Genomic DNA, 227,545 nt, shown 5'->3' with positions numbered 1-227,545 from the left:
CCGACAGCGCGCCGAAGCTCATGGCCGAGATGTTGAACACGCTCGCGCTGTAGGGCTGCGTGCAGGGATGGTGCGACGCCGCGCCCAATGGCGGCGGGCTGGCATCGGCGGTGTGCGGCGTGCCGCCGATCACGATGCGGAAATCGTGGTTGTCGAGCTTGGTGGGCTGCATCGAGTGGTTGATCCACTCGTAGCCCGCGATGGTCACGTCCAGCTGCGTGCCGAAGGGCCGGTTGTCGGGCTCGCCCTTGGCGCGCTGGTACACCAGCGAGCGCTGCGCGCGCGAGAACGGGGCGGCCTCGGAGTCGCTCTCGATGAAGTACTGCCGCATTTCCGGCCGGATGAATTCGAGCAGGAAGCGCAGGTGGCCGATGACGGGGTAGTTGCGCAGGATGGCGTGGCGGGCCTGCCGCAGGTCGTGCACGCCGGTGCCCGAAAGCACCGCGAAGACCGCCACGCCCACCCAGGCCAGCCACAGGTGGGGCGACACCAGCACCAGGGCGATGCAGGCCGCCAGCCCGACCACGCACAGGGCGAAGGCGCTGTAGCGCGTCGGAAACGGAATAATCGTGGACATAGAAATAGTGTCGACCGGAGCCTGCTGCATCATAGAGGGCTGCCCCGAACTTGCCATGACCAACAACCACGACACCCCCCAGGCCGAAGCGGCCGCTTCCGCCCCCCTCGGCCCCGACGATTTCGACGCCCTCGACCAGGCGCTGGACGCCATGCGCGAGCAGGACGAGGAAATTCCCCAGTGGGAGTTCTGCGAAGGCTTCATGGCCGCGCTGATCTGCACCCGCCGGCGCATCGAGCCGGCCGAATACTGGCCCGTGCTGCTGGGCGAGGGCTTCGTGCCGGCCCAGCACATGGAGTTCGTCTGGAACTGGAAGCGCCGCTGGCTCGAGATCGAAGAGGGCCTGGACGCCGACGTGCAGTCGCTCGACGACGAGCGCAGCTGGCAGCCCGAGGTGCTCGACACCCGCGGCGCCATCGCCTCGCTGCCCGAGGAAGAGCGCGCCGAGGTGGCGGGCGAGGAAATTCCCTCGTTCGCGCAGGTCTGGGCGCTGGGCTTCATGTACGCGGTCGAGAACTGGCCCGAGGACTGGGCCGCGCCGCGCGACAAGGAAGCCGCCCAGATGCTGGACGACGCGCTCGACAACATCGTGGCGCTGACCGAGGACGACAAGGCCAAGCCCACGCTCTCGATGTTCAGCGACGATGGCCCGCCGAGCGTGAGCCAGCAGCGGCTGGACGATTTCGGCGCCGCCATCTGGGCCGTGTACGACCTGCGCCAGCTCTGGAAGAGCCTGGGCCCGAAGGTCGAGACCATCCGCAAGGAAGCCACGCCCGGCCGCAACGACCCCTGCCCCTGCGGCAGTGGCAAGAAATACAAGAAGTGCCACGGTGCCTGACAGCGGCCCTGCCAGCGCACGGCTGACGCCACGCGCGGCGTGGGCCATGGTGCTGGCGCTGTGCGCCGGCGTGGCGCTGAGCCAGGCCTTCCGCACCGTGGGCGCCATCATGGCCAGCCCGCTGCAGGCCGACTTCAGGCTCTCGGCCCAGGCATTGGGCATTTTCTCGGGCGCCTTTCATTTCGCCTTTGGCGCGATGCAGCTCTTCATGGGCATCGGCATCGACCTGCATGGCGTGCGGCGCACGGTGCTGGTGGCTTTTCCGGTCGCCATCGCGGGTGCGCTGCTTTCGGCGCTCGCGCCGAGCTACGCGGTGCTGGTGGCGGGGCAGGCGCTGATCGGCATCGGCTGCGCGCCGGCCTTCCTGGTGTGCACCGTGTTCATCGCGCGGCACTTTCCGGCCGCGCGCTTTGCCACCGTCTCGGGCCTGGTGCTGGCGATCGGCGGCCTGGGCATGCTGGCCACCGGCACGCCGCTCGCGTGGCTGGTGCAGGCGTATTCTTGGCGCGCGGGCTTCCTGGTGCTGGCCGTGGCCTCGGCGCTGGCGTGGCTCGCGATCTGGCACTGGGTGCGCGAGCCCGCCGCGGCCGTGCCGCAGGTGAACGAGTCGATTCCCGAGGCCATCCGCCAGTTCGGCGCGCTGCTCGCAATGCCGCACACGCTCGGCATCGTCATGCTCGGGGCCGTGACCTATGCCGCCTTCATCTCGCTGCGCGGGCTCTGGCTCGGACCGCTCATGATGGAGCGCCACGGCTACTCGCTGGTGCAAAGCGGCAACGTCGCCATCGCGGTGTCGGTGATCTCGCTGTTCGGTGCGCCGCTGTTCGGCCGCTTCGACCGTGATGGCGCCGCGCGCCGCCGCCGGATCGTGGTGTGCGCGCTCGGCTATGCGGCGCTGTTCGCGCTCATCGCCTTCACGCATTCGGCCTGGCTGGACATCGGCGGCATGGTGCTGATCGGCGTGCTCTCGGGCTTCATCGTCTGGCAGTACGCCGACGTGCGCGTGGCCTACCCGGCGACGCTCACGGGCCGCGCGATGGCGGTCTTCACCATGGCGATGTTCCTCGGCGTCGCGCTCATGCAGTGGGCCACCGGCGTGGCGGCCTCGGCGGCCGCGGCGCATGGCGGCGATCCGCTCACGGCCGTGCTGGCCACCATTGCCGTGCTGCTGGTGCTGGGCATCGCGGCCTTCGCGTGGCTGCCCGCGCCGAAGGCCGACGCCCTCAGATCTTGAAGGCGCGCTGGATGTCGGGCCGCACCAGGTCGGCGTATTCGCGGTGCTTGCGGATGTAGCCCGCAATGAACTGGCACACCGGAATCACATGCAGCCCCTTGGCGCGCGCCTCGTCCAGCACATGCCGCGCAATGCCCGAGCCCACGCCCTTGCCCTCGTGCTCGGGCAGCACCTCGGTGTGGGTGAACATGATGGCGTCGGTCAGCAGGTTGTATTCGGCGTAGGCCGCGAGCTGGCCCTCGAGCGCGGCTTCGTAGCGGTGCTGGGCTTCGTTGTTGGTGATGGCGAGGTTGCTGTTGCTCATGGTTGGCGTGCGAGATAAGTGGCGAGATTGGCGGCCGCGGTGGCGCGTACCTTGTTGCGCAGCATCGGCGTCCAGCCGAGCAGCAGGCCCGGCGCGCCCAGCGCCTGGCGCGACCAGGTCCAGAAGGCAAAGCTGTCGCGATGCGTGGCAATCAGCCCCTCGGGCGTGAAGCCGAAGCGCGCATCGACGCTGTTGTCGACCAGCCGGCCGGTGGCGCTGAAGCGGTAGTGCGCGTCCCAGTGGGCCTGGCCGCTGGTGCCGTCGGCCTGCACGTCGCGCCAAGTCAGCCGCCAGACGTCGGCGCCCTTGGCCCGCGTGGCGTCGCAGAGCATGCGCCACATGCCGCCCACCTGTTGCCGGCCGCGCAGCGAGAAGGCCTCGTCGTCGAAGGCCGCGTCGCTGGCGTAGCAGGCAGCCATGGCGCGGGCATCGAGCCGGGAGAAGGCCTCGTAGAAGCGCTCGATGGTCTGGGCATTGGCGGTGGCAGTTGTCATGTCATGGGGCCTTCGTTGTTGTGCCGGGCTGCGGGCCGAGCAGGCCCACCAGTGTCTGCAGGGCGTAGTGCACCGTGGCGGCGCGCACCGCGGCGCGGTCGCCATCGAAGCGGCGGCGCTCGGTGCGCACCTGCCCGCCGGCCGACCAGCCGAACCACACGGTGCCGACCGGCTTGTCGGGGCTGCCGCCGGTAGGGCCGGCCACGCCGGTCACGGCCACCGCGGCACGCGCTGCCGAATGCGCGATGGCGCCTTCGGCCATGGCGCGCGCCACCGGCTCGCTGACCGCGCCGTGGGCTTCGATCAGCGCGGCGTCGACGCCCAGCAGTTCGGTCTTGGCCGCGTTCGAGTAGCTGACGAAGCCGCGCTCGAACCAGGCGCTGGAGCCCGCGAGCTCGGTGCATGCGCCGGCAATGAGCCCGCCGGTGCAGCTTTCGGCCGTGGCCAGCATCCAGCCCTTCTTCAGCAGCAGTTCGGCCAAGGCTGCGACGAGCGCGGGCGTGTCCTGGTCGGCAAGAAAATTCGCTGGGGTCGAGGCTTCCATCGTGTTCACCATGCGCGCCAGAGCGCGATGACCAAGAGCGTGCAGAACGCCGCCACCAGGTCGTCGAGGATGATGCCGAAGCCCGCGCGCCACCAGCGCACCTGGACGGCGTCGCGCTGCTTGAACAGCGCATCGGCCCAGGCCACCGGCCCCGGCTTGGCGGCATCGAAGAAGCGGAACAGGCCGAACGCGATGGCCTGCGCGAGGAGCCCGGCCGGCGTGACGAGCCACAGCACGATCCAGAACGCGATCACCTCGTCCCACACGATGCTGCCCGGGTCGGCCACGCCCATGTCGCGCGCGGTGATGCTGCAGGCCCACCAGCCGATCGGCAGCGAGGCCAGGATGATCCAGCCGATGGCCGCGGGCGTGAGCCACAGCTGCATCACGGCAAAGGCGGCCCAGGCCCAGAGCGTGCCGACGGTGCCGGGCGCCACGCGCGGCAGGCCGGAGCCGAAGCCCATGGCGATGAAATGCGCCGGGTGGGACAACAGGAAGGCGATCGAGGGGCGGCGGGGCGTGGCTGGCGGCATGGGGCCTGCGGAGGAAGAAGCGGCTTGCATCAGGCCAGAGTGTCGCGCATTCGGGGGCTGTCCAAGACCCTCTATTTATCAAAGCAATAACTTGTTTAATTCACAAGGCCGGCCTAGGATCCGGGCCTTGCCTTGCCACCCGTCGTCCGCCAAGGACCGCGCCATATGCCTGCTGCCTCATCCAACGCCCCTGCCTCGCTCCACCCCGCTTCGCCCGCTGCCGATTGGAGCGAACTGTTCAGCGGCCGCAACGGCTGGCGCGCGCTGGCGCTCACGGGCGGCGTTGCGCTGCATGCGGTCAACGTGCACATCGTGACGACCGTGCTGCCCTCGGTGGTGAACGAGATCGGCGGGCTCGACTGGTACGCCTGGAGCACCACGCTGTTCGTGGTGGGGTCGATCCTCGGCGCCACGCTGTCGGTGCGGCTGCTGGCGCGGCTGGGCCCGCGCGGCGCCTGCCTGGCGGCGCTCGTGGTGTTCGGCGCGGGTTCGATGGCCTGCGCGCTCGCTCCGGCCATGCCGTGGCTGCTCGCGGGCCGCGCGGTGCAGGGGCTGGGCGGCGGCCTGCTCGCGGCCCTGAGCTATGCGCTGATCCAGCGGGTGTTCGCGCCGCGGCTGTGGCCGCGCGCGGTGGCGCTGGTGTCGGGCATGTGGGGCGTGGCCACGCTCTGCGGGCCGGCGGTGGGCGGCCTGTTCGCGCAGGCGGGGCACTGGCGCTGGGCCTTCTGGTCGCTGCTGCCGCTGGCTGCCGTGCAGGCGCTGCTGGTCGCGGTGCAGTTGCGGCCCGCGGCCGGCGTGCGGCATGAACGGCCGCCGGCCATGCCGCGCATCCCGGCGCTGCAGATCGGCTTGCTGGCGACCTCGGTGCTGGTGATCGCGGCCAGCGAGTTCTTGTCGGCCATGGCCTGGCAGGCCGCCGGCGTGGCGCTGGGCCTGGCGCTCGGCGTGGCCGCCACGCGGATCGACCGGCATGCCGCGGTGCGGCTGCTGCCCGCTGGCGCCTACGCGCTGCGCACGCCGATGGGCGCCATCTATGCCTGCGTGGTGCTGCTCTTGATCGGCACCACCACCGAGATCTTCGTGCCGTACTTCCTGCAGCTGCTGCATGGCCATTCGCCGCTGTCGGCCGGCTACCTCACGGCCGCGATGGCCGGCGGCTGGAGCGCGGGCTCGCTGCTGTCGTCGGGGCGCAGCGGCGCGGGCGCCGACCGCATGCTGCGCGCCGGGCCCGTGGCCTGCACGCTGGGGCTTGCCGCGCTCGCGCTGCTGCTGCCGGCACCCGGGCGCTTTGCGCCGGGGCTCGAGATGCTGCTGGCCGCCATTGCGCTGGCGGCCGTGGGGCTGGGCGTGGGCATCGGATGGCCGCACCTGGTCACGCGCGTGATGTCGCTCGCGCCGGCCGGGCAGGAAGGCCTGGCCTCGGCCTCGATCACGACCGTGCAGCTCTACGGCATGGCCGTGGGCGCGGCGGTGGCGGGGCTGGTGGCCAACGCGGCCGGCCTCAGCGAGCCCGGCGGCGCGGCGGGCGCGCGCTCCGCCGCGGCCTGGCTGTTTGCGAGCTTCGCGTTCGCGCCCGCGCTGGCGGCGTGGCTGGTGGCGCGCTTCGTTGCCGCGCGCGGCCGATGAGGGCCATCGTATGCTCGGCGGTTCATCCAAGCGCGAAGGCATCTGCATCATGAAAAGAACCCGGGTCCGTTTCAACGCGTTGTGGCTGTGCCTGGCGTTCAGCTTCCTGCTCGCGGCTTGCGGCAGCAAGGAGGCCGAGCAGCGCACCGCCTTCATCGGCTTCCTGCAGGCCCGCGTGCTCGACAAGCCCGGCCTGCGCGTGCCCACGCCCACGGCCGACGAGAAGGCCTCCTTCGGCGACTATGCGCAGCACTACGCGGTGATCGCCGACTTCAACGAGGGCATGAACAAGTCGGTCAGCCAGCCGATGGGCCAGGTCATGGCCAAGGGCGCGCTGCGCTCGATTGCCGACCTGGCGTCGCGCCGCGACGACCTCAAGGCCGCCAAGGACGGCCTGGGCGGCCTGCGCACCGCGCTCGACCAGGAGCTGGCCAAGGCCGATGCCGCGCACGCGAAGCTCAAGCAGCCCGACGACCTGAAGCAGGTCTACGACAAGGCCTACGAGAAGACCGTCTCGGCGCCGGCCGCCACCTTCAAGGAGGTGTTCCCTGCCCTCGACAAGGTGTTCGACGGCGCGCTCGCGGTGGGCGACTACCTCGAGCAGAACAAGTCGAAGATCCAGGTCTCGGGCTCGTCGGTCAGCGTGAGCGATCCGGCCGTGCAGGCGCAGCTCAACAAGATGCTGCAGGAGCTCAATGGCCAGTCGAAGGACATCAACGCCGCCCAAGCCAAGATGCAGGCAATGGTTCGAGGGTCCTGATCAGACGAAGTGGTCGAAGGAGCCGAAGCGCTGCGCCACCGGCGCGCCGCCGGCGTCCACGATGCGCAGGCCGGCTTCGGCGTCGATGCGGCCGATGCGCGTCACGCGCGTGGTGCTTTCCCTGCCGGCCTGTTCGACCGCGGCGCGCGCGGCGGGCGGTGCGGTGAAGACCAGCTCGTAGTCGTCGCCACCTGAAAGCGCGCAGGTGCGCAGGATCTCGGTGCCGAGGCCGCAGGACGCGGCCGCGGCGATCACGCCGGTGGCCGCATCGGCATCGAGCGTGGCGCCCACCTTGCTCGACGCGAGGATGTGGCCCAGGTCGCCCACGAGGCCGTCGCTCACGTCCACCGCCGCAGAAGCCTTGCCCCGCAGCGCCTGCCCCAGCGCCACGCGCGGCGTGGGCTGCTCCATGCGCATGCGCGCCTGCGCGAACACGTCGGCGGGCAGTGAGAGCGTGCCGCGGAACGCCTCGAGCGCGAGCCGCGCATCGCCGAGCGTGCCGCTGACCCAGATGTCGTCGCCCGCGTGCGCGCCCGAGCGCAGCAGCGCCGCGCCGGCCGGCACTTCGCCGAACACGGTGATGCAGATGTTGAGCGGGCCGCGCGTGGTGTCGCCGCCCACGAGCTCGCAGCCGTGCTCGTCGGCCAGCGCGAACAGGCCGCGCGAAAAGGCTTCGAGCCAGGGCTCGTCGACACCGGGCAGCGCGAGCGCGAGCGTGAAGGCCAGCGGCTTTGCGCCGCAGGCCGCCAGGTCGCTGAGGTTCACCGCCAGCGCCTTGTGGCCGAGTCGCGCGGGATCGACGGTCGACAGAAAGTGCCGGCCCTCGACCAGCATGTCGCAGGACACGGCAAGCTGCATGCCGGGCGCGGGCGCGAGCAATGCGCAGTCGTCGCCCACGCCGAGCGGGGAGCGCTTGGCGGGGCGCTGGAAGTAGCGTGTGATCAGGTCGAATTCACCCATGGGGCGAGCATAAGCGCTGAACCGCTCAGGCCCGCGCGCGCCGGTTCGACATCACCACGTTGTCCTTCTCGATCGGCTGGCCGGCCTGCAGCGCGGCAATCCAGGCCTCGGTGCTTGCCACGGCCGCGAAGTTGCTGTGGAACACGACGCTGAAGACGCGGTGGATTTCCTCGGCGCTGACCTGTCCGGCCGCATTCGAGTACGGCAGCGCGCCGCTCGCGTCCGAAAGGAACTCCACGTTGAGGCCGCGGTGCATGGCCTCGAACACGGTGGAGGCATCGCAGTTCTGCGTCATGTAGCCCACCACGCTGAGCGTGTCGATCTGGTGGCGCGCAATCCAGTCGGCAAAGTCGGTGCCGGTGAACACGCTCGGCAAGGTCTTGGTGATGAGGTGGTCGTGCGGCCGCCTCGCAATTTCCGGATGCAGCTGGCCGTTGTGCGCGTCGGCCTGGAACACCGGCGCGCCCTTGGGTGCGTGGTGCTGCACCACGACCACCGGCGTGCCGGCCGCGCGCGCGGCGTCCATGGCCTGCGCGATCTTCGGCAGCGAGCTTTCGACCGGCGGGTATTCGATGGGCAGGCCGCCGCCTTCGAAGTATTCGTTCTGCACGTCGATCACGACGAGGGCGCGGCGCGGGGCGGGGTGGTTGCTCATGGTGGGGGGCTCCGTGTTGCAAGTGGTTGGGATGGCCCGATTGTTCGCGCTGGAGCCGTCGGCAGAAAGTGGCCCGAAAGCCATTCGTCGATAAAATCGGGCCATGGCTCGAAAAACCCTGGAAACCATCGCCGTCGTCGCCTTCGACGGCATCAGCCCCTTTCACCTGTCGGTGCCGTGCATGGTCTTCGGCGAAGACCGTACGGAAGCGGGCGACCCGCGTTTTCGCCTGCAGGTGTGCGGCACCGAGCCGGGCCCGCTGCAGACCAATGCGGGCTTCACGCTCGGGGTGCCGCACGGGCTCGAGGCGATCCGGCGTGCGCAGATCGTGATCGTGCCCTCATGGTGCGACGACGGCCGGCCCGCGCCGCCGGCGCTGATCCGCGCGCTGCAGGCGGCGCACCGGCGCGGCGCCATCGTGGTCGGGCTGTGCCTGGGCGCCTTCGTGCTGGCCGAGGCGGGCCTGCTCGATGGCCGCCTGGCCACCACGCACTGGAACCTGGCCGAAGCCTTTGCCAGGCAATATCCGAAGGTCAGGCTGCAGCCCGAGGTGCTGTACGTCGACGACGGCGACGTGCTCACCTCCGCCGGCACGGCCGCGGGCATCGACTGCTGCCTTCACCTGCTGCGCGTGCGCCATGGCGCCGAGGCGGCGAACCGCGCCGCGCGGCGCATGGTGGTGGCGCCGCACCGGCAGGGCGGACAGGCGCAGTACATCCGCCAGCCGATGCCCGCCGCGGCCGAGGGCGACCGCCTTGCGCCGCTGCTCGAATGGCTGGGCCGCCACCTCCAGAGCCCGCATGAACTCGACAGCCTCGCGCGGCGCGCACTGATGAGCCGGCGCACCTTCACGCGGCGCTTTCGCGAAGCCACGGGCACCACCGTCGGCCAATGGCTGCAGAACCAGCGGCTCGCGCTCGCGCAGCGGCTGCTGGAGACCACCGACCGGCCGGTGGAACGCGTGGCCACCGACGTGGGCTTCGGCTCGGCAGTGTCGCTGCGAAAGCACTTCGCGGCGGCGTTCAAGGTGTCGCCCACGGCCTACCGCAGGCAGTTCTCGCAGGAGGCGGTGGCGGCCTAGGCTCCGCCGCCGCGAAAGCGCAGCGCCGCCTGCCGCACCACCTCGGCCAGGAGGCGCTCCTTGCCCTGCTTCTCGCGCAGCCAGCGCGCGTCGTTGCGGTTGGCTTCCACGCTGGTGCGCAGCTCGCCGAGCGCCTGCGTGGCGTTGAGCGCCTCGCTGTGCCATTCGAGCTGCGTCATGGTCATGAGGATGTGGTCGCGCAGCGGCATGTGCTGGCCGCTGGCCGGGTCCACATACACCGCATCGAGCCCGAAGCGGCAGGCCTGGAAGCGGTTGTAGGTGTAGACGAGGTAGTCGTCCTCGGTCGGCTCGAAGGGCTGCTCCTGCAGGAACCATGCGGCCAGCGACTGCACGTAGCCCGCGAGCGCGGCCGCGCGCTCGACGGTGAGCGGCGTGTCGAACACGCGGATCTCGATGGTGCCGAACTCGGGCTTGGGCCGGATGTCCCAGTAGAAGTCTTTCATGCTGCGCACGACGCCGGTGCGGGTCATGCGCTCGAAGTACGCCTCGAACTCCTTCCAGCTCAGCGTGAAGGGCGCGCGGCCCGAGAGCGGGAATGCGAACACCGAGTTGAGCCGCGCCGAGTCGAACTGCGTGTCCTGCCCCTGCACGAACGGCGACGAGGCCGACAGCGCAATGAAGTGCGGGATGTAGCGCGACATGCGGTGCAGCATCAGGAGCGCCGAGTCGGCATCGGGGCAGCCGATGTGCACGTGCTGGCCGAAGATGGTGAACTGCTTGCTCAGGTAGCCGTACAGCTCGGACAGCTCGCGAAAGCGCGGCTTGTCGTAGATGCGCCGCTCGTGCCACTGCTGGAAGGCATGCGTGCCGCCGCCCACCACCGCGATGTTGAGCTTGTCGGCATTCTTGATGAGCGCCTCGCGGATCGGCGAGAGCTGCGTGATCACGTCCTGCGCCGAATGGCAGATGTCGGTCGAGATCTCGATCATGCTCGAGGTCATCTCGGGCACCACGCTGCCGGGCAGCGGGGTCTGCGACATCAGCCGCAGCATGTCCTCGGCATAGGGCGCCAGGTCGTAGTCGTGCGTGTTGACGAGCTGCAGCTCGAGCTCCACGCCGAGCGACAGCGCTTCGGAGCGGTTGAAGGGTTCGAGCTTGACCACGCGGCTCGCGGGGTCCGCGGGCAGGGCGGGCGAGCGGAAGTCGTCGCTGTCGGGCAAAGGCATGGCCGCGGTCATCGCTGCGTGTCCTCCGTGGTGCTGAAGGCCTGGGGCGTCCAGGGCACCGAGCTTTCGCCCACCGCGTGGATGGCCACGGTGGCGAGCACGGCGCCCATCACTTCCATCAGGAGAATCGAGGGCAGGGCCACCTGCGTGATCATGGTGCCGAGCAGCGGCGACGCGGTGGTGAAGTTGGAGGCGATGAGCAGCGCGATCGACGACAGCGGCGACATCGCGCAGCCGACCCAGAAGGCCTGGTTCCAGCTCGCGCCGCTGCCCGGGTTGGCAATGGCCACGCCGGCGATCTTGGCGAACAGGCGGATGCCGATCACCGCCAGCACCACGCTGGCCACGGGCAGCGTCCAGTCGGCCTGCGCCGCCACGATGGACACCAGCACGAACATCAGCATGGTGAGCAGCGACGAGGCCGTGCCGAGCTGCCGCTGCCAGGCCCAGGGCTTGGGGTTCAGCGTCTTGAGCAGCACCCCGCCGATCAGCGCGGCCAGCGGCGCGGAGCCGCCGACGTGGGCCGTGAGCGCGCTGGCGGCCGCAATGAGCGCGAGCAGCAGGATCGAGGTGTTCTCGCTCGTCGGGCTCATGAAGCGCAGGGCCGTGCGCAGCGCCAGCGCGAGGATGGCGCCGACCACGAACGACAGGCCCAGCACCACCGCCACCGGATAGAGCTTCTGCAGCAGCGTCTGCGGCGCCCGTTCGATCAGGCCGGCCTGCGCATAGCCGAGCGCCAGCGCATAGAAGGTGTTGAGCGTGGCCAGCGTCATGGCGCGCTCGGTCACCGGCCCCGAGGCGCGGGTGTCGATGATCACGCGGCTCAGCACCGCCGGCGAGGCGACGATGGCCATCAGCGCGATGGGGTTGGCCACCGGATCGGGCAGGCCCAGCAGCTGCAGCATCCAGAACACGCCGAAGTAGGTGAGCGTGGCCTCGAGCAGGCTCTGCACCAGCACCATCGGGTTGTGGCGGAACCAGCGCAGCGGTAGCCGGCCGCCGGCTTCGAACAGCACCACGGCCGCGCCGAGCTCCAGCAGGAACAGGCTGATGCCGCGCAGCGGCCAGATCGCGCCTTCGAAACCGGCCAGGCCGGCCACCGCGCCGACCATCGAATAGCCCACCACCTTGGGCAGGCCCAGGTAGCGCTGCACCAGGTGGCCGGAGGCCGCCGCCGCGGCCAGCAGCAGCGACCACAGCACCGTGGGCAGGCCCGCCGAAGGGCGCAGCCACTCGGACCAGAAGCCCAGCAGATCGTTGATGAGATTCGTCAGATTCATGCAGGTAGAAAAAAGCTGATGGGCCGGCTGCGCCAGCGCGCCCAGATGGCGCTGCGGATGCGTGCGCGGTCACCCAGGCTGACGCTGTGCGCGCGCAGCGCCAGCCGGAATGCGAAATAGAAACTCACGCTCACATTGAGCGCGCCGATCACGGGAATAGCCGCCACCGCCCACCACAGCGCGGGCTGCTGGAGCACCGCCATGCCCGTGGAGGCCGCGGCCGCCGCGATCTGCCCGGCCGACAGTGTCACGTGGCGCACGTCCAGCCCGAGCCCGAAGAAACCCGCGAATGCGGGCAGCAGTCCGAGCATGAGCCCGAGCGAGATGTTGGAGGCAAAGCCCGATATGTGCGTGCGCATGAAGGTGGCCCAGCGGCGGGCGCGGGCGGCACCCAGAAAAGCGCCGATGCGAGGGTTGTAACGCATGGCGGAGTCCAGGCGATGCAGGACAAAGGCGTTTTCTGTCCAGCCCGCGACGATGCTGGCCGCGAACAGCAGCACGCCGGTCAAGGCCGCGAAGACCGCGGTCGGGCCCGCCAGCGAGAGCGATTGCAGCGTGGCCGCGGCATGCGCGGCGTCCAGCAGCGGCCGGCCGAGCGCGAACTGCACCAGCAGGGCGAGCGCCAGCATCGCGGGCACCACCAAGCCCACGTTGCCGAGCACGGCCGCCACCTGCGAACGCACCAGGTTGGCCACTTCGTCGACGAAATCGGCCACCGCGGCATCGGTCTTGATGTCGCGCAGCCGCGCCGCCATGGCCGGCGCCGTCATCGCGGGCTGCTTGGTGGCCAGCGTCAGGTGCAGCAGCTGGATCGCGACAAAGCTCGCGGCATACATCAGGCCCGACCAGAGCCCGCTCCAGAAGGCCGACAGCGCGAGCGAATAGATGCCGAACTTGAGCAGCACCGTCAGCGCGGTGAGCGCGCCGCCGCCCGCGGCCTTGCGCACCATCTGCAGGTAGCTCGCGCGGTCGCGCGTGATGTAGTGCTCGCCGGTCTCGGCGCTGCGCTCGGTCACCTTGGCCGCCAGCATCGAGGAGTTCGACGCGATCAGCGCGCGGATGCTGTTGCGCTCGCCGCCGGCCAGCACCAGCCGGCCCACCAGCCGCGCCACGCTGGGGGCGGGTGCGGGCGAGATCAGGCAGTCGAGCAGCTCGCGGATGCGCAGCACCCGCTCGCGCAGCTGGCGCAGCCGGAACACCAGGCCGACCGAGATGCCGTTGTCCTCCAGGTGCGTGTAGACCGAGGAGGCGCTGGCGCGGCAGGCGTCGAGCCGGTCGCGGAAGGCCAGGAACGCGGCCTGCAGCGCGTCTTCGTCGCGGGGTGCCCGGAACATCTGCTCGCGCAGTGCGTCGAGGTCGGACATCAGTGCATGGAAGGCGCGGCTCTCGCTCGCGGCGCTCATGCGCAGCCGCAATTCGGGCGAGAAGCCGGCCGCCACCACCTGGCTGCTGCAGTAGGTGACGGCGTCCATCACGGTGTGGCGCCAGCGCGGGGCGCCATCGTCGTCGAGTGCGGCGTCGGCCAGCAGATTGCCGATGCGCGCGAGCTGTGCGTCGTCGAGCAATGCGATCCAGCCCGCGTCGAACGCGCCGGGCAGCACCATGCGGAACAGGTCCGAGGCGTCGGTGGTTTCGGGCGTGCCGGGCAGGATCTTGCGGCGCAGCCGTTCGGTGAGCTCGCTCACGAAGGCGGTGCGCGGCGCAAAGCCGTAGTCCGCGAGCAGCGTGGTCAGGTCGACCGCCTGCGTGAAGGCGCGCCACCATGCACGCAGCCGCCCGCGCAGCTCGGGCCGCGCCTCGACCGCGTCGAGCAGCAGCGACACCCGCCCCACCGCCGCCTGCGGCGACGCACGGTCGCCGCGCAGCCAGTCGAAGACGTCGATCAGCCAGATGTGGCGCTGCGCCACATCCGCCGTCGGATCGAGCCGGGCCAGCAGCCCCTGCAGGTCAAGCGATGCAGCAGCCATGAAAAAACTTAAAAAGGAGAACCAAATACCAGAAACACCGCGGAACCGGCTTTGCCGGGCCGCTGGTGTTGCCCCCGGTAGGGGGTTGGCGTAGCGACACGAAGTGCGCGAAGACTGGGGGCGAGCTAATGAAGTACCCGTGAGACGGGCGCCCCGCCGATGTCCGCCTCCAGCACGAACATCGGAATCGGCACGTCGAAGCGCTCGCCGTCTTCCGTCACCATGAAGTAGCTGCCGTGCATGGTGCCGCTGGGCGCCTGCAGGCGGCAGCCGCTGGTGTAGCGGAACGATTCGCCGGGCGCCAGGAGCGGCTGCTGGCCGATCACGCCCAGGCCCTTGACCTCCTGCGCATGGCCCGAGGCGTCGTTGATGAGCCAGTGGCGGGCGATGAGCTGGGCGCTGGTCTCGCCCTCGTTGGTCACGGTGACGGTGTAGGCAAAGGTGTAGATCTTGTCCTTGGGCGAGGACTGGTCTGCGAGATAGCGCGGTTCGACCTGGACGCGGATGGGGCTGTGCGGCATGCGCGCGATGGTAACTGGAGCCTTCTCTTGCACTGCTTTCCGGGTTTTCCGCCGGCTGCGACAATCGGGGGCATGAGCAGCACGCCGTTCCGCATCGCCCCCTCCATTCTCTCGGCCGATTTCGCCCACCTGGGCGACGAACTGGCCAAGGTCATCGCCGCCGGCGCCGACTGGATCCATTTCGACGTGATGGACAACCATTACGTGCCCAACCTGACCTTCGGCCCGATGATCTGCAAGGCCCTCAAGCCCTATGCCAAGACGGCCGACGGCGAGGCGGTGCCGATCGACGTGCACCTGATGATCCAGCCGGTCGACGCGCTGGCCGCCTCCTTCGCGGAAGCGGGCGCCGACTACATCAGCTTCCACCCCGACGCCTCGCCGCACGTGAACCGCAGCATCCAGGCCATCAAGGGCGCGGGCTGCAAGGCGGGGCTGGTGTTCAACCCGGGGCTGGGCCTGGAGGCGCTGGACTGGGCGATCGACGACATCGACCTGATCCTGATCATGTCGGTGAACCCCGGCTTCGGCGGGCAGAGCTTCATCGATTCGGCGCTGCGCAAGATCGAGCTCGCGCGCAAGCGCATCGAGCAGAGCGGGCGCGACATCCGGCTGGAGGTGGACGGCGGCATCAAGGTGGACAACATCGCGCGCGTGGCGTCCGCCGGCGCCGACACCTTCGTGGCCGGCAGCGCGATCTTCAATGCCAAGGACTACGCGGCGGTGATCTCGGCCATGCGCGACCAGCTGGCGGGCGTGGCCGGCAAATAAAACCCCGGCTCAGCGCTTGACCTTGTCGTTGTAGACGCGGTCCGTGACCGGCCCGCGGTCGGTGTCCACGCTGCCGCGTTCGATGTCCTCGTGGCCCTTGCGGCCGATCTCGGGCGGCGTTCCGTTCGGCGTTTGCTGGCTGTCGGAAGACTCGTCGCGCTCGTGCGGCAGGCGCGGCGCCGAATCGCCGCCCTGCCGGGTCTTGGTGTCGCCGCCGCCGGCGTCCCGCAGCGGGTCGCTCGGGTCGGCCGGATCCTTGGTACGGGGCTTGGTGCTGCTCATGGCGCTCGGTTCCTTTTCGCTGCGGTGTCTGTGTGCATCCACGATCGAGCCTGCATGGCGCGCCGGCCGCAGCCGGTAGGACAGCCCAGGCATGCCCTGTAGGCACGGCGCGCCGCGCTGCGCCGCTATGAAACGAGTAGCGTCTTTGCGCGCAGGGGAAGGCCTCCGCAATAATCGCCCGGATGTCCTCCGATCCTCTTGCCGCCGCTGCTGCCGCCACCGACAACCTGCGCATCCATACCTTCGCCGCGCTGGAGCCGGGCCCGCGGCTGCTCGTGCTGGGCGGCGTGCATGGCGACGAGACCTGCGGCACGGCGGGCATCGAGCGCGTGCTGGCCGAGCTCGACGGCGGCACCTTCCGGCTGCGGCGCGGGCAGCTCACGCTGGTGCCCGTTGCCAACCCGCTGGCGCGGCGGCGCCTGCAGCGCGAAGGCGAGCGCAACCTCAACCGCCTGTTCAAGCCGAGCGCTGCGCCCGCGGACTACGAAGACCGGGTCACCAACGTGCTGTGCCCCATCATCGAGCGGCACGACGTGCTGCTCGACCTGCATTCCTTCCAGAGCGAGGGCGAGGCCTTCGCGATGATCGGCCCGCGCGACAACGCCGGCACGCTCGAGCCCTTTGCACGCGCCAGCGAGGAAGGGCTGTTGGCGCTGCACCTGGGCACGCCCATCGTGGTGGAGGGTTGGCTCGACATCTATGCCGCGGGGCTCGCGCAGCGCTCCGCCGGCATCGCGGTGGGCGAGGACGCGATCGACTTCGGCCGCGGCACCAACGAGTACATCCGCAATTGCGGCGGCTACGGCGTCACGCTCGAATGCGGCCAGCACCGGGACCCGAAGGCGCCCGAGGTGGCCTGGCGCGCCATCCGCCGCGCGCTCGCGCTGCTCGGCATGGCGGCGCTGCCACAGGGCCTGGCGGGCACGCCGCCCGCGCCGCCCCGGCTGCTGCGCCTGGCGAGCGTGACCGACCGGCTGCACGAGGACGACAGCTTCGTGCGCGACTGGGCCACCTTCGATGCGGTGCAGCGCGGCGAACCCATCGGCATGCGCCACGACGGCACGCTGGTGAGCGCGCCGGACGACGGCTTCATCGTCTTTCCCAACGCGCTGGCGTTGCCCGGCGCCGAATGGTTCTACTTCGCGCGCCCGAGCGAGCGCGTGCTCGGGTCCGTGGCGCACGCGCCATCGGCCTGAAGCATTTGCTCCCTCCCCCGGAAGGGGAGGGAGAGAAAACGCCGGCCTGCGCCTTACGGCAGGCGCCGCCGCGCTCCTACATCGCCGAGCGGCCCGGGGCGCAGAGTCTCGAGGCTGAAGGAGTGTGTCCATGGCAGTCTCGAAAAAAGCCCCCGCGCCGCGCGTCCTGTGGAAGGGCGCGATCAGCTTCGGCCTCGTCCACATCCCGGTGGCGCTGTACTCGGCCACCACCGACCACGCCATCGACTTCGACTGGCTCGACAAGCGCACGATGGACCCGGTCGGCTACAAGCGCATCAACAAGAAGACCGGCAAGGAGATCGCGCGCGAGAACATCGTCAAGGGCATCGAGTACGAAGACGGCGAATACGTGGTGCTGAGCGACAAGGAGATTGCCGACGCCTATCCCAAGACCACGCAGACCATCGAGATCGAGAGCTTCGTGCCCGCCAACGGCATTCCCTTCGTCTACCTCGAGCGGCCCTACTACGTGGCGCCCATCAACCGCGGCACCAAGGTGTACGCGCTGCTGCGCGAGACGCTGCAGCGCACCCAGCGCATCGGCGTGGCGCGCGTGGTGATCCAGACCAAGCAGCACCTGGCCGCGCTCGTGCCGGTGGGCCCGGGGCTGGTGCTGAACCTGCTGCGCTGGGGCGCCGACATCCGGCCCTGGACCGAACTGCCGCTGCCGTCGGAAGACGCGAAGAAGGCGGGGCTGCGCGAGCACGAGATCAAGATGGCCGAGCAGCTGGTCGAGGACATGAGCGCCGAGTGGGACCCGGACGACTACAAGGACGAGTTCAAGGACGAGATCCTGCGCCTGGTCGACCGCAAGGTGGCCGCGGGCCAGACCGAGACCGTGACGCAGATCGAGCCCGAGGAAGGCCAGGCGCTGGAGAGCCGCGGCGCGAAGATCATCGACCTCACCGAGCTGCTGCAGCGCAGCCTGCGCAAGGGCGGTGGCGGCGGCAAGGCGGCCGCGGCCGGCGAAGACAGCGGCGATGAAGAAGAAGAGGCGCCCGCGGCAACCAAACCGAGGTCCAAGGCCAAGCCCCGGGCCCCAGGCAAGGCCGCCGCAAAAAGCAGCAGCAGCAGCAGCGCCGCGCGCAAGCGCAGCGCGGCCAAGAGCGCCACCGCCCGGCGCCGCGCGGCATGAGCGCGCGCATGGCCACGGCGCAGAAGGCGCCGCGCATCACCCACGCGGAGCGCCTGATCGACGCCGCCAGCGGCCTCACCAAGGGCGATCTCGCGGCCTACTACGCGCGCGTCGCGCCGCTGATGCTGCCGCACCTCGAAGGGCGGCCGGTGGCGCTGGTGCGCGCGCCCGACGGCGTGGGCGGCGAGCTGTTCTTCCAGAAGCATGCGCAGCACAGCGACATCGCGGGCATCAAGCTGCTCGATCCCGCGCTCGACCCGGGCCACGACCCGCTGCTGCAGATCGACACCGCAGAGGCGCTGGTCGGCGCGGCGCAGTTCAACACCGTCGAGCTGCACACCTGGAACGCCACCTCGCGCGCCCTCGGCAAGCCCGACCGCATGACCTTCGACCTCGATCCCGGCGAAGGCATCGACTGGCAGCAGATGCAGGAGGCGGCGCTGCTGGTGCGCGTGCTGCTCGACGAGCTCGGCCTGCCGTCGTTCCTCAAGACCAGCGGCGGCAAGGGGCTGCACGTGGTGGTGCCGCTGCGGCGCCAGTTCGGCTGGGACGAGGTGCGCGGCTTCTCGCGGGCCATCGTCGAGCACCTGGCGCGCACCGTGCCCGAGCGCTTCGTGGCCAAGAGCGGGCCGCGCAACCGCGTGGGCCGGATCTTCGCGGACTACCTTCGCAACGGCTTCGGCGCCACCACCGTGAGCGCATGGTCGGCGCGCGCGCGGCCGGGCATGGGCGTGTCGGTGCCGCTCGCCTGGGAAGAGCTGCCCGACCTGGACAGCGCCGCCCACTGGACGGTGGCGAACATCGGCCCGCGCCTGGCCACCGGCAACACGCCCTGGGACGCGATGGAGCGCAGCCGCACCGGCCTTCGCGCCGCGATGCAGATGCTCGGCTTCCTGCCCGCGTAGAGCCGCGAGCCTACTGCGGCACTTCCTCGGTCGTCACTTCGAAGCGCTTGAGCGAGTTGGCGCCGAACACCATGGTGATCGGCACGTCGGCCGCGTCGCGTCCGCGCGCAATCACGATGCGGCCGATGCGCGGCACGTTGTGGCGCGCATCGAAGGTGTACCAGCGCTCGCCCAGGTACACCTCGAACCAGGCGCTGAAGTCCATCGGGGAGGGCACGGGCGGAATGCCGATGTCGCCCAGGTAGCCGGTGGCATAGCGCGCGGGAATGTTCATGCAGCGGCACAGCGTGATCGCCAGGTGGGCGAAGTCGCGGCACACGCCCGTGCGCTCGCGGAACCCCTCGAGCGCCGTTCGCGTGGCGCGCGCGCTCTGGTAGTCGAAGCGCAGGTGCTCGTGCACGAAGTCGCAGATGGACTGCACGCGGTGCCAGCCCGGCGCCACGCTGGAAAAGTTGCTCCAGGCGAACGCGAGCAGTTCGCTGTCGACCTCGCAGTAGCGGCTCGGCAGCAGGAAGGGCAGGGTGGCGACCGGCAGGTCCGCCGCCGCGTGCTCGACGGCGCCGAAGTCCACCGGATCGGCCCAGCCCGGGTCGAACACCACCGCATGGTTGCGCAGCCGCACGCTCGCTACCCCCGCGGGAATGCGCACGCGCGCGCAATGGTTGTCGAAGCCGTCCATGTAGTAGTCGGTATGCAGCGGCGGCGTGAGGGTGACGTGCTCACCGTCCTGCAGGTCCGCCGCGCGCGAAGGGTGGACATGCAGCATGTAGACCAGTGCGGTGGGCGCCGTGACGGCGAGTTCGATGTCGAAACCGATCTTGATCTGCATGTTTCTTTCTTTCTTCCCTGTGTGAATGGCTTCGGTCCACGAATGCCCAAGCAGGCTTCGTGCCGACCGTGTTCGATGCTACGGCTGCGCACCGGGCGCGGATGCGGGCCGACACGCCAGCCCGCGTAGGCGGCAGCCAGCCGCTGTCGGTGCGCTCCTACCGCGTAGACGCCGCCTCTCCCACAAGCGCGGGCGAGGCGCCACTACGGGTAACAGTGTGAGAAAAACATAACCTTTGGATTCGCTCGCAACTGCCCCCGCGAACCCGCTTTCGTGGCTTCATGGAGGCCGCAGCGCAAGCATCGAGTTGTTCAATCTGATCTGCTGGAGCGAATCATGGATCTGTCGTCGCTGTTCGATTCACTCACCGGTGCTTGGGGGGATGAAATCCTGTTCTGGGTGGTGGCCGCCGTGGCGGGCTTCATCTGCCTGATTGCGCTGGTGAACGTGCTGGACCTCTTTCTCGACAACGAAGCCGACCCTCCCATGAAAGACCCTCGATGACGCCTCAGAACAAGGCCGCCGCCGGACGCCGCTCGAAGGCCACGGACGGCAGCAACGCCAAGCAGCAGCAGCTCGATGGATTCGCAACCGATCATGCGCCCAATCTGACGACCAACCAGGGTCTTCAGATCCCCGACAACCACAATTCGCTCAAGGCCGGGGTGCGCGGGCCCACGCTGCTCGAAGATTTCATCCTGCGCGAGAAGATCACGCACTTCGACCACGAGCGCATCCCGGAGCGCGCGGTGCATGCGCGCGGCTCGGCGGCGCATGGCTATTTCCAGGTCTACAAGTCGATGTCGCAGTTCACCTGCGCCGACTTCCTGCAGGACCCGGACGCAAAGACGCCCGTTTTCGTGCGCTTTTCCACCGTGGCCGGCTCGCGCGGCTCGGCCGACACGGTGCGCGACGTGCGCGGCTTTGCCGTCAAGTTCTACACCCGCGAGGGCAACTACGACCTCGTGGGCAACAACATCCCGGTGTTCTTCATCCAGGACGCGATGAAGTTTCCCGACCTGATCCACGCCGTCAAGCCCGAGCCGCACCACGAGATGCCGCAGGCCGCCAGCGCGCACGACACCTTCTGGGATTTCGTCTCGCTCATGCCCGAGAGCACCCACATGCTGATGTGGGCGATGAGCGACCGCGCCATTCCGCGCAGCCTGCGCATGATGGAAGGCTTCGGCGTCCACACCTTCCGCTTCGTCAACCTGCGCGGCGAGAGCCACTTCGTGAAGTTCCACTGGAAGCCCAAGCTCGGCATCCACGGCCTCGCATGGGACGAGGCGCAGAAGGTCGCGGGCAAGGACCCCGATTTCCACCGCCGCGACCTGTGGGAAGCGATCGAGCAGGGCGACTTTCCCGAGTGGGAGCTCGGCGTGCAGCTGGTGCCGCCCGACAAGGCCGATTCGCTCGGCTTCGACCTGCTCGATCCCACCAAGCTGATCCCCGAGGAGATGGTGCCGGTGCAGCGCATCGGCCGGCTGGTGCTCAACCGCAACCCCGAGAATTTCTTTGCCGAGACCGAGCAGGTGGCCTTCCATCCGGGGCACGTGGTGCCCGGCATCGACTTCAGCAACGACCCGCTGCTGCAGGGGCGCCTGTTCTCCTATACCGACACGCAGATCTCGCGCCTGGGCGGCGCCAACTTCCACGAGCTGCCCATCAACAAGAGCGTGTGCCCGTTCCACAACTTCCAGCGCGACGGCATGCACCGCCAGACCATCGCGCGCGGCCAGGTGGCCTACGAGCCCAACTCGCTGGGCGACGGCAAGGAGTTCAGGGTGGACGGCGGCAGCGTCGGCTTCCAGCCGCATCCCGACGAGCTCGAGTCGCCCAAGGTGCGCCGGCGCAGCCCGAGCTTCGACGACCACTTCACGCAGGCGCGGCTGTTCTTCAACAGCCAGAGCGCGGCCGAGAAGGAGCACATCGTTGCGGCCTTCCGCTTCGAGCTCTCCAAGGTCGACGTGCCGGCCATCCGCCAGCGCATGGTCGACAACCTGGCGCACGTCGACGAGAAGCTCGCGCGCCGCGTGGCCGAGCCGCTGGGCATCGGCGCGCCGGACGCCAAGGCGGCCGCGGGCCGCGCGGGCTACCGCGAGCACCGCATGACCCTGCCCATCGAGGAGTCGCCCGCGCTCAGCATGGCCGACAGCGGCGACGGCTCGATCCGCACGCGCAAGATCGCGATCCTCGCGGCCGACGGCATCGACTCCGCCTCGCTCAAGCCGATCCGCGATGCGCTCGAGCAGGCCGGCGGCAAGTGCAAGGTGGTGGGCGCCCGCCTGGGCACCATCGCCAGCGCATCGAAGCGGCAGATCGACGTCGACATGACCTTTGCCAACGGGCCGTCGGTCCTGTTCGATGCCGTGCTGATCCCCGGCGGCGCCCAGGGCGTGGCGGCGCTGGCGGGCATGGGCGATGCGGTGCACTTCGTGCTGGAGGCGTACAAGCACTGCAAGGCCATCTGCACCGTGGGCGACGGCGTGCAGCTGCTCTCCACGCTCGGCATCGGCGCCAACGCGCAGCAGGGCGATGCGCCCGCCGGCATCATCGTGGCGGCCACGCCGGTCACCAACCTCGGCGACACCAGCGAGGCGACGCAGATCGCGCAGGCCTTCATCGCCGCGATCGCCAGGCACCGCCACTGGGACCGTGCCAACATCGATGCGATTCCCGCCTGATGCAGGGCCTGCGGTCCTAGGGCCTGTTAACGCTACGGAAGGGGTCGCGAAGCTCGACACAGCCCGCCCATCAAGGCGCGTGACGCCGTGCGTGCATGCGCACGCACAAGGAGCGCAACGCGGAGGGGCGGGCTGTGGCGAGCTTCCCTTCGGGTTACTTCGCCAAGGGGCCGTCTGCGGCGTTGCCCGCGCTTGCAAGGCCAAAGCCTTGCTGCGCCCGGGCGCCTTGCATCCAGCCCCTTGGCGAAGCAACGCGATCCCCTTCCGTAGCGTTAACAGGCCCTAGTCCGTTCGCGCTAGGCCTTCTTGCGAATAGGCGCCGCAGGGGGCCGCTCCTAGACTTTCCCCACGAGGCCTGAACGGCGCGCACTTCCGCGGCGTCGACCCCCGCAACCGCGGGCACACGGGCCGCGCGCGGGGGTCCAATGACGTGGTTTTCGAGAAGAACGGAACGGGAGCGCTCGGCACGTCGTGCAGGGGCCGCGGGTGCGCTGGGGCTGGCAGCCATTCTTCTGCTGGGCCATGGGCCCCTGGCATCGGCGCAGCAACCACAGCAGGGGCCGAATGCCGAAGCCGCGGCCGGCCGGGCGGAGCAGGCCCGGCTCGCCGACACCGACACCTTGCTGGCGTTGACCAGCGAGGGCGCGGTGCTCTACGGGCAGGATGCAGTCAAGCTGTCCGGCTACCAGTACTGCAGCCAGGCGGTGGCGCTGGCCGAGGCCGGCGAATTCCGCCAGAGCGTGCGCGCCGCCAGCAAGGCGCTGCACCTGGCCAATGCCACGAGCGATCCCAACCTGCTGGCCATGGCCAACCGCGACCTGGCCATCGTCTACAGCTATTCGGGCCAGCTCGAGAAGGCCGAGGAATTCGCGCGCGAGGCGCTCAAGCATCCGGCGCGCGATCCCAAGCTGGTGGTCGGCCCGGTGCAGAAGGTGATCGGCGACGTGCGCACCCGCCGCGGCGACTACGCGGGCGCCGTCATCAGCTATGACGAGGCGCTGGCCAACAGCTCGTCGCGCTATGCGCCGCTGGTGCAGGCCTCGCTCGTCAATGCGCTGATCGAATCGGGCGACGCCGCCAGGGCGCGCGAAGTGCTCGGGGGCATGGCGCCGCCCCGGGACGCGCCGCTCACGGCGCAGCTCGACCGCACCCGCGCGCGGCTGCTGCTGGCCGAGAACAAGCCGGCCGAGGCGCGCGACCTCTACCGCGCGCTCACCGCGCGGCAGGTCGGCACCGACACCGAGTACTACCGCCTCTGGGCCTGGGACGGCGTGGCGCGCAGCGAACTTGCGCTCGGCCAGAAGCAGGCCGCGGCCGAGGCCGTGGCGCGCGCGCTGGGCGGCATCGACCAGGTGCGCGCCAGGTTCCGCAGCGAAGAATTCAAGATGGGCCTGTTCTCCGACCTGCAGTCGGTGTTCGAGCGCGGCGTCTCGATCTACAGCGACGCGGGCGATGCGCGCCAGGCCTTCGAGGTGAGCGAGCGCAGCCGCTCGCGCGCGCTGCTCGATGCGGTGCGCGGCCGCGCGAAGATCAACGAGCGCGCCGCGACCACCGTGGACCTGGCCGCGCTGCAGGGCATGCTCGCGCCCGACGAGCGCGTGGTGCAGTTCCATTCGCTGCCCGACCGGCTGCTGGTGTGGGTGGTCGGCCCGGCCGGCATCGAGGCCAGGACGGTGCCGGTGCGCCGCGACGAGCTCACCGAGCTGGTCGAGGTGTTCCGCAACTCCATCGTGCGCGGCCGCCGCGCGGCCATCACCAATGCCGACAAGCTCGGCGCCGCGCTGCTCGGCCCGCTGGGCCTGGCGCCGGGGCAGCGGCTGATCGTGGTGCCGCACGGGCCGCTGCACTACCTGCCGTTCCAGGCGCTGCGGCTCGACGGGCGCTACGTGATCGAGACGCATCCGGTGGCGGTGGCGCCATCGATCAGCATCGCGGTGCAGCTCGCGCAGCGCTCGCCGCGCGTGGGCGCGTCGCTCACGGCCTTCGGCAACCCGCGCATCGAGGACAAGTACGACCTGCCGGGCGCCGAGGTCGAGGTGAAGCAGCTCGCGCAGCTGTTCCCGCGCAACGCCGTGTACATGGGCGCCGCGGCCACCAAGACGCAGTTCCGCGACGTGGCCGCGCGCTCGCCGCTGATGCACGTGGCGGCGCATGCGGAGGCCGACGCGGTGGATCCGCTGTACTCGCGCATCCTGCTGGCCAACGAGGGCGGCAAGCAGAATTTCCTGGAGGCGCACGAGATCCTCGGCCTGCCGATGGACGGCACGGCGCTGGTGACGCTGTCGGCCTGCGAGTCGGGGCTCGGGCGCATCGCGCAGGGCGACGAGGTGCTGGGCTTCACGCGCTCCTTTCTCTCGGCCGGCAGCTCGAGCCTGATCGCATCGCTGTGGCCGGTGTCGGACGACGCAACCGCGGTGCTCATGGGCACGCTCTACGGCGAGCTGGCGAAGGGCCGCGACATCCAGAAGGCGATGCAGGCCGGGCAGCTGGCGGTGCTGAAGGATCCCAAGATGTCCCACCCCTTCTTCTGGGCGCCGTTCAACCTGATCGGCAACTGGCGTCTCACGGTGGGGAGCTGACATGAAAAGAAGAACTGCCATGTCTGTTTGTGGTGTTGTGTTTGAAGTTTGTTGTTCGGGCCGCGATCACGCCGACGGGGTACCTTGCTCCGCGAATGTCCCCCGGCCTTCGGCCTCCTCCTTGATTTCGCTGCGCAAGGCACCCCATCGACGTGATCGTCATGCGCAGCGGTCGTTGATCGGCCAGCACAACGACCGCGCTCATCGTGCGCAGGGCATCGGGTGCTCCCCTCAGCGAAATAAAGGAGGAGCCGAAGGCGGGGGACATTCGCGGAGGGGAGTACCCGGTGGCCTGTGCACGCGCCCTGAACAACAGCACCCTGAACAGCAGCGCCCCCAACAACAGCAACACGCGGTGGAGCACTGAGATGCAGATGCGCGCAATCCAACGCTCCACCCCGATCGCCCTCGCAGTCGCCGCACTGGTGAGCGCAACGCTTCTCGTTGCCGCCCAGCGCACCCACGCGGCAGAGGCCGATGCCAATGCGCTGCTGCCGACAAAGGATCCCTGCGGCAGCTGCGACCGCCCCCTCGCGCAGGCCACTGGCACCGTGGCGCCGCAGAGCCTGCCCGCGCCGCCGCAGCCACCTGCGGCCAGATTCAAGCTCAACGACCTGCGGCTCAACGGCGTCAAGGCCCTGAGCAACGAGGAACTGCAGGGCATCACCGCACCGTACATCGGGCGCGACGTCACGCTCGGCGATCTCGAAAGCCTGGCGCAGGCCATCACCGCGCGCTACAAGGAGCGCGGCTACTTCCTCGCGCAGGCCGTCGTGCCCGTGCAGACCGTGCGCGACGGCATCGTCGAGATCAGCGTCATCGAAGGCCGGCTCGGCAAGGTCGAAGTGATCGTTGCACCCGATGCGGCCATCAGCGAGGCGCGCGTGCGCGGCTTCCTTGCGCCATTGCAGCCCGGCGAGGCCGTCAACGCACCGGCCTACGAACGCTCGATGCTGCTGCTGTCGGACCAGCCCGGCATCAAGGTCTCGTCCGCGCTGCAGGAAGGCACGCAGCCGGGCACCACCGACCTGTCGGTGGAAGTGGCGCCGGCGCCGCGCTGGGCCTTCGCGGCCGAGGCCGACAACCACGGCACCAAGGAATCGGGCCGCTACCGCCTCGGCGGCACGATGCGCTGGGCGAGCCCGCTGGGCATCGGCGACAACCTGGACGTGCGCGCCATGGTCTCCAACGGCAATGCGCTGCAGTTCGGCCGCGTCGCCTACGAGGCGCCCATCGGCAGCAGCGGCCTGCGCGCGGGCCTCGGGCTGGCGCGCGTCAACTACGAGTTGGGCGGCGAGTTCTCGGAACTGGGCGCGCAGGGCAAGGCCGACGTGTTCGACGTCTCGCTGAGCTACCCGGTGATCCGCCAGCGCCAGCACAACCTGTTCCTGCGCCTGTCGGCCGACAGCAAGAAGCTCACCGACGAGTACACGGCGGTCGACTTCTCGGCGCGCAAGCGGGTGCGCGGCTTCGGCCTGGGCTGGACCTGGGAGCGCCGCGACGACTGGCTGGGCGGCGGCTATTGGGCGAGCACCGGCAATCTCTACCACGGCCGGCTCTCGATCCGCGACGCCGACAGCCTGCAGACCGACCAGGGCCTGGGCGGGCACCGCACCGAGGGCGGCTTCACCAAGGCCACCTTCCAGCTCTCGCGCCTGCAGGCGGTGCTGCCCCGGCATTCGCTGTACCTGGCGCTGGGCGGCCAGTGGGCCAGCAAGAACCTCGATGCCTCGGAAAAACTCTCGCTGGGCGGCGCGCGTGCCGGGCGCGCCTACCCTTCGGGCGAACTGCTGGTGGACCAGGGCGTGATCGGCACCGTGGAATGGCGCTGGTCGCTCGATGCCGAGTTCACGCCCTTCCTGTTCTACGACGCGGCGCACGGGCGCCAGACCAAGAACCCGACGATCTTCGACAGCGGCCCCCGTTCGCGCAGCCTGCGCGGCGCGGGCATCGGCCTGAGCTGGACGCGGCCCGGCAACTTCACCATCAATGCCACGCTGGCCTGGCGCGCCGGCACCGACCCCGCGCGCACCGACGGCGGCGGGCGCAACCCGCGGCTGTACGTGCAGGCGCAAAAGACCTTCTGAGGGCAGCATGAGAAACCATGATCTTTCCGCGAAAGCCCTGCCGCGGCACTGGCGCGTGCGGCCGCTGGTGCTGTCGCTGGCCTGCATGGGCATGGTGCCGGCCTGGGCGCAGCTCAACCTGCCGGCGGGCTTTCCGCAGAGCGGCAATGTGGTGTTCGGCAATGTGGGCATCGCTTCCGGCGGCTCGGCGACCAGGCAGGTGCTCAACCAGAGCACGATGAACGCCATCGTCAACTGGAACGCGTTTTCGCTGGACGGCGGCAAGACGCTCAACATCAACCAGCAGATGGGCGCCGCGAGCGTGATGCTCAACCGCGTGGTGGGCAGCGGCGGCGTGATCGAGCAGTCGGTCATCAACGGCACGCTGTCGGCCAACGGGCATGTGTTCGTGGTCAATCCCTCGGGCGTTCTCTTCGGCGGCAGCGCCCAGGTGAACGTCGGCGGGCTGGTGGCCTCCACGCTGGACATCAGCGACAGCCAGATCGCCAAGGAGGGCAGCGTGGTGGGCAAGGGCGGCCAGCTGCTGTTCGGCGGCGGCATCAACGATGCCAACAGCACCGCCCGCGTGACGGTCCAGCCCGGCGCGGTCATCAGCGTGGGCGAAGGCGGCACGCTCGGGCTGATCGGCGCGCTGGTGCGCAACGAGGGCAATATCAACGTGGCGCGCGGCTCGGCGGGCCTGGTGTCGGGCGCCCGGGTGACGCTGGACTTCGAAGGCGACGGGCTGACCAAGTTCACGGTGCCGCTCGAAGGCGGGCTCATGAACACCTCGGTGGCCGGCGTGCAGGCGACCGACCCCACCACCAAGGCGCTGGTGATGAACACCGGCACCATCACGGCCGATGGCGGGCGCGTGGTGCTGGTGGGCGCCTCCGGGCTGGTGCAGCAGGTGGTCAACCAGAGCGGCACGGTGCGCGCGCGTTCGCTGGTCGAGCGCGGCGGCGAGATCGTGCTGGAGGCCATCGGCGCCCAGGTCGACAGCGGCGCGGGCCTCGAGGTGAGCGGCACGCTGGATGCGAGCGGCAATGCGGCCGGCGCGGCCGGCGGCAGCATCCGCACCACGGCCGGCAACCTCAATGTGCTGGCGGGTACGCAGATCGATGCCGGCGGCAATGCAGGCGCCAACGGCAGCTGGACGGCCGAGGGGGGCCGCAATCTCTCGGTCGTGGCCGATGCCGATTCCGGCAACATCGCGGCCAGCGTGATCGGCAAGGCCCTGAGCCAGGGCACCGACGTGACGCTGACCACGCGCTCGTCCGGCAAGGTGGCGCAGATCAACGACGCCGTCGTGTTCCAGCCCGGCGCCCAGGTGATCAAGGACGGCGGCGGCACGGCCACGCTGCGCGTGAATTCGGTGGGCAACATCGACATGCGCTGGGCGGTGGAGGGCGGCGGCGCAACCATCGCTTCCACCAGCGGTGCGCTGAACGTCGATTTCAATGCCGACGCGCAGGGCCTGGCCGCCGCCGAGGCCGGCCAGGCCAACGGCATTGCGGCGGCCATCCGGCTGGACCGTGCGCGCATCGATGCCAACGGCGGGAACATCCGCTTCTTCGGGCAGGGCGACAGCGACAACGGGCGGGCGATCGGCGGACAGGTCAAGGGCCCGGGTGCCGACGGCGCCGGCGAAATCCGCAGCGGCGTCTGGCTGGGCGGCAGCGCCTTGAGCACGCTCGGCGCGGGCAGCATCTTGCTGCGCGGCGAAGGCGGCACCGGCGAGGTGGGCAGCGGCTTCCTGAGCGCCACCGACGGCGTGCGCATCGACGGCGACAGCACGCTCGGCACGCAGGCCGGCGGCATCACCTTGGCCGGCCGCGGCGCCGCGGGAGGCTCGGGCGTGCGGCTGAACGGCGACGACTATTCGGTCGCCCTGTCTTCCGCAAGCGGCAATATCGCCCTGACCGGCACGGTGCGCGACTGGGCCAGCGGCGGCCCGGTCGGCGAGCCGCCGGATGGCGCCGGCGTGCTGATCACCGGCTCCAAATTGACCACCGGCGGCGATGTGCGCATCACCGGCCAGGGCGGCGACCTGTCGGGCATGGCCGCCGGCCTGCGCACGCAAGCCGTCGAATTGAGCACCAGCTACACCGTGGGCGCCTCGAATGGCGTGGCGATCGACGGCACGCGCATCGAGGCCGGCGCAGGCCGCAGCATCGCGATCACCGGCACGGCCGGCAGCGCAGGCTTCGGCTACGACGGCACGGGCGCGGCGCTGGGCTTCGCGCCGCTGGACGCGACGGTCACTCCGTTTGGCGTGCGGCTTTCGTCCTCCCAGCAGGCCGACGGGCTGCATGCCGCGGGCGGCAGCATCCGGATCGCGGCCGGCACGGGCGATGTGAGCCTGGTGGCCGGCGCCTTCGAGGGCACGCTGCTCGATGCCGCCAGCGCCACCGGCATGGGCGGCAGCATCGGCGTGACGGGGCGCAACATCCTCGCGCAATCGACGGCGGACAGCAGCGGCCTGGCGGACGCCAGCGGCGCGGGCGGCGGCGGCAGCATCGATATCCGCGGCAGCACCGCGGCCGGCGCCGGCAACGAGAACACGGGCGTGGTCTCGGTCGGCCCGAACCTCACGCTGCTGGCCAACGCCCTGGGCAGCGGCAACGGCGGCAGCATCACCCTCGTGGGCGAGCGTTCGGTGCGCGCCTTCGGCGACCTGCAGGCCCGGGGCGGCAGCGCCGGCGGCAATGGCGGCACGATCGAGACCTCGGGCGGCTCGTTCGACGTGAGCGGCATCCGCATCGACGCCTCGGCGCCGGCCGGCCTGGCGGGGCGGTGGATCGTCGACCCGTATGACGTCACCATCGTCCACGGCGTGGCCGGCGGCGGCAGCCTGCCCACCAACCCCTTCGATCCGGTGGCCACCTCGACCATCCAGGACGGCGACATCAACGGCGCGCTGAACACCGGCACCAGCGTGAGCATCACCACCGGCAGCGGCGGCACCGATGCGGGCGACATCCGCTTTGGCAGCGGCATGGTGATCGAGCGCACGGTGGGCAGCGCGCCGCTGGTGTTCGAGCTGAACGCGGCGCACTCGATAGGCGACCGCGTGTTTTCCAGCTCGTACCTGGCGCCGATCATCCGTTCGACCACGGGGCCGATGGACGTGATCTTGAATGCCGGCTCGGCCGGGGCGCTCGACGGCTATGTCCATTACTTCGGCAACACGGGGGCCGACCAGGCCGTCATCTCCACCAACGGCGGCAGCGTGCTGGCGCACGCCACGGGCACGGGCTATGCCGAAGTGGTCTTCAACTCCGCCAGCATCGACACCGGCGGCGGCAACCTGAGCCTTGTGACGGACGGGCCGAGCAGCACCCAGTTCGTCGCGTTCAGCGGCGACGTGCACACGCGCGGCGGCAGCGTCACGCTGGACTCCGGCTTCGTCGGCGCCAGCCCCGCGTTCAGCGACATCAACATCGACGTGGACGGCACCATCGACACGGGCGGCGGCGCGGTGTCCATCCATGCGCATGGCGTGGGCGGCATCTACGATTCGGTGACCAGCCGCTTCAACAACCAGATCATCACCAACGGCGGGGCGGTGTCGATCCTGAACGGGCAGACCGGCGCGCCCTCGGGCTTCGTGCTGCTCCAGGGCACTCGGATCGACACGCGCGTCGGCCAGTCCGATGCGGGCGCCGGCGGCGACGTGAGCATCGCCGGCGGCGGCGTGAGCATCAACGGCGCGCGCATCGACAGCGCCACCGGCGACGTGGCGATCACCGGGACCGGCGGCACGGGCCAGAGCGGCAGCGCGGTGCAGCTGGATTCGCTGTTCCTGCGGGCCGTGGGCGTTCCGGTTCCCACCGCCATCTCGACCACCAGCGGCAACGTGCTGGTGCGGGGCGTGCAGGACTTCAACCGCGGCTCGAGCGCATTCAATGCGACGCACGGCGTGCTGGTCACCGGCGGCAGCAGCATCACGACCGGCAGCGGCAACATCGCGCTGCAGGGCCTGTTTGCCAGCGCGGTGGTCGACGGCACCGACAGCGGCGTGCGGCTGGAAAACGGCGCGCGCCTGGCCACCACCGGCGGCGGCAGCATCGAGCTGACCGGCAGCTCGCTGCAGGGCACGCCCGGCGTGTCGATCCAGACCGGCCTCTTGTCCACCGGCGCTCCCGGCGCGGCGCCGCAGGTGCAAAGCAGCGGCAACCTGGTGCTGCGTGCCAGCAACGACGGCAGCGCGCCGGCCCTGGCGATCGACGTGCCGGTGAGCGCCGCCGGCACCATCAACCTGCGGCCGGGCGGCATGGACGCGGCGCTCAATGCCTTCGACGCCACGGCCGCCGGCATCACCGTGGGCGGTGCGGCGGGGGGCGGGTTCACGCTGTCGGACGCGCTGATGTCGCGCCTGAATGCGCCCAGCGTGGTGGTGGGCAGCAACACGCACGCAGGCACCATCACCGTGGCCGGCGCGCTGACGAGCGCCGGCGCGCTCACGCTGCAGAACGAAGGCGTGGGCGCCGGCGCCGGCGGCATCGTGCTGAACGGCGCCGTCACGGCGGACCGCCTGGGCCTGCTCTCGGCCGGCGACATCACGCAGACGGTGAAAGCACCGATCACCGCCCAGCACCTGCTGGCGCGCTCCAGCCGCGGCAGCGTGCTGCTGGACCGGGCGGCCAACAACGTGAGCGAGAACACGCTGGGCGGCGGCGCCGCCGGCGCCTTCCGCTACCAGGACGTGGACGGCGTGCGCATCGGCGCGCTGTCGGTCACCGGCTTCGACGCCGGCAGCAACCAGCCGCAGCTGGTGTCGGCCACCTCGATGGCGGCCGACACGGTGTTCGTGCGCACGCTCTCGGGCGACCTCACGCTGGACGCCGCCGTCACCAGCAGCTCGGGCACCGACCTGGTGGCCGCGGCGCGCTTCCAGAATGCGGGCGGCGGCAGCATCGGCGGCGCGCCCTGGCGCATCTGGGCCGACACCTGGGTGGGCGAGTCGCGCGGAGGCCTCGCCGGCTCGGGCGCCACGCCCAACCTGTTCCACTGCGCCTACCTGGGGCTGTGCACCGTGAGCATCACGCCGGGCGACAACCACTTCATCTACGCCCAGCAGCCGCGGGCCACGGTGGTCATCGGCGACGCCAGCCGGCCCTTCGGCACGGCCAACCCGCCCTTCGGCTTCACCATCGGCGGGCTGATCCTGGGCGACGGCACGGCCGGCTTCCTGGGCACGCCCACGAGCGCGGCCGGCATCTTCAGCCCCGCGGGGCGCTATGGCATCAACGGCAGCTTCACCTCGGCGGCCGGCTATGCGGTGGACGTGGTGCCCGGCACGCTGACCGTGACGGCCAGCCTGCGCCGGCCCGACTTCCCGGGCTCGGACCTGGTGCGCGAGCTGCCCAACACCAACACCTACACCTTCGACCGCAACCTCGGCGCGCCGCCGATCTGCTTTGCCACCGGGCCGCTGGAGGGCGACCGTGCGCAGCAGGACGGCGACCTGCTGGCGCGCGAATGGTCGCGCGTGCGTTCGCGGCCCAACCTCACCAGCTGCGTGGCCACCGACCGCAAGAACGGCTGCGCCGATTTCTGAAAGCGACCCGGCCGTGGAACTGCCGCCGCCCCTGTTCCTGTTCATCCAGACGAACAAGCGCTGCAACCTGCGCTGCGAGCACTGCGACTTCTGGAAGCTCGACGACGCCGACCGTGCGCGCTACCTCGGCCCGGCGCGCCGGCACGAGGTGCTGGCGGAGTTCGCCGCGATGAATCCCCAGGGCAGCGTGGTGATCTGCGGCGGCGAGAGCATGCTCGACCTGGAGGACTACTTCCACATCTCGCGCACCTGCCGCGAACTGGGCCTCGCCTGCCTGTCGGTCATCAACGGCACTCGCGTGCGCGACGAGGCCACGGCCGAGCGCATGATCCGCGAGGGCCCGCACGGCATCTCGGTGTCGCTCAACAGCCATCGGCCGGCCCTGCACGACCGCACGCGCGGCGTGAAGGGCGCCTTCGGCAAGGCGGTCGCCGCGCTGCGCCTGCTGCTGGCGGCGCGCCCGCCGGGCGGCGACACCCGGATCAACGTGATGGGCCTCGTCTTCGACGAGAACTACCTCGAGCTGGAGGACTTCTACGCCTTCGTGCTGGACGAGCTGGGCGCCGACAAGCTGAAGCTGAACTTCCTGCAGCCCAGCTTCGGCCAGATGGGGCTGGTCGACCCCTTCTTCGCCGCCCACCGCAACGTGGACCCGGACCGGCTGGTCGAGGTGATCCGCCGCTGCGACCAGCGCTTCGGCCTGGGGCTGAACCCGCTCTGGCTGCACCAGGTGCACATGTACTTCTCCACGCTGCGCGCCTGCCCGGACGCGGCGCGCGGCTGGGGCTCGCACACGCGCACGACGGAACACATCTGCAACACCTACGAGCGCAACATCATGGTGGACCACTACGGCGTGGCGCGCCTGTGCTTCTCGGGCAGCTTTCCGGGCATGCAGCTGGACAAGCCCGGCGACTTGCGCCTGTTCTGGCGCGAGGCGGAGTTCGTCCGCACGGCGATGCGCGGGTGCAACCAGTTCTGCGGCATCAGCCACAGCGTGCGGCGGGAGACCAGCACCTGCGCCTCGCGCCGACCGGCCGCGCTCTTTCCCGCGGCGCGGCCCGCGGCCGGCGTGGCGCGCACCATTCCCCTGCACGTGGACCGCGGAGGCTGAGGTGAACGACACGGCGCTCAGGGTGGCCGTGGTCACCCCCTACCACCGCGAGCCGGCCGCCGTGCTGCGCCGCTGCATGCAGAGCGTGCGCGCGCAGGGCCATCCGCAGGTGGTGCACTACATGGTGGCGGACGGCCTCCCGCAGGCCGGGCTGCTGGCCGAATGGCCGCAGGTGCGGCACATCGTGCTGCCGCAGGTCAACGCCAACTTCGGCTGCACGCCGCGCGGCATCGGCGCGCTGTGCGCGCTGGCCGACGGCGCCGACGTGGTGTGCTTCCTGGACGCGGACAACCTGTTCCTGCCCGGCCACGTCGCCTCGGTGGTGCAGGCCTACGCCGAGGCCCGGGAGCGGGGCCGGCCGGTCGATGCGGTGTTCTCTTCGCGGTACATGTTCCTGCCCGGCCACGAGCACCTGCGCATCGTTCCGCCGGACGAGGCGCCGGGCTCGGATTTCGTGGACACCAACTGCATCAGCCTGGCCCGCTCGGCCGGGTTTCTCTGGGGCGCGTGGTCGCAGCTGCCGCGTTCGCTGACGCCCGTGTGCGACCGGGCGATGTGCTGGCTCATGCAGCACCACGGGCTGCGGGTGTGCTGGACCCGGCAGTGCACCGTGCTGTACGAATCGCGCTGGCGCGCCACCTATCTGCAGGCCGGCCTGCCGCCGCCCGGGGGGCTGCACGACGATCTGCTGCGTTCGGCCGGCGTCGGCCTCACGCCGGAAGAGCTCTGGGGCCTGCTGCGGGTGCAGTGGAGCTTCGATCCGCCGGCGCGGCGGGCGTGACGGACCCGGTGCGCCGGCTCACCGCGGGAGGCCGTGGCCGCCCGTTGCGTCCAGTGCGCCCAGCGCGCGCGGCAGGTCGCCGTGCCAGGTCTTCAGGCCCTGGTGCGACAGGCGCGACTGCAGGTCGACGAACACCTGGCCGCCCAGCTGCTGCCAGCGCCGGCAGAAGGCGAAGTCCTCGCTCAGGTAGCGGCCGGTGGCGGGCTCGAACTGGGTGTCGAAGAAGCGCCAGTGCGGCAAGTGCGCATTGGCGTGGTCGCCGGCCTCGGGCGTGTAGCGCAGCTCGGGCATGGCCGCGGCCATGCGTTCGAACACGCCGCGGGCGATCAGCATGAAGCCGGTCGGCGCGTCCAGCACCTCGACGAAGCCGTCGGCGTCGGCCTCGGTCGGCGTGTGGCGCAGGTTCAGCGGATAGCGCGCATGCAGCGCGTCGAAGTCGGCCTGCGTGGCGCCCGCGGGCAGCGGCCGGGCCAGGCCCTGGGCCGGCCAGCCGTCGTTCTTGTGCGGGTAGACGCCGGCCACCACCTCGCGGCCGGACAGCAGCAGGCGCAGCGCCGCATCGGGCGCGAAGCCGACGTCGGCGTCGATCCAGAACAGGTGCGTCCACTGCGCATCGGCCATGAACTCGGCCACCAGCCGGTTGCGCGCGCGCGTGAGCAGGCTGTCGCCGTCGAGGAAGCGCGTCTGCATGGCGAAGCCGTGCGTCCACGCCGCATTGACCAGGCCCAGCAGGCTGCGCACATAGAGGCTGGCCATGGCGCCGCTGTAGCTGGGCGTGGCGACGAAGGGGCGGATGCCCTTGAGGGCGGCGGTGTCGAGCATGGCGAGGTCGATGCGTGGTGAATGCCTGGTGAATGCCTGGTGAATGCTGGTGGAAGAAGGGCGTGCAGTTCAGGCCGCGTGCGCATGGCGCCGCGTGGTGAGCAGTGCGCGCAGCTTGGCCGGCGCGACCGGCTTGGTCAGCAGCATCACGCCGCCGTGGCGCAGCCGCTGCAGCACCTCGGGCCCGGTGGCGCCCGAGACCAGCACCGCGAGCGCATCGGGCTGCAGGCGCCTGGCGGCATCGATCACCTCCATGCCGTCGGCGTCGCCGGCCAATTGCAGGTCGCACAGCACCGCGTCGAAATGCACGTCGCCCGTGCCGAGCCGCGCGATGGCCTCGGCGCCGGTGGCCACGCATTCGACCTGGCAGCCCCACTGCTCCAGCAGCGCGCGGCTGCCGTCGAGGATGGCGGGGTCGTCGTCGACCACCATGCAGTGCAGCCCGGCCAGCGGCGTCAGCGCGAGCGGCGCGGGCTCGGGTGCGGTGGCGTCCGCCGCATGGGCCGCGGGCAGCGTGAGCGCAAAGGTGCTGCCCGCCTGCAGCGCCGAGCGCAGCGTGATGCGGGTGCCCAGCAGCGCCGCGATGCGCGCGCAGATCGCCAGGCCCAGCCCGAAGCCGCGGCGGCGGTCGCGCTCGGTGTTGGCCACCTGGTAGAACTCCTCGAAGATCCGGCCCTGGTGGATGGGCGCAATGCCGATGCCGTTGTCGCGCACCTCGATGCGCACGCTGTCGCCGTTCCTTCCGCGGGCGCGGCGCGCGGCCACCAGCACGGTGCCGCCGGCCGGCGCATGGCGCAGCGCGTTGGCCACCAGGTTGCCGACGATGCGCTGCAGCAGCGCCGCATCGCTGCGCACCGCCAGGCCGCGGTCGCTCCAGCGCAGGCGCACGTGGGTTTCCACCGCGGTGGCGGCATGCTGCGCATCGAGCTGGTCGAACAGCGCCGCGAGCGGCACCTTGGTGATCGCCGGCGTCAGCACCTGGGCATCGAGCCGCGAGATCTCCAGCAGGTCGTCCAGCAGCACGCCCATGAACTCGGTGCTCTCCTGCAGCCGCAGCATGGCGGGGCGCTGCGCGGCGCTGGCGCCCGGCAGCAGGCCGTCGATGAACAGGCCCATGGCATGCAGCGGCTGGCGCAGGTCGTGGCTGGCCGCGGCCAGGAAGCGGGCGCGCGAGAGTGCGGCCTGCTCGGCCTCGGCCATGCGCTGCAGCGCCACCGCGGTGGCCTCGCGCACGCGCTCCTCGCTGATCTGCCGGTTGCGCTGCAGGCGCTCGGCCAGGCGGTCGATGTCGTGCGCGAGCACCGTGAGCTCATGCGCGCGGCCCTTGCCGGCGCCGCCGGCGGCCGCGCGGCTGTCGCCCTCGGCCACGTCGCAGCGCGCCTCGAAGTGGCCGCCCTCGAGCGCGGCCACGGTGCGCGAGATGCGCCGCAGCGGCCGCGCCACCGTGCGCGCCATGTGGCGCACCGAGGCCCAGGCCGCCAGCAGCGCCACCAGCGCGATGCCGATGCTCGCGATCAGCGAGCGGCTGCGTTCGCGCGCATAGGCCGTGGTGTCGCGGAAGGTCTGCACCAGGCCGATGGGCGCGTCGCCAGCGGCGGTGGAGCCGGCCGGCGCGAAGGCGCTGGCGCGCGAGGCCTCGCGCAGCGTGACCGGCGAGGTGAACATGCGCAGCTGCGCAAGCGAAGAGGCCTTGGGGCCGGCCGTCACGTAGACGCCGGCGCTGTTGCTGATTTCCACGCGCATCACCTGGCCGCCGCGCAGCGCGGCATTGGCCACGTTCTGCAGCGCCGGCAGGTCGCCGGCATAAAGGCTCAGGTCGGACATGGCCGCCACCTGGCGCGCCACCGCCTGGCCCTCGGCGTCGAAGGCGGCCTCCAGCGTCTGCAGCCGGCTGTGGGTGAACCAGCCGGTGAGCGCGAGCGCCACCGCGGCGCACGGCACCACGCCAAGCCGGAACAGGTCGCGCTGCAGGTTGCCGCGCACCAGCAGCGTGGGCGTGGGCGCAGAGGGCGGCGGCGCTGCGTCGGCGCGCCCGCCCGCGGAGGGCAGCGTCTCGCTCATCGCACGACCGTGAGCCGCTCGGTCAGTTCCCGCTCCTCGGGCAGGCGCAGGCCGAGTCCGCGCGCCACCGTGGCATTGACCCGCACGGTCGCGGGCGCGGCCGATTCCACCAGCGGATTGCCGCTGCCGCCGGCGCCGCTCGCAAGCTTCTGCCCGAGCAGGCGCGCCTGCTGGGCCAGCTGCGCCGGTGTCGAGACGGCCGCGGCCAGGCCGCCCGAACGCACCAGTCCTTCGCTGGCGCCGAACACCGGCAGCCCCGCGCCGGCGCCGGCGCGCAGCACCGACAGCGTGGCGGCCTGGTTGTCGCCGATCAGGTCGGGCAGCACCAGCAGGGCATCGCTGCGCGGCACCACCGAGCGCAGCGCGCCGGCCAGCGACCTGTCGTCGGGCGCGTACTCCACCTGGATGTCCCAGGGCGGATTGCCGTTCTGCGCGGCGCGCTGCAGCTCGCGCACCAGCGGTTCGGATTCAGGTGTGGCAACCACGCCGATGCGGTGCTTCTGCGGCAGCACCGCGCCGATCAGCGCGAGCTGGTCCGCCATGGCCGGGTCGCGCAGCAGCACGCCCACGCGCCGGTCGCCGCGCTTGAGCGCCGCGCTGCTGGCGCGAAGGCTCTCGTAGTCGAGCCGGCTCAGCATCGCGAGCACCAGCGGCTGCTGGCCCGGGCGCTCCAGCGCGGCGCGTGCGGCGGGCGCGCCCACCGCGAGGGTGAGCGCGGCGTTCGCGGGTGCGGTGCGCAGGCTGCGCGTGCGCACGCCGGCATTGGCGCCGCGCTCGGAGTCGGATTCGGCGCGAGCCGTTTCCACCGGCTGCGCGGCTTCGGCGCCGCCCGGCGCGAGCCGCACCAGCTCGAAGCGGCTGCCGGGCTCCTGGCTCGCGCGCAGATGCTGCACGAACTCGGCATGCGCCGGGAGCTCGTCGCCCACCAGCACCGTGAGCTCGGCTGCCGAGGCGCTGGCAGCGGGCTGCGCCATGCACACGAGGGCCAGCACGGCGCAGGCGCCTTGGCGTCGCCGTTTCCGGAGGAGCGAGATGAGAGGGTTCACGGCGACAAACATGGGCTGCGGCTGCAGCAAGTGCAGCACCCAATGTACGGAAGCCGCCTGCTCCGCGCGATAAGGCAGAGGGCTTATGTCGGCGCCCGCAGCCCCGCGCGGCTGTGAGGAAGATCACAGCGCCGGCAGCCGCTTGGCCTATGTCCGACGCACTACCCTGGTCAGGCGTCGGCGTTGGACAGCGCCGCCGCGCGCTGCGCCTGGATCGCCTGGCGCAGCACGCGCGGCGACACCGGCTTGTAGAGCACCGCGATGCCGGCGCTCGCCACTTCGCGCAAGCGGTCGGGCTTGGTCTCGCCCGTGACCAGCAGCCGCGCCGTGCCCGGGCCGATGCCGCGTGGGTGGCGCTCCAGCGCGGCGATCACGTCCAGGCCGTTGTCGCCGCCCTGCAGCAGCAGGTCGCTCACCACCACGTCGGGCGGCTGCGCCCAGGTGTCGGCCAGCGCCAGCGCTTCGGCGCGCGTCTGCGCGGCCAGCACTTCGGCGCCCCAGTGGGTGAGCACCACCGTCAGGCCTTCGAGGATGGTGCGCTCGTCGTCGATCACCAGGATGCGCAGGTTTTCCAGGCTCGCTTCTTCTTCGGCGCCGCCGGCGGCGGGCGCGGCGGCCGGCGGCGGCAGCGCGGCCGGCGCCGAGCGCACCAGCACGCGCACGCAGGTGCCCTTGTGCGGCCTGGACGTGAGGTCGACGCGCGTGTTGAGCAGCTCCGCCAGGCGCTGCACCGTGGCCAGCCCGAGGCCCATGCCGCGCGCGCCGCGCGGTGCCTGGCGGCCCGTGGTCTCCACCTGGTAGAACTCCTCGAACACGCGCGCCTGGTGCTGCGGCGCGATGCCCACGCCGGTGTCGACCACGTCGATGCGAACCCCCTTGCCGCGCCGCCGTGCGCCGATCAGCACGCCGCCCTCGAGCGTGTGGCGCAGCGAGTTCGACACCAGGTTGTTGAGGATGCGCGAGAGCATCACGTAGTCGCAGCGCACCCAGAGCTCGGTCTTGCGCGCGACCAGCCGCAGGCCCTGCTGCTCGGCCACCGGCCGGAAGTTGCGGCTGATCTCGTCGAACAGCCGGTCCAGCGGAAAGTCGGCCCACTGCGGCTGCAGCACGCCGGCATCGAGCTGCGAGAGATTGAGCAGCTCGGAGAACAGCCGGTCGAGCGAGTCGACGCACTCGCGGATGTGGCCGATGCGCTGCAGACGCAGCGGGTCGGTTTCCCCGTTGGCCAGCCCGTCGGAAAAGAGCGTGAGCGCATGCAGCGGCTGGCGCAGGTCGTGGCTGGCCGCAGCCAGCAGGCGCGTCTTGGCCTGGCTTGCGACTTCGAGCTGCTGGTTCTTGCGCGCGAGTTCGGCGGTGGCCTCGCTGATGCGGCTTTGCAGCAGGCGGTGGCTTTCGGCCAGCGCGCGCGCCGCCTGGTTGAAGCCGTGCTGCAGGTGCCGGATCTCGGAGGTGCCTTCGATGGCCACGCTCGCGGCCTCGCCCGCGCCCAGCCGGTCCACGGCCCTGCCGAGCGCGCGGATCGGCTCGCTGATGCGCCGCGCCGCCCACCAGCCCGCCAGGCCCACGCCCACCAGGCTGATCGCCAGCACCAGCACCACGTTGAGCCACACCGAACGGCGCGCGTCCTGCACCGCGTCCAGGCTCATCTCCACCATCACCTTGCCGCTCTGGCGGCCCTCGTCGCTGACGATCGGCACCACCACCTGCAGGCCATCGCCGCGCGCGCGGTCGACGGTCTCGGAGTTGGCCACGATCTCGCCGTCCTCCGACCAGATCTGCACCTGCTGCACGTGCGGCTGGTAGGTGCCCGACTGGGCGGTGCGCTGCAGCATGCGGCGGTCCATGCGCAGCAGCGGCGTCTGCGCCGCGGTGGCCACCTGCATGGCCACCGTCTGCGCGTTGGCACGCATCAGCGCGGTCAGGTTGTCCAGGTGCTGGCGCGTCAGGACGGCAATGGCCGCCAGCGTGGCCGCGGTGGCCGGAACCAGCGCCAGCAGGATCAGCTGCTGCGCGAAGGTGAGGCGCGCAAGCCCCCGGAGGACGCGGAAGTTCCAGTTCATGGGGGGATTTGGCGCATGAAGGTCGAGCTTAGAGGGGCGGCCATGCGAGCGAAAGATGGGAAAAACATCACGAAATTAACTTGTATTTGGTATCTAATTGCGTCGCGTTGCCCATGTTAGACCCGCTGGTCCGCAGCGGCCCCATGTCTTCGTGTTCCAAAAATGCAGGCCTCCCCATGCCGCGCCCGGAAGGCTTCCGGCGCTTCCGACGCCCTTCGCGCCTCTCGCTGCCCGAGGTTCGGGCGCGCCGCCGCCATGATGGGCGTGGCGCGCCGCGGCGCAGCGGCCGCCATGCTCGCATTGCTTGCCGGCCTGCCACAAATGGCCCTTGCGCAGCCTGCGCCGCAGCCCGATGCACCGGTTCGCTTCGGCATCCTGCCGCTGGGCGGCGCCTTCGAGTCGCGCAGCGACTGGGACCCGCTGCTGGCCGAATTGAGCCGCGCCATCGCCAGGCCCGTGAGCGTGCTGTCGGTCAACTCGTACGAAGCGCTCGACCAGGCGATCCGGCGCGACGAGGTCGACATGGCCTTCCTGTCCGGCAAGATGGCGCTGGACGCCGTCACGCAACGGCGCATGAAGGTGGTGGCCCAGGTGGTGCGGCACGACGGGCTGCCCGGCTACCGGGCGCTGCTGCTGGCGCGCAAGGCGCCGCCGTTCAACAGCATGAAGAGCCTGCTCGCGGAGCCGGAGCGCTGGCGCCTTGCGCGCGGCGAGCGGCAGTCGGTGTCGGGCTTCATCGTGCCGCAGCTGCAGCTGTTCCTGCCCAACCACATCGCGATGGAGACGCGCTTCCTGAGCGAGATCGTCGGCACCCACCAGACCACCGCGCTGGCCGTGGCCAACAACGAAGCCGACGTGGCCACCAACAACACCGCCGACTTCGAGCGCTTCAGGCAGCGCTTTCCGGCCGAGGCCGAGCGGCTGCAGGTACTGTGGGAGTCGGAACTCATTCCGCATGCGCAGATCGTGGTGCGGCGCGAATATCCGCCCGAGCTGCGCAGCCGCGTGCAGGCCTTCCTGGTCGGCTACGGCCGCGCGAAGGGGCCCAAGGGCGATGCGGAGCGCGTGGTGCTCAAGTCGCTGCATGACCTGGCCGGCTTCGTGGCGGCGGACAACAGCTCGCTGCAGCCTGCCGCCAAGCTGGCCTACCAGCTGGCCAGGCAGAACGCCATGGGCGCGCAGTGGGTCAACGATGCGGCGCGGCAGGCGCGGCTCTCGCGCATCGAGAGCGGGTACGCGGAACAGACCGCCGTGCTGCGCGACCTGTCTCCCTGACGCGGTCCCTGCCCATGTCCATGTCCATGCTGCGTCTCCTGCGTTCGGTTGCCGCGGCGCTCGCGCTCTTGGCCGTTGCCGCGGCCTGCCTGGCGCAGGGCGGTGCCGCCACGGCGGACAAGGCGGCTGCTGCGCCGGTCAAGTCGATCCGCTTCGGCGTGCTGCCGCTGGGCGGCGCGGTCGAATCGCGCGCCCTGTGGACGCCGCTGCTGGCCGGCCTGAGCCAGGCCATGGGCGTGCCCGTGAGCGCCTACTCGGTGGCATCGTACGAGGAGCTCGACCGCGCCATCCAGCGCGACGAGATCGACATGGCCTTTCTCTCGGCCAAGATGGCGCTCGACGCCGTGATGCAGCGGCGCATGAAGGTGGTGGCGCAGATCGCGCGCCGGCCCGGCATGCCGACCCACCGCGCCGTGCTGCTGACGCGCAAGGCCGGCCTGCCCAGCACGCTGGAGGCCGTGCTCGCCGAGCCCGAGCGCTGGCGGCTCGCGCGCGGCGACAGCCGCTCCGTGACCGGCTTCCTCATTCCGCAGAGCCAGTTGTTCCTGCCGCGCGGGATCGCGATGGAAACGCGCTTTCGCGGCGAGATCGTCGGCACCCACCAGGCCACCGCGCTGGCCGTGGCCAACGGCGATGCCGACGTGGCCACCAACAACACCACCGACTTCGAGCGCTTCAGGGAACAGTTCCCGGTGGAGGCCGCGCGGCTGCACATCGTGTGGGAGTCCGAGCCGCCGCCCGGTGCGCAGATGGTGGTGCGGCGCAGCTATCCGCCCGAGTTCCAGGCCCGGCTGCAGGCCTTCCTGGTGGGCTACGGCCAGGGCAAGGGCCCCGGCGCCGATGCCGAGCGCGAGGTGCTGAAGACGCTGCGCGCGGCCTACGGCTATGCCCCCGCCGACGACAGCGCGCTGCTGGCCGAGGCCATGCTCGAATACCAGCTCGGCAAGCAAAGCGCCATGGCCGCCGCCTGGGTCAACGACGCCGCGCGCGAGAAGCGCCTGCAGCGCATCGAGAAGAACTACCGGGAACAGGTCGAGGCCCTGAGCGCGGCCCCGCGCTGAGCATCTGCAGCTGGCATCGCAAGGCCGAGCCCTGCGGGTGCGCTCCACAGCCCGGACCCTGACCCCAAGCGGGAACCCTGGCCAACCGGCGGCACCTGTCCGAGCCGATATCATGGTTCGGGCCTGCCAAGGCAACCGGTCAATCAAGGGAGAGAACAAATGCCGTCGAACATGAATTCGGCTGCGCGTGCGCAGCATTCGGAGCCCAACATCACTCTGTACGGGCGCATCGCTGCAGATCCTGTGGGCTATGTCACCTGGCCCACGCCCGATCTGCATTTTTCGATCGTCATCGACGACGCCTACAGCGGCATCACCGTGATCGATGGTCAGCCGACCTTCTTTGAAGCGGGTAGGCGAAATTTTGGCTTGATCCGATCGAACCGATACATGAACTCGCTTCCCGGCGAGGTGCGGACCCAGATTCCTCTGAATCCCCCGCAGGGCATGAGTCGACAGGAGTTCGCACGCCAGCTCGTCGTCAACTCTCAGAAGTTCGCGAGCTACGTTTCTCCGTACTCGGCGCCGAAGAACATCCTCGGCTCGCGCATGCGTCCCGGCGAGTACAACAGCAGCTCCTATGTTGCAGGCTTGCTCAAGAGCGTGACGGGCTACGTGCCCTTGGTGTCCGTACCTGGATATTTGACGCCAGGTTGGGAGAGCCCCATGCCGGCGCATTACTACAAGGGCGAGGCGATCCGATGAAAACGCGGTGGTGGTGGCTGCCGCTGAACATGCTGGCCTGGACCTTGGCGATGCCTTTGCTCAGCGTCGGCCTGCGCTTCCTGGAGCAGCATCGGATCCTGGCGATGTCGGGGAGCGCCGTGGCGGCCGGAGCGATTGCGCTTTTGCTTTGGGCCGCCTTGATCTACGCGAGATGCGTTCCGGCCGCGCCCGAACTCCCGCGCCGCATCGGGTACTTCGTGGCGTTCGTCGCCGCGATGCTTGCGCTGGGCGCAGGAGCCCTTTGGCTGACCTTCTGGGCCATCGTCGCGATCTACGGCCTGTAACGCCCGCCCGGAGCCGTCCGTTCCTTTTGCCGGTAGACAACCGGCGGGACATTTGCCGCACCGCCATCGAGGCATCTACTCCCTTCGCCGTAGCTCCAAAACCCCGCATCTAGGCCGTTAGGCGGATTTGCCCGCCGCGGCGCGCGCCGGAAACTTCGTGTTTCTTTCAGGCAGCCCTTGCCGTTGACGGAGTGCGGATGAGTTGGCGAACAAAAGTGGTCTGGAGCGAGGGGATGCTGCTGCAGCCCCAGCACCTGCAGCAAAGCGAGCGTCATGCCGACCATGCGAGGCATGTGCTGCTGCGTTCCACCACGCCTTATGCCTGGGGATTCGCGGAGATCGAGATCGACCAGGCCGCGCTCACGCTGGGCAAGCTCGCGCTGGTGCGGGCGGTGGGCCTGTTCGGCGACGGCACGGTGTTCGACATGCCGGCGGTCGATCCGCTGCCCGAGCCCATCGACATTCCGCCCGCCATGCGCGACGAGGCCGTGGTGCTGGCGCTGCCGCTGCGCCGCGCCGGTGCCCGCGAGGCCGATGCCGAAGACTATGAAGAGCTGGTGCGCCACCGCGTGCTCGAGTCCGAGGTGCCCGACTCCAACACCGCGGGCGAGCGCACCGCCGTGCTGCAGCTGGGCCAGCTCCACACGCGCCTGATGCGCGCCAGCGAAGCCACCGACGCCTGGACCACGCTGGGCGTGGCGCGCGTGCTGGAGCGCCGCGTCGACAACCAGGTGCAGCTCGACCGCGCGATGCTGCCGCCGCTCTTGGACGTGGCGGGCCATGCCGTGATCCGTTCCTGGCTCGACGAGCTGCTGGGCCTCTTGCGCCAGCGCGGCGAGGCGCTGGCCGGCCGCATGACGCAGGGCGGCACCGGCGGCGTGGCCGAGATCGCCGACTTCATGCTGCTGCAGGCCGTCAACCGCAACGAGGCGGTCTTCGCGCACCTGGCCCAAAGCGCCATGCTGCACCCGCAGCACTTCTTCGAGCACGCGCTCGGGCTGGCCGGCGACCTGGCGAGCTTTCGCGATTCGCGCCGCGTCACGCGCTTCGGCCCCTACGTCCACGACGACCTGGCGCTGAGCTTCCGCCCGCTGATGGACGACCTGCGGCGCAGCCTCTCGATGGTGCTGGAGCAGTCGGCCATCCGCATCGACCTGCACGACCGCAAGCACGGCGTGCGCGTGGCGGTGGTGACCGACGTGGAGCTGCAGCGCAAGGCGACCTTCGTGCTCGCGGTGAATGCCAGCATGCCGAGCGAGGCGCTGCGCGCGCGCTTTCCCACGCAGGTCAAGATCGGCCCGGTCGAGCGCATCCGCGACCTCGTCAACCTGGCGCTGCCGGGCGTCACGCTCACGCCGATGCCGGTGGCACCGCGGCAGATTCCCTTCCACACCGGCGCCAACTACTTCGAGCTCGAAACGCGCAACAGCGACCTGTGGCGCCAGCTGGAGCAATCGGGCGGCATCGCGATGCACATCGCGGGCGACTTCCCCGGCCTCGACCTCGCGTTCTGGGCCATTCGTTCCTAGCCGCATCGGGCTGACGGAAACGGAACACCATCATGACAACACCCGATCCCTTCGCCGCCTTCGAGTCGGAGCGCACGGTCATCAAGCCCAAGCCGCGCACGCCGGCCGGCACGCCGCCCGCGCCGGCTCCCGCACCGTTCTTCGGCGGCGCTGATCCGACGCCGGCCGTCGACGTCGGCGAGATCGGCCTGCTCAATCCGCTGGTCTCGGCCGCGGGCAAGCTGCTGGTGCTGATCGGAAAGCTGCGCAACCTGGTGCAGCCGCCCAACGTGCCGGCCCTGCGTGCCTCCACCGCCGACGCGGTGAACCAGTTCGACGCCGCCGCGCGCCGCGCCGGCGCCAGCAACGAATCGGTGCTGGCCGCGCGCTACGTGCTGTGCACCGCGCTGGATGAAGCCGTGGCCAACACGCCCTGGGGCGTGCAGGCCGGGTGGAACAAGCAGAGCCTGCTGGTGCAGTTCCACAACGAGACCTGGGGTGGTGAGAAGGTGTTCCAGCTGCTCGCCAAGCTCGCGCAGGACGTGCCCACCCATCGCCAGCTGCTGGAGCTGATCTACAGCGTGCTCGCGCTCGGCTTCGAAGGCCGCTACCGCGTGGTCGACAACGGCCGCGCGCAGCTCGATTCGGTGCGCCAGCGCCTGGCCGACCTGATCGCCAAGGACCGCCCGCCGCTCGAGGCCGAGCTTTCGCCGCACTGGCGCGGGCAGGGCGCGGGCACGGTGCGGCTGCGCGAATCGCTGCCGCTGTGGGTGTTCGCGGCCGGCTTCGCGCTGCTGCTCGCGCTGGCCTGGTTCGGCCTGCGGCTCACGCTCAACTACCGCTCCGACACCACCTATGCCGCGGTGTCGGGCCTGCGCGTGCCCAACATCCAGATCGCGCCGCCCGCCGCGCCGGCCAAGTCGCCGCGGCTCGCGCGCTTTCTGGAGCCCGAGATCAAGCAGGGCCTGGTCACCGTGACCGACGAGGCCGACCGCAGCGTGGTGCGGCTGCGCGGCGATTCCTTCTTCGGCTCCGGCAGCGCCGAGCCCATGGCGGCCTCGCTGCCGGTGCTGCGCCGCATCGGGCAGGCGCTGGCCGAGGTGAAGGGCGAGGTGCTGATCACCGGCCACTCCGACAACCAGCCGATCCGCTCGCTGCGCTATCCCTCCAACTGGCACCTGTCGGCCGCGCGCGCCGATGCGGTGAAGGGCGCGCTCACCACGCTGGTGGAGCCGGCGCGCATGCGTTCCGACGGCAAGGCCGACGCCGAGCCCGTGGCCGCCAACGACACACCGGCCAACCGCGCGCGCAACCGGCGCGTCGACATCGTGCTGTTGTCCGAGCCGGACCGCGTGGCTGCCGCGGCGGGAGTGACGAAATGATCAAGAAATTCTTCGGCTTCCTGTTCAGCCCGCTGCTGCTGACGCTGCTGGCGCTGGTCATCGTTGCGCTCTTGATCTGGTGGATCGGCCCGCTGGTGAAGATCGGCGCGTGGGTGCCGCTCGAAAGCGAGCTCGCACGCGCGCTGCTGATCGGGGCCATCGTGCTCGTCGTGGTGCTGCGCGCGATCTACCGCCGCTGGCGCGCGCGCCGTGCGAGCCAGCACCTGACCGACGGCCTCATGAAGGCGCCCGCCGCCAAGGCCGATGCGCCGGTCAACGGCGAACAGAAGATCCTCGACACGCGCTTCAGCGAAGCCGTGGCCACGCTCAAGCAGATGCGCCTGCATGCCGCGGGCAAGAAACCCGGCTGGCGCGACTGGCTCTCCATTTCCGGCGGCAGCTACCTGTACGACCTGCCGTGGTACGTGTTCATCGGCGCGCCGGGCGCGGGCAAGACCACGGCGCTGGTCAACTCGGGCCTCTCGTTCCCGCTGGCCGAGAAGTTCGGCCCCGGCGCGATCCGCGGCGTGGGCGGCACGCGCAACTGCGACTGGTGGTTCACCGACGAGGCCGTGCTCATCGACACCGCCGGCCGCTACACCACGCAGGACAGCCACCAGTCGGAAGACAAGAGCGCATGGGAGGGCTTCCTCGGCCTGCTCAAGAAGGCGCGCCCGCGCCGCCCGCTCAACGGCGTGTTCCTGACCGTGAGCGTGGCCGACCTGCTGAGCCAGGGCCCCGAGCAGCGCACGCAGCTGGCCGCCTCCATCCGCGCGCGGCTGCTCGAGCTCGACGCGAAGCTCACCACGCGGCTGCCGGTGTACGTGCTCGTCACCAAGAGCGATCTGCTCTACGGTTTTACCGACTACTTCGACGACCTCGGCAAGGAGCAGCGCGCGCAGGTCTTCGGCTTCACGCTGGCGGCCGACGAGAACGTGCAGGCCGGCGAGAAGGGGCTGTCCACCGCCTTCCACCGCGAGTTCGCGCTGCTGCACAACCGCGTCAACGATGGGCTCATCGCACGCATGCAGCGCGAGACCGACGGCACGCGGCGCGCGGCGATTTTCGGCTTTCCGGCGCAGTTCGGCTCCATCGGCTCGATGCTGTCGGACCTGCTCGACCAGGTTTTTACCGGCTCGCGCTTCGCGCAGCCGCCGTGGGTGCGCGGCGTGTACTTCACCAGCGGCACGCAGGAAGGCAGCCCGATCGACCGCGTGATGGGCAGCCTTTCGCGCAGCTTCGGCATCGAGCGCGCGATGCTCGCGCCGCAGAAGTCCAGCGGCCGCAGCTACTTTCTCACTGCGCTGCTGCGCGAGGTGGTGTTCCCCGAGCAGCGCCTGGCCGGCGCCAACGTGAAGCTGGAGCGCCGTCGCCATGCGCTGCGCGTGGCGGGCGTGGCGGCCATGACGCTGGTCACGCTCGCGCTGCTCGCGGGCTGGGGCTACAGCACGCTGCAGAACCTCAACTACCTGAAGTCGGTCGAGGCGCGCGTCGAGCCCGCGCGCCAGACCTTGGCGGCCCTGCCTTCGCGGGTGCAGAACCTGGTCGAGGTGGCGCCGGTGCTGCAGGGCCTGCGCAACATCTGGAAGACACCCGACAACCGCCAGGGCGACGAGCCGCTGTCGATGACGCTCGGCCTCTACCAGGGCGACAAGCTCGACGCCGCCGCCATGCTCACGCACCAGCGCGCGCTCAACGACGCCTTCCTGCCGCAGATCGCCAAGCGCATCGAGGACCAGCTGCGCACCGCGCAGAAGGACAACCTCGAATACACCTACGAGGCGCTCAAGAGCTATCTCATGCTCTACCAGCCCGAGCACTTCGATGCCGAGGCGCTCAAGGCCTGGATCACGCTCGACTGGGCGCGCAGCCTGGACCGCGGCATTCCGGAAGACCAGCGCCAGGCGCTCGAGGACCAGCTCGATGTGCTCATTGCCCAGGGCCCGCCGCGCTCGCCGCTCAAGATGGACGAGAACCTGGTGCGCAGCGTGCGCGCCGTGCTCGCAAGCTATCCGCTGGAGCAGCGCGTGTTCAGCCGCCTGAAGCGCCAGCGCGCCACCAAGGACATTCCGGCCTTCAGCATTGCCACGGCCGCGGGTCCTTCGGCGCCGCTGGTGTTCGAGCGCATCAGCGGCAAGCCGCTGACCGAAGGCGTGCCGGGCATGTTCACCTACGACGGCTACCACAAGCGCTTCCAGAATGAAGTGACGGTGCTCACCGGCCTGCTCGCGCAGGAAGACCCGTGGGTGCTCGGGCAGGACCGCAGCGCCACCGACCGCATGCGCGACGTGGCGGCGCTCGGCGCGCTGACCGACCGCGTGCGCCGCCTCTATCTTGCGGAGTACGTCAAGGTCTGGGAGGCGCTCCTGGCCGACGTGCGGCTGATCCGCGCCAGCGGGCTCGAAAAGAACATCGAGGCCGCGCGCATTCTCTCGGGCGTGGGCTCGCCGCTTGCGAACTTCCTGCGCGCGGTGGTGAAGGAGACCACGCTCATTCCGGCCGACCAGCCCAAGGACGTGGTGAGCAAGGCCACCGCCACCGTCGCCAGCACGCGCAAGGGCCTGGAAGACCTGTTCGGCGGCGACCCGAGCAAGCCCGTGGCCAGCGGCAAGCGCATCGAAAGCATCGTGGACGACCGCTTCGAGCCGCTGCGCCGCCTCGTCACCGCCGCCGGCCCGAACCAGCCCGCGCCCATCGACGATGCGCTCAAGCTCTTCAACGAGGTGTACGTGTACCTCAACGCCGTCGACACGGCCGTGAAGGGCCGCACCTCGCCGCCGCCCGGCGACGTGGCCGGCAAGCTCAAGTCCGACGCGGGCCGCCTGCCCGAGCCGGTGCGCACGATGGTCGAGAACCTGAGCCAGTCGGGCGCGGCGCAGGCCCAGGTGGCCGAGCGCGGCAACCTGAGCCAGGACCTGCGTCCCGTGACCGATTTCTGCAACCGCGCCATCGCCGGCCGCTACCCCTTCGTGGGCAGCAGCAAGCGCGACGTGCTGCCCGAGGACTTCGGCCAGATGTTCGGCGCCGGCGGCCTGATGGACGACTTCTTCCAGAAGCGGCTGGCCGCGCTGGTCGACACCAGCACCAAGCCCTGGCGCTACAAGCCCGTGGCCGAACGCGGCGCCGTCACCACGCAGGCGCTGGCGCAGTTCGAGCGGGCCGCGCGCATCAAGGACATTTTCTTCCGCGGCGGCGGGCGCGGGCCGTCGATGCGGCTCGACTTCAAGCCGGTGGAAATGGATGCGGGCATCACGCAGTTCATCCTCGACGTCGACGGCCAGCTCGTGAAGTACGCGCACGGCCCCGTGGTGCCCATGGCCGTGCAGTGGCCCGGCCCGAAGGGCAGCAACCAGGTGCGCATCCAGGTGAGCCCGCCTTCGACCATCGGCAGTTCGGGCGCGGCGGTCGACGGGCCATGGGCGCTGTTCCGCACGCTCGACGACGGCCAGCTCGAAGCCGGCGATGCGCCCGAGAAATTTTTCATCACCTTCCAGATCGGCGCGCGCAAGACGCGCTTCGAAGTGACGACGAACAGCGTGCAGCATCCGATCCGCTTGAAGGAGCTGCGCGAGTTCTCCTGTCCGGAGGGGCTGTGAGCGACGACGCGGCTGTTTTTTCTGCATTGCCCGGATGGTTTGGCAAGCTGCCGGGCATGGGCGACTTCGCGCACCGGCGCCTGCCGGAGTCGTTCCGCTCGGTGTGGGACCCGTGGCTGCAGCGCGGATTGGCACGGCTGCGCGACCGGCATGCGGACTGGACTTCGCACTACCTCGAAGCGCCGGTGTGGTGCTTTGCGCTCGGGCCGCAGGTGGTTGGCGAAGGTGCATGGATCGGCGTGCTGATGCCGTCGGTCGATGGGGTGGGGAGGTACTTTCCGTTCACGCTGGCGGTGGGGCTCGATGCTTCTGCGGGCGGGGCGCTGCAGGGCGATGCACTGCAGGATGCGCTGCGGTGGTGGGCGCGGGGGACGCGGGCTGCGCTCGAAGGGCTTGAAGGGGATCTGGATGCGCTGCGGTTTGATGCGGTGCTGGAGAGGGTGTTTGCTGCTGCCGGTGATCTCCAGGTGCGCGAGATGGCAGTGGAGTCGCTTGCCTTGCCGGGGGTGGGGGAGTCTTTGTGGCTTGGCGATCCGGGGGCTGGTGACGGGGCTCGGATGCTTGTTGCGGGGTTGCCTTTGGATGGTCGGTTTGAGGCTTTGTTTTTGGGGGGTGGGGAATGAAGTTCCTGCTTCCTTTTGTTGCCGGAGGCCGGGTCTCGCCCCGGCGGGCGAGCTACTTTCTTTTGCTTCGCCAAAAGAAAGTAGCCAAAGAAAAGGCGACCCCACTGTCTGCGACCCTTCGCTTCGCTACGGGCAACCTGCGGTGCTCGGGTTTCGCGGGGTCTCGCAGAACTCGCTTCGCTCAAACAGCTGCGAGCCCTGATCCGCGAAACCCTGCGCTCCTCGGCGCATACAGAGGGGCTTGGATACCGAACGGGCCTTTGCTTCGCTCGGCCACCAAGCCACCGCAGGCGCGCAGCGCCTGCGGTGGTTGGTATTGGCTGTTTGGATCGGACTCGGCCGAGCGAAGCGATGGCCTGTCTTCTCCCCACCCCTTCTGGCTGCGCCGAGGAGCGCAGATGGAGGCGGGATCAGGGCCGCAGCTGTTTGAGCGAAGCGAGTTCTGCGGACCCCCGCCGGAGTCGAGCACCGCAGGTTGCCCGCAGCGAAGCGGAGGGACGCAGACAGTAGGGTCGCCTTTCTTTTGCCTACGTTTCTTTGGCGAAGCAAAGAAAAGTAGGTCGCCCGCCGGGGCGAGACCCGGCCCCGGAACAAAAACAAGAACAACCAAAGGAGCCAGTCAATGACCGAAGCTCCAAACACCAGCATGCCCCCAGAAGACGACCGCACCCGCGTCATGTCGCGGCCTGCGCAGCAACTCGACGACACCTCGGCCACCGTCATCACATCCGGCTCCACAAGCCTCTCCAACGCGCCTGCAGCAGCCGGCGCCGCAGCAGAAACCAGCGAGGCCGGCCTCCTCCCCGTAGGCAGCCGCCTCGCAGAATTCGAGATCACGCGGGTCGTCGGCCAGGGCGGCTTCGGCGTGGTCTACGAAGCCTGGGACCACACGCTCGAACGCGTCGTCGCCATCAAGGAATACCTGCCCACATCGCTGTCCACAAGGCAGCACGACGGCACGGTGGTCCCGCTGTCCGAGCGCCACCGCGAAACCTTCGACCTCGGCATGCGCAGCTTCATCAACGAAGCCCGCCTGCTCGCGCAGTTCGACCATCCCTCGCTGCTGAAGGTCTACCGTTTCTGGCAGGAGCGCGGCACCACCTACATGGTGATGCCGTTCTACCGCGGCGACACGCTGCGCCAGGCGCTGGTCTCCATTCCCGCGGGCGTGGACGAGGCCTGGCTGATCCGCATCATGGACGGCGTGACGCAGGCGCTGGCGGTGATGCACGGCGCCAACTGCTACCACCGCGACATCGCGCCCGACAACATCATCCTGCTCGAAGGCTCCGGCCGGCCGGTGGTGCTCGACTTCGGCGCCGCGCGCCGCGTGATCACCGACAAGACGCAGGCGATCACCGTCATCCTCAAGCCTGGCTACGCGCCCATCGAGCAGTACGCCGAAATGCCCGACATGTCGCAGGGCGCGTGGACCGACGTCTATGCGCTCGCGGCGGTGATGCATGTGGCCGTGTGCGGGCGCGCGCCGCCGCCCTCGGTGGCGCGGCTCCTGTCCGACAGCTACGTGCCGCTCGCGGGCAACGACATCCTGCGCCAGCGCTACAGCCTGCGTTTGCTGCAGGCGATCGACGCGGGCCTGGGCGTGCGGCCCGAATCGCGGCCGCAGTCGATGGCCGAGTTCCGCGCCGCGCTCGACCTGGAGGTGGGCCACAGCATCGCGCCGCCGCCGCGCACCACGCCCGGCGGCCCGGGCGCGCGGAACAACACCGGCAACGCCGACCTGCCGACGACGATCGGCCGCGGCAAGGCATCACCCGCGCCGGCACCCGCTCCGGGCGTGGGCGAAAAGAACAGCGGCAAGACCGTGGCCGCGATCGCCTCGGTGGCCGTGCTGGCCGCCGTGGCCGGCGGCGGCTGGTGGTGGTACCAGGGCCGCACCACCGCGGGCGCGGAAGGGGACAACAACGGCGGCAAGCAGGTCGCCGTAGTCGCAGCACCACCACCGCCGCCCGAACCGCGCGTGGTCCAGGCACCGCCACCACCGCCGCCACCTCCGGCGCCACGCACGCCGCTCGAATCGCTGCAGTCGCTCGCGGCGGGCGCGGCGCCGGGCTTCGACGTGACGGCCGCGCCCAGGAAGGCCGAGGTGTCGATCGGCAAGGACAAGCTCGCCTTCGAGGTCCGCAGCAAGCGCGAGGGTTTCGTCTACGTGTTCCTGCTGTCCAGCGGCGGCGAGATGTTCCTGCTGTTCCCGAACCTGCTCGACAAGTACAACAAGATCACCGCCGGCAGCCCGCTCTCGCTGCCGCGCGCCTCCTGGCCGATGGATGCGGGCGGTCCGGCGGGCACCAACCAGTTCGCGGTGCTCGTGAGCGAGCACGAGCGCGACTTCGGCGGCTCGGGCGTGCAGAACGACGGCGTGTTTCCGCAATTTCCGCTGCCCGTGCTGGCGGCGCTCGAAGCCAGCCGCGGCACGGGTCCGTCGCCTTTGCTGGGCAAGCCGGTCTGCGCGCCCAACACCCCTTGCAACGACGTCTACGGCGTCGCGAATTTCAAAATCGTCGAGAAGTAATCGTCTGCAGAGCGTTGGCCCGTTGGGCCGTTCTTTCCGGACAAGGAGGCTTTCATGAACACGACACCGTCGCCGGTTCTTTTCATTTCCGCCCTGCGCTGGGCGGCCACCGCAGCAGCCATGCTTGCGGCGGGTTGCGCCAACCCGCCGCCGACGGCGAGCGCCGGCGCTTCGGACACGGCGGCCAGCGCGGCAGCCGCCGGCTCGACGACGACGACGCCCCCACCGCCGCGCCCCGCCGGCTCGAGCACGGCCGGCCAGGCGCGCACCTTCTCGACCCAGCTGGCCACCTACACCTCGGTCAGCTTCGATGCTGTGCCCGGATGGGCGCGCGACGACTTCTCCGAAAGCTGGCCCGCCTTCCTCGGCAGCTGCAAGGTGCTCACCGGCCGCGGCGCCGAGTGGAAGGACGTGTGCGCGCGCGCCCTCCGGGTCGACAGCAAGAACAACAGCGCGATCCGCGCCTTCTTCGAGCAGGAGTTCTCGGCCTACCAGATCCGCGACGACGACCGCAAGCCCGACGGCGTGGTCACCGGCTACTTCGAGCCCGAGATCCCGGGCAGCCGGCAGTACGCGGCGCCGTTCATCTACCCGGTCTATGGCCAGCCCGAGGACATGCTGTTTGCCGATGCGCGCAAGCTGCCGGCCGGCAACGGCACGGTGGCGGCAAAGGTCGAAGGCCGCAACGTGGTGGTGCAGACCGGCCTCAGCACGCGCGACATGGGCGCGCCGGGGCTCTATGCGCTCGACCTCTCGGCCATCACGCGCGACACGCTCGACCGCAAGGTGCGCCTGCGCATCGAGGGCAAGCAACTGCTGCCCTACTACACGCGCGAAGAGATCGAGACCAAGGGCGCGCCCAATGCGAAGGTGCTGGCCTTCGTGAGCAGCGCCACCGCGCTCTACGAAATGCAGATCCAGGGTTCGGGCCGCATCAAGCTGGCCAACGGCGACATCATCCGCGTGGCCTATGCCGAGCAGAACGGCCAGCCTTTCCGCCCCACGCTGGCGCAGGCGGCCAACGGCAAGCCGCGCAGCCCGGTCAAGGTGCGCGGCTCGTCCATCGAACTGCAGCTCGACGACGGCGACGAGGACGACGACGTCGGCGGCCCCGCGACCGGCACCATCCGCACGCGCGGCTTCACGCTTGCGCAGCCCACGGCCAGCGGCGCGGTGCTGGTGCCGGGGCGGCGCACGGCCGGGCCGGTGGTCGGCTCGGGCATCAAGGACCCGAGCTACGTGTTCTTCAAGGAATCGCCGTCGCCCTCGGGCGGGCCGGTGGGCGCCTTCGGCGTGCCGCTGTCGGCGGGCCGCTCGATCGCGGTGGACCCGCGCAGCACGCCGCTGGGCTACCCGGTGTTCGTGTCGACCCGCGCGCCCGGCACCGGCGCGCCGATGCAGCGGCTGACCATTGCGCAGGACACCGGCGGCGCGATCCGCGGCGCGGTGCGGGCCGACTATTTTTTCGGCAACGGCCAGCAGGCCGCGACCAACGCGCGCCGCATGAAGGAGCGCGGCCAGCTCTGGATCTTGCTGCCGCGCGGCCTGGCCGTGGCCACGGCGGCGGTGTCCTCGGCCATCCGCACGCGCGGCGGCCCGGCGGGCGCCGGCCTGCCGCAGTGCCTGGTGCCGACCGAAGGCGTGTGCGTGGACGACTGAGTCATGTCTGCCCCCCGGCTTTTCACTCGCTGCGCTCCTGTAACTCCACCCCCCGAGGGGGAGGCGCGGCCCGCCTTGGGGCGGCCCGGCGGCGGCCGCTGACCCATGCAAGAAACCCTTTCGTCCGCGGAAAGCACCGAGCTCGTCCGCCTCTGGCAGCGCCGGCAGACGCTGTCCCCGGGCGACATGGGCACCATGTACCGCATCGTGGGCGATGCGCTCGTGGCCTGCAATCCGCCCGAGCTGCAGGTGCTGGGCGAAGGCCGGCAGGAGCTGGTGGCGCAGTTCATCTACGTGAAGGTGCTGCGGCTCGATGCCGATCCCGACGAGGCCGACGAGCGCGCGGGACACAGCGCGCCCTCCACCGCCTTTGCCCTGTGCGCGTACTTCCGCCGCTACCTGATCGACTGCACGCGCGCGAGCGCATTCCGGCGCAAGCTCTCGATCGGCGAGCAGGTCAGCGAAGCGCAGCTCGAAGATGCGCTGGGTGCAGGTGAAGACCTCGAAGGCTGCCTCGCGGAGCACGGCCTGAGCGCCGGCGCGGTGCAGCTGGCCGCGCGCGCCTTCATCGCCGAACTGCCCGAGCCCGAGCGCATCCTGCTGTGCGAGGGCTTCGGCAAGGAGGCCGAGGGCGGCCTCTCGGGCATTGCCTCGCGCCATGCCATCGCCTCCTACCACTACCGCGCGGGCCGGCTGGGCCTGGTGCACAAGCGCGAGGGCCTCACCGCCGACTACGCCAAGACCCGGCTTGGGGGCTGGATCCAGCAGACCCTGGGCATCGCGATCGAGCCCGGCAACATGGCGGCGATCCTGCAGGTTTTCAAAATCCTCGGTGCTGAAGCGTCTTATGCCTGAAGACATAGCCATTCAGGAACAGACCGCCATGAACACCGACCTCTGGCCCCCGCTCAGCGTGATCCGAAGCGCATTCCAGGCCGCGGGCCCCGCGCCTGCGATGCCGGGCGCGCCAGGTGCATCCGGCCAGGAAGCCGCCGTGGCGGCCGTCGCGATGCCCGGTGCCGCACCCCATGACGCGCAGCAGGGCACCGCGGCCGCGCCGCCGCGTGCCGTGCTCGATCTCGTGCTTCCGCTCACCGAATTGGCCCGGCGCCGCGAGGCTGTCGCCCAGCGCGCCTTCAGTGCGCGCTGGGCGCCGGGCCGCCTCGTGAGCGTGGTGCACGAAGGGCGGCTGCTCGGCGTGCTGCTCGACCGCTGCATCCACGGCAACCTGTGGCAGGGCTGGATGGCCGCGGGCGAGGCCGACTGGGCCGGGCCGTTCGACGTGCTGCTCGAGCCCGACGACGAGCCCTTCGAGCCGGCCTTCGGCCTGGTGCAGGCCTGGAACATGCTCACGCTCGAACCGAGTCCGCAGCTGTGCGCGCGCGTGCTCGGCGAGGTCTCGGCCACCCGGCTCGCCGCGATCCGCGCGGTGCACGACGAATGGGCCGCGCAGGCGCCGCTGGCCATCGCGCCCGAGCCCGGGCGCATTGCGCTGCGCACCGTGGGCGGCGTGTTCTCGGTGCTGTCCGGTACGCCGCTCGCTGCGCAGGATCCGCGTGCCGACTACCAGGCGCTCTATCGCTCCGCCGCATCGCAGCTGGGCACGGCCCTTCAGCCGGCTTCGAGCCGCACATCGGCGCCACCGAGCGTGCCGCGCGCCCGGCCGCAGCCGCGGCCCGAAGGCGGCTGGTGGGGCAGCATCCGGCACTGGTTCGGTTCCGGCGGATGGCTGCGTCCCGCGTTCGCGGTGCTGGCGCTGTTCGCGGTGGTGCAGAACACCGGCCTGCTCGGCAGCCGGGATGCGGAGCAAGACGATGTGCGCTTTCGTGCGGTGCCCGCCGTGCCCGTTGCAACGCAAGCCAACCTGGTCGTGCGCTGGAAGGACGGCGTGCGCATCGACGAGGCCGGCCGCCTGCTGCGCTCGATGCCGGCCGAGGTGGTCGGCGGGCCGGATGCAAACGGCGTCTGGCGGCTGCGCGCCGCCGATCCGGTCGGCGGCCGCGCGGTGCTTGCGGCATCGCCGCTGGTCGAGTCGGCCGGGCCCGCTCCGGAGCGGCCATGACGTGCGCGGCGCGCCTGCCTTTCTCCCTCCCCCGCCGGGGGAGGGCAGGGGAGGGGGCGAGCGGCGTATCCATCGGGCGCCCTGCCTGCCACAGATCGCGTTGTTTGCAGTTGCTGTTGTCGCTGGCGCTGCTGGCCTTCGGCAACCCTGCCTCTGCAACCCAGCGTGCCCTGCTCGTCGGCGTCTCCGAGCTCGTCAACCAGCCGCAGGCCCTGTGGCTGCAGGCGCCGCGCAACGACGTGATGCTGATGCGCGATGCCTTGCTGAAGCAGGGCTTTGCCCCATCCGACATCACCGTGCTCGCCGATGGCGTGGGCGGCGCGGTGCTGCCCGAATCGCAGGCCATCCACGATGCGCTCGGCCGGCTGCTCGCGCAATCGAGAAGCGGCGACTTCGTGCTGCTCTACTTCTCGGGCCACGGCACCCGCCTGCGCGACAGCAGCAAGCTCTACCAGGAGCCCGACGGCCTTTCGGAAAACTTTCTCGCGCGCGATGTGCGCGGCACGCTCGGCATCGACAGCGCGCTCACGGGCGACCTGCGCGATGCCGATTTCGATGCCTGGATCCAGGCCCTCCTCGCGCGCAACGTGTTCGTCGCCTCCATCTTCGACACCTGCTCGGCAAACTCGATGACCCGCAGCGGCACTGCCGAGAGCCCGCTCATCGCCGATGGGCCGGCCGACGACGAGGTGCGCTGGCGCGGCCTGCGCATCGGACAGCTGCTCGGGGCGCCCGCTCCGGCGGCGCGCGCTCCCGTGGCGCGGCCCGTCGCAGCCGAGCCGGTGCCGCGCGCGCGCTATGTCGCGCTCTTCGCTTCCGAGAGCCACCAGATCACGCCCGAGCTGCGGCTGCCGCGCAAGAGCCGCAATGCGCGCCCGCAGGGCCTCCTGACCTGGGCCGTGGTGGAGGCGCTCTCGCGCAGGCCCGCCACCTGGCGCGAGCTGTTCGACGGCGTGCTCGCGGCCTATCCGCCGGTGATCGACGAACTCGCGCAGCGCTTTCCCACGCGCGAGCTGCCATCGCCGGTGGCCGAGGGCAACCTCGATGCGCCGATCTTCGCCAACCGCGCGCAGCCGGTTTCGACGCGGCCGGTGTGGCGCGCGCAGCGCTCCGGCGACGCGCTGGTCCTGCAGGCCGGCCAGCTCGACGGGCTGGTGGCGCAGCAGCCGCTGCGCGTGCTGGCCACGATGGAAGACGGCACGGTGCGCAGCGCCGAGGGCCTGCTGCTGCAGGCCTACACCGACAAGGCGCGCATGGCGGTGCCGCCCGCGCTGCGCGAGCTGTCCGGCGCCGCGCTCTGGAACATCACGCCGCTCGGTGAACCGGCGTCGGTCGCGCTGCGCGTGCGCGCGGAGCAGGGCCTGCCGCCCGGGCTGAGCCTCGACTACCCCGCCTCGGTCGTCGCCGTGGCCGCGGCGGACGGCGCCGACGTGCACTGGAGCGCCTCCCGGCTCGACGTGCTCTCGCCCGCGCTCGGCGCCGGCGCCAGGCCTGTGCCGGCCGATGCCGCAGCGGCCCGCCGGCATCTTGAAATGCTGGCCCGGCTCAAGTGGCTCAACCAGCTCTACAGCATTGCCAGGGATGCGCAGTTCGAGGGCTTCGACGCGGTGTTCGAAGTGTGGAACGGCGACCGCCTGGTGCGCAGCGGCCCGGCCCGCCAGGCCGGCGCCGGGCTGCTGCCGCTGCGCGCCGGCGAGCGCGCCGTGCTCAATGTGCGCAATGCCACCGGGCGCTCGGTGGACCTTGTCGTCGTCGGCATCGACCCGCAGGGCGGTGCACGCCAGGTCTACCCCGGGGACCCGGGCGAGACCAACCGCTTCAAGCGCGGCACGCGCGACGCGCCCGCCGTCAAGCGCTTCGAATTGCCCTGGTTCAACGCCGAAGGCGGCCGGCTGCTGGTGCTGGCCGCGCCGGCAACGCCCTACAGCGCGCCGCGCCTGTTCGGCGCCGGCACGGCCGACGGGGTGGCCCAGGTGCGGGTGCGCGGCGCCCTGCAGCAAGACAGCGAGCGGCAGAGCTTTGCCGCGATGGTGCATTGGGCGGGCGAAGCCTTGTCTGCCAGGTAACGACAGACCACCGGATTTTTTTCAGGAGATCGACATGAGCTGGACCTACGATGGAAAACTGGACCCCGACGAGGCCCTGCGCCTGCTCGACTACCTGTCGGGCGAATCGGGCAACGACTTCGCGATGATGATCGAGAGCAAGGGCTCGCCGATCGAAGGGGAGTCCAAGCGCACCTACGAAGACGGCAAGCAGCGCATGGACATCGGCGGCTACTCGTACAAGTCGGACGTCGTCGTTCCGCCCGGCTCCACCAAGGGCAAGCTGCGCAACCACGCCTTCATCGTGATCCGCGACTGCGATGCGGCCACGGCCTCCATCGCGAGCCTGCTCAAGAGCCAGGACAGCGACCTGAAGGTGACCATCTCGGTTTTCAAGGCCGGTGGCGACAGTTCCAAGGACCAGCAGTCGCACCTCGAATTCGTGCTCGAAGGCGCGCGCGTGAACTGCCACGCCATCGTCACCGGCGGCACGCCCAAGCGGCCCTGCGACCTGATCTTCTTCGACTACACGAAGCTGGAGATCCGTTCGGCGCCGCAGCAGCAGACGGGCGCGCGCGGTGCCGTCCGCACCTGCACCTTCGCGGGGAACTGACATGGCCAGCTCCGCCGAACTCCTCAAGTCCGCCGACCCCGTCGGCGCGCTCAAGGCCCTGAGCGACGAGGTCCGCGCCAAACCCGCCGACAGCAAGCACCGCGTCTTCATGGCGCAGCTGCTGTGCGTGCTGGGCCAGTGGGAACGCGCGCTCAACCAGCTCACCGTCGCGGCCGAGCTCGATGCGCTCGCCGTTCCCATGAAGCAGGTGTATGGCGACGCCGTGCGCTGCGAAGGCCTGCGCGCCGAGGTGTTTGCCGGCACGCGCACGCCGATGATCTTCGGCCAGCCCGACGAATGGCTGGCGCTGCTGATCGAATCGCTGCTGCGCCAGGGCCGCGGCGAGAGCGAGCTGGCCGAGGACCTTCGCCAGCGGGCCTTCGACGGCGCGCCCGCCATCGCCGGCACCATCGACGGCGTGCCCTTCGAATGGCTGGCCGATGCCGACATGCGCCTGGGCCCCGTGCTCGAAGCCTTCGTCAACGGCAAGTACTACTGGATTCCCTACGCCCGGCTCGCGCACATCAGGATCGAGCCGCCCGAGGACCTGCGCGACTGCGTCTGGATGCCCGCCCACCTGCAGTTCGAGAACGGCGGCGAAACGCTTGCGCTGATTCCCACCCGCTACGAAGGCACCGAGCAGAGCGAGGACGGCGAGCTGCGGCTCGCGCGCAAGACCGAGTGGCGCGAACTGCGCCCCGAGGTCTGGGCCGGCCGCGGCCAGCGCGTGCTCGGCAGCGACGCGGGCGAGTACGCGCTCATGGACGTGCGCGAGATCCTTTTCACGCCCACCGCCTCTGCCGCAGCGCAGGACGGCCCCGGCGACGCAGGCGGCTGATCGTGGCCGAGCTCACCGCCCAGGAGCGCCTGCAGCCGTCGCTGCTCGACCGCCTGGTCGACGACGCGCCCACCGAAAAGCGCGAGAGCGACGACAAGCGCACGCTCACCAAGCAGGCGCTGCGCTCGGCCGTGCTGCGTGACCTGAGCTGGCTCTTCAACGCCACCGGCTTCGGCCTTGCGATGGACGACAAGCAATACCCGAACGCCGCGCGCTCGGTCATCAACTACGGATTGCCTATGCTGTCTGGCCAGTTCACCTCGTCGGTGCAGCGTGTCAGCATGGAACAGGCTTTGAAGAACGCAATCCTGCAGTTCGAGCCGCGCATTTTGTCCCGCACTCTCGAAGTTGAACTCGTCATGGAAGGCTCGGCACTCGACTCGCACAACAGCATCGGCCTGCAGATCCGCGGCATGCTGTGGGCGCAGCCCGTGCCGCTCGAGTTCCTGATGCGAAGCCGTGTAGACCTGGAAGAAGGACGCATCGAGATCGTGGACATGGCGCAAAACCCAAGGTGAGTCCGACATGGACCCTCGGCTGCTGAACCTGTATGAACAGGAACTGCGCTACTTCCGCGAGAGCTCCTCGGAGTTTGCGCGCGCCTTTCCGAAGATCGCGCACCGCCTGGGCATCGAAGGCCAGGAGGTCGCCGATCCGTACGTCGAGCGGCTGATCGAGGCCACGGCCTTCCTGTCGGCGCGCGTCAACCTCAAGCTCGATGCCGAATACCCGCGCTTCACGGGCCACCTGCTCGACATCGTCTATCCGAATTTCCTCGCGCCCACGCCGGCCATGGCGGTCGTCTCGTTCTCGCCCGACCTGGACGACGCGAACCTTGCGACCGGCCCCAGGCTGCCGCGCGGCGCGGGCCTGCGCGCGCGGCAGGCCGTGGGGCAGAACACGCACTGCGAGTTCCGCACCTCGAGCGCGCTGCGCATCTGGCCGATCGAGATCCAGCGCGCCCAGTACTTCACTTATGCGCCCGACCTGCCGCTCGCCACGCACCCGCAGTCCCGCGCCATCCGCGGCGGCCTGCGCATCACGCTGCATGCGACGGCGGGGCTCAACTTCAGCCAGATTCAGCTCGACGACCTGGTGCTGCATCTGGGCGGCGCCGAAGACGTGGCGTGGCAGCTGCAGGAGTGCGCGCTGGGCCAGCCCATCGGCGTGATGGTGCGGCCGCTGTCGCCCACCGGCGCGCTGCAGGGCGCGGCGCAGAGCCTGCCGGCCACGGCGATCCAGCCGGTCGGCTTCGAGGACGATGAAGCGCTGCTGCCGGTCACGGCCACCGGCTTCTCGGGCTTTCGCCTGCTGCAGGAGTACTTCGCGTTTCCACAGCGCTTCCAGTTCCTGCGCATCGCGGGGCTGCAGTCGGTGCTTGCGGCCATGCCGATCGCCGAGGTCGAGCTCGTGCTGCTGTTCTCGCGCGGCGATGCGGCGCTCGAAAAGCTGGTGAGCGCCGACAACGTGCAGCTGCACTGCGTGCCGGTGATCAACCTGTTCAACAAGCGGCTCGACCGCGTGCCGCTGACCGAAGGCGTGAGCCAGTTCCACCTGGTGCCCGACCGCACGCGGCCACAGGATTTCGAGGTGCACACCGTCACCGAGGTCATCGGCCACGGCGCACCGGGCGCCGATGCAGCGGCGGCCGAACAGGTGTTCCGCCCTTTCTATTCGGCCTTTCACGGCACGCGGCACAGCCACCCGGCCTATTTCACGACCACGCGCGAGCCGCGGATGCTTTCGGTGCGCCAGCGCACCGAGGGCCATCGCAGCAGCCACATCGGCTCCGAGGTCTACATGCAGATCGTCGATCCGCAGCAGGCGCCGTACGCCGCCACGCTGCGGCAGCTTGCGGTGGCCGCGCTGTGCACCAACCGCGACCTGCCGCTCCTGATGCCGCTGGGACGCGACAACGACTTCGACTGCGTCGACTCCTTCCCCGTGCAGCGGGTACGCATGGTGCGCGGTCCTTCGCGGCCGGTGTCGCCGGTGGTGAGCCAGGGGCTGGGCTGGCGGGTGGTCGATCACCTGGCGCTCAACTACCTGTCGATCTCCGACAGCACGCCGGAGCAAGGCGCTGCCGCATTGCGCGAAACACTGATTCTCTATGCCACGCATGCCGACGAGATGCGCCAGGGCCAGGTGCGCGGGCTGCTCTCGGTCAGAGCCAAGCCTGTGGCGCGCCGCCTGCCGCTCAAGGGGCCGATCGCCTTCGGGCGCGGGCTCGAAGTGACGCTCGAGGTCGACAAGGACGCATTCCACGGCCACAGCGTGTTCCTGTTCGGCGCGGTGATGGCGCGCTTTCTGGCGCGCCATGTGGAGGTCAACCATTTCGTCGAGACCGTGCTGCGCGTGGCGGGCCGGGGCGAGACCATGCGATGGAGGCCGCTGTGCGGGACCCGGCAGATCCTGTGAGCGCCGCCCGGCCCCCCGAGGGCGCGAGCCTGGGGGGGACGGTCAACACGCGGGTCGACACCGCGCTGCGCGCATGGTCGGCCGAGCCGTGGTCCTTCGACTATTTTGCGGTGCTGCGCCGGCTGGAGTCGGTGGCCGCGACCACGCCGCGCTGGGGCCGTGCCCTGCTGCCGAGCGCGGAGCCGGTGCGCGTGGGACAGGAGCCGTCGCTGTCGTTCGCGCCGGCCAGCTTCAGCCGCTTCGAGCCGGCCAGCGCGTATTCGCCGCCGCGCCTGCGCCAGCACTTCTTCAGCTATGTCGGGCCCAACGGTCCGCTGCCGGTGCACCTGAGCGACTTCATCCGCGAGCGCAGCCTGAACCATGGCGACCCGACCTGGCTGGCCTTTCTCGACAGCTTTCTGCACCGCTTCTCGCTGCACTTCTACCGCGCCTGGGCGCAGGCGCGGCCCGCGGTGGCGCTCGACCGGCCGGGCGAGGACCGCTTCCGCCTGCAGGTTGGCGCGTTCGTGGGCATCGGCACGCCGGGGCGCATCGAGCGCGACGAGGTGCACGACGATGCGCGCCTGCATTTCTCGGGCTGGCTCGCGCGCCGCGTGCACAACGCCGAGAGCGTGGAAGCGGTGCTGTGCAGCTACTTCGGCGTGCCCGTGAAGCTGGAGCGCTGGGTCGGCCACTGGATGAGCCTGCCCGCGGGCGAGCTCACGCGGCTGGGGCAGGGCGAGAGTTCGCGTTCGATGGGCATGGGCGCGATGCTCGGCACGCGCGCGTGGGACCGGCAGCACCGCGTGCGCCTGCACATCGGCCCGCTCACGCTCGCGCAGTACCGCATGTTCCTGCCGACCGGCAACGCGCAGCCGGTGCTGCAGCGCTGGATGCAGCAGCTGCTCGGCGACGAACTCGAATGGGACGCCGAGCTGGTGCTCGAGACGACGCAGGTGCCCGCCACGCGCCTTGGCCAGGCCAAGGGCAACGCGCCGCGCCTGGGCTGGGTCTCGTGGCTCGGCCAGCGCACGCGTGCCAAGGATGCGGCGGACGTGCGCGTCGGCAACCGCCCGATGACCGCCCGCAGCGCCCAGGCCACCGTGGGAGCCGCCGCATGACGACGACGCCCGTGCACCCGGACACGACGGCGCACGCGGCCGCGCTGGCGCAAGCCGCGGCCCTGGTCAAGGCGCAGAAGCTGGACGCGGCGGACCGATTGCTGGACCGCCTCCTGGAGGCCGCGCCGGCCGACCCCGACGCCCTGCACTACCAGGGCCTGCTGCGCCATGCGCAAGGCCGCAGCAACGAGAGCATCGCGTTGATCGGAAGGTCGCTCACGCTGCAACCCGCGCAAAGCGGCGCCTGGAACAACCTGGGCAACCTGCTGGTCGAGACCGGCCGCATCGACGACGCGATGCTCGCCTACGGCAACAGCGTTTCCTTCGCCAAAGAAGGCGACGAAGGCGCCGATGCGCTGAGCAACATCGCATCGCTCGAACGCCGCAAGGGCCACTGGCAAGCCGCCGAGCGCGTGAGCCGCCAGGCGATCGAACTGCGGCCGGAATTCAGCGAGGCCTGGTACAACCTGTCGATCGCGCTGATGGAGCAGGGGCGCACCCATGAGAGCGTCATCGCCAACAGCCGTGCGGTGCTGCTGCAGCCGCGCAACCTGAGCGCCCGCTCGCAGGTGATTCGTGCGCTGGAACTGCTCGGCGAGCACGATCAGGCCCTTGGCATGTACCGGGAGTGGCTGGCCGAGGATCCAGGCAATCCCGTGGTCACGCATCTGCTGGCCGCCTGCGAGGGGCAGGCGCCCGCGCGCGCCAGCGACGGCTATGTGGAGACCGTGTTCGACAGCTACGCCGGAAGCTTCGACGCCAGCCTGGAGAAGCTGCACTACCGTGCGCCCGAGCTGGTGGCGCAGGCGGTGCAGCAAATGCATGGCGCGCCGGCCGCGAGCCTGGCCGTGGTCGATGCCGGCTGCGGCACCGGGCTCTGCGCCCCGCTGCTGCGGCCCTGGGCCGCGCACCTGGCCGGCTGCGACCTGTCGGTCGGCATGCTGCAGCGCGCGGAGCAGCGCGGCGGCTACGACGTGCTGCACAAGGCCGAGCTCACCCACTACCTGCACACGCAGCCCGGCCGCTTCGACCTGGTGATATCGGCTGACACGCTGTGCTACTTCGGCGACTTGCACGAGGTGCTGGCGGCGGCCGAGCGCGCGCTGCGTCCGGAGGGCGGGGTGGTGTTCACGGTCGAGGCCATGCCCGGGGGGCAGCACGACTTCAGGCTCGAAGGCAGCGGCCGCTACCGCCATGCGGCTGCGCATGTGGAGGCCTGTCTTGCGGCTGCCGGTTTTTGTGCCGTGCGCATCGAGCCGATCGTGCCGCGCCGCGAGGCGGGGCAGGACGTGCAGGGGTGGCTGGCCAGCGCAAGGCTTTCTGCGCATTGACGCCGGACACGGATCGACGACCTTCAAATTTTCCGGCATGAATCGTCTTCAACAGATACGGAGTCTTCCATGAGTGAAATCAGTCGCACCGCCCTTTTCGGCAAACTCAACTCGCTGGCCTACAAGGCCATCGAGGGCGCCACGGTGTTCTGCAAGATGCGGGGCAATCCGTATGTGGAACTGGAGCACTGGTTCGCACAGCTGCTGCAGGCGCAGGACTCCGACCTGCACCGCGTGATCCAGCACTACGGCCTCGACGTGTCGGTCGTCGCCAAGGACATGACGGCCGCGCTCGACCGCCTGCCGCGCGGCGCCACCGCCATCAGCGATTTTTCCCCGCACATCGAGAACGCCATCGAACGCGCCTGGACCTATGCCACGCTGCAGTTCGGCGAGGCGCAGGTGCGCACCGGCTACATCCTGGTGGGCATGCTGAAGACGCAGAGCCTGCGCAACCCGCTGTTCGGTTTGTCGAAGCAGTTCGAGAAGGTCAAGGTCGAGGACCTGGCCGACAACTTCGCGAAGATCTGCGACGCCTCGCCCGAATCGCAGATGCGCGCGCAGGACGGCACCGGCATGGGCAGCGGCGCCCCCGGCGAAGACTCGGGCGCGATGGCGCCCGCCGCCATGGGCAAGGGCGACGCGCTCAAGAAGTTCGCGGTCGACCTCACCGAGAAGGCCAAGAAGGGCGAGATGGACCCGATCACCGGACGCGACGAGGAGATCCGCCAGATCGTCGACATCCTGATGCGGCGCCGCCAGAACAATCCGCTGCTCACGGGCGAGGCGGGCGTCGGCAAGACGGCCGTGGTCGAAGGCTTCGCGCAGCGCCTCGCGCGCGGCGACGTGCCACCGCAGCTCAAGGACGTGAAGCTGCTCACGCTCGACATCGGCCTCTTGCAGGCCGGCGCGAGCATGAAGGGCGAGTTCGAGCAGCGGCTGCGCCAGGTGATCGACGAGGTGCAGGCATCGCCCACGCCCATCATTCTTTTCATCGACGAGATCCACACGCTGGTGGGCGCGGGCGGCGCGGCCGGCACCGGCGATGCGGCCAACCTGCTGAAGCCCGCATTGGCGCGCGGCAACCTGCGCACCATCGGCGCCACCACCTGGGCCGAGTACAAGAAGTACATCGAGAAAGACCCGGCGCTGACAAGGCGCTTCCAAGTGGTGCAGGTGCCCGAGCCCGACGAGGTGAAGGCCATCTTGATGCTGCGCGGCGTGGCCAGCGTGCTCGAGAAGCACCACCGCGTGCAGCTGCTCGACGAGGCCATCGAGGCGGCCGTGAAGCTGAGCCACCGCTACATTCCCGCGCGCCAATTGCCCGACAAGGCCGTGAGCCTGCTCGACACGGCATGCGCGCGCGTGGCTGTGAGTCAGCACGCGACGCCGCCTGAAGTTGAAGACTGCATGCGCCGCATCGAGGGGCTCACGGTCGAGCAGGAGATCATCGGCCGCGAGGAAGCCATCGGCATCGACGTGACCAAGCGCGCCGCGCAGGTCTCCGCGCTGCTGCTGGAATCGAACGGGCAGCTGGAAACGCTCAACGCCCGCTGGAAGGAAGAGAAGGGGCTGGTCGATCGGTTGCTGGAATTGCGCAGCAAATTGCGTGCGGGGAGCAAGCCGGTGGACACTGCTTCCGCCGAGGGCGATGCGAAAGCCGACGTGCCCCCACCCCAGCCCTCCCCCGGCGGGGGAGGGAGCGAAGACCGGGCCGCGCTGCTTGAAGAACTGCATGCGCTGCAGGCCAAGATCCATGCGGTGCAAGGCGAGTCGCCACTGATCCTGCCTTCGGTCGACGAGCAGGCCGTGGCCTCGGTGGTGGCCGACTGGACCGGCATTCCCGTCGGCCGCATGGTCAAGAACGAAGTGGAGGCGGTGCTCAAGCTCGCCGACACGCTCAACCAGCGCGTCATCGGCCAGAAGCACGGGCTGGATATGATCGCGCGGCGCATCCAGACGTCTCGCGCGCGGCTGGACAACCCGCAAAAGCCGATCGGCGTCTTCATGCTCTGCGGCACCTCGGGCGTGGGCAAGACCGAAACCGCGCTGGCACTGGCCGAGGCGCTGTACGGCGGCGAGCAGAACATCATCACCATCAACATGAGCGAGTTCCAGGAGGCGCACACGGTCTCCACGCTCAAGGGCGCGCCGCCCGGCTACGTGGGCTACGGCGAGGGCGGCATCCTGACCGAGGCGGTGCGCCGCCGGCCCTACAGCGTGGTGCTGCTCGACGAGGTCGAGAAGGCCCATCCCGACGTGCACGAGATCTTCTTCCAGGTGTTCGACAAGGGCTGGATGGAAGACGGCGAGGGCCGCATGATCGATTTCAAGAACACGATCATCCTGCTCACCACCAACGCCGGCAGCGAGCTGGTGATGAGCATGTGCCGCGACCCCGAGCTGCTGCCCGATTCCAACGCGCTGGCCGATGCGCTGAAGGCGCCGCTCATGAAGGTGTTCCCGCCCGCGCTCCTGGGCCGCATCGTCACCATTCCCTACTACCCGCTGTCGCCCGACATGATGAAGAAGATCGTGCGGCTGCAGCTGGGCCGCATCAAGAAGCGCGTGGAGACCAACCACGGCGTGCCCTTCGAGTACAGCGACGCGGTGGTCGACCAGGTGGTTGCGCGCTGCCAGGACCCGGAGTCGGGCGGGCGCGTGATCGACGCGATCCTGACCAACACGGTGCTGCCCACCATCTCGGTCGAGTACCTGCAGCGGCTGGCGTCGGGCGGCGAGATCCGCCGCGTCGCGCTCGATGTGAAGGACGCCGACTTCACCTACGCGTTCGACTGAGCAACTGCGCATCAAGAGTAAAAAATGGCCGATCACGAGTTCCGCATCGAGACAGATTCACCCGCCAAGGACGACCTGATGTTCTGGCGCATCGTGGGCCACGAGGCGCTGGCGCGCCCGTCGGCCTACGAACTCACGGTGCTGTCGAAGAACAAGGCGCTCGATGCCAAGGACATTCTCGGCCGCGCCTTCGACGTGGTCATCCAGTTCCAGGACAAGGACGGCGGCGTGCACGAGCGCCACTGCCAGGGCCATGCGGTGCGCTTCGTGCGGGCCGGGCATGTGGGCAGGCATTTCGAATACCGCATCACGCTGCGCTCGTGGTTCTGGCTGCTCACCAAGCGCACCAACTCGCGCATCCTGCAGGACAAGAAGGTGCTCGAGGTGCTCGACGCGGTCTTCGAAGACAGCCCGATCAAGCGCTTCAAGAAGACCAAGGCCGGCAACGTCATCGGCACCCACACGCCCCGGCGCTACTGCGTGCAGCACCAGGAGAACGACTACCAGTTCCTCTCGCGCCTGCTGGAGGACGAAGGCATCTACTACTGGTTCGACGCGCACGACGCGCCCGGCACCATGCACCTGTCGGACGCGAGTGACCTGGCGCACGAGAAGCTGCCGGTGGAAGGCACGCTGCGCTACATGTCCAGCGACGCGAGCGAGGCGCGCCACAACGAGATCTCGCGCTGGGTGAGCGCACGCCAGTTCGACACCGGCAAGCAGGCCTCGCGCGACAGCGACTTCAAGGCGATCAAGAAGAAGCTGGCTGCCACCATCGATGTGAAGGACGACCACGAACTCGCCGACTTCGAGGAGTTCGAATTCCCGGGCGGCTACTTCACGGGCGACGACGGCGAGAACCGCACCAAGCTGCGCGGCGACGAGCTCAACGCGCGCCGCGACCGCCACTGGGCGCTGACCACCTGGCCCGACGTGGCCGCGGGGCGCAGCTTCAAGTTCGAGGGCGACCCCGACGGCACACGCAACGGCGACTACGTGATCGCGGCCTGCACCTTCATGGCAAGCCACCCTGGCTATGAAAGCGTGGGCGCCGGCACGGCCGTTCCACAGGACCTGCGCACGGCGCTGGCCGGCGTGCTGCGCGACGATGCGGTGAACGCCGACACGCTGCAGGTGCTGGAAGACCTGATCGCCAGCACGCCGATGCTCAGCACCTCGCAGCCGGGCACCAGCGCATTCCTGATCACCGCGATACCGATGGAGCGGGCCTACCGGCCGCCGCGCCTCACGCCGCGCGTGACCATGCCCGGTCCGCAGACGGCCATCGTGGTCGGCCCCGCGGGCGACGAGCTGCACGTGGACGAGCACGGCCGCGTGAAGGTGCACTTCCACTGGGACCGCTACGACGAGAGCAACGAGAAGTCGACCTGCTGGGTGCGCGTGTCGCAGCCCTGGAGCGGCAAGGGCTGGGGCGGGTACTTCATTCCGCGCATCGGCCAGGAGGTGATCGTCGATTTCATCAACGGCGACCCCGACCGGCCGATCGTCGTGGGCCGCGTCTACAACGACGACCAGCCCATTCCCTACAAGTCGCCCACGCAGAGCGGCTTCAAGACCCGCTCCACGCCCGGCGGCGGTCCCGCGAACTACAACGAGATCATGTTCGAGGACAAGAAGGGCGAGGAGAACATCAACATCCATGCGGAGCGCAACATGAGCCGCAGCGTGGAGCGCGACGATTCCACCACCGTGGGCCGCGACCAGAGCCTGGTGGTCGAGCGCGACCAGAGCGGCATCGTCCAGCGTGACCAGAGCCTGGCCGTCACGCGCAACCGCAGCATCCACGTCAAGAACAACGAGTCGCACATCGTCGACGTCAACCAGAGCCTGAAGGTCATCGGCAACCAGGAAAACAAGATCGTCGGCAACCAGGTCACCACGGTGGACGGCGTGCACCAGGTCGAGGCCAAGGGCGACATCCGCACCAAGACCTCGGGCAACCGCATCGACCACACCACAGGCAATGAAACGCGCAAGGTAAGCGGCAACCAGACCTTCACCGTCTCCGGAAACATGGGCTTCAAGGCGGCCACCATCGTGATGGAAACGCCGCACTTCGAATGGAAGATCACCGGTGCCAATTCCGCGGTGATGGCGGTGCCCAGCGGCCCCTACTCGATCATGGCGAACAAGTTCAGCGTGCTGAGCAACACGGACGCCTCGATCCTGGCGGTCGGCAAGATCAACCAGACGTCGATCGAGAACAACGTCACGGTCATGGGGAACAACAACAGCGGCTACGTCGGCATGGCGAGCGAGACGAACATGGGGCTGGCCCGCAGCACCTTTCTCGGCGTGGCCATCGACACCTTCATGGGTGCGAGCATCAGCAACACGCTGGCGCTGCAGTTCGAGGCGGTGGCCGCCGCCAAGCTGAGCATCGCGGTGGGGCCGCACATCGAGATGAATTCGATGAAGATGTACGTGCCCGGTGGAGGGGCCGCCGGCGGCGGCGCCACGGTGCTGAGCGAGGGCGCGGAGTTCCTGGCGATCGTCGGCGTGCTGGAAGGGGTGAACGTGGGCTTCATGTCCTCCGTCATCGGGTTCGCCGAGCTGTCGGACCAGTACAGCGATGCCAAGGCGGAACTGGCGCAGGCGGCCCGGGATGCCGCCGCTGCCGGGCACCCGGGCCTGGCCGCGCGCCTGAACCGCCTGGCCACCGACGGCGCGGGCACCATGGACAAGGACGCGCCGACGAGCACCCAGAACACCCGGGGCGACGCCTTCTCATCGGACTACGACCCCTTTGCCGTGCCCGACGGCGGATCTTCCAGCGATCCATCCGCCGGCGGCGACGGGCCGACCTCGTCGGAGCCCAGCTCGTCCGAGCCCAGTTCATCCGGGCCCAGTTCGTCCGAGCCCAGTTCGTCCGAGCCCAGCTCGTCAGAGCCCAGTTCGTCCGAGCCCAGTTCGTCCGGGCCCAGCTCATCCGAGCCCAGCTCATCAGAGCCCAATTCGTCCGAACCCAATTCCTCCGGTTTCTGAAACAACCTTGCCCCCATGCAGATCATCAAGCCCCAGACACTCGGGCTCTCGTTCAGGCCCATGGCGTTCCGCAAGCGGTTCGGCCTGTCCGTGTCGGGCTACCTGCACGTCCCTTTCGCGCAGCCGGCGCAGGGCTGTCTCTGGGGCGAGCAGTCGATGTGGAATTTTCTCGGCGCCGAGATGGGGGTGCCCTTGATCGACGAGGGCATCGCCAAGCTGACGCCCGAGTTTCTCGTGCACGGCAAGGCCTTCGCGGCGCCCGAGCGCCCCGAGGCCGTCGCGGTGCGCGCCCGGCTTGGCGGCACCTCGAAGACCCTGCTGGCATTCGGGGAGCGCTACTGGGACGGTGACGCGCCGAGTGCGCCGGCGCCGATGCAGCCGCTGGCCCTGGACTGGCCCAACGCCTATGGCGGCGCGGACTTCGCCGAGAACCCGTCGGGGCGCGGCCGCCAGGCCACCGACCGCATTCGATGGCTGCCCGCCCTCGAATACCCGGGCGACCGGCTGCGCAGGCCGGACCAGGCGGTGGCGCCCGCGGCCTTCGCGCCGCTCGACGTGCTGCATCCGCAGCGGGCGGCGCTGCGCGGCACCTACGACGCCAACTGGCTGAAGGAGCATGCACCCGGCTACGCGCCCGACCTGAACTGGCAGCACTTCAACATGGCGCCGCGCGACCAGTGGATCGATGCGCCCTTGCGCGGCGACGAGACCTACGAGCTCGATCACATGCATCCCGAGCGCCCGCACATCGAAGGCCGGCTGCCAGGTCTTCGCGTGCGTGCGTTCGCGCACTACCGGATGGGCGAGGGGGACAGCGCGGTCTTCAAGCTGCGTGAAATTCCGATGCGGCTGACGACGGTGTGGTTCTTCCCGGCGGCGCAGCGGATGGTCCTGGTCTTCCACGGCCTGGCCGAAACCGCCGAGGACGACGCATCCGACATCCACGATCTGCTCGGTGCGGTCGAGCGCATCGATCCGGCCGAGGCGCGCACTGGCGCGCACTACCTGTCGGTGCTCGAGAAGCGCACGCGCGGCCGCGACGCGGCGCTCGAGGCCCTGAACGACGGCGATCTGCAGCCCGAGGGCCTGGACACCGCCGATCCCTCGCTGGAAGCCCTGCAAGCCGTCATGAAGTCGCAAGGCCTGCAGGAGGCGGCGCAGTACCGCCGCGCGCAAGTCGAGGTGCAGTTGGCGCGCGACTTCCTGCAGTCGAAGGGCAGGGACCCCGATGCGCTCGGCGTCCGGCTGGCGCCGCGAGAAAAGCCGCCGACCGCCGCCGAGATGCCGGCCTACCTGAAGAAGCTGCGCGAGCAGATGGACGCGCAGCGTTGGGCGGCGCTGGACGACGCGGCAACGCACGCCGAAACCGCGATCGCCTTTGTCAAAAAGCACAAACCCGCCGCTGAAAAGCTCCAGCACCGCGGTCCGCCGCTCTTCAGCGCGAAGCAGCAGCTCGCTGAACTGGAAAGCGCGCACCGTACTGCCGGCAAGCCCTTCGACCGTGCGCGCATCGGTACCGCGCTCTGGCGCATGCAGAACTCGCTGCACGTCGACTACCTGCAGACGGCGCACCTGCAGGCCGCCGCCGTTCCCCTTGCGGGCGAGGCCGCGGCGGCGAGCCGCCGCGAGGTGGCGTTCTTGCTGAGGAGCCATCTGAAGCGGTGGCCGGGCATCGACCTGACGGGCGCAGACCTGTCGAACCTCGATCTGCGCGGCGTCGATTTCACCGGCGCCTGGCTGGAGAGCGCGAACCTGCGCAACGCCAACCTGTCGGGCGCGAAGCTGCAGGCCACGGTGCTGGCCCACGCCGACCTGCGTGGGGCAATCGCCATCGGCACCGACTTCCGTGCGGCCAACCTCGGCGGCGCCGAATGCGCGCAGGCGGTGTTCGACAACGCGAACCTGCAGGGCGCCATCCTCGGTGGCACCCGGCTCGGCCTGGCCCAGCTGCGCGGCGCGCGGCTGGCGCAGGCTCAATGGCTCGACAGCGTCTGGGCCGGAGCCGACGTCTCGGCGATCGTCGCGCCGGGGATGCTGTTCTACAAGCTCGACATGAGCGGGGCGCGGTTCGTCGAAGCCGTCCTGGCCAACTGCAGCTTCATCGAATGCAACCTGCAGGGCGCAGACTTCAGCGGCGCGGATCTCGGCGCGGCCAGCCTGGTCGGCTGCAATGCCGCGAACGCCCGCTTCGTCGGCGCCCGGATGGCTGGCGCGGTGGTGGTCAAGACCACACGCCTGGCGGGGGCCGATTTCACCGGCGCCATGCTGGCCAATGCCAACCTGGGCGAATGCGACCTGAGCGGCGCGCGGCTGGCGCGGGCGAACCTCGCGGGGGCGAACTTCGGCATGGGCCTTCTTTCGGACAGCGACCTGCGCCTGGCGAACGCCAAAGGGGCGCTGTTTCGCAAGGCGGGGCTGCAGCGGGCCCGTCTCGCGGGCGCCAACTTCCACGATGCCATCCTGCAGTCCGCCGACCTGCGCGGCGCGGATCTGCGCGAGGCCAACCTCTTCGGCGCCGACCTGTCCCGCGTGCGGCTCGATGGCGACGCGAAGTTCGACGGGGCGTTGCTCGAACGTGCGCGCATCCACCCACGGCTGACGCCGGAACAGCATGCGGGAGGGCGTTGAGATGCCCAGCGCACTGCTGACCCCGAAACTGCTGGCACTCGCCGCGACGCTGGGCGAGCCGATGGAAGACAAGGACTTTGGCGCCGGCGCCTATGCGCGCGCGTACCTGGCCGGCGGCGTGTTCTCGCGCTGCCGCTTCGACGAGGCCGACCTGCGCGGCGCCGACCTGCGCGAGACGCTGTTCGACCAGTGCAGCTTCAAGGGCGCGCTGATGGACGGCGCCAGCCTGCGCCGCGCCGTGCTCAACCGGTGCACCCTCGACCATGCTGCGCTGCGCAGTGCCGACCTGCACGGCGCGGTGCTGACCGACTGCGCGCTGCCGCATGCGCAACTGACCCAGGCTGTGCTGTCGATGGCAACCGTCTCGAACTGCGACTTCGCCCATGCCGCGCTGATCGGAGCCGACCTGGAGTCTTCGACCTTCACGCGGTCGAACCTGGTGGACGTCAACGCGGACGACAGCCGCTGGGTCCACACCTCGATGCTCGCATGCGGCTTGGCGCAAATGACCTGGGCGCGCGCCCGGATGCAGCGGGTCGTGTTCCACGAGGTCGACCTGCAGGGGAAATCCTTCGCCGGCCTGTCCCTCGACGGTTGCCAGTTCGCGAACTGCAACCTCGGCGGCGCGAGCTTTCGCAACGCGCCGATGCGGCAATGCAATTTCCAGGGCGCGCGCCTCGATCGTGTCGACTTCTCCGGCGCGCAAGGGCCGATGGCCGTGTTCTGCGATGCCCGGGGGGAAGCCGTCAACTTCGCGGGTGCGGGGCTGCGGCAGGCGCTGTTCACGCGCAGCATGCTGCCCGGCGCGCGCTTCGATGGCGCCGACCTGCACCAGTGCCACTTTGCGGATGCGAAGCTGGCTGCCGCCTCGCTGCGCGACTGCGATCTGAGCTATGCCGATTTCAGCCGGGCCGACCTGCAAAAGGTCGACGGCCGCGGCGCCACCCTGTTGCGCACCGTGCTGCATCGCGCCGACACCGAGGACGCGCTGTGGACCGACCGCCCCCGGGCGCTGGAAACCGACGCGGCATTGGCGCGCGCGGAACTCTGGAGGGGGCCTGCGCCATGACGCGAAATCCGCCGGCCCGCCATGCCGCTTTCTTCCTGTTCTCCACACTTCCGAGGAGTGCCTTCCGATGACTCACGCTACCGCCGCCCCTCTCGACGCCAGCCGCCCGAAGGCGCAGCCGCGCACCCACAAGCAGGCGCCGCCGCGGCGGCCTTCGCCGATCGCCGCCGAATCCTGCGTGGGCGTGGTGGTGGCCGGTGCGGCCGATGAACTGCGCGTGGTCGCAGGCGACTTCGGCGCCCGCGCGCGCCTCGCTGCCAGCTGCCTGCTCGTGCCGCAGCCCGGCGACACGGTGGCGTGCTTCCGGGTGGCACCTGACGAGATCTGGATCCTTGCGGTGTTGGAGCGCGAAGCCGGCGCGCCGCGGGTGCTGCGCAGCCACGGCCCGACGCGGTTCGAGGTCACCGACGGCGCGCTCGAGCTGCATGCGCCGGCGATCGCGCTGAGTTCGCGGCGCTTCGCGCTGGACAGCGCGCGCACCGACATCGCCAGCGACGATCTCGAATTCGCCGGAGGCCAGGTCCGCATCGTGGCCGGGGCAATGCGGCTGATCGGATCGGCGCTTTCCACGGTGTTCGACCGGGTCACGCATTTCAGCAAGCACCATGCGCGCACCACCGAAGGCCTGGACCGCGTGCATGCGGCGCATCTGGAGATGGAAGCGCAGCAGCTCGTGCACATCAGCGCGGAGCACGCACTGGTGAACGGCAGCAAGCTGGTCAAGGCGCGCGGCGGGCAGATCCATTTCGGATAGAGGAGGCGCTTCATGTTCGCCAATTGCCAGATGATGGGCACCGACATGGGATTTCCCGATGTGTGCCTGACGCCCACGCCGGCTGGCCCGGTGCCCATTCCCTATCCCAATGTGGCCATGGGGCCGATGGCGGTGCCGAACTGCCCGAACATCCTCATCATGGGCATGCCGGTGCACAACCTGGCCACCACCATCCCGATGACCAACGGCGACAACGCGGGCGTCAACATGGGGGTGGCGTCGGGCACCGTGATGGGACCGAGCCGGCATTTGACGGGCGCCTTCACCGTGCTGTACCTCGGCATGCCCGCGACCCGGCTGACCAGCATGTCGCTGCAGAACAGCACCAACTGCCCGGGCGTGCGGATCGTGCCGAGCCAGACGATGGTGCTGTTGCTTGCGCCCTGAGGCGCCGCCAATCCGGCAGGCTGCAAGGCCTGCCGGGAAAGAGTCAAGGACCGGAAGAAATGGGAGAGGGGCCTCGAGCCGAAGCACATGGCCGATCACGAGTTCCGCATCGAAAGCGATTCGCCCGCCAACGGCGAACTGATGTTCTGGCGCATCGTGGGCCATGAGGCGCTCGCGCGCTCGTCGAGCTACGAGCTCACCGTGCTGTCCAAGAACCATGCGCTCGATGCCAAGGACATCCTCGGCCGCGCCTTCGACGTGGTCATCCAGTTCCAGGACAAGGACGGCGGCATGCACGAGCGCCATTGCCAGGGCCACGCCGTGCGCTTCGAGCGCACCGGCCACGTGGGACGGCACTTCGAATACCGCATCGGCCTGCGCTCGTGGTTCTGGCTTCTCACCAAGCGCATCAACTCGCGCATCCTGCAGGAAAAGAAGGTGCTCGAAGTGCTCGACGCGGTCCTTGAAGACAGCCCGATCAGGCGCTTCAAGAAGACCAGGACCAGCAACGTCATCGGCACCCACAACCCGCGCCGCTACTGCGTGCAGCACCAGGAAAGCGACTACCAGTTCCTGTCGCGGCTGCTGGAAGACGAAGGCATCTACTACTGGTTCGACGCGCACGATGCGCCCGGCACCATGCACCTGTCGGACGCCAGCGACATCGCGCACGACAAGCTGCCCGTGGAGGGCACGCTGCGCCACATGGCCACCGACACCACCGAGGCGCGCCACAACGAGATCTCGCGCTGGGTGAGCGCACGCCAGTTCGACACCGGCACCTACGCCTCGCGCGACAGCGACTTCAAGGCCATCAAGAAGAAGCTCGAGGCCGCGGGCGGCCAGCCCGACAAGCACGAGCTGGCCGAATTCGAGGCCTTCGAGTTTGCCGGCGGCTACTTCACGGGTGCGGATGCGGACGACAAGGGCAAGCTGCGCGGCGAGGAGATCGTCGCGCGCCGCCAGCGCCACTGGGCGCTCACCACCTGGCCCGACGTGGCGGCGGGGCGCAGCTTCACCTTCGAGGGCGACCCCGACGGCACGCGCGATGGCGACTACGTGATCGCCGCCTGCATCTTCGCGGCGAGCCACCCGGGCTACGAGAGCATTCCCCATGCCACGCCGAGGATGCCCATCGAGCAGGCGCTGCGCGAGGCGCTCGACGACGATGCCGTCAATGCCCAGGCGCGGCCCGCACTCGAGGCGCTGATCGCCGACGCGCCCGCGCTGCGCACCGACCTGCAGGGCACCAGTGCCTTCCTGATCACCGCGATTCCCGTCGACGTGCCGTTCCGCCCGCCACGCCTCACGCCGCGCGTCGTCATGCCCGGGCCGCAATCGGCCATCGTGGTGGGGCCGGCCGGCGAAGAGATCCACGCCGACGACTTCGGCCGCGTGAAAGTGCACTTCCACTGGGACCGCTACGACAAGAGCGACGAGAAGTCCACCTGCTGGGTGCGCGTGTCGCAGCCCTGGGCGGGCAAGGGCTGGGGCGGGTACTTCATTCCGCGCATCGGGCAGGAGGTGATCGTCGACTTCCTGAATGGCGATCCCGACCGGCCGATCATCGTGGGCCGCGTCTACAACGACGACCAGCCGATCCCCTTCGGCTCGCACACGCAGAGCGGCTTTCGCACGCGCTCAACGCCCAAGGGCAGCGCGTCCAACTGCAACGAGTTCCGCTTCGAGGACAAGAAGGGGTCGGAGCAGGTGTACCTGCACGCCGAAAAAAACCAGGACATCGAGGTCGAGAACGACGAGACCCATTGGGTGGGCCACGACCGCACCAAGACCATCGACCACGACGAGACCACGCACGTCAAGCACGATCGCACCGAGACGGTCGACAACAACGAGACCATCACCGTGCACGGCCAGCGCACCGAAACGGTGGACAAGAACGAGACCATCACGATCCACCAGAACCGCACGGAGACGGTGGACCTGAACGAGACCATCTCCATCGGCCAGAACCGCTCGATCACGGTGGGCGCGAGCGAGACGGCCACGGTGGCACTGCAGCGCACGCATTCGGTGGGGATCAACGAGACCATCACCGTGGGCGCGGCGCAGGAGATCACGGTGGGGGCGATGCAGGCGGTGACGGTGGGGGCGAGCCAGACGATCAATGTGGGCGCGAACCAGTCGAGCAGCATCGGGGCGAACCGGTCGGTGGATGTGGGGGCGGACCTTTCCACCACCGTGGGCAAGAACGAGTCGCGCAGCGTGGGCGAAGGGCGCACATCCAGCGTGGGCAAGGACGACGCGCTCACCGTTGGGAAGAACCTCGTGATCGATGCGGGCGACTCCATCTCCATCAAGACAGGCAGCGCCAGCATCACGATGAAGAAGGACGGGACCATTGTGATCAAGGGCAAGGACATCACGATCGAAGGCTCCGGAAAGATCAACGTCAAGGCCAGCAGCGACGTGGTGATCAAGGGCTCGAAGATCTTGCAGAACTGAATCCATCACATGACGGAGAACCGACCATGAGCGGCAGGGATCTGATCGAAGCGCAATTGCAGGTGGCCACGGCCACCATGACGTGGAATGCCGTGGCGACGGGCGAACTCGTCGCCATCACTGACGAGGGATGCACGCCCCTTGTCGTGTTCCCGGGCCAGCCCGGCACCGCGGCCGTGCGCGCGCGCAGCGTGGTCGATCTGCATGGCGTGCACATCGGCCGGCAGGTCGTGCTGATGTTCGAGGCGGCAGACCCGGCCCGGCCCGTCGTGATGGGCGTGCTGCGCAGCGGGGACGGATCGCCCTTGCCCGCGATGCCACCGCAGGTCGATGTGGAGGCTGACGGCAGCCGGATCGCCGTGAGTGCGAAGGAGCAGCTCGTGCTGCGGTGTGGCAAGGCCAGCATCACGCTCACCAAGGCCGGCAAGGTGCTGATCCAGGGCAGCTATGTGTCGAGCCGTTCGACGGGTGTCAATCGCATCAAGGGCGGTTCGGTGCAACTGAACTGATGCACCCGGAGAGAAGCTCGTGGAACTGATCAACGCCACTCGCATGGTCGCCAGCTACAACATGGGCCTGGAGCCCAGTGGGCGGGAATCGCTCGTGGTGGTCATCAAAGGTACCTTTCGCATGCCGCCGCCCGATGCGCCCGCCGGTCATTTCGCGTTGCACGAGGAACAGGTGCCGCTCGTGATGGCCGATACCTTTACCGGCGAGCCGGGACTCTCCGCGCCGGTCTATGAGGTCGACTTCGCGCCGCACAAGCAGCGCTGCGACATCCTGTTGCTGGGCAGCGCCTACGCACCGCAGGGGCGACCCGCCACGCGGATCGAGGCCGGTGTGCGCGCGGGCAATTGGAGCAAGAGCTTGGCGGTTGTCGGTCCGCGCCACTGGGAATGCGGGCCGCTGGGCGCTACGGCCTCGCCGCCCGGCGTGTTCGTGCAGCAGCCGCTGTCGTACGACGTTGCCTTTGGCGGCGCCGACCTCCGGCATGAAGATCTGTCGGAACATGCTGCTTTCATGCCCAACCCCGTGGGTCTTGGTTTCCATAAGCACATCCGCATGGACTGGGTCGACGGGACCCCATTGCCGCGCACGGAGGAAATCGGCCATGCGGTGCACGACCCGGGCGGCAATTACCGGCCAATGGCCTTCGGCCCCGTGGGGCGCGGCTGGTCCACTCGGTCGTGCTTCGCCGGTACCTACGATGACGAGTGGCTGGACAAGCACTTTCCGTTTCTGCCGCCGGATTTCGATCCGCAGTACTTCCAGGCAGCGCCGATGGACCAGCAGGTACCGCTGGAGCTGTTCCAGCAGGCACCGATCGATGTGGTGCTCGGCAATCTCACGCCAGAGGGCATCACGCGCTTCACCATTCCGCATCTGGTGGCGCCGGTGCATGTATTTCCCAGACACGGGGCGCGCGAGGACTACACAGCCACGCTCGACACGGTGGTGATCGAGCCCGATGCGCAGCGCTTCACGCTGTCGTGGCGAGTGACGAGGCCGCTCAAAAAGAGCCTGTTCGAGATCGCACAGGTGCTGGTTGGGAAGAAGGGACGGGAGTGGTGGCAGCAGCGCGAGCAGGTCCCTTTCCCGATTCCGGTTGTGATGATTCCGATGACCTCAGATGAGGTTGAAACCGAATGAATTCGCGTGCAATCGCCATTCTTCGCAGCGGCCTGGTGACGCCGGTGGGGCTGGACGCCGAATCGAGCTGCGCCGCGTTCCGGGCCAAGCTGGCGAACCCCGTCGAGACGCGCTTCATCGACGCGGGCGGAGAGTGGATCATGGCGCACGAGGTGCCGCTGGCGCCTTTGTGCCGCGGGCTCCCCAAGCTGACAAGGATGGCCGCCATGGCAATCGAGGAAGCGTTGGGAGAAGTGCCACGCAGCCAGTGGGGACAGTTGCCCTTGATCCTCTGCGTGGCGGAGCCGATGCGGCCCGGACGGACACCGGGGCTGGACGACGAGCTCTTCCTGCAGATACAGGAAGAGCTCGGCACTGCCTTTGCGCCCCAATCGCAGATCATCGCGCAGGGCCGTGTCGGGGTTGCCGTGGCGTTCGCGCAGGCGCGTGCGCTATTGATCGAGTCCGGCATGCCACAAGTGCTTGTTGCCGCTACGGACAGCCTGCTCTCATGGTCGACGCTGAGCCACTACGAGCAGAGTGATCGCCTGCTGACGGCCCGAAATTCCAATGGCTTCATGCCGGGCGAGGCGGCCGGCGCGATGTTGCTGGGTGAACCGGAGGGAAACGCGGGAGAACTGCTCTGCACCGGCGTCGGATTCGGTCTCGAAGAGGCTCATGTCGAAAGCGAGGTGCCGCTGCGCGCCGAGGGGCTCTCCCAGGCTGTCAAGGCTGCGCTGGCCGATGCGGGGTGCCAGATGCATCAGATGGACTTCCGCATCACCGATCTTTCGGGAGAACAGTACTACTTCAAGGAGGCTGCGCTGGCACTCTCGCGCACGTTGCATGTCCGAAAGAAGGAGTTTGACATCTGGCATCCCGCCGAATGCACTGGCGAGATCGGCGCCGCGGTAGGGCTCGCCATCGTTTCTGCGGCCCAGGCTGCCTGCGAGAAACAGTACGCCAAGGGGCCGAATATCCTCGCGCACTTGGCCAACGACGCGGGGCAGCGAGCGGCGCTCTGCCTGCAGTATCGGATGCCGGTATGAGCAACCAAGTCTATGCCAACAACATGGAGATATCGTGCAAGCAGGCGGCGGGCAAGTCGGTCTGCGCGTTCCCGGATGTGTGCTTCACGCCGCCGCAGACGCCGGCAACGCCGCCCGGCGTGCCGATCCCGTATCCGAACACCGGCATGGCCACCGACACGAGCGATGGTTCGACGACCGTGCAGATATCAGGCCAGGAGGTGATGCTCAAGAACAAGAGCTATTTCAAGAAAAGCACCGGAGACGAGGCGGGATGCGCGCCCAAGAAGGGGGTCGTGACCAGCAAGAACATGGGGAAGGTGTACTTCAACGCGTGGTCGATGGACGTCAAGGTGGAGGGCGAGAACGTTGTGCGCAATGTCGACCTCACCACGCACAACCATGCATCGTCGCCGGGGAATGCGCCGCCCTGGCCGTACATCGACGAAGCAGCGTTTGCAGGCACCGGTCCATGCAAGGACGTGGCAAAGGCACTGACGGATAAATGCGGGCCTCCGCCCAAGCCGCACCAACGCAAGGGCTGGGTCAAGAAAATGTGCGACAACCCGGACTCCTCGTGCCGAGACGCCATGAAGTGCGTCCTGTCGCCTTACGCCCCAAGCGCCAAGCACAGCGATGGAAAGAATTCGCAAGGCAATTGCTGCCCGGGAAAAACGCCGCATCACCTGATCGAGGTCCATTGCTTTACGCCGATCGGCGGCAGAGAAGGAGGACATGTCATGTCCGAATTCAAGAATGCAAGCGGGGAGGGGTACAACCAGGGAGCCGCTCCATGTATGTGCGTCGATGGTCCACGAGAGGCCAAGCAGCATGGTGAGTTTCATGCGGTGCAGCAGCAAATCGAAACGGCCTACAACAAGCGCCTTTTTGCGCCCAAGACAGTGATGAGCGACGGCAAAGGCATCTCGAACTGGACCTATGGCGAAGCCAGGGATGCGGGTGTCGCTGCCCAGACGATCGTCATGCCCGAATGCGACCCGGAATGCACCAAGGCGCAACTCGACGACTATCACAAGAAGCCTCCGCCGGATGGCCCCGGATGCGATGAGCACACGCCGGTGCGATCGGACATGGGGTCCGATGGCCGCTCGACGGGTACGTTGAATTCCGGCCAGGAGGCAAAACTTGGCCGGCGCTTGCTCACGGTGCTTGCCAAGGGCTTCTGATTTCAATCTTCAATCCGCATGCCATGGCCTCAGAATCCTTTTTTCTCCAATTCGGTCCTGGTCTCGTTGAAAACGATCACTCGGTGAGGGTGATCTGCGAGATCGAGGTCGATGACGGCAAGCAACCGGCGCTTGCCCGTTGGCATGGGCCTCAAGCGGGTTGGACTTTTTTCCCGATGCAGTGGATGCCGGTCCGGCTGGCGCAGCTCGAACTTCCGCAACCATGTGTCTTCGCACTCGGCGGCGACGGAACCGTCGGTCTCGGCTACGGAGGGTATTCGGAGGAGAGCATCAACACGACGGACACCGGGCCTCGGGGACGAGGCCCGCTTCGTGTTCTCCGCGCGATCGCCGGGCGTTTGTACGCGGCCGGCATGGGCAGACAGGTCTATCGAAGGGCGGATGCAGGTGTCTGGGAGGTGCTGGACCCGCCAAAGGTGCCAGTTCCGGGCGAGATCGACATATGTGGCTTCACGTCGATCGACGGCGTGGATGAAGACGAGATATGGGCTGTCGGATATCGCGGTGAGATCTGGCGTGCAAGCGGCTTGCAATGGTCGGAGATGGCGAGTCCCACCAACTTGACGCTCCATGTCGTCAGGACTTTCAAGAAGCACCTCGTATTCGCAGCTGGAAAGATGGGGCTCGTTCTCGGTTTTGTGGATGACGCGTGGCGCGTCCTTGCGCAGATACCAGGCGGTGAGGACATCTGGGATCTCGAATGGTTTGGCGGGCAATTGTTTGCCGCTACCTCGACGCGATTGTTCAAGCTCCTGCCCGACGCGACGTTCGAAGAGGTTGCCGTTCCCGGGCTGACTTCGTTTGGATACCTTCATGCCAACGATGGCGTTCTGTGGTCGTTCGGCACGCTGCAGCTCGCCTGGACGACCGATGCCATTGTGTGGACCGCGCAGACCCCGACCCTGTGAACACAGCCCACCCGATGTTTGCGGCTGCTCGCCCTTCCATCCCTTTCGTCGTGCAGCAGCACCTCGACAACGCCAGTGTGCTGCGCTCGACACGCGCGGTGCTGGTCCGCGCCCCGCATGTCCAGTTGCACCGGCTGAGCCGCCTGGACGAGCGCCTGGCGGCGAGCCTCGATGGACTGGCGATCGCCGGCGACTTCGCGCGCGGTCTCTGCATGGCGGCCCTCGAAACCCCGGGGCGGGGAGCGATGTTCGCGAACGCCATCGGTGCCATCGACACCCGCGACCCCGCGCTGCTCGAAAGACTGCTGTCGCTCGCAGAAGCCGTGCCCGAGGCGCGGGTCGGATTGGTCTCCGCCTTCGGCTGGGTGCCGGCCCCCGAGTTGCGCGGCATCACCCGCGCACTGCTGGATTCGCCGCATGCCTTTCGCCGGGACATCGGCCTGGCCGCATGCGCCATGCATCATGCCGACCCGCAAACTGTGCTCGAAACCGCCATGGCCGATGAAGAGCACTCCGCGCAGGCCATCGTTGTCGCCGGCAAGCTGGGCCGCATCGATCTGCTGCCCGGCTGCCTGGGCGGGCTGATGCACGAGGACGCCCAGCACCGCTTCGAATCGGCCCGCGCAGCGCTGCTGCTCGGCGACCGGCAGGCCGCGCTCCGAACGCTCGTTGTGCTCGCGGGGGAGGGCGGTCCTTGCCAGCCGGCAGCTGCGATGCTGGCGCTCAAGGTCCTCCCTGCCGAACAGGCCCATGCGCTGCTTCAGTCGATTGCCCGGAAGGAGGACTCGGTCCGCATCCTGATCCGCGGCATCGGTGCCGCCGGTGACCCGCACTACGTGCCCTGGCTCATCGCGCAGATGGGCGACCTGAAGCTCGCGAGGCTGGCCGGCGAATCCTTCAGCACGATCACCGGGCTGGACCTCGCCGCCGAAGATCTCGAGCTGAAGCCTCCGGAGAACCCGGTGGCCGGCCCCAATGACAACCCGGACGACGAAGACGTTGCCATGGACGAGGACGAAGGCCTTCCCTGGCCCGATGCCGAAAAGATCGATGCATGGTGGCAAGCCGACGGACACCGCTTTCCGCACGGCATCCGATGCTTCGTGGGCGAACCAGTCACGCAGGGGCACTGCCTCGCCGTGCTCAAGACGGGGTTCCAGCGCCAGCGTATCGCCGCCGCCGAGCACCTGTCGCTGATGGCGCCGGGCAGGCCGCTGTTCAACGCGGCAGCGCCGGCCTGGCGCCAGCAGTGGCTCTTGTCGCAGATGGAGGCGTAGCCATGCAGGCTCGGTACATCCTTGCCGCGCTGGCCGTCGCCTTCCTGATCGCGGCTGCGATGCGCCGGGTGCGCAACACGAGGCGCCGCCCCGATCCCGCCATCCGCACCTGCCTCCTCATCGCCCTCATCTTCACCGCCGTCGCCGCCTGGCTGCAATGGCATACCTCTTAAGGCGAGATTGCCAACCCGCTCCACGGAATGAATACTCCTTCTGAGTTTTTTCGCCCGTGCATGCGCGGGCTGTGTTCGGGCGTAGAAGGGCATAGAGCCTCGGGGGCAGATTCATGATCCATATCGCTGTCATCACCCGGCAAGGCGCTCCGGCGGGGCAGCCCATCGCTGCCGATTTCGGGCCCAACGGGGGCACCATCGGGCGCGCCGACACCAACACGCTGGTGCTCGACGATCCGGACCGCACGGTTTCGCGCGTGCACGCGCAGGTGCTGTGCCGCGACGGCCAGTACTTCGTCATCGACCGCGGCAGCAATCCGATGCAGTGCAACGGCGTGTCGCTGGGCTCGGGCAAGGAGGCTCCGCTCGCGGATGGCGCGCGGCTGATCGTGGGCAGCTTCGAACTCAGCGTGCGCATGAGCGCGGCCGCGCCGCCGGCATTGGCCATTCCCAACACCGTGATGTCGGCGCCGCTCGGCGCCGCCCCCGCGGCCAGCACCAGCGACGATCCCTTTGCCGACCTGCTTGCGGGGCTCGGATCGCCCGCGCCTGCCGCGGCCCGTGCATCCGGTGCCAGGGCGGCCGCGCCGGCAAGCGCGGATCCGCTGCTCTTTCCCGACCCGATGGAAAGCGGCTCGCGCAACGCGCAGGCCGCGCAGGTCGATCCCTTCGCCAACCTGCTCGGGCCCACGCCGTCCGCTGCGCCGGCCGCAGGCTTCGGTGCGCTCGACGATTTCTCCGACCTCGGCGCGCCGCCCGCGCACGGCAAGGCCGCCGGCATCGACGAGCTCTTCGGCGGCATGGGCGGTGGCGGCGGCATCGGCGGCGATCCGCTCGCGCTGTCGCCGCTGGCCGACCCGCTGCTGCAGCCGAACACGGCTTCGTCCGCCGATCCGCTGGCCGCATTGCAGAGCGCGGCGCCGCCCACGCCGACGCCGCGCTCCGATCACCTGCCGATCGACCAGTTCGGCTTCACGCCGCCGAAGGCGATCACGCCGGTTCCGGCCGCCGCGCCGGTGGAAGCGCTGCCGCGCTTCGACGACATCACAGGGCAGCCGATACGCATCAGCGGCCCTGAGGTCGCGAGCCGGCCGTTCGAGCCGCTGCCGCCACCACCACCGCCGACGCCAGCGCCAGCGCCCGTCCAGCGGGCGCCCGCCGCAGCGCCGCGCACCGCTTCCGACGACGAACTGCTCGCCGCCTTCCTGCGCGGCCTTGCCAGTACGCACCAGCCGCCCGAGATGCTCACGCCCGGCCTCATGGAGCGCATCGGCTCGATCCTGCGCAGCGCTACCGAAGGCACGCTGCAGCTCCTGCTCACGCGCCAGGAGTTCAAGCGCGAGGTGCGTGCCGAGGTCACGATGATCGCGGCGCAGGCCAACAACCCGCTCAAGTTCTCGCCCACCGTCGAGGTCGCGCTAGCCCACCTGCTGGGCCCGGGCGTGCGCGGCTTCATGCCGCCGGAAGCTGCGATGCGCGATGCCTTCAACGACCTGCGCGCGCACCAGTTCGGCGTGATGGTGGGCATGCGCGCGGCGCTGGCCCATGTCATTGCGCGCTTCGAGCCCGAAGAGCTCGAGAAGAAGATCAGCGCGAAGTCGGCGCTCGACACGCTCTTCAGCGCCAACCGCAAGGCCAAGCTCTGGGACCAGTTCGTCGCGCTCTACGGCGGCATCGCGAGCGAGGCGGAAGACGACTTCCACAACCTCTTCGGCAAGGCCTTCCTCGAAGCCTATGAAGAGCAGATGGCGCGCCTCAAGTCGGACACCTGAAGAACGCTCTCTCAGGCACCACTACAACAGCACCAGCAAACGCGAGGCACCCCGCTTGGAAATCGAAATCGTCACGCTGTCCCGGCAGGGCGGCCGCAACTACAACGAAGACGTCCACGGCCACTGGCACGACGAGCGCTACGTCGCCTGCCTGGTGGCCGACGGCGCCGGCGGCCATGGCGGCGGCGATGTGGCGGCGGCAACCACGCGCAGCAGCGTGCTGGGCGGCTTCTCGGCGGCGCCGGGGCTGGACGAGTTCACCTTGCGCACGCTGGTCGAGCAGGCCAACCGCGACGTGGTGGCGCGGCAGTCCGAAGGCGGCAAGCTTGCCGGCATGCGCTCCACGGTGGTCTTCGCGGCCATCGACCTGGAGAGCCAGGCGCTGGCCTGGGTGCACAGCGGCGACAGCCGCGCCTACCTGTTCCGCGGCGGCGCCATCGTGGCGCGCACCACCGACCACAGCCTGGTGCAGCAGATGGTGGCCGGCGGCATGCTCGACGAGGAAGGCGCGCGCCTGCATCCGCAGCGCAACATGCTGCTCTCGGCGCTCGGCTCGATCGAGGAAGCGCCCGACATCACGGTGTCCGACCGCATGCGCCTGATGCCCGGCGACGTGCTGCTCCTGTGCAGCGACGGCGTGTGGGAGCCGCTGGGCGACGAGTGCCTGGTCGACACGTTGCACGCCTCGCGCACGCCCAGCCAGTGGACCGAGCAGCTCGACGCGCAGATCAAGGCGCACGCCAAGCCGGGGTACGACAACTACACGGCGCTCACGCTGTGGGTGATTCCCGATGACATCGACGACGCCACGCGCCTGATGCCGGCGGCCGAGGAAGAGACGATGCCGGCGTCGATCGAGGAACCTTCGGCGGCGCCCGGCAAACTGCCGGATTGACGAACCGGGGCCGGACCCGCGGGAATCTAGCCGCCGTTCAATCCCACGGCAGCGTCCACGATGTCCTGCAGCTGCGCGATGACCGGCTTGCCGGGGCAGGGCTTCGACTTGGTGAACATCGCGTGGTACGACAGGCCGCTGTCGTCCGGCGTGGCCGCGAGCTTCAGCGGCACGCCGTATTCCCCGTTGAGCCACGCGAGCAGATAGCCGTTCATGCGGATCTGCATGTCGGTGAGCGTCTCGCCGTGCACCGCGACGTTCTCCACGCTGTACCAGAGGTTGTCCACCTTCCAGCCGTCGACGGCCCAGGAGCGCTGCGACAGCGGAATGTACTGCGCGATCGTGCCGCCCTTGTCCACCGCGAAGTGGGCCGAGGCCGCGCGGTTTTCCCAGGTGGTCTTGAGCGAGCTGAGCAGGCTGTTGCCGTCGGTGATGTGGACGATCAGCCCCTTGATGCCGGTCTTCTTCATCAGGCCGGCAGCCCCCGGGCCGCCATAGTGCTTGCTCAGCGGGTAGTACTCATCCGCATAGGGGTGATAGTCGTTGTCGTTCCACTTGCTGCTCATGCTCGAACTCCTGTTCGTTGGCAGGTGTCAGGGCTTCTTCGGCCGGTACGCCTTGAGCTTGCCGCTCACCGTCACGTCCACCGTGACCACCACGAGAGCCGACTCCGTCTTGCCGTTGTCCTGCCGCTTCATCGGCTTGCGGGTGGTGGTCGAGGTGGAGCTGCCCTTCCAGCGGATCGTGCTGGCGCGCACGGGCTCCTTGTTGCCCTGGTGGTTCTGCTCCAGCACCGTGATGGCGCCGGTGCCCGGGTTCTTGGAGAGAATCGAGGTGTGGTGCGGATGGCCGACCGTTACGTAGGGGCTGTCGGTCCAGCCCGTGCCATCGGCAAAGGTGACGTCGGTGGTGGTGGTCGTCGTCATCTCGTAGTCGCGGTACTGCAGGATGTCGCCGGGAAGCGCATCCTTGAGCGCGACTTCGTTGCCCCAGATGTAATCGTCGTCGTCGCCCATCGGGCCGAAGTCCGACGAGGTGCCGGCGCCGGCCTGGCCGAGGGCCGAGTTGGCCAGGTCCCAGCATTCGCCCGCGCCGATCTGCTTGCCCAGCTGTGCGCTGGCCCACTGAAGGACCGTGGTGTTGAGTGTGGCCATCGCGTCTCTCCGGCTGGAAGGTCAATCAAGGGGCGGCCGCCGTCCACCGGGCGGCCGTTGGCGCAAGGCGCCTCAGACCTTCTTGTTGGCGGCGATGTCCCAGCCGGTTTCCTTGGTGCCGTCGCCGGAACCGTCGGCCTTCTGCGGCGTGTACTCGTACTTGAACTTCGAGAAGTTCAGCGTGATGGTCTCGGTCAGGCGGTCTTCGCCGCCGCTGCCGCCGGTGTGGATGTTGCTGACGATGATGTCTTCCATCGTGAGCTTGATGTACTCGAGCGGCGTGGCCCCGGCCTTGCGGACCACCAGCGTGCCCTTCTTGATGTGCTGGCCATTGCAGCAGTCGAGCAGCAGCAGGTGCGAGGAGGAGTCCACGTACTTGGTGACCGAGAGGTCCTGCACGCTCACCTTGCCTGCGCCCGAGCCGCCGCCCACGTGGCCGGTGCCCGATTGGCTGGCACCCCAGCTCCAGGAGAGAACGTCGATCTCCTTCTTGTGCGAATCGTCCTTGGATTCACCGTCGACGCCCTCGAGCTTCAAAAACATGTCTGCAGCCATGATGCTTACCTTTCAGTTGTGTGCGAGTCAGAGAAAAAAAGGGCTTCCGTGCGGTGCCTGGTCGGCGGTGGTGCCCGGGAGCTATGGAGAGAACGAGCAATGGGCCCCGTTTTCAAAGGCCCCCCGACGGCATATGCCGCCCGTTGCTACTTGCCGCCCTTGGCCGAGGGCAGCTTCGACACCAGCCGCAGCGACACCGTGAGGCCTTCGAGCTGGTAGTGCGGGCGCAGGAAGAACTTGGAGGTGTAGTAGCCGGGGTTGCCCTCGACCTCTTCCACCACCACCTCGGCCGCGGCCAGGGGCTTCCTGGCCTTGGTCTCTTCGGAGGAGTTGACGGGGTCGCCGTCCACGTAGTTCATGATCCATTTGTTGAGCCAGCGCTGCATGTCGTCGCGCTCCTTGAAGCTGCCGACCTTGTCGCGCACGATGCACTTCAGGTAGTGCGCGAAGCGGTTGCAGGCAAAGAGGTAGGGCAGGCGCGCCGCCAGGTTGGCGTTGGCCGTGGCGTCCGGGTCGTCGTACTCGGCCGGCTTGTGCAGCGACTGCGCACCGATGAAGGCCGCGAAGTCGGAGTTCTTGCGGTGGATCAGCGAAAGCAGGCCGGCCTTCGACAGCTCCGCCTCGCGCCGGTCGCTGATGGCGATCTCGGTCGGGCACTTCTGGTCCACGCCGCCGTCGTCGCTCGGGAAGGTGTGCAGCGGCAGGTTCTCCACCGCGCCGCCCGACTCGATCCCGCGGATGCGCGAACCCCAGCCATAGAGCTTGTAGGAGCGATTGATGTTGGTGGCCATTGCATAGGCTGCGTTGGCCCAGGCGTACTTGCTGTGGTCGGCGCCCGCGGTGTCTTCCTCGAAGTCGAACTCCTCCACCGGATTGGTGTTGGCGCCGTAGGGCGTGCGCGCCAGGAAGCGCGGCATGCACAGGCCCAGGTACTTGGCGTCGTCGGAGTCGCGCAGCGACCGCCAGCCGGCGTACTCGGGCGTGAGAAAGATCTTGGTCAGGTCGCGCGGGTTGGCGAGCTCCTGCCACGATTCCATCTGCATCAGGTTGGGGCTCGCGCCGGTGATGAAGGGCGCATGCGCCGAGGCGGCGATCTTGGACATCTCGCCCAGCAGCTCGATGTCGGGCGGGCTCTGGTCGAAGTGGTAGTCGCCCACCAGCGCGCCGAAGGGCTCGCCGCCGAACTGGCCGTATTCCTGCTCGTAGATCTTCTTGAACATCGGGCTCTGATCCCAGGCCGCGCCCTTGAACTTCTTCAGGCTCTTGGCAAGGTCCGTCTTCGAGATGTCCATCACCCGGATCTTCAGGTGCTCGTCGGTCTCGGTGTTGTTCACCATGTAGTGCAGGCCGCGCCACGCACTCTCGAGCTTCTGGTAGTCGGGGTGGTGGATGATCTTGTTGACCTGGTCGGTCAGCTTGGCGTCGATCGCGGCGATCATCGACTGGATCGACTTGGTCACGTCCTTGCCGATGACGGTGCTGTTGCTCAGCGCCTGCTGCGCGAGCGTGAGCACCGCGGCTTCGACGGCGCTCTTGGCTTCGTCGCTGCGCGGCTTGAATTCCTTTTGCAGGAGCGACGAAAAATCGCTGCCCGCATAGGCGACATCCTTGAGTGCGCTCTGCTCGAGTGCTTCGGCCATGGTGGTTCTCCTCGGGGGTCCGGTGTGTCGGGTGTGGGGGATCAGGCGGTCGGCTTGGCCGCTTCGTCGTCGGGCTTGGCGGTGGCCGCCAGCGACTGCAGCAGGGCCGGGTCCTCGAGCACCTTGGCCAGCAGTTCCTCGGCGCCGTTCTTGCCGTCCATGTAGGTCACGAGGTTCGACAGCTGGGTGCGCGCCTCGAGCAGCTTGTCGAGCGCGCCGACCTTCCTGGCCACGGCAGCGGGCGAGAAGTCTTCCATGTTCTCGAAGGTGAGCTCGACCTTGAGCTCGCCTTCGCCGGTCAGCGAGTTCTCCACCGCGAAGGCGGCGCGCGGCTTCATGGCCTTCATGCGCGAGTCGAAGTTGTCCACGTCGAACTCGAGGAACTTGCGGTCGGCCACGGGCGCGAGCGGATCGGCCGGCTTGCCCGACAGGTCGGCCAGCACGCCCATCACGAAGGGCAGCTGAATCTTCTTCTCGGCGCCGTAGAGTTCCACGTCGTACTCGATCTGCACGCGTGGCGCCCGGTTGCGGGCGATGAATTTCTGACTGCTCTTGGCCATGGCGATGCTCCTTGCGGGGGTAGATGAGGCGGTTCGATCAACAGGAAAAAAAAGGAAAGGGAAAAGCCGGCTACTCGGACGGACGCTTGCCGGTCACGGTCTCGATCGTGTCCAGCGCGCCGGGCGCGAGGTTGGCCATGATTTCGAGAAAGCTCACGCCGATGAGCTTCTTGGCGCGCTCGATCAGGAGCGGCGCGGGGTTGCCGGGCTCGGTCTGCTCGAGAAAGCGGATCACGCGGTCCAGCATCTGCAGCGCGTCCTGCCGGCTCTGGATCTCGCCGCGCATGGCAGCGGGCCGCGGCGCGCCGCCGGCCTGCGGCACATCGCCTTGCGCCTCTTCGGCGGTGCCGGCTTCTTCGGGCGCACCGATGGCAGCGCTGCACGCCTTCTGCAGCATGCGGCCGATGGCGCGCAGCGGGGAGAGGTCGATCGCGTCGGAGCGGCCGGTGCGCTCCACCAGCAGGGCCTGCAGCTTCTCGACCCCGCCGGGCACGCCGATGGCGGCCTGGATCAGCTCGGGCCGCTCGGCATGCAGCGCTTCGAGGCCGCCCTGGATCTGAGCCGGCGAATAGGTGGCTTCGCCGCCCACCGCATTCAATGCGTTGTTGGCCACCGCGATGTCGCGCACGCGGATCGCGCCCACGCCGGGTGCCATGCCCACCTGCGCGTCGTACAGGTCGCGCAGGACCATCGTCTCGTCGCCGAGCGGCGCGAGCGCGTTCAGGCGCATGGTGGGATCGTTGTCGTCCTCGGCATCGAGCTTTGGATGTATGCCGTCCCAGAACTTGTCGAGCAGGCGGGTGAGCAGTTCGAGCCCGGCAACGAAACCGGCAAGTCCCTGCAGCCGCGTGGAAGCACGCAGCAGCAGCACGGCGGCGCGCACGTCCTTGCTGCGGCGCAGGATCGCGTCGGACTGTTCGGCCACCTCGCGCCACTCCGGCTCCACCGCGGGGATGACGGTGTCGCCGAACTGCTGCTCGGGCTTGCCCTGCGCTGCGGTGGTGAGCGCGGTAAAGGCCGCGTCGTACTCCAGATCGTCGCCGCACGGCGAGGCCTCGCCGATGGGCGTGAGCAGGGCTTCGACAAGTTCGGTGGTCAGCATGTTGCCTGTTCGAGTTGGCTGGTGATAATCAAAGATGCGTCCGAACCGGTCAATGCAACGAAGGGAATAGCATGCGCACGCTGGGTACACACCATTCGTCCTATGGACGCTCTTTTGCTGCGGTCTCGCGGCGCCTTGCATTGGCCTCTGGCCTCGCATTGACCGGTGCCCTGATCGCAGGCTGCGCAAGCAAGCCCGTGGTCACGCCGGTGTCGATCACGCTCGCGGCCGGTGCCGATGCCAACCCCGATGCGCGCGGCCGCGCATCGCCGCTCACGGTGCGCATCTATGCGCTGAAGTCGCCCGGCCCCTTCGAAGGGGCCGACTTCTTCTCGCTGTTCGAAAAGGACCAGGCCACGCTCGGCGCCGAGCTGGTGCAGCGCGAAGAGATGCTGCTGCGCCCCGGCGAAAGCAGAAAGCTCGACCTCACGCTGCCGGCCGATGCCAAGGCCATCGGCGTGATGGCCGCGTTCCGCGACCTCGACCGTGCGCGCTGGCGCGAAGTGCGCGCCGTGGAGCCCGGCAAGCCGCAGACGCTCACCGTGACCTTCGGCGCGCGGCAGATCCGCATCGACAGCAGCAAATAAACCTCGCCTGCGGGCCGCTCGTTCACGCCTTCGCCGCGCTGGCGTTCGGCGCGCGGCCGGGCCGCGCGAGCGGCTGGTCGGCGGGCAGGAAGCGCTCGAACAGGTCGGTCACGAAGGCGCCGCCGGCCGCACCCGATGCGGCGGCCGTCACATAGAGGCCGCGCCATCGCGGGCCGCGCGAGCCGCGGCCATGGCTTTCGAACAGGGCCTCGGCCACTTCGCGCAATGCGGGCTGCAGCGCCCGCAGCGCCTCGATGAACTCATGGATCGCGAGCCGGCCCGATGCGCCCGGCTGTTCGCGCAGCAGCGCCATGCGCAGCGCATGCAGCTGGCGCGCCATGGGATCGAACAGGGCATCGAGCCGTTCGGCCGCGGTCTCGCCGTGGGCGGCCGGCCCGGCCAGGCGATGGCCGATCACCTGTGCGAGCACCTCGGGCGGCAGCGCACCGCGCAGCGTGGCATAGCCGGCCAGCTGCTCCAGGCCGGTCACGACCAGGTAGACCGGCAGCTGCAGGCGCAGGGTGTCCGCGGCCTCGTCGAGCAGCCGGCGCATCCTGCCGGCCAGCGGCTTCATGCCTGCGCTGGACGGGTGCAGCAGTTCGCTCGCCGCCACGCAGGCCACCACGCCGTTGATCGGCACGCGGTCGCGCCGCTCGGCCAGCGCGAGGAGCGCCTGGAGCCACAGCGCGCGCGTGTGCGGCGCCGCGGCCACGTCGCTGACGGCGCTCGGGTGCAGCTCGATGGCCGTCATCGAGCCGGTGAGCCACCAGCGCCAGTAGGGTTCGCCGAAAGGCTCGCTGCCCGAAGGTGCCAGGTGCTCGGCATGCGCCGCCGCCAGCAGCCCCGGCAGGTTGGCCGCCGCATCGCCGAGAAAGAGAAACCAGGGCACCGGCGCGGCTTGCTGGCACGATGGCTGGCGCAGGAACTGGCGTGCGTGCGACATGGCTTTCCTCATGGCCTCCCTCATGGATTCGATCGCGGCTTCGTCGGCTTCGGCCGCCGGCGGGCCGAGTGCGGCAATGCGCCGGCGCAGCGCGCGGCGGCGCGCACCGCGGCCCGCGTCGTGGACCGCGGCGTACAGCAGCGCAAAGCCGGCCAGGCACAGCGCGAGCAGGAGCCAGAAGAAATGGGCAGGCAACAACGCGGCGGGCATGCTGCGGCTTTCAACGTGCAGTGGTCTCGAGGAACTCGAAATCGGCAAGCAGCCGCTCGTTGCCCTTGTTGGCCGCGAGCACCTCGCGCAGCCGCAGCAGGTAGGCCGATGCGAGTTCGTAGGGCGGCCGGTCGGCCGCGCCGTCGAGCGGCGTGGGGGACGAGAGCGCCGTGACAAGCACGGTGCCGAAGGGCGGGCCCACCAGCCAGCTCGCCGGGATGTCGCGGCCCAGCTCCAGCTTCTCGCCGGCGCGCAGCCGCATCGGCTGGCCGGTGTTCAGGTGCATGACCGAACCGTCGGCGGTGTAGTAGTCGACCCACAGGTAGCTGTCGTGCCGGGGCGCGGCCACCTGCATGCGCACGTCGTCTCCTTCGCGCAGCCGGCCGTTGCGGGCCGTCACGGCCGTCACGTCCAGTCCGAGGGCCTTCTCGCGGTTGCGCAGCTGGTAGGGCTTCAGGATGGCGAACACCTCGCAGTGGGGCCACACGCGCAGCCTGACGTCGAAGGTGGGCGAGCCGCCATCGGGCAGCAGGCCGGCCACCTCGCGCTCCACCCGCTCGAGGTCGGCCGGCAGCGAGACGAAGCCGCTCACGTGCAGCCTGCCGCCCTTGTCGGCCGAAGCCGAGAGATCGGCGCATGCATAGCCTTGAAGATGCTGCTCGATGCGCTGCGCCGGTCCCGGCTCGCCCGCGTGCAGCCCGGCCGGCCACTGCCACCACAGCAGATAGAGCAGCGGCAGCAGCAGCGCGAGCGCCCCGAGCGCGCGCAGCAGGCTGCGGTCGCGGCGGTGCAGGTCGTGCGGGCCCGGCGGATCCGCCACGCCATAGGGCTGCGGCGTGATGCGGTCCTGCACCAGGCTGCCGAGCGCCAGGGGCCTGCGCCGCAGCTGGTGGCCGTGCAGCTCCTTCAGCTTGCCGAGCTCGCCGCGGTCGTCGCTCTCGAAGTAGTACTGGCCCTTGAAGCCGTGCACCAGCGCATGCCAGTAGACCTCGCGCAGCTCGTCGTCCTCTGCGCCCAGCGCCGACAGGTGGTGGAAGAACTCGCTGTGGGCGTTGTTCGAGTTGAACAGCTGCACCTGCAGCGGCGCCGCGCCCGCGGCCGCACCGGGATGGCGCGCCAGGATCTCGTCGATCCAGGCCACCATCGCAAAGACCGCCGATTCGACCTGCGCGGCGGGCTGGCCCGATGCGCAGGCGCGCGCCGCGTCGAGCAGCCGGCGCGCCTGTTGCTGCGCGGCAGCGTGCGAGGGCGGCGCGGCGCGGCCGGCCGCGATCGATGCGTCGAGGGCGAGGCCGAAGGAGACGAATGCGGAAAAACAGTCGAGCAGCCGGAGCATGGATGACCGCGCCCGCTCACCGCGCCTGCGTTGCGGAGGATGCCTTGCACCGGCGTCTGCTGCGATGGCACATCCCCATGTCCCCGGTTCCTTCGAGTAAGGATTCCATCTTCCGAACGCCGGGCGGCGGGCGCCATATCGCTTGGGGACTATGCCGTTCGTCGGGCAAACCGGCTTGCTGTGCGGGGCAATCGCCGGTATCTTCGGCATCCGCTGAGTTCAATGCACGCACGCTGGGACACCCGGGACACTAGGACATGCCATGAAAATTCTGATCGCCGACGACCACCGGCTCGTCATCGAGGCGGTCAAGGCCAAGTTGTCGGAGCTGGGGCCCGGCATCGAGTTCGTCCTGGCGATGAGCGTCGACGAATTGCTTGCCGGCGCCACCGACGAGCTCGACCTGGCCCTGATCGACCTCAACATGCCCGGCGCCGACGGCCAGGCGCACATCGACGAAATCCGCCGCCGCCATCCGGCCGTGCCGGTCATCGTGCTCTCGGGCTACGAAGACCCGGCCATCATGCGCAGCGCGCTCGAGCGCGGCGTGCTCGGCTTCATTCCCAAGGCCTACTCGCCCGAGGTCATGCTGTCGGCCGTGCGGCTGGTGCTGGCCGGCGGCGTGTACGTGCCGCCCATGATGCTCACGGCGCTGCCGCCCGGCATCGTGGCCGGCGTGGCGCCCACGCAGAACGGCGATGCGCGCTCCGCAGGCGCTTCTTCGCAGACGCTCGAGCACCTGCGCAGCGTGCTCACCGAGCGCCAGGTCGAGGTGCTGCAGCTGCTGTCGCAGGGCAAGCCCAACAAGCTCATCGGCCGCAGCCTGGGCATCAGCGAAGGCACCGTCAAGATCCACCTGGCGGCCATCTTCCGCGCGCTCAACGTGCGCAACCGCACCGAGGCCGTGGTGGCCGCGCAGGCGCTGACCGAGGCGCAGCAGGCCTGAGCCTGAGCTCAGGCTGCAGCGCGCAGCCCGGTGCCGGCCGGTTCCTCCTCCTGCGCATCGGCTCGGCCGGCCGCTGCCGCCTTCTTTCTCTCCTCGATCGCCTCGGCAAGAAACTCCGCATCGCGCGCCACGCCCGAGAAGCGGCCCGATCCCCAGGTGTGCAGCCACGGCAGCCCCAGGAAGTAGAGCCCCGGCACGCCCGTCACGCCGCGCTGGTGCACCGGCGCGCCGCGGCCGTTGAACACCGGCGCATCCACCCAATCGAAGTCGGGCGAGAAGCCGATGCACCAGAGCACGCTCGCGATGCCCGCCTCGGCAAGGCTCAGGCGCGTGCGCTCCTCGGGCGGCTCCCACACCGGCGTGTAGACCGAGGGCGGCGGCGCCTCGATGCCCCGGGAGGCAATGAACTTGTCGATCGAGGCGTTGATGCGGTTGTAGGTGGCGTCGGCGCTGTCCAGGTGCTCGCGCAGGTTGGGCTGGAACTCCAGCGTGCCGTCGCCGCCCAGGCCGGTCAGCAGGCCGTACAGCTCCATGCCTTCGAGCGCGAAGCGCCGCAGGTCGATGTCGCGGCCGCCGTCGCGTCCGGTCACGTAGTGGTTGGTGTTGTCGCGCACCCCCTCGCGCAGCGGATGCTCGGTCACGGGCATGTCGTAGTACTTCATGTCGGCGAGCCAGTCGACCACTTCGCGGCCGCGGTAGAAGCGGGCGCAGCGCGGCGCATCGCCGGTGGCAAGGTACACCTTGCGCCCGGCCAGGTGCAGGTCCTCGGCGATCTGCGAACCCGACTGGCCGCAACCCACCACCAGCACCGCACCCTCGGGCAACTGCGCCGGGTTGCGGTACTGCGCCGAGTGGTACTGCACCACGTGCGGCGGCAGCTTCTCGGCCAGGCGCGGCACGATCGGGCGGTGGTAGCCGCCGGAGGCCACCACCACCTGGTCGGCGGTGTAGAGGCCGGCGTCGGTCTGCACCATGAAGCGGTCGCGCTCGTCCGTGCCTGGCACGCGCGCCACGCGCTCGACGGTCACGCCCTCGATGGCCGGTGCCTTCACCTGCGCGACGAAGCCCGCGAGCCAGTCGTTGATCTGGTCCTTGACCATGAAGCCGTGCGGATCGTCGCCGCGGTAGGCCCAGCCCGGCAGCTGGCACTGCCAATTGGGCGTGACCAGGCAGAACGAATCCCAGCGCTGCGTGCGCCAGCTGTGCACCAGGCTGCGCTTCTCGATCACGAGGTGGTCGATGCCGCGCTGCTGCAGGCAGTGGCTCAGCGACAGGCCGGCCTGGCCGCCGCCGACGACGATGACGCTGTAGTGGCTGCGTCCGCCAAATGGATAGGACATGGGGTCTTCTTTCTTTCTGGATGCGGGGGCGTCAATCGAAGGCGACGACGGTGACTTGGGCATCGTCGGCGCCGGTGAAGCGGGCGGCGATGCGCTCGATCTCGGCGAGCTGGTCCATCGCCTGCGAACATGCGAAGCCATACTTGGCGCGCACGCGTTCGGAGGCGATGCCCAAGGCCTCGCGCGAGCGCTGCAGGAAGTCTTCGAGCGCATAGCGTTCGCCGGGTGCGAAGAAATCCTGCACCACGGACGATGGCGAGTAGCAGCGCGTTTCGCTGGCATCGGGCCAGCGCACCTGGAAGTGCATCACGGGCATGCGAGCGCCTCCTTCGGTGGCTGGATGAAGGCATCGCGGCCGAAGTCCCACAGCAGCGCCTCGTTGCCGCCTGCCTGCAGCCGCACTTGCCGCGTCGCATCGACCTCGCCGACCACCGCGCAGGCGATGTCGCGCGCGGCGAAGCGGCCGAGCACCGACGCAACCTGCGAAGGCGGCACGCTGAGCACGAATCCGTAGCTCGGAAAAGAAGAAAGCCAGCGCAGCAGCGGCACGCCGCCGGGCCTGGGCAGTGCATCGAGGTCGATGCGCGCGCCGACGCCCGAGCACTCCAGCAGCATCATCGCGGTGCCGACCGCGCCGGCCATGCTGATGTCCTTCGCGGCGCGGCACAGGCCCTCTTCCGCAATGGAGGGCAGCAGTTCGAGGTCCGCGCGCAGCCGCGCGGCCGGCGCCGTGGTCGACGCGTTCCAGTAGGGAAAGGGCTCCTCGTAGGCGCCGCGCAGGTCGGCCGCCATCACCAGCAGGTCGCCGGGCCTGGCGTCGAAGCTCGTGAGCAGCTTGCGTGCGTGGCCGAGGATCGCGACCGCGAGCTGCGGTCGTTCGCTGCGGTTGTTGCTGTGGCCGCCGACCACCGGCACGCCGTAGCGCACCGATGCCTCCGCCATGCCGCGCAGCACCTCGTCGGCCGGGTTCATGCCCGTACTCCACAGTGCATCGACCACCGCCGTCGGGCGGCCGCCCATCGCATAGATGTCGCTCACGTTCACCATCACGCCGCAGTAGCCCGCAAACCACGGCATGCGCACGATGAAGTCTTCCACCATGCCTTCGATCGCGAACAGCAGGTAGCCGCCGTGGCCGTCGGGGATGGCCGCACAGTCGTCGCCGATGGGCACGGCCTGCGCGAGCGCGGCATGGCCGCCGGGCAGCGACCGGCCGAGCGCCGACACCACGTCGCTGATGTCGCGCTTGTGGGCGAAGCCGCGCGTGGCGCGCAGGGCTTCGGCGATGGCGTGGACATCGGTCATGACAGCCCCTTCGCGCGCGTGACGAAGCCGCTCACCGGGTCGTGGCAGGGCGGGTAGAAAGAAAGCCCCGCCTGCATGCGTGCGTGCGGACGGCCGTGGATGGCGCTCTCTTCGAGCATCTGCCAGCCGAGCTTCTGGAACAGCGGCACGTTCTGCGTCTGCACCTGCGCGAAGAACGCATCGCAACCCAGCGCGTTGGCGCGCGACACCGCGAGCCGTATCAGCGTGGCGCCCAGGTGGCCCTGGCTGCGGAACGCGGGATGCACGGCCAGCCGCGAGCCCCACCATTCGCCCGGCGCCTCGCCGCGGTGGATGCGCACCGTGCCCACCACCTGCTCGGGCATGCCGGCGTTGCACGACATGGCGACCAGCAGCTGCGCATGGCCGTCGATGGCATCGCGGTCATCGCGCGCGAAGATGCCCTGCTCGATGCAGAACACCGCACGGCGCAGCGCCATGGCTTCGTCGCGCTCCCACTGCTGGGCCGCTTCGCGCACCAGGTATTCGACCGGCGCGTAGTGCGGGTCGAGCCCGCTGAGGTCGTCGATGCACAGCATGCTCAGCTTTCGCTTTCTTTTTCGTAGACCGACAGCGAGGAGCAGGCGCCGCACTTGCCGCAGCCCGCCTTGATGTCGGCCGAGCGCAGTCCGGCGGCCACCACGCGCTCACCCAGTGGCGCCAGCAGCGACTTCATGAATTCCGGAGACGGTGCGAGATGGTCTTCGAGCGGCGTGCCGCTGATCGGCACGAAGGGCACGACGAAGGGGTACACGCCGCGTGCGAGCAGCTGGTCGCAGGTGTCGAGGATGGCCTCGCGCGTGTCGCCCAGCCCGGCCAGGATGTAGGTGCTGACCTGGCCGCGCCCGAACACGCCCACCGCCGCCTCGAAGGCGCTCATGTAGCGCGAGACGGGGACGCTGGCCTTGCCCGGCATGATGCGTTCGCGCACCTCGGGCGTGACCACCTCCAGATGCATGCCCAGCGTGTCGATGCCCGCGGCCTTCATGCGGTGGAACCACTGGTCGTCGTCGGGCGGCTCGCACTGGCCCTGGATCGGGATGTCGACCGCGGCCTTGATCGCGAACGCGCTCTCGCAGAGGATGGCCGCGCCGCGGTCGGTAGCGTTGGGCGTGCCGGTGGTCATCACCATGTGCTTCACGCCGTCGAGAAGCACGGCCGCGCGCGCCACCTCGGCCAGCTGTTCGGGCGTCTTGCGCGCGATGGTGCGGCCGGCCGCGAGCGACTGGCCGATCGCGCAGAACTTGCAGCTCTTTTTGCGGCTCTCGTAGCGGATGCAGCTCTGCAGCACCGTGGTGGCGAGCACGTCGCTGCCGTGCAGCGTGGCAATGTGCGAATAGGGCACGCCGTCGAAGGTCTGCATCGCATAGAAGCGCGGCTGCTTCGGAAAGCTGATGCTCGCAATGGGAATGCTGCCGCGCATCACGCGGCTCACGCCCCGCGCATCGGGCGCCTCGGCCGTGAACGGCGAATGCCAGGCGCTCGATGTGTGGACCGGCACCATGATCGTGTGGCCGTCCACCGTCACGGCCTTGTGGTCCGACGGGCCCGCACCGCCGCGGCGGCTTGCCACGCCGGCCGAAGGATCAACCAGCCGCAACCCGAAGGACTGGAGTTCGGTCATCAGCTGCCGGCTGTCCGGCGCGGTCGTCGTGGTGGTGGTCATGGTCGGGGCTCCGTTGAACGAGAGGTTGCGTGAGATGCATCGGCACGGTGGTCTGCGCCGGCCGGTCGTTGATGGCGAGCGACAGCAGCTCGGGCCGCGCGTAGTGGCCGACCGAATCCATCATTCGCTTGCGCTTGGCGATCAGCGCCATGTCGAGGTCGGCGATCACCATGCCTTCGCCCTCGGTGAGCGGCGGCGCAAGGTGCTTGCCTTCGGGCGACACGATGGCGGTGTGGCAGCCGCCGCGTAGCGCCTTCTGCAGGTTGGCGTCGGGCGTCACGCTGCGGATCTGTTCGTCAGTGAGCCAGCCGGTGGCGTTGACCACGAAGCAGCCCGACTCCAGCGCGTGGCGGCGGATGGTCACTTCCATCTGCTCCGCGAAGATCGGGCCCACCAGCGAGCCGGGGAACTGCGCGCAGTGGATCTCCTCGTGCTGCGCCATCAGGGCGTAGCGCGCGAGCGGGTTGTAGTGCTCCCAGCAGGCGAGCGCGCCGACGCGGCCGACGGCGGTGTCGACCACCTTGAGACCGGCGCCGTCGCCCTGGCCCCAGACCATGCGCTCGTGGTACGTCGGCGTGATCTTGCGGCGCTTGAGCACCAGCGTGCCGTCGGCATCGAACACCAGCTGCGTGTTGTAGAGGCTGCCGTGGTCGCGCTCGTTCACGCCCAGCACCACGACCATGCCGTGATGCCGCGCACGCTCGGACACGGCCTGCGTGACCGGCCCGGGCACGACCACCGCGCGCTCCGCCAGCGCGAGGTGCGGCCCGCCCTGCAGCACCGGCGGCAGCACGAAGCTGAAGTAGGGGTAGTAGGGCACGAAGGTCTCGGGAAAGACCGCCAGCTGCGCGCCCTTGGCCGCGGCCTCGTCGATGGCGCCGCACACCCGCTCGAGCGTGCCGTCGGGCCGGTCGAAGTCGGGCGCGATCTGGATCGCCGCGGCACGCACGATGCGGGGTGAAGAGCTCATGGGCACCCCCTGTTCGCAGCGGCAAGCGAAGCGAAGCCAATTCGTGGAACACCGCAGAACCGGCTTTGCCGGGCTGCTGGTGTTGCCCCCGGCGAGGGGGTTGGCGAAGCGACACGAAGTGCGCGAAGACTGGGGGTGGACATGTTTACAGCGTCCAGGTGTCGAGGATCACGGCGCCGGCCTTCTTGTGCAGCAGCACGAGGTCCAGCACGTCGAGCGGGTTGATCGGCGTGATGCCCTCGATCAGCGCGCCCTCGCCGTGGCCGTACAGCGCCTGCAGCGCGAAGCGGCACGCATACACCTTGCCGCCTTCCTCCATGAACTTGCTGATCTGCTTGTTGAAGTTCTGGTGGCCCGGAAAGGCCTCGTCGCCCAGCGTCGGAAAGCCGCGCTGCACGCCCAGCGTCACGCCGGGGCCGTACAGCAGCACCGAGGTCTCGTAGCCCTTGCGCCTGAGGCGCGTGGCCTGCAGCAGGTTCACGAAGCCGATCGAGCCCTCGAAGGCCACCGTGTGGAAGGTGACGAGCGCCTTCTCGCCGGGCTCGGCCTTGACGTCTTCGAACACCTTCTCTTCGTAGTCGACGAGGAACTCGCCTTTCTCGTTGCGGGGGCGGGTGACTTTGGGCATGGGGTACTCCGGTTGAAGAAAAAGGATGAACGCAGGTCTTGCGTGCCTTTCTCTTTGCAGGCGATGTGCCAGCGCCCGGCGCGGCGCGTGCGATCAATGCGCGATCAATTCGCCGGGATGCGGCCTGCACGCCCGAAAACTTTTTTCGGCCGCACGAAAACCCCTCGGCCAAGGCGGCCGGCGCGGCCCCGCCTGCACCGCGAAGACGCATCCGCCATGCGATCAATGCACCCGATCAACGGGGTTGATCGCACCTGATCGAGGCATCCGGCCCCTTTGGAGCGGGCGCGATTCCTGCGTGCCTGATCGGTGGCCCGATGCAATCAATGGATGCAATCAACTTTGCCGATGACCACGATCACCGCCCACTGGCGCAAGCAGCTGCGCAACACCCCCAAGCCGGCCTACCTGCTGCTGGCGGAATTGATTGCCGACGACATCAAGACCGGCCGCCTCGCCGTGCGCGACCGGCTGCCCACCCTGCGCGAGCTCGCGGCCGAGCTGGAGCTCAACTACACGACCGTGGCGCGCGGCTATGCCGAGGCACGCAAGCGCGGCCTGATCGATTCGCGCGCCGGCACCGGCACCTTCATCCGCTCGGGCAGCCCGAGCCTGCGGCTGCGCGGCGGCAGCGGCGCCGAGATGACGATGAACATGCCGCCCGAGCCCGACGACCCGCACCTGATGGCGCGGCTGCACGACAGCGCGAGCCGCGCCTTCGCCGAGGCCAACCTGCACGACCTGCTGCGCTACCAGGACTTCGGCGGCACCGCGCACGACCGCGAGGCCGCGATGCACTGGCTGCGGCCCTTCGTGCCCGATGCGGGCATCGACCGCATCCTCGTGTGCCCGGGCATCCACGGCGTGCTCACGGCGCTGTTCTCGCAGCTCGCGCGGCCGGGCGAGCTGATCTGCGTGGAGTCGCTCACCTATCCGGGCGTGAAGGCCATCGCGGCGCAGCTGGGCGTGCAGCTGCATGCGCTGCAGCTCGATGACGACGGCCCCATTGCCGATGCCTTCGAGCACGCCTGCAGGACGCTCAAGCCCAAGGCGCTGTACTGCAACCCGACGCTGCTGAACCCGACCGCGGGCACCGTGTCGCGCGCACGGCGCGAGGCGTTGGCCGACGTGGCGCTGCGCTATGCGGTGCCGATCATCGAGGACGACGCCTACGGCATGCTGCCGCGCCAGACGCCGGCCGCGCTCGCCACGCTGGCGCCCGGCCTCACCTACTACGTGAGCGGGTTCTCCAAGTGCTTTGGCGCGGGCCTGCGCAGCGCCTACGTGTGCTCGCCCACCGTGGTCCAGTCGCAGCGCCTGGCTGGCGCGATGCGCGCGACCACCGTGATGGCCTCGCCCATCACCAATGCGTTGACCACGATGTGGGTCGAGGACGGCACCGCCGAGGCCATGCTGCAGGCGGTGCGCAGCGAATCGATGGCGCGGCAGGCGCTGGCCGCGCGGCATCTGGGCGGCAGCGGGCTGCAGGCGCATCCCGAAGGCTTCCATGCCTGGCTGCCGCTCTCGCCGGGCTGGAGCCCGGTGGAGTTTGCCTCCTACCTGCGCACGCAGAACGTCGGCGTGGTGGCGAGCGCTGCCTTCTCCACCGATGGCGATCCGCCCGAGGCGGTGCGCATCTGCCTGGGCGGCCCGATGTCGCGCGAGCAGTGCGACCAGGCGCTGCGGCTCATCGCCGACACGCTCGCGCATCCGCTGCATCCGCACGCCACGCTGCGCGGCGGCTGAGCGCGGTGGCCGCGTTCAGGCGCAGTCGAGCTTCAGTGCCTCGATGCGGCCGCCGAAGCCGAGCTTGCGCATCAGGCCGCCCTCGCGGCTGTTCGCCGGAAAGTCGACCGTGCGGTCCTTGAACATCGCATGCTCGTACACCTTCAGCGTGGCGCGCGGGCCCACGCTGACACTGTCGATGTCGCGCTTGAGCTGCCGCGCGGTGCCGCGGTCCATGCTCTGGACCTCGGCCGGTCCCACCAGCGTCAGCATGTCGCCCTGGAAATTGCGGCCGGTATAGAACTGGGCCCAGCAGCCCGAGGCCAGCGCGGGGTCCTCGATGCGCACGGGCACGAGCAGGATCGTGGGATCGGGCTGGTTGTCCGTGGCGGCGGTCGGGCTGGCCGAGCGCGTGGGGCCGGGCATGTGGGAGCAGGCGCCGAGCGCCATGGCGCCGGCAATCATGAGGTAGCGGAAATTCTTCATTGGTTCATTGGATGAGGATGGTGGTTGCTGCGGTTGGGAAAGCAGGCTCTTCAGGCTAGCGGCCACGGCTGCCCGCCGCGTAGGAGCAAAGCCCAAGCGCCCGTCCCCGCGCCGCGACGGCGGCGTTTGCCGCGCGCAACGCCGGGCGGCAAATCTCCGCGAATGGCTGCGGCCCGGATGCGCCCCTTTCCTACGCCGGCCGGTGCTGCGGATGTCCAGTCTGGCGATTCGCACCCATCCAATTTCTTGTTCATCATCGAAGGAAGCCATGGCCACGAGCAGCATCCTGGGAGGCGAACGCCCGCCGGAGGAACCGAAGGGAACGGACGTCGACAGCCTGGGCCCCAGCGACACGAGCGACAGCGGAAGCGACGTGCGCACCTCGCGCGAACGCAGCGCCATTCCCGAAGACGCCGCGGAAGGCGCCATTCCCATTTCGCATGAAAGCAGCACCGATGCCGAGGGCACCGGTGAGCGTGCGTCGGCGGACGCTCCGCCGTCGGCGCCCGATGCGGACATCCTGCCGGACCGCACCGAGGACGCGGGCTCGGCCGCCGAGCTTGCCGGCACGGAAGAAGAAGAAATCGACGACGACAACGGCGACGAAGCGGAGGACGCCGGCAACAAGCCCGCTTGAGGCGAGTTCGGTGCAACGCCATGCACGGCCAACTTGACTGCGCGCTCCACGGGCTCCAGCAGCTTGCCTATGCCCGGATCACGCGCGAATTCCACCAGGCTTGGCAGGCGAGGACGGACTGTCCCGCGTCCTGCGAAGCCGCCATCGGCGAGTCGCATCGCCGGGTGCAGCAGTGCGAGCAGGTGCTCGCGCAGCTGCGCCTGCTGATCGACGATCCACACCAGATCGCGGAAATCAAGATTGCGCGCGCGCTGTACCTGCGCCTGCTGCTGGAAAGCGCGCCCGTGCGGCTGCAGTCGTGGAGCGACAGCGAAAGCTTCGACGACATGCCCAAGTCGCACCTGTTCGAATGGATCTCCTACGACTTCGAACGGCTCGAACTGGCCGAGCTCGAAGGCTCCATGACGCCCGAGGAAGCCGCTTCGTACGCGCAGGCGCTCGACGCGCGCGCCAGCAGCAGCCTGCGCGAGGAGTGAGCGCGCGGCGGGCGGGCCTTCACTCAGCCCCGGCCCAGCACGATCGCGCCGTCCTGGATGTAGCGGTCGAATTCGAGCTTGGGAATGGCCGCGGTCAGCGACTGGCCCTGGTCGGTCCAGGTGAGCACGACGCTGTCGTCGGCCATCATGATCTGGCAGTTCCCCTTCGGGATCTTCAGCTGCGGGCCGTCGCCGGCGCGAAACGCCACATCGCCTGCGATGCGGGCGTCGATCTGCGTGGTGGAAGTCATGGTCTTGATCTGCCTTGCTTGCTATTGCGGCGCGGGGCGCGCGTGGCGGTGGCTGCCGTCGCTGCGCTGCTCCTTGGAAGGATCGGCATCGCGCGTGGGTGCGAGGCCGCCGGGCGAACCCGCCGAGGGCGGCCGCGAGGTCTGCGTGCGCGCGCTGGCCGGGCCCTGGTCGGCGCCGAGCTGGCGCTGGTCGGTCGCGCCGGCGGGCTGGTCCGCGGGTCGCGTGGCCGGCGGTTTTTCCGCATCGCTCATCGGCGGAGCGCGCGTGCCCTTGGGCGTGCCGGTGGGCTGGGCGACCGCGGCCATGGCGGCCAGGGCCATGGCGGCTGCCGCGAGGCCGCATTGGAAGAAGCGCAGTGGTTTGCCGTGCATGGAGGAGTCCTCGAAAAGAAGAAGCTGCGAGCCTCCTTTCTCGCGCAGCCTGGCCGCGTGCTTGTAGGCAGGGACAGCATTCCCGCGCCGGTGGCAGGCCTGCGCGCGACTCGCTTGCGCCGAAGACGCGCCGCTTTCCTACGCGCGCCGCCGCCAGCGCGGCGCACGGTGGAATTTTCTTTCTAGCAAAGGAATCCACAGCGTGACCCAAAGACGATCCACCGAACCAGCGAATGCGCCGGCCTACGGCCAGCCCGTGCCCGCCGAGCGCAGCATGAAGCGCGAGGCCAGGACGCCGGCTGAAAACGGCGAGCCCATGGGCCCCAACAACGGCCCGGCCATCACCGAGCAAAGAAAACCGCCCACCCCCGGCGATGCCGCGGTCGGCGAAAGCGGCAACCACGGCAGTTCGCCGGGCAGCCAGCCCGGCCGCCCCGAGAAGGCATTGCGCGAGGAATGATGAGCCGCCGGTGAATGCATCGGGGCAGCCCACCCCGAAGAACGCTTACAGCGGACGTCAGGCGACACCGACACCGGTCCTCCTGCGCTCGAACACCATTTCTTCATGGAACCAGCGCACGCAGTGCAGCAGCTGGCGCTGGCAATTCTCAACCTGCCTCGATTTCGACGAGGCCTACGAAGGAGTCATGACATGGCCAACTACACGAACACCGCGGACACCGCCACCACCGAGGACGTGGTCAAGGTGCTGAACGATCTTCTGGAGAACTCGCGCGACGGCGAATACGGCTTCCGCGCCTGCGCCGAGGAAGTCGACTCGCCGCAGCTCAAGCAGGTCTTCCAGAGCCGCTCGGCCGAATGCGCCAAGGCCGCGGGAGAACTGGTCCAGCTCATCCAGCGTTTCGGCGGCTCGCCCGACAAGGGCGGCACGGCGACCGGTGCCATGCACCGCGGCTGGGTGCACGTGAAGGGCACGGTGGGCGCCAACAGCGCGCTCTCCATGCTCGAGGAATGCGAGCGCGGTGAAGACGCCGCGGTGGCGCGCTACCGCAAGGCGCTGAAGGAGGACCTGCCGGCCGACGTGCGCGCCGTGATCCAGCAGCAGTCCGAAGGCGCCAAGCGGAACCACGACCAGATCAAGCGGCTGCGCGACGAGATGCGCCGCAAGAGCAAGTAAGTCACAAGGGGCAAGGGGCTGCGCCGCCCGGCAGGGCCGCACGGGGCAAAATGGACATCGTCCTGCAACTCCGGCGGCCTTGTCCTTGACCTCCATTCACTACGACCTCGCGCGCTTCGATGCCGCCATCGTCGACCTCGACGGCACCATGGTCGACACCCTCGGCGATTTCGCGGTGTCGCTCAACCACATGCTGGGCGACCTTTCGCTGCCGCCGGTGGCACCGGCCGCCATCGAGAAGATGGTGGGCAAGGGATCGGAGCACCTGATTCTTTCGGCGCTCGCGCACGTGATGTCATCCGGCAGCGCGGCGTCCGAGGGCGCGGACGCGCAGGTGCTGCACGCGCGTGCGCAGGCGCTCTTCGACCAGGCCTGGGAACGCTACCAGCATCACTATCTCGCCATCAACGGACAGCACTCGGCGGTGTACCCGGGCGTGGTCGAAGGATTGAAGGCGCTGCGCTCGCGCGGCCTGCGCCTGGCCTGCCTCACCAACAAGCCGACCTCGTTCGCCAAGCCGCTGCTGGCGGCCAAGGGGCTCGACGGCTTCTTCGACTTCGCGTTCGGCGGCGATGCCTTCGCGCGCAAGAAGCCCGATCCGCTGCCGCTCCTGAAGACCTGCGAAGCGCTGGGCACCGCCCCCGCGCGCACGCTGATGGTCGGCGACTCGAGCAACGACGCCAGGGCCGCGCGCGCCGCCGGTTGCCCGGTGGTGCTGGTCACCTACGGCTACAACCACGGCGAGCCGGTGCGCGGCGTCGATGCCGACGGCTTCGTCGACTCGCTCGCGGAGATCGACCGAAGCGTTTCCTGACGGCGCCGCGGTTACTTGCCGAGCAGCGCGTCCTTGAGCTTCCAGTCGGCCGGCGCCGGCCCGAGCCAGATGCGCAGCAGCGCGTTGAAGAACGCCGGCTCCTTCACCGGATCGGGCTGCGGCACGCCGCGCACCGTCACCAGCGTGCCCGTGCCGGGCAGCCAGTCGATGGTGAAGGTGTCGCCGGCCTTGAGCTGCTTCTGGTCGGAGAACATCCGGCCCATGCGCAGCAGCCCCGGAATGAGGTTGACCATTTCGCTCTTGGGCGAGTTTTCTTCCACGCCCTTGGTGAAGAACCTGCCGAGCTCGTCGGCATCGATGTCGCGCAGCATGGTGATGGCCACGCGCTTGGGCCCGGGCGCGGCCAGCGCCTCCTCGGGCGTGGAGACCTTCTTCTCCACGTACAGGCCCGCCGTGTACACCTTGAAGATGGCCTTGTAGCGCACCCCCGCGCCGTTGAGCTGCAGGGTGCTGCCGCGCAGGTCGAGGGTGTCGTTCAGCTTGACGCCGGCCACGTCGACCTGCGCGGCCGAGGCGCCGAGCGCGAACCAGGCGCAGGCCAGCATGGCCAGTCGGGAGAACAACCGGGTCGGGAGCGAAGGGGCAGCGGGCACGAGGCTTCCTTGATTTGCGAACGATCGTTCGAATGTATCTTTTCGTTTTACTGCCGGCCCCTCGGGCGAACCCTGAAGGCGGCGGTTGCACCCGCCAGCGTTTTCGTGGGCTAAACTCCACGCTCCATGTTCGTTCATCACATCATTCAAACAGGTGAAGGCAGCCGGGGAGCCTGGCCCTGGCGTCGCCATACATCGCTGACTGTTTGATTGCACGGCGCACGCCGTGCGCCCGCGGTACCGGATCGTTTTTTCTCGACGCCGGGCCACCAGTGAATGACCTTGCCACCGGCCAAGAAGCGCCGGCCGGCAACTGGAGAACGAATCCGTGATCACCGAACTTGAATTCAAGAGCCTCAGCGCCCAGGGCTACAACCGCATTCCGCTGATGGCCGAGGCCTTTGCCGACCTCGAAACGCCGCTTTCCCTCTATCTGAAGCTCGCCCATTCGCAGGGCGGCGGCAAGCACAGCTTTCTGCTCGAATCGGTGGTGGGCGGCGAGCGCTTCGGGCGCTACAGCTTCATCGGCCTGCCGGCGCGCACGCTGCTGCGCGCGAGCGGCTTCGGCGCCGATGCCGTCACCGAAGTGGTGACCGACGGCCAGGTGGTCGAAACCGCCGCGGGCAATCCGCTCGATTTCATCGCCGACTACCAGAAGCGCTTCAAGGTGGCGCTGCGGCCCGGCCTGCCGCGTTTCTGCGGCGGCCTTGCGGGCTACTTCGGCTACGACACCGTGCGCCACATCGAACGCAAGCTCGAAAAAAGCTGCCCGCCCGATGCGCTCGGCTGCCCCGACGTCCTGCTGCTGCAGTGCGAGGAACTGGCGGTCATCGACAACCTCTCGGGCAAGCTCTACCTGATCGTCTATGCCGACCCGAAGCAGCCCGAGGCCTACGCGGCGGGCAAGCGCCGCCTGCGCGAGCTGAAGGAAAAGCTCAAGTACTCGGTGAGCGCGCCCATCGTGAAGCCCACGCAGCCGCATCCGCCCGAGCGCAGCTTTGCCAAGGCCGACTACCTCGCGGCCGTGGAACGCGCCAAGGACATGATCGCCGCCGGCGACTTCATGCAGGTGCAGGTGGGCCAGCGCATCAGCAAGCGCTACACCGAGTCGCCGCTGTCGCTGTACCGCGCGCTGCGTTCGCTCAACCCCTCGCCCTACATGTACTACTACCATCTGGGCGATTTCCACGTGGTGGGGGCTTCGCCCGAGATCCTGGTGCGCCAGGAGAACACGGGCGACGGCGAGCAGAAGATCACCATCCGCCCGCTGGCCGGCACGCGCCCGCGCGGCGCCTCGCTCGAGCTCGACAAGGCGGCCGAGGAAGAACTCATCAACGACCCCAAGGAGCGCGCCGAGCACGTGATGCTGATCGACCTCGCGCGCAACGACATCGGCCGCATCGCCAAGACCGGCACCGTCAAGGTGACCGAGGCCTTCGCGGTGGAGCGCTACAGCCACGTGATGCACATCGTGAGCAACGTCGAAGGCACGCTGAAGGACGGCATGACCGCCATCGACGTGCTCAAGGCCACCTTCCCGGCCGGCACGCTGACCGGCGCGCCCAAGGTGCATGCGATGGAGCTCATCGACCAGCTCGAGCCCACCAAGCGCGGCCTCTACGGCGGCGCCTGCGGCTACATCAGCTACGCCGGCGACATGGACGTGGCCATCGCCATCCGCACCGGCATCGTGAAGGACCAGATGCTGCACGTGCAGGCCGCGGCTGGCGTGGTGGCCGACTCGGTGCCCGAGCTGGAGTGGAAAGAAACAGAGGCCAAGGCGCGCGCACTGCTGCGTGCCGCCGAACTGGTCGAGGAAGGCCTGGAATGAGCAACGTACCCGACATCCAGAACGATTTCTCGCACGAGATCATCGGCGCCGCCGTCGAGGTGCAGCGCGTGCTCGGCACGGGCCTGGGCGAGGAGGCCTACGCCGCCGCGCTGGCCATCGAACTTGCCGAGCGCGAGATCGGCTTCACGCGCGATGTGGCGCTGTCGGCCAGCTACAAGGGCCGCTCGCTCGGCGAGGTGTACCGCGCGGGCTTCGTGGTCGAGCAGTCGGTCATCGTCGAGCTCAAGGCGGTCGACGTGCTGACCGACCTGCACCGCGCGCAGGTGCTGGCCGCACTGCGCCTGTCGGGCCTCAAGCTGGGCCTCCTGATCAACTTCAACGTGTTCCCCGTCGTCAAGGGCGTGCACCGGATTGTGAGCAAGCCATGAAACTGCTGATGATCGACAACTACGATTCCTTCACCTACAACATCGTCCAGTACCTGGGCGAGCTGGGTGCGGATGTCCAGGTGCACCGCAACGACGAGATCAGCGTGGCGCAGATCGGCGAACTGATTGCCTCGGGCGTCACGCGGCTCGTGGTGTCGCCGGGTCCCTGCTCGCCGGCGGAAGCGGGCGTTTCGGTGCCGGCCATCAAGGCGTTCGCGGGCAAGCTGCCGATCCTCGGCGTGTGCCTGGGCCACCAGGCCATCGGCGCGGCCTTTGGCGGCAGGATCATTCGCGCGCAGCAGCTCATGCACGGCAAGACCAGCGAGATCACGACCACGCAAGAGGGCGTGTTTGCGGGGCTGCCCGAGAAGTTCACCGTCAACCGCTACCACTCGCTCTCGATCGAGCGCGAGAGCTGCCCGAAGGTGCTGGCCATCACCGCCTGGACCGACGACGGCGAGATCATGGGCGTGCGGCACACCGGCTTTGCACATGAGGTGCGCATCGAGGGCGTGCAGTTCCATCCCGAATCGATCCTCACCGAGCACGGCCACGCGATGCTCAAGAACTTTCTCGATTGAAACCCGCCATGACAGACCGCTCCTTGCTCGTCGACCTGCGCAGCGACACCGTCACGCAGCCCACCCCGGCGATGCGCGAGGCCATGATGGCGGCGCCGCTCGGCGACGATGTCTTCGGCACCGATCCGAGCGTCAACGCGCTGCAGGAAAAGATCGCCGCGCTGCTGGGCTTCGAGGCGGCGCTGCTGGTGCCGACGGGCACGCAGAGCAACCTGTGCGCGATCCTTTCGCACTGCGGGCGCGGCGACGAGTACATCGTCGGCCAGCAGGCGCACTGCTACCGCTGGGAAGGCGGCGGCGCCGCGGTGTTCGGCAGCGTGCAGCCGCAGCCGCTCGACCACGCACCCGACGGCACGCTGCCGCTTGCGCAGATCGAAGCCGCCATCAAGCCCGACGACGCGCACTTCGCGCGCACACGCCTCCTGGCGCTGGAGAACACGCTGGGCGGCAAGCTGCTGCCCTTCGAGTATGTGCAGGCGGCAACGGACCTCGCGAAAAGCAGGGGGCTGCAGCGGCACCTCGATGGCGCGCGGCTCTTCAATGCCGCCACCGCGCAGGCCGCGCTGAACAAGAACGGCGACGTCCGCACCGAAGCGCGCCGCATCGCCCAGTGCTTCGACAGCGTGTCGGTCTGCTTCAGCAAGGGCCTGGGCGCACCCATCGGCTCGGCGCTGGTCGGTTCGCGCGAGTTCATCGCGCGGGCGCACCGCATCCGCAAGATGGCGGGCGGCGGCATGCGGCAGGCCGGCTTGCTTGCTGCAGCCGCTTCGCATGCGCTCGACCATCACATCGACCGCCTCGCCGACGACCATGCCCTGGCCCGTCGCCTGGCCGAGGGGCTCGAGGGCATCGAGGGCCTGAAGGTCGAGGCGCCGCACACGAACATCGTGTTCGTCGACCTCAGGGGCGCGGCGCAGGCGCGTTCGGCCGAACTGCTCGCGAACCTCAACGCGCAGGGCATTCTTGCCACCGGCCTCTATCGGCTGCGCTTCGTGACGCACCTCGATGTCGATGCGGCCGGCGTCGACCGCGCCGTGGCGGCCATCCGCGGCTTCTTCAACGCCTGAACCCCAAGGAGCCGTGCGATGCCCGATCTCCCGCATCTGCTCGCTTTCATCGCCGCCGGCTGGCTGCTGAACCTCACGCCGGGGCCCGACGTGCTCTACATCATTGCCAACTCGCTGCGCTCCGGCGTGCGCGCGGGCATCGTCGGCGGCTTCGGCATCCTCACCGGCTGCTTCGTCCACATCTTCGCGGCGGCGGTCGGCGTCGGCACGCTGCTGGCCACCTCGGCAGCGGCCTTCACGGTGCTCAAGTACGTTGGCGCGGCCTACCTGCTGTACCTGGGCGTGCGCATGGTGTTCTCGCGCGCCAAGGCGCCGGCCGATCTGCAGCAGGCGGCGGCTGCATCGGGCGAGCGCGGGCTCAAGGAGATCTTCCTGGGCGGTTTCTGGACCAATGTGCTGAACCCCAAGGTCGCGTTGTTCTTCCTGGCTTTCGTGCCGCAGTTCATCGCACCGGACGCCGGCAACAAGGGCCTGTACTTCGTGCTGCTGGGCGTGCTGTTCAATTTCAATTCCATTCCCGTCATCGTGGGATGGGCCGCATTCGCCGGCTGGATGGCGCAGAGGAGCGCCGTGCAGAAGGGCATGCACTGGCTCGACCGCGCGGCCGGCGTGCTGTTCATCGGCTTCGGCCTCAAGCTTGCATTCACGGACGCGCCGGCCGGCCGCGTCGGCCCCTGAAAACACCGAGGAGACTCCCCATGATCACCCCCCAGGAAGCGCTCCAGCGCACCATCGAGCACCGCGAGGTGTTCCACGACGAGATGCTGCACATCGTGCGGCTCATCATGAGCGGCGAATGCTCGCCCGTGATGATGGCGGCGCTGATCACCGGCCTGCGCGTCAAGAAGGAAACCATCGGCGAGATCACCGCGGCCGCGCAGGTGATGCGCGAGGTGTCGACCAAGGTGCCCGTGAAGGACACCACGCACCTGGTCGACATCGTGGGCACCGGCGGCGACGGCTCGCACACCTTCAACATCTCGACCTGCTCGATGTTCGTCGCGGCCGCGGCGGGCGCCAAGGTCAGCAAGCACGGCGGGCGCAGCGTGTCGAGCAAATCGGGCAGCGCCGACGTGCTGGAGTCGCTGGGCGTCAACATCAACCTGCCGCCGGAGCAGATCGCGCGTTCCATCGAAGAGGTGGGCATCGGCTTCATGTTCGCGCCCAACCACCATCCGGCCATGAAGAACGTCGCTCCCGTGCGCAAGGAGCTCGGCATCAAGACCATCTTCAACATCCTCGGGCCGCTGACCAATCCGGCTGGCGCGCCGAACATCCTGATGGGCGTGTTCCATCCCGACCTCGTGGGCATCCAGGTGCGCGCATTGCAGCGCCTGGGCGCCGAGCACGCGATGGTGGTGTATGGCCGCGACGGCATGGACGAGATCTCGCTCGGCGCCGCCACCATGGTGGGCGAGCTCAAGGACGGCGAGATCCGCGAATACGAACTGCACCCCGAGGACTTCGGCTTTGCAATGTCGAGCAACCGCGCGCTGCGCGTGGAAACGCCCGAGCAGTCGAAGACCATGCTGCTCGGCGTGCTCGACAATCAGGCCGGCCCGGCGCTCGACATCGTGCTGCTCAACGCCGGCGCGGCCCTGTACGCCGCCAACGTGGCCGATTCGATGGCCGCGGGCATCGAGCGTGCGCGCGAGGCCGTGGCATCGGGCGCGGCGCGCGCCAAGCTGGCCGAGTTGGTCAAGGCCTCCACGGCCGCCGCGTGAAGCAGCAAAACAGCCAGGAACGCAGAAAAATGTCCGACATCCTCGACAAGATAATTGCCGTCAAGCGGCAGGAAATTGCTGCAGCGCAGAAGAGAAGCCCGCTCGAAACCGTGCGCTTCGACGCCGAAAGCCGCGTGCTGACGCGCGATTTCGAAGGCGCGCTGCGCGCCAAGATCGCCGCCGGCCACGCCGCGGTGATCGCCGAGGTCAAGAAGGCCAGCCCGAGCAAGGGCGTGCTGCGCGAGGACTTCATTCCAGCCGACATCGCGCAGAGCTATGCCGAAGGCGACGGTGAAATCAGCGCGGCCTGCCTCTCGGTGCTGACCGACAAGCAGTTCTTCCAGGGCGGCGTCGACTACCTCAAGCAGGCCCGCGCCTCGTGCGACCTGCCGGTGCTGCGCAAGGACTTCATCGTCGACGCCTACCAGGTGTACGAATCGCGCGCGATGGGCGCCGATGCCGTGCTGTTGATCGCCGCCTGCCTCGACGACGCGCAGATGAAGGACTACGAAGCCATTGCGCGCGGCCTCGGTATGGCGGTGCTGGTCGAAGTGCACGACGCGGCCGAACTCGAGCGCGCGCTCAAGCTCAAGACGCCGCTCATCGGCGTGAACAACCGCAACCTGCGCAATTTCGAGGTGTCGATCCAGGCCACCATCGACCTGCTGCCCAGGCTGCCGGCCGACCGGCTGGCCGTCACCGAATCGGGCATTGCCACGCGCGAGGACGTGGCCACCCTGCGCGCGGCCGGCGTCCATGCCTTCCTGGTCGGCGAGGCCTTCATGCGCGCCAAGGAACCCGGCGAGGCGCTCGCCGCATTGTTCAAATGAGCCGGCCCGATCAGCTGGCGAGCAGCGATCCCGCCGACTGGCCCGTCGCGCCGGGCTGGCGGCCGCTGGTGGACGGCTTCTTTGCCGGCATCGTGGGCCAGAAGCTGCTCGGTTTCCTGCGCGAGCGCCTCGATGCGGGCGCCGTCATCTTCCCGCCGCAGCCGCTGCGGGCCCTGGAGCTGACCCCGCCCGAGGACGTGCGCGTCGTCATCCTGGGCCAGGACCCGTACCACGGCCGCGGCCAGGCCGAAGGGCTCGCATTCTCGGTGGCGCCCGGCGTGGCGCTGCCGCCATCGCTGCGCAACATCTTCAAGGAACTCCAGCGCGACCTGGGAACGGCGCCGCCGCCATTCCCGAACCCGGGCGGCAGCCTGGTGAAGTGGGCCACCCACGGCGTGCTGCTGCTCAACACCTGTCTCACGGTCGAGGAAGGGCAGCCGGCCAGCCATTCGGGCCGCGGCTGGGAGGTGCTGACCGATGCCGTCATCCGCCATGTATCGGACGGCGAGAAACCTGTTGTTTTTATGCTCTGGGGATCGCACGCCCAAAGTAAGCGTGCATTGATCGACATTGGCCGCCATAAAGTGCTGATGTCGAATCATCCGTCGCCGCTTTCGGCCTTGCGCCCGCCCGTTCCGTTCATCGGCTGCGGCCACTTCGGCGAGGCGCGCGCCTGGCGGCTCGCGCATCAGCCGGGCGGCGAAATTCACGGATAATGCCGGCTGTTTCGCCTCGGGCAGTTCCCCGCATCTTCTTGGTGCTGAGTTCTGCGTAGTCACAAAACCGTGCTATATTTCGAGGTTCGCCGGAGAGGTGGCCGAGTGGTTAATGGCAGCAGACTGTAAATCTGCCCTCTAACGAGTACGCTGGTTCGAATCCAGCCCTCTCCACCAGCGATGAATTTGGTTTCTAAGAGCGATTGGATCTAGCGCTTTGGGTGCCTTGAAGTGCCCCCGATGCGGGAGTAGTTCAATGGTAGAACCCCAGCCTTCCAAGCTGATGACGCGGGTTCGATTCCCGTCTCCCGCTCCAGAGACCCGGTTCGGCGCCGGAAAGCGATTGGTTAGACAAAAGCCCTTTTGGCTCAGTGGTAGAGCACTCCCTTGGTAAGGGAGAGGTCGCGGGTCCGATTCCCGCAAAGGGCACCAGTTTTTAGGGGGTTGCAACGGCAGGTTTGCAACCCATCTGCATACGTTGAAATCGTTTTTTTCGGAGTCGAAAAATGGCAAAAGGTAAATTCACCCGCACCAAGCCGCACGTGAACGTGGGCACGATCGGTCACGTTGACCACGGCAAGACCACGCTGACGGCGGCCATCGCCACGGTGCTGTCGGCCAAGTTCGGCGGCGAAGCCAAGGCCTACGACCAGATCGACGCGGCGCCCGAAGAAAAGGCCCGCGGCATCACCATCAACACCGCCCACGTCGAGTACGAGACGGCCAACCGCCACTACGCCCACGTCGACTGCCCCGGCCACGCCGACTACGTCAAGAACATGATCACCGGCGCTGCCCAGATGGACGGCGCCATCCTCGTGTGCTCGGCCGCCGACGGCCCCATGCCCCAGACCCGCGAGCACATCCTGCTGGCGCGCCAGGTGGGTGTGGGCTACATCATCGTGTTCCTGAACAAGTGCGACATGGTGGACGACGCCGAACTGCTCGAGCTCGTCGAAATGGAAGTGCGCGAACTGCTCGACAAGTACGAATTCCCGGGTGACGACACCCCCATCATCCACGGCTCGGCCAAGCTCGCCCTGGAAGGCGACAAGGGCAAGCTCGGTGAAGAAGCCATCATGAAGCTGGCCGAAGCCCTCGACACCTACATCCCGACGCCCGAGCGCGCCGTGGACGGCACCTTCCTGATGCCCGTGGAAGACGTGTTCTCGATCTCCGGCCGCGGCACCGTGGTGACCGGCGCCGTCGAGCGCGGCGTGATCAAGGTCGGCGAGGAAATCGAGATCGTGGGCATCCGCCCGACCGTCAAGACCACCTGCACCGGCGTGGAAATGTTCCGCAAGCTGCTGGACCAGGGCCAGGCGGGCGACAACGTCGGCGTGCTGCTGCGCGGCACCAAGCGCGAAGAAGTCGAGCGCGGCCAGGTGCTGTGCAAGCCCGGCTCGATCAAGCCGCACACGCACTTCACCGCCGAGGTGTACGTGCTGTCCAAGGACGAAGGTGGCCGTCACACGCCGTTCTTCAACAACTACCGTCCGCAGTTCTACTTCCGCACGACGGACGTGACCGGCGCGATCGAGCTGCCCAAGGACAAGGAAATGGTCATGCCTGGCGACAACGTCAGCATCACCGTGAAGCTGATCAACCCGATCGCGATGGAAGAAGGCCTGCGCTTCGCCATCCGCGAAGGCGGCCGCACCGTGGGTTCGGGCGTCGTGGCAAAGATCCTCGACATCTAAGCCGAGCAAAGAGTACCGGAGGGGTATAGCTCAATTGGCAGAGCGTCGGTCTCCAAAACCGAAGGTTGTAGGTTCGATTCCTACTGCCCCTGCCACTTAGGTGGCACCTCCGAAAAACCCCGTCGCTGACCCGATGGGGGGCTAAAAAAGTCCATCGTTGACCCGATGGGAGGCTAAAAAAGTCCATCGTTGACCCGATGGGAGGCTAAAAAAGCCCATCGTTGACCCGATGGGAGGCTAAAAAAGCCCATCGTGACCCGATGGGCTTCGGCGTCTCAAGAAGGCGCATTGAATTGAAGGCCGAAAGGCCGCAGGAAATCAGCCGAACATGGCCACTTCTCAAATCGAAACCGTGAGCACGGGTGCCGACAAGGCCAAATTGGCCGCGTCGGTGGTGCTGGCAGTGGGCGCCATCGTGGCGTTCTACCTGCTGGCGCGCCAGGGCTCGCTGGTGCAATGGGCTGCGCTGCTGGTCGGCCTGGCCGCGGCCGTGGGCGCCTTCGGTAGCTCCGAGAATGGCCGCCAGTTGTGGGCTTTCGGCCGCGACTCGTGGCGCGAGGTCAAGAAAGTCGTCTGGCCGACCCGCAAGGAAGCCATGCAGATGACGGCTTACGTGTTTGCCTTCGTGGCCGTCATGTCCGTTTTCCTCTGGCTCACCGACAAGACGCTCGAATGGGTGTTTTTCGACCTCATTCTGGGCTGGAGAAAATAAATGACCGACGACGTAGTTGAAACCACGCCGAGCAGCCCCGAGGAAGAAAACACCTCCGTGCTGGCTCCCGCCGCCAACCCCGATCTGCGTTGGTACGTGGTGCATGCCTATTCGGGCATGGAAAAGGCCGTCGAGCGCAACATCATCGAGCGCATCAACCGCGCCGGCATGCAGGACAAGTTCGGCCGCATCCTGGTGCCGACCGAGGAAGTGGTCGAAATCAAGAACGGCCAGAAGCGCACCACCGAGCGCCGCTTCTTCCCGGGCTACGTGCTGGTCGAAATGATCATGGACGACGAGAGCTGGCACCTGGTGAAGCACACCAACAAGGTGACGGGCTTCGTTGGCGGCGCCAAGAACCGTCCGGCCCCGATCTCGCAGAAAGAGGTCGAAGGCATCGTCAGCCAGATGCAGCAGGGCACCGAGAAGCCGCGCCACAAGGTCGAGTTCACCGTCGGCGAATTCGTGCGCGTCAAGGAAGGCCCGTTCACCGACTTCAACGGCACCGTCGAGGAAGTCAACTACGAGAAGAGCAAGGTCAGCGTGTCGGTCATGATCTTCGGCCGCGCGACACCCGTGGAGCTCGAGTTCAGCCAGGTCGAGAAGACCTGAGCCCCGCCGGTCCCCGGACCGGAACCATTCCCGGCTGCGCGTTGTCCGACTCGGCGCGCGGCCTTGATCGAAGAGTCGTTCAACCCCGGGGAGCCGCGGCGAAAGCCAAGGCGATATCACCCGCAAGGAGCAAAGCATGGCGAAAAAAATCGTCGGCTTCATCAAGCTGCAAGTGCCAGCTGGTAAGGCCAACCCGTCACCACCCATCGGTCCCGCACTGGGCCAGCGTGGTTTGAACATCATGGAGTTCTGCAAGGCGTTCAACGCGCAGACCCAGAGCGTCGAGCCTGGTCTGCCGCTGCCGGTGGTCATCACCGCGTTCGCTGACAAGAGCTTCACCTTCATCATCAAGACGCCGCCGGCGATCACCTTGATCAAGAAGGCCATCAAGCTGGACAAGGGCTCGGCCCGTCCGCACACCGACAAGGTCGGCAAGATCACGCGCGCACAGCTCGAAGAGATCGCCAAGACCAAGATGAAGGACCTGACTGCCGCCGACCTGGACGCAGCAGTTCGCACCATCGCCGGCTCTGCCCGTTCGATGGGCGTGAATGTGGAGGGCGTGTAAATGGCCAAGATCACCAAGAAGCAAAAAGCGCTCGCAGGCAAGGTCGACAGCAACAAGCTGTACCCGCTGGCTGACGCAATCGGCATCGTGAAGGAAGCCGCCACCGCCAAGTTCGACGAATCGATCGACGTGGCCGTGCAGCTGGGCATCGACGCGAAGAAGTCGGACCAGGTCGTGCGTGGCGCCGTCGTGCTGCCCAACGGCACCGGCAAGACCAAGCGCGTGGCTGTGTTCGCCCAGGGCGCCAAGGCTGAAGAAGCCAAGGCCGCCGGCGCCGACATCGTCGGCATGGACGACCTGGCTGCCATGGTCAAGGCTGGCGACATGCCTTTCGACGTCGTGATTGCCGCTCCTGACGCGATGCGCGTGGTCGGTACGCTCGGCCAGATCCTCGGCCCGCGCGGCCTGATGCCCAACCCCAAGGTTGGCACGGTGACCCCGGACGTCGCCACGGCCGTGAAGAACGCCAAGGCTGGCCAGGTCCAGTTCCGCGTCGACAAGGCCGGCATCGTGCACGGCACGATCGGCCGCCGCTCGTTCGACAACGACAAGCTGCAAGGCAACCTCGCCGCGCTGATCGACGCTCTGGTCAAGGCCAAGCCGGCGACCAGCAAGGGCGTGTACCTGCGCAAGGTGGCTGTGTCGTCGACCATGGGCCTGGGTGTCCGCGTGGACACGCAGACCATCGCGGCGAGCTAAAGAAAGATTTGCCCGATCCGCAAGGAGAGGGCAGATGTGGTGGGTCGCGGCAGCTCCGGTTGCTGCGAGCCATCCAAGACCGCTGGTGTGCAGGGCGCTGCACTTAATCGCCGGATCGATCCTTCCGGTATCCAGCGCAGATGGCGACCCCACTGCAAGGAATTTGATTTTTGTTCCTGACAGTTGGTCGCTGCATGAAGCGCGATCCGAGGCCCCGGCCGAAGGTCGCATTAAAAGGAGTAGACCTTGAGTCTGAATCGCAGTGAGAAAGAAGCGGTCATCAGTGATGTGACCAGCCTCGCCGCTAAAGCTCAAACGCTCGTGATGGCGGAATACCGTGGCATCACGGTGGCCGATATGACCAAACTGCGCAGCGAAGCTCGCAGCAAGGGTGTGACCCTCAGCGTGTTGAAGAACACGCTGGCACGCCGTGCTGTGGCTGGTAGCGCATTTGAGATCGTTGGCGACCAGATGACCGGCCCGCTGATCTATGGCTTTTCCGAAGACGCAGTGGCCGCCGCCAAGGTGGTGGCCGATTTCGCGAAGACCAACGACAAGTTGGTGATTCGCGGCGGCGCATTCGGCGGCAAGGCCCTGGACGTGAACGGCGTGAAGCAACTGGCCAACATCCCTTCCAAGGAAGTGCTGCTGGCGCAATTGCTGGGCTTGATGCAATCCCCGATCTCTCGTACCGCCCGCGTGCTCGCGGCGCTGGCCGAGAAGCGCGGTGGTGGCGAAGCTGCACCCGCCGATGCACCGGCAGAAGCGCAGGCTGCTTGAGCCTTGCGTTTGAAATATTCAACCCAATTGTTAGGAAACAAAAATGGCATTCGATAAAGACGCATTTCTGACCGCGCTCGACAGCATGACGGTCCTGGAACTCAACGACCTGGTGAAAGCCATCGAAGAGAAGTTCGGCGTGAGCGCCGCTGCAATGGCTGCCCCCGCCGGCGCTGGTGGTGGTGCTGCCGCTGCCGTGGCCGAAGAGCAGACCGAGTTCAACGTCATGCTGATGGATGCAGGCGCGAACAAGGTTTCGGCGATCAAGGCCGTGCGCGAAATCACCGGCCTGGGCCTCAAGGAAGCCAAGGACCTGGTGGAAGCTGCTCCCAAGGCTGTCAAGGAAGGCCTGTCGAAGGCTGACGCTGAAGCCGCCAAGAAGAAGCTGGAAGACGCCGGCGCCAAGGTGGAACTGAAGTAATTCAGACCCGCCAGAGGGCTGGAGGCGCCTGAAAAGGCCCTCCAGCCTTTGCCGCTTTCAGAGCGCACCCGAAAACCGGAAAAACGACGGTTTTCGAGTGTCTTCTGACCCCGACTGCAGAAGACCCCTTGGTTCGGGCGATGTGCAACGCATCGCTGTCCGCCAACGGCTGGTAGTGGCCAGCCGCCAAGCAGTGGTGCCGTTCGCCCGGCACCGCTGACAAGTCGCTGAAGATCTCAAGCTCCGGAGCTCTCATGGCCCAATCGTCCGCGTACAGTTACACCGAACGCAAGCGCATCCGAAAAAGTTTCGGCAATCGCGACAGCGTCGTAGAAATCCCCTACCTGCTGCAGATGCAGAAAGACGCGTACACCGCGTTCCTGCAAGCCGGCATTCCTCCCAAACAGCGCACCGTCGAAGGCCTGCAGGCCGCGTTCGACGCTGCCTTCCCGATCGTCTCGCACAACGGTTTTGTCGAGATGAAGTTCCTCGAGTACAACCTCGCGAAGCCGGCTTTCGACGTGCGCGAGTGCCAGACCCGCGGCCTGACCTTCGCCTCGGCGGTGCGCGCCAAGGTCCAGCTCATCATCTATGACCGCGAATCGTCGACCTCGCAGTCGAAGGTGGTCAAGGAAGTGAAGGAACAAGAGGTCTACATGGGCGAAGTGCCGCTCATGACCGACAAGGGCTCGTTCATCATCAACGGCACCGAGCGCGTGATCGTCTCGCAGCTGCACCGCTCGCCGGGCGTGTTCTTCGAACACGACAAGGGCAAGACGCACAGCTCGGGCAAGCTGCTGTTCTCGGCCCGCGTGATTCCCTACCGCGGTTCGTGGCTCGACTTCGAGTTCGACCCGAAGGACATGCTGTACTTCCGCGTCGACCGCCGCCGCAAGATGCCGGTGACGATCCTGCTGAAGGCCATCGGCCTGAACCCGGAATCGATCCTCGCGAACTTCTTCGTGAACGACAACTTCCGCCTGATGGACAGCGGCGCGCAGATGGAATTCGTTCCCGAGCGCCTGCGCGGCGAAGTCGCGCGCTTCGACATCACCGACAAGTCGGGCAAGGTCGTGGTCGCCAAGGACAAGCGCGTGACCGCGCGCCACACGCGCGAGCTCGAGCAGTCGGGCACCACGCACATCAGCGTGCCGGAAGACTTCCTGGTCGGCCGCGTCATTGCCCGCAACATCGTCGATGCCGACTCCGGCGAGATCCTGGCCAAGGCCAATGACGAACTGACCGAAGCACTGCTCAAGAAGCTGCGCACGGCCGGCGTGCAGGACATCCAGGTGATCTACACCAACGAACTCGACCAGGGCGCGTACATCTCGCAGACCCTGCGCATCGACGAGACGGTGGACGAATTCGCCGCCCGCGTGGCCATCTACCGCATGATGCGCCCCGGCGAGCCGCCGACGGAAGACGCGGTGCAGGCCCTGTTCCAGCGCCTGTTCTACAACCCGGACACCTACGACCTGTCGCGCGTCGGCCGCATGAAGTTCAACGCCAAGGTCGGCCGCGACGAGTCGACCGGCCCGATGGTGCTGACCAACGAAGACATCCTGGCCGTGGTCAAGATCCTCGTGGACCTGCGCAACGGCAACGGCGAAGTCGACGACATCGACCACCTGGGCAACCGCCGCGTGCGCTGCGTCGGCGAACTGGCCGAGAACCAGTACCGCACCGGCCTCGCCCGCATCGAGAAGGCCGTGAAGGAACGTCTGGGCCAGGCCGAGCAAGAGCCGCTGATGCCGCACGACCTGATCAACAGCAAGCCGATCTCGGCCGCGCTGAAGGAGTTCTTCGGTGCTTCGCAGCTGTCGCAGTTCATGGACCAGACGAATCCGCTGTCCGAAATCACCCACAAGCGCCGCGTGTCGGCCCTTGGCCCGGGTGGTCTGACGCGCGAGCGTGCAGGCTTCGAAGTGCGCGACGTGCACGTGACCCACTACGGCCGCGTGTGCCCGATCGAAACGCCTGAAGGCCCGAACATCGGCCTGATCAACTCGCTGGCCCTGTACGCCCGCCTGAACGAATACGGCTTCATCGAGACGCCGTACCGCCGCGTGGTCGACAGCAAGGTCACCAACGAGATCGACTACCTGTCGGCCATCGAGGAAGGCAAGTATGTCATCGCCCAGGCCAATGCGGTCCTGGACAAGGAAGGCAAGCTGACCGGCGACCTGGTTTCCGCGCGTGAAGCCGGCGAATCGATCCTGGTGGGTGCCGAGCGCATCCAGTACATGGACGTGTCGCCTGCGCAGATCGTGTCGGTGGCTGCCTCGCTCGTGCCCTTCCTCGAGCACGACGACGCGAACCGCGCGCTGATGGGCGCCAACATGCAGCGCCAGGCGGTGCCCGTGCTGCGCCCCGAGAAGCCGATGGTCGGCACCGGCATCGAGCGCGTCTCCGCGGTCGACTCCGGCACCGTGGTCACGGCCACCCGCGGCGGTATCGTCGATTACGTCGACGCGACCCGCATCGTGGTGCGCGTGAACGACGCCGAAGCGGCAGCCGGTGAAGTCGGTGTGGACATCTACAACCTGATCAAGTATCAGCGTTCGAACCAGAACACCAACATCCACCAGCGTCCGATCGTCAAGCGCGGCGACAAGATCGCCAAGGGCGACGTGGTGGCCGACGGCGCATCGACCGACCTCGGCGAACTGGCCCTCGGCCAGAACATGCTGATCGCGTTCATGCCGTGGAACGGCTACAACTTCGAAGACTCGATCCTGATCTCGGAACGCGTCGTCGCCGAAGACCGCTACACCTCGATCCACATCGAGGAGCTGGTGGTGATGGCCCGCGACACCAAGCTCGGTGCCGAGGAAATCACGCGCGACATTCCGAACCTGGCCGAGCAGCAGCTCAACCGCCTGGACGAATCCGGCATCATCTACGTGGGTGCCGAAGTGCAGCCGGGCGACACGCTGGTGGGCAAGGTCACGCCGAAGGGCGAGACCACGCTGACGCCTGAAGAGAAGCTGCTTCGCGCCATCTTCGGCGAGAAGGCTTCCGACGTGAAGGACACCTCGCTGCGCGTCGACCAAGGCTCGCAAGGCACCGTGATCGACGTGCAGGTGTTCACCCGCGAAGGCATCACGCGCGACAAGCGCGCCCAGCAGATCATCGACGACGAGCTCAAGCGCTTCCGCCTCGACCTGAACGACCAGCTTCGCATCGTCGAAGCCGACGCGTTCGACCGTATCGAGAAGCTCCTGACCGGCAAGGTTGCCAACGGCGGCCCCAACAAGCTGGCCAAGGGCACCAAGCTCGACAAGGCCTACCTGTCGTCGGTCGAGAAGTTCCACTGGTTCGACATCCGCCCGGCGGACGACGAAGTGGCCACGCAGCTCGAGTCGATCAAGAACTCGCTCGAGCAGACGCGCCACAGCTTCGACCTCGCGTTCGAGGAAAAGCGCAAGAAGCTCACGCAGGGCGACGAGCTGCCCGCAGGCGTGCTCAAGATGGTCAAGGTCTACCTGGCCGTCAAGCGCCGCCTGCAACCCGGCGACAAGATGGCCGGCCGCCACGGCAACAAGGGTGTGGTGTCGAAGATCGTTCCGGTCGAAGACATGCCCCACATGGCCGACGGCACGCCGTGCGACATCTGCCTGAATCCGCTGGGCGTGCCTTCGCGGATGAACGTGGGCCAGGTGCTCGAAGTGCACCTGGGCTGGGCCGGCAAGGGCATCGGCCACCGCATCGGCGACCTGCTGCAGCAGGAGGCCAAGGTGGCCGAGCTGCGCAAGTTCATGGAGCAGCTGTACAACGGCTCGGGCCGTCCGGAAGACCTCAGCCAGCTGAGCGACTCCGACGTGCTCGCCATGGCAGCCAACCTGCAGAGCGGTGCGACCTTCGCCACGCCGGTGTTCGACGGCGCCTCGGAAGAGGAAATCCGCGGCATGCTGAAGCTCGCCTATCCGGACGACATCGCCAAGCTCAAGGGCCTGACCGAGACGCGCACGCAGGCCTACCTGTACGACGGCCGCACCGGCGACCAGTTCGAGCGTCCGGTCACCGTCGGCTACATGCACTTCCTGAAGCTGCACCACCTGGTGGACGACAAGATGCACGCCCGTTCGACCGGCCCGTACTCGCTCGTCACCCAGCAGCCGCTGGGCGGCAAGGCGCAGTTCGGCGGCCAGCGTTTCGGCGAAATGGAAGTGTGGGCGCTGGAAGCCTACGGCGCCGCCTACGTGCTGCAGGAAATGCTGACCGTGAAGTCCGACGACGTGCAAGGCCGTACCAAGGTGTACGAAAGCATCGTCAAGGGCGAGCACTCGATCGAAGCCGGCATGCCGGAATCGTTCAACGTGCTGGTCAAGGAAATTCGTTCGCTGGGGCTCGACATCGAGCTCGAGCGTTCTTAATTTGAAAAGGGAAAGAGTCTTATGAAATCGCTACTCGACCTGTTCAAGCAATTCACGCCCGATGAGCATTTCGATGCCATCAAGATCGGCATGGCTTCGCCCGAGAAGATCCGTTCGTGGTCTTTCGGCGAGGTGAAGAAGCCCGAGACGATCAACTACCGCACCTTCAAGCCCGAGCGCGACGGCCTCTTCTGCGCGAAGATCTTCGGCCCCATCAAGGACTACGAGTGCCTGTGCGGCAAGTACAAGCGCCTGAAGCACCGCGGCGTGATCTGCGAGAAGTGCGGCGTCGAAGTCACGCAGACCAAGGTGCGCCGCGAGCGCATGGGCCACATCGACCTGGCCGCGCCCTGCGCGCACATCTGGTTCCTGAAGTCGCTGCCGTCGCGCCTGGGCCTGGTGCTCGACATGACGCTGCGCGACATCGAACGCGTGCTGTACTTCGAAGCCTACGTGATCACCGACCCCGGCATGACCCCGCTGAAGAAGTTCGGCATCATGTCCGAGGACGACTATGACGCGAAGCGCAAGGAATACGGCGACGAGTTCGTCGCCAAGATGGGCGCCGAAGGCATCAAGGACCTGCTCGAAGGCATCGAACTCGACAGCGAGATCGAACGCCTGCGCGGCGACCTGACCGGCTCCGAAGTCAAGGTCAAGAAGAACTCCAAGCGCCTGAAGGTGCTGGAAGCCTTCCGCAAGTCGGGCATCAAGCCCGAGTGGATGGTGCTCGACGTGCTGCCCGTGCTGCCGCCGGACCTGCGTCCGCTGGTGCCGCTGGACGGCGGCCGCTTCGCGACCTCCGACCTGAACGACCTGTACCGCCGCGTCATCAACCGCAATTCGCGCCTGCGCCGCCTGCTGGAACTCAAGGCTCCGGAAATCATTGCTCGCAATGAAAAGCGGATGCTGCAAGAAGCTGTCGACTCGTTGCTCGACAACGGCCGCCGCGGCAAGGCCATGACGGGCGCCAACAAGCGCGCACTCAAGTCTTTGGCCGACATGATCAAGGGCAAGAGCGGCCGCTTCCGCCAGAACCTGCTGGGCAAGCGCGTCGACTACTCGGGCCGTTCGGTCATCGTGGTGGGCCCGACGCTCAAGCTGCACCAGTGCGGCCTGCCCAAGCTGATGGCGCTCGAGCTGTTCAAGCCCTTCATCTTCTCGCGCCTGGAAGCCATGGGCATCGCGACCACGATCAAGGCTGCCAAGAAGGAAGTCGAATCGGGCACGCCGGTGGTCTGGGACATCCTGGAAGAAGTGATCAAGGAACACCCGGTCATGCTGAACCGTGCGCCTACGCTGCACCGTTTGGGCATCCAGGCGTTCGAGCCGATCCTGATCGAAGGCAAGGCGATCCAGCTGCACCCGCTGGTCTGCGCGGCCTTCAACGCCGACTTCGACGGCGACCAGATGGCCGTCCACGTGCCGCTGTCGGTGGAAGCGCAGATGGAAGCCCGCACGCTGATGCTGGCCTCCAACAACGTGCTGTTCCCGGCTTCGGGCGAACCGTCGATCGTTCCTTCGCAGGACGTGGTGCTGGGTCTGTACTACACGACCCGCGACCGCATCAACGGCAAGGGCGAGGGCCTGATCTTCTCCGACATCGGTGAAGTGCAGCGCGCGCTCGACGCCAACGAAGTCGAACTCACCGCCAAGGTGGCAGTGCGCATCACGGAGTACACCAAGGACAAGGAAACCGGCGTGTTCACGCCGTCGACCTCGCTGGTGGACACCACCGTGGGCCGTGCGCTGCTGTCCGAGATCCTGCCCAAGGGCCTGCCGTTCTCGAACATCAACAAGGCGCTGAAGAAGAAGGAAATCTCCAAGCTCATCAACGTCTCGTTCCGCAAGTGCGGCCTGAAAGAGACCGTGGTGTTCGCCGACAAGCTGTTGCAGAACGGCTTCCGCCTGGCCACCAAGGCCGGCATCTCGATCGCCATCGACGACATGCTGGTGCCCGCTGAAAAGCACGGCATCATCGAGCGCTCGGCCAAGGAAGTGAAGGAGATCGAGCAGCAGTACGTCTCCGGTCTCGTGACCTCCGGCGAACGCTACAACAAGGTGGTGGACATCTGGGGCAAGGCCGGCGACGAAGTGTCGAAGGTCATGATGGCCAAGCTCTCGAAGCAGAAGGTCATCGACCGCCACGGCAAGGAAGTGGAGCAGGAGTCGTTCAACTCCATCTACATGATGGCCGACTCCGGCGCCCGCGGTTCCGCAGCGCAGATCCGCCAGGTGGCCGGCATGCGCGGCCTGATGGCCAAGCCGGACGGCTCGATCATCGAGACGCCCATCACCGCGAACTTCCGCGAAGGCCTGAACGTGCTGGAGTACTTCATCTCCACCCACGGTGCCCGAAAGGGCCTGGCCGACACGGCGCTGAAGACGGCGAACTCGGGCTACCTGACCCGCCGCCTGGTCGACGTGACGCAAGACCTGGTCGTGACCGAGCAGGACTGCGGCACGCACGGCGGCTACCTGATGCGCGCCATCGTCGAAGGCGGTGAAGTCATCGAATCGCTGCGCGACCGTATCCTCGGCCGCTCGGCTGCCGACGACGTGCTGCACCCGGAAAACCGCTCGGTGCTGCTGAAGGCCGGCGAGATGTTCGACGAGGACAACATCGAGGAGCTCGAGGCGCAAGGCGTCGACGAGGTCAAGGTGCGTACCGCGCTGACCTGCGAAACCCGCTTCGGCATCTGCGCGACCTGCTACGGCCGCGACCTGGGCCGCGGCGGCCTGATCAACATCGGCGAAGCCGTCGGTGTGATCGCTGCGCAGTCCATCGGCGAACCCGGCACGCAGCTCACGATGCGTACCTTCCACATCGGTGGTGCGGCATCGCGTGCGGCGGTGGCCTCGAGCGTCGAAGCCAAGTCCAACGGCGTGATCGGCTTCAACGCCACGATGCGCTACGTGACCAACAGCAAGAACGAGTTGGTGGTGATTGCACGTTCGGGCGAGATCGTCATCCATGACGAACACGGCCGCGAGCGCGAACGCCACAAGGTGCCGTACGGCGCGATCCTGGCGGTCAAGGCCGACCAGCAGATCAAGGCCGGCCACGTGCTCGCCAACTGGGATCCGCTGACGCGCCCGATCATCACGGAATTCGCCGGCAAGACGCAGTTCGAGAACGTGGAAGAAGGCCTCACCGTCGCCAAGCAGGTGGACGAAGTGACCGGCCTGTCGACCCTGGTCGTGATCGATCCGAAGCGCCGCGGCGCTGCCAAGGTCGTGCGCCCGCAGGTGAAGCTCATCGACGCCTCCGGCGCCGAAGTGAAGATCCCGGGCACCGACCACTCGGTGACGATCGGCTTCCCGATCGGCGCCCTGGTGCAGATCCGCGACGGCCAGGACGTGGGCCCCGGCGAAGTGCTGGCGCGTATTCCGGTCGAAGGCCAGAAGACTCGCGACATCACCGGCGGTCTGCCGCGCGTTGCCGAGCTGTTCGAAGCCCGTTCGCCGAAGGACAAGGGCATGCTGGCCGAGATGACCGGTACCGTGTCGTTCGGCAAGGAAACCAAGGGCAAGATCCGCCTGCAGATCACCGATCCCGAAGGCACCGTCTGGGAAGACCTCGTGCCGAAGGAAAAGAACATCCTGGTGCACGAAGGCCAGGTGGTGAACAAGGGCGAAAGCGTGGTCGACGGCCCGGCGGACCCGCAGGACATCCTGCGCCTGCTGGGTTCGGAAGAACTCGCGCGCTACATCGTGGACGAGGTGCAGGACGTGTACCGCCTGCAGGGTGTGAAGATCAACGACAAGCACATCGAGGTGATCGTTCGCCAGATGCTGCGCCGCGTCGTGGTCGACAACATCGGCGAGACCGGCTACATCTCCGGCGAACAGGTCGAACGCAGCGAAATGCTCAACACCAACGACGCCCTGCGCGCCGAAGGCAAGATCCCCGCGACGTTCACCAACCTGCTGCTGGGTATCACGAAGGCGTCGCTGTCGACCGACTCGTTCATCTCTGCCGCTTCGTTCCAGGAAACGACGCGCGTGCTGACCGAAGCCGCGATCATGGGCAAGCGCGACGAGCTGCGCGGCCTGAAGGAAAACGTCATCGTCGGCCGCCTGATCCCCGCGGGCACCGGCATGGCCTACCACCAGGCGCGCAAGGCCAAGGATCAGATGGACGAGGCCGAGCGCCGCGCCATCGCCGAATCCGAAGCCGCCGAACTGGCTGGTTCGACCAGCGATGTTTCCACCACGGCCGACGCCAGCGAAGGCGCCGCGTCCGAATAACTGGTTAGCATCACCGGCCATGACCGGTATCCGACGCCCCCCGACCGCCCCCGGTTGGGGGGCGTTTTTCTTTGAGTTGTCTATTGCGAGGCGTTTTTGCCGATGAGCGTGTTGCCCGATTCGATGGTCGGCTGGATCGTCATTGCCGTGCTGCTGTTCTGGTTCGTGGGCGCGTACAACCGGCTCGTGCGGCTGCGCGCGGCCGTGCTCCAGGCCTATGCGACGCTCGACGCGGCCCTGCGGAAGCAGCTGGACTTCGTCCAGGCCAGCATCACGGCCGCCCTGCCGGAAAAGGATGCGTCCAGCCATTCGTCGGCCGTGGCGCCGCTGCAGGCCGCCACCAACCAGCTTGCGACGTTGCTTGGCGCCACCCGCCTGCATCCGCTCGACCCCGGCGGCATGGCCGCGCTGGCCACGGCGCTGCAGGTGCTGATCACGGCCTGGCAGCGCCAGCATCCGGACGCGGTGACGGTCTTCGAGGCGGACGGAACGCTCTCGCGGCCGGCGCCGCTGCTGCCGGCCGGCGCCGGCACCGGTTCGGCCTCCGGCACACTCGAACCCATGGCCTGGCCCGAGCCTTCGGCCGCCGCGGAAATCGCACGCAGCCAGTTCAACCTGGCGGTGGGGCAGTACAACGCCGCCATCGTCCAGTTTCCGGCGTTGCTGGTGGCATGGATGGTGCGTTTGCGTCCGGCCGCGCCGCTGCTTTGAAGTTGTCCAGACGCCGGCGTTGCATTTTTTCTTCGTACGCTCGCGGGGCGCCGCGCCAGCCGCGCGCCCGTTGACGCCCATTACCATCGCCCCAACTTGTCAGAACTAACTTCCGATCATTCCGCCGGCACCGCGCCGCCGATGCAACCTCCGCTGTGGCGCCAGCTGCAGCTGACTGCAGCGGCGCTCGCGTCGATTCGCGCCGGCAGCTCGGGCACCGTCGCGTTCGAAGCCGTCGAGCCCGCCATGCGCCCCGGCGTGCAGGCGCTCGGCTTCCAGGTGCTGCGCTGGCTCGGCCGCGCCGAGGCCCTGCGCCGCCACCTGGCCAAGCGCACGCCGCCGCCGTTGCCCGACGCGCTCCTGTGCACCGCATTGGCGCTGGCCTGGGATGCGCAGCACGCGCCCTACGAGCCCTTCACGCTGGTCGACCAGGCCGTCGAGGCGGCAAAGCGCAACCCCGCCACGCGCGCGCAGGCGAGCTTCATCAACGCCTGCCTGCGCCGCTTCCTGCGCGAGCGCGACGAGCTCGTGGCCGCCACCGACCATGAGCCGGTCGCACAGTGGAACCATCCGCGCTGGTGGATCGAGCGGCTCAAGCGCGACCATCCGCGCGACTGGCAGCGGGTGCTTGCCGCCGACAACGCGCAGCCGCCGATGACGCTGCGCGTCAACCTGCGCAAGACCACCGTGGCTTCCTATCAGCTGGCGCTCCAGGCGGTGGGCCTTTCGGCCGTCCGGGTGGGGGAGGCGGGCCTGCAGCTGGCGCGCGCCCGCCCGGTGCAGCAGCTGCCCGGTTTTGCCGACGGCGAATGCTCGGTGCAGGACGCCGCCGCGCAGCTGGCCGCGCCGCTGCTGCTCGAAGGCCTGCTGCCCGCGGCCGGCGCGGCCCCCCTGCGCGTGCTCGACGCCTGCGCCGCTCCCGGCGGCAAGACCGCGCACCTGCTGGAATTTGCCGGGCCGGCGGCCATCGAGGTGACGGCGCTCGAGGTCGATGCCGCCCGCAGCCGCCGCATCGACGAAACCCTGGGCCGGCTCGGCCTGTCCGCCAGGGTGGTGGTGGCCGACGCCGCGCGGCCGGCCGCCTGGTGGGACGGCACGCCCTTCGACGCCATCCTGCTCGATGCGCCGTGCACCGCCTCGGGCATCGTCCGGCGCCATCCCGACGTGCGCTGGCTGCGCCGCGAGAGCGACACCGCCCAGCTGGCGGTCCAGCAGGCGGCGCTGCTCGCGGCCCTCTGGCCCCTGGTCCGGCCCGGCGGCCGGCTGCTCTACTGCACCTGTTCCGTCTTCCGGGAAGAAGGCTCGCAACAAATAGATGCGTTCCTTGCGCACAACACCGACGCCCGATTGGGGGCATCGCCGGGCCATTTGCTTCCCCAAAGCGGGGCGAATGCCCGCGCCGTCCCGGACAATCCCTCAGGTGACCACGACGGCTTCTTCTACGCCCTGCTTGAAAAACGTCCGCGCTGAGGCCCGCAGGCGGCGCATCCTGGCGCCGCTGGCCGGGCTCGTGCTGGCCTGGGCATTGCTGCTGACCTGCCTGCTTCCGATTGCGGTGGCGCAGGGGCGCGTCGTGCCATCGGTCACCCAGATGCGGCTGGAACAGGCCGACGACGGCGTCTACCTCACCGCGGCCGTGCAGTTCGAGCTGCCCTCGCTGGTCGAGGAAGTGCTCGACAAGGGCATTGCCATCTATTTCGTGGCCGAGGCCGAGGTCTTCCAGGAGCGCTGGTACTGGACCGACCGCAAGGTGGCCCAGGTCACGCGCCACATGCGGCTGGCCTACCAGCCACTCACGCGCCGCTGGCGGCTCAACGTGTCGCCGGTGCCCATCACCGGCACCGCGGGCTTCGGCGTTTCGCTGAACCAGAACTTCGACAGCCTCGCCGACGCCATGGACGCCGTCAAGCGCGTCGGCCGGCTGCGGCTGGGCGATGCGGCCGAGGTGGGCGACGAGGCGCAGCACCAGGTCGTGTTCCGCTTCCGGCTCGACACCTCGCAGTTGCCGCGTCCGTTCCAGATCGGCGTGGTCGGCCAGGCCGACTGGAACATCGTGGCCGAGCGCAGCGCCAAGCTCGCGCTGGAGAAGCAGCGGTGAGCAGCAAGCCGCGCAGCGGCGCAGCGGCCACGCCCGCCGCCCGCCGCGCGCGCGCGCTGCGCTGGGCCGTGGGCGTGGGCGCCGCGCTGGTCACGGCCATCGGCCTGGTGCTGATGTTCCTGCTGGCCCAGGCCACCAACAACCGCGCGCTGTACGAGCGCTACTACGTGCGCCTTTTCGGCATCAACGTGGTGGTGGCGGTGCTGCTGGTGCTGGTGATCGGCTGGGTCGCCTTCCGGCTGCTGCGGCGGCTGCGCCAGGGCAAGTTCGGCAGCCGCCTGCTCATCAAGCTGGCGGCCATCTTCGCGCTCGTGGGCGTGGTGCCGGGCGCGCTGGTCTACGTGGTGTCCTACCAGTTCGTGGCGCGTTCGATCGAAAGCTGGTTCGACGTCAAGGTGGAGGGCGCGCTCGACGCCGGCCTGAACCTCGGCCGCGCCACGCTCGACTCGCTTGCGGACGACCTGGCCGCCAAGACGCGCGTGGCCAGCGCCCAGCTGGTGCAGGTGCCCGACGCGAGCGCCGGCCTCGTCCTCGAGCGCATCCGCGACCAGCTCCAGGCCAGCGACGTGGTGCTCTGGACCGGCACCGGCCAGCTGGTGGCCGGCGCCGGCGCCTCGCGCTTCCAGCTCAACCCCGAGCGGCCGACCACCCAGCAGCTGCGGCAGGTGCGCGCCGACCGCGCCATCGCCCACATCGAGGGCCTGGACGAAACCGCGGCGCCGGGCGCCAACGTGCCGCCTGCCAGCGTGCGCGCCCTCGCGATGGTGCAGCGGCCGGGCTTCGACTTCGACACGGCGCCGCGCTTCCTGCAGGTGACGCAGCCGCTGCCGCCCGCGGTGGTGGCCAACGCACTCGCCGTGCAGGAGGCCAACCGCGAATACCAGGAGCGGGCCCTGGCCCGCGAGGGCCTGCGGCGCATGTACATCGGCACCCTCACGCTGAGCCTTTTCCTGGCCGTGTTCGGCGCCGTGCTGCTGGCCGTGCTGTTCGGCAACCAGCTCGCGCGGCCGCTGCTCGTGCTGGCGGACGGCGTGCGCCAGGTGGCCGGCGGCGACCTGCGGCCGACCGCCGTGCTGCAGGGCAAGGACGAGCTGGGCGGCCTCACGCGCTCCTTCGCCGTCATGACCCAGCAACTGGCCGATGCCCGCGGCGCCGTCGAAAAAACCATGGGCCAGCTCGACGCCGCCCGCGCCAACCTGCAGACCATCCTGGACAACCTGACCTCCGGCGTGATCGTGCTCGACGCCAAGGGCACCATCCTTTCCACCAACCCCGGCGCCACCCGCGTGCTGCGCGCGCCCCTGGCCGCCTACGAGGGCATGCCGCTCGCCCAGGTGCCCGGGCTCGCGGACTTCGGCAACAGCGTGCAGCAGCAGTTCGACGAATTCCAGGTCGAGCGCCTGCAGCACGGCCTGGACCACTGGCAGCACGCCTTCGAGCTGCATGCCAGCGGCACCGACCTGCCGCAGCAGGACAGCGCCATCAACATCGTGGCGCGCGGCGCCGAGCTGCCGGGGGCCGCGCGGCTGCTGGTGTTCGACGACATCTCCGAAATCGTCTCCGCCCAGCGCGCCCAGGCCTGGGGCGAAGTGGCGCGCCGCCTGGCCCACGAGATCAAGAACCCGCTCACGCCCATCCAGCTCTCGGCCGAGCGGCTCGAAATGAAGCTCTCGGGCAAGGTCGCGCCGCCCGAGCAGGCCGTGCTCGTCAAGTCGGTCAAGACCATCGTCGACCAGGTCGACGCCATGAAGCGGCTGGTCAACGAATTCCGCGACTACGCCCGCCTGCCCGCGGCCGACCTGAAGCCGGTCGACCTCAACGCGCTGCTGGCCGACGTGCTGCAGCTCTACAGCGCCGAGAACGCGCCCATCGCGCTGCGCTCCGAGCTCGACGAACGCTGCCCGCCCATCCGCGGCGACGCCCAGCAGATCCGCCAGGTCATCCACAACCTGCTGCAGAACGCCCAGGACGCCGCCGAGGCCGCCGCCAGCACCACCGGCCGCGCCGGCGAGGTCGTCATCCGCACCCGCCTGGGCGATTCGGGCCAGCGCGTGCGCCTCACCGTGCAGGACAGCGGGCCGGGCTTTGCCGAGAACATCCTCAAGCGCGCCTTCGAGCCCTACGTCACCACGAAAACAAAAGGTACAGGTTTGGGACTGGCCGTGGTCAAGAAGATCGCGGACGAGCACGGCGCGCGCATCGAGCTTTCCAACCGCGTTGTCGATGGGGCTGTAGCAGGGGCGCAAGTCTCGCTATCATTCGCGCTGGCAGGCGAGCCGCAAACAGCGGTCGCTCACACCGAAGATCCGAAGTCTTCCGCCGCCTGAGCGTGAAAGAAACCCGTCGCGCGCAGACGATGGGGCGGCTGGCGGACCCTACACACATTGCAGATACCGGCGCATACAACAAGCAGCACTCATGGCAAACATTCTCGTGGTCGATGACGAGCTGGGCATTAGGGACCTGCTCTTCGAAATTCTCAATGACGAAGGCCACAACGTGGAGTTGGCGGAAAACGCGGCCGAGGCACGCGCAGCGCGGCAGCGCGCACGGCCCGACCTCGTGCTGCTCGACATCTGGATGCCCGACACCGACGGCGTGACGCTGCTCAAGGAATGGTCCACCGCCGGGCTGCTGAGCATGCCCGTCATCATGATGAGCGGCCACGCCACCATCGACACCGCCGTCGACGCCACCCGCATCGGCGCCTTCGCTTTCCTCGAAAAACCCATCACGCTGCAGAAGCTCCTGAAGGCCGTCGAGCAGGGCCTCGCGCGCGAGAACGCCAGGCGCGCGGCGGCGGGCGTGGTGCCCCCGGCCCCGGGCATCAACCCCTCGGCCGCCATCACCACCACCGGCGACAGCCTGCTGCTGGCCTCGCTCGCCTCCGTGCCGGTGCCCGACGCGGGCCCGCAGTCGACCCAGAGCTTCGACCTCGACCGCCCGCTGCGCGATGCACGCGACGGCTTCGAGAAGGCCTACTTCGAATTCCACCTGGCCATGGAGAACGGCTCGATGACCCGCGTGGCCGAGAAGACCGGCCTGGAACGCACCCATCTCTACCGCAAGCTCAAACAACTTGGCGTCGATCTTTCGAGAGGGCGCAGAAGCGCTGTATAATTTAAGGCTGCACACCAAGGCCCGGTAGCTCAGTTGGTAGAGCAGCGGATTGAAAATCCGCGTGTCGGTGGTTCGATTCCGCCCCAGGCCACCATTCATCATTTTGAGGTCGTCCGCAGGCGACCATCAAAATCAAAAAAGCCCTAAGTAGATCAACTGCTTGGGGCTTTTTTCATTCCAGGGCGGCCCGCAGCGTTCCGCGCCAGGCCGGGCGCTCGTAGGGCGAACCCCGGGTTTACGCCTAGACCCACCCCCTCAAGTTCCGCCGCCGCACTGCCGATATACCAGGCAACCTGGCCCCGCATCGGCGGCCGTCACGGAAAAAGCACATGCGCAATTGGAAGATCAGTGCCCAGCTGGGCGCGGCGTTCGGGATCGTGTTGCTGTTGATGGCGACGGGGCTCGCGATCGGCATCTCGGGCCTTCAGGAGGTCGCCGGCAGCGGCGTCGCCCCGGAGCTCGCACGGCATATCGCGTCGACGCGCAACCTCATGGCGGGCTTCGGGGTCGCCGCGCTGCTGGCGGGCGTGGGCTGCAGCATCTGGCTCGCGCGCAGCATCATGCAGCCGCTTGGCGAGGCGATCTTCATCGCGGAGACCGTGGCCTCGGGCGACCTCAGCAAGGAATTCGAGACCGAGCGCGGCGGTGATTTCGGGCGGCTGCTGCGCGGCATGGGCGAGATGGAAGACACGCTGACGGACGTGGTGACGCGCATCAAGGCGTCGACCGACTCGATCGTGGTGGCGTCCGGGCAGATCGCGGCCGGCAACCAGGAGCTGTCCTCGCGCACCGAGGAGCAAGCGAGCTCGCTCGAGCAGACCGCGGCCTCGATGGAAGAGCTCACGAGCACCGTCAAGCAGAACGCCGACAACGCACGGCAGGCCAACCAGCTCGCACTCTCGGCCTCCGAAGTGGCCGTGAAGGGCGGCAGCGTGGTGGGGCAGGTGGTCGACACCATGGCGTCGATCAATGCTTCTTCCCGGAAGATCGTCGACATCATCGGCGTGATCGACGGCATCGCGTTCCAGACCAACATCCTGGCGCTCAATGCGGCTGTCGAAGCCGCGCGCGCAGGCGAACAAGGCCGCGGCTTCGCGGTGGTCGCGTCGGAAGTGAGAAGCCTCGCGCAACGCTCGGCCGCGGCGGCCAAGGAGATCAAGGGCCTGATCGACGATTCGGTGGGCAAGGTCGACGTGGGCAGTGCACTCGTCGGCGAGGCCGGCAAGACGATGGAAGAGATCGTGAGCGGCGTCAAGCGCGTGACGGACATCATCGGGGAGATCACGGCCGCCAGCCACGAGCAGGCGCAGGGCATCGAGCAGGTGAACCAGGCGATCGCGCAGATGGACCAGGTGACGCAGCAGAACGCGGCGCTGGTCGAGAAGGCGGCCGCCGCGGCCCAGTCGCTGCAGGAACAGGCCGACAGCCTCTCGCAGGTGGTGGCCACCTTCAAGCTCGACGACGACGAAGAGGAACCCGCCGCGGCGCCGCCCAGGCCCGCACCCGTCCAGGCGCGTGTCGAGCAGCCGGTCCAGCCGGCTCGGCGTGCACTTGCCGCTGCACCGCCGCGCAAGCCAGTGGCGGCCATCGCGGGCACGTCGGCCGCCAGCGGAGACTGGGAGACTTTCTAAGCCCGCGCGTGCGCGCCAAGAGGCAATGAACGGTCAGGCCGGCTGCCAGCCAGCCTTGAGCGCATCGGGGTTCTTGTCCGCGACAAGATTCAGCTTGATGCCATGCTCGAGAAATGCCTTGAGCCCTGCAAGCGTCCAGGTGAAGCCTTGGGTCGACTCGGCAACGTACTTGAAGAGTTCGTCGCCATCTCCTGTCCAGCCAGACTCCGTGATGACGACATAGGTCGTTCCATCCTCGCGTGCGGAGAACGTCCATTCGACCGTCGTGCGGCCGCTGTATCCGTCCCACTCGATCACGATGCGCTTGTCGGGTTCGATGTCTTTCACGAGCACCGATGTGGATGCCCCATACATCTCCCAGTCCCATCTGACTTCGCGGCCGGCCTCGAGCCGGCCGCTGCTTTTGGTGAACCAGAAGTTGGTTGTCACACCGGGATCGATGAACGCTTCGAACACCTCTGCGACGGGCTTGCGAACCAGCATCTCCGTTTGTGCGACGGGTGCTTTCGTGATCTCGACTTTCATGGTGGCCTCCTTTGCGGGACGCGATGCGGCGCCTGCCAATCAATCCTGGCACGGAGCGCGTCGCACCATGAGCACGCGGCGCCATGGACCCACCTGCAGCGCAGTTTTCTTTCAATATGCAACGCTCCACTGCACCTACGCGAATGTGAGCATCGCCCTACAGAAGAACCGCTGCAAAAAATTAAGGTGACCGATGGCGAGGCCGAGCAATGTGTGAAGTGCCTCGCGCAAAGGAAGCCAAATTGGACCCCCCATCCAGACCCTTCGAGCGCCGCGCGCTCCGCATTCCGCTGCGCTCTTCCGTCACGCTGGAGGCCGACCTGAGCCTGCCGGCGGCCTCGCGCGGGATCGTGCTGTTTGCGCATGGCAGCGGCAGCAGCCGCTTCAGCCCGCGCAACCGACAGGTCGCGGAGAGCCTCAACGAGGCGAAGCTGGCCACGCTGCTCGTCGACCTCCTGACCTCCGACGAAGAGGCCGTCGACGAGCGCACGCGCGAGCTGCGCTTCGACATCGACATGCTGGCCGACCGGCTCGTCGGCCTGACCGACTGGCTGTGCGACTACGAGCCCGCCGCGGGCCTGAGGATCGGCTACTTCGGCGCGAGCACCGGTGCAGGTGCCGCGCTGGTGGCGGCGGCGCAGCGGCCCGACGCGGTGCACGCCGTGGTCTCGCGCGGCGGGCGGCCCGACCTGGCCGGGCCCGCGCTCGAGCGCGTGCGCGCGCCCACGCTGCTGATCGTCGGCGGCAATGACGGGCCGGTGATCGACATGAACTGGCAAGCCCTTGCGGTGCTGCGCGGCGAGAAGCGGCTTTCGCTCGTGCCCGGTGCCACGCATCTTTTCGAGGAACCCGAAGCGCTGGGCGCGGTGTCCAAGCTGGCGCGCGACTGGTTTCGGGACCATCTCGATCCCTCCAGGAGTACCAAGAAATGAGCAAATCACCAGGACACCAGAAATGGCCCGACCACCAGGTGCGCGAGGAGCCGCTTCGCCAGCCGATGGAGGCCGAGGTCGAAGGCATGGTCGTCGCGAGCTCGGCGGACGTGATCAAGGTGGTCGAGGACAAGTCGCCGGTGCGCTACTACTTTCCGCGCACCGACGTCCGCACGGACAAGCTCAAGCGTTCGCAGACCACGACCGAATGCCCGTTCAAGGGCACCGCGAGCTACTACAGCCTGAACGTGGGCGAGCGGCAGCTCGACGACGCGATCTGGTCATACGAAGATCCGTACGACGAGCACCAGGCGCTGAAGGGCCGCATGGCTTTCTACGACGAGAAGTTTCCGGAGATCCATGTCCGTCCGAAGAGCTGAGCGAGCCGCCGGGTAGCGCTCTCGCATGTGCGGCAATATTTGCCGCACAACCCGCAGCGATGATCTTCCTTCACTCCAAGCCCGGAAAGGCCGTTCTCCGATGAACGAAGCGCTCGACACGCTGGCCGATGCAACGCTGCTGGGGCTGCCGGTGCCCGATCTGGCGCTGGCGGTGGCCGCCGCGCTTGCCGCCTACCTGGCGATGCGGCTGGTGCTGCGCTACATGATCGGGCGCATGCGCGGCATCGCGCAGCACACGAGCAATCGCATCGACGACACGGTGGTCGAAGTGCTGGCCGGCACCAACCGCGCATTCCTGGTGCTGGCCGCGCTGCTCGTCGGCGTGGGCATGCTCGAGTTGCCCGAGCGCTGGAACCAGCGCGTCGGGCAGCTGTGGTTCATTGCCATTGCGCTGCAGGCGGGCCTGTGGTTCACCCGGGCCATCGGCTTCGGGCTGCGCCGCTACGAGCAGCGCCACGCCTCCGCGAGCATGACGCAGGTCAGCGCATCGGCCACGCTGATGTCGTGGTCGATGCGCACCGTGCTGTGGGCGGTGATCCTGCTGGCGGTGCTGTCGAACCTGGGCGTCAACATCACCGCCTTCGTCGCCAGCCTGGGCGTGGGCGGCATTGCGATCGCGCTTGCGATGCAGAACATCCTGGGCGACCTGTTCGCCTCGCTGTCCATCGCGGTCGACAAGCCCTTCGAGGTGGGCGATGCGATCGGTGTCGGCGGGCTCTCGGGCACAGTGCAGCACGTGGGCCTCAAGACCACGCGCCTGCGCAGCCTGAGCGGCGAGCAGATCGTGATCGGCAACACCGACCTGCTCAAGCAGACCGTGAAGAACTATCGCCGCATGGACGAGCGCCGCATTGCCTTCAAGTTTGGCGTGAGCTACCGCAGCACGCCCGAACAGCTGGAGGCCATACCGGGCATCGTGAAGCGGTTGATCGAGTCGCGACCGTCGCTGCGGCTGGACCGCGTGCACTTCCAGGCCTTCGGCGAGAGCTCGCTCGACTTCGAGGTCGTGTACTTCGTGACCACGCCGGACTACGGGCTCTACATGGACGAGCAGCAGCGCCTCAACCTGCAGATGATGCGCGAGTTCGCGCGGCTGGGCGTGGAGTTTGCGATTCCGGCGCGATCCCTGCACGTGCTGTCGCCCGAGGGCCGGCGCGCGGTGGCGAAGGAACTGGCCACTCAGGAGGAAGAGTAGGAACGCTCCAGGCCGTGCGCCACCGACGCCAGCAGGTCGTCCGGATGCAGCATGGCCGCGCGTGCCTTCTGCGCGGTTTCGTACTGGTGCAATGCGGCCTGCAGCCGCGGTGCCGTGGCCAGCGCGTGCCAGACCGGGCCAGTGCGGCATGCGATGGCGCCTCGCCGCGTGCGAGCTGTTGCGCGAAGGCCAGGCTCGCGGGCTCGGCAAGCAGCACGGCCCTGGTTGCGGCGCCCAGCGGCTGCGGCAAGGCCTCGGGCGGTGCCGAGCAGCAATAGATCACGTGGGGCGGCAACAGGCGGCGGGCCGGGCGCAGGCCCTGCAGCGAGGCGCCGGCAATGCGCTGCTCGCCGTCGGCCGATGCAAAGGCGTAGACCGCGTCGGCGTCGGCCTTCGCAAGGCGCCGCAGGCCGCGCAGCAGGCGCGGAAAGTCGGAGGTGGCCGCGGCGGGCGAGGCCTTGGTTTCGGCAAGGAGAACGAGGCTGGCGCCACCCGCATCGCCTCCGCGCACGATGGCGGCGTCCCACTCCTCCTTGGCCTTGCTCGCTTCTCCCGGAAAGCCGCGCGGCGTGCGAAGACCGCGTGCGACGCGGTAGGTGGCGGCTCCCTTGCAATGGCGGTTCAGCATGCCGGCGATCTCGCGGAAGGCCTCGACCGCGGCGTGTTCGGCGATCCGGCCCTGCTGCGCCGATGCGCGCCCTTCGGCGGCCGCGGCATCGCTGCCCGCGAGCGGTCCGCGCCGTTCGCACAGCGCCTGGTAGCGCTGCACGCTCTCGCGCCGGAGCAGCTCGCTGCCGCGCACCAGCCGCCGCAGCGCGGGGCTTGCGTGGATCGCTTCCAGCGGCGCGCGGAAATTTCCGGGGCCGGGGAGTTCCTGCGCGAGCAGCTGCCCGATGGCCTCTGCCAGTTCCGCCCATGCGCCCGCGGCCGCAAGGCCGTGCAGCCGGGCCAGCGCGTCGCGCAGGGCGCCGGCCGCCTCGCGCCGCAGCTTGCCGGGATGCGCGATGGCATCGACCGCCATCCTGAGGGTGCGCCGATCGGCCGCGCGCTGCCGGGACAGCTGCACATGCTCATGCACCTGCGCGTCCCGCGCCTGCAGCATGGCGGCCTGGAACGCCGGGTCGCCGCGTTCGGGCGCGAGCGCCTCGCGGATCAACTGCGCCAGCGCGCGGGTGAAAAGCGCCTGGATGCCTGGTGCGGGCCCGGTGCGCGCGGCCTCGATCGCAAAGGCGAGCGTGGCCTGCGTGCCGCCCGCCACGGCCGCCTCGGCATCGACCGGCAGAGGAGGCAGGCGATACCGGCGCGGTGCCGCGCGCAAGGCGGCCAGGAGAACGGCGTCGAGGTGCGGTTGTTGCGGTTGCTGCAAATCCATTCGAATCCTGCGGCTGGATGTTCCGATGGCGGCCCGCGGCGGGCATGCCGATTGCCTGCCACTCTGCCATGGACAACACTGAAAAAGCGCAATGGAACCGCAAGCTCGACGAGCGGGCGGCCGAACTCGAAAGCGAACTGAGAGCCGCCAAGGCCGACGAGGACGAGGCGCCCACCCGCACCCCGCACGTCCAGGTGCCGGACACGGTGGACGCGGCCGAGGAGCGGCTGCGCGGCGCGCTCCGGGGCGCGGAAGTGGAGCGCGACGTGTCCGAGCTGCGGGACATCGAGGCCGCGCGCGAGCGCCTGCGCACCGGCGAGTTCGGAACCTGCATCGATTGCGGCGTGCAGATTCCGCTCGATCGACTCGAGGCCATGCCGGCCTCGGCGCGCTGCCTCGAATGCCAGCAGCGCCATGAGCGCACGCATCCGATCGAAATCCGCATTCCCCCCGCCCTGTGAACGCGGGCACTCAGAGCCGCCCTGTTCATTGCAGGCAGGGTGACAGCACCCAGGCCGCGAACCATTGCGCCGCCACCAGCAGCGTGAAAAGTGCGCCCATGCCGGTCGCCAGCGCCGCGAGAAAGCGCTGGCGCACGGCGGGCGCCGCCGCGTCGCTGTCCAGCGTACCGCCGGCCTGTACGCCGCTGCCCAGGCGCCGCCATTCGCCGCCCGCGAGCAGCGTGGGCGCGAGGCAGCCCAGCAGCGCGCCGATGCTCAGCGCATGCAGCAGCAGCGTCGTCTGCAGGGTGCAGGCCTGGGGAACCGCGGCATACGCGAGCGTCTGGCAGAGCAGCGCGAAGGCGGGCACCACGAGCAGCGCGAGCCATGTCTTCGAGGCGTGCAGCTTGGTCATGGCCCGTTCTCCCTCGATTCAATGAAGGCGCGGCACGCCATAGATCACCGCGTAGATCGGCAGCCAGGAGAACACGACGAAGTACCAGTACAGCGCGTTCTCGCTCACGTCGACGAAGCGCTGGCCTTCCATCGGGCCGGTGAACAGCAGCACGTCCAGCACGGCCGTGTCGTAGGTGTCGGTGAGCAGGTGCACCGTGTGCAGCCCGAGCAGGGTCCAGACGACCGAGCCGTAGGCGTTGTGGTCCCAGCGCGTGTGCAGCGCCACAAACTCGAAGCCCCGCAGCACCAGGAAGGCCAGCGCGAACAGCAGGCACACCAGCAGCCAGCCGCGCGTGCGCACCAGGTCGCGGGCTTCGGCGGCGCGCTTGGCCTTCTGGTTCGGCCAGATGCTCGCGAGCAGGATCAGCGTGTTGGCCGACCCCCACAGCAGGTCGGGCGGCGGTGCGCCGAGGGGCCAGCTGTCCGCCTGGCTGCGCAGGTACAGGTAGGCGCCGATGGCGATTGCGAAGATCGTGCCCTCGATCGCGATCAGGCCGAAGGTGCCCCACCACATCAGGCTGCGGTGGCCGAAGGCATAGCTCGGCAGGGCCGAGACGTCGAGCTCGCGCCGAGGTGCCGTCATGGCCCCTGCTCCAGGCGAAGGTGCACCGCGGTTTCCGCGCGCCGGGGCCAGAACCAGGCCGTGAGCGCGATCGCGATCGGGATGCTGCCCCACACCACGGCCCACGGCGTGAAGATGGAGCCGATGAACAGCACCGTGACGGCCAGTGCGCTGACCAGCGGCCAGATGGTCGGGTCGGGGAAGTTGACGCGCAGGTCGGGCCGCGCATCGAGCACGGTGGTGGCGAGCAGTTCGCGCGTATGGGCCGCGAGACCGCCCACGTGCGTGAAGGGCGGCTGCCCGCCGTCGGCCGCGGTGCGCGGCGGCTCCCAGAGCGGATCGCGGCCGTGCACCACCGGAATCGCGTGGAAGTTGCATGGCGGCGGCGGCGACTCGGTGGCCCATTCGAGCGTACCGGCGCCCCAGGGGTTGGGGCCCGCGGGCGCGCCGCGGCGCAGGCTGCGCAGCGCGTTCACCACGAACAGCAGCGCCGACAGCGCGATGACCCAGGAGCCGAGGGTCGCGACCAGGTTCAGCGTGTCCCAGCCCAGGCCCGCCTGGTAGGTGTAGACCCGGCGCGGCATGCCCCGGAGGCCGAGCAGGTGCATCGGGAAGAAGGTCACGTTGAAGCCGACGAAGAAGAGCCAGAAGTTCCAGCGCCCGAGGCGCTCGCTCATGAGCCGGCCGGTGATCTTGGGATACCAGTAGTAGAAGGCGCCGAACAGCGGAAACACCGCGCCGCCGATCAGCACGTAATGCAGGTGCGCCACCACGAAGTAGCTGTCGTGCACCTGCAGGTCCAGCGGCACCGAGGCCAGCATGATGCCGGTCAGGCCGCCCAGCACGAGGATGAAGAAGAAACCGAGCGCGAAGAGCAGCGGCGTCTTGAAGTCGATCCGGCCGCTGCACAGCGTGGCGATCCAGCAGAAGATCTGCACGGCCGAGGGAATGGCGATCAGCATGCTCGCCGCGGTGAAGAAGCTCTTGCCGAGCTCCGGCAGGTTGACCGCGAACATGTGGTGCACCCACAGCCCGAAGGCCAGGAAGGCGGTGGCGATCAGCGCCAGCACCATGGCCGTGTAGCCGAAGATCGGCCGCCGCGCGAAGGTCGGGATGATGGCCGAGAGAAAGCCCAGGCCGGGCAGGAAGATCAGGTAGACCTCGGGGTGGCCGAAGAACCAGAACAGGTGCTGCCAGAGCACCGCGTCGCCGCCCTCGGCCGGGTTGTAGAAGTGCGTGCCGACCAGCCGGTCCGTGATCAGCGTGGTGCTCGCCAGCATCACCGCGGGCATCGCGAACAGCACCATGAAGGCCGTCACCAGCATGGCCCAGGCGAACAGCGGAATGCGGTTGAGCGCCATGCCCGGCGCGCGCAGCTTGAACACGGTGGTGATCACCACGATAGCCTCCAGCAGCGCCGACAGCTCGGTGAAGGTGATCATCTGGGCCCAGAAGTCGGTGCGCTTGCCGGGCGAATAGTCGGGCCCCGCGAGCGGCACGTACGAGAACCAGCCCACGTCGGGCGCGGCGCCCAGCGCGAACACCGCGTAGAGCATCAGCCCGCCGAACAGGAAGATCCAGTAGGCGAAGGCGTTCAGGCGCGGAAAGGCGACGCTGCGCGTGCCCAGCATCAGCGGCAGCAGATACACGGCCACGGCCTGCATCACCGGCACGGCGAAGAGGAACATCATGGTCGAGCCGTGCATCGTGAACAGCTGGTTGTAGAGGTCGGGCCCGACCAGCCGCGCGCCGGGCCGCGCGAGCTGCAGCCGCATCACGAACGCAAGCAGCCCGCCCGCCACGAAGAAGCAGAAGGTGGTGACGATGAAGCGGCGCGCGATCGCCTTGTGGTTGACGGCGGCCAGCCAGCCGAGCAGCCCGGGCGGATCGCGCCAGGTGGCGTCCAGCGCGGCGGCTTCGGGCGAGCCGGGGCCGGGGCCGTCCTTCAGGTGCGGCGGGGCGGGGGTGCGGCCGGGTTGCTGCTGCATGGCGCGTTCGTCGTTCATCAGCGCAGGGTCTGCAGGTAGCCGACCAGCGCGTCCATGTCTTCGGACGAGAGCCGGGTGGCGGGCATGTAGGTGCCGGGCTTGACCTGCTGCGGATCGGCGATCCAGCGCCGCAGGTCTTCCGGCGTGTTGGCCAGGCTGCCCGCGGCCAGCGTGCTGCGGCTTGCCAGGTGCGTGAGGTTCGGCCCGCGCACGGCCTGCGCCGAGGTGCCGTCGATGGCGTGGCACATCGCGCAGCTCGATCGCATGAAAATTTCGCGGCCGCGCAGCGGCTGGCCTTCTGCGGGTTCGCCCGCCGTGCGGCGCTGCGCCGCGGCCCAGGCCGCATAGCGCTCGGGCGGCTCGGCCAGAACGAAGAAGGCCATCAACGCATGCTGCGAGCCGCAGAACTCGGCGCACTGGCCGCGGTAGATGCCGTCGCGGTCGGCGCGGAAATTCAGGGTGGCGGTGCGGCCCGGGATCAGGTCCTTCTTGCCCGCGAGGCTCGGCACCCAGAAGCTGTGGATCACGTCGTCGGCCTTGAGCGTGACGATCACGGGCCGGCCGGTCGGCACATGGATCTCGTTGGCGGTCATGAAGCTGTCGGCCACCTGCGGCTCCACGTAGCGCACCTCCCACCACCACTGGTGGGCCGTCACCTCGAGCCGCAGCGCGCCGTCGGTGGACAGCCGCGCGAGCGCGCGGTCGGTGAAGATGCTGGCCGCAATGAGCGCGAGCAGCAGCAGCGTGGAGGCCGCCACGGCCGCGATCACGCTGCGTCGGCGGCCGGGCTCGGGCCGGCCCAGGGACGACAGGTCCGGCGCGCTTTCCGCACCCGCGCGCTGCGCGCGCAGCAGCGCGACGAGCAGCGCCGCCAGCACGGCTGCGAAGACCACCGTGCACACCGCCAGCGTCAGCGTCCACAGCGCATGCACATGGCCCGCCTGCGGGCCGAAAGGGGCGAGCACGTCGTGCAGTGCGTCCATCGTTTCTCTCTCCGGTCCAGGGCCGCCTCCACCGTGAGCCCCACGTCGAGGGCCTCAGCAAATTAGCAAGGCAAGGAGTGCCTGTTGTAGGGCGGCAAGCCGACTTGGCTGTCGGCATCGGCTGATGCAATGGCCGATGCGAATGGCTGCTAGCGAGGCGGCATGGCGCCCGGTGCCGCGCGCACGGTTTCGCCCTGCAGCAGCCGCGCCGCTGCGACCAGCGCCACCACCAGGTAGGCCAGGCCCGCCGGCACCCACATGATGAGTCCGCCCAGGCGCTGGTCCTCGAGCAGGTCGAAGCCCAGCGCGGGCGTGGCGGTGCCGTAGGCCGGATACCAGGGCACGGTCGAGAAGGTCAGCAGCGCACCGAGGGCGCCGGTGTGCACCATGGTCGTGAAGAGATACAGCATCGAGCCGCCATGCCCGGCGCGCGAAGCGCCGGCGAGCGGCGGCCACCAGAACAGCAGCGCCGTCGCAAGAAAGCTCGCATGCTGCAGGCTGTGCACGGCCTGGCTGCGCAGTGCCGCCTCGAAGAACAGCGGCAGGTGCCAGGCCCAGAGCGCGAGGCCGTGCAGGGCCCAGGCGACCGGCGCACAGGTCAGCACTTCCCATGCGGCGGCCAGCGCGGGCTGCCGCACCAGGCGCGTGGTTCGCATGCGCCACGGCGCCGGCAGTGCCCAGGTCCAGACCGCCAGCGGCCGGCCGATCACCAGCAGCGGCGCGGCCAGGATCATGAGCACCTCGTGCTGCACCATGTGCGCGGAAAACAGATAGCCCCCGAGCGCATCGAGCGGCGAGACCAGCGCCAGCACCAGCGCGAGCCAGCCCGCGCCGAACGAAGCCGCGCGCCGCATGCCGACCCCGCGGCCCGCACCGGCCTTGCGCCACAGGCGCAGCAGGCCGGCCAGGTAGAGCAGCAGGCTCGCGCCCAGACAGGCCAGCACCCAGGGCTCCAGGCTCCAGCCGAGGGCCGGCACGGCGGTTGCCGGCTCCGGCGCGTGCGCGCTGGCCAGCGGCGCCGCCAGCAGCAGCAACAGCAGCAGCAACAGCAGCAGCAATGCAGCACGGGCGCGGCATGCGCGCCGTGTGGAAGGCCGGGAGCCGGCCGGCGGCGTCATGGCTTGCATGGCCTCAGTCTGAGCCAACTGCGCCAAGGCTGCTTGCTCGACGCGGCACACGAGAGGTAAAAAAAGGGGCTTGAAACCGGTCGGGCCAACCCTCAGATGTGCGCCGGAGGCTGTGCCGCCTCCATTCTTCGCCTTGTTCCTTGTTCATTCATTCCCTTTCGAGGAGATTGTCTTGACGATGAAGATCGCGCAGATCGCGCCCCTGTACGAAGCCGTTCCGCCGCGGCTCTATGGCGGCACCGAACGAGTCGTTGCCCACCTGGCCAATGCGCTGGTGGACCAGGGCCACGAGGTCACGCTGTTCGCCTCCGCGGACACGCAGACCCGGGCCCGCCTGGCGCCCATGCGGGCCCAGGCCCTGCGGCTGGACCCGGCGCCGCTGAAGTCCGACCTGGCCAGCCACCTCTGCATGCTCCACGAAGTGCGACGACGAGCGCACGAGTTCGACGTGCTGCATTTCCACGTCGACCTGCTGCACTTTCCCTTCTTCGAGGACATGGCCGGCCGCACGCTCACCACGCTGCACGGGCGCCTGGACATCGCGGACCTGCCCGGCGCGTACATGCGCTGGAACCAGTTTCCGCTGGTCTCCATCTCGCGCCACCAGCGCAAGCCGCTGCCCTTCGCCAACTGGCTCGCGACCATTCCGCACGGACTCGAAGAGACGCCCTACGCCTTCGAGCCGAACCCCGGCGGCTACCTGGCCTTCCTTGGCCGCATCTCGCCCGAGAAGCGGCCCGACCGCGCCATCGAGATCGCCAGGCGCGCGGGGCTGCCGCTGAAGATCGCGGCCAAGGTCGACGCGGCGGACGCGAGCTACTTCGCGCAGAAGATCCGGCCGCTGCTGGACGATCCGCTGGTCGAGTTCATCGGCGAGATCGGCGACGCCGACAAGGCCGCGTTCCTGGGCGGCGCGCGCGCGCTGCTGTTCCCGATCGACTGGCCCGAGCCCTTCGGCCTGGTGATGATCGAGGCCATGGCCTGCGGCACGCCGGTGATCGGCTGGCGCTGCGGCTCGGTGCCCGAGGTGATCGAGCACGGCGTGAGCGGGCTCATCGTCGAGGACGAGGCGCAGGCCGTCGAGGCGGTGCACGCCATCGGCGCGCTCGACCGCCGCCGCGTGCGGCAGGCCTTCGAACGGCGCTACTCGGCGCAGGCCATGGCCAGCGCCTATGTCGAGCAGTACGCGCGCCTGGCCGGCGGCGGCGCGCTCCTGCCGCAGGAGCCGCAAGAGCTGCACGAGCCCCTCTACCGCGAGGCTGCCTGAGCATGAGCGCCGCGCCGGGCCGCCCCCAAGCAAGCTCGCACCGCAGTGCGAAGCACGAAGGTACTCCAATGAGCGCGGAAGTGCCCGCCACCGAGCAGGCCGAGCCCGCGCCCGAGCGCGCGGTGCAGCATGCCTTCGTGCTCAAGGAGGGCGACACCTACTTCGTGATGGACGGCCACGGCGACGTGGGCGGCGGCGTGGACGGGCTCTTTCACGACGACACGCGCATGCTGTCGACCTTCGTGCTCCGGCTGGGCGGCGCGCGGCCGCCGCTTTTGTCCAGCGGCGTGAGCCACGACAACGTCTTCTTCATTGCGAACCTCACCAACCGTCCGCTGCCGGTGCTCGGATCGACGTCGATGCCGCAGGGCGTGATCCATCTGGAGCGCAAGCGCTTTCTCTGGGGTGCGCGGCTGTTCGAGCGCATCCGGCTGGTCAACTACGGCGACCAGCCCGCGCAGGCGCCGCTCACGCTGCAGTTCGGTGCCGACTTCCGCGACATGTTCGAGGTGCGCGGCCAGCGGCGCGCGCGGCGCGGCGAGATCGGCCCGCCCGAGGTCGGCGCCCAGGGCGTGGTGCTGCGCTACCAGGGACTGGACACCGTCACGCGGCTGGCCTGCATCGATTTTTCCGAGGCGCCGCAGCGCCTGGACGCGGGCACCGCCGAGTTCGCCGTGCCGCTGGCCGCGCGCGGCCACTGGACGCTCTACCTGGAGGTGGGCACGGCACCCGCGCGGCCCGGCGCCCAGCGCTTCCGCGAGGCCGGCGTGCTCGCGCGCTGGCGCATGCGCCAGCGGCAACGGCGCGGCTCGCGGCTGCACGCCTCGGGGCGCCTGTTCCAGGCCTGGCTCGACCGCTCGCGCGCCGACCTCGCGCTGCTCACCACCGACCTGCCCACCGGCCCCTATCCCTACGCAGGCATCCCGTGGTTCTCGACGCCGTTCGGGCGCGACGCCATCGTCACGGCCTTCCAGACGCTGTGGATCGACCCGAGGCTGGCGCAGGGCGTGCTCGAATTCCTGGCGGCGCGGCAGGCGCACCAGACCTCGAGCTTCCGCGATGCGGAGCCCGGAAAGATCATGCACGAGACCCGCAAGGGCGAGATGGCCGCCGTCGACGAACTGCCCTTCGGCCAGTACTACGGAGGCGTCGACACCACGCCGCTGTTCGTGGCGCTGGCCGGCGCCTATGCACGGCGCACCGGCGACCGCGCCACCATCGACCGCATCTGGCCCGCGCTCGGCGCGGCCTGCGAATGGATGGAGCGGAACATGGCGCGCCATCCCGATGGCCTGCTCGCCTACCAGCGCGGCGAAGCCAGCGGCCTGGTCAACCAGGGCTGGAAGGACAGCCACGATTCCATCTTCCACGCCGACGGCCGCACGCCCGAGGGGCCGATCGCGCTGGTGGAGGTCCAGGGCTATGCCTATGCGGCCTTCCTTGCGATGTCGGCCATGGCCGAGTGGCGCGGCGATGCGGGCGCGAGCCGCTGGCGCCAGCGCGCGGCGGCCATGCGCCTTGCGGTCGAGAGCCGGTTCTGGCTCGACGACCTGGGCTTCTATGCGCTGGCCATCGACGGTGCCAACCAGCCTTGCCGCGTGCGTGCTTCCAACGCGGGCCACCTGCTGTTCGCCGGCCTGCCGAGCGCAGAGCGGGCCCAGGCCGTGGGCCGCCAGCTGCTGTCGTCGGCCTTCGCATCGGGCTGGGGGGTCCGCACCCTGCCGGCGGAGGCGGTGCGCTTCAATCCGATGTCCTATCACAACGGATCGGTGTGGCCGCACGACGCGGCCCTGTGCGCGGCCGGCCTTGCGCGCTACGGCGAGCGCGACGGCGTGGTGCGCATCCTGGACAACCTGTTCGAGTCGGCCGCGCACTTCGGCATGCGGCTGCCGGAACTGTTCTGCGGCTTCGACCGCGAGCCGGGCCAGTCGCCCGTGGCCTATCCGGTGGCATGCCTGCCGCAGGCCTGGGCCGCGGGCTCGGTGTTCATGCTGCTGCAGGCCTGCCTGGGCCTGCAGGTGGACGGCATCCGGCGCGAGGTGAAGATCGTGCAGCCGCGGCTGCCGGCCGACATCGACCAGCTGCACGTGCAGCGGCTGCAGGTGGGCCACGCGCGGGTGGACCTGCATTTCCAGCGGCTCGAGGAGCGCATCGTCGTGGTCGCGCAAACGGCGCCCGGCACGCCCGGCGTCCAGGTCAACCTGCAGCTCTAGCGCGGCGGCCCGCGGCGGGCTGGCATGACATTTCTGAGCGCATCGGCGCCGCGGGTTGACACTGAATGTCATCCGCGGCGCGGCCTGCCGCACCTTCGCGGTGCCGCCCGTGTCCCGCGCTGGGATTCAGTGAATAGGAAAGAATGCATCCGCCGATTGGGCATGCATGTTGCGGTAACGAGGTTTAACAAAACTCGATCCCGACATGCATCAGTCACAAAGCGAAAACAACATCAATCCCCTGGACCGCCGCGCATTCTGCGTGGGCGCCGTGAGCCTCGCGGCCCTCGGCACCACCGCGTGTGGAGGAGGAGGGGGTGGCGGCGGCGGCGGCGTGGCGGGCGGCTTCGGCGCGCTGGGCAGCGGTGCGCCGCAGGCGGATGCATCGGCCCCGGCGGCCGCTCCGCCAGCCGCGACCGATGCATCCGCGGCGCCCGACGCGGCGCCCCCCGCACCGCAGGCGCGCAAGTTCGTGCACCCCGGCCTGTTGCACACCGAGGCCGACTTCGAGCGCATGCGCCAGAAGGTCGCGGCCAATGCGCAGCCCTGGCTCGCCGGCTGGAACGCGCTCACCTCCAATGGCCGTTCGCAGCTCGGCGCCAAGCCGCGGCCGCTGGCCACGGTGATTCGGGGGGACGTCCCGGGCCAGAACTTCGCGCAGTTCTACATCGACGTCGCGCGCGCCTACCAGCTCGCGCTGCGCTGGAAGGTTTCTCAGGACACGCGCTATGCCGACCTTGCCGTGGTCTTCCTGAACGAGTGGTCCTCCACGCTGAAAGAGGTCACGGGCAATGCGGATCGCTTTCTTGCGGCGGGCATCTACGGCCAGCAGTTCGCGAATGCGGCCGAGATCATGCGGTCCTATCCGGGATGGGCGGCCAGCGATTTCGAGCGCTTCCAGAACATGATGCTCACGGTGTTCTATCCGCTCAACCACGACTTCCTCGACAGGCACAACGGTGCGGTGATCACCAACTACTGGGCCAACTGGGACCAGTGCGCGCTGGGCTCGATCCTGGCCATCGGCGTGCTGTGCGACCGGACGGACCTCTATGACGAGGCGATCAGCTACTACAAGACGGGCCAGGGCAATGGCGCCGGCCTGCAGGCGGTCTACCACGTGCATCCCGGCTACCTCGGCCAGTGGCAGGAGAGCGGCCGCGACCAGGGGCACTGCACGCTGGGCATCGGCCTGGCGGGCGCCTTCTGCGAGATGGCGTGGAACCAGGGCGACGACATCTACGGCTACGAGAACAACCGCTTCCTTGCCGGCGCCGAGTACGTGGCCAAGTCGAACCTGCAGGACGGCGCCGGCAACTTCTACACCGTGCCCTTTCTCACCAGCGCCAACCGGCAGGGAACGAAGACCGTGCTGGGGGACGGCCTCGGCCACCGGCGCGGCATCTGGGAAAGCGTCCACAACCACTATGCCAACCGGCTGGGCATCGCCACGCCCTACACCGCGCTGCAGGCCGAGCAGATGCGGCCCGAGACCGACGGCAACAACGGCGACCAGCTCGGCTTCGGCACGCTCACCTACACGCGCGATCCGATCACGACGCCGCTGCGGCCGAGCGGGCTCACCGCGCGCGTGCATGGACCGCAGGTCGAGCTCTCGTGGTGGGGCTGCACCGGCGCGCTGAGCTATTCGGTCAAGCGCGCCACCATCGCAGGCGGCCCGTATGCCACGGTGGCCACGGGCATCAGCGATACGCTGACCTTCACCGACAGCACCGTCGCGCCCGGCGTGGTGTACCACTACGCGGTGGTGGCGCTGACCGCGGCCGGAGAAAGCAAGCCCTCCGACGAGGCCCGCGCCGCCATCAAGGCCGAGCTGCTGTTGCAGCGCGACTTCAGCGAGACGCAGGCGGCCGCCGACTATGCCGAGCTCCCCGTGGGCGTGGTCAAGGACGTGGCCGACTTCACCATCGCATGCCGGGTGTTCCTGGACGAGATATCGACTTGGTCGCGTGTCTTCGACTTCGGCTCCGGCGAGCGCCGCTACATGATGCTCACGCCGCGCAGCGACACCGGCAAGGTGCGCTACGCCATCTCGCCGGTCCATGGCTACAACATGCAGATGATCGAAGGCGCGTCGCCGCTGCCGACCGGCCGCTGGGTGCATGTGGCGGTGACCCTGTCCGGCACGCTCGGCACGCTGTACATCGACGGCGCGGTGGCCGGCAGCAATGCGCAGATGAGCTTCGCGCCCTGCGAGCTCGGCGAGACCACGAAGAACCTGCTCGGGCGTTCGCAGTATCCGAACGATCCGCCACTGCGCGGCCGCCTCGGCGATTTCCGCATCTACCAGGGCGCGCTGGGCGCCGCGGAGATTGCGGCGCTGGTGTAGGGCCGGACGCTACACCGCGCCGTGCGCCTCCACGTAGAGCGCATAGAGCGAATGGCTGCTCGCCATGTAGAGGCGGTTGCGCTTGGGCCCGCCGAACTCGAGGTTGGCACAGCGCTCGGGAAGGCGGATGAAGCCGATCGGCTTGCCGTCGCGGTTGAAGACCTTCACGCCGTCCATCTCTTCGGATTTTCCGAGCGGCAGGTGGGCCTTCAGGCCGCCGCCCACGTCGGTGGGCTCGGGCGCGAATGCGCCGTTGAAGCCCCATCCGCACCAGAGGTTGCCGTCGCGGTCGACGCGGAATCCGTCGAGCGCGCCGGGGCCGTCCGCATCGATGAGCTTGGTCTTGTTCGACACGCTGGCGCCATCGGCGGCAACGTCGTAGCTCCAGATGCTGCGGTTGGGCGTGCCCTTCCACTCGACCACGTAGAGCTTCTTCTCGTCCGGCGAGAACGCGAGCCCGTTCGGGTTCACCAGGTCTGTGATGACGGCGCTGAGCTTGCCGTCGCTCGCGATGCGGTAGACATTGGTGGTGGCCTGCTCCGGCGTGGCCTTCGATCCTTCCCACTCGCCGTTGATGCCGAAGGTCGGGTCGGTGAACCACACGCTGTCGTCCGACTTCACGACCACGTCGTTGGGCGCGTTGAGCTTCTTGCCCTCGTAGCTGTCGGCCAGCACGGTGATGCGGCCGTTCTTCTCGGTGCGCACCACGCGGCGCGTGACCGAATGCTCGCAGGTGACGAGGCGGCCCTGGCGGTCGCGCGTGTTGCCGTTGGCATAGTTGGCGTTCTGCTTGTGCACCGTGAACTTGCCGGTCTTCTCGTCGTACTTCATGAGCCGGTTGTTCGGAATGTCGCTGCACAGCAGGTAGGCGCCCTCCGGAAAGTACACCGGCCCCTCGGCCCAGCGCATGCCGGTGCCCAACTGCTCGACGGTGCTGCTGTAGATGCGGTACTTGGCAAAGCTCGGGTCCAGGATCAGCACCGAAGGGTCCGGGTAGCGCTGGTTGGGCTTGAAGTCGAAGGACTGCGCATTGGCCAGCCCGGCGACGGCGGCCAGTCCGGAGCCCGCGGCATTCTTCAGGAAGCGGCGGCGAGGCTCGAGGGCTTTGTTCTGCATCTGTAGATCTCCTTTGTCGTCGTTGCGGAAAACCGGCGGACGCCGATCTTACGTACCCGCCGCGCGCAGCCGGGCCCTTCGCAGCGGCGAAGTGCGACATGGCTTACTTGCGGTCCCCGAGACTGCCGACACGGCCCGCCCGCCGCCCGCCTAAGCTGGGACCTGCAGCGGGCCTTCGCTGCAGAAGGGACATGCGATGACTCAGGTTCATGAAGTGATGACGCGCGGCGTGCGCACGGTGGCGCCGGGCGACACCATCGTGCAGGCCGCCAAGGCCCTGGAAGAACTCGAAGTGGGCGTGCTGCCGGTGTGCGACGGCAGCCGGCTGGTCGGCGTGGTGACCGACCGCGACATTGCCGTGCGCGGCGTGGCCCGCGAGATCGACCTTGGCGCATCGCCGGTCAAGCAGATCATGACCGCCGACGCGTACTGGTGCTATGCCGACGACACGGTCGACGAGGCGCTCAGCCAGATGAGCGCGGTGCAGATCCGCAGGCTTCCGGTGGTCGACCGCGACAAGCGCCTCGTGGGCATCCTGTCGCTGGGCGACGTGGCGGCCAAGGGCGAGGCCGGCGCGGCGGCCGATCCGCTCGGAAAGATCTCCGAGCCTGCGCGGCCGAAGCACTTGTAGCAACGGCCCGCGGGCCGTGCGTCGGGGACTGCCTTCGCTCAGGCGCTCTGGGCCTGGGCCTGGTTCGGCGCGCGTCGGCGAATCTCGCTGTGCAGCGCGCGCTGTCCCGCGGCCAGCGCGGCTTCGTAGGTGTCCGCCGGATCGAAGGCGTCGCGGAGCACCTTGGGGTTCGCTCCGTTCGCATCCGTTTCGAGCAGGCGCCAGACAAATGATCCGAGGGCTGGCTCCTCGATGATGAGTTCGATGGGCTGTGTCATCCGGCCAACTTGCATGAACCCGCGCCAAATGTATGTAGGCGGAGTTCGAATGCTGCCGGCCCGGTGCCCCATGGGACTGGCGCCTCAGCCCGGCCTGCCGCCCGTGCCCTCGGCTCTCAGCCGCAATGCATTGGTGATGACCGACGCCGAGCTCAGGCTCATCGCCAGCGCCGCGATCATCGGCGACAGCAGCCAGCCCGTGAACGGGAACAGCACGCCCGCAGCCAGCGGCACGCCCAGTGCGTTGTAGACGAACGCGAAGCCCAGGTTCTGCTTCATGTTGGCGATGGTCTTCTCGGAGACGATGCGTGCCTGCGCGATGCCGCGCAGGTCGCCCTTGACCAGCGTCACCTGGGCGCTGTTCATCGCGACGTCGGTGCCGGTGCCCATGGCCACGCCGACATCGGCCTTGGCGAGCGCGGGCGCATCGTTGATGCCGTCGCCGGCCATCGCGACGATGCGGCCTTCGCGCTGCAGCTTCTCGACCAGCGCCAGCTTGTCGGCCGGCTTGACTTCGCCGTGCACCTCGTCGATGCCCAGCCTGGCGGCCACGGCGCGCGCGGTGGTCAGGCCGTCGCCCGTGGCCATGATCACGCGCATGCCCGATGCCTTGAGCGCCGCGAGCGCTTCCGCCGTGGTGGCCTTGACCGGGTCGGACACGGCCAGCAGGCCGGCGGGCTGGCCGTCGACCGCGAGGAACATCACGCTGGCTCCCTCGGCGCGCAGCGCCTCGGCCTGCGGCCGGAGCGCATCGACCGGCACGCCCAGCTGGTCCATCAGCGCGGTGTTGCCGAGCGCCAGCCGGCGGCCGCCGGCGCTGCCGTTCACGCCGATGCCGCTGGCGGACTCGAACTCGTCGGCCGCGGCCAGCGCAAGCCCGCGCTCGCGCGCCGCACGCACGATGGCGTGCGCGAGCGGATGCTCGCTGCCCTGGTCGAGGCTTGCCGCGAGGCGCAGCACCTCGTCCTCGCTGAAGCCGGGCAGCGCCACCGCACGTTCGAAGCCCGGCTTGCCTTCGGTCAGCGTGCCGGTCTTGTCGACGATGAGCGCGTCGACCTTGCGGAAGTTCTCGATCGCGGCCGCATCGCGGAACAGCACGCCCTGCGTGGCCGCCTTGCCCGTGGCCACCATGATCGACATCGGCGTGGCCAGGCCGAGCGCGCAGGGACAGGCAATGATGAGCACCGCCACCGCATTGATGAGCCCGTGCGTCCAGCTCGGCGCCGGCCCGAAGAAGCCCCACGCAAAGAAGGTCAGCACCGCGATGCCGATCACGGCCATCACGAAGTAGCCGGCCACGTGGTCGGCCATGCGCTGCATCGGCGCGCGGGAGCGCTGGGCCTGCGCCACCATCTGCACGATGCTTGCGAGCACGGTCTGCGAGCCGACCTTTTCCGACTGCATCACCAGCGCGCCGCTGGTGTTGAGCGTGGCGCCGATGAGCTTGTCGCCGGCCCGCTTGGTCACGGGCAGCGGCTCGCCGGTGAGCATCGACTCGTCGACCGCGCTCGCGCCCTCGACCACCACGCCGTCCACCGGCACCTTCTCGCCGGGCCGCACGCGCAGCTTGTCGCCGACGTGCACGTGGGCGATCGGCACGTCTTCTTCCGTGCCATTGGCGCCGATGCGCCGCGCCGTCTTGGGCGCGAGGCCGAGCAGCGACTTGATCGCCGCCGAGGTCTGCGAGCGCGCCTTGAGTTCGAGGATCTGGCCCAGCAGCGTGAGCGAGATGATCACCGCGGCCGCCTCGAAGTACACCGCCACGCGGCCCATCGACATGAACGATTCGGGAAACACGCGCGGCGCCACCGTGGCCACCACGCTGTAGACGAAGGCGGCCGCGGTGCCCAGGCCGATGAGCGTCCACATGTTGGGGCTGCGGTTGGCGACCGATTGCACGGCACGCCTGAAGAAGGGCCAGCCCGCCCACAGCACGATGGGTAGCGAAAGAACCAGCTCGATCCAGCTCTGCGTGGCCATCTCGAACCACTGCAGCCGGTGCCCCGCCATCGCGAGCACGGCCACCGCGAGCGTGAGCGGCAGCGTCCAAAGGAAGCGGCGCTTGAAGTCGCGCAGCTCGGGGTCTTCGCCCTCGTCGAGCGTCGGCATCTCGGGCTCCAGCGTCATGCCGCACTTGGGGCAGTTGCCCGGATGGTCCTGCCGGATCTCCGGATGCATCGGGCAGGTGTAGATGGTGCCGGCGGGCGCAGGCACAGGCACAGGCGTGTGGTCATGCGGCGCGTGGTGGCCTTCGTGATGCGGGTGCTGCGGCGCTCCGGAATGCGCGTGGTTCATCGAGTGCTCCAACGAGAAAGCAGGAAGATGCTGCTGCGCACCACGCGCAGCGCATCGCCAGTTTCCAGGCTGACACCGTGTCAAGGTCAAGGCTGGCGCGCTGGCCGGCCGCGGGCTTTCTCAGACCGCGGAGGTGGCGGCTGCGGGCGCGCTGCGGCCCGCACCGGGCGGCGCCGTGACGATCGACCTGAGCGCAGGTTCGGCCGCGCGCAGCGACGCGATGTCGGGCCGCGGGCGGCGCAATTGCGCGTCGGCCGCGAAGGCCTTTTCCATGGCGTGCGCCGCGCCCAGCACCTGGTGGTCGGCCCTGAACGCGCCCACGATCTGCAGCCCGAAGGGCATGCCCGCATGGTCGAGGCCGCAGGGCAGCGCCAGCGCCGGATGCGTGGTCAGCGTGACCACGTAGGTCAGCGCGAGCCAGCGGTAGTAGTTGGCCTGCTTCTCGCCGTTGATGGTGTCCGCATAGAGCTGCGTCCACGGAAAGGGCGACACCGGCGTGGTGGGCGAAAGGATCAGGTCGTAGTCGGCGAAGGCGGCCTGGAAGCGCTTGATGAGCCGGGTCTGCTCGGCCTGGGCCCAGGCGCTGTCGAGCAGGCTCATCTGCGCGCCCATCTCGTAGTTGGCGCGGGAGTTGGGGCCCAGGCTGGCTGGGTCGCGTTGGTAGGCGGCATGCATGCCGGCCACGAAGGCCTCGGCGCGCAGCACGTCGAAGCAGCGGTGCGCTTCGCCGAGGTCGAGTTCGATCCTGTCGCAGCGCTTGAAGAGGTGCTGCATCGCGCCGATCTTCTTGCGCATGGTGGTGCGGATGCCTTCGTCCACCGCGCAGGTGCCGAAGTCTTCGGTCCACGCCACGCGCAGGTTGCTGAGGTCGATGCCGGCCGGCTTCAGGAAGCCGAGCGGATCGAGCGGATAGCTCAGCGGATCGCCCGCGTGCATGCCGGCGGAGGCGGCCATCTGCAGGCAGGCGTCTTCCACCGTGCGGCCCATCGGACCCACGACCGAGATCGGCGTCCAGCCCAGCAGCTTGCGCACGCTCGGCACGATGCCCGGCGAAGGCCGGAAGCCCACCACGCCGCACTTGGCGGCCGGAATGCGCAGCGAGCCGCCGGTGTCGGAGCCGGTGCACACGGGCAGCATGTCGCAGGCCAGCGCGGCGGCCGAGCCGCCGGAAGAACCGCCGGCATTGAGGTTCGGGTTGAAGGGGTTGCCGGTGGCGCCCCACACCTCGTTGCGCGAGTTGGCACCGGCGCCCATTTCGGGAACGTTGGTCTTGCCCGCCACGATGGCGCCGGCCCTGCGAAGGCGGGCCACCAGCTCGATGTCCTCCTGCGGCACGTGGTCGCGGAAGATCGCGGAGCCCCAGGTGGTGAGCAGGCCTTCGGTGGGTTCGAGGTCCTTCACGCCGAGCGGCAGGCCGTGCAGCAGCCCCAGCGCATCGCCGCGCATCACGGCGCTCTCGGCCGCCCGGGCCTCGGCCCGCGCGCGCTCGAAGCAGGTGGCGGTCACGGCGTTGATGAAGGGGTTCACGCGCTCGATGCGCGCGATGCAGGCTTCGAGCAGCTCGACCGGCGAAACCGCCTTGCTGCCGATGAGCCGGCGCAGTTCGACGGCGGTTTGTTCGATCAATTCGGTGTGGGTGCTCATGTCGCTTCGAGTGGCGTCAATCTGATGTGATGTTGGCGCGCGCGGCGATGGCGCGCATCTGCGGCAATTCCTTGGCGATCAGCTCGCTCACGGCGGCCGAATTGCTGTAGCCCGGCTCCAGGCCCTGCGCACTGAGCTTGGCGCGCGTGTCGGGATCGGCCATGGTCGCGGCCAGCGCCTTTTCGAGCTTGGCCTTCACCTCGGGCGGCAGGCCCTTCGGCGCCACCAGCACCAGCCAGGTGTCGGTGTTGACTTCGGGGTAGCCGCTCTCGGCCATGGTGGGCACGTCGGGCAGCAGCGTCGAGCGCTTGGCCGTGGTCACGGCAATGGCCTTGATCTTGCCGCTCTTGAGCTGGGGAATGGCCGCGCTCACGGTGTCGATGCTGAACGGAACCTGCCCGCCCATCAGGTCGGTCATGGCCGGGGCGCTGCCCTTGTAGGGCACGTGCGTCATCTTGAGGCCGGCGGCATGCAGGATGGTCTCGCCGGCAAACTGCGAGGTGGTGCCGGTGCCGTAGGACGCATACGAGTACTTTCCGGGCGAGGCTTTCACGTAGTCGACGAACTGCTTGACCGTTTGCACCGGCACTTCGCTGTTCGCCAGCAGGATGAGGCCCACGCGCCCGGCCAGGCCGATCGGCTCGAAGCCCTTGACCGGGTCGTAGGGCAGGTTGGGGCGGATCGCGGGATTCACCGTGAAGGTGGTGCCCGAGCTGATCAGCAGCGTATAGCCGTCGGGCGCCGCCTTGGAAACGTAGCTCGCGCCAATCACCGTGCCGGCGCCGCCGCGGTTCTCGATGACCACGGGCTGGCCGAGCTCCTTGCCCAGGCGCTGGGCAATCACGCGGCCGTTCACGTCGGTGGCGCCGCCGGGCGGAAAGGGAATCACGAGCGTGACCGGGCGCGACGGAAACCCGGTGTCGGCAGCCAGCGCCGCGAAGGGCGCGAGGCCGAGGCAGGACAGCAGCAGCACCATGCAGGCCAGTGCGGGGAGGCGTTTCATGAAGGACTCCTGGAGGAACGACAGAGCGGGGATGCAGGTTCATCCTAGGAGTCGCAACGCGCTGCCACAAGCGCAATGTTTAGAATTGTGGATTGCCGATTCGGCAATCGACAAACGCGCGTCGCCACGCGGCCACAAGGAAGAAACATGTCGCTTCACACGCTGCAGGAAAGCGCGGTCCGCTACTTCCTGGAGGTGGTCAGGACCGGGTCGGTGAAGGACGCGGCGCTCAAGCTCAACGTGGCGCCTTCGGCCGTGAGCCGGCAGGTGGCGCGCCTGGAGCGCGAACTCGACACGCTGCTGTTCGACCGGCACGCGCGCGGCATGGTGCCCAATGCGGCCGGCGAACTGCTGGCCGCGCATGCCAAGCGGGTGCAGCAGGACATCGAGCGCGTGGCCGGCGAGATCCAGGGCCTGCGCGGCCTGCGCAGCGGGCGCGTGCGCGTGGCGAGCACCGAGGGCTTCGCGTTCGACTTTCTTCCCACGCTGATCTCGCGCTTTCGCGCGAAGCATGAAGGCATCCGCTTTCACCTGGAGGTCTGCCCGCCCCACGAGATTCCCGGCCGCATCCGCGACGGCGAAGCGGACGTGGGCATCACGCTGAGCGCGGTGCCCGAGCCCGGCATCCGGATCGAGCTGCGCCACCCGAGCCCGATCCTCGCCGTGATGGCGAGCGACCATCCGCTGGCGGGGCAGCGGCAGCTCTCGTTGCGCCAGGTGGCGGCCTATCCGCTGGGCCTGCCGCCGCGGGACAGCTCGATACGGCAGCTGCTGGACATCAGCTGCAGCCGGCAGGGGCTGCAGTACGTGCAGGCCATGTCGAGCAACCATGCGAATGCGCTGGTGAGCTTTGCGGCCGCGGGCGGCGGCACCATCGCCTTCTATGGCGAGCTGTCGATCCGCACGCAGCTCAAGTCGAAGGCGCTGGTGGCCATTCCGCTGAAGGACCGCGAGATGAACGAGCGCCACCTCGAAGTCGAGACGCTCGCAGGCCGTTCATTGCCCGATGCAGGCAAGGCTTTCGTGCGGTTTTTGACGGATGCCATCAAGGCCTCGGCCTGAGGGCGTCCGCGCGTGCGCTACACTCCGCGCCGCTTGCAGCCGGCCTCAGCCGCTGCGCCGTCATTGGCAACATGACGAGAACAAACCAAAGGAAATTTTTCAAGTGAACCGTATCGAACTGGTCGAGAAGATCGCCACCGCCCACAACGTCAGCAAGGCCGAAGCCGCCCGCATCCTGGAAACCGTCACGGGCTCCATCGTCGCCGCAGTGAAGAAGGGCGACCCCGTGCAGCTCATCGGCTTCGGAACCTTCAAGCAAGTGGCGCGCGCCGCACGCACCGGCTTCAACCCGCAAGCCGGCGCCAAGATCAAGATCGCCGCGCAGAAGGTGCCCAAGTTCGTGCCGGGCGCTGCGTTCAAGGCCGCCATCGACCCCAAGGCTGCAAAGCGCAAGGCCGACAAGGCCGCGGCAGCCAAGCCCGCCAAGAAGGCAGCACCGGCCAAGAAGGCCGCACCCGCCAAGAAGGCTGCCAAGAAGTAAGGAATGGATCGCAGCCGCAAGGCTGCCTTCATGCAAGCAAACGGCCTTCGGGCCGTTTTTTCATGCCGGCGTGCCCAGCCGTTCGAGGACCAGGTCGTGCAGCGTCTGCGCCGCCACCGAGAGGCTGCCCTCCCGGCGCTGCACCAGGTAGATGGTGCGCGTGAGGCCGGGCAGCGGCAGCGGCCGCGTCACCAGCGTCTCGCGCCGGAAGTGGAAGAGCGTGAGTTCCGGCACCACGCTGATGCCGATGCCGGCCTCGACCAGCCCCATCACCGTGGCCAGGTGCTCGACCTCGAACACCGCATTGAGCCGCAGCGGATGCAGCGCGGCGTCGAGCGACTGGCGCACGCTGCTGTTGCGCGCCATCTGGATGAAGGGCCATGGCGCGAGTTGCCGTGCCGTGAGCCTGGCGGCGCCGGCGAGCGGATGGTCCTTGCGGCAGACCAGGTGGAAGCGGTCGCCGCAGAGCTTGCGTCCGCGCAGGTCGCTGGCCGCGGCCGCGCCGGCACCCGTTGCCGCCAGCGCGAAATCCGCCTGGTGGCTGCGCAGCTGGGCAATGCAGGCGTCCGACAGCGCATCGTGCAGCTCGACCGTGATGCCGGGCCATGCCTGCATGAACTCCGCCAATATGGCCGGCAGCCGGCCCGCCGCCAGGGAGGGCAGGGCCGCCACGCTGACGCGGCCCTTGCGCCGCTGGGCATGGTCGGCCAGGTCGCCGATGGCGCCCTGCATGTCGTCCAGCAGCCGCCGCGCCGAGGGTTCGAACAGCCGGCCCTCGGGCGTGAGCTGCACGCTGCGCGTGTCGCGGTCGAACAGCCGCGCGCCCAGCGTTTCCTCGAGCGTACGGATCAGTGCACTGAACGCGGGCTGCGACAAGTGGCAGGTCTGCGCGGCGCGCGTGAAGTTGCGCTGCTCGGCCAAGGCCGTGAACGCGCGCAGTTGGCGGCTGGAAAGCTCGGGCGCTGGCATCGGTCTGGAATCTGGGTGGATGGGCCGGGAATCGGGGCCTTGTGGATGGTATTCCTGTGCCCTGTACGCAACGTGCCTTGGCGATTCGGGCCAACGGGCGCCAGAATCGGCGTTTTTGTAAAAAAATTGTGACTTAAGGCCCAATTCGGCATCATGATCCGGGCCATGAGGTCCGGCGAAGTTTCTTCCGCTTGGCGACGCGTGCTCTGGACGCATGTTGCCGTTCTTTTTCTTGCTTTCGCTGCAACGAACAGCAAGGCTCAGCAGCCGGCGCCTGCGCAAGGGCTTCGGATCGTGGGCGGGCTGGCGAGCGTGAGCCAGTACACGCTGCATGAAGAGCGCTTCTGGAGCCAGGACCTGCGCCGCCTGAGCGGCGGAAAGTACAGCGCGAGCATCGTGCCGTTCAACCAGGCCGGCGTTCCGGGGCAGGAAATGCTCAACCTCATGCGGCTGGGCGTCATTCCGTTCGGCACCGCGCTGCTCAGCCAGGTCAGCAACGAGTACCCCGAACTGGGCACGCCCGACATCGCCGGGCTGAACCCCGACATGCCCACGATGCGGCGGGTGGTCGCAGCCTTTCGGCCTTACCTGGAGAAGACGCTGCGCGAACGCCATGGCGTCGAGCTTCTCGCGGTGTACGTCTACCCCGCCCAGGTGATCTTCTGCAAGCGGGCCGTGACGCGGCTTTCGGACCTGGCGGGGCGGCGCGTCCGCGTGTCGGGCAGCAGCCAGGCCGACTTCATCCGCGCGCTCAACGGCGTGCCCGTCTTCACTGAATTTTCAGAGATCATGGCGAACATGAATTCGGAGAACACCGAATGCGCCATCACCGGTGCGATGTCCGGCAACACGCTGGGCCTGCACAAGATGACGAATTCGCTCTACACCATGCCCATCAACTGGGGCCTGGCCGTCTTCGGCGCCAACACGGATGCCTGGAACGCGCTGCCTGCGGACCTGAAGGCCCTGTTGAAAGCCGAACTGCCGAAACTCGAGGCCGCGGTCTGGAACGAGTCGGAGCGCGACACCGGCAACGGCATTGCATGCAACACGGGCGCCGCGACCTGCATGAAGGGCACCAAGGGCACGATGGTCGAGGCGCGCCCATCCGCGGATGACGAACGGCGCCGGCGCGAGATCTTCGCCACCAGCGTGCTGAGCCGGTGGGTGCAGCGCTGCGGGGCCGTGTGCGCGGAGGTGTGGGACCAGACCGTCGGTCCCATTGCTGGAATCAAGGCTCCTGTCGGGCAGTGAACAAGCCTGTGCCCAGCCGCATCACCGGCTTCGTCTATGGCGTTGCGGCGCTGTTTCTCGCGGCCGTGCTCGCCATTGCCGGGCTGATGGCATGGCAGATGTACCAGAAGGAGATTGCCGACAGCGAGGCCCAGGCCGTGCGGTTCATCGGCACCTCGGAGGCTGCGCTCAACCGCAGCCTGCTCGGGGCGAACACGCTGCTGGCGGGCCTGGGGCAGTTCCTGCGCAAATCCAGCGGAAGCACCATTGCAGGCGACATTGCGCAAGCCGAGACCGTCCAACTGGTCGAAACCAGCGTTCGCCAGAGCCTGCTGGCGCGCTACGTCGCCTTCCTGACGCCCGAGGGGCAGGTGGTCGGGTCTTCCGACCGGCGCGGAGCGAAGCTGGCGGTCCAGCTGCCCGACGGATTCCTGCAAGAGGTCCTGGGCCGGCCGGGACCGGTGATGTCGATCAGCACGCCCTCGGTCAGCCCGGTGACTTCCCAGCAGGTGCTGCATCTTGCGCGCGTCCTCACGCTGGCGGACGGCAGCAAGCTGGTCGCGGTGGCCGAAGTGCAGGTCTCGGTGCTCACCACCATCCTTGCGCAAGGGGCCAACATCAGGGGGCTCGAGGTCACGCTGGAGCGCGAAGGCGGGCTGCTGCTGGCCAGCATGCCGCCGCGCGACGACCTTGCGGGGCGCACCATCAGTCCCGCGTTGACCGACCAGGCGGACGGGCGTCCCCGGCACATGCATTCCCGGCTCAGCGGCGCTCCGGCCATCGTGGTGGCCCGGCCCACGCTGCATCGGGGCCTGCTGATCGTCGCGAGCATTCCGCTCGAGTCCGCGCTCGAGGATTGGCGCAGGGACCGCAACGTGGTTGCGGCCGCGGCCCTGGCCTTCGCGCTGATGATCCTGGCCGTCACTTACTTCGCGCTCGCGCAGCTGCGGCGGCAGTGGCGCGCGCGCGCGGAGCTGCTGCGCTCCAAGGCCACGCTGGACCAGGCGCTCGAATCCATGGTGGACGGCTTCGTGCTGCTCGATCCCAATGACCGCGTCGTCACCTGGAACCGCCGCTTCGTGGACTTCTTTCCCTGGACGCAGCCGCTGCTCGCGCCGCTGGTGCCGTTCCAGCAGATCGTGGAGCAAAACGCGCGCCACCTGCTGACGCAGAACGACCAGGAGATCACGCTGCTGAACGGGCAGGTGATCGTTGCGGTGAACAGTCCCACGCCCGACGGCGGCCTGGTGTGCGTCTACCGCGACGTGACCGAGAAGAAGCGCCACGTCGCGGACATCCTCGAAGGCAAGGCGCAGCTGCAGGCCACGCTGGATGCCTTGCCCGACGTGCTGATGGACGCCGGCATCGACGGCCGCTGCTACAGCTTCCATTCGCCGCGCCGCCCCAGGCCCGCGTTCAAGGTGCGGGAGCCCGTGGGCAAGCTGATGTCGGACCTGCTGCCGGCGAATGCCGCGGCCGAGGTGATGGTGGCGCTGCGCGATGCCTTCGAAACCGGCTTTTCCACCGGCCGGCAGTTCGAGATCCGCACGGCGCGGGGCGTCACGTGGTTCGAGATTTCGGTCTCGCGCAAGGTGATCGGCGAGGGCGCCGCCGCGCGCTTCATCGTGATCCTGCGCGACATCACCGAGAGCAAGCTGGCCGCCCGCGAGATCGAGCACCTGGCCTTCTACGACATCCTCACGGGCCTGCCCAACCGCCGGCTGCTGCTGCACCGCCTGCAGGCCACCATCGACGCGAACGTGCGGCGCTCGCGCCACGGCGCGCTGCTGTTCCTGGACCTGGACGCTTTCAAGACGCTCAACGATGCGCTCGGGAACGCCACGGGCGATGAGCTGCTCAAGCAGGTGGCCGTGCGGCTGCAGGACAGCCTGAAGGAAGGCGGCACGGTCGCGCGGCTCGGAGGCGACGAATTCGTGGTGCTGCTGGACAACCTCAGCGAAGACGCCGGCGTTGCCGCGATGCAGGCCAATGCCGCGGGCGAGGCCATCCTCGCGGCGCTGAACGGGACTTTCCAGCTCGCGGACCACCAGTACCACAGCACCGGCAGCATCGGCGCCGTGGTGTTCAGCGCCACGCAGCAGTCGCTGGAGGATCTGCTGAAGCAGGCGGACATCGCGATGTACTACGCCAAGTCTGCGGGCGGCAACGCGCTGCGTTTCTTCGAGGCTTCGATGCAGACCGCCATCACGGCCCGCGCAACGCTGGAGAGCGAGCTCCACGCGGCGCTGGCGGGCGAGCAGTTCGTGCTGCACTACCAATCGCAGGTGGCCTCCAATGGCCACGTGGTGGCCGCCGAGGTGCTGATCCGCTGGCAGCATCCGGTGCGGGGCATGGTGCAGCCCGGAGGCTTCATCGAGCTGGCGGAGGAAACCGGGCTGATCGTGCCGATCGGCATGTGGGTGCTGGAGACGGCCTGCGTCCAGCTCGAGCGCTGGAGCCACGATGCGAGGCGCCGGCACCTGCGGCTGGCGGTGAACGTCAGCGCGCGCCAGTTCCGCACCGACGACTTCGTGGACCGCGTGCGCGACGTGCTGCGGCGCACCGGCGCCGACCCGACGCGGCTGGAGCTCGAGCTCACCGAAAGCCTGCTGCAGGACAAGGTGAGCGAAACGATCTGCAAGATGCAGGCGCTCGCGGCACTGGGCGTGCGCTTTTCCATGGACGACTTCGGCACCGGCTTCTCGTCGCTCTCCTACATGACCCAGCTGCCGCTGAACCAGATCAAGGTCGACAAGTTCTTCGTGCAGAGCATCGGCCTCGATCCGAAGGTCGAGCTGATCATCCAGGCCATCATCGGCATGGCCCGCAACCTCGACCTGGAGATCGTGGCGGAGGGCGTCGAGACGCAGCAGCAGTTCGAGTTTCTCCAGGCGCACGGCGCGATGCTGTGCCAGGGCTACCTGTTCAGCAGGCCGGTGCCGCTGGACCAGTTCGATGCCCAGCTGGATGTCGAGATGGCGAGCTGAACGCAGGCTGCGCTCACCAGGCCACTGCGATGCGCCTTCCATTCCCCGCCGTCCCCCGCCTGAGCCTGCGCGCCCGCCTGTCCGCGGGCGTGCTGGCAATCGTCTTCCTGACGACGATGGGCGTCACCGCCGCGGCGCTTTATTTCCTCAAGCGCAGCATGGAGGCGGCCATTGCGAGCGAGGAATTCGAACGCATCTCCGCCATCGCCGGCGCGGTGGACCAGAAGTTCCTGAGCCGGCGCACCCTGCTCAAGACCTTCGGCGACGGCGTCGAGAGCCGCAACCTGGCCGGCCCCGGGGAACTGCAGGAGCTGGTCATGCAGCACGGCGCGCTGAGGGAGGCGTTCGACAACGTGGCCCTCACCGGCATGGACGGCGAACTGGTGGCCAACCTCAACGGCACGCAGCCGATCGGCAAGGTCAACATCAAGGACCGCGAGTATTTCCAGCGCACGGTCGCTGCCCGCGCGGGCGTCATCTCCAAGCCCTTCCGCAACCGCGTGAGCGGCCTGGCGCAGATCGCCATGACCGAGCCCGTGCTCGACCGCAGCGGCAAGGTCGCCTACGTGATCTCGGCCTTCGTCAACCTCAAGGAAAAGAACTTCCTGGGCGAGCTTGCCAATGTGAAGTTCGGCAAGAGCGGGTACATGTTCATCACGAACGCCGATGGCATCGTCATCGACCATCCCGACAAGTCGAAGCTGCTTCAGCGCGTGGACGCCGGCGGCGCGCGCAACCCCGCGATCGAGCGCGCCATCGCGGGCTTCGAGGGCGCCATCGAAGCGGCCGATTCGCAGGGCGTGCACGGGCTCTACGCCTTCAAGCGCATCGGCCAGACCAACTGGGTGCTGGGCGCGGTGTATCCGCGCGACGAGGCCTTTGCGCGCATTGCGCGGGTCGAGCGCTACGCCTGGGCCGGCGCGCTGCTGCTGACGCTGCTGGCCGGCGGGCTGGCCTTCATGACCGCGCGGGCGCAGCTCGCACCGCTGTCGCGCCTGCGCGAGCACATGCAGGTCTCGCGCGCCGCCAGCGCCTATGCGCCCATGCGGGAGGCGCCGCCGGACGACGAGGTCGGCGATCTCTCGCGGACCTTCGACCTGCTGATGACGGAGCGGCAGGCCGCCAACGAGAAGCTGGCCGCCAGCGAGAGATTCCTGCGTGACGTGACCGACAACCTGCCGGCCGTGGTTGCCTACTTCGACAGCAGCCAGCGCTGCCTGTTCGCGAACAAGGCCGGCCTCGGCATGCGCGGCAGGACCGTGGCTGACATCGGGCGCATGACCATGCAGGAGTCGCTGCCCGACCACGTCTACCGGCAGCTCGTGCCGGGCATCGCCAAGGTGCTCGCCGGAACGCCGACGCGCACCGAAGGCACCTACGAGCGCAACGGCAAGCCGGGCTTCTTCGAATGCCACCTGGCGCCCGACATCCGCGAGGACGGCACATTGGCCGGCTACTACGTGATGACCTTCGACGTGAGCAAGCGCAAGCAGGCCGAGATGCACAGCGCCGAAAGCGAGCGGCGCCTGCGCGGGCTGACCGACAACGTGCCGGCGCTTCTTGCCGAACTGGATCTCGAGGAACGCGTGGTCTTCTGCAACGGCAAGTACCAGGCCTGGCTCGGCGTCTCGCCGGAGGCGATGGCGAACCGCCCCGTCCACGAGGCCATCGGCGAGGCGCACTACGAAATCCGCAGGCCGCTGCTGGCGCGGGCATTCGCGGGCGAGGTGGTGTCCTTCGAGCAGACCGCCCGCCTGCTGATCGGCGAGCGGACCTTGCAGACCACCTATCTGCCCCAGCGCACCGCGCAAGGCGCGGTCACCGGGCTGTACATCCTGTCGAACGACGTCACCGAGCTCAAGCAAAAGCAGATGAAGCTCGATGCCCTGGCGCGCGAGGACGCGCTCACCGGCCTGCCCAACCGCCGCTCGTTCGAGGAGCATGCGCGCGACGCCATGGCCAGGTCCCGGCGCGCCGGCCTGCCGGTCTGCCTGCTGTTCCTGGACATCGACTACTTCAAGACGATCAACGATTCGCTGGGCCATGCGGCGGGCGATGCGGTGCTGCGGGAATTCGGCCGCCGGCTCAGGGAGAGCGTGCGCGAGACCGACATGGCGGCGCGCTACGCGGGCGACGAGTTCGTGATCCTTCTCGAAGGTGCCAGCGGCGCCGCCGAGGCGCAGGTGGTGGCCGGCAAGGTGCTGGCCGCCATGCGGCCGGCTTTCCACCTGCCCGGCCGCACGCTGCAGGCCACCACCAGCATCGGCGTCGCGGTCTCGGAGGACGACGAGGACTTCGCGTCCTTGTTCGTGCGTGCCGACACCGCGCTCTATGCGGCCAAGAAAGAAGGAAAGAACCGCTTCATGATGGCGCCGCCCCGGTCTGCAAAACCCGGCGGCGCGTCGTGGCCGCGCGAAGAGCCTTCGAGCGCCTGAGGCCCGCAGGGCCGCGCCTCCAGCGTGCAATCTGGACCTTGTCCTACGCGAAAAGTAACCATTGCTGGCCTAAATTGGCACCACCGTTTCATGGCGGACACCGCGCGCCGTGGCATCGATCGCGCGGCCACTGAAGGGAAAAAGAGCAATGGCAGATCACGGCGCTGGGAGTGCACCCCTGAACCAACGCACTCTGACCGACGCCGATTTCAGGCTGATGGTCGACTCGGTCACCGACTACGCCATCATCGTCCTCGATCCTGGCGGCATCGTCATCAGCTGGAACGAGGGCGCCCGCCAACTCAAGGGATACGACGCCCCCGACGTCCTGGGGCGGCACTTCTCGCTTTTCTATCCGACCGAGCTGATCGAGCAGAACCGGCCGGAGCAGGCACTCGAAACGGCGCGCCGCGATGGCCGCCTGGAGGAAGAGGGCTGGCGCCTGCGCAGCGACGGCACGCGCTTCTGGGCCAGCGTGGTCATCACGCGGATCCCCGGCGCGGGCGGAGAAGTCCGCGGCTTCTCGCTGATCACCCGGGACCGCAGCGAGATCCGCCGCCAGGACGAGATGCTGCGCATGAGCGAGGAGCGCTTCCGGCTCTTGGTCGAGGGCGTGAAGGACTATGCGATCTTCATGCTCGACCCGGGTGGCCACGTCGTGAGCTGGAATCTCGGCGCGCAGAAGAACAAGGGCTACGAGGCCTCGGAGATCATCGGGCAGCACTTCTCCAGGTTCTATCCGCCGGAGGTCGCCGCCAGCGGCTGGCCCCAGCAGGCGCTGCGCAACGCGCTGCGCGACGGCCGCTTCGAGGACGAGGGCTGGCGCATCCGCAAGGACGGCAGCCGGTTCTGGGCCAGCGTGGTGATCACCGCGCTGCACGATGCCACCGGCAGGCACCGCGGCTTTGCCAAGGTCACGCGCGACCTCACGGAGCGCCGCCGCGTGACCGCGCTCGAGGACGAGGGGCGCCGCGTGACGAACTTCCTTGCGATGCTCGGGCACGAACTGCGCAATCCGCTGGCGCCGATCTCCAACGCGCTCGAGCTCCTCAAGCGGGAGAAGGCGGAGTCGGCCGCGCTCGTGCACACCCGCGACATCATCGGCCGGCAGCTGCGCCAGATCACCCGGCTGGTGGACGACCTGCTCGACGTCGGCCGCATCACCAGCGGCAAGATCCAGCTCGAGAACAAGCCGGTTCGCCTGCGCGATGCCATCGCCGAGGCCATCGAGGCGGTGCGCCCGCTGATCGACGGCAAGTCGCAGACCCTGCACCTGCAGACGCAGGACGCCGACCCCTGGATCGCCGGAGACAGTGCGCGCGTCATCCAGATCGTCAGCAACCTGGTCCACAACGCCGCCAAGTTCACCGGGAACGGCGGCAACATCCACGTGTCGCTCTCGCGGACCGCAGCGGATGCGGACATCAGCGTGCGCGACGACGGGCCCGGCATACCGCCGCAGGACCTGCAGCGGATCTTCGACCTGTTCGTGCAGGGCGAGCAGAACCTGGCCAGGACGCAGGGCGGCCTCGGCCTGGGGCTCAGCCTCGTGCAGCAGCTCACCACGCTGCACGGCGGGCGCGTCAGCGCGTTCAGCACCGGCCGGCCGGGCGAGGGCAGCGAATTCGTGGTGCAGTTCCCGACCACCCAGGCGCCGGTCGCCATGCTCGAGGCGCAGCCGCGGCCGGTGGGCGAGCAGCGCGTGCTGGTGGTGGACGACAACGTGGACGCGGCCGAGACCATGGCGATGCTGCTGGAGGCGCTGGGCTACAAATCCAGCGTCGTGCATGGCGGGCTGGCTGCCATCGAGGCGGTGAAGGCGCAGGACCCGGACGTGGTGCTGCTGGACATCGGCCTGCCCGACCTGAGCGGCCATGAAGTCGCCCGCCGCGTGCGCGCCGAGATGGTCAACCCGCCGCCGCTGATTGCCGTCACCGGCTACGGTCAGGCCAGCGACAGGGAAACCAGCCTGGAGGCCGGCTTCCGGGCCCACCTGACGAAGCCGGTCGATGTCGACAAGCTCTCGGCGCTGCTCGAACGGTTGCTGGAGCCGCCTCGGTTCAAGGCCGCGTAGAACCCGCGTGGGGCCCCGCAGAGCCGGCCTGGAAAGCTAGGCCGGGTGCGGCGGCTCCACCGGCAGCGCGCGCTTGTGGGCGCTCTTGCGATGCGTGGCAAGAATGATCTCGCGCGCCGCGGCGGCCACCGGCTTGCCTTCGAGGAAATCGTCGATCTGCTCGTAGCTCACGCCGAAGGCGTCTTCGTCGGGCTTGCCCGGCACCAGCGATTCGAGGTCCGCCGTGGGCACCTTGAACACCAGCGCGTCGGGGGCGCCGAGCCGCTGCGCGAGGGCGCGCACGCGGCGCTTGTCGAGGCCGCTGAGCGGCGTCACGTCGGCCGCGCCGTCGCCGAACTTGGTGAAGAAGCCCATCAGCGCCTCGGCCGCATGGTCGGTGCCGATGACGATGCCGTCGTGCGCACCGGCCACCGCGAACTGCGCGATCATGCGCTGGCGCGCCTTGATGTTGCCGAGCACGAAGTCTTCATGCGCCGCATCGCGGAAGGCCAGGTCGCCCTTCTTGAGCGCCGCGAGCATGCCGTCGGCCGCGGGGCGGATGTCGACGGTCAGGATGCGGTCGGGCCGGATCACCGCGAGCGAGGCCTGCGCCTCGTGCTCGTCCTTCTGCACGCCGTAGGGCAGGCGCATCGCGATGAAGGTGGCGCCGTAGCCCTCGGCGCGCAGCTTCTCGACGGCGCGCTGCGCGAGGCAGCCGGCCGTCAGCGAATCGACGCCGCCGCTGATGCCCAGCACCAGCGCCCTGAGGCCGGTGCCCCGCAGGTAGTCCGCGAGAAAGGCGGTGCGCCGCTCGATTTCCGCGGCGGCGTCGAAGACGGGCGCGACGTGCAGCGCCGCGATGATCTCGCGCTGCGTGGCGTCGACGGAAGGCAGGTCGTGGGTCATGGCGTGGCCTGGAAAAGTCAGAAGTCCACCAGGCTCAGGCCGATGCTGAGCACGGTGCGCTTGCGGTTGTAGTCGACCAGCGTGTCGCCGTAGCCGTGGAACAGCTGCGTATGGAAGCGCAGGTTGCTCGTGGCCGGATCGCCGATGGCCTTGAGCCATTCGAGCCGCACCGAACCGCGGCCGCTGTCGCGCAGGTTGTTGCGCACGGTGAGGCCCAGCGTGTTGTCGCGGTTGAAGTTCCAGCGGCCCGTGAGCTCGGCGCGGCCGATGTAGTTGGAGATGTCGGGGTTGTCGTCCTTCGCGGCCTCTTCCGACATGCGCTGCCAGATGCGCCCGGTGATGGTGAAGCGGTCGCCCAGCTCGGCGCCGCCCATCAGGTAGACGCGGTTCCAGCTGCGCGACAGCGGCAGGCTCTGGCCGTTCGACTGGTGCACCACGCCCACGCCCGCATAGCGCCAGCGCCAGCCGCCGGGCAGGGCGAAGTCCAGCGGATAGACATACATCAGCTCGGGCTCGTGGTCGGTGGTGCGGAACGGCCGCGAGATCGAGCCGTTGAACAGCTGCCAGGTCGACTGCTGCGAGTACGCGAACCACAGCGAGTCCTTCTTGGCCGGTTCGTTCTGCGTGAGCAGGCCCTGGGCGATCTTGGTGCGCACCGACAGGCCGATGCGCATCTCGTTGGCCTGGTAGGCCACGGGCGTGCCGGTATGGCCCTCCGAGGGCGAGGTGGGCGTGTCGGGCCGGCTGGTGGCGGCCGAGGCCGACACGTTCAGCGGCCGGTAGCCGCGGAAGCCGAAGGTGCCGCAGTCGGTGCCGTTCTCCAGTTCCCAGAAGCGCGACAGCGCCGAGTACTGGCGGTCGCGGCAGCCTTCGCTGGTGCCGACCGAGATCACGCGCGTGGCCGGTATAGCGGCGTCCACCGGCGGCGCCGGCTGCGTGCTGGCCAGCACCGGCGGCGCCACGGGCACCGAGACCGAAGGCAGCGTCTGCTGCTGCGCCCAGCGGTCGAAGCAGGCCAGGCGCGCTTCGTTGCTGTTGCCGAGCGCGGCGCATTGCTGCCACGTCAGCTGCGCGTCGGCCAGCGGGCTGCGCGGCTGGTCCGTGGCCTGCGCATGCGCGGCAGCGGTGCCGCCCAGGCAGGCCGCGAGGGCCGCCAGCCGGGAGACGGAGAAGATGGCGTGTGTTCGTTGGGTCATTGGTTTCCTTGCATCCCTCCCTTTTTGTTCAGCACGAACGGATGCGTGCTTTCGTCCGCGGCGTTGCGCCACGTGCCCCTGAATTCCCGGCCGCAGGAGCCCGGTTGCAGGGTGCCGGCCCAGACGCCGCTGATCGCGCGGCCGTCCAGCGATTCGTCGATGGAGAGGGCGCCATCGTCGTCGACGTCGCCCGCGAGCTGCGCCACCGTCGGCTGGGCACCGCCGTGTGCGGGGCGCGTGATGGTGCCGCGCACGCCGGCGTAGTCGGGGTGCCTGCCGAGCTGCACGGCGGCCGCGGCGGGAGTGCCGTCGAAGCGCGCCTCCCAGTGGCCGTAGAGCGACTGCAGCGGCAGCTCGCGCGCATCGGCGGGGCAGTCGCCGCCGCCGCCCTGCGTTGCCGTGGCGCAGCCGGTGGCGGCAAGAAGCGCCGCAAGAAAGGCGGGCAGCAGCCTCTTCATGGCGCCGCCGCAGCCGCGGCCTTGGCGGCCGCGCTGTCCTGTGCCTTGCGCGCGAACTCGGCGCGCAGCGCCTTGAGCTTCTCGCGCGGGTCTTCGCGGGTGGTGGCCTTGTCCAGGCCCATCTCGGCGATGAAGCGGCTCGGCACGCAGGGCACCATCTCGCGGCCCTGCTTGCGCTTCTTGGTCCAGCTCACGGCCAGGCTGCGCTGCGCGCGCGTGATGCCCACGTACATCAGGCGGCGCTCTTCCTGCAGCCGCTGCAGCGTGTCGTCGCTCACCTGGAGCTGGCGGCCGTTGTCGTCCTCGAGCTTGAAGGGCAGCAGGCCTTCGGTCACGCCGATCAGCATCACGTGCGGCCATTCGAGGCCCTTGGAGGCATGCAGCGTGGACAGCGTGACCACGTTCTGGTCCTGCTCGCGCTCGCTGATGGTCGACAGCAGCGAGATGGTCTGCGCCACCTCGAGCAGGCTCTTGCGCTCGGTCTCGATGTTGCCGTCGGCACCCGAGGCGTCGTCGATGGTGCCGCCGGCGCGCTGCGACATCCAGTCGACGAATTCCATCACGTTGGTCCAGCGCGCGGCCGCGGCCTGTTCGCTGTCCTCGCCGTCGTAGAGATGCTTCTCGTAGTCGATCTCCTTGAGCCAGTCGAGCATGAAGGTGCGCGAGTCTTCCGCGCCCATGGTGCGGCGCGCGCGGTATTCGAGGTCGTTGATGTAGCGGCCGAACTCGTGGATGCCCTCGAGCGTGCGCTTGGGCATCACGCTCGGCAGCGACGGGCTGAACAGCGCCTCGAACAGGCTCAGCTTGTACTGGCTCGCAAAGGTGCCCAGGCTCGCGAGCGTGGTGTGGCCGATGCCGCGCTTGGGCGTGGTGATGGCGCGCAGGAACGCCGGGTCGTCGTCGTTGTTGACCCAGAGGCGGAACCAGCCGCACAGGTCCTTGATCTCGGCGCGGTCGAAGAAGCTCTGGCCGCCCGACACCTTGTAGGGAATCTGCGCCTTGCGCAGCGCCTGCTCGAACACGCGCGCCTGGTGGTTGGCGCGGTAGAGGATGGCGAAGTCGCGGAACTCCTTGTACTGCTTGCCCTCGATGGCGGTGTCGCCCGCGCGCAGGCTGACGATGCGCGCCACCGCGCGCTCGGCCTCGTGCGCCTCGGAGTCGGCATCGACCACGCGCACCGGCTCGCCTTCGCCGAGCTCGGAGAACAGCGTCTTCGGAAACAGCTTGGGGTTGGGGCCGATCACGTTGTTGGCCGCGCGCAGGATCGCGCTGGTGGAGCGGTAGTTCTGCTCGAGCTTGATGACCTTCAGCGCCGGGTAGTCGACCGGCAGCTTGCGCAGGTTGTCCAGCGTGGCGCCGCGCCAGCCGTAGATCGACTGGTCGTCGTCGCCCACCGCGGTGAAACGCCCGCGCTCGCCGGCCAGCGCCTTCAGCACTTCGTACTGCGTGGCGTTGGTGTCCTGGTATTCGTCCACCAATATGTGGCCCAGCGCGGCCTGCCACTTGGTGCGCACCTCGTCGAAATCGCGCAGCAGCTTGAGCGGCATGCCGATGAGGTCGTCGAAGTCGACGCTCTGGTAGGCCGTGAGCCGCTCTTCGTAGCGCGCCATGATGCGCGCGGTGATGCGCTCGTTGTCGTCGGCCGCGGCGGCTTCCGCCTGCGCGGCGTTCAGGCCCATGTTCTTCCACTTGCTGATGGTCCACTGCCAGATGCGCGCGGTGGCGGTGTCGGTGGTGCCGCCCGCGTCCTTGAGGATCTTGGTGACGTCGTCGCTGTCCAGGATGCTGAAGGCCGGCTTCAGGCCCAGCACCGCGCCGTCCTCGCGCATCATGCGCACGCCCAGCGCGTGGAAGGTGCAGATCACCACGTGCTTCGCCTCGCGCCCGATCAGCCCCTTGGCGCGTTCGCGCATTTCGCTCGCGGCCTTGTTGGTGAAGGTGATGGCCGCAATGCGCTTGGGCTCCAGGCCGGCCTGGATCAGCCGCCCGATCTTGTGCGTGATGACGCGCGTCTTGCCCGAGCCCGCGCCCGCCAGCACCAGGCAGGGGCCGTGCAGGTAGTTGACAGCTTCTTGTTGCGCGAGATTGAGACCGGAGGACATGGGGAGTGGGAACGGAAGGCCGCGGAGGAACGGCAGGCGCAAAGCGCGCAATGATACGGGGCGCATGTTTCCGGAGAGGCCGCCAGAGTTCACGATGCGGGACGCGGCGACAATCGGCGCGTGCTGCCTGTATTTCTCGTAACTTTTCCTTTCTTCGCGCTGATCGCGGCCGGCTACGGCGCCGCGCGCGCCCGCATCCTGCCGCTGGACGCGATTCCGGGCCTCAACACCTTCGTGCTGTACTTTGCGCTGCCCTGCATGCTGCTGCGCTTCGGCGCGGGCACGCCGATCGGACAGCTGCTCGACGGCAGCGTGGCGCTGGTCTGGGGCCTGAGCGCGCTGGCCGTGGTGGCGGGCGTGGTGATCTTCACCCGCAATGCGCGCATCGGCTGGAACGACGGCGCATTCGGCGCGCTGGTCGCGGCCTTTCCGAACACCGGCTTCATGGGCGTGCCGCTGCTGGTGGCGCTGCTGGGCGCGCAGGCCGCGGGGCCGATGATCATCACCATCGCGTTCGACCTGGTCGTGACTTCTTCGCTGTGCATTGCGCTGTCGCGCCTGGACGGCGCGGGCGGGCAGCACGGCCCGCGGCTGGCCGCGCGCCAGGCGCTGCGCGGCGTGCTGGTCAATCCGATGCCGTGGTCGATCCTGCTGGGCGTGCTGCTGTCGGCTGCGCGCTGGCGCCTGCCGGGGCCGGTGGAGCGCACCATCGCCATGCTGGCCGATGCGGCCTCGCCGGTGGCGCTCTTCACCATCGGCGCGGTGCTGGCGCGCTCGGCGCTGCTCGCGCGCGAGCACGGCGCCAGCGCGGCGGTGGCGGCCGCCATGGGCACGAAGTCGGCGCTGCCTCCCAAGGCACCGCTGGCCGACGTGCTGCCGGTGGTGGCGGTCAAGCTGCTCGTGCATCCGGTGCTGGTGTGGGCGGTGGGGCAGGGGGCCATTGCGCTCGGCCTGCCGCTGTCTTCTTCGGCGCTGATGGTGATCGTGCTGGTGGCGGCGTTGCCGAGCGCCAGCAACGTCTCGATGCTGGCCGAGCGCTTCGGGGCCGACAACGGCCGCATCGCACGCATCATCCTGTGGACGACGGTGGCAACCTTCTTCAGCTTTCCGTTCGCGGTCGGCGTGCTGCGCTGAGCGGCCTCAGGGCGTCAGCACGCCCAGCTTGAACGGATCGGCATCGGACAGGCGCTCGCACTTGGAGAAGTCGCGGCCCTGGGTGCCGTCGCAATAGAAGGCGTTGTAGATGCGGCCGAACAGCGTCGGGCTGGCCGTGAAGAGCACGCCGTGCTCGGGCCGCCAGTTGTCCCGGGCGTTGTCCCTGGGTGTGTCGGCGGCGCGGGTTTCCGTGGCCTGGATGGGCGCGGCTGCCGCAATGGGCGTGAACTCCGCCAGCGTCTTCTGGACCTCCTCGCTGCGCCAGCGCACCGCCAGCTCGGCCGCCGAGGGCCTGGCCGACACCGGCAGCAGCACGCCGTTCACCTGCAGGCCCCAGCCGAAGCGATGCGCCTTGCCGGCCAGGAAGGCATAGGCGCAGGCGGCCATGCACTGGCCGCGGATCTCGGTGTCCACACCGCTCGCGCGGATGGCGTCGGCAAAGGCGCCGGCCGCCTCGGCGGTGCCCCCGAACGAATCCTCGAACACCACGGTGCGCACGGTGCCCTTGCCCAGGTGCTCGGTGAAGGCCTTGATGGCGCTGCCGTCGAGCATGCCCGACACCACGAGCCGGCTGCCCTGCAGGTCGAGTTCGGCCGCCGAGCATGCAAGGCATGCGAACAGGAGAACCGCAGCAACCACAGATGAAGGCAGTTTCACGACAGACGACCCCCCGAGGACCAGCGTGCTTTGCTTGAGGTGCGCCGCCGGAACGGGCGTCGCACAGCGACAGCTTGTGCAGCGCGCGGCAGCGCAGTCAACGGTTTTTTCACAATATTTCCGCTGCCGAGTAACGGCCGTAAGGCATAGCTACTGCTATGCCTTCAGATGAATACTTGAGTTTGCACAATGCCTGATAAAGTGTTTGTGAATCAAAGTTTGAATGGGGCAGCACGATGGCAATACTTATTCGTATCCTGCTGTGGCTGGCCTGGGTTGCCGGCGTGAGCTGGTCCTGGCATGCCGACATGCTCGGCGCCGGCACTTCGCTCGCGCTGGGCGCCCTGAGCCTGGTGGTGTTCGCATGGCCCGCCAGCAGCGCGCGGCGCCGCAGCACCGAACTGCGCTACGTCGACGTCGGCAAGGAGCCTGCGGGCCTCTATTGAGCGACTGAGCGACTGAGCGTCGCGGCCGGGGCCCTGCGGGGCGGGTCCTAGATGCTGTGCGGGTCGACGTCGACCAGCCAGCGGATCACGCCCTTGCCTTCGGGCGTGCGCCTGAGGGCATGCAGCAGCGGCTGCCACTGCGCCAGCAGGCGCTGCAAGGCGGCGCGCGAGGGGCTTTCGATCAGCATCTGCGCCCTTTCCACATTGGCCACGCGCTGGATCGCCAGCGGCACCGCGGGATAGCGCACCACCCGGTCGGCGCCTTCCAGCGCCTCGGCGGCAGCGCTGGCCGCGTTCAGGAAGGCCTGCGCGGCTTCCTGCGTGCGTGCATCGGCACGCAGCAGCGCCTGGAAGGCAAAGGGCGGCATGCCGGCGGCGGCGCGCTCCTCGAGCTGCTGCCGCGCGAAAGCCGTGTAGTCGTGCCGTCGCAGGGCCGAGAAAAGCGGGTGCTGCGCATGGTGCGTCTGGATCCACATCTCGGCCGTGGCGCCCTGCGCCGCCAGGTAGGCGGCGTCGCGGCCCGCGCGGCCGGCCGACTGCATCAAGAGGCTGAACAGCCGCTCGGGTGCGCGGAAGTCGCTGGAGAACAGCGCGCCGTCTGGGTTCACTGCCGCCACCAGCGTGATGCGGCGGAAATCGTGCCCCTTGGCGATCATCTGCGTGCCCACCAGCACGTCGACCTCGCCCGAATGCACGGCCGCGAGCTGCGATTCGAGCGCGCCCTGTTTCTTGGTGCTGTCGGCGTCGATGCGCGCGATGCGTACAGCGCTGCCGTCGGGCCGCGTCACCGCCGCGAACAGCTCCGCCAGGTGTTCTTCGAGCCGCTCGGTGCCGCGGCCCACGGGCGCGATGTCGGGGTTGCCGCAGGAAGGGCAGGCGCGCGGCACGCGCTCGGTGAAGCCGCAGTGGTGGCAGCGCAGCGTGCGGTCGATCTTGTGGAACACGCGGTAGGCGCTGCAGTGCGGGCATTCGCTTTTCCAGCCGCAGTCGGCGCAGGCCAGCACCGGCGCATAGCCGCGGCGGTTCAGGAACACCATGCTCTGCTCGCCGCGCGCGATGCGCTGGCCGATGGCGTCGAGCAGCGCGGCCGAGATCACGGTCTTGGGCGGCTGCAGGTTCATGTCGACCAACCGCACCGTGGGCAGCTCGCCGGCGCCGATGCGCGACGGCATGGCCAGCCGCACATAGCGCCCGCCCGGGTCCTCGCCCTCTGCGGGGCGGCTCTGGTGCCAGCTTTCGAGCGAGGGCGTGGCCGAGCCGAGGATGACTTTCGCGCCCTCGCGCTGGCCGCGCCAGACCGCGAGATCGCGCGCCGAATACCGCGCGCCTTCCTGCTGCTTGTAGCTGGGGTCGTGCTCCTCGTCGACCACCACGAGCTTCAGGCCCGGCATCGACGCGAACACCGCCATGCGCGTGCCCAGCACGATGCGCGCGGCGCCGCTGTGCGCCGCGAGCCAGCTCGCGAGCCGCTGCGGGTTGGTCATGCCGCTGTGCAGCGACACCACCGCGTCGTCGCCGAAGCGCGCCTTGAAGCGCGCTTCGAGCTGCGGCGTCAGGTTGATCTCGGGCACCATCACCAGCGCCTGCGCGCCGGGGTCGGCCGCGAGCAGGTCGGCCACGCAGCGCAGGTAGACCTCGGTCTTGCCGCTGCCGGTGCTGCCGACCAGGAGGAAGGTGCCGGCCTCGCCCGCCTCGATGCGGGCCAGCGCGGCGGTCTGCTCCGCGCTCAGCGCGACCGGGTGGGCGGCCTCGGCCGTCTCGGCCACCGGGCCGGCCGCGGTCTTGCGCCTGAGGCGGCGCGCCAGCTGCGTTCCGCTCAGGTCGCGCAGCTGCGGCGGCAGCGCGGCCAGGGCGATCTCGCCGATCGAGCGCTGGTAGTAGCGCGCGGCAAATGCGACGAGGTCGCGCCAGGCCTCGCCGAGCGGGGCCAGCGCGTCCAGCGCGGCGCCCACGGGCTTCAGGGCCATGTCGGGCTCGGCACTTTCGAGCGAGACCGGCGGATTCCAGACCACGCCCAGCACCTCGCGCCGGCCCAGCGGCACCCGCACCAGCGTGCCGGGCACCAGGGGAGTGGGACTGGCATAGCTCAGCAGGTCGCCGAGCGCGGCATGCGCGGGCGTCTGCACCGCGATGTCGAGCCGCCAGGCCATCGCGGCGGGCACGCTCGCCGGTGCCGCGGCGGAGCCGGCCGCTGGCGTTGCTGCTGCTGTTTCGGAGACGGGGCTGACGGTGGGAATGGGTGTCCTTGTTGGCAAGGTTTGTTAATGCGACTTTGAACAAGATCGCTTAAGTCGTTGATTTTCCAGTGCTTTGGGGGTCATCCAGAGTTTCTGTGGATAACTTTGTTGACAACCGGGCTCGACACGCCGGCGAGCCTTGAAAATCAAGCCTCTGACTGGATTGCCCTCAAAAAAAGCAAAGTTCAATCTCTATATAAATCAACAACTTAGCGTCGCTATTGGTTTAGGAGCAAAGAGGGGAGGCCTACAGATAATCTTGCGCAGTGCAACACGTGTTTTGTGCATAAGTCGGTGTTCCTACACCGTTTTTATGCTTGACAAACGCCGGGAAATCGATTTTTGGGGCCGCGGCCGCGTCCCTGCGCGGCTGGCGGCTCTTTTACCGTTTTTAACCTTTGCGCAAGGCGCGCGATTGTGCGTGCACCGCCTGCACCAGGGCCGCCACGTGGTCCGGTGGCGTGAACTGGCTGATGCCATGGCCCAGGTTGAAGATGTGGGTCGGGCCCTTGGAAGCGGCATCGGCATGCGGCTGGCCGAAGGCCTGCAGCACCTTCGCCACCTCGGCCTCGATCTGCGCGGGCGGTGCGAACAGCACGTTGGGGTCGATGTTGCCCTGCAGCGCCTTTGCCTTGCCGTCGGTGCCTTCGCCGACCAGCCGGCGCGCGGCCGAGAGGTTCACGGTCCAGTCGACGCCGAGCACCTCGCAGTCGAGTTCGCGCATGGCTTCGAGCCACAGGCCCCCGCCCTTGGTGAAGACGATGCGCGGCACGGGCTGGCCGTCGGCGCCGTTGCGCTTGAGGCCGGCCAGCACGCGCGCCGTGTAGGCGAGGCTGAATTCCTGGAAGGCGCCGTCGGCCAGCACGCCGCCCCAGCTGTCGAACACCATCACGGCCTGCGCGCCGGCGTCGATCTGCGCATTGAGATAGGTGGCCACCGAATCGGCATTGACCGCGAGCAGGCGGTGCATCAGGTCGGGGCGGCTGTAGAGCATGCTCTTGACGAGGCGGTAGTCGCTCGAGCCGGCGCCTTCCACCATGTAGCAGGCCAGTGTCCAGGGGCTGCCCGAAAAGCCGATCAGCGGCACGCGGCCGGCCAGCGCCTTGCGGATCGACGCCACGGCGTCGAACACGTAGCGCAGCTTGGCCATGTCGGGCACCTCGAGCGCCGCGACGGCCACTTCGTCCTGCACCGGGCGTGCAAAACGCGGGCCTTCGCCGGCCTCGAACGAAAGGCCCAGGCCCATGGCGTCGGGCACGGTGAGGATGTCGGAGAACAGGATGGCGGCATCGAGCGGATAGCGCTCGAGCGGCTGCAGCGTGACTTCGGTGGCGTAGTCGACGTTGGTCGCCAGCCCCATGAAGCTGCCGGCCTTGGCGCGGGTGGCCACGTACTCGGGCAGGTAGCGTCCGGCCTGGCGCATGAGCCAGACGGGCGTGTGGTCGGTGGCCTGGCGCCAGCAGGCCCGCAGGAAAGTGTCGTTTTGCAAGGGGGCGAAGGGCATGCCCCGATTGTCGCAGGGGGCGTGGGCTTTGCTTTTGCTGGGCTGCTTGTTTGGGCGCTCTTGTTCGGGCTGTCCTTCAGGGCGCGTACACAGGCCACCGGGTACTCCCCTCCGCGAATGTCCCCCGCCTTCGGCTCCTCCTTTATTTCGCTGCGGGGAGCACCCGATGTCCTGTGCACTTGGGCACGCTCGTTGTGCTTCGCTGATCAACGACCGCTGCGCATAACGCTCCCGTCGATGGGGTGCCTTGCGCAGCGAAATCAAGGGGGAGGCCGCAGGCCGGAGGACATTCGCGGAGCAAGGTACCCCGTCGGCGGGAGCGCGCCCTGAACCGACAAGCGCGCAAGAACCAGAATTCAGACCACCGGCACCCGCACCGAATCCGCCGGGTCCACGTTGCGCCGATAGAGCACCAGCGTCGCCACCAGCCCGCAGGCGGCGGCGGCCGTCATCCACAGGCCCGGGGCGCCCTTGTCGCCGGTCATCTCGATCAGGCCGGTGGCAATGGCGGGCGTGAAGCCGCCGAACAGCGCCGTCGCGAGGCTGTAGGCCAGCGAGAAGCCGGCGGTGCGTACATTGACCGGCATCACCTCGGTGAGCGCCACCACCATCGCGCCGTTGTAGCTCGCGTAGAGGAACGACAGCCACAGCTCCACTTCGAGCATGCGCCCGAAGCTCGGCGCGCCGACCAGCCACTTGAGCGAGGGGTAGGCGGTGAGGACGGTCAGCACCGTGAAGAGAATCAGCAGCGGCTTGCGGCCCACGCGGTCGGACAGCGCGCCCATGACCGGCAGCCAGATGAAGTTGGAGATGGCCACGCACAGCGTGACGACCAGCGCGTCGGTCGTGCTCAGGTGCAGCACCGACTTGCCGAAGGTGGGCGTGTAGACCGTGATCAGGTAGAACGACACGGTGGTCATCGACACCAGCATCATCCCGGCCACGACGAGGCCCCAGTTGGCCACCATCGACTGGAAGATCTCGCGCGCGTCGGGCCGGTGCTTGCGCGCCATGAACTCCTCGGTCTCCTGCAGCGAGCGGCGGATGATGAACAGCACCGGCACGATCAGGCAGCCGACGAAGAACGGAATGCGCCAGTAGAAGTCGCCGATCTCCTGCGGGCTGAACGTCACGTTGAGCCAGTAGCCGAGTGCGGCCGCCACGATGATCGCCACCTGCTGGCTGGCCGACTGCCAGCTCACGTAGAAGCCCTTGCGCCCCGGCGTGGCCATCTCCGACAGGTAGACCGAGACGCCGCCGAGCTCCACGCCGGCCGAGAAGCCCTGCAGCAGCCGCCCGACCAGCACCAGGAGCGGCGCCGCGAAGCCGATGGTGGCGTAGCTCGGTACGCAGGCGATGAGCAGCGTGCCCACCGCCATCAGCGCGAGCGTGGCGATCAGGCCCTTGCGGCGGCCCACGCGGTCGACGTAGGCGCCCAGGAAGATCGCGCCCAGCGGCCGCATCAGGAAGCCCGCGCCGAAGGTCATGAAGGTCAGCATCAGCGAGGCGAATTCGTTGCCCGCCGGGAAGAAGGCCTTCGAGATCTGCGTGGCGTAGAAGCCGAACAGGAAGAAGTCGAACATCTCCATGAAATTGCCGCCCGTCACGCGCAGCACGGTGGCGAATTTCGAGGAGGAGGAAGCGCTGGAAGAAGCGGTGCCTGGCGCGGTGCGGGCGGCGGCCGCAGCCGATGGTTGCGCGGCGGATTGCGCAGGATTCATCTGGTTGTCCCCTTGGGCGATGTCGTTCGTCCGAGGGTAGGCCGGGGTTCCCGACCACCGCCTGACCGCGCGAGTCAGGTACCTGTCACTGCCCGTGGGGCTTCGTCAGCTCTTGTACTTCACCGAGCAGCCGTAGGGCCGCGTGGAGGCGGTCGAGATCGGCTTGCCGCCGAAGGCTTCGCCGAGCGCCTGGTTCACGTAGTTGGTCGCGGTCTTGATGTCGTCGGGCCGCGCCGAGGCGATGCTGTCGATGCCGCCCGCATACACCAGCATGCCCTTGGGATCGATGATGAAGATGTGGGGCGTGGTGCGCGCGCCGTAGGCCTGGCCGATCACGCCGTCCTCGTCCATCAGCACTGCGGTGGGCGCGGCCTTCTGCGACTTCATCCAGGCGTCGAGCGCGGCGGGCTGCAGGTAGTCGCTGGCCGCGCGCTCGGTGGAATTGACCGACAGCCAGACCACGCCCTGGGCCGTGGCGGCCTTCTGCGTGGCGGGCATGTTGCCGCTGTTGTAGTGCTTGCGCACGAAGGGGCAGCCCGGGTTGGTCCACTCGAGCACCACGAACTTGCCGGCAAAGTCGGACAGCTTGTGCTTGGCGCCGCTGGTGTCCACCGCAACGAAGTCGGGCGCCTGCTGGCCCACGGCGGGCGCGGCGAAGGCATTGTTGCCCATCAGGAAGGTGGCGCCCAGTGCCACGGCGGCCGCCACCACGGCGCGGCGCGAGGCGCGGCTGAGGGCCGCACGGGCATGGCGCGCGGCACGAATGGAACGCGAGTCGGACGATGGCGAAAGTGACATGGCCAGCTTGAACTCCAAAAGAAAAAACGAACAACGGCGACAGCTTAGAGCGCTTTGCTCATGTGCATGTGACAACCCATGTCACGCCGGGGGTCAAAGCGCGGCAAGCGCGGCGCGCACCTCGTCCTTGCCCAGGATCTCGGTCAGCACGACCGGCGCCTTGCCGGGCGCCTGCAGCACGTACAGCGGCACGCCGCTGCGGCCGAGCGCGGTCAGCGCGGCGGTGATGGCCGGGTCGCGGCGCGTCCAGTCGGCGCGCAGCATCGCGACCTTCCTGCGGTCGAAATCGGCCAGCACCTCGGCATCCGCCAGGGTGGCCTTCTTGTTGTACTGGCAGGTCACGCACCAGGCGGCCGTGAAGTCGATGAACACCGGCTGCCCGGCGCCCGTGAGCTCGGCCACGCGCTCGGCCGACCAGGGCTGCCAGCGCTGCCCCGCGGTGGCCGCCATCCTGGCCGGCTCCACCGTCTGCAGCACGTTGCGCCCGATGGCGGCGGCCAGCACCGCGGTGAATGCGACCATCAGCGTGGCAATCACCAGCCGCGTGCGGCCGCGCAGCGTCAGCGCCCAGACGATGGCGGCCATGCACACCAGCAGCGCGAGCAGGGTGCCTGCGCCATCGATGCCGCTTTGCTGGCCCAGCACCCAGACCAGCCAGGCCACGGTGGCGAACATCGGGAACGCCAGCAGCCGGCGCAGCGTGTTCATCCAGGGGCCGGGCTTGGGCAGCAGCAGCGCCACGGCCGGAATGAAGCCCGCCACCAGGTACGGCAGCGCCAGGCCCAGGCCCAGCGCGGCGAACAGCAGCAGCGCCTGGGTCGCCGGAAGCCCGATGGCAAAGCCGAGCGAAACGCCCATGAACGGCGCGGTGCAGGGCGAAGCGATCACCACCGCCAGCACGCCCGAAAGAAAGTCGTTGGCAATCGGATGCCGGGCCTGCGCCGAGCACAGCGACAGGGGCGCGGCGCGGCCGAATTCGAACAGGCCCGCGAGGTTGAGCCCGATCAGCGTGAACAGCGCCGCCAGCGCCGCCACCACGGCCGGCGATTGCAGCTGGAAGCCCCAGCCGAGCTGGGCGCCGGCCGCGCGCAGCGCCAGCATGGCGCCGCCCAGCGCAAGCACCGAGAGCATCACGCCGGCGGTGTAGGCCAGGCCCGCGGTGCGGTGCGCGCTGTGGTTGCCGGCCTGCCGCGCGAAGCCCAGCACCTTGATCGCCAGGATCGGGAAGACGCAGGGCATGAGGTTCAGCAGCAGTCCGCCGAGCAGCGCGCCGAGCAGCGCGGCCATCAGCGTGACCGTGGGTTGCGGCGGCAGCTCCGAAGAAGGCGACGAAGGCGCGGCGGCCGCATTGGCGGCCAGGGCCGCCTGCAGCGCGGGCGAGACCTCCGCGCGCGGCGCCGCGGCCGGCCAGTTGCCGCTGACGGGCGCCTCGGTGCGCCAGGCGACGGGCTGGCCCGGCTGCCGGTCGGGCTCGGCCAGCGCCACCACCAGCGGCAGGGTCGTCGGGCTGGCGCTGCGCTGGTCGGCCAGCGGCAGCGAGGCGGTCCAGGTGCCGCCTTGCCAGTTCTGGGTCCAGTCCTTGCCCGATTCGGCGGCGGTGCGGATCAGCTCGGGCGTTTCGGGGAAGAAGCCCAGGGTCTTGCCGCGGGCCGAGGCGGGCAGGCCATCGAGGCGCACCTGCAGGTTGTTGCCGCTGACCTCGACCGCGCCCGGCTTGGCCAGCGGCTGTGGCTGCGCGGCCTGCGCCGCGTCGAACTCGGCCTTGTGCAGCGCGGTCGAGCCCTGCAGCGGCAGGGCCAGGGTGAATTCGCCTTCCTCGGGAATGCATTCCTTGCGGCACACCAGCCAGCTGGCCTTGAGCCGAACGTCGAGCGCCGAGGCGCCGGCGCCCAGCGCCAGCGGCGGCTTGAAGTTGCTCGACACCTCGAGCGGCACCGGCAGCAGCACCGTGCCTTCATAGCCGTAGTTGGCGAGGTTGCCGACCGGGATCTTGCGCGGCACCGGCCAGGCGATCTCGCCGGCCGCCACGCCGCTCGGCAGCGTCCAGTTCAGCTCGGTGGGCAGGCCCGAATCGCCGGCGTTCTTCCAGTAGGTGTGCCACTCGGGCTGGTGGGTGATCTGCAGGCCGACCCAGACCGGTGCGCCCGGCGCAACGCCTTCGGGCGCATGCGCCACCAGTTCGGCGCGCACGTGAGGGGTGGTGACCACCGCGCCCGGCCTGGATGCCAATTGGGCCGCAGCCGGCATGCAGGCTGCGGCGGCTGCTACCAGAAACGTAGCGATGTGAAAGCGGGAAAAGATCATGCCGTCAGTCGGAGCAGGGGAGTGGTGCGAAGTTCCGAGGGTTGCGGCGGCTCAGGCGGCCCAGCCCAGCACCACGCGGCGGCTGTTGGCGCTCTTTTTCTCGATCTTGGTGACCATCACGGCGCCGATCTCGGCGGTGTTTGCAACATGCGTGCCGCCGCAGGGCTGGAAGTCGATCTGCGCCTCGCCCTCGCCGCCGATGCGGATGGTGCGCACCGTGCCCGTGCCGCGCGGCGGCTGCACGCTCATGCTCTTGACCAGCGCCGGGTTGGCATCGAGCTCCTCGTCGGTGATGGCGCCCACGGTCAGCGGATGCGCGGCTTCCACCAGCCGCGCAAGGCCGGCCGTCAGCGCTTCCTTGTCGAGCGGATCGGTCATGTGGAAGTCGATGCGCGCGTAGTCGGGCGTGATCGAGCAGCCGTTCACCGGCACGGGCACCAGGTGGCACAGCAGATGGCTCGCGGTGTGGAAGCGCATCAGCCGGTGGCGGCGCTCCCAGTCGAGGCGGGCGGTCACGGCGGCGCCGGGCTCGAGCGCGGCGAGCAGTTCGGCCTGGCCGGGCGCGGGCACGTGGACGACTTCCTGCGTGGGCTGGCCTTCCTCGTTCTTTGCCTTGCGCGTGTCGGCAATGGCCAGCTCGCGCCCGTCGGCCAAGGCCAGTACACCGGTGTCGCCGGCCTGCCCGCCGCCCAGCGGATAGAACACCGTGCGGTCCAGCACGATGCCGGTATCGTCGATGCGCAGGATGCGGGCTTCGCAGGCGCGCAGGTAGGCGTCGGCGCGGAACAGGTCGTCGGTCATGCGGCCGATGGTAGCGGCGATGCGCGAATGGGGTGCGCCCACGCCAAAAAGCGCCCATGGCCGACAGCCCATGCCGGCGCCGTCCTCATGATTTGCCGAAGGAACGACGCTGAAAAAGGAAAAGGGCGGCCTCCGCGCCGCAGCAACCAAGGAGCGCGAATGAAGGTACCGAGCATCGCCATTTCCCCGCTGGCCTGGACGGCCGCCGTGGCTGCAGCGCTGGCGCTGGCCGGCTGCGGCGAAACCGCCAAGGTGGCGCCCGAGGCCACCATCGGGCCACGCCCGCAACTGGCCGAACCCAACAAGACGCTGATTCCCACCGTGAACGTGGCCGAGGCGGTCGGCTGGACCGACACCGCCGCCCCCAAGCCCGCCCAGGGCCTGCGCGTGAGCGCACTGGCGCGCGGGCTGGACCATCCGCGCTGGGTCTACACGCTGCCCAACGGCGACGTGCTGGTGGCCGAAAGCAACAAGCCGCCCAAGCCCGAAGGCAGCAGCGACGGCGGCAGCGGCCCGATGGCCAAGGTCCGCAACTGGGTCATGGGCAAGGTCATGGGCCGCGCCGGGGCCAACGTGCCCAGCGCCAACCGGATCACGCTGCTGCGCGATGCCGACGGAGACGGCGCGGCCGAGGTGCGCCAGGTGTTCCTGTCGAACCTGAGTTCGCCCTTCGGCATGGCGCTGGTGGGCAACGAGCTGTTCATCGCCAACGCGGACGCGCTCGTCAAGGTGCCCTACACCGAGGGCCAGACCTCGGCGAGCGCAGCGCCCACGGTGGTCACGCCGCTGCCCGCGGGCATCAACCACCACTGGACCAAGAACGTGATCGCCAACGCCGAAGGCACCAAGCTCTACGTCACGGTCGGCTCCAACAGCAACATCGGCGAGAACGGGCTGGCCGCCGAAGAAGGCCGCGCCGCCATCTGGGAAGTGGACGTGAAGAGCGGCGAAAAGCGCCTGTTCGCAAGCGGCCTGCGCAACCCCAACGGCATGGCCTGGCACCCCGAGACCAAGGCGCTGTGGACCGTGGTCAACGAGCGCGACGAGATCGGCAGCGACCTGGTGCCCGACTACCTGAGCTCGGTGAAGGACGGCGCCTTCTACGGCTGGCCCTGGAGCTACTACGGCAGCAAGGTGGATGCGCGCGTCACGCCGCAGAACCCCGAGATGGTGGTCAAGGCCATCGCGCCCGACTATGCGCTCGGCGCCCATGTCGCGGCGCTGGGCCTGGTCTTCTCGGACGGCCGCGGCATGCCGCCCCAGTTTGCAAGCGGCGCCTTCATCGGCGAGCACGGCTCCTGGAACCGCAAGCCCAAGTCGGGCTACAAGGTGGTGTTCGTGCCGTTTTCCGGCGGCAAGCCGAGCGGGCCGCCGGTCGACGTGCTGACCGGCTTCCTCTCGGCCGACGAGAAGGCGCATGGCCGGCCGGTGGGCGTGGCGCTCGACAAGAGCGGCGCGCTGCTGGTGGCCGACGACGTGGGCAACGTGGTCTGGCGCGTGTCGGCGCAGGCGAAGTAGTGGCGCGCGGCCTTGCTCGGTCGCGAGCCCCTGGCCCCACCACTTCCGAGCGAAGCGCCAGCCGATCTCCACGCAGGGCGAAAAGGGCAGCGCGGCCAGCGGCACGTTGAGGCCCGTGAAGCCGGCGAACTCGCCCGATGCCTTGTGCTCCACGGCCCACAGGCCCCAGCCCTGCTCGGCGATGCGGGCCCTGATGCGCGCGGCCAGCGCATCGCTCGCGGCCCGCGTGGGCAGGGGCAGCAGGAACTCCATCACCAGCGGATCGGCCGCGAGCGCGGCAAAGGGCGCGAGATCGCTTTCCCGCCACTGGCGCAGCCGAAGGCGCGGGGTTTCGAATTCGATCGGGGGCTGGATGCGGTCTTCGGCCATGCGGCCGATTGTGCTCAGAACCCCGCGAGCACCACCTTGCCCTGCGCCTTGCCGCTTTCGATCAGCGCATGCGCCTTCCTGAGGTTGGCGGCGTTGATGGTGCCGAAGCTCGCATTGGCGGTGGTGCGGATGCGCCCCGCGTCGACCAGCGCGGCCACCTCGGCCAGCAGCGCGCCCTGCTCGGCGATGTCCGGCGTTTCGAAGCGCGAGCGCGCGAACATCATTTCCCAGTGCAGCGAGATGCTCTTGGTCTTGAGCGGCATCGCGTCGAGCGACGGCAGGTCGTCGATCACCGCGAGCTGGCCCTGGGGCTTCAGGCTTTCGATGATCTGCGCATAGTGCTGGCCGGTCTGCGTGAGGCTCGCGACCATGTCGACCTCGCCGATGCCCGCGGCCTTGAGTTCGGCCGCGAGGGGCTTCGAATGGTCGATGACCGCGTGGGCCCCGAGCGCGAGGCACCAGGCCCGCGTCTCGGCGCGCGAGGCCGTGGCCACCACGCGCAGTTGCGTGAGCTGGCGCGCAAGCTGGATGAGGATCGAGCCCACGCCGCCGGCCCCGCCGGTGACCAGCAGCGTCTGGCCCGCGCCGCCGTTCTTCGGCACCTTGAGGCGGTCGAACAGCAGCTCGTAGGCGGTGATGGTGGTCAGCGGCAGCGCGGCGGCCTGCGCGTCGTCGAGGCTCGTGGGCGCCAGCGCCGCGATGCGCTCGTCCACCGCATGCAGTTCCGAATTGGCGCCGGGCCGCACGATCGAGCCCGCGTAGTACACGCGGTCGCCGACCTTGAAATTCTTGACCCCGGCGCCGACGGCCTCGACCGTGCCCGCGGCGTCCCAGCCCAGCACCTTGGGCTGGCCGGCTTCGGGCGCCATGTTCTTGCGCACCTTGGTGTCGACAGGGTTGACCGAAATGGCCTTCACGCGCACCAGCAGGTCGCGCGGGCCGGCCACGGGGGCGGGCAGTTCGATGTCCTGCAGCGACTCGGGGTTGTCGATGGGCAGGGGCTGGTAGTAGCCGATGGCTTTCATGGTGGAGGACCTTTCTTTCTTTCTTGAACGATGGCTCGACTGTAGGATGGCAACCAGAAATTGATAAGACCGCCTCGATGAGCAACACTTTCAAATGAAGATTGAAAATCTCTCGGACCTGCAGGTGCTGGTGCAGACCGCCCGCGGCGGCACGCTCACGGCGGCCGCCCATGCGCTGGGCATGACGCCGGCGGCGGCCAGCGCCACGCTCAAGCGGCTGGAAACGCAGCTCGGCGCCCGGCTGTTCGAGCGCTCGACCCGTGCCATGCGCCTGACTTCGCAGGGCCAGACGCTGCTCGACTACGCGGTGCGCGCCTTCGAGCTGCTCGACGAAGGCGAGTCGCTGGTCACGGCCGAGCGCGGCGAGCTGGTCGGCACCTTGCGCGTGGCCGCCCCATCGGACCTCACGCGCAGCACGCTGCTGCCCTGGTTCGACGAATTCCTGGCGCTGCACCCGGGCGTGCAGCTGTCGCTGTCGGTCGGCGACCGGCTGCTCGACGTGACGCGCGACGAGGTCGACGTGGCACTGCGCTACGGCGCGCTGGCCGATTCACGGCTGGTGGCGCGGCCGTTCGCGCTGACCAATCCGCTGCTTACCGCATCGCCCGCCTACCTGCGCCGCCACCCCGCGCCGAAGACGCCGCAGGACCTGGTGCACCACAACTGCCTCACCTTCGACCGCGGCGGGCGCCGCCACCGCACCTGGCGCTTCGCGCAGAACGGCCAGTGGACCGAAGTGCGCGTGAAGGGCGACCGCAGCGTGGACGACGCCTCGCTCGCGCGCGAGTGGGCCGTCGCGGGCTTGGGCATCGTGCTGAAGTCGGCGCTCGACGTGCGCGAAGACCTTCGCAAGGGCGCGCTGGTGCGGCTGCTGCCCGAATGGGACACCGAGCCCTATCCGCTGCACGCCCTCTTGCCGAGCGGGCGCTTCGTGCCCGCGCACGTAAGGGCATTGGTCGATTTCCTGGCGCTGAAGTTCGAGGCGCTGACGGCTGCTTAGATCATCGGCGTCACGGCGCCGTCCATCGCGACGATCGCGCCCGTCACGTAGCTCGCCTTCGGCGAGGCCAGGAACACGACCGTGTTGGCAATCTCCTGCGGCGTGGCGATGCGCCCGAGCGGCAGCCGGGCGGTGGCGCGCTGCAGCGCCTCGTCGCTGCCGATGCCCTGCAGCTTCGCGTCCGCCTTCATGCCTTCCTGCAGCCGCTCGGTCAGCGTGAGGCCGGGGTTCACCGCATTCACGCGCACGCCCTTGCCCGCATAGGCCGCGGCCATGCCGGCGCTCACCAGCATCAGCGCCGCGTTGGCCGCGCCGCCGGCCATGTGCACCGGACTCGCGACCTTGCCGCCCTGTCCGATCACGTTGACGATCGCGCCGCGGCCGCGCCGGCCCATGCGCTTGACCACCGGATCGATCATGTGGATGTAGGTGAAGTACTTGGCGTCCATGGCGTCGTGCCAGGCGGCGGCATCCAGCTCGTCGGGCGGCGTGCGGCGCGCGGCGCCGGCCGAATTCACCAGCACGTCGACCGGCCCGAAGGCCAGCTCGGCCGCATCGAGCGCGGCCACGGCGCTGGCCGGGTCCTTGAGGTCGGCCGCATGCACCGAGACCCGGCCCTCGGCCTGCGCAAACGCCTCGGCCAGCGCCTTGCGGCCCCGCTCCAGGTTCTGCAAATCGCGCGACACGAGGCTCACGCGCGCGCCCTCCTGCAGGAAGCCCAGCGCGCAGGCCAGGCCGATGCCCTTGCTGCCGCCGGTGATGAGAACGTGCTGGTCCTGGAGCTGGAGATCCATCGGGTGTCCTTGTGTGTTCGTCGAAGCGCGCGAGGCGCGGGTCGCGTGGATTGAAGCACCGCTCTAAGATCGGCGGATGAACGCATCCCCGGTATCCCTGCCCCGCTACTGGTCTCAACTGACGACGCGCGACTTTGCGGCGCTCGATGTGGCAGCCACGGTCGCGGTGCTGCCCCTCGGTGCCACCGAGCAGCACGGGCCCCATCTGCCGCTGGGCGTGGACACGGTGCTGGCCGACGGCATCGTGGCCGCGTCGCTGCCGCTGCTGCCGGCCGCGCTGCCGGTGCTGTTCTTGCCGACGCAGCAGATCGGCCTGAGCCCCGAGCACGCGCGCTTTGCGGGCACGCTCACGCTGTCGGCCGAGACCCTGATCCGCATGTGGAAGGAAATCGGCGCGGGCGTGGCGCATGCCGGCGTGAAGAAGCTGGTGCTGTTCAACGCGCATGGCGGCCACGTGGGCGCGATGGACATCGTGGCGCGCGAGCTGCGCGCGGCGCACGGCCTCATCGTCTACAGCGTGAGCTGGTTCAACCTGCCGCTGGGCGATGCGGGCGCGCAGTTCGGTGCCGGCGAGCACCGCTTCGGCGTGCATGCGGGCGAGATCGAGACCTCGATGATGCTGGCGCTGGCGCCGCAGCAGGTGCGCATGGCCGAGGCGAAGAATTTCCGCTCCACCTCCGAGCAGCGCGCGGCCGACTACGCGATTCTCGGCAACGGCAAGAGCGCCAAGCTCGGCTGGGCCATGGAGGACTACAACGCACAGGGCGCAGCCGGCAACGCCGCCGCCGCAACGGCGCCGCGCGGGCAGGCTGTGGTCGATGCGGCTGCGCAGCAGCTCGCGCTGTTGCTGGCGGAGGTGTCTCGGCTGCCGCTGGACACGGCTCGTACGGGGCCGCTGCTTTAGCTTGTTGTTGCTGTTGTTCTTGGCGCCGTTGTTCAGGGCGCGCTCCCGCCGACGGGGTACCTTGCTCCGCGAATGTCCTCCGGCCTGCGGCCTCCCCCTTGATTTCGCTGCGCAAGGCACCCCATCAGCGTGATCGTTGTTCAGTGCGGTGGTTGATCAGCTGCGAACCGACAGCGTGCCCTGGTGCACAGGGCATCGGGTGCTCCCCGCAGCGAAATCAAGGAGGAGGCCGAAGGCCGGGGGACATTCGCGGAGGGGAGTACCCGGTGGCCTGTGCACGCGCCCTGAACAAAGCGCGCTTGGTCACGCCAATGCGCCAGCGCCACCCAGCACCCCCGCGAACATGCCCGAATCGACATTGCCGCCGCTCACGCAGATTCCCACCGTCTTCCCGCGCCAGCGATCCTGCTGCTGGAGCGCGCCCGCCAGCGCCGCGGCGCCAGCACCTTCCGCCACGTTGTGCGTGTCGCTGAAGAGAATGCGCATGGCCTCGGCCACCTCGTCGTCGGTGACGGTGATCACGTCGTCGGCTTCGCGCAGGATCACCTCGAGCGATTCGGGCACCGGCGTGCGGCAGGCCATGCCGTCGGCCAATCGCGTGTTGGCTGGCGACTCGACGGGCCGGCCTGCGCGGAACGAATCGCGGTACGCCGTGGCATGCGCCGACACCACGCCGATGAGCCGGGTCGACACGCCGCAGTGCGCCCGCGCGGCGGCCGCGGCTGCGAAGCCGGAGCCCAACCCGATCGGCACGAACAGCACATCGGGCGGCGCATCTTTCAGCGCGCTGAAGAATTCGACATACGCCGTCGACACGCCGCGCACCAGCTCGCGGTGGAACGAGGGCACGCGGTGCATGCCGCCTTGCTCGGCGAGCAGGGCCGCATGCTCCGCAGCCGCCTGGAAGTCGTCGCCATGCTCGACCAGCTGCACGCCCAGCGCGCGCATCGCGGCGTTCTTCTCGAGCGAGTTGCCATGCGGCACCACGATGGTGGCCGCGAGCCCGTGGCGCCGCGCCGCGAAGCCCACCGACTGGCCATGGTTGCCGCGCGTGGCGCTGATGGCATGGCGCACGCCGGGCTGCTCGCGCGCCAGCGTTTCGAAGTAGGTCAGCCCGCCGCGGATCTTGAAGGCGCCCGCCGGCGTGTGGTTCTCGTGCTTGGCCCACACCGTGCAGCCCAGGCGCTGCGCGAGCAGCGGCCATGCATATTGCGGCGTGGGCGGCATGGCCGCGCCGACGGTGCGCTGCGCGGATTCGATTTCTTCGCGGCTGAATCTCACGCGCGCTCCTTCTCTTTTACTTGCGTTCCGTCAGCGCCACGCGCACCGCCAGTGCCGCCAGCACGCTGCCCATGACGTAGCGCTGCGCGCGCAGCCAGCCGGCGCTTTGCGACAGCATCGCCGTGATGCTCGCGGCGCCGAGGATCACCGCGGTGTTGACCGCGGCGCTGCTCGCCATCTGCGCCATGCCCAGCTGCATGCTCTGCAGCAGCACCGAACCGCGCTCCGGGTGGATGAACTGCGGAAAGAACGAGAGGTAGAACATCGCGACCTTCGGGTTCAGCAGGTTGGTGAGAAAGCCCATGCGAAACAGCTTGCCCGGCGGATCGGCCGGCAGCGCGCGCGCCTCGAAGGGCGCATTGCCGCCGGGCTTGACCGCCTGCCATGCGAGCCACAGCAGGTAGGCGGCGCCGGCAAGCCGGATGGCGTCGAACGCGACCGGCACCGCCAGCAGCAGCGCGGTGAGGCCGAGTGCGGCCGCGAACAGGTGCGCAAGAAAGGCCATCATCACGCCGCCGAGCGAGACCAGCCCGGCGCGCCGGCCCTGGATGAGCGTGCGCGACACGCAATAGATCATGTTCGGCCCCGGCGTGAGCGCCAGCAGCATCGAGGCGAGTGCGAACCAGGCGATTTCGGTCAAGCTCAGCATGTCAGAGTCCTTCGGATTGAAGCGTGACGGGGCCGCGGGGCGTGTCGAGCACGGCCACCAGGTTGGGCGCGCCGGCCTGCACCGCCATGCCGGCCATGCCGATGGCCGACAGCGCCGCAGAGAGGTCGGCCGCGCGCGGATGCGTGGCCTGCAGCGAGCGCATCGCGAGGCCCGAGCCGGGCATGGCGTCGGTGGGATGCACGGGGCCCCACTGGATCAGCGTGGGCAGCGCGCCGTAGAACAGGCGCTGGCCGTCATTGCGCACCGTGATCTGCCATTCGAGCCGGCCGGCGGGCGTGTCGCGCGAGGCTTCGAGCAACTGGCCGCGGTCGATGTGGGCGTGCTCCTCGCGCGCCAGCGCCTGCAGCGCGGCGTGCGCGTCGGGCACGCGCGCGACGAAGTGCACCAGCCGCGGTCCGCGCCGCACGAGCCCGGCCTGCAGCACCGGGTCGTCGAGGTCGAACCAGCGGCGCGTGCCGGGGCGCGATGGCCGCTTGCCGGGCTCGATCGCGATGATTTCCAGGTAGGCCTGCGGGAACGCCTCGGCCGCGATGTTCAGCAGCCGGTTGTGCGTGCCCATCAGCGGATGCGAGCCGCCAGGGCCGGGCGTGACGCCCAGCGTGGCCTCGCACCACGCCACGCCCTCGGCCAGCGAGGCGGCGGCAATCACCAGGTGGTCGAGCTGCGCATGCATGGTGCCTTGCCTTACAGCGTGACCTGGCCGTCGATGCAGGTCACGGCATCGCCGCCGACCCACACCTTGCCGTCGGCGACGCGCTCGATGTACACGCGCCCGGAGCGGCCGAGGCACTGGCCCTGCGCGGCCACGTAGCGCGCGGGCATGTGGCCGTCGGCGATCAGCCATTCGGCCAGGCTGGCGTTGAGGCTGCCGGTGACCGGGTCTTCCTCCACGCCAATGGGCGCGGCAAAGGCGCGCACCTCGAGGTCGATCTTCGGGCCTTCGCCTTCTTCGATTGCAACGGACTTGCCGCCGAAGGCGCGCGCCTCGCGGTTGGAGCGGCCGATCAGCATCGACGCGCCCTGCTCGGCAGGCATGCCCGCCACGCCGGCCTTCACACCCAGCTCCTTGAGCATGCGGTGGTCGGGCACCAGCCGGAGCACGGTGTCCGCGTCGCTGAGCAGCAGGCCGAACCACACCGGCCCGTTGTCGAGCACCTGCGCCGCAACCACCTGCTGCGCCTTCAGGCCCAGCGCGCCCGCCACCTTGGCCAGCAGCGTGGGGCTCGGCGCGCTGCGCTTGAGCGGCGGGGCCGAGAAAGCCAGGCGCTCGCCTTCATGGCGCAGCGGCACCAGGCCGGCCGCGCACTGCTGCACGATCCGGCCCGCCGCCTTGGGCTTGCCGCCGGCCTGCAGCCAGGCGTGGCAGCTGCCGATGGTGGGATGGCCCGCAAAGGGCAGTTCGCCGCCGGGCGTGAAGATGCGCACGCGATAGTCGGCCGAGGGCTCGGTCGGCGGCAGCAGGAAGGTGGTTTCCGACAGGTTGGTCCACTGCGCGAAGCGCTGCATCTCGGCGTCGCCCAGGCTGCTGCCGTCGAGCACCACGGCGAGCGGGTTGCCGAGGTAGGGCGTGGCGGTGAAGACGTCGACTTGTTTGAACGAACGGGATTTCATGCTTTTCATTCGAGCGGGAGGTCGAGCACGCCGCGCGTGCCCGGCCGGGAGATCAGTTCGCCGTACCAGCGTTCGAGGTTCGGCCAGCTCGGGCGCTGGTATTCGGCCGGCGGAAGGCCGAACCAGCGGTGCGCCTCGCAGCCGATGGGAATGTCGGCCATGGTGAAGCGGTCGCCGGCCATGAAGGGCTGCCGGGCCAGGTGCGCGTCGAGCATCGCGAACAGCGCCTCGCTCGCATGCACCGAGGCCGCGATCAGCGCCGGGTCGCGCTCGGCCGGCAGCGTGCGCACCCATTGCACGAAGGCGTCGCGGCTCGCGCGGTTGAGCGTGGTCTGCTGCCAGTCCATCCAGCGTTCGGCATCGAAGCGCGCCGGCAGCTCGCTCGGATAGAACTTGCCGTGCGAATGCTTGGCGCAGAGGTAGCGCACGATCACGTTCGACTCCCACAGCGTGACGCGATCGCTGCCTTCGCCGTCGTCGATGGTGGGCACCATCGCGTTCGGATTGAGCGCCAGGTACTCGGGCGTTTGCACCACGCCGAACCGGCCGCCGGCCTCGGTGCGTTGAAAGTCGAGCCCGAGTTCCTGCGCGCACCAGACGACCTTGCGCACATTGATCGAACTGATGCGGCCCCAGATATTGAGCATGGTGTTCAGCTTCCTTGGACAGGTGTGGCGGACAGGGCGGATGGCACGGCGGGACGGTCGAGCAGCAGCAGGCGGATCGCCAGGCCGACCATCACCAGGGCCAGCAGGCCGCGCTGGAACTTTTCAGCCCCCGGACGGCGCTGCAGCCAGCGGCCGAGCTGTCCGCTGCAGGCGCCGAGCAGCGTGTTGAACGCGAGCGCGGCTGCCGACAGCATGACGCCGAGCTGCACCAGTTGCAAGGGCACGCTGCCGCGCGCCGGGTCGACGAACTGCGGCAGGAACACCATGAAGAACAGCAGCGCCTTCGGATTGACGAGGTTGTTCAGGAAGGCCATGCGCACGATGCGCGCGAAGGCGGATGGCTGCGCACGCGCACCCGTGGGGAGGCCGCCGCTGCTGCGAAGGGCCTGCACCGCGAGCCACAGCAGGTACAGCGCGCCCGCGTAGCGCAGCAGGTCGAACGAGGGCGGCCAGGCCGCGACCAGCGCCGTCACGCCGGTGGCGGCGAAGAGCGTGTGCACCAGGTCGGCCGACGAGATGCCGAGCGCCGCCGCGAAGCCGCCGCGCGGGCCGTGGGCCACGCCGTGCGAGAGCACGAAGGCCATGTTCGGCCCCGGCGACAGGAACAGCGCGAGAACGGCCAGCAGGAAGAGCGCGAGCGTGGCGAGGCTGATCATGGTATGTCCAGCGGCACGTTCTTCAGGCGGCGTCGGCCGTGGCAGCCGGAACCGAGGGGAGGTAGGGCTCGATGTTGCGCAGCGCGCGCGCCACGTAGTCTTCCTTCTCGCCCACCGGCGCCACGTAGTGCAGCGCGCTCTTCGCGGCTTCGATGCCCTCGCTGCGCGCGATGAGCCAGGCCGCGAGGTAGGGCGCCGACAGGCAGCCGCCGGCCGTTGCCACGTTGCCCTTGGCGAAGAAAGGCTGGTTGAGCACCTCGACGCCGGCTTCCTGCACCCAGGGCTTGGTCGTGAGGTCGGTGCAGGCCGGCACCGCGCCCAGCAGGCCCAGCTTGGCGAGCAGCAGCGTGCCCGAGCACTGCGCGCCGATCAGCTGCCGCTTCGCATCGAGCCGGCGCAGCGCGCCCATGATGGCCGGATCGGCCGCGATCTCGCGCGTGCGGATGCCGCTGCCGACGAGCACCGCGCCGGCCTCGGCGGCCGCTTCGAGCGTGGAGCTCGCATGGACGGTGACGCCGTTCATCGAGGTGACCGTGGCGCTGGGCGCGGCCAGCGTCACGCGCCAGCCCGGCCTCTTGATGCGGTTGAGCACGCCGAGCGCGATCAGCGAGTCGAGTTCGTTGAAGCCGTCGAAAGTCAGGATGGCGATGTGCATCGTGGTCTGCCTCGTGTTGCGGCTCAGACGGGTTCGGGCGCGAGCCTGCGCTCGCCCAGCAGCGCCAGCTCTTCGCGCAGCGTCAGGGCCAGCGCGGCGATCGCGGTGTCGATCTCCTCGACGCTGGCCGTCACGAACGACAGCCGCAGCGTGCGCGGATCGCCCTGGTCCGCATAGAAGGGCGCGCCCGGCACGAAGGCCACGTTGCGCTCCACCGCCTTGGGCAGGAGCGCGACGGTGTCGATGCCCTCGGGCAGGCGGGCCCACAGGAACATGCCGCCCTTGGGCGCGTTGAACTTCACGTCCAGCCCGGCCATCTCGCGCGTGAGCGCAGCCATCATCGCGTCGCGCTGGCGCTTGTAGAGCGCGCGGATGGTGGGCACGTGGCGCTCGAGGAAGTTGTCCTTCATCACGGCCGAGACCATGCGCTGCGTGAAGATCGGCGTGTGCAGGTCGACCGCCTGCTTGGCCTGCAGCAGCTTCGGGAAGATGGCCTTCGGCGCCACCAGGAAGCCCAGGCGCAGGCCCGGTGCGAGCACCTTCGAGAACGAACCCAGGTAGATGCAGCCCTCGGGGTTGCGCGCCGTGAGCGGCAGCGGCGGGGCTTCGTCGAACCACAGTTCGCCGTACGGGTTGTCCTCGACGATCGGCAGGCCGGCGGCGGCCGCGGCGGCCGACACGGCGGCGCGGCGCGCCTCGGTCATGGTGCGGCCGGTGGGGTTCTGGAAATTGGGCAGCAGGTAGACGAAGCGCCCATCCTTGGCCTTGGCCACCAGGTCTTCGACGATCACGCCTTCGTCGTCGCTTGCCACGCTCACCGGATTCGGCTCCATCGGGCCGAAGGCCTGCAGCGCGCCCAGGTAGGTGGGCGTCTCGACCAGCACCTTGCTGCCCGGATCGATGAGCACCTTGGCCACCAGGTCCAGGCCCTGCTGCGAGCCGGTGGTGATGAGGACCTGCGCGGGATCGACGTTCCACGGCAGCATGTCGGCCACCGCCTGGCGCAGCGGCGCATAGCCTTCGCTCGCGGCGTACTGCAGCGCGGCCTGGCCGTCGTTGTGCAGCACTTCGGCGCAGGCGTCGGCAAAGGCCTGGATCGGGAAGGTCTTGGGCGAGGGCAGGCCGCCGGCCAGGCTGATGATGCCGGGGCGCTCGGTGACCTTGAGGATTTCACGCAGCACCGACGGATTCATCTTGGCGGCGCGGGCGGCGAGTTTCCAGTTCATGGGGTCTTCTTTCAGTCGGGTGGGGTGGGATTCAGGATTGTTCGGCATGCGCGGCGCGCGGCGAAACGGCAGGAGCGGGCTGCGGCTGCGAAAGGCGCTTGCCGAGCACCACCGTGCAGACCACGGCAATGGCAAAGCCCAGCGTGACCACGTCGAGCGGTTCGCCCAGCAGCGGAATGGATGCAAGGATGGAGAGAAAGGGCTGCAGCAGCTGCGTCTGGCTCACGCGCAGCGCACCGCCCAGGGCCAGGCCGCGGTACCAGGCGAAGAAGCCGATCCACATCGAGAACACGCCCACATAGACGAAGCCCAGCCAGGCCGAGGTGGCGATGGGCTCCGCGGGCCACAGGGCCAGCGTGGCGGGCAGCGTCACGGGCAGCGCCATCACGCAGACCCAGCAGATCACCCGCTCCGCGCCGAGCGACGGCGTGACCTGCGCGCCGTAGATGTAGCCGAACGACGCCGCGACCACCGCGCCGACCAGCAGCAGGTCGGCCCATTCGAAGCCGAAGCCGTGGCCGCCCTGGCTTGCGCGCAGCACCGAGAACAGCACCACCAGCAGGCTGCCCGCAATGGCGCAGAGCCAGAAGCCGAGCCGCGCGCGCTGGTGCAGCACCCAGGCCGCGACCGCCGCGGTCACGAGCGGCAGCAGCGCCGTCACCACCGCGGCGTGGCTGGCCGTGACCACGCGCAAGGCGTAGCCCAGCAGCAGCGGATAGCCGATCACGTTGCCGAGCACCGCCATGCCAAGCGGCTTCCACTGGTGCGCAGCGGGCCGCGGCGAGCGCGTGGCCAGCAGGAAGACTGTCGAGAGAATGCCCGCGAGTGCGGCGCGTCCGAGCGTCACGAACCAGGGCGACAGCTGCGGCGCGCCCTGCGTGCCGGTGGCCAGCCGCGTCATCGGCAAGGTGACCGCGAACAGCGCCACGCCGATCACGCCAAGCCACATGCCGAGCGTTTCGTCCCTGATGTTGAGGCGGCTACTCATTGGATGACCTCCGTGCTTCGCACTGCGGTGCGAGCTTGCTTGGGGCGGCCCGGCGCGGCGCTCATACGCCCAGCATCCACCAGGCCGTGAGCACCAGCACCAGCCCCATCGCGCGGTTGAACCACAGCAGGCGCTTGCCCTTGGAGAGCCATTCGCGCAGCAGCGCGCCCGCCAATGCATAGGTGAAGTTGCTGATGAAGGCGTAGACCAGCATCACCGGCGCGACGATGGCGAAGCGCCCGAGCGCATCGGGCTGCCCCGCGATCCAGCCGGCCACCAGCGTGAGTGCGAGCAGCCAGGCCTTGATGTTGACGAACTGCAGCATCACGCCCTGGCCGAAGCCGACGTCGAGGCTGGCGCCATCGGCGCGGCCGAGCGTGCCGCTGCCGCTCAGCTTGTAGGCCAGCCACAAGAGGTAGCCCACGCCCAGCGCCTTGATGCCCAGGCGCAGCGAAGGCACCGCCACCACCAGCGCGCCGATGCCGGCCGCGCACAGCACCAGCAGCAGCGTCCAGCCCACCGGCACGGCCACCACGAAGCGCATGGCGCGCGGCAGGCCGCCGTTGGCCGCGAGGGCCGTGGAAAGCGTGGTGTTGGGACCGGGCGAGAAACTCATCGCCGTGGCCAGCACCAGCAGCGCGGTGAATTCTTGCCAGTTCATTGCATACACTCTAAACTTTCACACCATTGCAGTTCCAATACAGTTAGTCGAACATATTCGAAAACTGTATTGGTCTTTCTTTCGACACAGAAGCCGAGCCCCAGATGCTGACACGAACCTCCACCCAGTCGCTCACGGGGCAATTGGCCGACCGGCTGGCCGAACGCATCCGCACCCGGCTGCTGCCGCCCGGCGCACGCCTGCCCTCGGTGCGCGAATGCGCGCGCCAGCAGGGCGTGAGCCCCTACACGGTGGTGGCGGCCTACGACCAGCTGCTGGCGCAGGGCCTGGTCGAGGCGCGCCGCCAGCGCGGCTTCTACGTGCGCGACTCGGCGCCGGCGCAGGACGGGCGCCCACCCAACGCGGCGCCCATGGTGGTCCAGATGATGGCCTCGCGCGTGCCGGCCGATGCGAGCTCGCTCATCCGCAGCATGTTCCATCGGCCCAGCGACAAGCCGCAGCCGGGCATGGGCGTGTTTCCGCCCGACTGGATGGCCTCCGCCTTCATGCCGACGGCCGTGCGCCGCATGACCAGTACAGCTGCGCTGCAGGAGCTGTCGCTCCAGTACGGCGAACCCTCGGGCGACGCCGCGCTGCGCCGCAGCCTGTCGAACAAGCTCGTGGGCATCAACGTGCCCGCCGCGCCCGACCAGATCGTGACCACCGTGGGCGCCACGCACGCGCTGGACATCGTGAGCCGCACCCTGCTGCGCGCGGGCGATCCGGTGATGGTCGAGGAGCCCGGCTGGGCGCTGGAATTCGCGCGGCTCGAGGCGCTGGGCATGCGCATCCTGCCGGTGCCGCGCCGCGCCGACGGGCCCGACCTGGAGGTGATGGCGCAGTACTGCCAGCTGCACAGCCCCAAGCTCTTCGTGAGCGTGAGCGTGCTGCACAACCCGACCGGCTACAGCCTCACGCCCGGCAGCGCGCACCGCGTGCTCAAGCTGGCCAACGAGCACGACTTCCACATCGTCGAGGACGACACCTACAGCCACCTCGCACCCGAGCACGCCACGCGGCTCAGCGCGCTCGACGGGCTGCAGCGCACCATCTACGTCAGCGGCTTCGCCAAGATCCTGGCGCCCAACTGGCGCATCGGCTTCCTGGCCGCTTCGCCGGAACTCAAGGAGCGGCTGCTCGAGACCAAGCTGCTGGCCACGCTCACCACGCCCACGCTGTTCGAGCGGGCGCTTTCGTGGTGCATCGACCAGGGGCAGCTGCGGCGGCATGCCGAGCGCATACGCATCCGGCTCGACGGCGCCCGCGGCCGCGCGGTGAAGCTCGCCATGGCGCATGGCTGCAGCTTTGCGTCCGAGCCGGCGGGCCTGTTCGGCTGGGTCGACACCGGCGTCGACACCGACGCACTCACCCAGCGCATGCTCGACCAGGGCTACCTGCTCGCGCCGGGCTCGCTGTTCCATGCGCGGCGGCCGCCGAGCACGATGATGCGGATCAATTTCGCGACCTCGCAGGACGCGGCCTTCTGGAAGGTGTTCAGCAAGGTGCGCGCGGAACTCTGAGGGGGCAAAGGGGAGGGCGCCCGGGCCCAAAACGGCGGTGCCTTGGAGTAAGCTGGCATCACAAGAAAACCCAACCGGAGACCTCCGCATGAGCAACGCCAGCCAACCCTTCGACTTCAGTCAATTCGTCCCCGGATTCGATTTTCTGAAGAACCTTGCCGGCGGTGGCGCCGGCGGCGCGGCGGGCAGTGCGGTGCCCGGGTTGCCGAGCCTCGCGAGCTGGGTGGCCCCCACGCTGAGCGTGGAAGAGGTCGACAAGCGCATCCAGGAACTCAAGACGGTGCAGTATTGGCTCGAGCAGAACGGCCACGCGCTCAAGGCCACCATCCAGGCGCTCGAAGTGCAAAAGATGACACTTTCGACCTTGCGCGGCATGAACGTGCGGATGGAAGATATCGCCAGCGCATTCACCAAGCAGGCGGCCGCCGTGGCGCCTGCCGCTGCTGCGGCACCTGCAGCCGCTGCGCCGGCCGAACCGGAGGTCGAGCCCGAGGAAGAAGAAGCCCCGGCGCCGGCAAAGAAGGCGCGCGGCAAGCCGGCTTCGGCCGCTGCCGCTTCGGGCGGCAATGGCACCGCCGGCGTGATCGATCCGATGCAATGGTGGGGCTCGCTGACTGAGCAGTTCCAGCAGATCGCGAGCTCGGCGCTGCAGGATGCAGCCCAGCTCAAGGTGCCGGCCATGGCCCAGCCGGCGGCTAATGCTCCCGCGGCTTCGAAACCCGCGGCCAGGAAGGCGGCGGCGCCCGCCGCCGCCAAGAAGGCATCGGCCGCCGCGCGCAAGCGAACGACCGGCCGCCGCTGACGTCATACACACATCTTTCTTGAAGAGAACGGGTTGGCACGCATCATGAAGCTGTTTCCTTCCGGCCATGCCACCCACCCGCAATGGCGCATGGCAGCCGGCCTCGTGCTGGCCCAGTTGCGCGCGCAGATGGCGCTGCCCGACTATGCGGCGTCGCCCACGCTCGGGCTGCTCTACATCACCGACCACTACGCGTCGGATGCGCAGGACATCCTCGACCACCTGAGCGCCGAACTGCCCGAGGTCACCGACTGGTCGGGCACCGTCGGCATCGGCGTCTCGGCCAACAACGCCGAATATTTCGACGAGCCCGGCCTCAGCCTGATGCTCTGCGCGCTGCCGAGCGACCAGTACCGCGTGTTCTCCGGCGTGGCGCCGCTGGGCAATTCGGAAATGAGCGGCTTCGAGGCCCACACGGCGCTGGTGCACGCGGACCCCGCCACGCCCGACCTGACCGAACTCATCGGCGAGATGGCGGGCCGCACCGACACCGGCTACCTGTTCGGCGGGCTGTCGTCAGGCCGCGGCGGCGCGCTGCAGTTCGCGGTGGGCGGCAACGGCAACATCCGCGGGCACGGCGCCGCGGGCGGCGTGTTCTCGGGCGGCCTGTCGGGCGTGGTGTTCGGCGAGGGCGTGCGGCTGGTGTCGCGCGTCACCCAGGGCTGCCAGCCGCTGCGCTCGGGCGCGGGGCGCGAGCGCGAGATCACCGAAGCCGACGGCAACCTGCTGCTCAAGCTCGATGGCGAACCCGCGCTCGACGTGCTGCTGGCCGACCTGCAGGTGACGCTCGAGCGTCCGCAGGAAGCCATCGACGCCGTGCGCGCCACCTTGGTGGGCCTTGCCGACGCCGGCAGCGACGGCATCCGCCGCACCGGCGACCTGGGCGCCGACGTGCTGGTGCGCCACATCATCGGCCTGGACCCCACGCGCCGCGGCATCGCGATTGCCGACGTGGCGGAGGCCGGCATGCGCCTGACCTTCTGCCGCCGCAATGCGCAGGCCGCGCGCGCCGACCTGATGCGCATCTGCGCGGAAATCCGGGAGGAACTCGAGCCCGAGGAGCAGACGCTGGCCACCGCACGCGCCGTCGCGGCCGGGGAGGCCGAGGCCGCGCCGCATCCGGCGCGCCGCATCGCGGGCGCGGTGTACGTGAGCTGCTCGGGGCGCGGCGGGCCGCATTTTGGCGCGCCGGGCGCCGAACTGCAGATCGTGCGGCACGCGTTGGGCGACGTGCCGCTGGTTGGCTTCTTCGCGGCAGGCGAGATCGCCCGCCACCACCTGTATGGCTACACCGGCGTGCTGACAGTGTTCACCAGCAAGGACTGAGCCTCGCCCTGCCTGCCGGCATTCAGGCCGGCTGCAGCATGCGCGCCACCGGCGCAGGCATGCCGGTGAACGCAAAGTCGACCTCGGGCGCGAGTCCGCTCACGATGCGCGCAATCGACTTGCCCGATCCGCAGGCGTGCGTCCAGCCGAGCGTGCCGTGGCCGGTGTTGAGGTACAGGTTCGGCAGTTTCGTCTTGCCGATCAGCGGCACGTTGCTCGGCGTCGCGGGGCGCAGGCCGGTCCAGAACTGGGCCTGCGTGGTGTCGCCGGCGCCCGGAAAGAGCTCCTCGACGCGCCGCACGATCGCCTCGCAGCGCACGCGGTTCAGGTCGCGGTCGTAGCCGTTGAGCTCGGCCGTGCCGGCAATACGCAGGCGGTCGCCGGAAGCCGAGGTGTAGCGCGAGAACACGAGCTTGAACTCGTCGTCGGTCAGCGAAACCTGATGGGCTTTCGACGCATCCTTTACCGGCAGCGTCACCGAGTAGCCCTTGGCCGGATAGATCGGCAGCCGGATGCCCAGCGGCGCGGCAGCGATCGGGCTCAGCGAGCCCATCGCGAGCACGAAGGCGTCGCCGCGGATGCGCTGGAAGCGGCCTTCGCTGTCGGTGGCTTCGACGTGGTCGATGCTGCCGCCGGCCTCGCGCAGCGCGGTCACCGTGTGGCTCATGAGGAACTTCACGCCGGCTGCGGCCGCGCGCTTCGCCAGCTCGCGTGCAAAAAGATTCGCATCGCCGGACTCGTCCTCCGCCGTGTAGGTGGCGCCGGCCAGCTTCGGGCGGATGTGGGCGAGGGCGGGCTCGATCTTCACGGCCTCGTCGGCAGAGATCACCTGGCGTTCGCAGCCGAGTGCGCGCATCTGCTCGGCGGGCTTGAGGGCGCCGTCGAACTCCTTCTGCGTCGTATAGAAGTGCAGGATGCCCTGCATGCGCTGGTCGTACTGGAGGCCGGCGTCGGCGCGCAGCTGCTGCAGCACCTCGCGGCTGTAGGTGCCCAGACGCACGATCTGCTCGATGTTGTGCCGGGTGCGCGCCGGCGTGCATTCGCGCAAAAACTGCAGGCCCCAGAGCCACTGGCGCATGTCGGCGCGGATGCGAAACAGCAACGGAGCGTCTTCCTTGCCCAGCCATTGCAGCACCTTGAGCGGGGCGCTCGGGTTGGCCCAGGGCTCGGCATGGCTGACCGAGATCTGCCCGCCGTTGGCAAAGCTGGTTTCCGCGGCCGGCGTGGCCTGCCGGTCGATCACGGTCACTTCGTGGCCGAGTTGCTGAAGATAGTAAGCAGAAGTCACGCCGAGCAGGCCGGCGCCAAGAACGATCACACGCATTTCAAGTACCTTTGAAGATGGGCACTTGAACGGCGGACCTGGTGTGCTACTGATTAAATAGCAAGCAACCGGACGAACGCCGTCCAAGTTGCCGCTCCCCCTGTCCTTGGTACCTGAGAGATTCACCTGTTGCACCTTGCAACGGGTTTGCTCCTTCGGTGCATCACGCGAGGTGATGGCTCTCCAGACGGCGTTTGATGTGATGCAGTACAGGCCCCTTGTTCGGGCCGACCTGAGCGTTTATGGGAGTTTGCGCCTTCGGTAGGGCAACCCGGGGTTGCCCGCTCTCCTGCAGTAGGGCAATTGTAGGCGGGGCTTGCCGGGCGAGCCAGCCCTTGAACGAGGCCCTGCGGGGCCGATGGGATAATCGTCCGTTCATTCGCCGCAGGGGCGATCGTTCGACAACAACAGGGGACCTCATGATCCTGGTAACCGGCGGCGCGGGCTTCATCGGCGCCAACTTCGTACTCGACTGGCTGGCGCAGAGCGACGAGCCTGTCGTGAACCTCGACAAGCTGACCTATGCCGGCAACCTCGAGACGCTTGCGTCTCTCAAGGGCGACCCGCGGCACATCTTCGTGCAGGGCGACATCGGCGACAGCGCACTGATCGACCGCCTGCTGGCCGAGCACAAACCGCGCGCCATCGTGAACTTTGCCGCGGAATCGCACGTCGATCGCTCCATCCACGGCCCCGAAGACTTCGTACAGACCAACGTGCTGGGCACCTTCCGCCTGCTCGAGTCCGTGCGCGGCCACTGGAGCGCGCTGCCGGCCGAGCAGAAAGCCGCCTTCCGCTTCCTGCACGTGTCGACCGACGAGGTCTACGGCTCGCTCTCCAAGACCGACCCCGCCTTCACCGAAGAAAACAAGTACGAGCCCAACAGCCCCTACTCGGCCAGCAAGGCCGCGAGCGACCACCTCGTGCGCGCCTGGCACCACACCTACGGCCTGCCGGTGCTCACCACCAACTGCTCCAACAACTACGGGCCGTTCCACTTCCCCGAGAAGCTCATCCCGCTGATGATCGTCAACGCCCTGGCCGGCAAGCCGCTGCCCGTGTATGGCGACGGCATGCAGGTGCGCGACTGGCTCTACGTGAAGGACCACTGCAGCGCCATCCGCCGCGTGCTCGAGGCCGGCCAGCTCGGCGAGACCTACAACGTCGGCGGCTGGAACGAGAAGCCCAACATCGAGATCGTCAACACCGTCTGCGCGCTGCTCGACGAACTGCGCCCGCGCGCCGACGGCAAGCCCTACAAAGAGCAGATCAGCTACGTCACCGACCGCCCCGGCCACGACCGGCGCTACGCCATCGATGCGCGCAAGCTCGAGCGCGAACTCGGCTGGAAGCCCGCCGAAACCTTCGACAGCGGCATCCGCAAGACCGTCGAGTGGTACCTGGCCAATGGCGAATGGGTGCGCAACGTGCAAAGCGGCGCCTACCGCGAATGGGTCGAGAAGCAATACGACGCCGCACCCGCGGCCAAGGCTGCGGCATGAAGCTGCTGCTGCTGGGCAAGGGCGGCCAGGTCGGCTGGGAGCTGCAGCGCAGCCTCGCGCCGCTGGGCGAGCTGGTCGCGCTCGACTTCGACAGCACCGACTTCAACGCCGACTTCAGCCGCCCCGAGCAACTGGCCGAAACGGTGCTGAAAGTGCGCCCCGACGTCATCGTCAATGCCGCGGCCCACACCGCCGTCGACAAGGCCGAGAGCGAGCCCGAGTTCGCGCGCAAACTCAACGCCACCTCGCCCGGCGTGGTGGCCGAGGCCGCGCAGCAGATCGGCGCGCTCATGGTGCACTACTCCACCGACTACGTCTTCGACGGCAGCGGCAGCACGCCCTGGAAAGAAGACGACGCCACCGGCCCCCTCAGCGTGTACGGCCGCACCAAGCTCGAAGGCGAACAACTGGTGGCCAGGCACTGCGCGAAGCACCTGATCTTCCGCACCAGCTGGGTCTATGCCGCGCGCGGCGGCAACTTTGCCAAGACCATGCTGCGCATCGCCAAGGAGCGCGATCGCCTGACCGTCATCAACGACCAGTTCGGCGCGCCCACCGGCGCCGAGCTGCTGGCCGACGTCACCGCGCACGCCATCCGCGCCACCCTGCAGGACCCGGCCAAGGCCGGCCTGTATCACGCGGTGGCCGGCGGCGAGACTACCTGGCACGGTTATGCGCGCTTCGTGATCGAGCAGGCCAAGGCGGCCGGCGTCGAACTCAAGGCGGGACCGGAAGCCGTCGACCCCGTGCCCACCAGCGCGTTCCCCACGCCCGCAACGCGCCCCGCCAACTCGCGCCTGGACACGCGCAAGCTGCAGGCCACCTTCGGCCTGGTGCTGCCGCACTGGCAGCAGGGCGTGGCCCGCATGCTGCGCGAGACTCTTTGACAGGCGGCAGAACAAGCGACCCACGCAAGCAAGAAGCGGAGAACACAACACAATGACCACGAAGACCACGCAACGCAAAGGCATCATCCTGGCCGGCGGCTCCGGCACCCGGCTGCACCCCGCCACGCTCGCGCTCAGCAAGCAGCTGCTGCCGGTGTACGACAAGCCGATGATCTACTACCCGCTCAGCACGCTGATGCTCGGCGGCATGCGCGACATCCTGATCATCAGCACGCCGCAGGACACGCCGCGCTTCCAGCAGCTGCTGGGCGATGGCAGCCAGTGGGGCATCAACCTGCAGTACGCGGTGCAGCCCAGCCCCGATGGCCTGGCGCAGGCCTTCATCATCGGCGACAAATTCGTAGGCAATTCGCCGAGCGCGCTGGTGCTGGGCGACAACATCTTCTACGGCCACGACTTCGCGCATTTGCTTGAAGGCGCGAATGCGAAGACCGAGGGCGCGACCGTGTTTGCGTACCACGTGCATGATCCTGAGCGCTATGGCGTCGTGGCCTTCGATGCCAAGGGCAAAGCGAGCAGCATCGAAGAGAAGCCGCTGAAGCCGAAGAGCAGCTACGCCGTGACCGGCCTGTACTTCTACGACAACCAGGTCGTCGACATCGCCAAGGCCGTGAAGCCCAGCGCGCGCGGCGAACTGGAGATCACGGCGGTCAACCAAGCCTATCTCGATCTGGACCAGCTCAGCGTGCAGATCATGCAGCGCGGCTATGCCTGGCTGGACACCGGTACGCACGAGAGCCTGCTGGAAGCCGGCCAGTTCATCGCCACGCTGGAGCACCGGCAGGGCCTGAAGATCGCCTGCCCCGAAGAGATCGCGTGGCGCAATGGCTTCATTGACCGCGAGCAGTTGGCGAGGCTGGCCGCGCCGCTGCAGAAGAACGGCTACGGCAAGTACCTGAACCACCTGCTGGCCGAGGAGGTGCGCTCGTGAAGGCCACGCCGACCGCCATTCCCGAGGTGCTGATCATCGAGCCGAAGGTCTTCGGCGATGCGCGCGGCTTTTTCTATGAGAGCTTCAACGGCAAGGCGTTCGATGAGGCGGTCGGCCGGCACGTCGAGTTCGTGCAGGACAACCATTCGCGCTCGGCCAAGGGCGTGCTGCGGGGCCTGCACTATCAGATCCAGCAGCCCCAGGGGAAGCTGGTGCGTGTGGTGCGCGGGGCGGTGTTCGACGTGGCGGTGGACATCCGCAAGTCGTCGCCGACGTTTGGTCAATGGGTGGGAGTGGAGCTCAGCGAGGACAACCACAGGCAGTTGTGGGTGCCCGAGGGGTTTGCGCATGGGTTTCTGGTGCTGAGCGAGACGGCAGAGTTCTTGTACAAGACCACCGACTACTACGCACCGGCGCATGAGCGGTGCATCAAATGGGACGACGCCAAGCTAGGTATTGCTTGGCCAAGCGTCGGCGCTCATCCTCAGTTGTCGGCCAAAGACCAGGCCGGTGCCGCTCTCATCCAAGCTGAAGTCTTCAGTTGATTGACGCCGCAGTCCTGCCCTTGGCCGCAAGGAGCATTCGCGCGAGTGTTTCCTCGAGTGCAGGCTCGGCCAGAACAGCCCCCTGCTTCGCCAGCAATACCCGGAGCTTGTTGGGGTTGCCGCACAGCCGATGCACCTCGTTTGCCCTGACGAAGGCCGGATTCACTTCAATTCGAGGGCTGTGTGAGGTCATGCGGGCCAACGTCTCGATCACGTAGCGCAGTGCATAGGGGCGCCCCGAACAAATGTTGTAGGCCTCGCCCGGCTCCCCGTGGGCGAGCAGCAGCAAATAGGCATCGCAGACCATTTGCACGTCATTGAACTCGCGCTCGACATCGAGGTTCCCAAGGGCGATCGATGGTGCACGCGCCGCAAAGTGCATGGCGAGTTTCGGAATCAGGAAATTGGCATCTTGCCCGGGGCCGGTGTAGTTGAATGGGCGAGTGATCACCAGATTCAATCGATCTCGGTACGTTCGCGCCATGTACTCCATTGCCAGCTTGCTCATCCCGTAGTGGTTCACTGGCGCTGGCGGCTGGTTCTCGTCGATGGGGGAACGAGCTGTGTTGCCGTAAATGTTGGCGCTGCTGGCCAGAAGGACGCGATCAGGTCGATCAGGCAACTGCACAAGGGCATTCAGAAGATTCGTGGTACCAACCACGTTGACTGCGTAAAACGCGGCATCGTTCGCGTGCCCGACGAAGCTGATGGCCGCCAGATGTACCACAGCCTCCGGAGCGATCTCCAGCACTTCCTTGCGTATTGCTTCGTCGTGAGTCAGATCGGACTGGAGCGGGACGACGGTGTGGCCGGCCGCTACAGCCCTTTCAGCGAACAGGCGACCAGTGAACCCTTCCGCGCCCGTGAGCAAAATCTTCAAAACGAAAACCCCTGCCCGTTGCGTCGAATGTCCGCCTCCACCATCATCTGGCAGAGTTGCTCCAAAGTAGTGGAGGGTTCCCAGCCGAGTTTTTCTTTGGCCTTTGCAGGGTTGCCAATCAAAAGCTCCACCTCGGCCGGACGATAGAACTTCGGATTGATCCGCATCACGGTCTTGCCGGTAGCCGTGTCGACCGCGGACTCCGTCTCTCCTGCGCCTTTGAACTCGACAGTGATGCCAGCGCCCTTGAAAGCCATGCTGACAAAATCGCGCACCGTTTCCGTACGGTTGGTGGCAAGCACGTAAGTGTCCGGCTCGTCGACCTGCAGCATCCGCCACATACCCTCGACATATTCCTTGGCAAAGCCCCAGTCGCGCTTGGCGTCGAGATTTCCTAGCTCCAGCACGTCAAGCTTGCCCAGCTTGATCTTCGCGACGCCATCAGTGATCTTGCGGGTGACGAACTCTCGGCCGCGCAATGGGCTCTCGTGATTGAAAAGGATGCCGCTGCAACCGAAGATGTCATAGCTCTCACGGTAGTTGATGGTCATCCAGTGGGCGTAGAGCTTGGCCACGCCATAGGGGCTGCGCGGGTAGAAGGGAGTGTCTTCTATCTGGGGAATGGCCTGTACCTTGCCGAACATTTCAGAGGTCGAAGCTTGGTAAAAGCGAATCTTGGGATTGACCAGGCGAATGGCTTCGAGCAGGTGAAGCGCGCCGATGCCCGTGATCTGCGCCGTGGCGGCAGGCTGATTGAAGCTGACGCCGACGAAGCTCTGTGCCGCGAGGTTATAGACCTCGTCGGGATTTGCATCTTTGATCAGCGTAATCGAACTGCCGAGGTCCGTCAGGTCGTATTCCACGAGATGAAGGTCCGGATGAGCCTGAATGCCAAGCTCCTCGATACGCCAGAAGTTGACCGAACTGGTGCGGCGATAGGTGCCGTGGACGACGTAGCCTTTTGAAAGCAGTAGCTCGGCCAAGTAGGCTCCGTCCTGGCCTGTGATGCCTGTTACAACAGCGCGCTTTTTCATCGGAGTCTCTTTCCTTCTAACTGAGTGATTGGATAGCTGCATCTACACGTGGGGCATTCGGAATTGCCCGTCATGTCTGGTGGTGCGACTATTGTTGAATTCATGGGTTGCCGAAGAGCGCAGCCTTGAACTGATCGGCGCTCTGCTGCCATGTCAGGTGCGGCATTGTCTCTGAGTGTGGATGCTCTCCTTGACGAAAGAGAGCCAGCCATTGTGCAACTGCTACGGCAAGTTCGTCGCCTGTCGTACCGTCGAAGTAAAACGCATGATCTGCCGCGACTTCTCTGAAAACGGGCAAATTCCTCGCGATGATGGGCAGCTTGTGTATTGCGGCTTCGATCAACGGCAGGCCAAAGCCTTCCCCTTCCGAGGCCAGAAGCAAGCACGCGCAGGTACCGTAGAGCCGTTCCAAGTATTCGTCGCTGATGCCTTCCAGCCAGAAAAGCCGTTTACCGCGTTGTGGATGCCGTCGCAAGCGTTCAATCAGCGCCTCGACCATCCAGCCTGCCTTGCCGACGATGACGAGATTGGCACTGGATCCATCGCGCCAAAGCTGCTCGAATGCACTCAGCGCTTGTTCATGGCCCTTTCGGGGTTCGATGGTGCCGACCATCAGGAAACTGGGATTCGCTGCGATCAGACTCAGAGTCGATGCGGCATCGGACGGCAAGCCGGTCGACGGCGACGAAGAGGATATATCTGCACCAAGATGAAAGGCCCGCACTTTCAGCCCCGCGGCGAGCCGTTCAGGCACGTTCTCCGACAGCCACGCTGTGAATTCATTAGCCACTGAATTGGAGATGGCGAGAACACCATCGTTCTCCGAGATGGCTTTCAGCCAACGCTCATGCAGATCCTTTGCGCCATCGAAAAACCTATTGCTCAGCAGAACCGGAAGCAGGTCGTACACCACAAATTCGACCCGGACGCCGATCTGTCTCAGCTCTCGATAGAACGCAGTCTGTTCCAACACAATATGCGGCTGCAGATCAAGCCCGACGAACACATCGCCGTCTCGGGCATCGATCGGTGCATCCTGCAAGCTCGCGGTCGAGCATCCAAGGAAATGCAGTGAAAATTTTCGCGCATAGTTGTACCCAGGCTCGCCTTTCACGGCGTAGACCGGCTCGATCCGGTAGCCGACCGGAGGAGCTTCGAACAATGCCCATAGCAAGGACTTGACAAGACGTTGAATGCCGCTTTGCCAGTCCCTTTGTACGAGCTCGGACACGTCGACGAAGAGTTGGCGCTCAGGCGTGGGCAGAGGCAGTGCTTGCGCAATGCAGCGGGCTATTTCAATGAGGCCGTTCTCGGAGTGCTGAGGGTCTGATGCTATCGATCTGATCAACCCCGTGCGGCCGTGCTCGGAACGGGTGGCGAAAGATTCAATCGCATTCGAATATGCCTGTGCGCATGCAGCAGGCGCGTGCACGGTTTCAATCAGGTGTTTTCCCCCTAGTCCGAGCGCTCTTGCAACCTCGGGGGATTGACGAAGCCTTTCCAATGCGCCGATCAGTTCATTATCAGCAAATTCGTCTCGCAGCATCGTGACTGCGTCGGAAGGCAAGAACGCCATGGAACCGTTGGCATTCACGACCGTTGGGACTCCTCGGCTCATTGCATCCAATACCGTTCCCGATGTTTCACCTCGGGACAGAGCTCTCAGTTGTACGGCTACGTCCGCAGCGCTCAGATAGCGTTGAAAAGTCTCGGAATCCGCCCACCCGGTAATACTGACGCCAGATTGCCCCTGATCCTGTGCTATTGCTAGCTCCAATCGCTGGCCGTACGCTCCTTTATCGTTCTCTCCGACGAACACCAGCTTGCACCTTGGATCTTGCGCCAATGACGATTGCATCCATGCTTCATGCAAGCGGTGGTTCAACTTCGTGGGGCCAAGCAGACCGAATGCACAGACCAGAAAATCGTCGGGCCGAAGTCCAAGTTCATTGCGAGCGCGAGTCCTAGCGCTTTCGATAGATTCAGGCACGACCCGTAAATGGGGAATGAGTGCCCATTTGTCCGCGAGCGCCGCACCGAACCAATTGGTTGCCAATTCTATTGAATAAGGCGAATGAACAATAACACCCAAGGCGAGACGAAGTACATCGAAGTTGCATGGGTATTTGAAGATGATCTCCGCAGAGTCCGCTGCCTTGAATCGATCAACCGCGGCTCGATAGCCATGGGACTCGTAGAGCGCGTGTGTCCAATTGAAAGCCTCACGCCCAACGATCTCCCGGTGGGCCTGAACACCGCTCAGGTAGAAGTCGTGCAAGACGACGACGCCTGGTACATCCTGCAGCAGCCCAAACATATGCTGGTGAAACTCGGAATTGCCGAAGTGATATAGCACTCGATCGAATGCCGATGCATTGCGGCGAAACCATTCGACGGTGCGCAGTGGGAACGAGCCAGGCATTTCGCGCGTGTCGACTGCCTTGAGGTCCGTAATGAGTTCAATGTCGTAGAACTTTGCAAGCTCAGGCAGCAGTTCGGCGCTGTAGTTCGCAATGCCGCTGCGTTCGGGCGGCAGCGGCGATACATAAGCCAAGCGAGGGCGTGGCTTGCTGGTTGCGGTGCTTGATGCCACAGAGACGGCGCGAGACCTCAATTCATGCAACTGCTCGAATGCCATGAGGGCGCGTCGGGCCGATTCGTCCCACGAGAACTTCTTGCTCTGTTGGACGCCATGGTCGACCAAAGCACTTCGAAATCCATCATCGCTGAGCGCCTGTGACATCTTCGCGGCAATGGCCTTGTCGTCGCGCGGATCGAAGAGCGCGTCGCTCCATCCGATCACCTCGGGCAGGCTGGATGTGTTAGCACCGATCACGGGAGCGCCGCACAGCATGGCTTCCAGAGCGGGCAGGCCAAATCCCTCGTGCCATGAAGGGAAAACGAACAGCGCGCACAGGTTATAGAGATCGACCAGGTCCTGTTCGGGCACAAACCCCGTAACGGCTACATCTCCCTCAGCCAGCCCTTGTCGCCGAGCCAGTTCAAGAAGTGCCTCGCGGTCCTCCGGTCGCGCCGAACATACGATTGCAAGCTGATGTTGTGCGCGCAAGATTGCGGGGAGCAATGCAAATGCTCTAACCAAGCCCTCGATGTTTTTCCGGTGATCGATGCCACCGGTGTACATCACAAACGGCTTGTGCATACGGTAGCGCTCGCGCAATTCCCGAGCGCGCTCTGGAGAGACATCGATCTTTCTGAAATGATCGCTGGCAGCCGTCGACACATTGACGCAGCGTGCCGCATCCAGTCCCAGATGAGTGAGGCCCTCTTGCCTCGACGACTCCGAGATGGCAAGCCAAAGGCTGCCCCTTCGCATCGCCTCTACCTTGCCCATGTACCAGTCGCGCATGACTGGGTTGTTGAGATAAGGATGTGGGTTGATCAGTGGAATCAGATCGTAAAGTGTGACCGCCGTGGGCGTTCGCGCAAATCGGCCGACGCTGGTAACTGCTTCATCGCTCAAACCCTCGAAAAGGCTCGATACATGCACAGCATCAGGCATCAGACTAGCTAGGAATGTTTCATAGAGCTTTTCGTCTGCCAAAACATCGCCTGATGTTCTGGCCGCGGATCCGGACCGAGCGGCCGGACGCCAAACTTTGATGCAGGCGGGATCAATCAGCCCCTTAACAGCGGCGTTGATATCGTCCGCCGCATCAAAAAAGCGCCCATTCAACACAATCAAGAGCTCATGAGTGCCGGCCTGGCGCAACATCGCTTGCGCCAGCGATAGTGAATAGCGCCCGATACCCCGGTGTCTGCTGCCGCTCGATTGGGCTCCTTGCAAGTCAATGACAATTCGCATCAGGCAGGTTCCGATCGGTGCTGGCGTTTAAGGATTTGGAGTTGTCTGTACACCAACGCGGTTTCCGGAGACATTGACAAAGGTTTTTCGGGTTCCGGGGGGGGCGCCGATTCTGGTGCCGGAGCCAGAATCGTTTGCAAACGGCGCCTCAACGGTGGGGCGCAACTCAGAACGAATGCGGCGGAGCGCTTCAATATGGGATGCCGCCCTATCACAATGGCCGCAATGCGAAGCGCCGTCTTGATTCGGCGTTTTGTCCCGCTAGTGATGCGGCCATCTGCAATGGCCGTTGCCAATCGCCGGAGGGAAGTTTGGCTTGTGAGCGAGGCACGTGCTTCTGCATCGAGAGCCCGGTCATTTGCGTGTCGGACGTTCGCTTCGGCGATGGCAGTTCGCGCTTCAGCTTCGACCGCCCGCATTGCCGCAAGGTGGGCCTGATTCGTTGCTTCCTCGAGCCTCTCCTTTACCTTCTCGAATTGAGTCTTTACGCTGCTGAGTTCGGCCTTTTTCTTGAGCTCGACTTGAACCAATTCGGCACGGCTGGCTGCAAGCTGTTCTGTGTAGGAGTGCAGTTCTGCTTTATGGCGCGCGATCAACCCGTTACACCATGTTCCCGAGAAGCCGCTGAGCTCTACGTTGTCGAACACGTTCGGAGGGGTCTGGAGCGCGGAGAGCAGATTCGCGTGCTCTGTCGCAACATAGAAGCGATTGAGCCCATCGAAGTAGGCGAACTGGTAGTCTGCCTTGACCAGAGTGCGCTCGACGCCTTCGTAGTGTTGCTCGGTTGACAATGGCACTGTCGCCTCGACCACAATGATCCATGGCCGCAGCAGCTTGCTGTCCCAGCCTCGAAGAACCGCTTCCTCCATTCCTTCGACGTCGATCTTCAGCCAATGCACGGCACTTCCCTCTAGGAAGGCCAACGCGGTCTTCATTGGAAGCATAGGCGTTGGGATTGTCCTGTGCGCAAAGCCGTGTGCTGCCTGATGACTTTCAGCGTAGGCTTTCACTCCCGTGCTGAGTCCGGTGCCCTCGATGATGTTGAGTTCAAATATGCCGGCGCTGTCCGAAAGCGCAAGCTGCAGCACGACCTCGTCCGGCCGGTCCTGCCTGAGCAACTCCGCATAGTGCGGCACAGGTTCGACATGAACGCCGCGCCATCCTTGCTCGTAAAAAGCCTTGCTGACGGAATCCACCACGGGATGCTGCGCGCCGATGTCGACATAGACGCCGGCAGGTACGTGCTTCAGCGCCCGCCAGAGCATGACGTCCTCGAAATTTTGCGCGTACGAGGTGAAGACCTTAGGGCTGTTTTTCTGAGTCATTTGCGACTTGCGGCTGGCCGCTGTCCTCCCGGGAGAAATGCATGTTTTCGCGAAACCCTTGACATTTTACAAGGTGGGATGATCGATTCTTGGCATGATGGCGTCATACAAGAAAACTACCAAGATGATGTTACGTTTGCCCTTGAAAGTGCCTTACTGCGATGCGAGGGCTTGATTCATTACGCCGAGCGGCGCGCAGAGTGCCCAAGGCTGCGTTTTGGCTGATGACGCCCTGGCGCATGCGGGAGCGACTGCAGTTTCTGCGTGAAAGGGCGGCTCGAGAGAAGAAAACTCAGGCGCTGGTGCACTTGATCGACCGAGAGCGGTCGAGGTTGGAGGCGCTCCGTAGCGGAGGCCGAGATGTTGATGTCTCTGGACTCGACCTCTACAACATCGACGATGTACTTGAAGCGGCAGGGTTGCCCCGAGAACAGGTTTCCTGGAAGCCGATCCCCGTGACCTCCATTGAAGACCGACATACTGCTGCGCGTTTTCTTATCGATACGTTTCGGCAACGGCAGGACCTTCGCAATCGTTTTCCCGCAGCATTTTCTGCTCCGGATGGCGGCGGGCTTGCCGATTGGCTTCGTGGGCACGGCGGGCAGGGGGATCTGGGGCTGACCCCGGAAAGCAGTCAGCATCTGGTTTCACTTCTTTCCGATGACTTTGCAGCCAGAGCAAGGCAGGCCTTTCTGGCCAGCGACGAGATCAGAGCGGTTTTGCCTCACGGCTTGCTGCCTTCAGGTCGACGCAGCCTCTTTCGATGGTTCATGCAGCACGGACTCGAGTCGAATGGCCTTGTCCTTGAAGAAGTCTGGTGGTTGTTCCTGCAAGCAGAGGGAAACCCTCGTGCCGAGTTGGTGCGGGCTTTCTTGTTCACGCCGGATTGGCAGCGGCGTTTTCCTGATGCGTTGACTGTTTTTGGCTGGTCTCGCTTCTTGGAATGGATCAACCAGACCTATGGGGCGGGCAGCGCGCCGCAAGATGTAGCCGCATCTTCCGATCTTCTCGACCCGGTACTACAGATTCGTGCAGGGTATTGGGCGCATACCGCTTGGCAAACTGTCCACCCCCAAGCACTGTCGAACGCGACAGCTGCGCGGGCACTGCTCGAATGGCTCATATCTGACGCGGAAGCGCAGATCGAACCCGAGGCGCGCGCATGGTGTGCAGGCCTGGACAAAGGCTCGCTGATTCCACGTGTGCTACAGGAAACAGCCAATGTTGTTGGACATTTCTGCTACCCCTCAGGGCTGCGTGTTTCCGTGGAGGCCATGGTTGGGGCTCTAGGGCTCGCGGGCCTGCGGACATCGCTTCGCGATGTAAGGACGGATGCGCGGGACGACCCTCAACATGTGCGTTTCGATGGGTTGGAATCAGGCGATATCACGATTATTCACGTCCAACCGGAGCCCTTCTTCGCTGAGGTCTACGCGAGAGCGGATCTCGCAGAGCGCACGCCGCGCACCTATCGCATCGCGTATTGGTACTGGGAATTTGATTCAATACCGGAGAGTTGGTGCGCCCATGCTGAACAGGTCGATGAAGTCTGGACGGCGACCGAGTTCATTGCGCGCGGCTTGCGCGAGCGTTTGGCCATCCCGGTACGAACACTCTTTCCCGGTGTGACGCTGGCGCCGTTCCAAGGGCGCGATCGCGCATATTTCAATCTGGCTGCGGGGCGCTTCACGTTCCTGTTCACCTTTCACATGGTGAGCGTTATGGAGCGCAAGAACCCTCTGGGTCTCATTCGTGCATTCAAGATGGCTTTTCGTGCCGATGAACCTGTCACGCTTGTCCTGAAGACATCGTTCGGCGATCGGCATCCGGTGCAGTTGCAGGAACTGCGCGGTGCGGCCGCCGATTTTCCCGGCATCACGATCATCGACGAGGTTTTTAGCTCGGACGACGTTCTGTCGCTCATGCACGCCTGCGATGCCTATGTCTCTCTCCATCGCAGCGAGGGCCTCGGCTTGACAATGGCGGAGGCGATGCTGATGGGCAAACCTGTGATCGCAACAGGCTTCTCGGGCAATATGGATTTCATGGACGAAGACAACAGTCTTCTGGTGTCGTACGAGAGGGTCAAGGTCGGCAGGCCCATACCCCCCTACGATGCAGAACTCGAATGGGCGGAGCCTTCGGTCGAGCATGCCGCGCAGCTCATGCGCAAGCTTTACGACAACCCTGAATATGCGCGGGAGATCGGTGCGCGCGGTAAGTCGAGCGCCGAGATCAATCTTTCCCTGGAAAGCGCAGGCCGTCGTATGGCGGATCGACTCGCGGAAATCAGGACGCTGCAGCGTTCTCGGAAATGAAGCTCGACATGTCATCGGTTACTTGAACGACACGTCCGTGCTCCATGTGGATCACGCGATTGCATTCCTTGGCGATCAGCGTTGGGGAGTGGGAGGCCAAAACCAGGATCCCGGACTTTGCCACCACGTCTCGCATGCGCTTCTCGGCTTTCTCTGTGAACTCGGCGTCGCCCACTGACAGCCATTCATCCATGAGGAGGATGTCTGCTTCAACGCTGGTCGAGATCGAGAACGCCAGCCGCATCATCATGCCCGTCGAGTAGGTGCGCACCGGCATGTTGACGTATTCACCCAAGCCGCTGAACTCGCAGATTTCTGGCGTCAGCTTATCGAGTTGCTTCTTGCTCATGCCCATGACGAGGCCACGCAGCATGATGTTTTCGATGCCGGTGGCGTCCATCTCGATGCCCAGCGAAGGGTCGATCAGGCTGGCTACGGTGCCTTGGCGTGTGAATTCGCCCGCGGATGGCTCGTAGACCCCGGCCAAGGTACGCAGCAGGGTCGACTTGCCCGCGCCGTTGTGTCCCACCAAGCCCAGCCGATCACCGCTCTTGAGTTCGATGTTGACGTCGCTGAGCGCTTGCACAACCGTGACGCCGGTTTCCTTGCCGAAGCGGCCACCAGTAACTGACGCAGCCAGCGTCTTCTTGAGCGACGCCGCACCGGCTCCATAGATCGGGAAGTTGACGGCGACATTTTTGAGGGAGATGAATGCCATGGATCAGAGCCAATAAACGACGCGGCGGCGATATTTCGAAAACAGGACCGTGGAAGCCGCGAGGCATACAACCGTCCAAGCGAGGATGCCCAGCCAACTGTGCAGCTCGGCGACGCCGCCCATCAAAGGCGTACGCAGCAGGTCCAGCATTTGCGCAAAAGGATTCCACAGGATGTATTGAGCGCGCCCCGGAAGGCTCTCGGGAAGCCAGAAAACGGGCGTCAGGAACATCAGCATCTGCATCACGCTGGTCACGATCTGGGTCACGTCACGGTAGCGCGTGCAGATCAGGCCGAGCAGCAGGCCAAGGGCATGCGCGTTGATGACCAGGATCGCAAAGGCCGGCAGCACGAGCAGTACCGACCATGACAGTGAAATGCCGGCCCAGAGCGCCACCGGGATATACAGCACGATCTGGTGCGCGAACTGAATCAGGTTGCGTGCGATGCTGCGCCAGACAAAGAGGCTGATCGGAAAGTAGCCTTGCTTGAGGTAGTTCGATGAGCCGACGAAGGCATTGCAGGCATCTGTAACCACGCTGGAGAAGAAGCCCCAGAAGATGATCCCAAGAGCCAAATGCGGGAAGAACTTGGAAAGCTCCGTGCCAAAAAGCGAGCTGTACAGCGGGCCCATGCCGCCGATCATTGCGCCCATGCTCAGCGTGAGCCACAGTGGTCCCAGCATCGAGCGCCGATAGCGCAGAACAATGTCGAACCAGGCCAGGGTCCACCAGATGTCCGTCCGGCGGGTGCCCTCCCACCAATCAGAAAGCGCGCTTCGATGAAGATTGGAATGAACTTGACTCATGCACGTCCGTAGGTGTCTGCGAGACGAACGATGTCGTCTTCGCCAAGGTAGTCGCCACACTGGACTTCGATGAGTACCAGCTCTTCTTGGCCTGTATTGGTCAAGCGGTGTTTTTCTCTCAATGGAATATAGCGGTACTGGCCGGGAAGGGTCTCATGCTCCACTTCGCCGATCTGCACGATACCGCGCCCCTGAACCACAACCCAGTGTTCTGCGCGCTGATGGTGATACTGCAATGACAGCGATTCACCGGGTTTCACGGTAATGCGCTTCACTTTATAGCTGTCCTCTTCCTTCAAGGCAGCATAAGTCCCCCATGGGCGATGGACCACTGCAGGCAGGGTGACGGCTTCGTGCTTGCGCTCCTTGAGGATGTCGACGACTTTCTTGACTTGCTGGGCGCTGCCTTTATGGGCGACCAGCAGTGCATCAGGTGTGTCGACAATCACGAGGTCGTGCACGCCCAAGGTCGCGACCAGCTTGGGACCGTGGCTGTCGACCTGCACGTGGGTTCCCGTGGTGTCGATTGCAACGGCGTCCGAAGGCATGGTGTTGCCGCTCGCATCAGGGGTATGCGCGCTGGCAACTGCCGGCCAGGAGCCCACGTCGCTCCAACCGAATTTGGCCGGTACCACATGAACGTTGTCTGCCGCTTCCATGACGGCATAGTCAATGCTGATGTCCGGCTGAAGCCCGAAGGAGTGCAGGTCGAACTGCATGGCGCCGTTGGCTTCCTGTGCCGAGTCGAGCGTCTTGCGCGCCGCCGCCAAAAGCTCGGGCGCATACTTTTCGAAGGCCGCAACGATGGCATCGGCCGTGAAGCAGAACATTCCGCTGTTCCAGTAATAGCGGCCGGTGGCCAGATATTCCTGCGCGGTCTCGAGATCGGGCTTTTCCACGAAGCGTTTGACCGGCTGCGCTTCTCGCGAAACCTTGGCAACTTCGACATAGCCGAAGCCGGTGTCCGGGCTGGTCGGGTTGATCCCGAAGACCACCAGGGCGCCCTGTGTTGCGAGACGGAATGCCTGCTGCGCACTGGCCACGAAAGCCTCGACGTCCGGTACCAGGTGGTCGGCAGAGAGCACCAGCATGACCGTGTCGCCGCTGTATTGGCGGATGCACTGCAACGCCGCAAGGGCGATGGCCGGACCCGTGTTCCGGCCCTTGGGCTCGAGCAGCAGCGTCGTTTGGGGCGGGTCTACCATCTGGCCCAGCACGTCCTTCGTGAGGAACACATGGTCCTTGTTGGTGACGATCATGAGATCGCCGGTTCCGCAAGCCTGGCCGCGCTCGATGGCCTGCTGCAGCAAGGTCGATTCCCCAAGCTTCATGAAAGGCTTGGGAAAAGCCTGCCGCGATGCTGGCCAAAGCCGGGAACCGGCCCCCCCCGAGAGCACAACTGAAAGGACGCGCATTTTTTATAGGTGTGTGAAGAAGAGGATAATTTTACCGGCTCCAGTTTCCGGGGCCGGTAACCAGTGGAAGCCGCTTTCTTTCGTGATGACCTCGAGCAATGTTCAGTAAGCCCACGCTGCCAGCCGCGCAGCCCCATATCCGGCGACGCGGGCTCGAGGGCGGCTTGAGCAGTGCGCAGCTTCAGCGCCAGATCGCATTGCTCGAGCACGAGTCGAAGTCCTTGGAAGCGCAGATCCTGGGGATGCAGCGGTCGACCAGTTGGCGTATCACAGCGCCGCTGCGCTGGGCGAGCCGGCATATTCAACGCGTCGTGCGGGGTGTGTCCTTGCCGCAGGTTGAGGAACGCGGAGACTACACCGATTGGGTCGAGCGTTACGACGGGCGCGATACGGCCGGCCACGATCGCAAGCGCCGGGAAGTCGATGCCTGGCCGAAGCGTCCGCGTTTGCTGCTGATGCCCGCAGGTGAATTGGGCGCAGGCTCACTTGACGCACAGTGGTACAGCGAATGGACGAGGCAGCCGGCCGGATCATTGCGCAGCGACTTCAGGGCTGCGGCTTCCGCCGACTGGGTCATCTGGATCGAACCGGGCTGCACGCTGCCGCCGCACGCGCTGTGGGCTATTGCCCACCAGGTTGTTGCGCACCCCGACGCCCGCTTGATCTATGCCGACGAAGACGAGCTGGGTGCAGACGGAAAGCGCATCCGTCCATTTTTCAAGCCCGACTGGAATCAGGACCTTTTCCTCGGCCGCAATCTCTTTTCCTCATGGGTTGCCATGGAGGCCGGCCTGTTCGATGAAGTCGGCGGACTTCGTGCAGAGTTGGCGCCGCCCGAACAGGGCTATGACCTCGCGCTGCGCTGCGTGGAGCGTGTTGGCAGTGAGCAGATACGCCACATTCCACACGTGCTCGCTCATCGCCATGCTTCCGAGGCCGAGCCCGGTGGCCGTCCGGCGGGTGTCGCCGTGCTGAATGCCCATTTCGAGCGAGTCGGCACCGCAGCCAGGGCCGAGGCCACGCAGTTTGGCTATCGCACCCACTATGCGTTGCCCTCTTCGCCGCCGCTGGTTTCACTCATCATCCCGACGCGCAACGCATTGCCGCTGGTGCAGCAGTGCATCGAGAGCATCGTGCTCGAGACGGACTATCCGAACTACGAAATCCTGCTGGTAGACAACGGATCGGACGACCCTGAAGCGCTTGCCTACTTTGCCGCGCTTGATGCACAGCAGGGCATCACGGTCATCCGCGACGAGCGTCCGTTCAACTACTCGGCGCTGAACAATGCGGCGGTTGCAAGGGCGCAGGGCGAGCTTGTTGCGCTGCTCAACAATGACATCGAGGTCGTCTCGCCCGACTGGCTCGCGGAGATGGTGTCGATTGCCTTGCAGCCAGGGGTGGGCGCTGTTGGCGCGAAGCTGCTTTATCCCGACACGACTGTCCAGCACGGGGGCGTGATTCTCGGCGTAGGTGGTATCGCAGGCCACGCACACAAGCACCTGGCGCGTTCGGACCTCGGCCATGGCGGACGTGCACAGCTTGCGCAGTCTTTCAGCGCCGTGACTGCGGCCTGCTTGGTTGTGCGCAAGGCGCTTTACGAGCAAGTCGGCGGCCTCGACGAGGCGCATCTTGGCGTTGCCTACAACGACGTCGATTTCTGCCTGCGCTTGCGCGAAGCCGGATTCCGCAACGTCTGGACGCCCTGGGCCGAACTGCTGCATCATGAATCTGCCACGCGCGGGCTCGAGGTGGCGGCCGAGTCGCGGAATCGGCTGGCGGCCGAGGCGGCGGTCATGCAGGACCGCTGGGGCAAGCTCATCGCGCACGATCCAGCCTACAACCCCAACCTGACGCTCGATAGCGAAGATTTCGATCTTGCGTGGCCGCCGCGTACGTCCCTATGAACACCGCCCGTCCCCTCGAAGTCTCCGTCGCGCTCTGCACACACAACGGTGCTCGCTTCCTGCGCGAGCAGGTGCGCAGCATCTGCCTGCAAACTCTTCCGCCGGTCGAGATCGTGCTCTCGGACGACGCCTCCCGCGATGACTCGGTGGCGGTGGTTCGCGCTACGGTGGCCGAATGCGCCGCCGAACGGCCCGGGTCTCCGGTGGCGCTACGGGTGCTGGAAAACGCCACCCCCTTGCGGGTCGTCAAGAATTTCGAGCAGGCCATCAGTGCGTGCACCTGCGAGCTGATTGCGCTGAGCGACCAGGACGATGTGTGGGCGCCCGATCGGCTTGCGCAGATGGTGGCGCGCTTTCAGCAAGATGACGATCTGCTGCTGCTGCACACCGACGCGCGCCTTGTCGATGCGGGTGGGAACGACCTCAAACAGTCCCTGTTCCACGCGCTCGAGGTCACCCCGTCCGAAATCGAGCGTATCCATGGGGGCCGTGCTTTCGACGTGTTTCTTCGCCGGAATCTCGTCACCGGTGCGACCACGGTGTTTCGCCGGTCGCTGCTTGCAGACGCCTTGCCGCTGCCCGTTGAATGGGTCCACGACGAGTGGCTGGGCATCGTGGCGTCGGCGGTAGGGCGTGTCGATTTTCTGGAGAAGCCGCTCATCGACTATCGCCAGCATGAGTCCAACCAGATTGGCGCGCGGCGCGACACTTTCGTCGAGAAGATCCGCAAGGCGCTTGCATCGCGGGGAAATACGCACGTCGAGCGCGCCATCAAGGCCGAGCTTCTCCTGGAGCGTCTTCTGCAGATCGGCGACCGCGTCTCGCCCGAGATCATTGCCAAGGTCCGCAGCAAGATCGAGCATCAGCGTTTTCGAGCCGCATTGCCCGCGTCCCGGCTGGCGCGGTGCATTCCCATCTTTCGCGAAGCCATGACAGGCCGCTACGACAAGTTCGGCCGCGGTGTACGCGGCGTGGTTCGCGACCTTTTCGAATCTGTGTAGGCTCGCCCCAACAGAGCCAAGCCAAAAAACAATGATCCCAACGAACGCCCCCGCCGTGCCCGCCATCGACTCCATGCCCCTGTGGCCCAGCGTGGTGGTGATCATCCCGTTCTATAACGGCGCCGATTTCATCGAGCGCTCGGTGCGCAGCGTGTTCGAGCAATCGGTGCCCGCAGCCGAGGTGATTGTGGTGAACGATGGCTCGCGGCCGGAGGAGCGCGCGGCGCTCGACGGGCTTGCGGAGCGCTATCCCTTCCGCATTCTCGACAAGGAGAATGGAGGACAAGGCTCCGCACGCAACGCCGGAGTGGCAGCCTCCATTTCCGACTTCATCTGCTTTCTGGACCAGGACGACTTTTACCTGCCCAACCACATCGAGACGCTGGCGTCTTCGATCCCGCAGGACGATCGCCTGTTCGGCTTTGTCTATGCTGACCTGTACGAAGCCGACGCCGATGGAAACGTGATCCGCACCGGCGTTGTGAAGGAGCATGCGACGCATCCCAAGCGAAACATCAACGATCTGCTGCGGCACGACATGTTCGTGCTGCCATCGGCCACGCTGATCAGCCGCAAGGCCTTCGAGGCCGTGGGCGGGTTCGACTCGCAGTTCATGGGCTTCGAGGACGATGACCTCTTCCTGCGCGTGTTCCGCAAGGGCTACAGCAACTACTTTGTCGACAAGGCCGTGACGGTGTGGTGCATCCATACGGCAAGCACCTCGTTCGGCATTCGCATGATCCGCAGCCGCTTCAAGTACTTCAAGAAGCTGGTGCAGATGTTTCCCGACGAGCACCAGCGCGGTCGCTACTACTTCCGCGATTGCCTCGTGCCCCGGTTTCAGCCCTACTTCGTCAACCATGCGATCGAGTCGATCAAGAATGACGACCAGTATCGCGAGGAAATGACCGCGATCCTCTTCGAGTACGGCGCGATGGTGCTGGCCAACCCCTATGTCGGCCGCAAGAAGAAGCTGCGCCTGCGGACCACGCTGTTTCTGCTGAAGCACAGCTCGCCCGGCATGGTGCGCTTGGTCGGGGCGATCACGCGGCTGCCGGGTGTGCGCAGTCTGCGGAGGCTCTATTCCTGAGTTCTAGCTAGCGCCCCGTGACCGGCACGGTTGCGGGTGTTTGCTGCTGCTTCTGCGTACTCATCGCCACGTCGATGTACGTTGCGAACTTGCGCACGTACTCGGCCCGCAAGTGCCCCGCGTCCTTGTAGATGGGCGTGGCGTCGGCGTCCGCCCGGGTGCACTGGGTGCCCTTGCAAAGCGTCGGAATGGGGTCGATCACGATGGCGCCGCTTCGGATCGCGATCTGGCG

191 protein-coding genes, 5 tRNA genes, 3 pseudogenes and 2 riboswitches (2 of these 201 only partly in view) are annotated in these 227,545 nt (G+C 68.1%); of the genes and pseudogenes, 118 read left to right on the top strand and 81 right to left on the bottom strand.

The annotated features are described in order from the left end of the window. Window positions 1-577, bottom strand: the 5' end (the start) of a protein-coding gene (locus VPA02S_RS09895; RefSeq protein ID WP_062363677.1) for an FMN-binding glutamate synthase family protein. The gene continues 1,142 nt to the left of window position 1, outside the view; only the first 577 of its 1,719 coding nucleotides appear in the window; its start codon is at window positions 575-577; its stop codon lies off the left edge, out of view. Between the two features lie 55 nt (window positions 578-632). Between VPA02S_RS09895 and VPA02S_RS09890 the strand changes: the two genes are divergently transcribed. Beyond that, entirely contained in the window at window positions 633-1,415 is a 783-nt protein-coding gene (locus tag VPA02S_RS09890; protein WP_062363674.1) for a UPF0149 family protein, read from the top strand. A gap of 46 nt (window positions 1,416-1,461) precedes the next feature. Beyond that, the gene (locus VPA02S_RS09885; protein WP_062363671.1) at window positions 1,462-2,649 is read left to right on the top strand and encodes an MFS transporter; all 1,188 of its coding nucleotides are present in this window, start codon (window positions 1,462-1,464) and stop codon (window positions 2,647-2,649) included. On the opposite strand, the gene VPA02S_RS09880 is transcribed toward VPA02S_RS09885, so the two are convergent. Genes VPA02S_RS09880 through VPA02S_RS09865 form a run of 4 tightly spaced genes read right to left on the bottom strand, consistent with a single transcriptional unit; the run spans window position 2,639 to window position 4,524 of the window. Beyond that, entirely contained in the window at window positions 2,639-2,953 is a 315-nt protein-coding gene (locus VPA02S_RS09880) for a GNAT family N-acetyltransferase (protein WP_012745644.1), read from the bottom strand. The genes VPA02S_RS09885 and VPA02S_RS09880 overlap by 11 nt on opposite strands. Next, window positions 2,950-3,447: a nuclear transport factor 2 family protein gene (locus VPA02S_RS09875; protein WP_012745645.1), complete on the bottom strand. Its 498-nt coding sequence runs from the start codon at window positions 3,445-3,447 to the stop codon at window positions 2,950-2,952. The genes VPA02S_RS09880 and VPA02S_RS09875 overlap by 4 nt, the downstream gene beginning before the upstream one ends. 1 nt (window position 3,448) lies before the next feature. Then, a complete protein-coding gene (locus VPA02S_RS09870; RefSeq protein ID WP_012745646.1) occupies window positions 3,449-4,003 on the bottom strand; it encodes a CinA family protein in 555 nt (184 codons plus the stop codon). Next, the gene (locus tag VPA02S_RS09865) at window positions 3,997-4,524 is read right to left on the bottom strand and encodes a phosphatidylglycerophosphatase A family protein (RefSeq protein ID WP_062363668.1); all 528 of its coding nucleotides are present in this window, start codon (window positions 4,522-4,524) and stop codon (window positions 3,997-3,999) included. The genes VPA02S_RS09870 and VPA02S_RS09865 overlap by 7 nt, the downstream gene beginning before the upstream one ends. Before the next feature lie 165 nt (window positions 4,525-4,689). Between VPA02S_RS09865 and VPA02S_RS09860 the strand changes: the two genes are divergently transcribed. Both VPA02S_RS09860 and VPA02S_RS09855 read left to right on the top strand, forming a co-directional pair. Beyond that, window positions 4,690-6,150 carry an MFS transporter gene (locus tag VPA02S_RS09860; RefSeq protein ID WP_062363666.1) on the top strand — a complete coding sequence of 487 codons (1,461 nt, stop codon included), beginning with the start codon at window positions 4,690-4,692 and terminating at the stop codon, window positions 6,148-6,150. Window positions 6,151-6,199: 49 nt separating this feature from the next. Beyond that, window positions 6,200-6,910 carry a DUF3053 domain-containing protein gene (locus VPA02S_RS09855; RefSeq protein WP_026283924.1) on the top strand — a complete coding sequence of 237 codons (711 nt, stop codon included), beginning with the start codon at window positions 6,200-6,202 and terminating at the stop codon, window positions 6,908-6,910. Here the strand turns inward: VPA02S_RS09855 and thiL are convergent, their stop codons facing one another. Both thiL and VPA02S_RS09845 read right to left on the bottom strand, forming a co-directional pair. Next, on the bottom strand, window positions 6,911-7,870 hold the full coding sequence (thiL, locus tag VPA02S_RS09850) for a thiamine-phosphate kinase (protein ID WP_062363663.1): 960 nt from the start codon (window positions 7,868-7,870) through the stop codon (window positions 6,911-6,913). Between the two features lie 25 nt (window positions 7,871-7,895). Then, a complete protein-coding gene (locus VPA02S_RS09845) occupies window positions 7,896-8,525 on the bottom strand; it encodes an isochorismatase family protein (RefSeq protein ID WP_062363660.1) in 630 nt (209 codons plus the stop codon). A gap of 103 nt (window positions 8,526-8,628) precedes the next feature. Between VPA02S_RS09845 and VPA02S_RS09840 the strand changes: the two genes are divergently transcribed. After that, a complete protein-coding gene (locus VPA02S_RS09840) occupies window positions 8,629-9,606 on the top strand; it encodes a GlxA family transcriptional regulator (RefSeq protein WP_062363657.1) in 978 nt (325 codons plus the stop codon). On the opposite strand, the gene VPA02S_RS09835 is transcribed toward VPA02S_RS09840, so the two are convergent. The 4 genes from VPA02S_RS09835 to apaG form a co-directional block, all read right to left on the bottom strand. Continuing rightward, window positions 9,603-10,805, bottom strand: a complete 1,203-nt coding sequence (locus VPA02S_RS09835; RefSeq protein WP_081247509.1) for a YbdK family carboxylate-amine ligase — start codon at window positions 10,803-10,805, stop codon at window positions 9,603-9,605. The genes VPA02S_RS09840 and VPA02S_RS09835 overlap by 4 nt on opposite strands. Continuing rightward, on the bottom strand, window positions 10,802-12,073 hold the full coding sequence (locus tag VPA02S_RS09830) for a cation:proton antiporter (protein WP_012745654.1): 1,272 nt from the start codon (window positions 12,071-12,073) through the stop codon (window positions 10,802-10,804). The genes VPA02S_RS09835 and VPA02S_RS09830 overlap by 4 nt, the downstream gene beginning before the upstream one ends. Continuing rightward, window positions 12,070-14,040: a transporter-like protein TlpB gene (gene tlpB, locus VPA02S_RS09825; protein WP_062363654.1), complete on the bottom strand. Its 1,971-nt coding sequence runs from the start codon at window positions 14,038-14,040 to the stop codon at window positions 12,070-12,072. The genes VPA02S_RS09830 and tlpB overlap by 4 nt, the downstream gene beginning before the upstream one ends. 125 nt (window positions 14,041-14,165) lie before the next feature. Beyond that, complete coding sequence (gene apaG, locus VPA02S_RS09820) at window positions 14,166-14,561, bottom strand: Co2+/Mg2+ efflux facilitator ApaG/CorD (RefSeq protein ID WP_012745656.1); 396 nt, start codon at window positions 14,559-14,561, stop codon at window positions 14,166-14,168. A 72-nt stretch (window positions 14,562-14,633) separates the two neighbouring features. Between apaG and rpe the strand changes: the two genes are divergently transcribed. Further along, window positions 14,634-15,332, top strand: a complete 699-nt coding sequence (gene rpe / locus VPA02S_RS09815) for a ribulose-phosphate 3-epimerase (RefSeq protein ID WP_062363652.1) — start codon at window positions 14,634-14,636, stop codon at window positions 15,330-15,332. A gap of 9 nt (window positions 15,333-15,341) precedes the next feature. Here the strand turns inward: rpe and VPA02S_RS09810 are convergent, their stop codons facing one another. Continuing rightward, on the bottom strand, window positions 15,342-15,614 hold the full coding sequence (locus VPA02S_RS09810; protein WP_062363649.1) for a hypothetical protein: 273 nt from the start codon (window positions 15,612-15,614) through the stop codon (window positions 15,342-15,344). Window positions 15,615-15,796: 182 nt separating this feature from the next. Here VPA02S_RS09810 and VPA02S_RS09805 point away from each other — a divergent pair, with 182 nt between their 5' ends. The 3 genes from VPA02S_RS09805 (at window position 15,797) to ligD (ending at window position 18,871) form a co-directional block, all read left to right on the top strand. Further along, window positions 15,797-16,810 carry a M14 family metallopeptidase gene (locus VPA02S_RS09805; protein ID WP_062363646.1) on the top strand — a complete coding sequence of 338 codons (1,014 nt, stop codon included), beginning with the start codon at window positions 15,797-15,799 and terminating at the stop codon, window positions 16,808-16,810. 130 nt (window positions 16,811-16,940) lie between these two features. Then, entirely contained in the window at window positions 16,941-17,966 is a 1,026-nt protein-coding gene (ku, locus tag VPA02S_RS09800) for a non-homologous end joining protein Ku (RefSeq protein WP_012745660.1), read from the top strand. Further along, window positions 17,963-18,871, top strand: a complete 909-nt coding sequence (gene ligD, locus VPA02S_RS09795) for a non-homologous end-joining DNA ligase (RefSeq protein WP_080515714.1) — start codon at window positions 17,963-17,965, stop codon at window positions 18,869-18,871. Before ku ends, ligD begins: the two co-directional genes overlap by 4 nt. Before the next feature lie 10 nt (window positions 18,872-18,881). On the opposite strand, the gene VPA02S_RS09790 is transcribed toward ligD, so the two are convergent. After that, window positions 18,882-19,700: a transglutaminase-like domain-containing protein gene (locus tag VPA02S_RS09790; protein WP_062363643.1), complete on the bottom strand. Its 819-nt coding sequence runs from the start codon at window positions 19,698-19,700 to the stop codon at window positions 18,882-18,884. A gap of 336 nt (window positions 19,701-20,036) precedes the next feature. Between VPA02S_RS09790 and VPA02S_RS31965 the strand changes: the two genes are divergently transcribed. The 7 genes from VPA02S_RS31965 to VPA02S_RS09760 all read left to right on the top strand — a co-directional run bounded on the left by VPA02S_RS31965 (window position 20,037) and on the right by VPA02S_RS09760 (window position 34,490). Further along, entirely contained in the window at window positions 20,037-20,204 is a 168-nt protein-coding gene (locus tag VPA02S_RS31965; RefSeq protein WP_012745663.1) for a hypothetical protein, read from the top strand. Next, the gene (locus tag VPA02S_RS09785) at window positions 20,201-22,387 is read left to right on the top strand and encodes a catalase (protein ID WP_062363641.1); all 2,187 of its coding nucleotides are present in this window, start codon (window positions 20,201-20,203) and stop codon (window positions 22,385-22,387) included. The genes VPA02S_RS31965 and VPA02S_RS09785 overlap by 4 nt, the downstream gene beginning before the upstream one ends. A 425-nt stretch (window positions 22,388-22,812) precedes the next feature. After that, window positions 22,813-24,966, top strand: a complete 2,154-nt coding sequence (locus VPA02S_RS09780; RefSeq protein WP_062363638.1) for a CHAT domain-containing protein — start codon at window positions 22,813-22,815, stop codon at window positions 24,964-24,966. A gap of 374 nt (window positions 24,967-25,340) precedes the next feature. Then, the gene (locus VPA02S_RS09775; RefSeq protein WP_244883432.1) at window positions 25,341-27,053 is read left to right on the top strand and encodes a ShlB/FhaC/HecB family hemolysin secretion/activation protein; all 1,713 of its coding nucleotides are present in this window, start codon (window positions 25,341-25,343) and stop codon (window positions 27,051-27,053) included. A gap of 7 nt (window positions 27,054-27,060) precedes the next feature. Continuing rightward, window positions 27,061-32,595 carry a beta strand repeat-containing protein gene (locus tag VPA02S_RS09770; RefSeq protein WP_062363635.1) on the top strand — a complete coding sequence of 1,845 codons (5,535 nt, stop codon included), beginning with the start codon at window positions 27,061-27,063 and terminating at the stop codon, window positions 32,593-32,595. Window positions 32,596-32,608: 13 nt separating this feature from the next. Continuing rightward, window positions 32,609-33,709, top strand: coding sequence for a radical SAM protein (locus VPA02S_RS09765; RefSeq protein ID WP_062363632.1), 1,101 nt, complete (start codon window positions 32,609-32,611; stop codon window positions 33,707-33,709). Window position 33,710: 1 nt separating this feature from the next. After that, window positions 33,711-34,490: a glycosyltransferase family 2 protein gene (locus VPA02S_RS09760; protein ID WP_062363629.1), complete on the top strand. Its 780-nt coding sequence runs from the start codon at window positions 33,711-33,713 to the stop codon at window positions 34,488-34,490. Window positions 34,491-34,508: 18 nt separating this feature from the next. On the opposite strand, the gene VPA02S_RS09755 is transcribed toward VPA02S_RS09760, so the two are convergent. The 4 genes from VPA02S_RS09755 to VPA02S_RS09740 form a co-directional block, all read right to left on the bottom strand. Beyond that, window positions 34,509-35,312, bottom strand: coding sequence for a hypothetical protein (locus VPA02S_RS09755; RefSeq protein WP_062363626.1), 804 nt, complete (start codon window positions 35,310-35,312; stop codon window positions 34,509-34,511). 69 nt (window positions 35,313-35,381) lie between these two features. After that, window positions 35,382-37,373, bottom strand: coding sequence for an ATP-binding response regulator (locus tag VPA02S_RS09750; protein WP_062363624.1), 1,992 nt, complete (start codon window positions 37,371-37,373; stop codon window positions 35,382-35,384). After that, window positions 37,370-38,365 (bottom strand): ABC transporter substrate-binding protein, encoded by a 996-nt coding sequence (locus VPA02S_RS09745; protein WP_244883430.1) that lies wholly within the window; start codon window positions 38,363-38,365, stop codon window positions 37,370-37,372. Before VPA02S_RS09745 ends, VPA02S_RS09750 begins: the two co-directional genes overlap by 4 nt. A gap of 224 nt (window positions 38,366-38,589) precedes the next feature. After that, on the bottom strand, window positions 38,590-40,479 hold the full coding sequence (locus VPA02S_RS09740) for an ATP-binding response regulator (RefSeq protein ID WP_018904054.1): 1,890 nt from the start codon (window positions 40,477-40,479) through the stop codon (window positions 38,590-38,592). A 291-nt stretch (window positions 40,480-40,770) separates the two neighbouring features. Between VPA02S_RS09740 and phnD the strand changes: the two genes are divergently transcribed. The 36 genes and pseudogenes from phnD to VPA02S_RS09570 all read left to right on the top strand — a co-directional run bounded on the left by phnD (window position 40,771) and on the right by VPA02S_RS09570 (window position 87,553). Beyond that, window positions 40,771-41,754, top strand: coding sequence for a phosphate/phosphite/phosphonate ABC transporter substrate-binding protein (gene phnD / locus VPA02S_RS09735; protein WP_244883428.1), 984 nt, complete (start codon window positions 40,771-40,773; stop codon window positions 41,752-41,754). Window positions 41,755-41,768: 14 nt separating this feature from the next. Then, complete coding sequence (locus VPA02S_RS09730) at window positions 41,769-42,815, top strand: phosphate/phosphite/phosphonate ABC transporter substrate-binding protein (RefSeq protein ID WP_062363621.1); 1,047 nt, start codon at window positions 41,769-41,771, stop codon at window positions 42,813-42,815. A gap of 159 nt (window positions 42,816-42,974) precedes the next feature. After that, window positions 42,975-43,520 carry a hypothetical protein gene (locus tag VPA02S_RS09725; RefSeq protein WP_062363618.1) on the top strand — a complete coding sequence of 182 codons (546 nt, stop codon included), beginning with the start codon at window positions 42,975-42,977 and terminating at the stop codon, window positions 43,518-43,520. Window positions 43,521-43,549: 29 nt separating this feature from the next. After that, window positions 43,550-43,825 (top strand): hypothetical protein, encoded by a 276-nt coding sequence (locus tag VPA02S_RS09720; protein WP_062363615.1) that lies wholly within the window; start codon window positions 43,550-43,552, stop codon window positions 43,823-43,825. A 197-nt stretch (window positions 43,826-44,022) separates the two neighbouring features. Further along, on the top strand, window positions 44,023-45,354 hold the full coding sequence (gene tssK / locus VPA02S_RS09715; RefSeq protein ID WP_062363612.1) for a type VI secretion system baseplate subunit TssK: 1,332 nt from the start codon (window positions 44,023-44,025) through the stop codon (window positions 45,352-45,354). Window positions 45,355-45,386: 32 nt separating this feature from the next. Then, on the top strand, window positions 45,387-46,715 hold the full coding sequence (locus tag VPA02S_RS09710; RefSeq protein WP_062363609.1) for a DotU family type VI secretion system protein: 1,329 nt from the start codon (window positions 45,387-45,389) through the stop codon (window positions 46,713-46,715). Beyond that, window positions 46,712-50,311 carry a type VI secretion system membrane subunit TssM gene (gene tssM / locus VPA02S_RS09705; RefSeq protein WP_062363607.1) on the top strand — a complete coding sequence of 1,200 codons (3,600 nt, stop codon included), beginning with the start codon at window positions 46,712-46,714 and terminating at the stop codon, window positions 50,309-50,311. Before VPA02S_RS09710 ends, tssM begins: the two co-directional genes overlap by 4 nt. Next, window positions 50,308-50,934, top strand: a complete 627-nt coding sequence (gene tagF / locus VPA02S_RS09700; protein ID WP_062363604.1) for a type VI secretion system-associated protein TagF — start codon at window positions 50,308-50,310, stop codon at window positions 50,932-50,934. Before tssM ends, tagF begins: the two co-directional genes overlap by 4 nt. 622 nt (window positions 50,935-51,556) lie before the next feature. Continuing rightward, window positions 51,557-53,467, top strand: a complete 1,911-nt coding sequence (locus VPA02S_RS09695; protein ID WP_062363601.1) for a serine/threonine-protein kinase — start codon at window positions 51,557-51,559, stop codon at window positions 53,465-53,467. 54 nt (window positions 53,468-53,521) lie between these two features. Then, window positions 53,522-55,126 (top strand): murein transglycosylase A, encoded by a 1,605-nt coding sequence (gene mltA, locus VPA02S_RS09690; protein ID WP_062363599.1) that lies wholly within the window; start codon window positions 53,522-53,524, stop codon window positions 55,124-55,126. A 105-nt stretch (window positions 55,127-55,231) separates the two neighbouring features. Further along, complete coding sequence (locus tag VPA02S_RS09685) at window positions 55,232-55,981, top strand: hypothetical protein (protein ID WP_012745684.1); 750 nt, start codon at window positions 55,232-55,234, stop codon at window positions 55,979-55,981. Between the two features lie 28 nt (window positions 55,982-56,009). Beyond that, window positions 56,010-57,188 (top strand): hypothetical protein, encoded by a 1,179-nt coding sequence (locus VPA02S_RS09680; protein ID WP_062363596.1) that lies wholly within the window; start codon window positions 56,010-56,012, stop codon window positions 57,186-57,188. Window positions 57,189-57,292: 104 nt separating this feature from the next. After that, the gene (locus VPA02S_RS09675) at window positions 57,293-59,254 is read left to right on the top strand and encodes a caspase family protein (RefSeq protein WP_244883426.1); all 1,962 of its coding nucleotides are present in this window, start codon (window positions 57,293-57,295) and stop codon (window positions 59,252-59,254) included. Between the two features lie 34 nt (window positions 59,255-59,288). Beyond that, window positions 59,289-59,846, top strand: a complete 558-nt coding sequence (locus VPA02S_RS09670) for a type VI secretion system tube protein Hcp (protein ID WP_012745687.1) — start codon at window positions 59,289-59,291, stop codon at window positions 59,844-59,846. Between the two features lies 1 nt (window position 59,847). Beyond that, window positions 59,848-60,684: a type VI secretion system accessory protein TagJ gene (locus tag VPA02S_RS09665; protein ID WP_062363594.1), complete on the top strand. Its 837-nt coding sequence runs from the start codon at window positions 59,848-59,850 to the stop codon at window positions 60,682-60,684. Window positions 60,685-60,686: 2 nt separating this feature from the next. After that, window positions 60,687-61,202: a type VI secretion system baseplate subunit TssE gene (gene tssE, locus VPA02S_RS09660; protein WP_012745689.1), complete on the top strand. Its 516-nt coding sequence runs from the start codon at window positions 60,687-60,689 to the stop codon at window positions 61,200-61,202. Window positions 61,203-61,209: 7 nt separating this feature from the next. Further along, window positions 61,210-63,102, top strand: coding sequence for a type VI secretion system baseplate subunit TssF (gene tssF, locus VPA02S_RS09655; RefSeq protein WP_062363592.1), 1,893 nt, complete (start codon window positions 61,210-61,212; stop codon window positions 63,100-63,102). Beyond that, entirely contained in the window at window positions 63,099-64,202 is a 1,104-nt protein-coding gene (gene tssG / locus VPA02S_RS09650; protein WP_155736564.1) for a type VI secretion system baseplate subunit TssG, read from the top strand. The genes tssF and tssG overlap by 4 nt, the downstream gene beginning before the upstream one ends. Beyond that, on the top strand, window positions 64,199-65,533 hold the full coding sequence (locus VPA02S_RS09645) for a methyltransferase domain-containing protein (protein ID WP_062363587.1): 1,335 nt from the start codon (window positions 64,199-64,201) through the stop codon (window positions 65,531-65,533). Before tssG ends, VPA02S_RS09645 begins: the two co-directional genes overlap by 4 nt. 69 nt (window positions 65,534-65,602) lie before the next feature. Next, window positions 65,603-68,332, top strand: a complete 2,730-nt coding sequence (tssH, locus tag VPA02S_RS09640) for a type VI secretion system ATPase TssH (RefSeq protein ID WP_062363584.1) — start codon at window positions 65,603-65,605, stop codon at window positions 68,330-68,332. A gap of 24 nt (window positions 68,333-68,356) precedes the next feature. Beyond that, window positions 68,357-70,219 (top strand): annotated as a pseudogene (locus VPA02S_RS32350) (type VI secretion system Vgr family protein); the annotation flags it as partial. Window positions 70,220-70,413: 194 nt separating this feature from the next. Next, window positions 70,414-71,193: pseudogene (locus tag VPA02S_RS32345) on the top strand (hypothetical protein); the annotation flags it as partial. Window positions 71,194-71,353: 160 nt separating this feature from the next. After that, a complete protein-coding gene (locus tag VPA02S_RS09630) occupies window positions 71,354-73,966 on the top strand; it encodes a DUF2169 family type VI secretion system accessory protein (RefSeq protein WP_062363578.1) in 2,613 nt (870 codons plus the stop codon). A gap of 1 nt (window position 73,967) precedes the next feature. Further along, complete coding sequence (locus tag VPA02S_RS09625; RefSeq protein ID WP_244883424.1) at window positions 73,968-75,035, top strand: pentapeptide repeat-containing protein; 1,068 nt, start codon at window positions 73,968-73,970, stop codon at window positions 75,033-75,035. A gap of 67 nt (window positions 75,036-75,102) precedes the next feature. Continuing rightward, window positions 75,103-75,789: a DUF3540 domain-containing protein gene (locus VPA02S_RS09620; RefSeq protein ID WP_012745697.1), complete on the top strand. Its 687-nt coding sequence runs from the start codon at window positions 75,103-75,105 to the stop codon at window positions 75,787-75,789. 12 nt (window positions 75,790-75,801) lie between these two features. Then, a complete protein-coding gene (locus VPA02S_RS09615; protein ID WP_012745698.1) occupies window positions 75,802-76,197 on the top strand; it encodes a DUF4150 domain-containing protein in 396 nt (131 codons plus the stop codon). Between the two features lie 87 nt (window positions 76,198-76,284). After that, complete coding sequence (locus VPA02S_RS09610) at window positions 76,285-78,663, top strand: type VI secretion system Vgr family protein (protein WP_062363572.1); 2,379 nt, start codon at window positions 76,285-76,287, stop codon at window positions 78,661-78,663. Between the two features lie 26 nt (window positions 78,664-78,689). After that, window positions 78,690-79,172 (top strand): DUF6484 domain-containing protein, encoded by a 483-nt coding sequence (locus tag VPA02S_RS09605; protein ID WP_012745700.1) that lies wholly within the window; start codon window positions 78,690-78,692, stop codon window positions 79,170-79,172. A gap of 19 nt (window positions 79,173-79,191) precedes the next feature. Then, complete coding sequence (locus tag VPA02S_RS09600) at window positions 79,192-80,313, top strand: DUF2169 family type VI secretion system accessory protein (RefSeq protein ID WP_012745701.1); 1,122 nt, start codon at window positions 79,192-79,194, stop codon at window positions 80,311-80,313. Beyond that, window positions 80,310-81,341, top strand: coding sequence for a 3-oxoacyl-ACP synthase (locus tag VPA02S_RS09595; protein WP_062363569.1), 1,032 nt, complete (start codon window positions 80,310-80,312; stop codon window positions 81,339-81,341). Before VPA02S_RS09600 ends, VPA02S_RS09595 begins: the two co-directional genes overlap by 4 nt. Beyond that, the gene (locus tag VPA02S_RS09590; RefSeq protein WP_012745703.1) at window positions 81,338-82,507 is read left to right on the top strand and encodes a PAAR-like domain-containing protein; all 1,170 of its coding nucleotides are present in this window, start codon (window positions 81,338-81,340) and stop codon (window positions 82,505-82,507) included. Before VPA02S_RS09595 ends, VPA02S_RS09590 begins: the two co-directional genes overlap by 4 nt. Window positions 82,508-82,530: 23 nt before the next feature. Further along, window positions 82,531-83,436 (top strand): beta propeller repeat protein, encoded by a 906-nt coding sequence (locus VPA02S_RS09585; RefSeq protein ID WP_018904079.1) that lies wholly within the window; start codon window positions 82,531-82,533, stop codon window positions 83,434-83,436. Window positions 83,437-83,486: 50 nt separating this feature from the next. Then, window positions 83,487-84,713 carry a TIGR02270 family protein gene (locus VPA02S_RS09580; protein WP_244883421.1) on the top strand — a complete coding sequence of 409 codons (1,227 nt, stop codon included), beginning with the start codon at window positions 83,487-83,489 and terminating at the stop codon, window positions 84,711-84,713. A gap of 2 nt (window positions 84,714-84,715) precedes the next feature. Beyond that, window positions 84,716-84,886, top strand: a complete 171-nt coding sequence (locus VPA02S_RS31960) for a hypothetical protein (RefSeq protein WP_169804832.1) — start codon at window positions 84,716-84,718, stop codon at window positions 84,884-84,886. A 113-nt stretch (window positions 84,887-84,999) separates the two neighbouring features. After that, complete coding sequence (gene tagH, locus VPA02S_RS09575; protein ID WP_062363563.1) at window positions 85,000-86,658, top strand: type VI secretion system-associated FHA domain protein TagH; 1,659 nt, start codon at window positions 85,000-85,002, stop codon at window positions 86,656-86,658. Window positions 86,659-86,713: 55 nt separating this feature from the next. Next, a complete protein-coding gene (locus VPA02S_RS09570) occupies window positions 86,714-87,553 on the top strand; it encodes a PP2C family protein-serine/threonine phosphatase (RefSeq protein ID WP_018904083.1) in 840 nt (279 codons plus the stop codon). Between the two features lie 26 nt (window positions 87,554-87,579). Here the strand turns inward: VPA02S_RS09570 and VPA02S_RS09565 are convergent, their stop codons facing one another. From VPA02S_RS09565 to tssA, 6 genes are all read right to left on the bottom strand, one after another. Next, the gene (locus tag VPA02S_RS09565; RefSeq protein WP_018904084.1) at window positions 87,580-88,119 is read right to left on the bottom strand and encodes a peptidoglycan recognition protein family protein; all 540 of its coding nucleotides are present in this window, start codon (window positions 88,117-88,119) and stop codon (window positions 87,580-87,582) included. Window positions 88,120-88,146: 27 nt separating this feature from the next. Next, entirely contained in the window at window positions 88,147-88,707 is a 561-nt protein-coding gene (locus VPA02S_RS09560; protein WP_012745710.1) for a hypothetical protein, read from the bottom strand. A gap of 72 nt (window positions 88,708-88,779) precedes the next feature. Further along, complete coding sequence (locus tag VPA02S_RS09555; RefSeq protein ID WP_012745711.1) at window positions 88,780-89,262, bottom strand: Hcp family type VI secretion system effector; 483 nt, start codon at window positions 89,260-89,262, stop codon at window positions 88,780-88,782. 146 nt (window positions 89,263-89,408) lie between these two features. After that, window positions 89,409-90,902 (bottom strand): type VI secretion system contractile sheath large subunit, encoded by a 1,494-nt coding sequence (gene tssC / locus VPA02S_RS09550; protein ID WP_018904086.1) that lies wholly within the window; start codon window positions 90,900-90,902, stop codon window positions 89,409-89,411. Window positions 90,903-90,943: 41 nt separating this feature from the next. After that, the gene (gene tssB / locus VPA02S_RS09545) at window positions 90,944-91,462 is read right to left on the bottom strand and encodes a type VI secretion system contractile sheath small subunit (protein WP_062363560.1); all 519 of its coding nucleotides are present in this window, start codon (window positions 91,460-91,462) and stop codon (window positions 90,944-90,946) included. Between the two features lie 70 nt (window positions 91,463-91,532). Beyond that, on the bottom strand, window positions 91,533-92,564 hold the full coding sequence (gene tssA / locus VPA02S_RS09540) for a type VI secretion system protein TssA (RefSeq protein ID WP_018904087.1): 1,032 nt from the start codon (window positions 92,562-92,564) through the stop codon (window positions 91,533-91,535). A gap of 158 nt (window positions 92,565-92,722) precedes the next feature. On the opposite strand from tssA, the gene tssJ reads away from it, so the two are divergent. Continuing rightward, complete coding sequence (gene tssJ / locus VPA02S_RS09535; RefSeq protein ID WP_230537763.1) at window positions 92,723-93,151, top strand: type VI secretion system lipoprotein TssJ; 429 nt, start codon at window positions 92,723-92,725, stop codon at window positions 93,149-93,151. A 22-nt stretch (window positions 93,152-93,173) separates the two neighbouring features. On the opposite strand, the gene VPA02S_RS09530 is transcribed toward tssJ, so the two are convergent. Both VPA02S_RS09530 and VPA02S_RS09525 read right to left on the bottom strand, forming a co-directional pair. Beyond that, on the bottom strand, window positions 93,174-94,304 hold the full coding sequence (locus tag VPA02S_RS09530) for a type VI secretion system protein (RefSeq protein WP_018904089.1): 1,131 nt from the start codon (window positions 94,302-94,304) through the stop codon (window positions 93,174-93,176). Window positions 94,305-94,314: 10 nt separating this feature from the next. Then, complete coding sequence (locus VPA02S_RS09525) at window positions 94,315-95,640, bottom strand: DotU family type IV/VI secretion system protein (RefSeq protein ID WP_026283929.1); 1,326 nt, start codon at window positions 95,638-95,640, stop codon at window positions 94,315-94,317. Window positions 95,641-95,902: 262 nt separating this feature from the next. On the opposite strand from VPA02S_RS09525, the gene VPA02S_RS09520 reads away from it, so the two are divergent. After that, window positions 95,903-96,586 carry a LuxR C-terminal-related transcriptional regulator gene (locus tag VPA02S_RS09520; RefSeq protein WP_012745718.1) on the top strand — a complete coding sequence of 228 codons (684 nt, stop codon included), beginning with the start codon at window positions 95,903-95,905 and terminating at the stop codon, window positions 96,584-96,586. Window positions 96,587-96,594: 8 nt separating this feature from the next. Here VPA02S_RS09520 and VPA02S_RS09515 read toward each other — a convergent pair whose 3' ends face one another. The 7 genes from VPA02S_RS09515 to VPA02S_RS09485 all read right to left on the bottom strand — a co-directional run bounded on the left by VPA02S_RS09515 (window position 96,595) and on the right by VPA02S_RS09485 (window position 102,513). Further along, window positions 96,595-97,926, bottom strand: a complete 1,332-nt coding sequence (locus VPA02S_RS09515) for an MSMEG_0569 family flavin-dependent oxidoreductase (RefSeq protein ID WP_062363558.1) — start codon at window positions 97,924-97,926, stop codon at window positions 96,595-96,597. 31 nt (window positions 97,927-97,957) lie between these two features. Further along, window positions 97,958-98,242, bottom strand: a complete 285-nt coding sequence (locus VPA02S_RS09510) for an MSMEG_0570 family nitrogen starvation response protein (protein ID WP_062363556.1) — start codon at window positions 98,240-98,242, stop codon at window positions 97,958-97,960. Next, window positions 98,233-99,231 (bottom strand): sll0787 family AIR synthase-like protein, encoded by a 999-nt coding sequence (locus tag VPA02S_RS09505; protein ID WP_062363554.1) that lies wholly within the window; start codon window positions 99,229-99,231, stop codon window positions 98,233-98,235. Before VPA02S_RS09505 ends, VPA02S_RS09510 begins: the two co-directional genes overlap by 10 nt. Further along, complete coding sequence (locus VPA02S_RS09500; RefSeq protein WP_062363551.1) at window positions 99,228-99,788, bottom strand: MSMEG_0567/Sll0786 family nitrogen starvation N-acetyltransferase; 561 nt, start codon at window positions 99,786-99,788, stop codon at window positions 99,228-99,230. Before VPA02S_RS09500 ends, VPA02S_RS09505 begins: the two co-directional genes overlap by 4 nt. A gap of 2 nt (window positions 99,789-99,790) precedes the next feature. Next, window positions 99,791-100,873 (bottom strand): MSMEG_0568 family radical SAM protein, encoded by a 1,083-nt coding sequence (locus VPA02S_RS09495; RefSeq protein ID WP_062364454.1) that lies wholly within the window; start codon window positions 100,871-100,873, stop codon window positions 99,791-99,793. Next, window positions 100,836-101,885, bottom strand: a complete 1,050-nt coding sequence (locus tag VPA02S_RS09490; protein WP_062364452.1) for a Nit6803 family nitrilase — start codon at window positions 101,883-101,885, stop codon at window positions 100,836-100,838. Before VPA02S_RS09490 ends, VPA02S_RS09495 begins: the two co-directional genes overlap by 38 nt. Window positions 101,886-102,030: 145 nt before the next feature. After that, window positions 102,031-102,513 carry an MSMEG_0572/Sll0783 family nitrogen starvation response protein gene (locus VPA02S_RS09485; protein WP_018904096.1) on the bottom strand — a complete coding sequence of 161 codons (483 nt, stop codon included), beginning with the start codon at window positions 102,511-102,513 and terminating at the stop codon, window positions 102,031-102,033. A 348-nt stretch (window positions 102,514-102,861) separates the two neighbouring features. On the opposite strand from VPA02S_RS09485, the gene VPA02S_RS09480 reads away from it, so the two are divergent. Continuing rightward, a complete protein-coding gene (locus tag VPA02S_RS09480; RefSeq protein ID WP_062363548.1) occupies window positions 102,862-104,259 on the top strand; it encodes an aminotransferase-like domain-containing protein in 1,398 nt (465 codons plus the stop codon). 15 nt (window positions 104,260-104,274) lie between these two features. Here VPA02S_RS09480 and VPA02S_RS09475 read toward each other — a convergent pair whose 3' ends face one another. Further along, window positions 104,275-104,724, bottom strand: coding sequence for a beta/gamma crystallin domain-containing protein (locus VPA02S_RS09475; RefSeq protein ID WP_062363546.1), 450 nt, complete (start codon window positions 104,722-104,724; stop codon window positions 104,275-104,277). Window positions 104,725-104,992: 268 nt separating this feature from the next. Here VPA02S_RS09475 and VPA02S_RS09470 point away from each other — a divergent pair, with 268 nt between their 5' ends. Next, window positions 104,993-105,361: a hypothetical protein gene (locus VPA02S_RS09470; RefSeq protein ID WP_012745728.1), complete on the top strand. Its 369-nt coding sequence runs from the start codon at window positions 104,993-104,995 to the stop codon at window positions 105,359-105,361. Between the two features lie 20 nt (window positions 105,362-105,381). Continuing rightward, window positions 105,382-105,837 (top strand): hypothetical protein, encoded by a 456-nt coding sequence (locus VPA02S_RS09465; RefSeq protein ID WP_012745729.1) that lies wholly within the window; start codon window positions 105,382-105,384, stop codon window positions 105,835-105,837. 23 nt (window positions 105,838-105,860) lie between these two features. Here the strand turns inward: VPA02S_RS09465 and VPA02S_RS09460 are convergent, their stop codons facing one another. Together VPA02S_RS09460 and VPA02S_RS09455 are read right to left on the bottom strand one after the other, a co-directional pair. Next, entirely contained in the window at window positions 105,861-106,088 is a 228-nt protein-coding gene (locus VPA02S_RS09460) for a hypothetical protein (protein WP_012745730.1), read from the bottom strand. Between the two features lie 21 nt (window positions 106,089-106,109). Then, window positions 106,110-106,460 (bottom strand): hypothetical protein, encoded by a 351-nt coding sequence (locus VPA02S_RS09455; protein WP_012745731.1) that lies wholly within the window; start codon window positions 106,458-106,460, stop codon window positions 106,110-106,112. A 202-nt stretch (window positions 106,461-106,662) separates the two neighbouring features. On the opposite strand from VPA02S_RS09455, the gene VPA02S_RS09450 reads away from it, so the two are divergent. The 3 genes from VPA02S_RS09450 (at window position 106,663) to gph (ending at window position 108,412) form a co-directional block, all read left to right on the top strand. Further along, on the top strand, window positions 106,663-106,920 hold the full coding sequence (locus VPA02S_RS09450) for a hypothetical protein (protein ID WP_244883419.1): 258 nt from the start codon (window positions 106,663-106,665) through the stop codon (window positions 106,918-106,920). A 192-nt stretch (window positions 106,921-107,112) separates the two neighbouring features. Then, window positions 107,113-107,598, top strand: a complete 486-nt coding sequence (locus VPA02S_RS09445) for a ferritin-like domain-containing protein (RefSeq protein WP_012745733.1) — start codon at window positions 107,113-107,115, stop codon at window positions 107,596-107,598. An 85-nt stretch (window positions 107,599-107,683) separates the two neighbouring features. After that, window positions 107,684-108,412 carry a phosphoglycolate phosphatase gene (gene gph / locus VPA02S_RS09440; protein WP_062363542.1) on the top strand — a complete coding sequence of 243 codons (729 nt, stop codon included), beginning with the start codon at window positions 107,684-107,686 and terminating at the stop codon, window positions 108,410-108,412. An 11-nt stretch (window positions 108,413-108,423) separates the two neighbouring features. Here the strand turns inward: gph and VPA02S_RS09435 are convergent, their stop codons facing one another. Then, a complete protein-coding gene (locus VPA02S_RS09435) occupies window positions 108,424-109,026 on the bottom strand; it encodes a chalcone isomerase family protein (protein WP_062363538.1) in 603 nt (200 codons plus the stop codon). 328 nt (window positions 109,027-109,354) lie between these two features. Here VPA02S_RS09435 and trpE point away from each other — a divergent pair, with 328 nt between their 5' ends. The 28 genes from trpE (at window position 109,355) to VPA02S_RS09295 (ending at window position 137,846) form a co-directional block, all read left to right on the top strand. Next, the gene (trpE, locus tag VPA02S_RS09430) at window positions 109,355-110,857 is read left to right on the top strand and encodes an anthranilate synthase component I (protein WP_062363535.1); all 1,503 of its coding nucleotides are present in this window, start codon (window positions 109,355-109,357) and stop codon (window positions 110,855-110,857) included. Further along, window positions 110,854-111,246, top strand: a complete 393-nt coding sequence (locus tag VPA02S_RS09425; protein ID WP_012745737.1) for a GxxExxY protein — start codon at window positions 110,854-110,856, stop codon at window positions 111,244-111,246. The genes trpE and VPA02S_RS09425 overlap by 4 nt, the downstream gene beginning before the upstream one ends. Then, a complete protein-coding gene (locus VPA02S_RS09420) occupies window positions 111,243-111,827 on the top strand; it encodes an aminodeoxychorismate/anthranilate synthase component II (RefSeq protein WP_062363532.1) in 585 nt (194 codons plus the stop codon). Before VPA02S_RS09425 ends, VPA02S_RS09420 begins: the two co-directional genes overlap by 4 nt. Before the next feature lie 8 nt (window positions 111,828-111,835). After that, on the top strand, window positions 111,836-112,894 hold the full coding sequence (gene ltaE / locus VPA02S_RS09415; protein WP_062363529.1) for a low-specificity L-threonine aldolase: 1,059 nt from the start codon (window positions 111,836-111,838) through the stop codon (window positions 112,892-112,894). An 18-nt stretch (window positions 112,895-112,912) separates the two neighbouring features. Next, window positions 112,913-113,572 carry a LysE family translocator gene (locus VPA02S_RS09410; RefSeq protein ID WP_062363526.1) on the top strand — a complete coding sequence of 220 codons (660 nt, stop codon included), beginning with the start codon at window positions 112,913-112,915 and terminating at the stop codon, window positions 113,570-113,572. Between the two features lie 20 nt (window positions 113,573-113,592). Continuing rightward, the gene (gene trpD / locus VPA02S_RS09405) at window positions 113,593-114,618 is read left to right on the top strand and encodes an anthranilate phosphoribosyltransferase (RefSeq protein ID WP_062363522.1); all 1,026 of its coding nucleotides are present in this window, start codon (window positions 113,593-113,595) and stop codon (window positions 114,616-114,618) included. 29 nt (window positions 114,619-114,647) lie between these two features. Beyond that, on the top strand, window positions 114,648-115,448 hold the full coding sequence (gene trpC, locus VPA02S_RS09400) for an indole-3-glycerol phosphate synthase TrpC (RefSeq protein ID WP_018904110.1): 801 nt from the start codon (window positions 114,648-114,650) through the stop codon (window positions 115,446-115,448). After that, window positions 115,445-116,164, top strand: coding sequence for a uracil-DNA glycosylase (locus tag VPA02S_RS09395; protein WP_027730227.1), 720 nt, complete (start codon window positions 115,445-115,447; stop codon window positions 116,162-116,164). The genes trpC and VPA02S_RS09395 overlap by 4 nt, the downstream gene beginning before the upstream one ends. A gap of 91 nt (window positions 116,165-116,255) precedes the next feature. Further along, a tRNA-Tyr gene (locus tag VPA02S_RS09390) sits at window positions 116,256-116,341 on the top strand. A gap of 65 nt (window positions 116,342-116,406) precedes the next feature. Beyond that, window positions 116,407-116,480: transfer RNA gene (locus VPA02S_RS09385), tRNA-Gly, on the top strand. 41 nt (window positions 116,481-116,521) lie between these two features. Next, window positions 116,522-116,596: transfer RNA gene (locus VPA02S_RS09380), tRNA-Thr, on the top strand. A 74-nt stretch (window positions 116,597-116,670) separates the two neighbouring features. Further along, a complete protein-coding gene (tuf, locus tag VPA02S_RS09375) occupies window positions 116,671-117,864 on the top strand; it encodes an elongation factor Tu (protein WP_012745744.1) in 1,194 nt (397 codons plus the stop codon). Window positions 117,865-117,883: 19 nt separating this feature from the next. Continuing rightward, a tRNA-Trp gene (locus tag VPA02S_RS09370) sits at window positions 117,884-117,959 on the top strand. Window positions 117,960-118,192: 233 nt separating this feature from the next. After that, window positions 118,193-118,576 (top strand): preprotein translocase subunit SecE, encoded by a 384-nt coding sequence (secE, locus tag VPA02S_RS09365; RefSeq protein WP_012745745.1) that lies wholly within the window; start codon window positions 118,193-118,195, stop codon window positions 118,574-118,576. Further along, window positions 118,577-119,188: a transcription termination/antitermination protein NusG gene (gene nusG, locus VPA02S_RS09360; protein ID WP_012745746.1), complete on the top strand. Its 612-nt coding sequence runs from the start codon at window positions 118,577-118,579 to the stop codon at window positions 119,186-119,188. 136 nt (window positions 119,189-119,324) lie between these two features. Beyond that, on the top strand, window positions 119,325-119,756 hold the full coding sequence (rplK, locus tag VPA02S_RS09355; RefSeq protein ID WP_012745747.1) for a 50S ribosomal protein L11: 432 nt from the start codon (window positions 119,325-119,327) through the stop codon (window positions 119,754-119,756). Then, window positions 119,757-120,455 carry a 50S ribosomal protein L1 gene (gene rplA, locus VPA02S_RS09350; RefSeq protein ID WP_012745748.1) on the top strand — a complete coding sequence of 233 codons (699 nt, stop codon included), beginning with the start codon at window positions 119,757-119,759 and terminating at the stop codon, window positions 120,453-120,455. It abuts the gene before it with no gap. Between the two features lie 246 nt (window positions 120,456-120,701). Next, complete coding sequence (gene rplJ / locus VPA02S_RS09345) at window positions 120,702-121,235, top strand: 50S ribosomal protein L10 (protein WP_012745749.1); 534 nt, start codon at window positions 120,702-120,704, stop codon at window positions 121,233-121,235. Window positions 121,236-121,278: 43 nt separating this feature from the next. Further along, on the top strand, window positions 121,279-121,656 hold the full coding sequence (gene rplL / locus VPA02S_RS09340) for a 50S ribosomal protein L7/L12 (RefSeq protein ID WP_012745750.1): 378 nt from the start codon (window positions 121,279-121,281) through the stop codon (window positions 121,654-121,656). A gap of 254 nt (window positions 121,657-121,910) precedes the next feature. Next, window positions 121,911-126,035: a DNA-directed RNA polymerase subunit beta gene (gene rpoB, locus VPA02S_RS09335; RefSeq protein WP_012745751.1), complete on the top strand. Its 4,125-nt coding sequence runs from the start codon at window positions 121,911-121,913 to the stop codon at window positions 126,033-126,035. 21 nt (window positions 126,036-126,056) lie between these two features. Further along, entirely contained in the window at window positions 126,057-130,286 is a 4,230-nt protein-coding gene (gene rpoC, locus VPA02S_RS09330; protein ID WP_027730225.1) for a DNA-directed RNA polymerase subunit beta', read from the top strand. A gap of 102 nt (window positions 130,287-130,388) precedes the next feature. Then, window positions 130,389-130,997, top strand: a complete 609-nt coding sequence (locus VPA02S_RS09325) for a LemA family protein (RefSeq protein ID WP_062363519.1) — start codon at window positions 130,389-130,391, stop codon at window positions 130,995-130,997. A 141-nt stretch (window positions 130,998-131,138) separates the two neighbouring features. Next, window positions 131,139-132,467: a 16S rRNA (cytosine(967)-C(5))-methyltransferase RsmB gene (rsmB, locus tag VPA02S_RS09320; protein WP_062363516.1), complete on the top strand. Its 1,329-nt coding sequence runs from the start codon at window positions 131,139-131,141 to the stop codon at window positions 132,465-132,467. Continuing rightward, the gene (locus tag VPA02S_RS09315; RefSeq protein WP_012745755.1) at window positions 132,448-133,095 is read left to right on the top strand and encodes a DUF4390 domain-containing protein; all 648 of its coding nucleotides are present in this window, start codon (window positions 132,448-132,450) and stop codon (window positions 133,093-133,095) included. The genes rsmB and VPA02S_RS09315 overlap by 20 nt, the downstream gene beginning before the upstream one ends. Further along, window positions 133,092-135,422: a sensor histidine kinase gene (locus VPA02S_RS09310; RefSeq protein WP_012745756.1), complete on the top strand. Its 2,331-nt coding sequence runs from the start codon at window positions 133,092-133,094 to the stop codon at window positions 135,420-135,422. The genes VPA02S_RS09315 and VPA02S_RS09310 overlap by 4 nt, the downstream gene beginning before the upstream one ends. Window positions 135,423-135,513: 91 nt before the next feature. Continuing rightward, window positions 135,514-136,215 carry a response regulator gene (locus VPA02S_RS09305; RefSeq protein ID WP_012745757.1) on the top strand — a complete coding sequence of 234 codons (702 nt, stop codon included), beginning with the start codon at window positions 135,514-135,516 and terminating at the stop codon, window positions 136,213-136,215. A gap of 18 nt (window positions 136,216-136,233) precedes the next feature. Continuing rightward, window positions 136,234-136,309: transfer RNA gene (locus VPA02S_RS09300), tRNA-Phe, on the top strand. A 235-nt stretch (window positions 136,310-136,544) separates the two neighbouring features. Then, the gene (locus VPA02S_RS09295) at window positions 136,545-137,846 is read left to right on the top strand and encodes a methyl-accepting chemotaxis protein (RefSeq protein WP_062363513.1); all 1,302 of its coding nucleotides are present in this window, start codon (window positions 136,545-136,547) and stop codon (window positions 137,844-137,846) included. A gap of 33 nt (window positions 137,847-137,879) precedes the next feature. Here VPA02S_RS09295 and VPA02S_RS09290 read toward each other — a convergent pair whose 3' ends face one another. Beyond that, window positions 137,880-138,371: an SRPBCC family protein gene (locus tag VPA02S_RS09290; RefSeq protein ID WP_062363510.1), complete on the bottom strand. Its 492-nt coding sequence runs from the start codon at window positions 138,369-138,371 to the stop codon at window positions 137,880-137,882. Between the two features lie 209 nt (window positions 138,372-138,580). On the opposite strand from VPA02S_RS09290, the gene VPA02S_RS09285 reads away from it, so the two are divergent. From VPA02S_RS09285 to VPA02S_RS09265, 4 genes are all read left to right on the top strand, one after another. Beyond that, a complete protein-coding gene (locus VPA02S_RS09285; protein ID WP_062363507.1) occupies window positions 138,581-139,303 on the top strand; it encodes a dienelactone hydrolase family protein in 723 nt (240 codons plus the stop codon). After that, a complete protein-coding gene (locus tag VPA02S_RS09280) occupies window positions 139,300-139,683 on the top strand; it encodes a DUF427 domain-containing protein (RefSeq protein WP_062363505.1) in 384 nt (127 codons plus the stop codon). The genes VPA02S_RS09285 and VPA02S_RS09280 overlap by 4 nt, the downstream gene beginning before the upstream one ends. Window positions 139,684-139,783: 100 nt before the next feature. Continuing rightward, window positions 139,784-140,899: a mechanosensitive ion channel family protein gene (locus tag VPA02S_RS09275; protein WP_062363502.1), complete on the top strand. Its 1,116-nt coding sequence runs from the start codon at window positions 139,784-139,786 to the stop codon at window positions 140,897-140,899. 1,440 nt (window positions 140,900-142,339) lie between these two features. Beyond that, window positions 142,340-142,732, top strand: coding sequence for a TraR/DksA family transcriptional regulator (locus tag VPA02S_RS09265; RefSeq protein WP_012745847.1), 393 nt, complete (start codon window positions 142,340-142,342; stop codon window positions 142,730-142,732). A 25-nt stretch (window positions 142,733-142,757) separates the two neighbouring features. On the opposite strand, the gene VPA02S_RS09260 is transcribed toward VPA02S_RS09265, so the two are convergent. From VPA02S_RS09260 to VPA02S_RS09240, 5 genes are all read right to left on the bottom strand, one after another. Further along, window positions 142,758-143,126 carry a hypothetical protein gene (locus tag VPA02S_RS09260; protein ID WP_018903814.1) on the bottom strand — a complete coding sequence of 123 codons (369 nt, stop codon included), beginning with the start codon at window positions 143,124-143,126 and terminating at the stop codon, window positions 142,758-142,760. A gap of 18 nt (window positions 143,127-143,144) precedes the next feature. Then, window positions 143,145-143,750: a cytochrome c oxidase subunit 3 gene (locus tag VPA02S_RS31690; RefSeq protein WP_062363499.1), complete on the bottom strand. Its 606-nt coding sequence runs from the start codon at window positions 143,748-143,750 to the stop codon at window positions 143,145-143,147. After that, on the bottom strand, window positions 143,747-145,735 hold the full coding sequence (ctaD, locus tag VPA02S_RS09250; RefSeq protein ID WP_062363496.1) for a cytochrome c oxidase subunit I: 1,989 nt from the start codon (window positions 145,733-145,735) through the stop codon (window positions 143,747-143,749). Before ctaD ends, VPA02S_RS31690 begins: the two co-directional genes overlap by 4 nt. Then, entirely contained in the window at window positions 145,735-146,700 is a 966-nt protein-coding gene (coxB, locus tag VPA02S_RS09245) for a cytochrome c oxidase subunit II (RefSeq protein WP_062363493.1), read from the bottom strand. The genes ctaD and coxB overlap by 1 nt, the downstream gene beginning before the upstream one ends. A 149-nt stretch (window positions 146,701-146,849) precedes the next feature. Continuing rightward, window positions 146,850-147,818, bottom strand: a complete 969-nt coding sequence (locus VPA02S_RS09240; RefSeq protein ID WP_155736563.1) for a cytochrome c oxidase assembly protein — start codon at window positions 147,816-147,818, stop codon at window positions 146,850-146,852. Between the two features lie 187 nt (window positions 147,819-148,005). Between VPA02S_RS09240 and VPA02S_RS09235 the strand changes: the two genes are divergently transcribed. The 3 genes from VPA02S_RS09235 (at window position 148,006) to VPA02S_RS09225 (ending at window position 153,657) form a co-directional block, all read left to right on the top strand. Continuing rightward, entirely contained in the window at window positions 148,006-149,094 is a 1,089-nt protein-coding gene (locus VPA02S_RS09235; RefSeq protein WP_018903806.1) for a glycosyltransferase family 4 protein, read from the top strand. Window positions 149,095-149,162: 68 nt separating this feature from the next. Beyond that, on the top strand, window positions 149,163-151,307 hold the full coding sequence (locus VPA02S_RS09230) for an amylo-alpha-1,6-glucosidase (protein ID WP_062363491.1): 2,145 nt from the start codon (window positions 149,163-149,165) through the stop codon (window positions 151,305-151,307). A gap of 205 nt (window positions 151,308-151,512) precedes the next feature. After that, window positions 151,513-153,657 (top strand): LamG-like jellyroll fold domain-containing protein, encoded by a 2,145-nt coding sequence (locus VPA02S_RS09225; RefSeq protein WP_062363488.1) that lies wholly within the window; start codon window positions 151,513-151,515, stop codon window positions 153,655-153,657. A gap of 9 nt (window positions 153,658-153,666) precedes the next feature. Here VPA02S_RS09225 and VPA02S_RS09220 read toward each other — a convergent pair whose 3' ends face one another. Continuing rightward, entirely contained in the window at window positions 153,667-154,773 is a 1,107-nt protein-coding gene (locus VPA02S_RS09220) for an SMP-30/gluconolactonase/LRE family protein (RefSeq protein ID WP_062363485.1), read from the bottom strand. 196 nt (window positions 154,774-154,969) lie between these two features. On the opposite strand from VPA02S_RS09220, the gene VPA02S_RS09215 reads away from it, so the two are divergent. Next, window positions 154,970-155,404, top strand: a complete 435-nt coding sequence (locus VPA02S_RS09215) for a CBS domain-containing protein (RefSeq protein ID WP_012745860.1) — start codon at window positions 154,970-154,972, stop codon at window positions 155,402-155,404. Between the two features lie 38 nt (window positions 155,405-155,442). Here the strand turns inward: VPA02S_RS09215 and VPA02S_RS09210 are convergent, their stop codons facing one another. From VPA02S_RS09210 to VPA02S_RS09195, 4 genes are all read right to left on the bottom strand, one after another. Further along, window positions 155,443-155,661 carry a hypothetical protein gene (locus tag VPA02S_RS09210; RefSeq protein ID WP_230537749.1) on the bottom strand — a complete coding sequence of 73 codons (219 nt, stop codon included), beginning with the start codon at window positions 155,659-155,661 and terminating at the stop codon, window positions 155,443-155,445. A gap of 84 nt (window positions 155,662-155,745) precedes the next feature. Further along, window positions 155,746-157,956 (bottom strand): copper-transporting P-type ATPase, encoded by a 2,211-nt coding sequence (locus tag VPA02S_RS09205; RefSeq protein WP_062363482.1) that lies wholly within the window; start codon window positions 157,954-157,956, stop codon window positions 155,746-155,748. Window positions 157,957-158,076: 120 nt separating this feature from the next. After that, complete coding sequence (locus VPA02S_RS09200) at window positions 158,077-159,600, bottom strand: amidase (RefSeq protein ID WP_012745863.1); 1,524 nt, start codon at window positions 159,598-159,600, stop codon at window positions 158,077-158,079. 16 nt (window positions 159,601-159,616) lie between these two features. Then, window positions 159,617-160,603 carry a Bug family tripartite tricarboxylate transporter substrate binding protein gene (locus VPA02S_RS09195; RefSeq protein ID WP_012745864.1) on the bottom strand — a complete coding sequence of 329 codons (987 nt, stop codon included), beginning with the start codon at window positions 160,601-160,603 and terminating at the stop codon, window positions 159,617-159,619. Between the two features lie 147 nt (window positions 160,604-160,750). On the opposite strand from VPA02S_RS09195, the gene VPA02S_RS09190 reads away from it, so the two are divergent. Then, a complete protein-coding gene (locus VPA02S_RS09190; protein WP_012745865.1) occupies window positions 160,751-161,665 on the top strand; it encodes a LysR family transcriptional regulator in 915 nt (304 codons plus the stop codon). A 103-nt stretch (window positions 161,666-161,768) separates the two neighbouring features. After that, window positions 161,769-162,146, top strand: a complete 378-nt coding sequence (locus VPA02S_RS09185; protein ID WP_012745866.1) for an HU family DNA-binding protein — start codon at window positions 161,769-161,771, stop codon at window positions 162,144-162,146. A 60-nt stretch (window positions 162,147-162,206) separates the two neighbouring features. Here VPA02S_RS09185 and VPA02S_RS09180 read toward each other — a convergent pair whose 3' ends face one another. After that, a complete protein-coding gene (locus VPA02S_RS09180; protein ID WP_012745867.1) occupies window positions 162,207-163,115 on the bottom strand; it encodes a LysR family transcriptional regulator in 909 nt (302 codons plus the stop codon). A gap of 153 nt (window positions 163,116-163,268) precedes the next feature. On the opposite strand from VPA02S_RS09180, the gene VPA02S_RS09175 reads away from it, so the two are divergent. From VPA02S_RS09175 to VPA02S_RS09160, 4 genes are all read left to right on the top strand, one after another. Further along, window positions 163,269-164,369, top strand: coding sequence for a TRAP transporter substrate-binding protein (locus VPA02S_RS09175; RefSeq protein ID WP_086012195.1), 1,101 nt, complete (start codon window positions 163,269-163,271; stop codon window positions 164,367-164,369). Then, entirely contained in the window at window positions 164,366-167,335 is a 2,970-nt protein-coding gene (locus tag VPA02S_RS09170) for a bifunctional diguanylate cyclase/phosphodiesterase (RefSeq protein ID WP_012745869.1), read from the top strand. Before VPA02S_RS09175 ends, VPA02S_RS09170 begins: the two co-directional genes overlap by 4 nt. Before the next feature lie 29 nt (window positions 167,336-167,364). Continuing rightward, window positions 167,365-169,770 carry a diguanylate cyclase domain-containing protein gene (locus VPA02S_RS09165; protein WP_062363479.1) on the top strand — a complete coding sequence of 802 codons (2,406 nt, stop codon included), beginning with the start codon at window positions 167,365-167,367 and terminating at the stop codon, window positions 169,768-169,770. Between the two features lie 148 nt (window positions 169,771-169,918). Further along, complete coding sequence (locus VPA02S_RS09160) at window positions 169,919-171,844, top strand: PAS domain-containing hybrid sensor histidine kinase/response regulator (protein ID WP_018903793.1); 1,926 nt, start codon at window positions 169,919-169,921, stop codon at window positions 171,842-171,844. 36 nt (window positions 171,845-171,880) lie between these two features. Here VPA02S_RS09160 and nadE read toward each other — a convergent pair whose 3' ends face one another. The 4 genes from nadE to VPA02S_RS09140 are packed head-to-tail and all read right to left on the bottom strand — an operon-like array spanning window position 171,881 to window position 176,485. Continuing rightward, the gene (gene nadE, locus VPA02S_RS09155) at window positions 171,881-172,729 is read right to left on the bottom strand and encodes an NAD(+) synthase (RefSeq protein WP_062363476.1); all 849 of its coding nucleotides are present in this window, start codon (window positions 172,727-172,729) and stop codon (window positions 171,881-171,883) included. 17 nt (window positions 172,730-172,746) lie between these two features. Beyond that, window positions 172,747-173,925: a phospholipase A gene (locus tag VPA02S_RS09150; RefSeq protein WP_028254049.1), complete on the bottom strand. Its 1,179-nt coding sequence runs from the start codon at window positions 173,923-173,925 to the stop codon at window positions 172,747-172,749. After that, entirely contained in the window at window positions 173,922-174,383 is a 462-nt protein-coding gene (locus VPA02S_RS09145) for a hypothetical protein (protein WP_012745874.1), read from the bottom strand. The genes VPA02S_RS09150 and VPA02S_RS09145 overlap by 4 nt, the downstream gene beginning before the upstream one ends. Beyond that, a complete protein-coding gene (locus VPA02S_RS09140) occupies window positions 174,380-176,485 on the bottom strand; it encodes an ATP-dependent helicase (RefSeq protein WP_026283889.1) in 2,106 nt (701 codons plus the stop codon). The genes VPA02S_RS09145 and VPA02S_RS09140 overlap by 4 nt, the downstream gene beginning before the upstream one ends. Window positions 176,486-176,605: 120 nt before the next feature. Here VPA02S_RS09140 and VPA02S_RS09135 point away from each other — a divergent pair, with 120 nt between their 5' ends. Next, window positions 176,606-177,619, top strand: coding sequence for an AEC family transporter (locus tag VPA02S_RS09135; protein ID WP_018903788.1), 1,014 nt, complete (start codon window positions 176,606-176,608; stop codon window positions 177,617-177,619). A gap of 6 nt (window positions 177,620-177,625) precedes the next feature. On the opposite strand, the gene VPA02S_RS09130 is transcribed toward VPA02S_RS09135, so the two are convergent. After that, window positions 177,626-178,279, bottom strand: a complete 654-nt coding sequence (locus VPA02S_RS09130) for a hypothetical protein (protein ID WP_018903787.1) — start codon at window positions 178,277-178,279, stop codon at window positions 177,626-177,628. 254 nt (window positions 178,280-178,533) lie between these two features. Here VPA02S_RS09130 and VPA02S_RS09125 point away from each other — a divergent pair, with 254 nt between their 5' ends. Continuing rightward, on the top strand, window positions 178,534-178,743 hold the full coding sequence (locus VPA02S_RS09125; RefSeq protein ID WP_012745878.1) for a hypothetical protein: 210 nt from the start codon (window positions 178,534-178,536) through the stop codon (window positions 178,741-178,743). Window positions 178,744-178,790: 47 nt separating this feature from the next. On the opposite strand, the gene VPA02S_RS09120 is transcribed toward VPA02S_RS09125, so the two are convergent. From VPA02S_RS09120 to VPA02S_RS09095, 6 genes are all read right to left on the bottom strand, one after another. Beyond that, on the bottom strand, window positions 178,791-180,893 hold the full coding sequence (locus VPA02S_RS09120) for a primosomal protein N' (RefSeq protein ID WP_062363473.1): 2,103 nt from the start codon (window positions 180,891-180,893) through the stop codon (window positions 178,791-178,793). Between the two features lie 478 nt (window positions 180,894-181,371). Continuing rightward, window positions 181,372-182,484, bottom strand: coding sequence for a uroporphyrinogen decarboxylase (gene hemE / locus VPA02S_RS09115; protein ID WP_062363472.1), 1,113 nt, complete (start codon window positions 182,482-182,484; stop codon window positions 181,372-181,374). A gap of 356 nt (window positions 182,485-182,840) precedes the next feature. Then, window positions 182,841-184,205 (bottom strand): MFS transporter, encoded by a 1,365-nt coding sequence (locus tag VPA02S_RS09110; protein ID WP_062363469.1) that lies wholly within the window; start codon window positions 184,203-184,205, stop codon window positions 182,841-182,843. A gap of 105 nt (window positions 184,206-184,310) precedes the next feature. Then, window positions 184,311-185,003, bottom strand: a complete 693-nt coding sequence (locus tag VPA02S_RS09105; RefSeq protein ID WP_174545058.1) for a thioredoxin family protein — start codon at window positions 185,001-185,003, stop codon at window positions 184,311-184,313. A gap of 93 nt (window positions 185,004-185,096) precedes the next feature. Further along, window positions 185,097-187,250 (bottom strand): protein-disulfide reductase DsbD family protein, encoded by a 2,154-nt coding sequence (locus tag VPA02S_RS09100; protein WP_081247508.1) that lies wholly within the window; start codon window positions 187,248-187,250, stop codon window positions 185,097-185,099. Between the two features lie 108 nt (window positions 187,251-187,358). Further along, on the bottom strand, window positions 187,359-188,108 hold the full coding sequence (locus VPA02S_RS09095) for an alanyl-tRNA editing protein (protein WP_026283887.1): 750 nt from the start codon (window positions 188,106-188,108) through the stop codon (window positions 187,359-187,361). A 159-nt stretch (window positions 188,109-188,267) separates the two neighbouring features. Between VPA02S_RS09095 and VPA02S_RS09090 the strand changes: the two genes are divergently transcribed. Then, complete coding sequence (locus VPA02S_RS09090) at window positions 188,268-189,626, top strand: PQQ-dependent sugar dehydrogenase (protein WP_062363465.1); 1,359 nt, start codon at window positions 188,268-188,270, stop codon at window positions 189,624-189,626. Between the two features lie 15 nt (window positions 189,627-189,641). Here VPA02S_RS09090 and VPA02S_RS31315 read toward each other — a convergent pair. Beyond that, a pseudogene (locus VPA02S_RS31315) lies at window positions 189,642-189,995 on the bottom strand (GNAT family N-acetyltransferase); the annotation flags it as partial. A gap of 14 nt (window positions 189,996-190,009) precedes the next feature. Next, a complete protein-coding gene (locus tag VPA02S_RS09085; protein WP_062363462.1) occupies window positions 190,010-191,020 on the bottom strand; it encodes a zinc-binding alcohol dehydrogenase family protein in 1,011 nt (336 codons plus the stop codon). A 94-nt stretch (window positions 191,021-191,114) separates the two neighbouring features. Here VPA02S_RS09085 and VPA02S_RS09080 point away from each other — a divergent pair, with 94 nt between their 5' ends. After that, entirely contained in the window at window positions 191,115-192,020 is a 906-nt protein-coding gene (locus tag VPA02S_RS09080; RefSeq protein ID WP_062363460.1) for a LysR family transcriptional regulator, read from the top strand. On the opposite strand, the gene VPA02S_RS09075 is transcribed toward VPA02S_RS09080, so the two are convergent. Next, entirely contained in the window at window positions 192,017-192,814 is a 798-nt protein-coding gene (locus tag VPA02S_RS09075; protein ID WP_062363451.1) for an SDR family oxidoreductase, read from the bottom strand. The genes VPA02S_RS09080 and VPA02S_RS09075 overlap by 4 nt on opposite strands. Before the next feature lie 76 nt (window positions 192,815-192,890). On the opposite strand from VPA02S_RS09075, the gene VPA02S_RS09070 reads away from it, so the two are divergent. Continuing rightward, window positions 192,891-193,718 (top strand): creatininase family protein, encoded by an 828-nt coding sequence (locus tag VPA02S_RS09070; RefSeq protein WP_012745890.1) that lies wholly within the window; start codon window positions 192,891-192,893, stop codon window positions 193,716-193,718. 303 nt (window positions 193,719-194,021) lie between these two features. Here VPA02S_RS09070 and VPA02S_RS09065 read toward each other — a convergent pair whose 3' ends face one another. The 10 genes from VPA02S_RS09065 to VPA02S_RS09020 all read right to left on the bottom strand — a co-directional run bounded on the left by VPA02S_RS09065 (window position 194,022) and on the right by VPA02S_RS09020 (window position 202,134). After that, on the bottom strand, window positions 194,022-194,999 hold the full coding sequence (locus VPA02S_RS09065; protein WP_062363448.1) for a threonine dehydratase: 978 nt from the start codon (window positions 194,997-194,999) through the stop codon (window positions 194,022-194,024). Window positions 195,000-195,015: 16 nt separating this feature from the next. Then, on the bottom strand, window positions 195,016-195,648 hold the full coding sequence (locus VPA02S_RS09060; protein ID WP_062363445.1) for a LysE family translocator: 633 nt from the start codon (window positions 195,646-195,648) through the stop codon (window positions 195,016-195,018). Window position 195,649: 1 nt separating this feature from the next. Beyond that, entirely contained in the window at window positions 195,650-196,342 is a 693-nt protein-coding gene (locus tag VPA02S_RS09055) for a VOC family protein (RefSeq protein WP_062363441.1), read from the bottom strand. A gap of 11 nt (window positions 196,343-196,353) precedes the next feature. Next, window positions 196,354-197,280, bottom strand: a complete 927-nt coding sequence (locus VPA02S_RS09050) for a PhzF family phenazine biosynthesis protein (RefSeq protein WP_174545057.1) — start codon at window positions 197,278-197,280, stop codon at window positions 196,354-196,356. 5 nt (window positions 197,281-197,285) lie between these two features. Then, window positions 197,286-197,927 carry a glutathione S-transferase family protein gene (locus VPA02S_RS09045; protein ID WP_062363436.1) on the bottom strand — a complete coding sequence of 214 codons (642 nt, stop codon included), beginning with the start codon at window positions 197,925-197,927 and terminating at the stop codon, window positions 197,286-197,288. 5 nt (window positions 197,928-197,932) lie between these two features. Continuing rightward, window positions 197,933-198,604 carry a LysE family translocator gene (locus VPA02S_RS09040; RefSeq protein ID WP_062363433.1) on the bottom strand — a complete coding sequence of 224 codons (672 nt, stop codon included), beginning with the start codon at window positions 198,602-198,604 and terminating at the stop codon, window positions 197,933-197,935. A gap of 22 nt (window positions 198,605-198,626) precedes the next feature. Further along, window positions 198,627-199,259 carry a DJ-1/PfpI family protein gene (locus VPA02S_RS09035; RefSeq protein WP_062363431.1) on the bottom strand — a complete coding sequence of 211 codons (633 nt, stop codon included), beginning with the start codon at window positions 199,257-199,259 and terminating at the stop codon, window positions 198,627-198,629. Between the two features lie 23 nt (window positions 199,260-199,282). Further along, a complete protein-coding gene (locus tag VPA02S_RS09030) occupies window positions 199,283-200,485 on the bottom strand; it encodes an aminotransferase-like domain-containing protein (RefSeq protein WP_174545056.1) in 1,203 nt (400 codons plus the stop codon). A 31-nt stretch (window positions 200,486-200,516) separates the two neighbouring features. Then, on the bottom strand, window positions 200,517-201,473 hold the full coding sequence (locus VPA02S_RS09025; RefSeq protein ID WP_062363428.1) for a DMT family transporter: 957 nt from the start codon (window positions 201,471-201,473) through the stop codon (window positions 200,517-200,519). A gap of 61 nt (window positions 201,474-201,534) precedes the next feature. Continuing rightward, window positions 201,535-202,134, bottom strand: a complete 600-nt coding sequence (locus VPA02S_RS09020; protein WP_027730490.1) for a LysE family translocator — start codon at window positions 202,132-202,134, stop codon at window positions 201,535-201,537. A gap of 104 nt (window positions 202,135-202,238) precedes the next feature. On the opposite strand from VPA02S_RS09020, the gene VPA02S_RS09015 reads away from it, so the two are divergent. The 3 genes from VPA02S_RS09015 (at window position 202,239) to VPA02S_RS09005 (ending at window position 205,782) form a co-directional block, all read left to right on the top strand. Then, window positions 202,239-203,654, top strand: a complete 1,416-nt coding sequence (locus VPA02S_RS09015; protein WP_027730489.1) for an aminotransferase-like domain-containing protein — start codon at window positions 202,239-202,241, stop codon at window positions 203,652-203,654. A gap of 88 nt (window positions 203,655-203,742) precedes the next feature. Continuing rightward, window positions 203,743-204,456 carry a PhaM family polyhydroxyalkanoate granule multifunctional regulatory protein gene (locus tag VPA02S_RS09010; protein WP_062363425.1) on the top strand — a complete coding sequence of 238 codons (714 nt, stop codon included), beginning with the start codon at window positions 203,743-203,745 and terminating at the stop codon, window positions 204,454-204,456. A 45-nt stretch (window positions 204,457-204,501) separates the two neighbouring features. Beyond that, complete coding sequence (locus tag VPA02S_RS09005; RefSeq protein ID WP_062364448.1) at window positions 204,502-205,782, top strand: FIST signal transduction protein; 1,281 nt, start codon at window positions 204,502-204,504, stop codon at window positions 205,780-205,782. A 22-nt stretch (window positions 205,783-205,804) separates the two neighbouring features. On the opposite strand, the gene VPA02S_RS09000 is transcribed toward VPA02S_RS09005, so the two are convergent. After that, entirely contained in the window at window positions 205,805-207,106 is a 1,302-nt protein-coding gene (locus VPA02S_RS09000; RefSeq protein WP_062363422.1) for a D-amino acid dehydrogenase, read from the bottom strand. 90 nt (window positions 207,107-207,196) lie between these two features. Beyond that, window positions 207,197-207,303: riboswitch (glycine riboswitch) on the bottom strand. A 3-nt stretch (window positions 207,304-207,306) separates the two neighbouring features. Next, a riboswitch (glycine riboswitch) is annotated at window positions 207,307-207,408 on the bottom strand. A 117-nt stretch (window positions 207,409-207,525) separates the two neighbouring features. Between VPA02S_RS09000 and rfbB the strand changes: the two genes are divergently transcribed. Genes rfbB through rfbC form a run of 4 tightly spaced genes read left to right on the top strand, consistent with a single transcriptional unit; the run spans window position 207,526 to window position 210,992 of the window. Beyond that, window positions 207,526-208,608, top strand: a complete 1,083-nt coding sequence (gene rfbB, locus VPA02S_RS08995) for a dTDP-glucose 4,6-dehydratase (RefSeq protein WP_062363420.1) — start codon at window positions 207,526-207,528, stop codon at window positions 208,606-208,608. Further along, the gene (gene rfbD, locus VPA02S_RS08990) at window positions 208,605-209,495 is read left to right on the top strand and encodes a dTDP-4-dehydrorhamnose reductase (RefSeq protein ID WP_027730485.1); all 891 of its coding nucleotides are present in this window, start codon (window positions 208,605-208,607) and stop codon (window positions 209,493-209,495) included. The genes rfbB and rfbD overlap by 4 nt, the downstream gene beginning before the upstream one ends. Window positions 209,496-209,547: 52 nt before the next feature. After that, entirely contained in the window at window positions 209,548-210,447 is a 900-nt protein-coding gene (gene rfbA / locus VPA02S_RS08985; protein ID WP_062363417.1) for a glucose-1-phosphate thymidylyltransferase RfbA, read from the top strand. Next, window positions 210,444-210,992 (top strand): dTDP-4-dehydrorhamnose 3,5-epimerase, encoded by a 549-nt coding sequence (gene rfbC / locus VPA02S_RS08980; protein WP_062363414.1) that lies wholly within the window; start codon window positions 210,444-210,446, stop codon window positions 210,990-210,992. Before rfbA ends, rfbC begins: the two co-directional genes overlap by 4 nt. On the opposite strand, the gene VPA02S_RS08975 is transcribed toward rfbC, so the two are convergent. The 4 genes from VPA02S_RS08975 to VPA02S_RS08960 form a co-directional block, all read right to left on the bottom strand. Further along, window positions 210,985-211,872, bottom strand: coding sequence for a GDP-mannose 4,6-dehydratase (locus VPA02S_RS08975; RefSeq protein ID WP_062363412.1), 888 nt, complete (start codon window positions 211,870-211,872; stop codon window positions 210,985-210,987). The genes rfbC and VPA02S_RS08975 overlap by 8 nt on opposite strands. Beyond that, window positions 211,869-212,906: a GDP-mannose 4,6-dehydratase gene (gene gmd, locus VPA02S_RS08970; protein ID WP_062363409.1), complete on the bottom strand. Its 1,038-nt coding sequence runs from the start codon at window positions 212,904-212,906 to the stop codon at window positions 211,869-211,871. Before gmd ends, VPA02S_RS08975 begins: the two co-directional genes overlap by 4 nt. Before the next feature lie 100 nt (window positions 212,907-213,006). Next, window positions 213,007-216,732 (bottom strand): glycosyltransferase, encoded by a 3,726-nt coding sequence (locus VPA02S_RS08965; RefSeq protein WP_062363406.1) that lies wholly within the window; start codon window positions 216,730-216,732, stop codon window positions 213,007-213,009. Then, on the bottom strand, window positions 216,732-218,057 hold the full coding sequence (locus tag VPA02S_RS08960) for an FkbM family methyltransferase (protein WP_062363404.1): 1,326 nt from the start codon (window positions 218,055-218,057) through the stop codon (window positions 216,732-216,734). The genes VPA02S_RS08965 and VPA02S_RS08960 overlap by 1 nt, the downstream gene beginning before the upstream one ends. A 224-nt stretch (window positions 218,058-218,281) precedes the next feature. On the opposite strand from VPA02S_RS08960, the gene VPA02S_RS08955 reads away from it, so the two are divergent. Next, on the top strand, window positions 218,282-220,375 hold the full coding sequence (locus tag VPA02S_RS08955) for a glycosyltransferase family 4 protein (RefSeq protein ID WP_244883416.1): 2,094 nt from the start codon (window positions 218,282-218,284) through the stop codon (window positions 220,373-220,375). Here VPA02S_RS08955 and VPA02S_RS08950 read toward each other — a convergent pair. Genes VPA02S_RS08950 through VPA02S_RS08940 form a run of 3 tightly spaced genes read right to left on the bottom strand, consistent with a single transcriptional unit; the run spans window position 220,347 to window position 223,315 of the window. Continuing rightward, window positions 220,347-221,093, bottom strand: coding sequence for an ABC transporter ATP-binding protein (locus VPA02S_RS08950; protein WP_062363401.1), 747 nt, complete (start codon window positions 221,091-221,093; stop codon window positions 220,347-220,349). The genes VPA02S_RS08955 and VPA02S_RS08950 overlap by 29 nt on opposite strands. A gap of 3 nt (window positions 221,094-221,096) precedes the next feature. Then, a complete protein-coding gene (locus VPA02S_RS08945; protein ID WP_062363399.1) occupies window positions 221,097-221,900 on the bottom strand; it encodes an ABC transporter permease in 804 nt (267 codons plus the stop codon). Then, window positions 221,897-223,315 (bottom strand): mannose-1-phosphate guanylyltransferase/mannose-6-phosphate isomerase, encoded by a 1,419-nt coding sequence (locus VPA02S_RS08940; protein ID WP_062363396.1) that lies wholly within the window; start codon window positions 223,313-223,315, stop codon window positions 221,897-221,899. The genes VPA02S_RS08945 and VPA02S_RS08940 overlap by 4 nt, the downstream gene beginning before the upstream one ends. A gap of 164 nt (window positions 223,316-223,479) precedes the next feature. On the opposite strand from VPA02S_RS08940, the gene VPA02S_RS08935 reads away from it, so the two are divergent. Genes VPA02S_RS08935 through VPA02S_RS08925 form a run of 3 tightly spaced genes read left to right on the top strand, consistent with a single transcriptional unit; the run spans window position 223,480 to window position 227,313 of the window. Then, window positions 223,480-225,222 carry a glycosyltransferase family 2 protein gene (locus VPA02S_RS08935; RefSeq protein WP_218002172.1) on the top strand — a complete coding sequence of 581 codons (1,743 nt, stop codon included), beginning with the start codon at window positions 223,480-223,482 and terminating at the stop codon, window positions 225,220-225,222. Further along, entirely contained in the window at window positions 225,219-226,223 is a 1,005-nt protein-coding gene (locus tag VPA02S_RS08930) for a glycosyltransferase family 2 protein (RefSeq protein ID WP_062363391.1), read from the top strand. The genes VPA02S_RS08935 and VPA02S_RS08930 overlap by 4 nt, the downstream gene beginning before the upstream one ends. Further along, window positions 226,183-227,313, top strand: coding sequence for a glycosyltransferase family 2 protein (locus VPA02S_RS08925; RefSeq protein WP_244883414.1), 1,131 nt, complete (start codon window positions 226,183-226,185; stop codon window positions 227,311-227,313). The genes VPA02S_RS08930 and VPA02S_RS08925 overlap by 41 nt, the downstream gene beginning before the upstream one ends. Before the next feature lie 7 nt (window positions 227,314-227,320). On the opposite strand, the gene VPA02S_RS08920 is transcribed toward VPA02S_RS08925, so the two are convergent. Then, window positions 227,321-227,545 carry the 3' end of an acyltransferase family protein gene (locus VPA02S_RS08920; RefSeq protein ID WP_081247507.1) on the bottom strand. Its footprint extends 1,827 nt past the window's final position, so 225 of the gene's 2,052 nt are visible here — the last part of the coding sequence; its start codon lies off the right edge, out of view; its stop codon occupies window positions 227,321-227,323.

The sequence above is a fragment of the Variovorax paradoxus NBRC 15149 genome (assembly GCF_001591365.1).
In the GTDB taxonomy this organism is placed as follows: Bacteria; Pseudomonadota; Gammaproteobacteria; order Burkholderiales; family Burkholderiaceae_C; genus Variovorax; species Variovorax paradoxus.
Note: the sequence above shows the minus strand (reverse complement) of the source record. Positions and strands in the feature narration are given on the sequence as shown.

Bases quoted from the DNA above. Each gene is read 5' to 3' on its own strand.
- VPA02S_RS09710 (WP_062363609.1), top strand. From the start codon at position 45,387: ATGACAACACCCGATCCCTTCGCCGCCTTCGAGTCGGAGCGCACGGTC.
- VPA02S_RS09520 (WP_012745718.1), top strand. From the start codon at position 95,903: ATGAAAATTCTGATCGCCGACGACCACCGGCTCGTCATCGAGGCGGTC.
- VPA02S_RS09585 (WP_018904079.1), top strand. From the start codon at position 82,531: ATGGCCTCAGAATCCTTTTTTCTCCAATTCGGTCCTGGTCTCGTTGAA.
- VPA02S_RS09460 (WP_012745730.1), bottom strand. From the start codon at position 106,088: ATGACTTCCACCACGCAGATCGACGCCCGCATCGCAGGCGATGTGGCG.
- VPA02S_RS08950 (WP_062363401.1), bottom strand. From the start codon at position 221,093: ATGGCATTCATCTCCCTCAAAAATGTCGCCGTCAACTTCCCGATCTAT.
- VPA02S_RS09515 (WP_062363558.1), bottom strand. From the start codon at position 97,926: ATGTCCTATCCATTTGGCGGACGCAGCCACTACAGCGTCATCGTCGTC.
- VPA02S_RS09620 (WP_012745697.1), top strand. From the start codon at position 75,103: ATGACTCACGCTACCGCCGCCCCTCTCGACGCCAGCCGCCCGAAGGCG.
- secE (WP_012745745.1), top strand. From the start codon at position 118,193: ATGGCCACTTCTCAAATCGAAACCGTGAGCACGGGTGCCGACAAGGCC.
- ltaE (WP_062363529.1), top strand. From the start codon at position 111,836: ATGACAGACCGCTCCTTGCTCGTCGACCTGCGCAGCGACACCGTCACG.
- VPA02S_RS09205 (WP_062363482.1), bottom strand. From the start codon at position 157,956: ATGAACCACGCGCATTCCGGAGCGCCGCAGCACCCGCATCACGAAGGC.
- VPA02S_RS09770 (WP_062363635.1), top strand. From the start codon at position 27,061: ATGAGAAACCATGATCTTTCCGCGAAAGCCCTGCCGCGGCACTGGCGC.
- tssB (WP_062363560.1), bottom strand. From the start codon at position 91,462: ATGGCCAAGAGCAGTCAGAAATTCATCGCCCGCAACCGGGCGCCACGC.
- VPA02S_RS08960 (WP_062363404.1), bottom strand. From the start codon at position 218,057: ATGACTCAGAAAAACAGCCCTAAGGTCTTCACCTCGTACGCGCAAAAT.
- rplL (WP_012745750.1), top strand. From the start codon at position 121,279: ATGGCATTCGATAAAGACGCATTTCTGACCGCGCTCGACAGCATGACG.
- VPA02S_RS09595 (WP_062363569.1), top strand. From the start codon at position 80,310: ATGAATTCGCGTGCAATCGCCATTCTTCGCAGCGGCCTGGTGACGCCG.
- phnD (WP_244883428.1), top strand. From the start codon at position 40,771: ATGCTCGCATTGCTTGCCGGCCTGCCACAAATGGCCCTTGCGCAGCCT.
- VPA02S_RS09665 (WP_062363594.1), top strand. From the start codon at position 59,848: ATGGCCAGCTCCGCCGAACTCCTCAAGTCCGCCGACCCCGTCGGCGCG.
- nusG (WP_012745746.1), top strand. From the start codon at position 118,577: ATGACCGACGACGTAGTTGAAACCACGCCGAGCAGCCCCGAGGAAGAA.
- VPA02S_RS09890 (WP_062363674.1), top strand. From the start codon at position 633: ATGACCAACAACCACGACACCCCCCAGGCCGAAGCGGCCGCTTCCGCC.
- VPA02S_RS09630 (WP_062363578.1), top strand. From the start codon at position 71,354: ATGCAGATCATCAAGCCCCAGACACTCGGGCTCTCGTTCAGGCCCATG.
- VPA02S_RS09645 (WP_062363587.1), top strand. From the start codon at position 64,199: ATGACGACGACGCCCGTGCACCCGGACACGACGGCGCACGCGGCCGCG.
- VPA02S_RS09625 (WP_244883424.1), top strand. From the start codon at position 73,968: ATGCCCAGCGCACTGCTGACCCCGAAACTGCTGGCACTCGCCGCGACG.
- VPA02S_RS09210 (WP_230537749.1), bottom strand. From the start codon at position 155,661: ATGACACAGCCCATCGAACTCATCATCGAGGAGCCAGCCCTCGGATCA.
- nadE (WP_062363476.1), bottom strand. From the start codon at position 172,729: ATGACCCACGACCTGCCTTCCGTCGACGCCACGCAGCGCGAGATCATC.
- VPA02S_RS09045 (WP_062363436.1), bottom strand. From the start codon at position 197,927: ATGCTCAATATCTGGGGCCGCATCAGTTCGATCAATGTGCGCAAGGTC.
- VPA02S_RS09120 (WP_062363473.1), bottom strand. From the start codon at position 180,893: ATGGCCTGGCGGCTCGACATCGCGGTGCAGACGCCCGCGCATGCCGCG.
- VPA02S_RS09590 (WP_012745703.1), top strand. From the start codon at position 81,338: ATGAGCAACCAAGTCTATGCCAACAACATGGAGATATCGTGCAAGCAG.
- rsmB (WP_062363516.1), top strand. From the start codon at position 131,139: ATGCAACCTCCGCTGTGGCGCCAGCTGCAGCTGACTGCAGCGGCGCTC.
- VPA02S_RS09285 (WP_062363507.1), top strand. From the start codon at position 138,581: ATGTGTGAAGTGCCTCGCGCAAAGGAAGCCAAATTGGACCCCCCATCC.
- VPA02S_RS09865 (WP_062363668.1), bottom strand. From the start codon at position 4,524: ATGCCGCCAGCCACGCCCCGCCGCCCCTCGATCGCCTTCCTGTTGTCC.
- VPA02S_RS09615 (WP_012745698.1), top strand. From the start codon at position 75,802: ATGTTCGCCAATTGCCAGATGATGGGCACCGACATGGGATTTCCCGAT.
- VPA02S_RS09780 (WP_062363638.1), top strand. From the start codon at position 22,813: ATGACGTGGTTTTCGAGAAGAACGGAACGGGAGCGCTCGGCACGTCGT.
- VPA02S_RS09230 (WP_062363491.1), top strand. From the start codon at position 149,163: ATGAGCGCGGAAGTGCCCGCCACCGAGCAGGCCGAGCCCGCGCCCGAG.
- VPA02S_RS09830 (WP_012745654.1), bottom strand. From the start codon at position 12,073: ATGAATCTGACGAATCTCATCAACGATCTGCTGGGCTTCTGGTCCGAG.
- VPA02S_RS09445 (WP_012745733.1), top strand. From the start codon at position 107,113: ATGGCCAACTACACGAACACCGCGGACACCGCCACCACCGAGGACGTG.
- VPA02S_RS09010 (WP_062363425.1), top strand. From the start codon at position 203,743: ATGAGCAACGCCAGCCAACCCTTCGACTTCAGTCAATTCGTCCCCGGA.
- VPA02S_RS09755 (WP_062363626.1), bottom strand. From the start codon at position 35,312: ATGCTCGACACCGCCGCCCTCAAGGGCATCCGCCCCTTCGTCGCCACG.
- VPA02S_RS09110 (WP_062363469.1), bottom strand. From the start codon at position 184,205: ATGAATCCTGCGCAATCCGCCGCGCAACCATCGGCTGCGGCCGCCGCC.
- rfbB (WP_062363420.1), top strand. From the start codon at position 207,526: ATGATCCTGGTAACCGGCGGCGCGGGCTTCATCGGCGCCAACTTCGTA.
- VPA02S_RS09025 (WP_062363428.1), bottom strand. From the start codon at position 201,473: ATGAGTAGCCGCCTCAACATCAGGGACGAAACGCTCGGCATGTGGCTT.
- VPA02S_RS09500 (WP_062363551.1), bottom strand. From the start codon at position 99,788: ATGCTGTGCATCGACGACCTCAGCGGGCTCGACCCGCACTACGCGCCG.
- VPA02S_RS09840 (WP_062363657.1), top strand. From the start codon at position 8,629: ATGGCTCGAAAAACCCTGGAAACCATCGCCGTCGTCGCCTTCGACGGC.
- rplK (WP_012745747.1), top strand. From the start codon at position 119,325: ATGGCGAAAAAAATCGTCGGCTTCATCAAGCTGCAAGTGCCAGCTGGT.
- tuf (WP_012745744.1), top strand. From the start codon at position 116,671: ATGGCAAAAGGTAAATTCACCCGCACCAAGCCGCACGTGAACGTGGGC.
- VPA02S_RS09225 (WP_062363488.1), top strand. From the start codon at position 151,513: ATGCATCAGTCACAAAGCGAAAACAACATCAATCCCCTGGACCGCCGC.
- tssH (WP_062363584.1), top strand. From the start codon at position 65,603: ATGAGTGAAATCAGTCGCACCGCCCTTTTCGGCAAACTCAACTCGCTG.
- VPA02S_RS09050 (WP_174545057.1), bottom strand. From the start codon at position 197,280: ATGAAATCCCGTTCGTTCAAACAAGTCGACGTCTTCACCGCCACGCCC.
- VPA02S_RS09015 (WP_027730489.1), top strand. From the start codon at position 202,239: ATGCTGACACGAACCTCCACCCAGTCGCTCACGGGGCAATTGGCCGAC.
- VPA02S_RS09105 (WP_174545058.1), bottom strand. From the start codon at position 185,003: ATGTCACTTTCGCCATCGTCCGACTCGCGTTCCATTCGTGCCGCGCGC.
- VPA02S_RS09035 (WP_062363431.1), bottom strand. From the start codon at position 199,259: ATGCACATCGCCATCCTGACTTTCGACGGCTTCAACGAACTCGACTCG.
- VPA02S_RS09145 (WP_012745874.1), bottom strand. From the start codon at position 174,383: ATGAAGAGGCTGCTGCCCGCCTTTCTTGCGGCGCTTCTTGCCGCCACC.
- VPA02S_RS09295 (WP_062363513.1), top strand. From the start codon at position 136,545: ATGCGCAATTGGAAGATCAGTGCCCAGCTGGGCGCGGCGTTCGGGATC.
- trpD (WP_062363522.1), top strand. From the start codon at position 113,593: ATGATCACCCCCCAGGAAGCGCTCCAGCGCACCATCGAGCACCGCGAG.
- VPA02S_RS09810 (WP_062363649.1), bottom strand. From the start codon at position 15,614: ATGAGCAGCACCAAGCCCCGTACCAAGGATCCGGCCGACCCGAGCGAC.
- hemE (WP_062363472.1), bottom strand. From the start codon at position 182,484: ATGCCCTTCGCCCCCTTGCAAAACGACACTTTCCTGCGGGCCTGCTGG.
- rplA (WP_012745748.1), top strand. From the start codon at position 119,757: ATGGCCAAGATCACCAAGAAGCAAAAAGCGCTCGCAGGCAAGGTCGAC.
- VPA02S_RS08965 (WP_062363406.1), bottom strand. From the start codon at position 216,732: ATGCGAATTGTCATTGACTTGCAAGGAGCCCAATCGAGCGGCAGCAGA.
- VPA02S_RS09465 (WP_012745729.1), top strand. From the start codon at position 105,382: ATGCACGGCCAACTTGACTGCGCGCTCCACGGGCTCCAGCAGCTTGCC.
- VPA02S_RS09085 (WP_062363462.1), bottom strand. From the start codon at position 191,020: ATGAAAGCCATCGGCTACTACCAGCCCCTGCCCATCGACAACCCCGAG.
- thiL (WP_062363663.1), bottom strand. From the start codon at position 7,870: ATGGGTGAATTCGACCTGATCACACGCTACTTCCAGCGCCCCGCCAAG.
- VPA02S_RS09750 (WP_062363624.1), bottom strand. From the start codon at position 37,373: ATGAGCGAGACGCTGCCCTCCGCGGGCGGGCGCGCCGACGCAGCGCCG.
- rpoC (WP_027730225.1), top strand. From the start codon at position 126,057: ATGAAATCGCTACTCGACCTGTTCAAGCAATTCACGCCCGATGAGCAT.
- rpoB (WP_012745751.1), top strand. From the start codon at position 121,911: ATGGCCCAATCGTCCGCGTACAGTTACACCGAACGCAAGCGCATCCGA.
- VPA02S_RS09470 (WP_012745728.1), top strand. From the start codon at position 104,993: ATGGCCACGAGCAGCATCCTGGGAGGCGAACGCCCGCCGGAGGAACCG.
- VPA02S_RS09775 (WP_244883432.1), top strand. From the start codon at position 25,341: ATGCGCGCAATCCAACGCTCCACCCCGATCGCCCTCGCAGTCGCCGCA.
- VPA02S_RS09260 (WP_018903814.1), bottom strand. From the start codon at position 143,126: ATGACCAAGCTGCACGCCTCGAAGACATGGCTCGCGCTGCTCGTGGTG.
- tssA (WP_018904087.1), bottom strand. From the start codon at position 92,564: ATGCTGACCACCGAACTTGTCGAAGCCCTGCTCACGCCCATCGGCGAG.
- VPA02S_RS09175 (WP_086012195.1), top strand. From the start codon at position 163,269: ATGATCCGGGCCATGAGGTCCGGCGAAGTTTCTTCCGCTTGGCGACGC.
- VPA02S_RS09195 (WP_012745864.1), bottom strand. From the start codon at position 160,603: ATGAAACGCCTCCCCGCACTGGCCTGCATGGTGCTGCTGCTGTCCTGC.
- VPA02S_RS09790 (WP_062363643.1), bottom strand. From the start codon at position 19,700: ATGCAGATCAAGATCGGTTTCGACATCGAACTCGCCGTCACGGCGCCC.
- VPA02S_RS09845 (WP_062363660.1), bottom strand. From the start codon at position 8,525: ATGAGCAACCACCCCGCCCCGCGCCGCGCCCTCGTCGTGATCGACGTG.
- VPA02S_RS09080 (WP_062363460.1), top strand. From the start codon at position 191,115: ATGAAGATTGAAAATCTCTCGGACCTGCAGGTGCTGGTGCAGACCGCC.
- VPA02S_RS09420 (WP_062363532.1), top strand. From the start codon at position 111,243: ATGAAACTGCTGATGATCGACAACTACGATTCCTTCACCTACAACATC.
- ku (WP_012745660.1), top strand. From the start codon at position 16,941: ATGGCAGTCTCGAAAAAAGCCCCCGCGCCGCGCGTCCTGTGGAAGGGC.
- VPA02S_RS09005 (WP_062364448.1), top strand. From the start codon at position 204,502: ATGAAGCTGTTTCCTTCCGGCCATGCCACCCACCCGCAATGGCGCATG.
- VPA02S_RS09510 (WP_062363556.1), bottom strand. From the start codon at position 98,242: ATGCCCGTGATGCACTTCCAGGTGCGCTGGCCCGATGCCAGCGAAACG.
- tlpB (WP_062363654.1), bottom strand. From the start codon at position 14,040: ATGGCTGCTGCATCGCTTGACCTGCAGGGGCTGCTGGCCCGGCTCGAT.
- VPA02S_RS09140 (WP_026283889.1), bottom strand. From the start codon at position 176,485: ATGTCCTCCGGTCTCAATCTCGCGCAACAAGAAGCTGTCAACTACCTG.
- VPA02S_RS09075 (WP_062363451.1), bottom strand. From the start codon at position 192,814: ATGGATCTCCAGCTCCAGGACCAGCACGTTCTCATCACCGGCGGCAGC.
- ligD (WP_080515714.1), top strand. From the start codon at position 17,963: ATGAGCGCGCGCATGGCCACGGCGCAGAAGGCGCCGCGCATCACCCAC.
- rfbD (WP_027730485.1), top strand. From the start codon at position 208,605: ATGAAGCTGCTGCTGCTGGGCAAGGGCGGCCAGGTCGGCTGGGAGCTG.
- VPA02S_RS09125 (WP_012745878.1), top strand. From the start codon at position 178,534: ATGGCAATACTTATTCGTATCCTGCTGTGGCTGGCCTGGGTTGCCGGC.
- VPA02S_RS09605 (WP_012745700.1), top strand. From the start codon at position 78,690: ATGAGCGGCAGGGATCTGATCGAAGCGCAATTGCAGGTGGCCACGGCC.
- VPA02S_RS09725 (WP_062363618.1), top strand. From the start codon at position 42,975: ATGCCGTCGAACATGAATTCGGCTGCGCGTGCGCAGCATTCGGAGCCC.
- VPA02S_RS09190 (WP_012745865.1), top strand. From the start codon at position 160,751: ATGTCGCTTCACACGCTGCAGGAAAGCGCGGTCCGCTACTTCCTGGAG.
- VPA02S_RS09785 (WP_062363641.1), top strand. From the start codon at position 20,201: ATGACGCCTCAGAACAAGGCCGCCGCCGGACGCCGCTCGAAGGCCACG.
- VPA02S_RS08945 (WP_062363399.1), bottom strand. From the start codon at position 221,900: ATGAGTCAAGTTCATTCCAATCTTCATCGAAGCGCGCTTTCTGATTGG.
- tssM (WP_062363607.1), top strand. From the start codon at position 46,712: ATGATCAAGAAATTCTTCGGCTTCCTGTTCAGCCCGCTGCTGCTGACG.
- VPA02S_RS09685 (WP_012745684.1), top strand. From the start codon at position 55,232: ATGCAAGAAACCCTTTCGTCCGCGGAAAGCACCGAGCTCGTCCGCCTC.
- VPA02S_RS31960 (WP_169804832.1), top strand. From the start codon at position 84,716: ATGCAGGCTCGGTACATCCTTGCCGCGCTGGCCGTCGCCTTCCTGATC.
- VPA02S_RS09060 (WP_062363445.1), bottom strand. From the start codon at position 195,648: ATGCTGAGCTTGACCGAAATCGCCTGGTTCGCACTCGCCTCGATGCTG.
- VPA02S_RS09055 (WP_062363441.1), bottom strand. From the start codon at position 196,342: ATGCATGCGCAGCTCGACCACCTGGTGATTGCCGCCGCCTCGCTGGCC.
- VPA02S_RS09480 (WP_062363548.1), top strand. From the start codon at position 102,862: ATGACCACGATCACCGCCCACTGGCGCAAGCAGCTGCGCAACACCCCC.
- VPA02S_RS09530 (WP_018904089.1), bottom strand. From the start codon at position 94,304: ATGCCCGCCGCGTTGTTGCCTGCCCATTTCTTCTGGCTCCTGCTCGCG.
- VPA02S_RS09880 (WP_012745644.1), bottom strand. From the start codon at position 2,953: ATGAGCAACAGCAACCTCGCCATCACCAACAACGAAGCCCAGCACCGC.
- VPA02S_RS09425 (WP_012745737.1), top strand. From the start codon at position 110,854: ATGAGCAACGTACCCGACATCCAGAACGATTTCTCGCACGAGATCATC.
- rfbA (WP_062363417.1), top strand. From the start codon at position 209,548: ATGACCACGAAGACCACGCAACGCAAAGGCATCATCCTGGCCGGCGGC.
- VPA02S_RS09505 (WP_062363554.1), bottom strand. From the start codon at position 99,231: ATGACCGATGTCCACGCCATCGCCGAAGCCCTGCGCGCCACGCGCGGC.
- VPA02S_RS09560 (WP_012745710.1), bottom strand. From the start codon at position 88,707: ATGGCCACACTCAACACCACGGTCCTTCAGTGGGCCAGCGCACAGCTG.
- VPA02S_RS09855 (WP_026283924.1), top strand. From the start codon at position 6,200: ATGAAAAGAACCCGGGTCCGTTTCAACGCGTTGTGGCTGTGCCTGGCG.
- trpC (WP_018904110.1), top strand. From the start codon at position 114,648: ATGTCCGACATCCTCGACAAGATAATTGCCGTCAAGCGGCAGGAAATT.
- VPA02S_RS09860 (WP_062363666.1), top strand. From the start codon at position 4,690: ATGCCTGCTGCCTCATCCAACGCCCCTGCCTCGCTCCACCCCGCTTCG.
- VPA02S_RS09235 (WP_018903806.1), top strand. From the start codon at position 148,006: ATGAAGATCGCGCAGATCGCGCCCCTGTACGAAGCCGTTCCGCCGCGG.
- VPA02S_RS09000 (WP_062363422.1), bottom strand. From the start codon at position 207,106: ATGCGTGTGATCGTTCTTGGCGCCGGCCTGCTCGGCGTGACTTCTGCT.
- VPA02S_RS09275 (WP_062363502.1), top strand. From the start codon at position 139,784: ATGAACGAAGCGCTCGACACGCTGGCCGATGCAACGCTGCTGGGGCTG.
- VPA02S_RS09805 (WP_062363646.1), top strand. From the start codon at position 15,797: ATGTCCTCCGATCCTCTTGCCGCCGCTGCTGCCGCCACCGACAACCTG.
- VPA02S_RS08940 (WP_062363396.1), bottom strand. From the start codon at position 223,315: ATGCGCGTCCTTTCAGTTGTGCTCTCGGGGGGGGCCGGTTCCCGGCTT.
- VPA02S_RS09410 (WP_062363526.1), top strand. From the start codon at position 112,913: ATGCCCGATCTCCCGCATCTGCTCGCTTTCATCGCCGCCGGCTGGCTG.
- VPA02S_RS09395 (WP_027730227.1), top strand. From the start codon at position 115,445: ATGAGCCGGCCCGATCAGCTGGCGAGCAGCGATCCCGCCGACTGGCCC.
- VPA02S_RS09835 (WP_081247509.1), bottom strand. From the start codon at position 10,805: ATGACCGCGGCCATGCCTTTGCCCGACAGCGACGACTTCCGCTCGCCC.
- VPA02S_RS08930 (WP_062363391.1), top strand. From the start codon at position 225,219: ATGAACACCGCCCGTCCCCTCGAAGTCTCCGTCGCGCTCTGCACACAC.
- VPA02S_RS09555 (WP_012745711.1), bottom strand. From the start codon at position 89,262: ATGGCTGCAGACATGTTTTTGAAGCTCGAGGGCGTCGACGGTGAATCC.
- VPA02S_RS09455 (WP_012745731.1), bottom strand. From the start codon at position 106,460: ATGCACGGCAAACCACTGCGCTTCTTCCAATGCGGCCTCGCGGCAGCC.
- VPA02S_RS09485 (WP_018904096.1), bottom strand. From the start codon at position 102,513: ATGCCCAAAGTCACCCGCCCCCGCAACGAGAAAGGCGAGTTCCTCGTC.
- VPA02S_RS08955 (WP_244883416.1), top strand. From the start codon at position 218,282: ATGACGCCCTGGCGCATGCGGGAGCGACTGCAGTTTCTGCGTGAAAGG.
- VPA02S_RS31690 (WP_062363499.1), bottom strand. From the start codon at position 143,750: ATGACGGCACCTCGGCGCGAGCTCGACGTCTCGGCCCTGCCGAGCTAT.
- VPA02S_RS09280 (WP_062363505.1), top strand. From the start codon at position 139,300: ATGAGCAAATCACCAGGACACCAGAAATGGCCCGACCACCAGGTGCGC.
- gmd (WP_062363409.1), bottom strand. From the start codon at position 212,906: ATGAAAAAGCGCGCTGTTGTAACAGGCATCACAGGCCAGGACGGAGCC.
- VPA02S_RS09475 (WP_062363546.1), bottom strand. From the start codon at position 104,724: ATGAAGAATTTCCGCTACCTCATGATTGCCGGCGCCATGGCGCTCGGC.
- VPA02S_RS09160 (WP_018903793.1), top strand. From the start codon at position 169,919: ATGGCAGATCACGGCGCTGGGAGTGCACCCCTGAACCAACGCACTCTG.
- VPA02S_RS09090 (WP_062363465.1), top strand. From the start codon at position 188,268: ATGAAGGTACCGAGCATCGCCATTTCCCCGCTGGCCTGGACGGCCGCC.
- VPA02S_RS09070 (WP_012745890.1), top strand. From the start codon at position 192,891: ATGAACGCATCCCCGGTATCCCTGCCCCGCTACTGGTCTCAACTGACG.
- VPA02S_RS09730 (WP_062363621.1), top strand. From the start codon at position 41,769: ATGTCCATGTCCATGCTGCGTCTCCTGCGTTCGGTTGCCGCGGCGCTC.
- VPA02S_RS09875 (WP_012745645.1), bottom strand. From the start codon at position 3,447: ATGACAACTGCCACCGCCAATGCCCAGACCATCGAGCGCTTCTACGAG.
- VPA02S_RS09740 (WP_018904054.1), bottom strand. From the start codon at position 40,479: ATGAACTGGAACTTCCGCGTCCTCCGGGGGCTTGCGCGCCTCACCTTC.
- VPA02S_RS09695 (WP_062363601.1), top strand. From the start codon at position 51,557: ATGACCGAAGCTCCAAACACCAGCATGCCCCCAGAAGACGACCGCACC.
- VPA02S_RS09240 (WP_155736563.1), bottom strand. From the start codon at position 147,818: ATGACGCCGCCGGCCGGCTCCCGGCCTTCCACACGGCGCGCATGCCGC.
- VPA02S_RS09100 (WP_081247508.1), bottom strand. From the start codon at position 187,250: ATGCCGGCTGCGGCCCAATTGGCATCCAGGCCGGGCGCGGTGGTCACC.
- rpe (WP_062363652.1), top strand. From the start codon at position 14,634: ATGAGCAGCACGCCGTTCCGCATCGCCCCCTCCATTCTCTCGGCCGAT.
- VPA02S_RS09610 (WP_062363572.1), top strand. From the start codon at position 76,285: ATGGCCGATCACGAGTTCCGCATCGAAAGCGATTCGCCCGCCAACGGC.
- VPA02S_RS31965 (WP_012745663.1), top strand. From the start codon at position 20,037: ATGGATCTGTCGTCGCTGTTCGATTCACTCACCGGTGCTTGGGGGGAT.
- VPA02S_RS09180 (WP_012745867.1), bottom strand. From the start codon at position 163,115: ATGCCAGCGCCCGAGCTTTCCAGCCGCCAACTGCGCGCGTTCACGGCC.
- VPA02S_RS09165 (WP_062363479.1), top strand. From the start codon at position 167,365: ATGCGCCTTCCATTCCCCGCCGTCCCCCGCCTGAGCCTGCGCGCCCGC.
- apaG (WP_012745656.1), bottom strand. From the start codon at position 14,561: ATGCCGCACAGCCCCATCCGCGTCCAGGTCGAACCGCGCTATCTCGCA.
- VPA02S_RS09200 (WP_012745863.1), bottom strand. From the start codon at position 159,600: ATGAGCACCCACACCGAATTGATCGAACAAACCGCCGTCGAACTGCGC.
- VPA02S_RS09490 (WP_062364452.1), bottom strand. From the start codon at position 101,885: ATGAGCTCTTCACCCCGCATCGTGCGTGCCGCGGCGATCCAGATCGCG.
- mltA (WP_062363599.1), top strand. From the start codon at position 53,522: ATGAACACGACACCGTCGCCGGTTCTTTTCATTTCCGCCCTGCGCTGG.
- VPA02S_RS09290 (WP_062363510.1), bottom strand. From the start codon at position 138,371: ATGAAAGTCGAGATCACGAAAGCACCCGTCGCACAAACGGAGATGCTG.
- VPA02S_RS09670 (WP_012745687.1), top strand. From the start codon at position 59,289: ATGAGCTGGACCTACGATGGAAAACTGGACCCCGACGAGGCCCTGCGC.
- VPA02S_RS09565 (WP_018904084.1), bottom strand. From the start codon at position 88,119: ATGAGCAGCAAGTGGAACGACAACGACTATCACCCCTATGCGGATGAG.
- VPA02S_RS09305 (WP_012745757.1), top strand. From the start codon at position 135,514: ATGGCAAACATTCTCGTGGTCGATGACGAGCTGGGCATTAGGGACCTG.
- VPA02S_RS09495 (WP_062364454.1), bottom strand. From the start codon at position 100,873: ATGACCGAACTCCAGTCCTTCGGGTTGCGGCTGGTTGATCCTTCGGCC.
- VPA02S_RS09030 (WP_174545056.1), bottom strand. From the start codon at position 200,485: ATGAACTGGAAACTCGCCGCCCGCGCCGCCAAGATGAATCCGTCGGTG.
- coxB (WP_062363493.1), bottom strand. From the start codon at position 146,700: ATGGACGCACTGCACGACGTGCTCGCCCCTTTCGGCCCGCAGGCGGGC.
- VPA02S_RS09680 (WP_062363596.1), top strand. From the start codon at position 56,010: ATGAACACCGACCTCTGGCCCCCGCTCAGCGTGATCCGAAGCGCATTC.
- ctaD (WP_062363496.1), bottom strand. From the start codon at position 145,735: ATGAACGACGAACGCGCCATGCAGCAGCAACCCGGCCGCACCCCCGCC.
- VPA02S_RS09265 (WP_012745847.1), top strand. From the start codon at position 142,340: ATGGACAACACTGAAAAAGCGCAATGGAACCGCAAGCTCGACGAGCGG.
- tssK (WP_062363612.1), top strand. From the start codon at position 44,023: ATGAGTTGGCGAACAAAAGTGGTCTGGAGCGAGGGGATGCTGCTGCAG.
- VPA02S_RS09220 (WP_062363485.1), bottom strand. From the start codon at position 154,773: ATGCAGAACAAAGCCCTCGAGCCTCGCCGCCGCTTCCTGAAGAATGCC.
- VPA02S_RS09040 (WP_062363433.1), bottom strand. From the start codon at position 198,604: ATGATCAGCCTCGCCACGCTCGCGCTCTTCCTGCTGGCCGTTCTCGCG.
- VPA02S_RS09720 (WP_062363615.1), top strand. From the start codon at position 43,550: ATGCTGGCCTGGACCTTGGCGATGCCTTTGCTCAGCGTCGGCCTGCGC.
- tssC (WP_018904086.1), bottom strand. From the start codon at position 90,902: ATGGCCGAAGCACTCGAGCAGAGCGCACTCAAGGATGTCGCCTATGCG.
- VPA02S_RS09150 (WP_028254049.1), bottom strand. From the start codon at position 173,925: ATGACCCAACGAACACACGCCATCTTCTCCGTCTCCCGGCTGGCGGCC.
- tssF (WP_062363592.1), top strand. From the start codon at position 61,210: ATGGACCCTCGGCTGCTGAACCTGTATGAACAGGAACTGCGCTACTTC.
- VPA02S_RS09325 (WP_062363519.1), top strand. From the start codon at position 130,389: ATGAGCGTGTTGCCCGATTCGATGGTCGGCTGGATCGTCATTGCCGTG.
- VPA02S_RS09525 (WP_026283929.1), bottom strand. From the start codon at position 95,640: ATGCTCCGGCTGCTCGACTGTTTTTCCGCATTCGTCTCCTTCGGCCTC.
- VPA02S_RS09095 (WP_026283887.1), bottom strand. From the start codon at position 188,108: ATGACCGACGACCTGTTCCGCGCCGACGCCTACCTGCGCGCCTGCGAA.
- VPA02S_RS09020 (WP_027730490.1), bottom strand. From the start codon at position 202,134: ATGAACTGGCAAGAATTCACCGCGCTGCTGGTGCTGGCCACGGCGATG.
- tagH (WP_062363563.1), top strand. From the start codon at position 85,000: ATGATCCATATCGCTGTCATCACCCGGCAAGGCGCTCCGGCGGGGCAG.
- VPA02S_RS09870 (WP_012745646.1), bottom strand. From the start codon at position 4,003: ATGGTGAACACGATGGAAGCCTCGACCCCAGCGAATTTTCTTGCCGAC.
- VPA02S_RS09215 (WP_012745860.1), top strand. From the start codon at position 154,970: ATGACTCAGGTTCATGAAGTGATGACGCGCGGCGTGCGCACGGTGGCG.
- VPA02S_RS09885 (WP_062363671.1), top strand. From the start codon at position 1,462: ATGGTGCTGGCGCTGTGCGCCGGCGTGGCGCTGAGCCAGGCCTTCCGC.